Genomic DNA, 209,143 nt, shown 5'->3' with positions numbered 1-209,143 from the left:
GCCCCCCAGGGCGCCCCGCCGGCCCGACGCCGACGAGGACCGGGAGTACCGCACCGAGCAGTTCTCCTTCATCGAGGAGCCCGACGAGGACTCCGAGGACGTCATCGACTGGCTCAAGTTCACCGAGAGCCGGTCCGAGCGGCGCGAGGAGGCCCGCCGGCGCGGCCGCAACCGGGTGATCGCCCTCGTCGTCGTCCTCGTCCTCGCCGCCGTCGGCGGCGTCGGCTACCTGTGGTCGGCCGGTCTGCTCCCCGGCACCGGCGACTCCGAGCAGAAGCAGCAGGGCACCGCGACCGGACCGCAGCAGCGCGCCACGATCGTCCTCCACCTCCACGACACCCAGGGCGGCGGCACCTCCACCGCCCTCCTCGTGGACAACGCCACCACCAAGCAGGGCACCACCGTCCTGCTGCCCAACGCCCTCGCCGTCGCCGACACCGAGGGCGCCGCCACCACCCTCGGCAAGTCCGTCGAGGACGACGGCTCCAGCGGCACCCGCGAAGCCCTCGACACCCTCCTCGGCGCCAAGATCGCCGGCACCTGGCGGCTGGACACCCCCTACCTGGAGAACCTGGTCGAGTACCTCGGCGGCATCGAGACCGACACCGACACCACCGTCCCCGACCCCAAGGCCAAGAAGGGCTCCGACCCGCTCGTCACCAAGGGCGAGAAGCAGACCCTCACCGGCCGCGCCGCCGTCGCCTACGCCACCTACCGGGCCTCCGGCGAGGCCGAGGCCAAGCAGCTCCAGCGCTTCGGCCAGGTCGTCAACGGCCTGCTGCGCAAGATGCCCAGCGACGCCGCGAACGCCACGACCGCCATCGAGTACCTCCAGCAGATCGCCGACCCGTCCCTCCCCGAGAAGGACCTCGGCGCCTCCCTCGCCAAGCTCGCCGAGCACGCCAAGACCGGCGCCTACAAGACGGCGGTGCTGCCCGTCGGCGAGGACGGCGCGCTCGCCGAGGGCGCCGGCGACAGCGTGGTCAGGGACATCCTCGGCGGCAAGGTCACCACCGTCGACGCCGGCGGCGTGCCGCGGGTCTCGATCAAGGACGCGACCGGCGAGGACGCCGTCGAGGCGGCCAAGATCGTGCTGATCAACGGCGGCTACGCCTTCGTCGGCGGGACCAAGGCCGAAAGCCGGGCGAAGTCCCAGGTCGTCTACGGGGACGACGCCCAGAAGGCCACGGCCGTCGAGGTCGCCAAGACCCTCGGCCTGCCCGACGGATCGGTCACCAAGGGCAAGCCCTCCGGCACCGCCGCGATCACCGTCGTCCTCGGCCGGGACTACGAGATTCCGGGCGCCTCGTAATCGTTTGCGGGGTCGTCGGCGGTCCGTGAGACCCTGGAGGGGTACTGGACCGCCGACGAAAGCCTGCTTGTGACCGCCACGGATCGCTCCATCGAGCTCGTCAACGCCGCCGCCCAGGCGGCGGCCGACCGGCTCGCTCACGACATCATCGCGTACGACGTCAGCGACGTGCTGTCGATCACCGACGCCTTCCTGCTCGCCTCCGCGCCCAACGACCGCCAGGTCAAGTCGATCGTCGACGAGATCGAGGAGCGGCTCCAGAAGGAGCTCGGCGCCAAGCCGGTGCGCCGCGAGGGCGACCGCGACGCCCGCTGGATCCTCCTCGACTACGTCGACATCGTCGTCCACGTGCAGCACAGCGAGGAGCGGGTCTTCTACGCCCTGGAGCGGCTGTGGAAGGACTGCCCCGAGCTGCCCCTCCCCGAGGACGCCGTCAAGACCCGCGGCAAGGCCGCCGAGCACGCCGCCCTGACCGGCGCGGACACGGCGGCGGACGGTGAGCTGAGCTGAGCGCCGCCAAGGGCGGCACCGGCCGCCGTATCGTCCTGTGGCGCCACGGCCAGACCTCCTGGAACCTGGAGCGCCGCTTCCAGGGCTCGACCGACATCGAGCTCACGGAAGCCGGCGTCCACCAGGCCCGCCGGGCCGCCCGGCTGCTCGCCGCCCTGCGTCCCGACGCGATCGTCGCCTCCGACCTGAAGCGGACGGCGGCCACGGCGGCCGAGCTGGCCGTGCTCACCGGACTCTCCGTCGCCCACGACGCCGCGCTGCGCGAGACGTACGCGGGCGAGTGGCAGGGGCTCACGCACGACGAGATCGTGGCGCGGTTCGGCGAGCAGTACTCCGCCTGGAAGCGCGGCGAGCCGGTGCGCCGGGGCGGCGGCGAGCTGGAGACCGAGGTGGCCGACCGGGCCGCCCCGGTGATCCTGGAGCACGCCGACAAGCTGCCGCAGGACGGCACCCTGGTCGTGGTCAGCCACGGCGGCACCATCCGTACCGCCATCGGCCGGCTCCTCGGCCTGGAGCCGCACCACTGGGAGAGCCTGGGCGGCGTCTCGAACTGCAGCTGGTCCGTCCTCGGCCAGGGCGCGCGCGGCTGGCGCCTCCTGGAGCACAACGCCGGCTCGCTGCCCGAGCCGGTCCTCGGCGACGACACCTGACGGCCCGGCCCGGTCCCCGGGCCCGGATTTCACTTTCCGGCAGGTCACAGGCTAAAGTTCTTCTTGTTCGCAGCGCTGAGCGTGAAGAACACGAGGGGCTATAGCTCAGTTGGTAGAGCGCCTGCATGGCATGCAGGAGGTCAGGAGTTCAATTCTCCTTAGCTCCACAGTCACCGGATCCCGTCCTCTGCAAAGGGGGGCGGGATCTGTCGTTTTGTCACTTCTGGGCCGCCGCCCGGCCATGGCAGAATCGGACGGCCGGAGGGGGACCAGGTCCGGACGGGAGGGTGGCCTTTGGGTGCGCACAGGCGGAAGTGCGACTGGTGCGGCAGCGGCACGCCCATCGTGCGGGACATGGACCCCGTCAACCCCGACTACCAGTACTGGTGCGAGGAGTGCGCGCGGGCGCTGATCATAAAGGGCGACCCGATCGAGACCTACCGCGAACTCGAGGGGGAGCCGATCTACGGCCGGCTCCTCGACGAGCACTGCACCCTCAAGCGGTTCTACTCCTTCGCCACGGCCTGAGGCTGCCGCACCGCGACGGCCTCCCGGGTCTCCTCCGGGGCCGTCGGCCGGCGCGTCCGCCACACCGCCAGCGCGTACCCGGCGAAGACCGCCGCCGCCGTGAGCGGATAGACCGCCGACAGCAGCATCTGACCCGCGTTCTGGTCGAGTTCGGGACGGCCCGGGTCGTGCGGCACCCACCACAGCGCGAACGAGGCGAACGCCAGGGCCACCGCGCCCGTCGTGAGCCACGCGCGCGTGGCGCGGTCGTACAGCAGGATCAGCAGCGGCACGCACCACACCCAGTGGTGGGACCAGGAGATCGGGGAGACCATCAGGGCCGTGACGGCGGTGACCACCACGGCCACCGCCCTGTCCCCGCGCACCGCCGCCCGTATCGCGAGCGCCATCGCGGCGCCGCCGAGCAGGACCGCCGCCGCCAGCCACCACAGGCCCGGCGCGTCCGTGTGCATCAGCCGGGCCAGGACCCCGCTGAGGGACTGGTTGGCGGTCTCCTCCGCGTGCCCGACCCGGCCCGTCTCGAACAGCGTCCGCGTCCAGAAGGTCCTCGAGTCCGCCGGCAGCGCCACCACCATCGTCAGCGTCGTCGCCAGGAAGACCCCGGTCGCGGTCAGCGCCGTGCGCAGCCACTGGTTCATCCCCCGGTCGCGGCGCCACAGCAGCAGGCCGGCGGCGAGGAGCAGTACCACGAAGAGTCCCGGTGTGAGTTTCACCGCGGTCGCCAGGCCGATGCCGAGGCCCGCCCAGCGGCTGCCCTCGCGGCGCGTGACGTCCCACAGCACGGCCACCGCGACCAGCAGGTTGATCTGCCCGTACCGGAGGGTCGTCCACACCGGCTCGCACCAGACCACGGCCGCCGCGACCCACAGCGTCGTCCGCCACAGGTCGGCCCGCCGCCCGGGCGCGGCCAGCGCCGGCCGGACCAGCTGGAGCGAGAGCCGCACCAGCGCCACCACCAGCAACAGGTTCCCCGCCGTGGAGAGCGTGCGCATCAGCGGGACGCCGACCAGGGTCAGCGGCAGGAACAGCACGGCGGCGAACGGCGGATAGGTCATCGCCAGGTTCGCCGAGGTGGCGCGCATCGCGTACAGGTCGCCGCCGGCCCGCAGCGTCTCGGCCTCGGCCCGGTAGACCATCACGTCGAGCATGTTCACGTGGGCGACGCGCTGCGCCACCCAGAAGGCCGCGAACGAGATCAGGCAGGTGACCGCGGCGGCGACCAGGGGCCACGGCCGGGCGCGGGACGGGGAAGGTGCGGAGGGGGACACAGGGGGCGACCCTACCCGGAGCCTCCGACAGTGCCCGGGAAACGGATTTGGAGATCTGCCCGGCGGCCGGTTACTGTTCTGTCCGTCGCCGCAGGGAAGACCCGCGAGGGAGCCGGGCGGAGACGATCACGAGGGGCTATAGCTCAGTTGGTAGAGCGCCTGCATGGCATGCAGGAGGTCAGGAGTTCAATTCTCCTTAGCTCCACAGAAGGCAGACGGGCCATCCACACCGGATGGCTCTCCGCACTTCTGCGGTACGCTGATATGCCGCATTGAGGGGCTATAGCTCAGTTGGTAGAGCGCCTGCATGGCATGCAGGAGGTCAGGAGTTCAATTCTCCTTAGCTCCACAGACGGGAAGCGGGTCATCCGGGTCGGATGGCCCGCTTCTTCGTTCCCCGGCAGATCTCGTGCCCCGGCCGCCTTCGCGCCCCGGAAGGCCGGTGTCGCCCCGCGGACGTCGATGCGGCCCGTGTGGGCGCTGCGGTACCCTGGCGCCATGCGTGCCGTACGCCTCCTGCTTATCGAGCCGCGCTGATCAGTCCCGACGGGCGGAAGAGATCCCGTCGGAGTCGGCGCGGCGTCCCCTCCTGTGCGAGGGGATTTTTCATTTCGTGGCAGTTCGTGGCAGTGGGCAGAGACGATCGATGGAGCTTCTAGGACCATGACCGAGATCAACACGGCTGCCGAGACGGCGGCCCCGCATCGCTACACGGCGGCCATGGCCGCCGACATCGAGGCACGCTGGCAGGACGTCTGGGACGCCGAGGGCACCTACGAGGCGCCGAACCCCTCCGGCGACCTGGCGGGCGACCCCGCGATCGCCGCCCGGCCCAAGAAGTTCATCATGGACATGTTCCCGTACCCCTCGGGTGCGGGCCTCCACGTCGGCCACCCGCTCGGCTACATCGCCACGGACGTCTTCGCCCGCCACGCGCGCATGAGCGGCCACAACGTGCTCCACACCCTCGGCTTCGACGCCTTCGGCCTGCCCGCCGAGCAGTACGCCGTGCAGACCGGCACGCACCCGCGCGTGTCCACCGAGGCCAACATGGAGAACATGAAGGCCCAGCTGCGCCGGCTGGGCCTGGGCCACGACAAACGGCGGTCGTTCGCCACGATCGACCCCGAGTACTACAAGTGGACCCAGTGGATCTTCCTGCAGATCTACAACTCCTGGTACGACTCCGAGGCCGCGAAGGCCCGCCCGATCGCCGAACTGATCGAGCAGTTCGAGAACGGCACCCGTGAGGTCCCCGGCACGCGCGCGTGGGCCGACCTGACCGCCGCCGAGCGCGCCGACGTCCTGGGCGAGTACCGCCTGGCGTACGCCTCCGACGCGCCGGTCAACTGGTGCCCCGGCCTGGGCACCGTCCTCGCCAACGAGGAGGTCACCGCCGACGGCCGCTCCGAGCGCGGCAACTTCCCGGTCTTCAAGGCCAAGCTGCGCCAGTGGAACATGCGCATCACCGCCTACGCGGACCGCCTGCTGGACGACCTCGACGGCCTGGACTGGCCCGAGGCGATCAAGCTGCAGCAACGCAACTGGATCGGCCGCTCCGAGGGCGCCCGCGTCGACTTCCAGGTCGGCGACACCGGCGCCATCACCGTCTTCACCACCCGCCAGGACACCCTGTTCGGCGCCACCTACATGGTCCTGGCCCCCGAGCACGACCTCGTCGAGAAGATCGTGCCGGCCGCCTGGCCCGAGGGCACGCACGCGGTGTGGACCGGCGGTCACGCCACCCCCGCCGAGGCCGTCGACGCCTACCGCAAGCAGGCCGCCTCCAAGTCCGACGTCGAGCGGCAGGCCGACGCCAAGGAGAAGACCGGCGTCTTCACCGGCGCGTACGCGACCAACCCGGTCAGCGGCGAGCAGGTCCCCGTCTTCATCGCCGACTACGTCCTCATGGGCTACGGCACCGGCGCCATCATGGCCGTCCCCGCCCACGACAGCCGCGACTTCGCCTTCGCGCGCGCCTTCGAGCTGCCGATGCGCTGCGTCGTCGAGCCGAGCGACGACCGCGGCACCGACCCCTCCACCTGGGACGACGCCTTCGGCTCGTACGAGGCGAAGCTGGTCAACTCCGCCAACGGCGAGATCTCCCTGGACGGCCTGGGCGTCGTCGACGCCAAGGCGAAGATCACCGCCTGGCTGGCCGACCGCGGCATCGGCGAGGGCACCGTCAACTTCCGCCTCCGCGACTGGCTGTTCAGCCGCCAGCGGTACTGGGGCGAGCCCTTCCCGATCGTCTACGACGAGGACGGCGTCGCCCACGCGCTGCCCGAGTCGATGCTCCCGCTGGAGCTGCCCGAGGTCGAGGACTACTCGCCGCGGACCTTCGACCCGGACGACGCCGACACCCAGCCCGAGACCCCGCTCTCCCGCAACGAGGAGTGGGTCAACGTCACCCTCGACCTGGGCGACGGGCCGAAGAAGTACCGCCGCGAGACCAACACCATGCCCAACTGGGCCGGTTCCTGCTGGTACGAGCTGCGCTACCTGGACCCGCACAACGACCGGAAGCTCGTCGACCCGGCCATCGAGCAGTACTGGATGGGCCCGCGCGACGGCATGCCCACCGGCGGTGTCGACCTGTACGTCGGCGGCGCCGAGCACGCCGTGCTCCACCTGCTGTACGCCCGCTTCTGGTCGAAGATCCTCTTCGACCTGGGCCACATCTCCTCGGCCGAGCCGTTCCACAAGCTCTACAACCAGGGCATGATCCAGGCGTTCGTCTACCGTGACGCCCGCGGCATCGCGGTGCCGGCCGCCGAGGTCGAGGAGCGCGACGGCGCGTACTGGTACGAGGGCGAGAAGGTCAGCCGCGTCCTCGGCAAGATGGGCAAGTCCCTGAAGAACGCCGTCACGCCGGACGAGATCTGCGCCGAGTTCGGCGCCGACACCCTGCGCCTGTACGAGATGGCGATGGGCCCGCTGGACGTCTCCCGGCCGTGGGACACCCGCGCCGTGGTCGGCCAGTACCGCCTGCTCCAGCGGCTCTGGCGCAACATCGTCGACGAGGCGACCGGCGAGGCCACCGTCGTCGACACCGCGCCCGACGAGGACACCCTGCGCGCCCTGCACAAGGCGATCGACGGCGTCGCCCAGGACATGGCCGGCATGCGCTTCAACACGGCCATCGCCAAGATCACCGAACTGAACAACCACCTCACCAAGAGCGGCGGCGCGATCTCCCGCACGGTCGCCGAGCAGCTGGTGCTGCTGGTCGCCCCGCTCGCCCCGCACATCGCGGAGGAGCTGTGGCACCGCCTCGGCCACACCGACTCGGTCGTCCACCAGGACTTCCCGGTCGCCGACCCGGCGTACGTGGTGGACGAGACCGTGACCTGCGTCGTCCAGATCAAGGGCAAGGTCCGGGCCCGCCTGGAGGTCTCCCCGTCGATCACCGACGCCGACCTGGAGGCGCTGGCCCTGGCCGACCCGCACGTCGTCGCGGCCCTCGGCGGCGCCGAGATCCGCAAGGTGATCGTGCGCGCGCCGAAGCTGGTGAACATCGTGGCCTGAGTGCCACGACACGACTAGGGGTTTCCCCTACGGGCAGGTTGGGGGTTCCGATGGAACCTCCGGCCTGCCCGTTCCGTTTACCGTGGAAGAACCACACCCGTGGGACGCCGACGCACCCGAGGAGCGACGCACATGGAAGCCGCGATTGTCACGATCCTGGCGCTGCTCTTCCTTTCGTTCGTGGCGCTCGGTGTCTACGCCACGGTGAAGGTGGTCAAGGCGGCCAAGCGCGGCGTCGACCGCACCCTCGACCAGGCCCGCCGCACCGTCGAGGACACCACGCTGCGGGCCAAGAGCCTCGGCCAGGTCGGGGTCGCCGCCGAGCTGGCCAAGCTGCGGCTCTCGCTGCGCACCTCGATGCGCGCCACCCAGGACGCGCTCCAGGCGGGGGCCGTCGAGGACGCCTCGCTGCGGGAGTCGCTCGACCTCTTCGGCCGGCTCAGCGCTCACGGCCGTGAGCTGGACGAGGACCTCAAGCGACTGGAGCGGGAGCCCGACAAGGCGTACGTGGCCGGGCAGCTGCCCGCGCTCACCGAGCGGACCGAGCGGATCACCAGCTCCGCCGACGCGCTCCGCCGGGCCGCCCGCGACCGCGCCCAGCGGTTCGCCGACGACGACCTGGACACGCTGAGCGCCCAGATCGACGTCGAGACGGGCGCGCTGCGCCACTGGACCACCGCCGAACAGGGCACGGCCGCGCCGGAGGCCGCGCAGACGGCCTGGTACGAGACGGCGCCCGGGCCGCACGGAGAGCAGCCCTCGCCCCGGCGGCAGCAGACCTCACAGGAGCAGTCGCCGGCTTCGGACGGGCAGCAGCGGGCTTCGCGGGGGCAGTCGCAGGCCGCGGAGGAGCCGCAGGCGATCACCGCGCCCGACCCCCGGACGACCGCTTACCCGTGGGAGAAGACGGCCCGCCCCGAGTCCGCCGGCTGACCCTCCGCCGGCACCGGACGGGTTTCCCGTGGGATGGTCGGACCGGCTGTGAGCGGGGCCGGGCTGCCGAGCGGCGGTCGCGGCGGGTAACCTCCCGCTCATGTCCCGGCATGTCGCGATCGTCACCGATTCAACGGCCTACCTGCCACCCCAGACGATGGAGCGGCACGCCATCACCGCGGTCCCGCTGACCGTCGTCATCGGCGACCGCGCCCTCCTGGAGGGCACCGAGATCTCCGCCAGATCGCTCGCCGAGGCGCTGCAGAAGCGGCGGTCCGTCACCACCTCCCGGCCCAGCCCCGAGGTCTTCGCCGCCACCTACCGCGAGGCCGCGGAGGCGGGCGCGCGCGGGATCGTCTCCCTCCACCTCTCCGCCGAGGTCTCCGGCACCTACGACGCCGCCGTGCTCGCGGCGAAGGACGCCCCCGTTCCCGTACGGGTCGTGGACACCCGCATGATCGGCATGGCCCTCGGCTTCTGCGCCCTCGCCGCGGCGGAGACCGTGGAGGCCGGCGGCTCGCTCGACGAGGCGGTCGCGGCGGCCGAGAAGCGCGCCGGGGGCACCTCCGCCTACTTCTACGTCGACACGCTGGACTACCTGCGCCGGGGCGGGCGGATCGGGACCGCGCAGGCACTGCTGGGCTCCGCGCTCGCGGTGAAGCCGCTCCTCGAACTCGACGGCGGCCGCATCGAACTGCGGGAGAAGGTGCGGACCGCCTCCAAGGCGATCGGACGGCTGGAGGAGCTGGCCGTCGAGCAGGCCGGCTCCGGGCCGGTCGACATCGCCGTACACCACCTCTCCGCGCCGGAGCGGGCCGACGCGCTGGCCGAACGCCTCCGGGAGCGGGTGCCGGGCCTCGCCGACCTGCACGTCAGCGAGGTCGGCGCGGTCATCGGCGCGCACACGGGTCCGGGGCTGCTCGCGGTGGTCGTCTCGCCGCGCTGAGACGGGGGCGCTCACTCTTGTGGGTGAGCGACTTGTCCACAAGCGCGAGGCTGTCCACGGGGGTTGGGCGGCGACGGCACGGGGCGGTGGCGGACCCTACCGTCGCAGCTATGGATCTTCGTACGGCTTCTTCGCCTTCTTCGCTTTCATCGTCTTCGTCGTCCGCTGTTCCTGTTTCTTCTTCGTCTCGTGCCTCGGGCTCCTCGGGCGGGCTCACGGGGCCTCGTCGGGGTGCGCCGCCCGGGCGGGCCCGTCGGCGGGCGCGGGTGCGGCGGGTGCTCGCGCCGCCGGGGCGGGGTGGGGGCGGGACGGGGGTCGTACGGGAGCGGGGGGACGCCCTGTTTCCGCCGCCGGTTCCCGATCCCGTGGTGGCTGAGGAGCCGGTGGTCGAGGAGCCGACGGCCTCCGGTGTGGGGGAGCGGCGGTGGCGGCAGGCGGTGCGGGAGCGGCTGCCGTTGTGGGTGCAGACGCGGTGCGGGCTTGAGCCGCGGTCGTTGGCGGCGCTGGCGGTGGTTCTGGGGGTGGCCGCCTGCGCGGCGGGAGGGTTCTTCTGGGCGGGACGGCCGGAGCAGGTCCGTGCGCCGGAGGTCGTCCAGGTCGCGCCGGTGGTGGCCTCGCCTCCGTCGGTCTCGGTCTCGGCGTCGGCCTCCGTCGGGAGCGGTGGCGCCTCGGCGGAGGTCGTCGTGGACGTGGGAGGGAAGGTACGCAGGCCGGGGGTGCTGACCTTGCCGGCCGGGTCGCGGGTCGCGGACGCGCTGCGGGCGGCGGGAGGGGTGCGGGCGGGGGCGGATCTGACGGGGCTGAACCGGGCTCGGGTGCTCTTCGACGGTGAGCAGGTGCTCGTCGGGGTGCCGGCAGCGGCGGCCGCTGCGGGGTCGGGCGGGGGAGGGACTGGTACGGGGGCCGGGGCGAGCGGGGGCGGTGTGCCGTTGAGCCTCAACACGGCGACGGTCGAGCAGTTCGACGGCCTGCCGGGGGTGGGGCCGGTGCTCGCCCGGCGCCTGGTCGACCACCGGACGGAGCACGGCGGGTTCCGTTCGGTCGAGGAGCTGCGCGAGGTCGACGGGATCGGAGAGCGGCGCTACGCGGACCTCCAGCCGCTGGTGCGGCCATGAACCGGGGCGAGCGGGAGACCACCGATCTGAGGCTGGTTCCGCCCGCGCTGGCCGCCTGGGCGGCCGCCGCCGTGGCGCTGGGCGTGACCGGCTGGTGGACCGTCGCCGGGGTGGGGCTCTGTCTCGCCGGGGCGGCTGCGCTGCTGACGCCGACGGTGGCGCGGCGGCTGACCGGGGCGCGGGATCCCGCGCCGGATGGGGGTGCCGGGGAGGGGGCGAGGTCGCCGGGGTGGCGGCTGCGGGCCACGGCCTGGGGCGGGGTGCTGCTGTGCGCCGCCGCGGGGGCGGCGTCGGCGGGGCTGCACGCGGCGGACCTGCGGCGCGGTCCGGTGCCCGTGCTGGCGCAGGAGTACGGCAGGGCCTGGGTCGAGGTGACGGTCACCTCGGATCCCCGGCTCACCCGGCCCCGGGTGAGCGGGCGGGCGATGGTGCCGGTGTCGGTGGTGATGGACGCCGAGGTGGTGCGGGTGGAGCGGGCGGGCGGCACGGCCCTGCGGACGCGGGCGCCGGTGCTGCTGATCGTGCCGCCGGGGGAGGGGCGGGACGCCTGGCTGGGGCTGCTGCCGTCGACGCGGCTGCGGGTCGGTGCCCGTTTCGCGCCGCCCAGGGAGCCCGGGGATCCGTACGCGGCCGTGCTGAAGGCCGGGTCGGGGCCGCCGAGGGTCGTGGGTCCGCCGAGCGCCCTCCAGCGGACCGCGGGTGAACTCCGGGCCGGGCTGCGGGAGGCGACGGACGGGCTCGCCCCGGACGCGCGGGCGCTGCTGCCGGGCCTGGTCGTCGGGGACACCTCCCGGATCGGCACCAAGTTGCGGGACGCCTTCGAAGCGACGGACCTCACGCACTTGCTGGCTGTATCAGGAAGCAACCTGTCGATCGTGTTGCTGCTGCTCGTCGGGCGACCGGGGCGGGCGCGGCGGGTGGAGCGGGGCGGGCTCGCTCCCCGGATCGGGCTCTCGCTGCGCGGGACGGCGCTGGCGGGCGCGGGGCTGACGCTGGCGTTCGTGGTGGTGTGCCGGCCGGAGCCGAGCGTGCTGCGGGCGGCGGCGTGTGGGCTGGTGGCGCTGCTGGCCGTCGCCACCGGGCGCAGGAGGTCGCTGATTCCGGCGCTGGCCGCGGTGGTGCTGTTGCTGGTGCTGTACGACCCGTGGCTGGCACGGAGTTACGGGTTCCTGCTGTCCGTGCTGGCCACCGGGGCGCTGCTGGTGGTGGCGCCGGGGTGGAGCGAGGCGCTGCGGCGGCGTGGGATGCCGGGCCGGCTCGCGGAGGCGCTGGCGGCCGCGCTCGCGGCGCAGGCGGTGACCGCGCCGGTGGTGGTGGTCTTCGCGGGCCGGATGAGTCTGGTGGCGATTCCGGCGAACCTCTTCGCGGAGCTGGCGGTGGCGCCCGCGACGGTGTTCGGGTTCGCGGCGCTCGCGCTGGCGCCGGTGTGGGCGGCGGGCGCGGCGGGGGTGGCGTGGGTGGCGGGGTGGCCGGCCGGGTGGATCGCCGGGGTGGCCCGGGCGGGTGCGGAGCTGCCCGGCGCGGAGCTGGCCTGGCCCGGCGGCTGGTGGGGCGGGGCGGCGCTGGCGCTCGTCACGGGAGCGGTGGTGGCCGGCGTGCGGCGGGTGCGGTACCGGCGCTGGCTGGTGGTCGGGGTGGCCGTGGCGCTGGTGCTCGTGGTGGTGCGGCCGGTGCCGCTGGTGCGCTGGGTCACCGGATGGCCGCCGCCGGGCTGGCTGTTCGCGATGTGTCAGGTGGGTCAGGGGGACGCCCTGGTGCTCTCGGCGGGCGAGGGTGCGGGGGTGGTGGTGGACGCGGGTCCGGATCCGGCGGCGGTGGACCGCTGCCTTCGCGAACTGGAGGTGAGGCACGTTCCGTTGCTGGTGCTGACCCACTTCCACGCCGACCATGTGGCCGGGCTTCCGGGGGTGTTGAAGGGGCGGGCCGTGGGTGCGGTTCAGGTGACGGGGCTCGACGAGCCGCCGGGGCAGGCGGAGTTCGTCCGGCGGGTGGCCGGGGCCGCGGGGGTGCCGGTGGTACGGGCCGAGGCGGGGGAACGGCGGCGGGCCGGGGTGCTGGAGTGGCGGGTGCTGTGGCCGCCTCCGGGGCCGGGGCCGCCGGACGGCGGACCGAACGACGCCAGCGTCACGCTGCTGGTCCGGGGACCGGGCGGGGTGAGTCTGCTGCTCCTCGGCGATCTGGAGCCGCCGGCGCAGCGGGCGCTGTGGCGGGCGCACCCGGAGCTGGGGGCGGTGGACGTGCTGAAGGTGGCGCACCACGGGTCCGCGCACCAGGATCCGGGGCTGACGGCGGCGGTGCGGCCGCGACTGGCGCTGGTGTCCGCGGGGAGCCAGAACCCGTACGGGCATCCGCATCCGAGGACGCTGTCGGCGCTGCGGGCGGGTGGGGCGCGGGTGCTGCGGACCGACCGGGACGGGGCGATCGCGGTGGCGGGTGCGGGGGAGGAGCTGGTGGCCGTGGCGCGGGGGTGGTGACGGTGGAGCGTGCTTGTAAAGGAATGCTTGTAAAGAAGTCTTTCTATAGATAGCTTTACATCATGCCGGAGAACAGCACACCGCTCCCCGGGGACGAGCAGCCCCGCAGCATCCAGCTGACCGACCCCATGGCCCTGCGGGCCTACGCCCACCCGTTGCGGATGACCCTGGTCGGGCTGCTCCGCCGGCACGGGCCGTTCACCGCCACCCGGGCCGCCGCGCTGACCGGCGAATCGGTGGCCAGCTGCTCGTACCACCTGCGGATACTCGCCAAGTACGGGCTGGTGGAGGAGGCGCCGGGCGGGCGCGGCCGGGAGAAGCCCTGGCGGGCCACCGCCCGGTACACCGAGTGGCCCGGCTACAGCGACGACCCGTCGGTCGCCCAGGCGGCCGACGAGCTGAACGTGGCCGTCGCCGAGCGCTACTTCGGACGGTTCGCGCAGGTGCTGGAGAACCGGGCGGGCGTGTCGAAGGAGTGGCGGGAGGCCGAGCTGTTCGGGGACGCCCTGGTCTACCTCACCGCCGAGGAGCTCGCCGACCTCGGAAAGCGGATCGACGAGCTGCTCGGGGCCTACGCGGACCGCGAGGACGACCCGTCGCTCCGCCCGCCGGGCGCGCAGCCCGTCAGCTTCCTGAAGATCGCCTATCTGGACCCGGACATCGACGAGAAGGAGGAACGGCAGAGATGAGTCTCACCGCGCGGGTTCCGGCGCTGCTGCGCGAGCGGACCTTCCGCCGCTACTGGACGGGACAGACCGTCTCGCTCGTCGGCGACCAGGTCTCCCTCATGGCGCTGCCGCTCGCCGCCGTGCTCGTGCTCGGCGCCGACGCGGCCCAGATGGGCTGGCTCAAGACCCTCGAACTCCTCCCGGCCCTCCTGCTCAACCTGCCCTTCGGGGCCTGGGCCGACCGTCGGGCGAACCGCCGCCGGATCATGATCGCCACCGATCTGGGCCGGGCCGCCCTGCTGGTCACCCTGCCCGTCGCGTACGCCCTGGACGTGCTGACCCTCGGTCAGCTCTACGTCGTCGCCCTGGGAGTGGGCTCGCTGTCGGTGCTCTTCGAGGTCTGCAACTCCACGATCTTCGCGACCCTCGTCCCCACCGATCGCTTCGTGCAGGCCAACTCGCTGGTGAACGGCAGCCGTTCGATGGCCTGGCTCGCCGGCCCCAGCATCGGCGGCATCCTGGTGCAGGTGCTCACCGCCCCGCTGGCGCTGCTCGCCGACGCCGTCACCTACCTGGTGTCGGCCGGCTACCTCGCGAAGATCCGTCCGGTCGAACCCGCCCCGGCGCCCGTGACCAAGGGGCACTTCAGCGAGGGGATCCGCTGGGTGGTGCGGGAGCCGTCGATGCGGGCGCTCTTCGCCGCCTCCGGCACCGTCCAGTTCTTCAACTACATGTTCCACACCCTCTTCGTCCTCTACGTGACCAAGGACCTCGGGCTCGGCGCCGGACTGCTCGGCCTGGTCCTCGGCACCGGGGCCGTCGGCGGTCTGATCGGCGCGGCGGTCAGCGGCGCGGTCGTCCGCCGGATCGGCATCGGCGGCTCCCTCGTCGCCGGGTTCGTCGGTTTCACCCTGCCGCTGGTCCTCATACCCGCCGCCGACGGGCCGCTGCCGCTCGTCGCGGGCGTGCTCTTCGCCGCCGAGTTCCTGTCCTGCGCCGGCGTGATGATCGTCGACGTGGCCGCCGGCTCGTTCCAGATGGCCCTCATACCCGAGACCATGCGGGCCCGGGTCATGGGCGCCTTCCGCACCCTCAACCACGGCTTCCGTCCGGTCGGCGCCCTCGTCGGCGGTGTGCTGGGCACCGCGATAGGCGTCCGCCCCACCTTGTGGGTCGCCACCGTGGGCGCGGTCTTCGCGGTCCTGTGGCTGCTGCCCTCGCCCCTCCCGCGCATGCGCGAACTGCCCACCCGGGAACGGGAACAGGCCACCGCCACCCCGTGACACCGGTCGAGCGGGCAGACTGCCCCCATGACCGATCATGAAGAGCCGGCAGTGCTGCCGGAGGCCGTGGTGGAGCAGTATCTGGAGCGCATCGGCGCCGGGCGGCCGGACCGGGCCGACGCCGGGGCGCTGCGGGAGCTGCATCTGCGGCACCTGCTGACCGTGCCCTTCGAGAACCTGTCCCTGCACCTCGGGGAGGACGTCGTCCTCGACGAGAAGGCACTGGTCGACAAGGTGACCGTGGCCCGGCGGGGCGGGTTCTGTTACGAGCTGAACACCGCGTTCGCCGCGCTGCTGCGGGCGCTCGGCTACCGGGTCGAACTGCTCCAGGCGCGGGTCTTCGGCCCGGACGGGCGGGTGGGGATCCCGTACGACCACATGGCCCTGCTGGTGGAGACCGAGGACGGGGGACGGTGGCTGGCCGACGTGGGGTTCGGGGACCACAGCCACCATCCGCTCGCCTTCGACGAGCGCGGGGAGCAGGCCGACCCCTCGGGGGTCTTCCTGATCCAGGAGGTCCCGGGGGCGGCCGGGGACCTCGACGTGGTGCGGGACGGCAAGCCGCGGTACCGGCTGGAGCCGCGGCCGCGGGCGCTCGCGGACTTCGAGGCCGGTGCCTGGTACCACCGGACGTCGCCGGAGTCGCACTTCACCCGCGGGGTGATCTGCTCCCTGCTCACCGAGGACGGCAGGGTCAGCATCGGCGGCCGGAAGCTGTACCGGACCGTCGCGGGCGAGCGCACCGAGCGGGAGCTCGGCACGGACGAGGAGCTGCGCGAGGCGTACCGGGAGCTGTTCGGGATCGTGCTGGACGCGCTGCCGGTGGTGCGGGAGGCGGAGAAGCGGAATCCGTAATTCGGACTCGTCGGTAATAAGGGCGCGTTTGCCTCGAACACCCCAGGGATGATCGAATGCCGACTCGTTGCATAGTGAACGAGTCGCACGGGGGTGCGTTGAGGATGTTCGGTGGTCTCTTCGGGAAGCGCGGGAGCGGCGCGGCCGGCGGCCGGGGCGGTGCCCTCGCCGGGGTCACCGTGCCGGCCTCGGCCGGGGTTCTGAGCTGCCGGGTGCTCGACCCCGTGCACGAGCCGCTGCGACAGGCGGAGTTCGTGCTCACCGACACCGCGGGCCGCCGGGTGCTGGGCGGGGAGACGGACCCGTACGGCACCCTCCTCGCCACCGTCCCGGCCGGCGAGTACCGGATCGCCGTCACCTCCGACGGGTACACCCCGCACCACGTCACCGCCGTGGTGGACCAGGGCGCCCACGCCGACCTCGGGGACGTCCTGCTCCAGGTCGCCCCGCAGCCGCCGCTGCCCGAGCCGGGCGACTGGGAGATCGACCCCGCCCACTCCCAGATCGGCTTCACCGCCCGGCACATCGGACTGGCGCGGATCCACGGCCGGTTCAACAGCTTCGCCGGCGCGATCCGGATCGCCGAGCGCATGGAGCACTCCGCGATGCACGTCGTCATCGACGCGGCCTCCATCGACACCGGCGTCCAGATGCGCGACGACCACCTGCGGTCCGGGGACTTCCTCGACGTCGGCGTGCACCCGACCATCGAGTTCTTCAGCGAGCGCTTCACCCACCGCGGCGGCACCCGCTGGAACGTCACCGGCGGGCTGAGCCTCCACGGCGTGAACCGCACCGTCACCCTGGACACCCAGTACCTCGGCCTCGGCAGCGGCCTGGAGGGTGAGACCCGGTGCGCCTGCCGGGCCACCACCGAACTCCACCGCGAGGACTTCACCCTCACCTGGCAGACGCTGCTCGCGCGGGGCATCGCCGCCGTCGGCTCCAGCATCTCCATCGACCTGGACGTCCAGATCGTGCCGAAGGCCGGCTGAGCGGGGCCGTTACGGGGCCTCCAGCCAGCCCTCGTACTCGGCGGCGAAGGCGTCCAGCGCCGCCGGGTCGAGCCGGCCGTCCGGGTCCTCGACCACCACGAGCCACTGGGCGTCCTCGGCGTCGTCCTCGCCGGCCAGCGCGTCCCGGACCAGCTGCGGCTCCTCGGCCACGCCGAAGCGGTCGGCCAGTTCCTCGGCCACCTCCTCGGCGGCGTCGCGGTCGGGGAGCACCAGTACGTGTCGTTCACTCACCGGGCCATTCTCGCCCGGGCGCCGACGGAGCCTCGCCGGGGTCCGGTGCCTTGCCGGGGTGCGCGGCCTTGCCGGGGTCCGGTGCCTTGCCGGGGTTCGGTTGCCTCGCCGGGGTCAGGCGCCTCGCCGGGGTTCGCTGTCGGTGGGCCGTGGGATGCTGGATCGCGATGGCCACCAGAAAGACTTCCAGCGACGATCTCCTCGGCCCCGTCACGCTCGCCGTGGGCCAGGAGGACCTGCTCCTCGACCGTGCCGTCCGGGAGGTGGTGGCGGCCGCGCGCGCCGCCGACGCCGACACGGACGTACGGGACCTCACCCCCGACCAGCTCCAGCCCGGGTCCCTCGCCGAGCTCACCAGCCCCTCGCTCTTCGCCGAGCGCAAGGTGCTGATCGTGCGCAACGCGCAGGACCTCTCGGCGGAGAGCGTCAAGGACGTCAAGGGGTACCTCGACGCGCCCGTCGAGGACATCACGCTCATCCTCCTCCACGCCGGCGGCGCCAAGGGCAAGGGGCTGCTCGACGCGGCCCGCAAGGCGGGGGCGCGGGAGGTGGCCTGTCCCAAGACCACGAAGCCCGCGGAGCGGCTGACCTTCGTCCGGCAGGAGTTCCGGGCGCTCGGACGGTCCGCCACGCCCGAGGCGTGCCAGGCGCTGGTCGACGCCATCGGCAGCGACCTGCGGGAGCTGGCCTCGGCGGTCACGCAGCTGGTGGCGGACGTCGACGGGACGATCGACGAGGCGGTCGTCGGGCGGTACTACACCGGGCGGGCCGAGGCGTCGTCCTTCAACGTGGCCGACCGGGCCGTGGAGGGGCGGGCGGCGGAGGCGCTGGAGGCGCTGCGCTGGTCGCTGTCGACCGGGGTGGCACCCGTGCTGATCACCAGCGCGCTCGCGCAGGGCGTACGGGCCATCGGCAAGCTCTCCTCCGCGCGCGGCGGCCGGCCCGCGGACCTCGCGCGCGAGCTCGGCATGCCGCCGTGGAAGATCGACCGGGTGCGGCAGCAGATGCGGGGCTGGACCCCGGACGGCGTCGCGATGGCCCTGCGGGCCGTCGCGGAGGCGGACGCGGGGGTGAAGGGCGGCGGGGACGACCCCGAGTACGCCCTGGAGAAGGCGGTCGTCGCGGTGGCCCGCGCGGCGAGGGCGGGGCGCGGGGGCGCGGGGCGCTGAGCGGGGGGCGTTGCGGGGGGCTGAGCCGGGCGCTGAGCGGTGGGCGGTGCGGGGTGCTGAGCGGTGGGCGGTGCGCGCGGGGCGATGCGCGGGCGGATGCCTGCGGTTGCCTGCGGGTGCGGTCGGCGTCGGTCCGGTGGGGCGGTGCGGCCCGGTGGTCGGTTGCCGTCTTGAGGCCCCCCACCCCACCCCTTCCCGAAACCCTGCCGGGGGCTGACAACCGGGACCTACACCCCGGGCCTCTGCGGGGCCGGGCCCCGCGCCCCGTGCGGGGCTGCGCCCGGGCCGTATGAGGCTGAGCCCGAGCCATCGTGGGGGCTGTGCCCCAGCCGTCTGGGGCTGCGCCCCGGGCACTCTGGGCCGCGCCCCGGCCTCTGGGGTCGGCGCCGTGCAGCGGGCCCGCCCGGGCGCGGGCCTCCAGGCTCGGCGTCGGACTGTCCCTGGGGCTGCACCCCGGACCCCCTCCCGGCCCCAGGGTCCCGTCCCGGGCCGCGGACCCGGTCCCGGGCGCCGGGCCCGGTCCCGGGCGCCGGGCCCGGTCCCGGGCCTCGGGTCCGGTCCCGGGCCTCGGGTCCGGTCCCGGGCCTCGGGTCCCGTCCCGGGCGCCGGGTCCGGTCCCGGGCCTCGGGTCCCGTCCCGGGCGCCGGGTCCCGTCCCGGGCCTCGGGTCCCGTCCCGGGCGCCGGGTCCCGTCCCGGGCGCCGGGTCCCGTCCCGGGCCCCCTCCCGGGCGCCGGACCCCCCTCCCGGCCCCAGGATCCTGTCCCGGCCCCGGACCCCCTCCCGGGCCGGAGGCCCTTGGGGCTGCGCCCCGCGTACCCCCGGGCCTGTGCCCGACCCCCCCGGGGGGCCAGGCCCCCCCAGGGCCCGCGCCCCGGTCCGCCGGGCCCCCGGGCAAGGCGAAGGCCCCGGTTCGCTCCTGGGGAAGGAGGGGGCCGGGGCCTTCGTCGTACTGCTTGGTGGTCCCGTACACGCGTGGCGAACGCGTCTCGCGTACGGGCCGGGGGGCCGGGCGGGAGCGGTAGAGAGGGTCCGCTGGGTCCCGTACGGCCGGGTACAGCCTGAGATCAGAAGATCCGGACTCAGCCCTGGAGGGAGGCAACCTTGATCGCCAGCGCCGACTTCTTGTTGGCGGCGGCGTTCTTGTGGATGACACCCTTCGAGACGGCCTTGTCGAGCTGACGCGAGGCGGCACGGGCGGCCACGGTGGCCTTCTCGAGGTCGCCGGCGGCGACAGCCTCACGGGCCTTGCGGATCGCGGTCTTGAGCGACGACTTGACGGCCTTGTTGCGCAGGCGCGCCTTCTCGTTGGTCTTGTTCCGCTTGATCTGGGACTTGATGTTCGCCACTGAGAGAGCCTTTACAGGTTCGATGTTTCTTCAGGTATGTGCCGCGCAGCTGAGAGGGCACACGAGACACAGCTGTCCACGGTATCAGGCGCCCTCGCGCCCGCCCAAACGGGGACCTGGGCCGCCCAAACCGGACGCCCGGCGGCGGGCATGGGACGATGGGGGCTACGTATCCGTTCCGAACACCGCCCGAGACGAGAACCCTGCGTGCCCGCGACTCCTACCAACGTGCCCGAGCCGAGCCGTACCGACCCGGCTCTGATCCGCAACTTCTGCATCATCGCGCACATCGACCACGGCAAGTCCACGCTCGCCGACCGGATGCTCCAGCTGACCGGTGTGGTCGACCAGCGGCAGATGCGCGCCCAGTACCTCGACCGGATGGACATCGAGCGTGAGCGCGGCATCACGATCAAGTCCCAGGCGGTCCGGCTGCCCTGGGCCCCCACCGAGGGGCCGGAGCAGGGGCGTACGCACATCCTCAACATGATCGACACCCCCGGGCACGTCGACTTCACCTACGAGGTGTCGCGGTCGCTGGCCGCCTGCGAGGGCACGATCCTGCTGGTCGACGCGGCCCAGGGCATCGAGGCGCAGACCCTCGCCAACCTCTACCTGGCGATGGAGAACGACCTCACGATCGTCCCGGTCCTCAACAAGATCGACCTGCCGGCCGCCCAGCCGGAGAAGTTCGCCGAGGAGCTGGCCAACCTCATCGGCTGCCAGCCGGAGGACGTCCTCAAGGTCTCCGCGAAGACCGGCATGGGCGTCGAGGCGCTGCTCGACCGCGTCGTCCGGGACATCCCGGCCCCGGTGGGCGTCGCCGACGCCCCCGCCCGCGCGATGATCTTCGACTCCGTGTACGACTCGTACCGGGGCGTCGTGACGTACGTCCGTGTCGTCGACGGCCAGCTCAACAAGCGCGAGCGCATCCGGATGATGTCGACCGGCGCCACCCACGAGCTCCTGGAGATCGGCACCAACTCGCCCGAGATGCTGCCGGCCGACGGCCTCGGCGTCGGCGAGGTGGGCTACCTCATCACCGGTGTGAAGGACGTCCGCCAGTCCAAGGTCGGTGACACGATCACCTCGCAGGCCAAGGGTGCCCAGGAGGCGCTGGGCGGCTACAAGGACCCGAAGCCGATGGTCTTCTCCGGTCTGTACCCGCTGGACGGCTCGGACTACCCCGAGCTGCGTGACGCGCTCGACAAGCTGCAGCTCAACGACGCCGCGCTGGTCTACGAGCCGGAGACCTCCGCGGCCCTCGGCTTCGGCTTCCGCGTCGGCTTCCTCGGCCTGCTCCACCTGGACGTGATCCGCGAGCGGCTGGAGCGCGAGTTCGGGCTCGACCTGATCGCCACCGCCCCCAACGTGGTCTACCGCGTGGTCATGGAGGACGGCAGCGAGCACACGGTCACCAACCCGAGCGAGTTCCCCGAGGGCAAGATCGACGAGGTGTACGAGCCGGTCGTGCGCGCCACGATCCTCGCGCCCACCGAGTTCATCGGCTCGATCATGGAGCTGTGCCAGAACCGGCGCGGCACCCTCCTCGGCATGGACTACCTCTCCGAGGACCGGGTCGAGATCCGCTACACCCTCCCGCTGGCCGAGATCGTCTTCGACTTCTTCGACCAGCTGAAGTCCAAGACCCGCGGCTACGCCTCGCTCGACTACGAGCCCACCGGCGAGCAGTCCTCCAGCCTGGTCAAGGTCGACATCCTGCTGCACGGCGACAAGGTGGACGCCTTCTCGGCGATCACCCACAAGGACGCCGCCTACGCGTACGGCGTGCGGCTCGTCGCCAAGCTGCGCGAGCTCATCCCGCGGCAGGCGTTCGAGGTGCCGATCCAGGCCGCCATCGGCTCCCGGGTCATCGCCCGCGAGACCATCCGCGCCATCCGCAAGGACGTCCTCGCCAAGTGCTACGGCGGTGACATCTCCCGTAAGCGGAAGCTGCTGGAGAAGCAGAAGGAAGGCAAGAAGCGGATGAAGATGGTCGGCTCGGTGGAGGTCCCGCAGGAGGCGTTCATCGCCGTCCTGTCGAGCGACGAATCCGCCGGCAAGGGCAAGAAGTAGTCAGCTCGGCCGACAGGAACGGGTCCGCGTGCCACCGGCGCGCGGACCCGTTCGTTATCCACAGGCTCTTACGCGCCGGACGTCGGCCCTCTAATCTGAAGCCCCCCGAAGGTTACTCGTGAGTTAGTTACGCATCCGCAGTTGCACCCCAACAGGCACCGCCGCCGCCCGGAGGACGACGTGAGCGACAACCAGACCCAGATCGACAACCGGCCGCCCTCCGTCGCGGCGCTCTTCCTCGAACGGGTCGAGCGCACCCCCGACGCGGAGGCGTACCGCCATCCGGTCCCCGCCGCCTCCGGCACCGGACCGGACGACTGGAAGTCGCTCAGCTGGGGTCAGGCCGCACAGCGCGTCTACGCCATCGCCGCCGGCCTGATCGACCTCGGGGTCCGGCCCGAGGAGCGGGTCGCCCTCGCCTCCTCCACCCGGGTCGAGTGGATCCTCGCCGACCTCGGCGTCATGTGCGCGGGCGCAGCGACCACCACGGTCTACCCGCAGACCAACGCGGAGGAGTCCGCCTTCATCCTCTCGGACTCCGAGTCGAAGGTGCTCATCGCCGAGGACGCCGCCCAGCTGGCCAAGGCGGTCGAGCGCCGGGCCGACCTGCCCGGACTCCACCACGTCGTGGTCGTCGACCCCGAGGGCGCCGACACCTCCGAGGAGTGGGTGCTCACCCTCGCCGAGCTGGAGGCGCGCGGAGCCGCGTACCTGGAGAAGCACCCCGAGGCGGTCAAGGAGCGGGTCTCCGCGATCACCGCCGACCAGCTCGCCACCCTGATCTACACCTCGGGCACCACCGGCCGCCCCAAGGGCGTCCGTCTGCCGCACGACAACTGGTCGTACATGGCCAAGGCCATCGCCGCCACCGGCCTCGTCACCGGCGACGACGTGCAGTACCTCTGGCTGCCGCTCGCCCACGTCTTCGGCAAGGTCCTCACCTCCGGCCAGATCGAGGTCGGCCACGTCACCGCCGTCGACGGCCGCGTCGACAAGATCATCGAGAACCTGCCGGTGGTCCAGCCGACCTACATGGCGGCGGTCCCCCGCATCTTCGAGAAGGTCTACAACGGGGTCGCCGCCAAGGCCCGGGCCGGCGGCGGCGCCAAGTACAAGATCTTCCAGTGGGCCGCCGGCGTCGCCCGCGAGTACGCCAAGGTCACCCAGGACAACTTCCGCCGCACCGGCACCGCCTCCGCGCCCTTCGGCCTCACCGCCAAGCACAAGGTCGCCGACACCCTCGTCTACGCCAAGATCCGCGAGGCGTTCGGCGGCCGGCTGCGCGCCTGCGTCTCCGGCTCCGCCGCCCTCGCCCCCGAGATCGGCTACTTCTTCTCCGGCGCCGGCATCCACATCCTGGAGGGGTACGGCCTCACCGAGTCCTCCGCCGCCTCCTTCGTCAACCCGGGCGAGGCGTACCGCACCGGCACCGTCGGCAAGCCGCTCCCCGGCACCGAGGTCCGCATCGCCGACGACGGCGAGATCCTGCTCCGCGGCCCCGGCATCATGGAGGGCTACCACGGCCTGCCCGAGAAGACCGCCGAGGTCCTGGAGGCCGACGGCTGGTTCCACACCGGCGACATCGGCGAGCTCTCCCCGGACGGCTACCTCAAGATCACCGACCGCAAGAAGGACCTGATCAAGACCTCCGGCGGCAAGTACATCGCCCCCGCCGAGGTCGAGGGCCAGTTCAAGGCCGTCTGCCCGTTCGTCTCCAACATCCTCGTCCACGGCGCCGACCGGAACTTCTGCACCGCGCTCATCGCCCTCGACGAGCCCGCCATCCTCGGCTGGGCCGCCGACCACGACCTCGCCGGCAGGTCGTACGCCGAGGTCGTCGCCGCCCCGCAGACCGAGCGGCTCATCCAGGGGTACGTGGACCGGCTCAACGAGGGCCTCCAGCGCTGGCAGACGATCAAGAAGTTCCGGCTGCTCCCGCGCGACCTCGACATCGAGCACGGCGAGCTCACCCCCTCGCTCAAGCTGAAGCGCCCGGTCGTCGAGCGCACCTACAAGGAGCTCATCGACGGCATGTACGAGGGGTCGCGGGAGTCCTGATCCCGGCCTGACGCCCGCCGCGGGCGGTACGGGAGCGGGGTGCGGGACAATGGACCCCATGCCTTCCGTACTGCCCGATGGTGAGCCCATGCCCGAGGACGGGGCGCTGCCCGCGCGCGCCCTGGAAGGGGCCGGGGAGCGGCCGCTCGGGTTCTATCTGCACGTGCCGTACTGCGCCACGCGGTGCGGGTACTGCGACTTCAACACGTACACCGCGAGCGAGCTGCGCGGTGCCGGCGGCGTGCTCGCCTCGCGGGACAACTACGCGGGGCAGGTCGCCGAGGAGATCCGGCTCGCCCGGAAGGTGCTCGGCGACGACCCGCGGCCGGTGCGGACCGTCTTCGTCGGCGGCGGCACGCCGACGATGCTGGCCGCCGGCGACCTCGTCCGGATGCTGGCGGCGATCCGGGACGAGTTCGGGCTCGCCGACGACGCCGAGGTGACGACCGAGGCGAATCCGGAGTCCGTGGACCCCGCCTACCTGGCGGAGCTGCGGGCCGGCGGCTTCAACCGGATCTCCTTCGGGATGCAGAGCGCCCGGCCGCACGTGCTGAAGGTGCTCGACCGGAACCACACGCCGGGGCGGCCCGAGGCGTGCGTCGCGGAGGCGCGGGCCGCCGGGTTCGAGCACGTCAACCTCGACCTCATCTACGGGACGCCCGGGGAGAGCGACGACGACTGGCGGGCGTCGCTCGACGCGGCCATCGGGGCCGGGCCCGACCACGTCAGCGCGTACGCCCTGATCGTCGAGGAGGGTACGCAGCTGGCGCGGCGGATCCGGCGCGGCGAGGTCCCGATGACCGACGACGACGTGCACGCGGACCGGTACCTGATCGCCGACGCGGCCTTCGAGGAGGCCGGGTTCTCCTGGTACGAGGTGTCCAACTGGGCCACCTCCGACGCCGGGCGCTGCCTCCACAACGAGCTGTACTGGCGCGGCGCGGACTGGTGGGGCGCGGGTCCCGGCGCCCACTCGCACGTGGGCGGGGTGCGGTGGTGGAACGTCAAGCACCCGGGCGCGTACGCGGCGGCCCTGGGGGAGGGGCGGTCGCCGGGCGCCGGACGGGAGCTCCTGTCGGACGAGGACCGGCGGGTCGAGCGGATCCTGCTGGAGCTGCGGCTTCGGGAGGGCGTCGAGCTGGGGCTGCTGAAGCCGGCGGGGCGGGCCGCGGCCGAGCGGGCGCTCGCGGACGGGCTGCTCGATGCCGAGCCGTACGGTGCCGGGCGGGCCGTGCTGACGCTGCGGGGGCGGTTGCTGGCGGACGCGGTGGTGCGGGACCTGGTGGACTAGGGCGCCGTCCTGGTGGTGCGGGCCCGGGCGCGGACGCCTGGGCGCCGCCGGGGGCGCCGTCCGGTGCGCCCACCCGTCCCGCCCTGCGGGACAGCCGCCCGCACGGGGCCGGCTAGCCCACCGTCACGAAGTCGATCAGGTGCTCCACCTTGCCCAGGAGCTCGGGTTCCAGGTCCTTGTAGGACGTGACCCGCTTCAGGATGGCCTGCCAGATCGCGCCCGTGTTGTCGGCGGGCCAGCCGAGGGCCTGGCAGGTGCCCGTCTTCCAGTCCTGGCCGCGGGGGATCTCCGGCCAGGCGCGGATGCCGAGGACGGACGGCTTCACCGCCTGCCAGATGTCGATGTAGGGGTGGCCGACGACCAGGACGTGGTCCGAGGCGACCTGGGCGGCGATGCGGGACTCCTTGGAGCCCGGGACCAGGTGGTCGACGAGGACGCCGAGGCGGGCGTCGGGGCCCGGGGCGAAGTCGGCGACGATCTCCGGGAGGTGGTCGACGCCCTCCAGGTACTCGACGACCACGCCCTCGATGCGCAGGTCGTCGCCCCAGACGCGTTCCACCAGCTCCGCGTCGTGGCGGCCCTCGACGTAGATGCGGCTCGCGCGGGCGACCCGGGCCCGGGCGCCGGGGACGGCGATCGAGCCGGAGGCCGTACGGGCCGGGCGGGACGCGGCGGGGGCGGTGGGGCGCACCAGGGTCACCACGCGGCCGTCCAGGAGGAAGCCGCGCGGGTCGAGCGGGAAGACGCGGTGCTTGCCGAAGCGGTCCTCCAGCGTCACCGTCCCCGCCTCGCAGCGGATCACCGCCCCGCAGAAGCCCGTGGAGACCTCCTCGACCACCAGGTCCGGGTCGGCCGGGACCTCGGGGACGGGCGCCGCCCGCTTCCACGGCGGGGTGAGGTCGGCGTCGTAGCTGCGCACGGGTTCCAGTCCTCCGGGGGCGCGGGCGGGTTCTCCGCGGACGCTACGACACCCCGAAGCGGCGTGCCAGTTCATCGCGCTGGCGTCGGACGAAGGCCGCGTCGACCGTCGCGCCGTGGCCGGGGACGTACAGGGCGTCCTCGCCGCCGAGGGCGAGGAGGCGGTCGAGGGCGTCGGGCCAGCGGTGGCCGATCGCGTCCGGGCCGGCCTGCGGCTCGCCGGACTCCTCGACCAGGTCGCCGCAGAAGACGACCTCCCGCTCGCCCGGTACGCAGACGACCAGGTCGTGGCCGGAGTGGGCGGGGCCCAGATTGGCCAGGAGGACCTGGCGGCCGCCCAGGTCGAGGGTCCACTCGCCGGTGACGGTGTGGCGCGGGGCCACCAGCACCTCCGTCGCCTCCGCCGCGGCCCGCTCGTCGACGCCCTGCCGTACCGCGTCCGTGTACAGCTCCTCGCGGGCGTGCGCGGAGCCGAGGAGCTCGTCCGTGCCGACCGCGCCGAAGACCTCCGCGCCGGCGAAGGCGGCCGTGCCCAGGACGTGGTCGAAGTGGGGGTGGCCGAGTGCGATGTGCGTCACGCGCCGGCCGCCGGTGATCGCCTCCGCCTGGGCCCGGATCCCGGCGCCCTCGGCGAGCGTGGAGCCGGTGTCGTACAGCAGCACGGCCCGTTCTCCCACGACCAGTCCGGTCGTCGCGTCCCAGCCGGGGAGCCGCCGCCGGCCCACCCCGTCCGCGAGCCGTTCCCACCCCTGAGCCGCCCAGACCGCTTCGTCGATGTCCATGCCGCCGACGCTAGCGGGTCCGCCTCCTTGCCAGGAGCGACGGGCCCGGCCGTACACTGGCCGGGGGTTTCCTGGCACTCGGACAGGGCGAGTGCCAAAAGCGGAGCAACCGGAACGGCTGGAACGGGAGGTGTGCGCGTGCTGAGCGAACGCAGACTCGAGGTGCTGCGCGCCATCGTCCAGGACTACGTCGGCACCGAGGAACCGGTCGGTTCCAAGGCGCTCACGGAGCGCCACAAGCTCGGGGTCTCTCCCGCCACCGTGCGCAACGACATGGCGGTGCTGGAGGAGGAGGGGTACATCGCCCAGCCCCACACCAGCGCCGGCCGGATCCCCACCGACAAGGGCTACCGTCTCTTCGTGGACCGGCTGGCCGGCGTCAAGCCGCTCTCGACCCCCGAGCGGCGCGCCATCCACAACTTCCTCGACGGCGCAGTGGACCTCGACGACGTCGTGGGCCGTACGGTGCGGCTGCTCGCGCAGCTGACCCGGCAGGTCGCCGTCGTCCAGTACCCGTCGCTGACCCGTTCGTCGATCCGTCACGTCGAGCTGCTGTCGCTGGCCCCGGCCCGGCTGATGCTCGTCCTGATCACGGACACCGGACGGGTCGAGCAGCGGGTGATCGACTGTCCCGCGCCCTTCGGCGAGACCTCCCTCGCCGATCTGCGGGCCCGGCTGAACAGCCGGGTCGGCGGCCGTCGCTTCGCCGACGTGCCGCAGCTGGTACAGGACCTCCCCGAGTCCTTCGAGGAGCCCGAGGAGCGCGCCACGGTCTCGACCGTGCTCGCGACCCTCCTGGAGACGCTCGTGGAGGAGCACGAGGAGCGGCTGATGATCGGCGGCACCGCCAATCTCACCCGCTTCGGACACGACTTCCCGCTGACGATCAGGCCCGTCCTGGAGGCCCTTGAGGAGCAGGTCGTGCTCCTCAAGCTGCTCGGCGAGGTCAAGGAATCGGGCATGACCGTACGCATCGGGCACGAGAACGCCTACGAAGGGCTGAACTCCACGTCCGTCGTCTCGGTCGGCTACGGTTCGGGCGGCGAGGCAGTCGCCAAACTCGGCGTGGTCGGACCGACCCGCATGGACTACCCCGGAACGATGGGAGCGGTACGCGCAGTGGCACGTTACGTCGGACAGATCCTGGCGGAGTCGTAAGTGGCCACGGACTACTACGCCACACTCGGCGTGCGCCGCGACGCGTCCCAGGACGAGATCAAGAAGGCTTTCCGCCGCCTGGCCCGCGAGCTTCACCCGGACGTCAATCCGGACCCGAAGACGCAGGAGCGGTTCAAGGAGATCAACGCCGCCTACGAGGTCCTGTCGGACCCGCAGAAGAAGCAGGTCTACGACCTCGGCGGCGACCCCCTGTCCAACTCCGGCGGGGGCGGCGCGGGCGGCTTCGGGGCCGGTGGCTTCGGCAACTTCTCCGACATCATGGACGCCTTCTTCGGCACGGCCTCGCAGCGCGGACCGCGCTCGCGGACCCGCCGCGGCCAGGACGCCATGATCCGTCTGGAGATCGACCTCAACGAGGCGGCCTTCGGCACGACCAAGGACATCCAGGTCGACACGGCCGTCGTCTGCACCACCTGTTCGGGTGAGGGTGCCGCCCCCGGCACCTCCGCGCAGACCTGTGACATGTGCCGCGGCCGCGGCGAGGTCTCGCAGGTCACCCGGTCGTTCCTCGGCCAGGTCATGACCTCCCGGCCCTGCCCCCAGTGCCAGGGCTTCGGCACCGTCGTCCCGACCCCGTGCCCCGAGTGCGCGGGCGACGGCCGGGTCCGGTCGCGGCGCACGCTGACGGTGAAGATCCCCGCCGGTGTCGACAACGGCACCCGGATCCAGCTCGCGGGCGAGGGCGAGGTCGGCCCCGGCGGCGGCCCCGCCGGCGACCTGTACGTCGAGATCCAGGAGACCCCGCACGAGGTCTTCCAGCGGCGCGGCGACGACCTGCACTGCACGGTCACCCTCCCGATGACGGCGGCGGCGCTCGGCACGAAGGTGCAGCTCCAGACGCTGGACGGGCTGGAGGAGATCGACATCCGCCCGGGCACCCAGTCCGGCCAGTCGGTCCCGCTGCACGGCCGCGGCGTCACGCACCTGCGGGGCAACGGGCGCGGCGACCTGATCGTCCACGTCGAGGTCCAGACCCCGGGCAAGCTCGACGCCGAGCAGGAGCGCCTCCTGCGCGAACTGGCCAAGCTGCGCGGCGAGGAACGGCCCACGGGCCAGTTCCAGCCGGGGCAGCAGGGGCTGTTCTCGCGGCTGAAGGACGCGTTCAACGGGCGCTGAGCGGTCGGGCCCCTGCTGCTGGGGGTCCGGGGGTCGTCCCCCGGGTGAGCACAGTCGGCCGGGGCAGCAGGGCTTGTTCTCGCGGCTGAAGGACGTGTTCAACGGGCGCTGATCCGGGAACGGCGTGATCGCTGTGTGATCGCTGCGTGAGAGGGGTGGCACTCTGAGTGCCGCCCCTTTCCCGTGCCCGGGAACGGGCATGACACGATGCCCATATGTCCACCACCGCACTGAACGATCTCTTCCGGTACCCGATCGTGCAGGCCCCCATGGCGGGTGGCGCTTCCAGTCCCGCGCTCGTCGGAGCCGTCGGCGCGGCCGGCGCGCTCGGCTTCCTCGCCGCCGGGTACAAGACGGCCGGCGGTCTCTACCAGGAGATCAAACAGGTCCGCGGGCTGACCGGACAGCCCTTCGGCGTCAACGTCTTCATGCCGCAGACCGGCCCCACCGCCGACCCCGCGGCCATCGAGGTCTACCGCCACCAGCTGGCCGGGGAGGCCGGCTGGTACGGGACCCCGCTCGGCGAGACCGACGACTCGCGTGACGACGGGTACGAGTCCAAGCTGGCGATCCTCCTGGAGGACCCGGTCCCCGTCGTCTCCTTCACCTTCGGCTGCCCGAAGCCCGAGACCCTGGAGGCGTTCGCCCGCGCCGGCACGTACACGATCGTCACCGTCACCTCCGCCGACGAGGCCCGCACGGCCCAGGCGGCGGGCGCCGACGCGCTGTGCGTCCAGGGCGTCGAGGCGGGCGGCCACCAGGGCTCGTACCGGGACGACCCGGCCGACGAGCAGCGCGGCACCGGCCTGCTCGCCCTGCTCACCCAGGTCCGGGAGACGACCGCGCTGCCGCTGGTCGCCGCCGGCGGCCTGATGCGCGGCGCGCAGATCGCCGCCGTGCTCGCCGCCGGGGCCGCCGCCGCCCAGCTCGGCACCGCCTTCCTCGTCTGCCCCGAGTCCGGCGCCCACCCGCTGCACAAGCGGGCCCTCACCGACCCGCTCTTCAACCGGACCGCCCTCACCCGGGCCTTCTCCGGCCGGCCCGCCCGCGGGCTCGTCAACCGCTTCATGCGCGAGCACGGCCCGTACGCCCCCGCCGGCTACCCCGAGATCCACCACCTCACCGCCCCGCTGCGGAAGGCCGCCGCCGGCGCCGGCGACCCCCAGGGCATGGCCCTGTGGGCGGGCCAGGGCCACCGGCTGGCCCGCGAGCTGCCCGCCGCGGAGCTCGTCGAGGTGCTCGCCGCCGAACTCGACACCGCCCTCACCGAACTCGCCGACCCGGCCCTCAGGAGTGCCTCATGACCGCCCCCGTCTTCGTCGTCGACGCCGTCCCCGGCGCCGGCACCTTCGTCCTGGAGGGCTCCGAGGGACGGCACGCCGTCTCCGTGAAGCGCCTCCAGGCCGGCGAGGAGCTCGTCCTCACCGACGGCCGGGGCCGCTGGGCGGAGTGCGTGGTGCGGGAGACCGAGGGCAAGGACCGGCTGACCGTGGAGGTGACGGGGGAGCACGAGGAGCCGGAGGAGGAGCCGCGGATCACCGTCGTCCAGGCCCTCCCCAAGGGCGACCGGGGCGAACTCGCCGTCGAGACCATGACCGAGACCGGCGTCGACGCGATCGTGCCGTGGGCCGCCTCCCGCTGCATCACCCAGTGGCGCGGCGACCGCGGCCTCAAGGCGCTCGCCAAGTGGCGCGCCACCGCCCGCGAGGCCGGCAAGCAGTCCCGCCGCACCCGCTTCCCCGAGGTCGCCGACCTGATGACCACCAAGCAGGTCGCCCAGCTGCTCGCCGCCGCCGACTTCGCGGCCGTGCTGCACGAGGACCGCGACCACCCGAGCGGCGCCCTCGCCACCGCCGGACTCCCCGCGAAGGGCTCCGTCGTGCTGGTCGTCGGCCCCGAGGGCGGGGTCTCCCCGGAGGAGCTGGCCGCCTTCGAGGCGGCGGGCGCGAAGCCGTACCGGCTCGGCCGGAGCGTCCTGCGCACCTCCACGGCCGGTACCGCGGCCACCGCCCTCGTCCTCGGCCGCACCGGCCGCTGGGGCTGAACCGCCCAGGGGGGACCCGCTGTCCGGCCGCCACGGGTCTTTTCTAGGCTGACCCCCATGGCCGACGAGTCCTCCCTGATCCGCAGTCTGCGCGCCGCGGTCGCCGCCGCGCCCGGCGACGTGCCCCTGCGCCTCCACTTCGCCGAACTCCTCCTCGCCGAGGGGCGGAACGACGAGGCCGTCACGGAGGCGGCCGTCGCCCTCCAGCACGCGCCGGGGGACGCCGCGGCCCGGGCCCTGATGGTCCGCGCCATGGGAATGCCGCCGGCCGCGCCCGCCCCCGAGCCGCCGGCCGTGCCCGCACCCGAGCCGCCGGCCGTGCCCGCGCCGCCGGCCGTGCCGCCCGCGCCCGCACCGGAGACCCCGGCCGCGCCCGTACGGCCCGAGACGGGGCAGGACTTCGACTGGGCCGCCGCCGAGGAGCAGGTGTCCGACCTCGTCGGGCCGCGGTTCCTGGAGGAGCCGCAGGCCGACGGCGGGGACGGACTCGCCGGGGACGCCGCCGCCTGGGACGTGGACGCGCCCGGGTCCGTACGCCTCGCCGACGTCGGCGGCATGACCGACGTCAAGGAACGGCTCGAAGCCGCCTTCCTCGCACCCATGCGCAATCCCGAACTCCGCCGCCTCTACGGCAAGTCGCTCCGCGGCGGACTCCTCCTCTACGGCCCGCCCGGCTGCGGCAAGACCTTCATCGCCCGGGCCGTCGCCGGCGAACTCGGCGCCAACTTCCTCACCGTCTCCCTCTCCGACGTCCTCGACATGTGGATCGGGGCCTCCGAGAAGAACATCCACGACATCTTCGAGACCGCCCGCCGCCAGGCTCCCTGCGTGGTCTTCCTCGACGAGCTGGACGCCCTCGGCGGCAAGCGCTCCCGCACCCACAGCAACGGCCTCCGCAACGTCGTCAACCAGCTCCTCACCGAGCTCGACGGCATCGCCTCCGGCGCCGGCAACGAAGGGGTCTTCGTCCTCGCCGCCACCAACGTGCCCTGGGACGTCGACATCGCCCTGCGCCGCCCCGGCCGCCTCGACCGCACCCTCCTCGTGCTGCCGCCCGACGGCCCCGCCCGCGAGGCGATCCTCCGCTACCACCTGCGCGACCGGCCCATCGAGGCCGTCGACCTCGGCAAGCTCGTCAAGGCCACCGACGACTTCTCCGGCGCCGACCTCGCCCACCTCTGCGAGACCGCCGCCGAGTCCGCCCTCCTCGACTCCGCCCGCACCGGCAAGGTCCGGCTCATCACCACCAAGGACCTGCTCGGCGCCGCCAAGCAGATCCGGCCGTCCACCGAGCCCTGGTTCGCCGCCGCCCGCAACGTCGCCATGTTCGCCAACGAGGGCGGTCTCTACGACGACCTCCTCGCCTACCTGAAGCGGAAGCGCAAGCTGTGACCACCCCCGCCACCCCCTCCGGCCCCGTCACACCCTCCGCGCTCGCCCGGGCCGAGGCGCTGTACGAGGCCGGCCGGTACGAGCAGGCCGGGGAGCTCGCCGCCCGGCACCTCGCGCAGGAACCCGAGGACGCCGACGCCCTCACCCTGCTCGCCCGCTGCCAGCACCGGGCGGGGAACCACGCCGCCGCCCTCGTCGCCGTCGAGCAGGCGCTGCGCGCCGAGCCCGAGCTGATCATGGCGCACCTGATGCGCACCCAGATCCTGCTCGCCCTCAAGCGGTACGGGGACGCCGAGGCCGCCGCCCACCGCTCGGTCCAGCTGGCCCCGCAGTTCTGGGGCAGCCACTACGCGATGGGCACCGCGCTCGCCGCGACCGCCGAGGCGGGCGGCGGCCGCGACAAGGCCCGGCTGGCCGCCGCCTACGAGGCCGCCAGGACCGCCGTCGCCCTCGGCCCCGAGGAGGACGCCGCCCACTTCCTCGTCGGCCTCACCGCCCAGCGGCGCGGCGACCACGCCACCGCCCGGCAGGCGTACGAGACGACCCTCCGGCTCAACCCGCAGAGCAGCGAGGCCCACAACAACCTCTCCCTGGTCCGGCTGCGCCGCCGCTGGTTCCGCCGCGGGGCCTGGACGCAGGCGGCGGAGGGCTTCGTCGCCTCCGCCGCGCTCGACCTCACCGACCGCAAGGCCCGCTTCAACCTGGAGGCGATGGCCTGGGGGACCGCCGCCGGCGCGCGCTGGGTCGCCCTGGTCGGCTTCCTCGCCTCCGCGGTCGGCGCCGCCCCGGTCAGGACCGGCGCGACCGGCGCCGACGCCGTCGTGCCCCTCGTCATCGGCGCCGCCGTGCTCGTCGGCGCCTGGGCCGGCTGGGCCGTGTGGATGGCCCGCCGGGTGCCGCCGCGGCTGCGCCGCCCGCTGCTCCTCGTCGCCCGCAACTGCCGGCCGGTGCTCGCGATGGCCGCGGCCGTCGCGCTGCTCGGGCTGTACTCGGCGGTCTCCATGGCGCTGTGGTCCTTCGACGCCGGTCTGGTCGCGGGGCTCGGCACGCCGCTCTTCTGGGCCGTGGTCCTCACGTACTGGATCAGCCGCTCCGCCCTCAACCGGCGGATGCCCAAGGACTGAGCGGGCTCGCCGGATAGCATGCGCAGGTACTGATCCACCGACGGCGAGGAGCCCGCAGCATGGCCGGAGAGCCGCAGAGCGACTGCCTGTTCTGCAAGATCGCGGCAGGGGAGGTGCCGGCGACGATCGTCCGCGAGACCGAGACCACGCTGGCGTTCCGCGACATCAACCCGCAGGCGCCCACCCACGTGCTCGTCATCCCGCGCCTCCACTACCCGGACGCCGCCTCGCTCGCCGCCGCCGCGCCGACCGTCGCCGCCGACGTGCTGCGCGAGGCCGGCGAGGTCGCCGAGCAGGAGAAGATCGACGGCAGCGGCTACCGCATCATCCTCAACACCGGCGCGGGCGCGGGCCAGACCGTCTTCCACGCGCACGCGCACGTGCTGGGCGGCCGCGGCCTCAACTGGCCCCCCGGATAGGACCGCGCCCGTGTCCGTCCGCGAACTGGTCGTCCTCGGCACCGCCAGCCAGGTCCCGACCCGCCACCGAAACCACAACGGGTACCTGCTCCGCTGGGACGGCCACGGCCTGCTCTTCGACCCCGGCGAGGGCACCCAGCGGCAGATGCTGCGGGCCGGGGTCGCCGCGCACGACCTGAACCGGATCTGCGTCACGCACTTCCACGGCGACCACTCGCTGGGCCTGGCCGGGGTGATCCAGCGGATCAACCTCGACCAGGTCCCGCACCAGATCACCGCCCACTACCCGGCCAGCGGGCAGCACTTCTTCGAACGGCTGCGGTACGCCACCGCCTACCGCGAGTCCGTCGAACTGACCGAGGCGCCGGTCGCCGAGGACGGCGTCCTCGCCGTCACCGGCGCCTTCACGCTGGAGGCCCGCCGGCTCTCCCACCCCGTCGAGTCCTTCGGCTACCGCCTCGTCGAGCCCGACGGGCGCCGGCTGCTGCCGGAGCGGCTCGCCGCCCACGGCATCAAGGGCCCGGACGTGGGCCGCATCCAGCGCGAGGGCAGCCTCGGCGGGGTCACCCTCGACGAGGTGAGCGAGGTCCGGCGCGGGCAGCGCTTCGCCTTCGTCATGGACACCCGGCTCTGCGACGGCGTCCACGCCCTCGCGGACGGCACCGACCTCCTCGTCATCGAGTCCACCTTCCTCGACGAGGACCGCCGGCTCGCCGCCGACCACGGCCACCTCACGGCCGGTCAGGCCGCCGCCGTCGCCCGCGACGCCGGCGTCCGGCACCTCGTCCTCACCCACTTCTCGCAGCGCTACTCCGACCCGACGGAGTTCGAACGGCAGGCCCGGGCCGCCGGATTCGAGGGCGAGCTGAGCATTGCCCAGGACCTCATGCGGGTCCCCGTACCGAAACGAACGTGAACATGTCTGTCGCCGCCCTCCCCAAGGCCGAACTGCACCTCCACATCGAAGGCACCCTCGAACCCGAGCTGGCCTTCGCCCTCGCCGAGCGGAACGGCGTCACCCTCCCGTACGCCGACACCGAGGCGCTGCGCGAGGCGTACCGCTTCAGCGACCTCCAGTCCTTCCTCGACCTGTACTACGCCCTGATGGCGGTCCTGCGGACCGCAGAGGACTTCACCGCGCTCGCCGACGCCTACCTGGAGCGGGCCGCCGCCCAGGGCGTCCGGCACGCCGAGATCTTCTTCGACCCGCAGGCGCACACCTCGCGGGGCGTCCCGATCGGCACCGTCGTCGAGGGGCTGACCGCCTCCCTCGACCGGGCCGAGGAGCGGTACGGGATCTCCACCCGGCTCATCCTCTGCTTCCTGCGCGACGAGTCCGCCGAGTCGGCGCTCGCCACCCTGGAGGCCGCGAAGCCGTACCTCGACCGGATCACCGGCGTCGGCCTCGACTCGGCCGAGGTCGGCCACCCGCCGGCCAAGTTCCGCGCCGTGTACGAGGAGGCCGCCCGGCTCGGCCTGCGGCGGGTCGCGCACGCGGGCGAGGAGGGCCCGGCGTCGTACGTCCGCGAGGCGCTGGACGTGCTCGGCGTGGAGCGGATCGACCACGGCCTGCGCTGCATGGAGGACCCCGACCTGGTCGAGCGACTGGTCCGCGAGCGGATCCCGCTGACGCTGTGCCCGCTGTCGAACGTGCGGCTGCGGGTGATCGACACGCTGGCGGACCACCCGCTGCGGGCGATGCTGGACGCGGGGCTGCTGGTGACGGTCAACTCGGACGACCCCGCGTACTTCGGGGGTTACGTGGGCGACAACTACGACGGGGTCCGTGACGCGCTCGGGCTCGCGCCGGAGCAGCTGCGGACGCTGGCGCGGCACTCCTTCGAGGCGGCCTTCCTGGACGACGACGAGCCCCGTCGCGCCCGCTACCTCGCGGAAGTAGCCGCCCACGCCTTCTGACCCCACCCGCGCCGGCCGCGCCGCCGCCCCGTTGTGGGCCATGGTTCCGCCGTGCGGAACGCCTGCCCACACGGGGGCCGCCGGGAGCGGTCAGCGGGTGTTGGTGGGGCGGGCCAGGTGGTAGGTGGATTGCGTGGGGGCGGGGTGGGGCGGGGGTGCCAGGGGGGTGATCTCCTGTTCGGGGGCGCCCACCTGGGGCAGCAGCGCCCGCGGGGCCGGAGACGCGCCCGCCACGAACGCCGCCGGTGCCCCGCCGCGGCGGCGGACCGAGCCGGGGACCAGGGGCCGCCCGGAGGCGTGGCGGGCGACCGCGGTCATCGGCGCGGCGACCAGCACGAGGAGGCCGGCCAGGACCGCGCCCATGCCCGGGTAGCCGGCCGTCTCGGAGAGGACGCTGCCGGCGAGCGGGCCGCAGGCCGTGCCGAGGGACGACGCCGAGCCGACGAGGACCGCCCAGCGGCCGCGCGGGTCGAGGGAGGCGGCGAGACCGAGCAGGTACGAGAGGACGACCGGGTAGACCGCGTTCCAGAGGATCTCGCCGGTCGCGAAGGAGGCCAGGCCGTCGGCGGCCGCGCTGAGCAGGACGCAGCACGCGATCAGGGCCGTGCCCGCGCCGATCGGCACCGCGCGCCCCAGGCGCGAGCCGAGCGCCCCCGCCGCCGTGACCCCCGCCAGGCCCGCGCCGAGCGCCAGCGCGAAGACCGCGCCGACGGTCACCTCGGAGAGCCCCGCCTGGCCGGTGCCGATCCGGCCGCTGACGCCCCAGAGCGCGTTCTGGGCGAGGGACCAGCACAGGACACAGCCGGCCAGGACCGCGCCCGCCCGCCGGTACGGCAGCGGTCCGGCGGCCTCCGGGACCGGCGCGCCCCGGTACGCGCGCGTGGCGCCCGGCAGCCGGCCCGTCACCGGCCACACCAGGACCGCCGCCCCGGCCAGCGCGAGCAGCGGCAGGGCGTGGCCGCCGCCGAGCCGCGGCAGCGTCAGGTAGAGCGCGCCGGCCGCCGCCGAGACCGACAGCAGGCCCAGCGTGGACGCCCGCTGCGGATCCGGCTGCCCGGCGATCCCGGAGGCCGCCACCGCCGTCGCCGTACCCGAGCCGAAGCCGCCGAGGACCACCCCGGCGACCACCAGCGGCACACTGCCGGTCGCGGCGGCGGAGCCGTACCCGAGGGCCATCGCGAGCAGTCCGAGCCGGGCGGCCCGGCGGGGGCCGATCCGCTCCACGCGCGCGGCGAGCGTGAAACCGGCGGAGGCGGAGCCGAGCAGCAGCACCGAACCCGTCAGACCGGCCTGGGTCGGACCCAGGCCGAGTCCGGCGGCGAGCCGGCCGACGACGGTCGGCAGCAGGTACGGGGCGAGATAGCCGGCCGTGAAGAGGGCGACGAGGGCGGCGAGAGGCCCCCGGGCGCGCGGGCGCGCAGACATGGGCGTTCCAGGAACCGAACGGAGAAATGAGACGGCGCCCCGGTGATTCACGGGGTCGCGGCACCATGTGTATCAAGCGACCGAATGGGCGGAGAAGGCACTCTCCCCCGATTCGTCCTGTGAGACGGGACACAATCGGTTTCGGAGGGGTGAACCGGGGTACGGACGAGCGATCCGCCGCGTCACCCCCGTCACGCCGACCCCATCGGGCACACTGTCCGGATCGGCACCCGGTGCCGATCCCGCCGCACCACGAACGGGGAGTCACGCCGTGAGCACAGCCAGCGGAGACCAGCGCGCGGAGCCGGACGGAGAGGACGCGCGGCCCCGCCCCGAGCCCGGCATCGACCCGCTGGAGACCGTCCGCGAACCCGCCGACCCGGCCTGCGACGTCTTCCTCACCGGCACCGTCTTCCTCGACATCATCTTCACCGGCCTCGACAGCGCCCCCGTCCGCGGCACCGAGTCGTGGGCCCGCGGCATGGGCTCCAGCCCCGGCGGCGTCGCCAACATGGCCACCGCCCTCGCCCGCCTCGGCCTGCGCACCTCCCTCGCCGCCGCCTTCGGCGACGACCACTACGGCGAGTACTGCTGGGACGCCCTCGAACAGGGCGAGGGCATCGACCTCTCGCTCTCCCGCACCGTCTCCGGCTGGCACTCGCCGGTCACCGTCTCCATGGCCTACGAGGGGGAGCGGACGATGGTCTCCCACGGCCACGAGGCCCCCCACCCCGACGGGCCCGCCGTCCGGCCGCCGCTCGCCCGCGCCGCCGTCGCCTCCCTCGCCCCGGGGCGTACCGAGGAGTGGGTGGCCCGCGCCGCCCGCGACGGCGCCCAGGTCTTCGCCGACGTCGGCTGGGACGACACCGGCCGCTGGGACCTGGCGGCCCTGACCGACCTGGAGCACTGCGAGGCGTTCCTGCCCAACGCCGCCGAGGCGATGCGGTACACCCGGACCGACTGCCCCCGCGCCGCCGCCCGCGCGCTCGCCGACAAGGTCCGCTACGCCGTCGTCACCCTCGGCGCCGAGGGCGCCTACGCCGTCGACGGCGCCACCGGCGAGACCGCCGAGGTGCCCGCCATCCGCGTCGAGGCCCTCGACCCCACCGGCGCCGGCGACGTCTTCGTGGCCGGCTTCGTCACCGGCACCCTCGCCGACTGGCCGCTCGCCGACCGGCTCGCCTTCGCCGGCCTCACCGCCGCCCTCTCCGTCCAGGAGTTCGGCGGCTCCCTCTCCGCCCCCACCTGGACCGAGATCGCCGCCTGGTGGCAGCACGTCCAGCACGACGACCGGCAGGACCCGGAGGCGCTGCGCGCCCGCTACGCCTTCCTCGAAGCCCTGCTCCCCGCCCCCGCGCGCCCCTGGCCGCCGCGCCGCGCGGTGCCCACCATCGGCTTCCGGGCGGCCGTCCCGTAAACCGCTTCGGGCACGGCGGTGCCAGGTCGTAGGCTGGGAGCGAGAGGTTGTCGAGCAGCGAGAACCCCACAGCAGGAGGTATGCGCAGGCCAGAGGGCCGGCCCATGACGCAGACACCCACAGCCCCCAACGGAACGCCGGGCGAGGCCCGTGCCCGCTTCGCGGTGCCCGCCAAGCACCCCATGGTGACCGTCCTCGGTTCCGGCGACTCCCTGCTCCGCGTGATCGAGCACGCCTTCCCCGACGTCGACATCCACGTCCGGGGAAACGAGGTCAGCGCGGTCGGCGACGCAGCGGAAGTCGCCCTCATCCAGCGCCTGTTCGACGAGATGATGCTGGTGCTCCGCACCGGACAGCCGATGACGGAGGACGCAGTGGAACGCTCCATCGCCATGCTCAAGGCGAGCGAGAACGGCGAAGGCGCCGACGAGACCCCGGCCGAGGTGCTCACCCAGAACATCCTCTCCAGCCGGGGCCGCACCATCCGCCCCAAGACGCTCAACCAGAAGCGGTACGTCGACGCGATCGACCAGCACACGATCGTCTTCGGCATCGGCCCCGCCGGCACCGGCAAGACCTACCTGGCCATGGCCAAGGCCGTGCAGGCCCTCCAGTCCAAGCAGGTCACCCGGATCATCCTGACCCGCCCCGCGGTCGAGGCCGGCGAGCGCCTCGGCTTCCTCCCCGGCACCCTCTACGAGAAGATCGACCCGTACCTGCGCCCGCTGTACGACGCCCTGCACGACATGCTCGACCCGGACTCCATCCCCAAACTGATGGCGAACGGCACGATCGAGGTCGCGCCGCTGGCGTACATGCGGGGCCGGACGCTCAACGACGCGTTCATCATCCTCGACGAGGCGCAGAACACGAACCCCGAGCAGATGAAGATGTTCCTCACCCGCCTCGGCTTCGACTCGAAGATCGTCATCACCGGCGACATCACGCAGGTCGACCTCCCCGGCGGCACGAAGAGCGGTCTGCGACAGGTCCGGGACATCCTCGACGGGGTTCCCGACGTGCACTTCTCGACCCTCACGTCGCAGGATGTCGTCCGGCACAGGCTCGTCGGCCGTATCGTCGACGCGTACGAGAAGTACGACAACGCCAACGAGCAGCGCACCGGCCGCAACGGGAAGTAGAAGAGCACCGCACATGTCGATCGACGTCAACAACGAGTCCGGCACCGAGGTCGACGAGCAGGCGATCCTCGACATCGCCCGCTACGCCCTCGGCCGCATGCGCATCCACCCGCTCTCCGAGCTCTCGGTGATCGTGGTCGACGCGGAGGCGATGGAGCAGCTCCACATCCAGTGGATGGACCTCCCCGGACCGACGGACGTCATGTCCTTCCCGATGGACGAGCTGCGCCCGCCGGCCAAGGACGACGAGGAGCCCCCGCAGGGGCTCCTCGGCGACATCGTGCTCTGCCCCGAGGTCGCCAAGAAGCAGGGCGAGGACGCCCCGACCAAGCACTCCATGGACGAGGAGCTCCAGCTGCTCACCGTCCACGGCGTCCTCCACCTGCTCGGCTACGACCACGAGGAGCCGGACGAGAAGGCCGAGATGTTCGGCCTCCAGGCGGCGATCGTCGACGGCTGGCGCGCCGAGAAGGGCCTCACCGGCCCGTCGCCCGCCCCCACCGTCAACTGACCCCGCGCGTCCGATGAGCATCCAGCTGATCCTCGGCGCGGTCGCCCTGGTCGTCGTCGCCTGGCTCGCCGCCTGCGCCGAGGCCGGGCTCGCCCGGGTCTCCGCCTTCCGCGCCGCCGAGGCCGTCCGCGCCGGGCGGCGCGGCGCCGAGAAGCTCTCCCAGGTCGCCTCCGACCCGACCCGCTACCTCAACGTGGCGCTGCTGGTCCGGGTCGCCTGCGAGATGGCGGCCGGCGTCCTCGTCACCTACGCCTGCCTGGAGTACTTCCCGGAGACCTGGGAGGCGCTGCTGGTCGCGATCGCCGTGATGGTGCTGGTCAGCTATGTGGCCGTCGGCGTCTCGCCGCGCACCATCGGCCGCCAGCACCCGCTGAACACGGCCACCGCCGCCGCGTACGTCCTCGTCCCGCTGGCCCGGATCATGGGCCCGATCCCGCAGCTGCTGATCCTCATCGGCAACGCCCTCACCCCGGGCAAGGGCTTCCGCAAGGGCCCCTTCGCCTCGGAGGCGGAGCTGCGGGCCCTGGTGGACCTGGCCGAGCAGGAGTCGCTGATCGAGGACGAGGAGCGCCGGATGGTGCACTCGGTCTTCGAGCTGGGCGACACCCTGGTCCGCGAGGTGATGGTGCCGCGCACCGACCTCGTCTGCATCGAGCGGTACAAGACCGTCCGGCAGGCGCTCACCCTCGCGCTGCGCTCCGGCTTCTCCCGCATCCCGGTGACGGGGGAGAACGAGGACGACGTCGTCGGGATCGTGTACCTGAAGGACCTGGTCCGCAAGACGCACATCAACCGCGACGCCGAGGCCGACCTGGTCTCCACCGCGATGCGCGCGGCGGCCTTCGTCCCCGACACCAAGAACGCCGGCGACCTGCTGCGCGAGATGCAGCAGGAGCGCAACCACGTCGCCGTCGTCATCGACGAGTACGGCGGCACGGCCGGCATCGTCACGATCGAGGACATCCTGGAGGAGATCGTCGGCGAGATCACCGACGAGTACGACCGTGAGCTGCCGCCGGTCCAGGAGCTCGGCGACGAACGCCACCGGGTCACCGCCCGCCTCGACATCGGCGACCTGGGCGAGCTGTACGGCTTCGGCCCCGACGAGTTCGACGACGAGGACGTGGAGACCGTCGGCGGGCTGCTCGCCAAGGCCCTCGGCCGGGTCCCGATCGCGGGCGCCACGGCCGTCGTCGCCCTGCCGGACGGGCGGGAGCTGAAGCTGACCGCGGAGGCCCCGGCCGGCCGCCGGAACAAGATCGTCACCGTGCTCGTCGAGCCGGTCGTCCCGGCCGGAGCGGAGGGGAAGGACCAGGAGTGACCCCGGACCGGCTGCGCGCCTTCTGCCTGGAGTTCAACGACGCCACCGAGGAGTTCCCCTTCGGGCCCGACACCTCGGTCTTCAAGGTGGCGGGGAAGATGTTCGCGCTCTCCTGGCTGGACGGCGAGCCGCTGCGGGTCAATCTGAAGTGCGACCCGGAGGACGCCGTCCGGCTCCGCGAGGAGCACCCGGCGATCACCCCCGGCTACCACATGAACAAGCGCCACTGGAACACGGTGGAGGTGGCCGGGCTCCCGGACCGGATGGTCCGGGAGCTCATCGAGGACTCGTACGACCTGGTCGTCGCCGGGCTGCCGAAGGCGGTACGGCTCCGCCTCGACCGGCCGTAGCTCACCGGGAGCGACGCAGGCCCAGGGCGAGGACGGCCGCTGCCGCCAGCACGATCGCCGCGTCCAGCGCGAGGACCGTGCGGACGCCCCCGTAGAGGCTGTCGCCGGTGGTGGCGAGCACGCCGAGCAGCGGGATGCCGATGGTGATGCCGACCTGCTGGGTGGTGGTGACCAGGCCGGTCGCCAGGCCCTGCTCCTCGTCCGGGACACCGGAGGTGACGGTCACGCCGTACGAGATGATCGCGCCGAGGTGGCACATGGAGGCCAGCGAGACGGCGACGGCGGCGAGGAGCGCGCCCGACTCCGCGCCGATGCCCAGCAGGGCCGCCACGAACACGCCCTGGCCCGCGAGCGAGAGCACCAGGGTGCGGCGGGCTCCGAACCGGCCGATCACCCTGGGGACCACGGACCCGGCGAAGACCGAGACGACTCCCTGCGCGCCGAAGATCAGGCCGGTGAGGAAGCCGGAGAGCTCCAGGGTCTTCTGGAGGTACAGGGTCAGGACGAAGACGACCACCGACATCATCGAGAAGGTCACGAGCCCGCCCAGGTTGCCGAGGGCGACGGTGCGCCGCTTCAGCATCGGCAGCGACACCAGGGGGGACGGGCTGCGGGACTCCACGATCACGAAGGCCACCAGGAGCGCCACGCCGACGACCAGGCTGACGAGCACGTCGGTGCCGCCGAAGCCGCGTTCGGCCGCCGTCGACAGGGCGTAGATCAGGGAGAGCAGACCGCCGGTGACCGTCACGGCGCCCGGCACGTCGAGCCGGGGCCGCTCCGTGGTGCGGGACTCGGGCAGCAGGCCCGGCGCGAGCGGGAGCACGATCAGGGTGAAGAAGGCGAGCATCCCCATGGTGGACCTCCAGCCCAGGGTGTCGGTCATGACCCCGCCGAGGACCATGCCGATGGTGAAGCCCAGGGACAGCAGGGTGCCGGAGATGCCGAGCGCCCGTTCGCGCTGCGGGCCCTCCGGGAAGGTGGTCGTCAGCAGGGACATGCCGGTCGGGACGACGGCGGCCGCGCCGAGGCCCTGGAGGGCGCGCCCGGTGAGGAAGGAGGCCGGGTCCCAGGCGAGAGCGGCGAGCAGCGAGGCGGCGCCGAAGAGGGCGAGGCCCGCCAGGAAGAGCTTCCTGCGCCCGTACAGGTCGCCGAGCCGGCCGGACAGCAGGAGGAAGCCGCCGGACGGCAGCGCGAAGGCGGTGACCGCCCACTGGAGGGCCGACGGACCGAGGCCGAGGTCGGAGCCGAGCGCGGGCAGCGCCACGTTCAGGACGGAGAAGTCCAGGGCCACCATGAACTGGGCGGCGCACAGCACCACGAGGATGAGCCGGGACCGCCCGGTGAACGCGGGGGAGGGGCCGGTGCCAGGAGTCGGGGGAGAGGACAGAGTCGTCATGGCCACGACTCTCATGGCGCGGGAACAACGCCGGGGAGCGGGAACTTATGCTGTTGGTCGTACCACCAGGCGTCCGGGGGGAGAGGCACACGTGGTCACAGCGGTGGGGAGCACCGACGGCAAGGCGCACCGACTGGCCGAGCTGCGGCAGTTCCTGATGAGCCGTCGGGCCCGGGTGACCCCCGCGGAGGCCGGTCTGCCGGACGGCGGCGCGCGGCGCCGCACGCCCGGCCTGCGCCGTGAGGAGGTCGCCGTCCTCGCCGGGGTGGGGGTCTCCTGGTACCAGTGGCTGGAGCAGGGCCGTGACATCACCGTCTCGCCGCAGGTTCTCGACGCGGTCGCGCGGGTGCTGCGGCTCAACCCGGTGGAGCGCCGCCATCTGTACGTCCTCGCGGGGCTGAACCCGCCGGTGCCGGAGGCCGATCCGGGGGCGGGGGACATGTGCCAGGGGCTGCGGCGGCTCATCGACGCGTGGATGCCGTTCCCGGCGCACATCATGGACGCCTACTGGAACACGGTCATGTACAACGAGGCGGCGTCGGTCGTGCTCGGGATGCGGCCGGAGACGGTCCAGAACTGCCTGGTCTCCTTCTTCACCGACCCGATCTACCGCTCGCGGGCGAACGACTGGGCGGCGCTCGCGCCGAAGGTGGTGGCGCAGTTCCGGGCCGCGTGGTCCGAGCGCCCGGAGGACGAGGGGTTCCGGGCGGTGGTGGAGGAGGCCAGGGCGGCGAGCGCCGAGTTCGCGGAGCTGTGGGAGCAGCGGGACGTCATGCCGGGCGGCCAGACCCGCAAGATCCTGGAGCACCCGCTGGCGGGCCCGCTCCATGTGGAGGCCACCCAGCTGCGGGTGCCGGCCCGGCCGGACCTGGTGATCGTGCTGCACACGCCGCTGCCGGAGGCCGGTACGGCCGAGAAGCTGGAGTGGCTGGCCTCGCCGGAGGGCCGGCGGGGGGCGATGTACCCGCTGGCGGGCTGACCGGGCGGCGGGCCGGTCCGGCGGCGCACCCGACGGCGGGGCGGGGCCGCGCCCCGACCTATGCTCGGTCCATGACACTCAGCAGTGAGCACGGCGACCTCGGCGCCGAGGACCTGAAGATCATCACGCTGGCGCGCAGCGCCCGCGCCCGCAACGGCGTGCCGGAGGGCGCGGCGGTACGGGACGAGACCGGCCGCACCTATGTGGCGGGCACGGTGGAGCTGGAGTCGCTGAAGCTGAGCGCGCTGCGGACGGCCGTGGCGATGGCGGTGGCGAGCGGGGCACAGTCGCTGGAGGCGGCGGCCGTGGTGTCCGCCGCCGAGGCCGCGTCCGACGAGGACCGGGCGGCCGTCCGGGACCTGGGCGGGCCGGAGACGCCGGTGCTGCTCGCGGGCCCGGACGGGCAGCTGCGTTCGGCCGTGACGGCGGGCTGAGCACCGTACGTCCGGGGTGCGGGGTCCGGCCACGGCCGGGCCCTTGCGCGTTTGTGAAGGATCTCCGCGACTTCTCTTGCCTTCCCATGCCGTCTGCGCGTCAATAGGCGGCGGGCGGTCCGACGGACCGTCAGATCTCCGCATTCCACGCAGTGCCCGCACCCCTGCGTTCGTCATCGGAAGGGGTACGAACTCGCCATGAGAAGAAGCACCTTGGGGGCGGCCGGAGCACTCGCCGCGGGCCTCGCCGCAGCCTCGCTCGCCTTCGCCCCCACGGCCTCCGCCGCCGTCTCGCCGGGCTCGGTCACGGCGTCGTACGACTGCGGCTCGTGGGGCGGCGGCCCCGCCACCCTCACCATGACCCACTCGGGGAGCACCGCCCAGGTGTGGATCGACTCGCCCGTGACCTCGCCGATCTCGGTCGGCGCGGACACGATCAGCTCCACGCTGATCCTGGACAACTCCACCGGCCCCGACCGGGTCTTCACCGGCAAGAAGAACCCGGCGATCCCGGCCGGCGGGGCCGCGAAGCTGGGCCCGCTGACCGCCACGAACGTGGTGGCCGGCGACAGCCTCAACTCGTACTTCGCGGGCGTCGCCCTCAAGCTGGTCATCTTCGGCGTCACGGTGAACTGCGACGCGGTCACGTCGCAGTCCCCGGGCCCGTTCGTCATCAGCTGATCCACCGGCGGTCCCTCGCCGATCCACCGCCGGTCCGCCGCTGATCCACCGCTGAACACCGCGCCCGTCACGACCGGTGCCGCCGAGGGCGGCACCGGTCGTCGGCGTGCCCGCCGACATGCCGGAGAAGTCCGCACATCGGCCGATCTTGACACGATCTGATGGGTCATCAGTCGATGGGTTCCGTCGTTATTGACTTCTCTCGCCCCCCAGCCGTCAATGGCGCCCTCTCGACCCTCAGGAGGGGGCACTCACATGGCATTCACCCGAACCCGGGCGGCGGCCCGAAGACGGCGCTGGACCGCCGTCCTCGGCGCCACCGCCCTCGCGTTCGCGGCCGGCGGCGCGCTCGCCGCCCCGGCGCAGGCGTCCGGCACCGGGCAGTCGGTGGAATTCCCCACCCGCTGCGTCCCGCCGCCCATCGCCGGCATCCCGCCCATCGAGGGCGTCACCACCGCCGTGATCTCGGTCGACAACACCCACCCCAAGGTCGGCGACACGGTCAGCGTGACCTACTCGATCACCAAGCCGGCCGCGTCCAACCCGGTGGACCTCGCGCTCCCGGCCGACATCCTCACCCCCACCGGCAAGGTCGTCCTCGGCGGCGCCCAGACCGGCGCGGTCAGCGTCACCGGCCCCAAGAAGAACCCGCCGGTCCCCGGCAAGGGCGCCTTCCCGGGCTTCTCCATGACCGGCAGCTTCACGGTCACCGCCCCCGGCGCGATCACCCTCTCCCCGGGCGACTACAACATCCACACCAGCTACATCATGGAGCTGGACACCCCCTGCACGGTCCTCAACCCGCCCGCCCCCGTCTCCGAGACGGTCCAGGCCGGCGACCAGACCGTGCCCAACGAGCGGACCCTCGAACTCGGCGCCACCTCCGGCGCCCCCGGCGTCCGGGTGACCGTCACCGGCGCCAAGTTCACCCCGCTCACCCAGGTGACCGTGGCCGCCCGGGCAGGAGCGGCGGAGACCGCCGACCGGATGACCGTCACCACCGACAGCGCGGGCGGCTTCGTCGCCCGGCTCAAGGTGAACGACCTGGCCACCACCGGGATCGTGGCGTACGAGGGCGGCACCTGGAACGCCGAGAAGGGCGCCGGCCCGATCGCGTACCAGGTCGTCGACGACACCCCGACCCCGCCGAACAGCCAGAAGATCACGGCCACCGTCCAGGCGGGCGAACTGTCCATGACCCAGGCCGGCGACGCCGTCGCGCTCTCCGCGGTCGACTTCGGCACGGGCGGCGCGGCCACCGGAGCCCTCCAGACGGTGACGGTCAAGGACTTCCGCGGCGGCCCCGCGGGCTGGTCCGTGACCGGCAAGGTCACCGACTTCACCGGCCCCGGCGGCGCCATCGGCGCGGACCGGCTCAGCTGGACCCCCGCCTGCGTCGCCAAGGCGGGCAGCCCCAGCGCCTGCACGGCGGGCTCCGCCGGACCCGTCGGCGCCGGTGCCACCCTCGCCTCCACGGCGAACGGCACGCTCACCGGCGGCGAGTTCACCCTCGACGCCCAGCTCGCGCTGGACGTCCCGGCGTTCACCGCCCCCGGCAGCTACGCGGGCGTCCTGACGCTGACCCTGTCCTGACCGCGGCCGACGGGCCGGCCGGGCGCACCCCCGGCCGGCCCCGAGGCCGTCTCCCGTCCCTCCCGACCGCACCCCCGGGGGTTCCGCACCGTGCGACGCAAGCTGTACGTCCTCCTCCTGAGCGCCGCCCTGCTGCTCCTCGGGGCGCCGGCCGCCCAGGCCGCCGAGAACGGCGAGTGGGCCGTCTACCCGGCCGCCGCCCGCCTCGGCGAACGCCCCTACTTCTTCCTCACCGCCGACCCCGGCGCCACCCTGCGCGACAAGGTCACCGTCACCAACAAGACCGCCGCCCCGCTCACCTTCCGGCTCTACGGCGCCGACGCCTACAACACCGAGCGCGACGGCGGCTTCGCCCTGCGCACCCTGAAGGAGCGGCAGACCGGCACCGGCGCCTGGATCAAGCCCGCCCGCACCAGGATCACCGTCCCGGCCCGCTCCGCCGTCACCGTCCCCTTCACCCTCACCGTCCCCGCCGACGCCGACCCCGGCGACCACCCCGGCGCGGTCGTCGCCCTCGACGAGCGGATCACCCCCGGCGGCGGCTCCGTCGCCATGGGGATCCAGCGGGCCGTCGGCGCCCGCGTCTACCTCAAGGTCAGCGGCCCGGCCGTGCCCGCCCTCGCCGTCGAGGACGTCACCCTGGAGCAGGACCGGCCGGTCGTCCCCGGCACCCGGGACTCCACCGCCGTCCTCTCCTACACCCTCCACAACCGGGGCAACGTCACCCTCGACCCCAAGGTCGTCCTCACCGCCGAGGGGCTCTTCGGCCGCACCCTGCTCGACCGCGACCTCGCCCAGGTGCCGTCCGAGCTGCTGCCCCGGCAGCGGATCCGGCTGACCGAGCGGTGGATCGGCTCGCCGCAGCTCGACTGGGGCGAGCTCACCCTCGTCGCCACCGCCAAGGACGTGCGGGTGAGCGCCGGCGTCTCCTTCCTCGCCCTGCCCTGGCTCGCCGCCACCGTGCTGCTCCTGGGCGCCGCCGGAGGCTTCGCCGGACGCCGGATCCGGCGCCGCCGGACCCGGCCCGCAGGGCCGTCCGGGCACTGAGTACGTGACGCGGCCCGTCATCGGGGAGAATGGCCCCCATGAGCGTGCGCAGTGAAGAGACCGATGAGACCACCGCCCCCCACCGGGCGGGCTTCGCCTGCTTCGTCGGGCGACCCAACGCGGGCAAGTCCACCCTCACGAACGCTCTGGTCGGCCAGAAGGTGGCGATCACCTCCAACCGGCCGCAGACCACCCGGCACACCGTGCGCGGCATCGTGCACCGCCCCGACGCGCAGCTGATCCTGGTCGACACCCCCGGCCTCCACAAGCCGCGCACCCTCCTCGGCGAGCGGCTCAACGACGTCGTCCGCACCACCTGGGCCGAGGTCGACGTGATCGGCTTCTGCCTGCCCGCCGACCAGAAGCTCGGCCCCGGCGACCGCTTCATCGCCAAGGAGCTCGCCGAGATCAAGAAGACCCCCAAGGTCGCCATCGTCACCAAGACCGACCTGGTCGACTCCAAGACCCTCGCCGAGCAGCTGATCGCCATCGACCAGCTCGGCCGCGAGCTCGGCATCGAGTGGGCCGAGATCGTGCCGGTCTCCGCCGTCGGCGACAAGCAGGTCCAGCTCGTCGCCGACCTGCTCATCCCGCTCCTCCCGAAATCCCCGCCGCTCTACCCGGAGGGCGACCTCACGGACGAGCCGGAGCAGGTCATGGTCGCCGAGCTGATCCGCGAGGCCGCGCTCGAGGGCGTACGGGACGAGCTGCCGCACTCCATCGCGGTCGTCGTCGAGGAGATGATCCCGCGCGAGGGCCGCCCCGCCGACCGGCCGCTGCTCGACATCCACGCCAACGTGTACATCGAGCGCCCCAGCCAGAAGGGCATCATCATCGGCCCCAAGGGCAGCCGCCTGAAGGAGGTCGGGATGAAGTCCCGCAAGCACATCGAGGCCCTCCTCGGCACCCCGGTCTTCCTCGACCTGCACGTCAAGGTCGCCAAGGACTGGCAGCGCGACCCCAAGCAGCTCCGCCGCCTGGGCTTCTAGCCGTGCTCGACGCCGCGACGGAACGCTTCGCCGCCGCGGCCGCCGCCCTGCCGCCCGCCGCCCTGGCCGCCGCCTTCGACCGCATGGTCGAGGACCGTTCCCGGGGCGGCCGGGAGGCGAGCCGGGCGGCGCGGCCGTCGGCCGCTCAGGAGTCGGCGCTCACCCACCGCGTCCGCGGCGCGCTCCTGCCCCGCGCCGACGAGCTGGACGCGCACCTCACGGGGCTCCTCTCCGACGCCAAGGCCGCGATCAGCATCGCCGCCCGCGCGGTGCTCAAGCGCGGGAGGCTGACCCCGGAGCAGTACGCCCTCCTCGTCACCCCCTTCACCGACCTGGGCGTCCCGGCCCCGCCGCACCCGACCGTGGACCTGCCCTGAGCCGGCGCCCCGCTCAGGCGCCCTCCTTGAGGACCCTCGTCACGAGGGTCCGCTGGGCGTCGGTGAGGTGCGGGTCCGCGCACCTCACCGTGCGGCCGTCGACCGTGATCTCGTACGAGAAGCCGTCCGGGACGACCCGGGTGGCCTCCGCCGCCGCGAGGACGGCGGAGGCCAGGGACTCCCACTCGGGGCCCGAGACCTCCACCTCCGCCGACCGCTCGATGCCCGCGAAACCACCGGTGCGCCGCACTCGAATCCGCATGGGCCCTGTCTACCAGCCGGCTCAGTCCGTGGGTACGCCCACTCCCTCCCACGCCTTCGTGACCGCCTGGACCTCCGCCCCGGCGCCGTAGCGCGCCTTCGCCGCCGCGACCGTGGCCGCCGCGAACTCGGAGAAGCGGGTCTCGGGGGCGAGCGCCCCGCCCGTCATCACGTCGAACCAGATCTGCCCGGCCCGCTCCCAGGCGTTGCCGCCGAGCTCGGTCGCGAGGAGGTGGAAGGCGCGGTTGGGGATGCCCGAGTTGATGTGCACCCCGCCGTTGTCCCGGCTGGTGCGCACGTAGTCGTCCATGTGGGCGGGCTGCGGGTCCTTGCCGAGGACGTCGTCGTCGTACGCGGTGCCCGGCTCCTTCATCGAGCGCAGGGCCTCGCCCCGGTCCACGCCGGGACCGAGCAGCCCCGCGCCGATCAGCCAGTCGGCCTGCTCGGCGGTCTGCCCGAGGGCGTACTGCTTGACCAGCGACCCGAAGACGTCGGAGACGGACTCGTTGAGGGCGCCGGACTGGCCGTAGTACTCCAGGTTCGCCGTGTACTGGGTGAAGCCGTGGGCGAGTTCGTGGCCGATGACGTCGACGGGGATGGTGAAGTCGAGGAAGAGGTCGCCGTCGCCGTCGCCGAACACCATCTGGCTGCCGTCCCAGAAGGCGTTGGCGTAGTCGACGCCGAAGTGGACGGTCGCGTCCAGGGGCAGGCCGGACCCGTCCACCGAGTCGTGTCCGTAGACGTTCAGGAAGAGGTCGAAGGTGGCGCCGAGGCCCGCGTGGGCGCGGTTGACGGTCGCGTCCTTGGAGGGGGCGTCGCCCTCGGCGTGGACCTTCCGGCCGGGCAGGGCCTCGCGGTGCCCGGCGTCGTAGATCGTGCGCTTCGGCTTTCCGGTGGGCGTGCCCGCCGCGGCCCCGCCCCGTACCCCGGTCACCCGGCGGCGGGTGCGCAGGCCGGCGTCGGCCTCCAGCGTGCGCAGGGCGGACTCGTGCCCGTCGTGGGCCAGCTTGTCGAGGATGTGCGGCGGGACGATCGAGCAGAAGACAGGGATCTGGGTCATGTACCGCAATGTGGCACTGCGCGATGCCACTGTCACGCGATGTGACAGGGATTGGCGAAATGGAGTGATGAGTCACCTTTCGACCTTGACGACATCGCCGTCCCGCATACTGGAACAGGACGTCCGCCTTCCCCGGGCGTGGGCTATGGTGACGCGCATCATGCGTTTCGGGCTGCTTCTCCTTAGCTGCCGCGGCGAGGGCCTGTAGTCGTAGGCCGACCCCCTCCCCGCGGGTTTCGGTGTTGCGTTCGACAGTCGGCCGTCCGTACAGAGGACCCCGAGGAGCCCTACGCAATGTCTCAGTCGCCCTTCATCAGCCGTCCCACGCCGGTCACCAACGCGACGCACATGCAGAAGCCGTCCGGCATGCCGATCCACAAGTACGGCCGCTACGAGGCCGTCGACATCCCGGACCGCACCTGGCCCGAGCAGCGCATCACCAAGGCGCCCCGCTGGCTGTCGACCGACCTGCGCGACGGCAACCAGGCCCTGATCGACCCGATGTCGCCCGCCCGCAAGCGCGAGATGTTCGACCTGCTGGTACGCCTGGGCTACAAGGAGATCGAGGTCGGCTTCCCGTCCTCCGGCGAGACCGACTTCGCCTTCGTCCGCTCCATCATCGAAGAGGGCGCGATCCCGGACGACGTCACCATCTCCGTCCTGACCCAGGCCCGCGAGGACCTGATCGAGCGGACCGTGGAGTCCCTGGTCGGCGCCAGGCGCGCCACCGTCCACCTGTACAACGCCACCGCGCCGACCTTCCGCCGGGTCGTCTTCCGCGGCTCGAAGGACGACATCAAGCAGATCGCCGTCGACGGCACCCGCCTGGTGATGGAGTACGCCGAGAAGCTGCTGGGCCCGGAGACGACCTTCGGCTACCAGTACAGCCCGGAGATCTTCACCGACACCGAGCTGGACTTCGCCCTGGAGGTCTGCGAGGCCGTCTGCGACGTGTGGCAGCCCGGCCCCGGCCGCGAGATCATCCTCAACCTGCCCGCCACCGTGGAGCGTTCGACGCCGTCCACGCACGCGGACCGCTTCGAGTGGATGTCCCGCAACCTGACCCGCCGCGAGTACGTCTGCCTGTCGGTCCACCCGCACAACGACCGCGGCACCGCCGTCGCCGCCGCCGAGCTGGCCATCATGGCCGGCGCCGACCGCATCGAGGGCTGCCTGTTCGGCCAGGGCGAGCGGACCGGCAACGTCGACCTGGTCACCCTGGGCATGAACCTGTTCAGCCAGGGCGTCGACCCGCAGATCGACTTCTCGCAGATCGACGAGATCCGCCGGACGTCCGAGTACTGCAACCAGATGGAGGTCCACCCGCGCCACCCCTACGCGGGCGACCTGGTCTACACCGCCTTCTCCGGCTCCCACCAGGACGCCATCAAGAAGGGCTTCGACGCCATGGAGGCCGACGCGGCCGCCCAGGGCAAGACCGTCGACGACATCGAGTGGGCCGTCCCGTACCTGCCCATCGACCCCAAGGACGTCGGCCGCTCCTACGAGGCCGTCATCCGGGTCAACTCGCAGTCCGGCAAGGGCGGCATCGCCTACGTCCTGAAGAACGACCACAAGCTGGACCTGCCCCGGCGGATGCAGATCGAGTTCTCCCGGATCATCCAGGCCAAGACCGACGCCGAGGGCGGCGAGGTCACCCCGGCGCAGATCTGGTCCGTCTTCCAGGACGAGTACCTGCCCAACCCGGAGAACGCCTGGGGCCGCATCCAGCTGCGCTCCGGCCAGTCCACCTCGGACACCGACGGCACCGACACCCTGCGCGTCGAGGCGGTCGTCGACGGGGTCGACACCGTCCTGACCGGCTCCGGCAACGGCCCGATCTCCGCCTTCTTCGACGCGCTGCAGTCGGTCGGCGTGGACGCCCGCCTGCTGGACTACCAGGAGCACACCATGAGCGAGGGCGCCTCCGCGCAGGCCGCCTCGTACATCGAGTGCGCCATCGACGGGCGCGTGCTGTGGGGCATCGGCATCGACGCCAACACCACCCGCGCCTCCCTGAAGGCGGTCGTCTCGGCGGTGAACCGCTCCGCGCGCTGACCTCGCACCGCGTCCGGCGCCCCGCCCCTCCGAGAGGGGGCGGGGCGCCGTCGCGTGTGACGTGCGTCACGGTTTCAGGTTCGCTTAAGGAAGATCATGGAGACATGCCGGAATCGGCGCCATATGGGGGCAGTTGACGGCACATCAAGGTCTGGCCGATGGTACGGACCATCCCTCCCCCGTACTCCCTGACCTGGAGTTCCGCATGCGCACGTCCGCTGCCGTGGCCACCGTCCTCGCGGTGACCGGAGCCGCCCTCGCCTGGGCCCCCACCGCTTCCGCCGCCGGCCCGGAGTGCGCCGTGAACCCGCTCGGCACCGCCGGTCGGTACGCGGAGTTCGTGGAGAAGGACTCGGTGCGGCACTCGGACTCCGAGGGTGCGGTGGCGGTCGGCGGCGACGCGGCCTTCGGCACCTCGAACCAGTCCGGCTTCTCGGTCGGCTCCCGCCTCACCGACGCCGACCTCGCCGGGCTGCCCGGCGGTCACAGCCTCGTCGTCGGCGGCACCCTGAAGGCCGACGGCGTGGTCCTGGTGAAGGGATCGGGCGTGGCCGGCGAGATCGTGGACGCCTCCGAAGGGGACGGCGGCTTCGGCGTCGACGGCCCGATCACCGAGGGCCCGTCCCCGGTCGACTTCGGCAAGGAGTTCGCCCACCTGCGGACCCTCTCGGCCGGCTGGGCGGGCGAGAAGCCCAACGGCGAGGCGGCCGGCGGCCAGGACGGCCGCAGCCTCTACCTCACCGGCACCGACGCGCGGCTGAACGTCTTCGCCCTGAGCACCGCGGACCTGGAGAAGGCCGGCGAGATCTACCTCAAGGTCCCGGCGGGCTCGTCCACCCTCGTGAACGTCATCGGCGCCTCGTACGACATGGCCGCCAAGCCCACCTCCGGCGTCTGGATCTCGGAGGGCGGCGCCTACGTCCAGGACGACTACGACCGGCACACCGACGGCCACAAGAGCATCCGCTCCAAGCTGCTGTGGAACTTCCCGCAGGCCGAGACCGTCAGGAAGAACTCCTCCGCCTGGCCCGGCGCGATCCTCGCGCCCCGCGCCGCCGTCACCATGACCAGCGGCCACATCAACGGCTCCCTCATCGCCGAGTCCCTGGACACCGCCCCCGGCGCCGAGACCCACCAGATGAACTTCACCGGCTGCCTGCCCCGGGTGACCACCCCCGGCCCGGTCGTCACCCCGGAGCCCCCGAAGCCGACCGACACCCCCGCCCCCTCCGCGCCGCCGTCCACCACCGCGCCCGCCCCGGAGGGCACCGGCAGCCCCTCCGCCACCCCCGAGCCCTCCGGGACGGCCCCCGCCGACACCCCCTCGGACACCCCCTCCGGGACCCCCGCCGAGAGCACCGCGCCCCCGGCCGCCCCCGAGGAGACCGGGACGACTCCCGCCCCGTCCGCGACCACCCCGGAGGGTGATCTCGCCACCACCGGTTCGGCCATCGGCCCCGGCGTCATCGGGGCGGCCGTCGGCGCCCTGCTGCTCGGCGGAGGCTTCCTGGCCTTCGCGAAGCGCCGCCGCAGGGCCTGAAACCCCGGTGTCGTGTCTCGGCCAGATCCGGTGCGAAGTACGGACGAGGTGCTGACGCCACATCAAGGATGTGGCTAACATCACGCCAACGCACCGGCAGTGCAGCCGGGCCGTTGAGGAGGTGCGCGTGCGTTCTGCCCGGAAAACACGTGGTGGGAAGCTGGTCGTCTGCGGCATCCGCACTTCCTGGAACACCATCGGCGACGGCGAGTTCTTCTGCGAGGAGTGCGGCGGCGACCGCAACTACCGGCGCCGCACCGGCCGCCGCCGGTTCGCCGTCCTCGGCGTCCCGCTGCTGCCCCGGGGCTGTACCGGGCCGGTCGTGGAGTGCGCCGCCTGTCACACCCGCTTCGGCACCGAGGTGCTGGAGCGGCCGACCACCGGCCGCTTCTCGGCGATGCTGCGGGACGCCGTCCACACCGTCGCCCTCGCCGTCCTCGCGGCCGGCGGCACCGGCTCCCGCGAGGTCCTCGACCGGGCCGTGCACGCCGTCCGGTCCGCCGGATACGCCGACTGCACGGCCGTCCAGCTCGTCGACCTGGTCGAGGCGCTGGAGGCCGACACCGGGCGGTTCATGCCGGAGATCAACCCCGAGGGCGCCCTCCTCGCCATCGAGATCCACGAGGCCGTCGCCCCCCTCACCCCGCACCTGGAGCCGGCCGGCCGGGAGGCGCTGCTCCTCCAGGCGGCCCGGATCGCGCTCGCCGACGGCGGCTACAGCCCGGCCGAGCAGGAGGTCCTGGGCACCGTCGGGACCGCGCTCGGCCTTCCGCCCGAGGACGTCCTGCGCCTGCTCACCACGGCCCGGACGGTCTCCTGACCGCTATCCGCCCGGAAGGGCGTCCAGGCGCGCGGCGGCCCGGCGGGCGTCCGGACCGGCGCCCAGCCGCTCGAAGCCGTCCCGGGCGGCGGCCAGTTCCCGCCGGGCGCCCTCCTGGTCCCCGGCCGCCCGGTCGGCCGCCGCGAGCAGCGTCCGCACCCGCGCCGCCTCGTACGGCACCCGCAGCCGCAGCCAGCCGTCGAGGGCCCGCCGCAGCACCGGCGGCGCCGCCCCGGGCACGGCGACCAGGGCCACCGCGCCGGCCGCGGTGTCGGCGAGGGCGCGCAGCAGGGGCACGTCGCCGGCGAGGACGTCGAGCTCCGCCGCCGCGTCCGCCGCGTCCCGTACGGCTCCGGTGGCGAGGGCGGCCTCGGTGGCGGCGGCCAGCAGCCGGGCCCGGGTCAGCGGGCCGTGGCGGGCGTCCTGGCAGGCGAGGGCGAGCCGCAGCCCGGCCGCCGCCGCCTCCGGGCGGCCCTGCGCGAGCCGCAGCAGGGCGAGGCCGGGCTGGGGGAGCCGGCCCAGGTCGTGGGCGTGGGCGTAGGAGCGGGCGGCCTCGTCCGGGCGGCCCTGGCGGCGCTGGACGTCACCGGCGGCGCAGTACGCGGCGGCGGCCGCCTCCAGGCTGTCCAGCGGGGTCTCCCGGCAGGCCCGCAGCGCCTCCTCCTCGGCCGCGGTCCACTGCCCGAGGAGGTCCAGGACCTCGGCCCGGTGGGCCCGGCAGACGCCGCGGAAGGGGTTCTCGCCGCCGTCCGTGGTGGCGCACCACTCCATCGCGGCACGGGTCCACTCGACGGCCCGTCCGAGCTCGGCGGCCTCCATGCACCGGGTGAGGGCCAGGGCGTACAGCCGGCCGGTGCAGAGGCCGCTCAGTTCGCCGGCGGCGGCCGCGCGCACGGCCTCGTCGAGGAGCGCGAGCCCCTCGGCGCGGCGGCCCCGGGCGAGCAGGGCGTCGGAGGCGGCCTGGCGGCCGAGCGCGAGCAGGTCGGGGCTGCCGGAGTCCTCGGCGAGGCGGGTCGTCCGGGCGGCGGCGGCCAGGGCGGCGGGTCCGTCGCCGCGGGCGGTGGCCTCCTCGGCGTCGGTCCAGGCGAGGAGGGACTGTTCGGGGCAGGGCGGCAGCCCGTCCAGGTGGTGGTGGGCGCGGTGCAGCCAGCCGGCCGCGACGGCGGGCCGGCCCAGGCCCGCGTACTCGTGGTGGAGCCACCAGGCGGCGGCTCCCGCGCCGCGGTGGTCGCCGGCGGCCACATGGGCGGAGTGCGCCCGCAGCCGGGCCGCGACGGACTCGTCGAGGTGTCCGGTCCACCAGGCGGCGTCGGAGAGCGCGGCGAGGTCGCCGGCGGTCAGCGGCTCGTCCGGGTGCCGGTCGCGGGCGTGCAGCAGCGCGTACGCCTCGGCCCACCGCTCGTGGGCCACCGCGTCCCGGGCCCGGCCGGCGCGGTCGACGACGGGTGCGGACACGGCCCTCACCCCTTCCGGTCCTTCCAGCGTAGGACCGGGCGGGGGAGGGCCGCTCGTCGGCGGGGGTCCGCCGGGTCAGTCGATGGCGCCGCTGGCGCGGAGCATGTCCTCGCGCTCGACGATCTTCACGCGCTCCCGGCCCTGCGGCTCGCCGAGCGCCTTCTCGGCGGCGTCGAGCGCGTACCAGCCCTCCCACGTCGTGTAGGTGAGGCCCTTGCCCTCCAGGAAGGCGACGATCGCGTCGGCCTCCGGGCTGGCCGGGGTGAGGAGCCGGCCGGCGGCGAAGTCCTCCAGGAGGTTCGCGACGGTCTCGTTGGCGTCGCCCTTGGTGTGGCCGATGAGGCCGACCGGGCCGCGGCGGATCCAGCCGGTGACGTAGGTGGAGGCCATGTGCTCGTCGCCCTCCATCACCCGGCCGCCCTGGTCCGGGACGGTGCCGCTGACGGTGTCCCAGGGGAGCTTGGGCAGCTCGTCGGAGAGGTAGCCCACGGCGCGGTACACGGACTGGACGTCCCAGTCGGTGGTGACGCCGGTGCCCTTCACGTTGCCGGTGCCGTCGAGCTCGGTGCGCTCGGTGCGCAGGCCGACGACCTCGCCGTTCTCGCCGAGGATCTCGACGGGGGACTCGAAGAAGTGCAGGAAGAGCTTGTGCGGGCGGTCGCCGACGTCGCGGATCGCCCAGTTCTCCAGGGTCTTGGCGACCATGTCGGTCTGCTTGTTCTTGCGGCGCTCGGCGATCGAGCCCTCGTCGTAGTCGATGTCCTCGGGGTTGACGATGACCTCGATGTTGGGCGAGTGGTCGAGCTCGCGCAGCTCCATGGGGCTGAACTTGGCCTGTGCCGGGCCGCGGCGGCCGAAGACGTGGATCTCGACGGCCTTGTTGGCCTTGAGGCCCTCGTGGACGTTGGCGGGGATCTCGGTCGGCAGCAGCTCCTCGGCGGTCTTGGCGAGGATGCGGGCGACGTCGAGGGCCACGTTGCCGACGCCGAGGACGGCGACCTTCTCGGCGGACAGGTCCCAGGTGCGCGGGACGTCCGGGTGGCCGTCGTACCAGGAGGCGAAGTCGGCGGCGCCGAAGGAGCCGTTCAGCTCGACGCCGGGGATCTTCAGCTCGCGGTCGAACATGGCGCCGGTGGAGAAGATCACCGCGTCGTAGAAGGAGCGCAGGTCGTCGAGGTGGACGTCGGTGCCGTAGTTGACGTTGCCGAAGAGGCGGACCTGCGGCTTGTCGAGGACCTGGTGGAGGGCGGTGATGATGCCCTTGATCCGCGGGTGGTCGGGGGCGACGCCGTAGCGGATGAGGCCGAAGGGGGCCGGCATCCGCTCGAAGATGTCGATGGACACGCCCGGCTCGGTGGCCGTGTCGGACTTCAGCAGCGCGTCGGCGGCGTAGATGCCGGCGGGGCCGGCGCCGACGATCGCGACCCGGAGGGGGCGGGGCATGACTGGGTTCCCTTCGCATACGGCGTGCGGCGGAGCCGCCGACACTTAGGCCACCCTAATTAACTCGCCGCGCGAAGTGGTACCCGACCCCGGTCTATGCCCTCATAAGGCAGACTTATGACTTCTCAAAGTCCGCCTGGGGTGCCGAACGAGCTCACGGTCAGCAGCGCGAGCGCGACCGTGCCCGCGATCCCGCAGGCCAGCAGGAAGCCGCCGCCGACCGTGCTCACCAGCCGGGCGGAGCGTGGCGAGGGCACGAGCACGTCCCCCGGGTCCTCCCGCGGGTAGAGCGCGGTGATGGCCGCACCGGCCCTGCCGTGCACGAAGATCCGGTAGTCGCCGGTCCCGTCGGGGTAGACGTACGCGCCCGGCGACGTGGCCCGGGTGGCGGTCACCGCGACCCCGTGCCGCTGCAGCCATCGCTCGCGCATGCTCTGCCCGAGCCCGTACGCGCCGGATCCGAGGGCGAGGCAGCTGATGCCGCCCACCGGGATCTCCAGGATGACGACGTCCCAGTGGCCCAGCGATCCCGCGACCACCGCGAGCACGACCAGCGCGAGCAGATAGCCGAGGACGCCCCGCAGCACCCGCCGGGCGAACCGGTGGCGCCACCTCGGGGCCAGCGAGCGGATCGCGGCGAAGCGGGCGCCGTCGACGTCGTCGCTGTCCGTCCGGTTGGCGAGCAGGTCGTTGATCGTGTCGGCGAAGAGGGTCGCCCCGTCCGGGTCGACGTCGTCGATCCGGTGGACGCGCGGTGTCGCCCCGGCCTTCGCCCGCAGTTCGATCAGGACCGTCCCGCCCTCGGCGCGGAGCCGGCCGAGCCCGTCGGCCGTGAAGACGATCTGTTCCGTCGGGAGGTCGAGGACCAGGCCCTCGTTCTCGGCGGACAGGACGATTCCGTCCCGGCCCACGAGGACGGGGAGGGAGGCGATGGGTATCGGCATGAGCGTGATCGTAAAGGCGGGAGCGGGCCCCGGTCAGCCCCTTGCGGCGAACACCGCCAGGGCGACGAGCAGGACGGCCACGGCGGCCACGACCGGCTTCCAGCTGACCCCGCCCCCGGCGGCGGCGGGCTCCGCGGCCCGGGGCGTGCTGGTCGTGACGAGTGCGGCGCCGTCGGGCGCCGGGGTCTCCGGGAGGGCGGCGGTCACGGCGTCCGCGAAGGCGAGCGCGCCGGTCTCGTCGACGTCGGCGACCCGGTAGATCGTCGGCTCGTCGGCCCCGGACGCCGTCAGCACGATCGCGACGGACCGGCCCTCGGCGTGGACGAAGGAGATCGCCGCGAGCGGTATGTGGTGTTCCTTGTCCGGGCGGCGCAGGGTCACCGGCCCGCCCGCGAAGCGGAGAACCGATTCGCCACCGCGCAGGACCAGAGAGGGGGTGGCCGTCATCGTCCGCATTCCTCCGCCGCCGTCGGTCGGTCCCGGGGCGCCGCCGGGCGACAGGACGACGCTCCCGCGCCGATCGTAGGGGCACCGGCCCGCCCGGCACCACGACCGGGCCCGGCGCGCCCGGCCCCGGTGGGGACCACTTCGCGCGCCCCCTTCACGCGCCCCGGCGTGCGCCGGAGCGAAAGCCCGGACCCCGAGAACAATTCCGTGACGGCCCCGGCACGGCCGTTCGAGATTCCCCCGGATTTACGGGACTTCACCGGTTCCACGCGCGACCCGACGGCCGCGAATCGAATTCTCCGCTCGAACATCCCGCCCCGGTGGCGTGCGGGAACGTCCCGAACTCCCTTGGTGCGTCCCACGATTCTACGGATCGCGGGTCACCCGGGAGTGGGGAAGCGGGAAATGGATTCAGAAAGGCATACGTTGGTGAAGGAAGACACCAGGAGAGAACGACCACGGGGGAAGTCGGAGCGGCGCGGCACACGGAGCCGGAAATGCGCGGGAACGGCGCGGAGGGAATACCCCGCCCGGGACCGGCGTCCGGCCCCGCGGCACCGCCGTCCCCGCGGCCGCTCGCTCGCAAGGGACACCGCACGGCGGACCCGCCCGGCGCACCGCCGGGCCCGCACCGCCGGGGAGGAGGGCCGGTCATGACACTGCCGATCGGGGCGTACGTCGTGGAGATCCGCACCGGGCGGGTCGCGAGGGTGATGGGCCACGAGGGCCCGTACGTCCAGATCCGCCCGCTCGGCGGCGGACGCGAATGGGACGTGGCCCCCGAGGAGGTCCGCGAGGCCACCTCCGCCGAGCGCCTCAGCGCCGCCACCGCCCACGCCAACGCCCGCAGCCGCGGCGAGGTCCCCTGACCCCCTCGGCCCCCCGGATTCCGGGACGCGGCCGGGACCCTCCCCGCGTACGGGAGAATGGCTCCATGAGTCTGTTCCGCGACGACGGCATCGTGCTGCGCACCCAGAAGCTGGGCGAAGCGGATCGCATCATCACGATCCTCACCCGCGGGCACGGACGGGTGCGCGCCGTGGCGCGCGGGGTGCGGCGGACCAAGTCCAAGTTCGGCGCGCGCCTCGAACCCTTCTCCCACGTCGACGTGCAGTTCTTCGCCCGCGGCAGCGAGCTCGTCGGACGCGGCCTGCCGCTCTGCACCCAGAGCGAGACCATCGCCGCGTACGGCGGCGGCATCGTCACCGACTACGCCCGCTACACCGCCGGCACCGCGATGCTGGAGACGGCGGAGCGCTTCACCGACCACGAGGGCGAGCCGGCCGTGCAGCAGTACCTGCTGCTCGTCGGCGGACTGCGCACCCTCGCCCGGGGCGAGCACGCCCCCCACCTCATCCTCGACGCCTTCCTGCTCCGCTCCCTCGCCGTGAACGGCTACGCCCCCTCCTTCTCGGACTGCGCCAAATGCGGACTCGACGGGCCGAACCGGTTCTTCTCGGTCGCGGCGGGCGGCGTCATATGCGGCGACTGCCGGGTCCCCGGAAGCGTCGTACCCTCAGCGGAGGCCATCGGCCTGCTCAGCGCGCTGCTCACCGGCGACTGGGCGACGGCGGACGCGTGCGAGCCGCGTCACGTCAGGGAGGGCAGCGGACTGGTGTCCGCCTATCTGCACTGGCACCTGGAGCGCGGACTGCGCTCCCTGCGGTACGTAGAGAAGAGCTAGGAGATCCATCGCATGGCCATCGCACGACTCCTCGGGCGCCAGCGCCGGGAGTACAGGACCCCCGAGCCGCACCCGTCCGGCGCCCACCCGCCGAAGCTCCAGACCGAGCTCGTGCCGCGGCACGTCGCGATCGTCATGGACGGCAACGGCCGCTGGGCGAAGGAGCGCGGCCTGCCGCGCACCGAGGGCCACAAGGTCGGCGCCGAGCAGGTCCTCGACGTGCTCCAGGGCGCGCTCGAGATGGGCGTCGGCGCGATCTCCCTGTACGCCTTCTCCACCGAGAACTGGAAGCGCTCCCCCGAGGAGGTGCGCTTCCTGATGAACTTCAACCGCGACTTCATCCGCAAGACCCGCGACCAGCTCGACGAGCTCGGCATCCGGGTGCGCTGGGTGGGCCGCATGCCCAAGCTGTGGAAGTCGGTCGCCAAGGAGCTCCAGGTCGCCCAGGAGCAGACCAAGGACAACACGAAGCTCACGCTGTACTTCTGCATGAACTACGGCGGCCGCGCGGAGCTCACGGACGCGGCGCAGGCGCTCGCGGAGGACGTGAAGGCGGGCCGCCTCGACCCGGCGAAGATCACCGAGAAGACGGTCCAGAAGTACCTCTACTACCCGGACATGCCGGACGTGGACCTCTTCCTGCGGCCCAGCGGCGAGCAGCGCACCTCCAACTACCTGATCTGGCAGAGCGCGTACGCCGAGATGGTCTTCCAGGACGTGCTGTGGCCCGACTTCGACCGCCGCGACCTGTGGCGGGCCTGCGTCGAGTACGCCCAGCGCGACCGCCGCTTCGGCGGGGTGGACCCGGCGGACCTCGCCGTCCTCGACAAGGCGTGACGCTACGATCCGGCGGGTGAACGGGACACCGCACGACTCCACGGTCCACGACCGGATCGAACTCGCCTACCCGGCCGCCCTCGTGGACGTGCGCGAGGCGGTACGGATCAGCCTCGGGGCGGCCCGCTGGTGGCGGGTGCTGCGCGGCGTCGCCTACGGCACCTCGGTCCTCGCCTTCCTGATCGCCGCCCTGGAGCTGCTGCTCCCCGGCGAGCCGGACGCGGGGACCGTGGCCGAGATGGCGGGGCTCGGCGCCGGCCTCGTCGTCCTGGTCCGCCTGATGCCCTGGGCGGTCGCCCGGACCTTCCTCCGGGCCGCCCGCGCCCAGGGCGGCGACGCCAGGGCCGTCGTCGACGCCGAGGGCGGCCGGTGGACCTCCCGGGACACCGACACCGTCATCCGCTGGGCGATGCTGCCGCGGTACGTGGAGACCGACCGGCTCTTCGTCCTGCTCACCCCCCGCCGGGCGGGCACCGGCTTCGCCTACCTGCCCAAGCACGGTCTCGCCGATGCGGCCGACGCCGACCGGCTCCGGGCCCTCCTGGACCGGCACAGCAGCCGCGTGTGACATGCGTGTGGGGCCCGTACCGGAAGTCTGTCCGGTAAGGGCCCCACACGTATGTCAGGTCACTTCGCCGCGCACTCCGCGCAGGTGCCGAAGATCTCGACGGTGTGCGCCACGTTCACGAAGCCGTGCTCGGCCGCGACCGACTCGGCCCACTGCTCCACCATCGGGCCCTCGACCTCGACGGCCTTGCCGCAGGCGCGGCAGACCAGATGGTGGTGGTGGTCGTCGGACGAGCAGCGGCGGTAGACCGTCTCGCCGTCGCTGGTGCGCAGCGCGTCCACCTCGCCCGCGTCCGCCAGCGACTGGAGGGTGCGGTAGACGGTGGTCAGGCCGACGGAGTCGCCGCGGTGCTTGAGCATGTCGTGCAGTTCCTGGGCGCTGCGGAACTCGTCCACCTCGCTCAGTGCTGCCGCCACCGCGGCCCGCTGCTTGGTGGAGCGGCCGCGTACGGGGGGTCCTGCCGTCGCCACGGGGGCCTCCTTGGATGCTTGTCTGCCCCCGCCATTCTGCCAGTCCCCCGTCCCCCCGGGTTCAGTCGCGGCTCACCCGTGGCTCATACCTTCACGTCGTCCGTGGTCCGCCGGCTGCCCGGGACGCAGCGGGCGTCGCAGTCCTCGTTGGCCTGAGCGGCGGCCTTCGCCCGTCGCTTGGCGAGCGGGGTGGCCAGCAGCGTCAGGACGACGAAGACCCCGATCGCGTACAGGACGATCGTCGCGCCGGGCGGGACGTCCTGGTAGTACGAGGTGACCGTGCCGGCCAGGGTGACCGTGATCCCGGTCGCCACGGCGAGGACGAAGGTCGCCCGGAAGGACTTCGACAGCTGCTGGGCCGCCGCCACCGGCACCACCATGAGCGCGCTGACCAGCAGCAGGCCCACGACCCGCATGGCGACCGTGACGGTCACGGCGGCGGTGACGGCGATGAGCAGGTTCAGGGCGCGCACGGGCAGTCCGGTGACGCGGGCGAACTCCTCGTCCTGGCTGACGGCGAAGAGCTGCCGCCGCAGACCGACCGTGACCAGGACGACGAAGGCCGCGAGGACGCTGATCGCGGTGACGTCCTCGGTGGAGACCGTGGACAGCGACCCGAAGAGGTACGAGCTGAGGTTGGCGTTGGAGCCGGTCGGCGCCAGGTTGATCAGCAGGACGCCGCCCGCCATGCCGCCGTAGAAGAGCAGCGCGAGCGCGAGGTCGCCGCGGGTCTTGCCGTACGCCCGGATCAGCTCCATCGCGACCGAGCCGGCGACGGCGACGGCGGTGGCCATCCAGACCGGGCTGGAGTTCAGCAGGAAGCCGAGGCCGACGCCGGTCATGGCGACGTGCCCGATGCCGTCACCCATCAGTGCCTGGCGGCGCTGGACGAGGTAGATGCCGACGGCGGGCGCGGTGATGCCGACGAGCACGGCCGCGAGCAGCGCCCGCTGCATGAAGGCGGGTTCGAGGAAGTCCATGTCAGGTCAGCAGTCCCGTGCGGAGCGGCTCGCCGGCCGCGTGCGGATGTACGTGGTCGTGGCCGGGCAGCGCGTGCTGGCCGAGGGCCTCCGGCGGCGGCCCGTCGTGGACGACGCAGCCGTCGCGGAGCACGATCGCGCGGTCGATGAGGGGCTCCAGGGGGCCCAGCTCGTGCAGGACGAGGAGGACCGACGTGCCGCCGGCGACCTGCTCGCGCAGGGTCGCGGCGAGGATCTCCTGGCTGGCGAGGTCCACGCCGGCCATCGGCTCGTCCATGATCAGCAGTTCGGGTTCGGAGGCGAGCGCGCGGGCGATCAGGACGCGCTGGTGCTGGCCGCCGGAGAGCGCGGAGACGGAGTCGCCGGCGCGGTCGGCGAGACCGACCAGCTCCATGGCCCGGTGGACGGCGGCCTTGTCGGCCTTGCCCGGCAGGCCGAAGCGGCGGCGGGCGAGCCGGCCGGAGGAGACGACCTCGCGGACGGTGGCGGGCACGCCGGAGGCGGCGGTGGTGCGCTGGGGCACGTAGCCGACCCGGGACCAGTCGCGGAACCGCTTCCGCTCGGTGCCGAACAGCTCGATGGTGCCGCCGGTCAGCGGGACCTGGCCGATGATCGCGCGGACGGCGGTGGACTTGCCGGAGCCGTTGGCGCCGAGCAGGGCGGCGACCTCACCGCGCCGGACGGTGAGGTCGACGCCCCGGAGGACGGGGCGGGCGCCGAGGGCCGCCGTGGCTCCGCGGACGGAAATGACGGGCTCGTCGCTCACGAGTGCCTCCTGCGTGCGGGGGTGGATCACTTGGCGCCGAGGGCCTTCTTCAGCGCGGCGAGGTTCGACTGCATGACCTCGATGTAGTCATCGCCCTGGGAGGCGTCCGTGATTCCCTCCAGCGGGTCGAGGACGTCGGTCTTCAGGCCGGTGTCCTGCGCGAGGGTCTTCGCGGTCTTGTCGCTGGCGAGGGTCTCGAAGAAGACGGTGGTGACCTTCTCGGCCTTCGCGACGTCCTGGAGCTCCTTGACGCGGGCGGGGCTCGGCTCGGACTCGGGGTCCATGCCGGAGATGCCCTCCTGGTCCAGGTGGTAGCGCTCGGCGAGGTAGCCGAAGGCGGAGTGGGTGGTGATGAAGGTCTTCGTGGCGGTGTTCTTCAGACCCGTCTCGAACTGCGTGTCGAGGGCGCCGAGCTTCTCGATCAGGGTGGCGGTGTTCTTCTCGTAGTCCGCCGCGTGGGCCGGGTCGGCCTTCGCGAAGGCGGCGCCGACGCCCTTGGCGACCTCGGCGTACTTGACGGGGTCGAGCCAGATGTGGGGGTCGTTCCCGGCCTCGGAGCCGTGGTCGTGGCCCTCGTGGGACTCCTCGGCGGCGTGCTCCTCGCCGTGGGCCTCCTCGCCCTCGTGGGCGTGGCCCTCGCCGGCCCCGGTGCCGTGGGCTTCGAGGGTGGTGAGGGTGGCGGCGTCGATCGTGTGCTTCACGCCGGCCTGGGCGATGGCCTCGTCGACGGCGGGCTGGATGCCCTTGAGGTAGAGGAGCACGTCGGCGTCGGCGAGCTCGCCGATCTGCCGCGGCTTGAGCTCCAGGTCGTGGGGTTCGACGCCGGGCTTGGTCAGGGTCTGGACGGCCACGTGGCCGCCGCCTATCTGCTCGGCCAGGTACTGCATGGGGTAGAACGAGGCGACGACGTCCAGCTTGCCGTCCGTCCCCTTGTCGGCGGCCGACGAGCTCCCGCCGCAGGCGGAGAGGGTGACGAGACCGAGGGCGACGGCTCCGGTGACGGCGGTGGCGGGTATCAGACGGCGTACGTTCATGACACTCATTTTCAACAAAACTGGAAACGGTTGTCAATTGCCCGACTTGTGGTACGGGCCACGCCGACCGCCCGGCCACCGGGCGCCGAACCGATTTGATACGGGGGGTGCGGGCGCCGGTAACCTGTGGCATTCGCACTTCGTCGTCGTAATGAAGAGAGCACCGTGGCCGCCGACAAGATCGACACCATCGTCAGCCTGAGCAAGCGCCGTGGCTTCGTTTTCCCCTGCAGTGAGATCTACGGCGGTCAGCGCGCCGCCTGGGACTACGGGCACCTGGGCGTCGAGCTCAAGGAGAACATCAAGCGCCAGTGGTGGCGTTACATGGTCACCTCGCGCGAGGACGTCGTCGGCATCGACTCGTCGGTCATCCTGGCGACCGAGGTGTGGGAGGCGTCCGGTCACGTCGCCACCTTCACCGACCCCCTGACCGAGTGCACCTCCTGCCACAAGCGCTTCCGCGCCGACCACCTGGAGGAGGCGTACGAGGAGAAGCACGGCCGCCTCCCCGAGAACGGCCTCGCCGACCTCAACTGCCCCAACTGCGGCAACAAGGGCACCTTCACCGAGCCGAAGAACTTCTCGGGTCTGCTCTCCACCCACCTCGGCCCGACCCAGGACTCCGGCTCCGTCGCGTACCTGCGCCCCGAGACCGCCCAGGGCATCTTCACCAACTTCGCCCAGGTGCAGACGACCGCGCGCAAGAAGCCCCCGTTCGGCATCGCGCAGATGGGCAAGTCCTTCCGGAACGAGATCACTCCGGGCAACTTCATCTTCCGGACCCGCGAGTTCGAGCAGATGGAGATGGAGTTCTTCGTCAAGCCGGGCGAGGACGAGCAGTGGCAGGAGTACTGGATGCAGCAGCGCTGGAACTGGTACACCGGCCTCGGTCTCCGCGAGGAGAACATGCGCTGGTACGAGCACCCGCAGGAGAAGCTCTCCCACTACTCCAAGCGCACCGCCGACATCGAGTACCGCTTCCAGTTCGGCGGCAGCGAGTGGGGCGAGCTGGAGGGCGTCGCCAACCGCACCGACTACGACCTGACGGCGCACTCCAAGGCGTCCGGCGCCAACCTGATGTACCACGAGCAGGAGTCCGGCGAGCGTTACACGCCGTACGTCATCGAGCCCGCCGCCGGTGTCGGCCGCACCATGCTCGCCTTCCTCCTCGACGCGTACACCGAGGACGAGGCCCCGAACGCCAAGGGCGTCATGGAGAAGCGCGTCGTGATGCGCCTCGACCACCGCCTGGCCCCGGTCAAGGCCGCGGTCCTCCCGCTCTCCCGCAACCCGCAGCTCTCCCCGAAGGCCAAGGGCCTCGCGGCGGACCTGCGGCAGAACTGGAACATCGACTTCGACGACGCCGGCGCCATCGGCCGCCGCTACCGCCGCCAGGACGAGATCGGCACCCCGTTCTGCATCACCGTCGACTTCGACACCCTCGACGACAACGCGGTGACCGTGCGCGAGCGCGACACCATGAAGCAGGAGCGCGTCTCCCTGGACCAGATCCAGGGCTACCTGGCCAGCCGCCTCATCGGCTGCTGACCCCGGTCGCACGCACGGGAAAGCCCCCGGTTCCGTTCCCGGAACCGGGGGCTTTCCCGTGTCCGCCGCCGGTCAGGCCCTCAGCGCGCGCTGCACCAGGGCGACCACCGCGTCGAAGGCGGCCCGGCTGTCGGGGGCCGACCACTCGGCGGCGTGCGCCGGGTTGTGGAAGCGGTCGGTGGCGTCGAAGACGGCGCGGGCCGTGGCCGGGAGCTCCGCCTCCGGGGTGGTGAAGACCCCGGCGCGGCGGCCGTCGGCGAGGATCTCGGCGATCTGCTCGACCAGGTGCTCCTCGTGCCGGTCGACCACCGCGCTGTTCTCGCCGATCAGCACCTGGAAGGTGGCCATCAGCTCCGGGTCGCCGCCCGCCTTCTCGCGCTTGAGGGCGAAGAGGGCGGTGAGCCAGCCGGTCAGCCGCGCGTCGGCCGGCTCCGCCGAGGCCACGTACGGCCGGAGGGCTTCGATGGTCCGCCGCAGCCACCGCTCCGTGACCGCCTCGCGCAGCGCCGCCTTGGTGCGGAAGTGGCGGTAGACGCTGCCGTGGCTCACGCCGAGGGCCCGGGCCACGTCCACGACCGTGGCCTTGGCGGGGCCGTACCGGCGCAGCACCTCCTCGGTGGCTTCGAGGATGCGCTCGGCGGTGAGGGATTCGGTGGCGGCCATGGACTGACAGTACCTGTCAGTGCTCGCTGTCCAGGTGGGCCATCTGCGCGGCCGGGTAGCGCTCGCCGGCGGCGGCGCCGGCCGGGACGGCCTCCTCGACGGCGGCCAGGTCGGCCGCGTCGAGGGTGACGTCGAGCGCTCCGAGCGCCTCGGTGAGCCGGGCCCGGGTGCGGGCGCCGACCAGCGGCACGATGTCGTCGCCCTGCGCGAGGGCCCAGGCGATGGCGGTCTGCGCCACGGAGACGCCCTTGGCCTCGGCGACGGCCCGCAGCCGGTCCACCAGGTCGAGGTTGCGGTGCAGGTTCTCGCCCTGGAAGCGGGGGCTCATGCCGCGGAAGTCGCCGGGGGCGAGCGCCCGGTCGCGGGTGAAGTGGCCGCTGATCAGGCCGCGGGAGAGGACTCCGTACGCGGTGACGCCGATGCCCAGCTCGCGGGCGGTCGGCAGGATCTTCTCCTCGATGCCCCGGGAGATCAGCGAGTACTCGATCTGGAGGTCCGCGATCGGGGCGACGGCGGCGGCCCGGCGCAGGGTGTCCGCGCCGACCTCGGAGAGGCCGATGTGCCGGACGTGCCCGGCCTCCACCAGCCCGGCGATGGCGCCGACGGTCTCCTCGATCGGCACGTCGGGGTCGACGCGGGCGATCCGGTAGACGTCGATGTGGTCGGTGCCGAGCCGCTGGAGCGAGTACGCGGCGAAGTTCCGCACCGCGTCCGGGCGCCCGTCGTAGCCGGTGAAGCCGCCCTCGACGGTGCGGAGCGCGCCGAACTTCACGCTGGTCAGGGCCTGCTCGCGGCGGCCGGCCGGGGCGGTGCGCAGGGCCTCGGCGATGAGCAGCTCGTTGTGGCCCATCCCGTAGAAGTCGCCGGTGTCCAGGAGGGTCACGCCGGCCTCCAGGGCCGCGTGGATGGTCGCGATCGACTCGGCGCGGTCGGCCTCGCCGTACAGCGCGGACATGCCCATGCAGCCGAGACCGAGCGCGGAGACGGCGGGGCCGGTGGTGCCGAGGGTGCGGGTGGGAAGCATGGCGGTCTCCTGAGGGGAGGAAGGGGAGGGGTGCCCTACAACCATGACATGAGCGATGACAGATTTCAATATCTGTCATTCGATGGACGGGAACGCGCCTCGATGGCCGGGGAAAACCGGATGCACCGCGCCGAACCGCCCCGCTACCGTGCGGCACATGCATGCACACCTCCCGATCTACGAGTGAGAGCGGCGCCGCTCCGGCGGACCACCGACGACCCACCGCACACCTCACCGAAGGGGAGAACCCCATGGCCAAGAGCCGCAACAACCTCCTCGGCGTCGGCGGACAGCGCAAGAAGCTGTCCCGCGCCGAACAGCAGGGCGCGAGCAGGAGCCGCGCCGCCGACCGCCGCTCCGCGGAGGACCAGAAGCAGGACCTCCTGAAGAAGATGCGCGAGCGCACCCAGGGCGCCGGCGCCTCCGAGGAGTAGACCCACCCCGAAGGGCCCGGACCGCACACCCGCGGCCCGGGCCCTTCGCCGTCTGCTCAGCCCGCCGCCCTCGGCAGCCGGAGGGCGAACAGCCCCGTCAGCAGCGCCAGCCCCAGCTGCACCAGCAGGGTCGTCGCCAGCGCGGTCCCCATCGAGCCCGACGCCGCCAGCGACAGGAAGAGCGAGCCCAGCGTCGCCACCCCCAGCGCCAGCGCCGACTGCTGCGTCGTCACCATCACCCCGCTGCCCACCCCCGCCCGGTCCGCCGGGACCTCGGCGAGCACCACCCGGAAGAGCACCGGCAGCTGGAGCCCCTGGCCGAGCCCGGCCACCGCCATGCCCGGCGCCAGCGTCCACGGGGTGACGTCCGGCCAGGAGGACCAGGCCGTCCACGCCATCATCCCGAGGCCGGCCGCCTGGAGGACCGCACCCGCCGGGATCACCCGGGTGCCCCAGCGGGCCACCAGCCGGGGGCCCGCCAGGGAGGCCGCGAAGAAGGCCAGGGCCATCGGGGCGAGAGCCGCGCCCGCGGCGACCGGGCCCAGGGCCAGCCCCTGCTGCAGGGCCACCGCGACCACCAGGATGAAGCCGCCGAAACCGCCCGAGAGGGGCAGGGTGAGGGCGAGGCCCCGGCGGAGCGGCACCAGGCGGAGCAGGGACGGCGGGACCAGCGGGGTGCCGCCCCTCCGCTCCACGCGCCGTTCCGTCCGCCAGAACGCCGCCGCCAGGAGCGGGAACGCGGCGAGCGCCCCCCACGTCCACAGCGGCCACCCCGCGGCCCGGCCCTCCGTCAGCGGGGCCAGCAGCGACACCAGGGCCAGCGCCAGGAGGACCGTCCCCCGCACGTCCAGCGGCGCCGGAACCGCCGCCCGGGTCTCCGGGACCGTGCGGAGCGCCAGCGGCAGGGCGAGCAGCACCGCCGGCACGTTCACCAGGAAGACCGCCCGCCAGCCGAGCCCCGCCACGTCCGCGGCGACCAGCAGGCCGCCCAGGATCTGGCCGGAGACGAACGCGAGCCCGGTGGTCGCCCCGTACAGGCTCATCGCCCTCGCCCGCCGGGCGCCCGCCGTCGAGGAATGAAGGGTCGCGAGCACCTGCGGCAGCAGCAGCGCCGCCGCGGCACCCTGTGCCACCCGCGCCGCGACCAGGGCCCAGGCGTTCGGCGCGAGCCCGCAGAGCAGGGACGTCACGCCGAAGGCCACCAGGCCCGCCAGGAAGAGCCGCCGCCGGCCGAAGAGGTCGCCGAGCCGGCCGCCGAGCACCAGCAGCACCGCGTACGCCAGGCCGTACCCGGCGACGAACAGTTCGAGGAGCGCCTCGCCCGCGCCGAGGTCACGGCCGATGGACGGCAGGGCGACGTTGACGATGAAGAAGTCGACCAGGGGCAGCGCGGCCCCGAGGAGGACGGTGAACAGGCCCAGCGAGCCGAGAGCCGGTGCCGGGGCGGTACGGAGGAGGGAACGGGGACGGGCGCGGGAGGGGCGGGTCGTCGTGGTCACGGTTCGACCCTCGGCCCCCCGCCCGCCTGGTACCAGAGTCTCCTCATCCTGGTATCAGAACTGCCTGGCACCGGGGTCCGCCGGCGGGCACGCTGGGACCATGAGCATCGTCGTGACGACCGGGCCCGAGGTCCGGCGGCGGGAACTCGCCGCCTTCCTGCGCAGCCGCCGCGAGCGGGTCACCCCCGAACAGGTCGGCCTGGTCCGGGGCCGCCGGCGCCGCACCCCCGGCCTGCGCCGCGAGGAGGTCGCCCAGCTCTCCGCCGTCGGCGTCACCTGGTACACCTGGATCGAGCAGGCCCGGGACATCCAGGTCTCCCCGCAGGTCCTCGACGCCCTCGCCGGGGCGCTCCTCCTCGACCCCGCCGAGCGCGCCCATCTCTTCGCCCTCGCCGGACAGCCCGACCCCCGGCCCGGCACCCCCGGCCCGGCCGTCACCCCCGCCGTGCGCGCCCTGCTCGACCGGCTGGAGCCGGTGCCCGCCGCCCTCCAGAACAGCCGCTTCGACATCCTCGCCCACAACCGCGTCTTCGGGCGGCTCTTCCGCGACCTCGACGTGCTGCCGCCCGAGGACCGCAACACGCTCTGGCTGGCCTGCACCGACCCGGAGTTCCGGGCCGCCGTCACCGACCCGGACCTGATCGCCCGCCTCGCGGGCAAGCTGCGCGCCCGGATGGCCGGGTGCCTGGCCGAACCGGCCTGGAAGCGGCTGGTCCAGCGGCTCGAGGCGGCCTCGCCCGAGTTCCGCGAGATCTGGGCCCGGCACGACGTGGTCTCCTCCGAGAACACGGCCAAGGTCATCCGGAACCCGCTCGTCGGGCCGCTGAGCTTCGAGCACACCAACCTGTGGCTCCAGCCCGGTCCCGGACCCGTCCTCGTCACGTACGTGCCGCTGGACGAGGAGACGCGGGCCGGCTGCGCCCGGCTGCTGGAGCTGGTGGCGGCGGAGGGGGAGTCGCGGGCCGCCGCCTGAGTTCACCCGTCCGGGTACGGGACAATGGGGCCATGACCGCGTTCTCCCCCCTCTCCATCGGCCCGCACGTCGTGCAGCCCCCGGTGGTGCTCGCGCCCATGGCCGGCATCACCAACGCCCCCTTCCGGACCCTCTGCCGCGAGTTCAGCGGCGGCAAGGGCCTCTTCGTGAGCGAGATGATCACGACCCGGGCGCTGGTGGAGCGCAACGAGAAGACCATGCAGCTCATCCGGTTCGACGCGACGGAGCAGCCGCGCTCGATCCAGCTGTACGGGGTGGACCCGGTCACCGTCGGCAAGGCGGTGCGGATGATCGTCGACGAGGACCTCGCCGACCACATCGACCTGAACTTCGGCTGCCCGGTGCCCAAGGTGACCCGCAAGGGCGGCGGCTCGGCGCTGCCGTACAAGCGGCCGCTGCTGCGGGCGATCCTGCACGAGGCCGTCACGAACGCGGGCGACCTGCCGGTCACCATGAAGATGCGCAAGGGCATCGACGACGACCACATCACCTACCTGGACGCGGGCCGGATCGCGGTCGAGGAGGGCGTGACGGCGATCGCCCTGCACGGGCGGACGGCGGCGCAGCACTACGGCGGTACGGCCGACTGGGACGCGATCGCGCGGCTCAAGGAGCACGTGCCGGAGATCCCGGTGCTGGGCAACGGCGACATCTGGTCGGCGGACGACGCGGTGCGGATGATGCGCGAGACCGGCTGCGACGGCGTGGTCGTGGGCCGTGGCTGCCTGGGCCGGCCGTGGCTCTTCGCGGACCTGGTGGCGGGCCTGGAGGGCACCGGCGGGTACCGGACGCCGGGGCTGCGGGAGGTCGCGGAGGTGATGGTGCGGCACGCGACGCTGCTCGGCGAGTGGATCGGCGACGAGTCGCGCGGTGTCATCGACTTCCGGAAGCACGTGGCCTGGTACCTGAAGGGCTTCTCGGTCGGTTCGGAGATGCGCAAGCGCCTCGCGGTCACCTCGTCCCTGGACGAGCTGCGCGCTCAGTTGAGCGAGCTGGACCTGGACCAGCCGTGGCCGGTGGGTGCGGACGGTCCCCGGGGCCGTACGTCCGGAAACAACCGGGTCGTCCTGCCGGACGGCTGGCTGAAGGACCCGTACGACTGCGCCGGAGTGAGCGAGGACGCCGAGCTGGACACGTCCGGGGGCTGAGATTTTCGGCCTTCCGGGGGAGTGATCCTCGCCACCCCTGAGGGGGGTGGTGCTCAGATGAGCAGGTTACGAACGGATGCACCACCTGAAGGGGTGGCACTGGGTGCCACCCCTTTTGTGTTCAAGAGTTGAACGCAAATGCGCATGGAAGCCGCTCATGTGAGCGCGTTGTCCCTGGTTTGGGTCAAGCGGGCTTCGGGGCGTGAAAGCGGAAGCTTCGCGTCGGTAACTTTCGAAGTGCTGGCGGACGGGTGGTTACGCCCGCGTGACCGGTAGGCGTACCTCCCCAGAAGCCTTCGATCTGGGTATGTTCCTCGCCGTCAGGGCAGCCAACCGAGTCGTCGAGGAGTCGAGACCCGTGTCGGAAAACAATGATCAGAAGTTCGTGTACGACTTCACCGAGGGCAACAGGGACCTGAAGGACCTGCTCGGTGGCAAGGGGGCCAACCTCGCCGAGATGACCAACCTCGGCCTCCCGGTCCCTCCGGGCTTCACGATCACCACCGAGGCGTGCAAGGTCTACCTCGAGTCCGGCTCGGAGCCGGCCGCCCTGCGCGACGAGGTCTCGGCCCACCTCGACGCCCTTGAGCGGCAGATGGGCAAGAAGCTCGGCCAGGCGGACGACCCGCTGCTGGTCTCGGTCCGCTCGGGCGCCAAGTTCTCCATGCCGGGCATGATGGACACGGTCCTCAACATCGGCCTCTCCGACGAGTCCGTCACCGGCCTCGCCCGCCAGGCCGACAACGAGCGCTTCGCCTGGGACTCGTACCGCCGCCTCATCCAGATGTTCGGCAAGACCGTGCTGGGCGTCGACGGCGAGCACTTCGAGGACGCCCTCGACGAGGCCAAGGCCGCCAAGAAGGTCGCCAGCGACACCGACCTGGACGCCGAGGACCTCAAGAAGGTCGTCGAGCGGTTCAAGGAGATCGTGAAGGCCGACACCGGCCGCGACTTCCCGCAGGACCCGCGCGAGCAGATGGACCTCGCCATCGAGGCCGTCTTCAACTCCTGGAACACGGACCGCGCCAAGCTGTACCGCCGCCAGGAGCGCATCCCGGGCGACCTCGGCACCGCCGTCAACGTCTGCTCGATGGTCTTCGGCAACCTCGGCCCGGACTCCGGCACCGGCGTCGCCTTCACCCGCGACCCCGCCTCCGGCCACCAGGGCGTCTACGGCGACTACCTGCAGAACGCGCAGGGCGAGGACGTCGTCGCCGGCATCCGCAACACGGTGCCGCTGGCCGACCTCGAGTCGATCGACAAGAAGTCGTACGACCAGCTCATGCAGATCATGGAGACGCTGGAGACCCACTACAAGGATCTCTGCGACATCGAGTTCACCATCGAGCGCGGCCAGCTCTGGATGCTCCAGACCCGCGTCGGCAAGCGCACCGCCGGTGCCGCCTTCCGGATCGCGACCCAGCTGGTGGACCAGGGCCTGATCGACGAGGCCGAGGCGCTCCAGCGCGTCACCGGCGCCCAGCTCGCCCAGCTGATGTTCCCCAAGTTCGACGAGGACGCCAAGGTCGAGCAGATCGGCCGCGGCATCGCCGCCTCCCCGGGCGCGGCCGTCGGCAAGGCCGTCTTCGACTCGTACACGGCCGTCAAGTGGTCCCGCTCCGGCGAGAAGGTCATCCTGATCCGCCGCGAGACCAACCCGGACGACCTGGACGGCATGATCGCCGCCGAGGGCATCCTGACCTCGCGCGGCGGCAAGACCTCGCACGCCGCCGTCGTCGCCCGCGGCATGGGCAAGACCTGTGTCTGCGGCGCCGAGGAGCTGGAGGTCGACACCAAGCGCCGCCGGATGACCACCGCCTCGGGCGTGGTCGTCGAGGAGGGCGACGTCGTCTCCATCGACGGCTCCACCGGCAAGGTCTACCTCGGTGAGGTACCCGTCGTGCCGTCCCCGGTCGTCGAGTACTTCGAGGGCCGCATGCACGCCGGCGCCGACGACGCCGACGAGCTGGTCCAGGCCGTCCACCGGATCATGGCCTACGCCGACCGCGTCCGCCGGCTGCGGGTCCGCGCCAACGCCGACAACGCCGAGGACGCCTCCCGCGCCCGCCGCTTCGGCGCCCAGGGCATCGGCCTCTGCCGCACCGAGCACATGTTCCTCGGCGAGCGCCGCCAGTACGTCGAGCGCCTGATCCTCGCCGACACCGACGCCGAGCGCGACGAGGCCCTCAAGGCCCTGCTGCCGCTCCAGAAGACCGACTTCGTCGAGCTCTTCGAGGCGATGGACGGCCTGCCGGTCACGGTCCGTCTGCTCGACCCGCCGCTCCACGAGTTCCTGCCCGACATCACCGAGCTGTCGGTGCGCGTCGCCCTCGCCGAGTCCCGCAAGGAGCCGCACGAGAACGACCTGCGCCTGCTGCAGGCCGTGCACCGGCTGCACGAGCAGAACCCGATGCTGGGTCTGCGCGGTGTGCGCCTCGGCCTGGTCATCCCCGGCCTGTTCACCATGCAGGTCCGGGCGATCGCCGAGGCCGCGGCGGCGCGGATCGACGCCAAGGGCGACCCGCGCGCCGAGATCATGATCCCGCTCGTGGGCACCGTCCAGGAGCTGGAGATCGTCCGCGAGGACGCCGAGAAGGTCATCGCCGAGGTCGTGGCGGAGACCGGCGTGGAGCTGAAGCTGGCGCTCGGCACCATGATCGAGCTGCCCCGCGCGGCCGTCACCGCCGGCCAGATCGCCGAGGCCGCCGAGTTCTTCTCCTTCGGCACCAACGACCTCACGCAGACGGTCTGGGGCTTCTCCCGCGACGACGTGGAGGCCAGCTTCTTCACCGCCTACCTCGAGAAGGGCATCTTCGGCGTCAGCCCCTTCGAGACCATCGACAAGGACGGCGTCGGCTCGCTGGTCCGCTCCGCGGTCCAGGCCGGCCGGGCCACCCGCCCCGACATCAAGCTCGGCGTCTGCGGCGAGCACGGCGGCGACCCGGAGTCGGTGCACTTCTTCCACGAGGTCGGCCTCGACTACGTCTCCTGCTCGCCGTTCCGGATCCCGGTGGCGCGTCTGGAGGCGGGCCGCGCGGCGGCCGAGGCGAAGGGCAGCGACAGCCGCTGACCCGAGGGGCCCGCGGGCCCCGACAAGCCCCCGGGGCCGCCGTCGGCCATCCCTTCCGAACCCTCACCGGCGGACGGCGGTCCCGGATCCGAAAGAGACGGGACGGACACCTTGTGCGGAGGTGTCCGTCCCGTCGTTTTCACGTCAGATTCATGCGCAATTACGTCCGCATTGAATTATTGGAAATTGAACGTCTGTGTTTGCGGACGTTTCGGCTGTGGCCCCCGGATCCCCACCCGGGGGCCACACCCTTTTCACGGTGTCGGGCAGGTGAGCCGCAACCCTCGCCGACCGCCGCCGGACGGGGCAAAGCCCCCCACGGTCTTCACCACGTCACCTCGGTCCTGAAGGTTTCCTGCCCGACCCGCACAGCATTTCCGTTGGGCCGTGTTCGCCGCGATGCTTTTCAACTGTGGCTGAAACACCCTGGTAACGTGCAGTGATGGAGTGCATACTCGATCGCGGGGTGGTTGCGAGTGCACAGGTGGGGACTTCATGCTTCGTATTCATTTCACCGCGGGCGATCTGGCGGGGGTGCGGATCGCCGCCCGTCCTGACGTCCTGTGGGAAACGATTCTCAGCTTTCACCGTTTAAGGGACCGGCGCGGCCCGGTGGTGTTCGGCGGATGGCGTACGGAAACCAGGGCGCGGCTCGGCGGGGAGACCCGGCTGCTGGCGGCGCTGGTCCCGAGCCGCGGCTATTTCCCCGATTTCCTCACCCCGGCGGAGGGCCTCCACGGCCTCGACGACGGGCTCCAGGCGGTCCGCGCGACCGCACCCGGCCGGCTCCGCTCGGAGCTGACCCTGCTGGCCGCCGACCGGAGCGGCGGCCGCACCGTGCCGCACTCGCTGCGGGCCCTCGCCGACGGCGGCCCGGAGCCCTTCGACCGGCTGCTCGGGGCGCTGCGCAGCTACCACCGGGCGGCCGTGGAGCCGTACTGGCCGCACATCCAGGCCCGGGTGGAGGCGGACCGGGCCCGGCGCGGGCGGGCCGTCCTCGACGGGGGCGCGGAGGAGCTGCTCGACTCGCTGCCGCCGATGCTGACCTGGCGGGCGCCGGTCCTGGAGGCGGCCTACCCGGTCGACCGGGACGTGCACCTGGACGGGCGGGGGCTGCTGCTCCAGCCGTCGTACTTCTGCCGGGGCACGCCGGTGATGCTGCGGGATCCGGCGCTGCCGCCGGTGCTGGTCTATCCGGTGACCCACGGGGAGTCGCCCACGGTCCGCCCGCCGGGCGTCTCCTCGCTGGCGAAGCTGGTGGGCCAGACCCGAGCGGAGGTCCTCCAGGCCATCGGGGACGGCGGGACGACGAGCGAGCTGGCGCGGCGGGCCGGGGTGTCGCTCGCCTCGGCGAGCCAGCACGCGGGCGTGCTGCGGGAGGCGGGCCTGATAGCGACCCTCCGGCACGGGAACGCGGTGCTGCACACGCTGACGCCGCTGGGCGCCGCGCTCCTCGGCGGAGGCGGGGCCCAGCGGCGCGGGGAGGTGCGCTGTTACGCCCGGAACGGGCCGGTCACCTCGTAGGTGATGCCGCCCGAGGAGCTGCCGGTGGTGCCGCGCTGGCTGGAGAAGTACAGCCGGCTGCCGTCGGGGGAGAAGGCGGGGCCGCAGATCTCGGAGGAGGACTGGCCGGTGATCCGCAGGAACGGCGCCACGACGTCGTCCGGCGTGATCAGGCAGATCTCCATGTTGCCGCCGTCCTCGGCGATGAACAGGTCGCCGGAGGAGGAGCCGGTGACGTTGTCCACGCCGGTGAGCGGGGCGGCGCCGCCGGGCACCAGCGAGTCGTCGTAGGCGAGCTCGTAGGTGTTGTTGGCGAGGTTCAGCTGCCAGAGGCGGTTGTCGCCCTTGGTGGTGAACCAGACGGTGTCGTTGGCGTAGTGGCAGCCCTCGCCGCCGTTGAAGACCTTGGCGCCGGAGACCTGGTAGCGGGTCGCGGTGGGGGAGCCGTCCGGGTCGGGGACGTTCGCCCAGGAGAAGGAGCCCGAGGTGCCGGACCCGGCTGTGAGGACCTGGAGGGTGCCGGAGGAGAGGTTGCCCCAGGTGCTGGGCACGAACCGGTAGAAGCGGCCGTCCGACTTGTCCTCGGTCAGGTAGACCACCCGGCGCACCGGGTCGGCGGCGGCGGCCTCGTGGTTGAACCGGCCCATCGCGGCCCGGCGGACGGCGGCGTTCACGCCCCACGGGTCGGTCTCGTAGACGTAGCCGGTGTCGACCTCCTCGCAGGAGAGCCAGGTGTTCCACGGGGTCTTGCCGCCCGCGCAGTTGCGGTTGGTGTTGGACAGGATCCGGTAGGCCGAGGTGACGTTGCCGGACGCGTCGAACCTGATCGCGCTCGCGCCGCCGGTGCTGGAGATCTCCGAGTTGGAGACGTAGATCCAGCCGGTGCCGTCGGCGTAGCAGGCGCCGCCGTCGGGGGCGTTGTGCCAGGTGTACGAGGTGCCGGGGACGGTCTGTCCCGAGCGGGCGACGATCCGGCTGGTGAAGCCGGCGGGCAGCATGATGCCGTTCGCGTTCGCGGGGCCGAGCGCGCCGTAGGGGCCGGCGCCGGGCTGGGCGGGGGCCGCGTAGGCGGCGCCCCGCATCAGGGTGCCGCCGAAGGCGGCCGCCGATGTGCCGATGACCGCTCCACGCAGGAAACTGCGTCGCTCCACGTCTTCTCTCCAGGGGTGTGTGACCGCCCGCCGCACGGTCAGCGGCGGGGCCGCGCGAGGGGAATCTAGGAGGGCGGAATTGACTGTGCATCAACAAACGGTGACGGGGAAGGGGCGGGCGCGGGGCGGGGGAGTCGGTGTCGGAGCGGGGCGCTAGGTTCGCGCCATGACGATCACCGCACAGTTGCTCGGATCGGTACGGCTGCCGGGTGGGAGGGCCGTGGTCGACGACTTCCACGAGGCCCGTGCCGACGGCACCCGGCGCCTCCTCCTGCGCCAGGGCGCCGATCTGGAGGTCCACGACGTGGCGGCGCTGTGCGCCGGGGAGACCTCGCCGCTCGCCGTCGTCCCCCTGCCCTGGCCCGGCTGGGACTGCGGCGTGCACTCGGCCGCACCCGACGGCTCCTTCGTCGTCTTCTCGGGGCAGCGGTCCGTCCGCGCCGTGGCGGTCGGCGGGGGCGCGCTGTGGGAGTACCGGCACGGCTGCTGGGGCCCGGAGCTCGACCACGAGCACAGCGGCGACGAGCAGCAGGTGTGTCCCGGCAGCGAGCACGGGTCCGTCCGGGTCTCCGACGACGGCCGGCTCGTCTGGGCGCACGTCGTCGCCGCGGACACGGAGTACCAGGAGCTCTGGGTCGTCCTCGACGCGCGCGACGGCCGCGAACTGGCCCGCGTCCCGCTGACCGACAGCTACGCCTCCGGATCCCACCACCAGTCGCTGCCCGACGGCGCGCACATGGCGCTCTGCGTCGGCATGGGCCAGGACGGGATCCTGCTGTACTGGGCCCGCCGGGACGGCGAGGACCTCGTCGTACGGGACCTCAACGAGGGCCTCGACCGGATCCTGCTCGACGTCCACCCCGAGAACGGCCGGTTCCTGACGGTCGAGCACTACGGCGCCGACCTCCAGCTCCACGACCTGGACGGCACCCTCCTCGCCGAGGCGGAGCCCACCGGCCCCGGCCCGGACCGCTGGGACTGGTGCGCGGGCTTCGTCGACGCGGACACCGTCCTCGGCTCCACCGGCCACGAGTACGGCACCGACGACCCCGTACGCCACGCGCTCCTGGACGCGGCGACCCTGAAGCCCCTGGGGCGGCTCGGCTACCCCGGCGCCGTCACCGGCTACGTCCGCCCCCTCGGCGACGGCACCTGGCTCACCTACGACCAGGTGAGCGGCACCCTCAGCCGCTGGACTCGAGCAGCGTCCTGAGCGCGGTCAGCCGGTCGCGCCAGAACTCCTTGTACGCCGCCACCGCGTCCGCGTCCGGCAGCTTCAGGTGGCCGAGGCCCACCAGGGTCTTCGTGTCGCCCTTCGGCGTGAGATGGACCGAGATCCGGCTCGGACCGCCCTGCCAGTCGGCCGTGAGCGACTTCCCGGAGCGGTGGGTACGGAGTTCGAGCCCGCCGTCCGGCAGCCAGCGGCGGCGCAGCTCCGGGTCGACGAAGGCGTCGGTGACCCGGGCGGCGGGCGCGGCGACGGTCCTGCTCGCGCTCGCCTGCCAGTCGCCGTCGCCCGACTGGCCCACCTCCCGCAGGCCCCGCTCCTGCTCGTAGCCGACGGTCACCGACTGGGCGTGCCAGCCGCCGACGCCCTCGTCCTCGACCAGGTGGCGGGCGATCTCGGTGTGGCCGCGGTCGGCCGCGCCCCAGGCGTCGAGCCGGGCGAACCACTCCGCCCAGCCCCGGCCGGTGGCCGCCGTCAGGGCCTCGTCCGACAGCTTCTCGGTGATGCGCCTGCCACTGCTCATATCCCCGAAGATAGCCACGGACGGGACCTTCGGCACTGGGGGGCGGGGGGTCGCGACCGGCAGACTGGGCCTATGCGCGAGACCCGGGAGCTCACCGACATCGGCGGCCGCGACGACCTCGACGTGCTGTTGCGCCGTTTCTACTCGGCCGCCTTCGCCGATCCCCTCATCGGCCCGTTCTTCACGGAGGTCGCCGGCACCGACCTGGAGGTCCACCTCCCGCGCATCGCCGACTTCTGGGAGCGCGCCCTCTTCCGTACCGCCGCGTACGCCCGGGACGCCTTCGCCCCGCACGCGGCACTGCACTCCGCCCGGCCCCTCACCCCCGCCCACTTCGGGCGGTGGGTGCAGCTCTGGCACGCCACGCTGGACGGGCTGCACCGGGGGCCGCTCGCGGACCGGGCCAAGGCGATGGGGGAGCGGATCGCCCTCTCGATGATGAAGCGGCTCGGCGGTCCGGGCGCGGAGGCCGAGGCGGCGGCCGGCGGGACCGGCGGCTTCGTCCCGCTGGCGGCGCTCACGCTGCGCTCGGCCGCCTGATCGAAAAAACTTCTCCGGGGAGCGATGAGTCCCGGCCGCCCGGCCCGTCTCCACTCCCGTAGGCACCGCACACGGCGGAACCGCACGACGGAGAAGAGAGAGCACACCATGGCCCCGCAGATGATCTTCGTGAACCTGCCCGTGAAGGACCTCGACGTCAGCAAGACCTTCTACGAGAAGCTCGGGTACACGATCAACCCGCAGTTCAGCGACGAGACCGCGGCCTGTGTGGTGATCAGCGACACCATCTTCGTCATGCTGCTCACCGAGGAGAAGTTCGGCACGTTCACCGCGCCCGGCAAGGCGATCGCCGACGCCTCCGCCACCACCCAGGTGCTGCTCACGCTGAGCGCCGAGAGCCGCGAGAAGACGGACGAGCTGGCCGACCGGGCCCTGGAGGTGGGCGGCAGCCCGGCGAAGGAGCCGATGGACATGGGCTTCATGTACGGCCGCTCCTTCGCCGACCCGGACGGCCACCACTGGGAGGTCTTCTGGATGGACCCGGCCGCCCCGCAGGGCTGACCCCCCGGGCAGGGGCTCAGGCGGAGACGCCGCCGTCGACCACCAGGTCCGTGCCGACGGCGGAGCCCGCCGCGTCCGACGCGAGGTAGAGGACGGCCGCCGCCACCTCGGCGGCCGAGGAGATCCGGCCGAGCGGCGACTGCTCCTTCATCCGGACCTCCCGCTCGGCCTCCGTCTCGCCGGGCAGCAGCGACATCGTGGACTCGGCGGCGCCCGGGCTGACCGCGTTGATCCGCACCCCGTCGGCGATGTGGTCGCGGGCCGCGGCGCGGGTGAGCGCCGAGACGGCCGCCTTGGAGACCTGGTAGCCGAAGACGCCGGGGATCCGGACGTGCGGGCCCAGGTTGGACGAGACGTTGACGATCGCGCCGCCGCCGTGCGCCCGCATGTGGGCGACCTCGGCCTGGAGGGCGTTCAGCACGCCGGTGACGTTGGTGTCGAGCAGGGCCTGCCAGTCGTCGAGGGGGAAGTCGGCGGCGCTGTGGCCGCCCCGGAAGATCCCCGCGTTGTTCACGGCGACGTCGAGCCCGCCGTACGTCTCGACCGTGCGGCGGACCAGCTCGCGGGTGGAGCCCGGGCGGGTGACGTCGGCGGTGACGGCGGTCGCGGTACCGCCTTCGGCCTCGATCAGGGCCACGGTGGCGTCGAGGGCCGCGGCGGTGCGGCCGGCGGCCACCACCCTGGCGCCCTCGGCGGCGAAGGCGCGGGCGATCTCCCGGCCCAGGCCGGAGCCGGCGCCGGTGACGAGGACGGAGCGGCCGGTGAAGCGGGCGGAGACGGACATGGGAACTCCCCTGTAATCGGTGGTCACTTGGCGAGACGGGCGGTGAGGGCGGCGAGGGCGGCGAAGAGCGCCGCCGCCGCGGCGAGCGGCGCGGCGGAGGCGCCGAGGGTGAGCAGGGCGGCGAAGACCACGGTCGGTCCGAGCTCCATCGCCGTGTTCAGGACGCCGCCGGCGAGTCCGGCCCGGTCGGCCGGGACCCGCTCGGTGGCGAGGACGGCGGCGCCCGCGAAGGAGAGCGCCCCGCCGGCGGGCAGCAGGAGCAGGCCGGGCAGCAGCCCGTGGGCGTACGGGACGGTCGGGTCGCCCGAGCCGGCCGCGAGCAGCGCGAGTCCGGCGCCCGCCGCGCCGAGTCCGGCGGCGGTGACCCGGCCGGGCCCGTACCGGCCGATCAGCGGGCCCGCGAGCCGGCCGGCGCCGAGCAGCGCGGCGGCGAAGGGCACGAAGGCGGCCGAGGTGAGCGCCGCCGAGTAGCCGCGCTCCCGCTGGAGGTCGAGCGAGAGCAGGACGAAGACGGTGGCCGTGCCGGCGGCGGTGAGGGCGACCGCGGCGAGCCCGAGGAGGCGCCGCCGGTCCCGCAGGAAGCCGGGCGGGAGCAGCGGGTCGGCGGCCCGGCGCTCGGCGCGGGCGAAGCCGGCGAGCAGGGCGAGCCCCCCGAGCAGCGGTACGAGGACGGGCGCGGAGCCCCACGGGTGGGCGTCGGTCAGCACCAGGCCGGTGCTGGCGAGCACGATCCCGGCGGTGGCGAGCAGGGCGCCCGGCAGGTCGAGGGCGCGGTCCGCGCCGGGCGGGGTGGCGGGCAGCAGCCGGCGCGCGAGCAGCAGCGCGGCGACGGCGACGGCGACCGGCACGGCGAAGGAGGCGCGCCAGGAGGCGGCGGCCGTGATGGCGCCGGAGAGCAGGTTCCCGGCGGTGGCGCCGAGGACGGAGAGGCCGCCCCAGGTGCCCATCGCCCGTCCGTACGCGGCGGGTTCGGGGTAGAGGGCGCGCAGCGCGCCCATCGCGGCCGGGGCGACGAGCGCGGCGCCGGCGCCCTGCGCGAAGCGGGCGCCGAGCAGCCCGGCGTAACCGGTGGCGAGCGGGGCGAGCGCGGAGGCGGCGGCGAAGAGGAGCAGTCCGGCGGTGAGCGCGCGCCGGGCGCCGTACCGGTCCGCGAGCCGTCCGCCGAGCAGCAGGAGCCCCGCGAAGGTCAGTCCGTACGCGGCGCTGAGGAGGATCAACCGCCCCTGGTCCAGGTCGAATTCGGCGGCGATCCGGGGGAGCGGCACGGCGAGCGCGGCGAGCGTGAAGATGAGCGTCGCCTGGACGGTCCCGAGCAGCGCGAACCCCCGGCGGGCACCCCCGTGGCCCGCCGTGGGCGCGCTCGGTGCCGCTGTTCCCCGGTACGTCGTCATGCCGTCCCCCACATCGTCTGTACTTGACCGTACATTCCAGAAAGAGCCCCGAGAAAAGGCGCCCCCGCAAGGGCGCCCGTCCGGCGGCCGCTCAGTCGAGCAGCCGCAGGGCCTCCTCCGCCGCGTCCCGCACCCTGGCCGGGTCCGTCGACGCCTTGCCGACCACCCGGATCCCCTGGAGCAGCACCAGGAGCATCCGGGAGAGGGTGCGCGGATCGCGCCCCTCCGGCAGTTCCCCCTGGGCGCGGGCCCGGGTGAGCGCCGCGTACAGCAGGGTCTCGATCTGCTCCCAGCTCAGCTCGACCCGGCGGGCCACCACCGGATCGCGCGGGGCCAGCTCCGCCGCCGAGTTGGTGACGAAGCAGCCCGACAGGCGCAGTCCCTCCGCCGTCGCCTCGGCGGCGAAGCGGCGGACCAGTGCCCGGACGGCCGGCAGGGCCGGGCCCGGCGCGGACAGCTCCTCGACGAGCCCCGGGTCCCGGGTCTCCAGGTAGCGGTCCATCGCCTTCAGGTACAGCTCGTGCTTGTTGCCGAAGGTCGCGTAGATGCTGGCCCGGCCGATGCCGAGGTGCGCCACGAGGTCCGCCATCGACGTCGCCTCGTAGCCGCGCGCCCAGAACAGGTCGAGCGCTGCCTGGAGCGCGGCCTCGGGGTCGAATTCCTTGGTCCTGGCCACGCCGGAGACGCTATCCCTTTCTGGAACGATCGGTCAAGCTAGACCGTGCGTACGGGATAGACCGCCACCGTCACCGCGTCGTCGTCCAGGCACCGGCCCGTCTCCAGGTCGAAGCGCTGCTTCAGGAGCGGCGAGGCCACGTAGGGCCGCCCGTCCGCCGTCCCGATCAGCCCCCGGGACAGCACCTGCGCCCCGGTGAACGGATCGCGGTTGTCGATCGCGTACGCCCGCCCCGCCCGGTCCCGGAAGACCGCCGCCTGCCGGCCGTCCGGCAGCAGCGCCGCCAGGCCGCGGCCCGGGGTCAGCCGGGCCTCCTCGCAGACCGCCATCCAGGAGTTCTCGGCGGGGGAGAGTTCGAGGGTCTTCATCGGGACATGGCTCCTTCCAGGGTGCCGATCGTCAGGATCGTGAGGTCCGGCTTGATCTGGTCCCGCTCCGGCACGAACCGCACCGTCGGGTCGGGCGTCTCCGGCGCGTTCACGAAGGAGACGAAGCGCCGCAGCCGCTCCGGGTCGTCCAGGGTCTGCGCCCACTCGTCCTGGTAGTCGGAGACGTGCGCCGCCATCAGCGCCTCCAGCTCGTCGCAGAGGCCCAGCGAGTCCTTCACGATCACGTCCCGCAGGTGGTCGAGGCCGCCCTCCAGGCGCTCCAGCCACACCGACGTCCGCTCCAGGCGGTCCGCCGTCCGGATGTAGAACATCAGGAACCGGTCGATCAGCCGGATCAGTTCGGCGTCCGACAGGTCCTGCGCGAGCAGGTCCGCGTGGCGCGGGGTCGCGCCGCCGTTGCCGCCGACGTACAGGTTCCAGCCGTTGGCCGTGGCGATCACGCCGAAGTCCTTCGACTGGGCCTCGGCGCACTCGCGGGCGCAGCCGGAGACCGCCGACTTCAGCTTGTGCGGGGCGCGCAGGCCGCGGTAGCGCAGCTCCAGCTGGATCGCCATCTTCACCGAGTCCTGCACGCCGTAGCGGCACCAGGTCTGCCCCACACAGGACTTCACCGTGCGCAGCGCCTTGCCGTAGGCGTGCCCGGACTCGAATCCGGCGTCCACCAGGCGGGTCCAGATCGCCGGGAGCTGGTCGACGCGGGCACCGAAGAGGTCGATCCGCTGACCGCCGGTGATCTTCGTGTAGAGGCCGTAGTCGCGGGCCACCTCGCCGATCACGATCAGCTTCTCCGGGGTGATCTCGCCGCCGGGGATGCGGGGGACCACCGAATAGGAGCCGTTGCGCTGGAGGTTGGCCAGGTGGTGGTCGTTGGTGTCCTGGAGCGCGGCCTGCTCGCCGTCGAGGATGTAGCCGTTGTTGAGGGAGGCCAGGATGGAGCCGACGGTCGGCTTGCACACCTCGCAGCCCTCGCCGCCCTTCGCGCCGTCCCGCCCGTGCGAGTCGAGGAGCGCGGCGAAGGAGGTCACGCGCAGGGTGCGGGCGATCTCGTAGAGCTCGCTGCGGGTGTAGGAGAAGCAGCCGCAGAGCCCCTTGTCGGCCGCCTTCGGCAGCAGCTTCTCGATCACCTTCACACAACTGCCGCAGCCGGTGCCGGCCTTGGTGCACTTCTTGACCTCGGGCAGCGAGGCGCACTGGGTGATGGCGTGCTTGGTCACGTTGTGGCAGGAGCAGATGACGGCGTCGTCCGGCAGCGCCGAGGGGCCGAGCGCCACGGGCGCGCCCGCCCCCGCCGGAAGCACCAGCTGCTCGGGGGAGACCGGGGGCCTGGTGCCGGTCAGCGGGCGCAGCAGCCCGTACGACTCGGCGTCGCCGACCAGCACGCCGCCGAGGAGCCGGCCCTCGGCGTCCACCACCAGCTTCTTGTAGACGCCGGCGCGGGAGTCCGCGTAGACGACGTCGAGGCAGCCCTCGGCGGTGCCGTGCGCGTCGCCGAAGGAGGCCACGTCGACCCCGAGCAGCTTCAGCTTGGTGGAGAGGTCGGCGCCGGTGAACCCGGTGTCGTCGCCGGCCTCGTCGGCGAGGACCGCGGCGACCGTCTGCGCCATCTCGTAGCCCGGCGCGACCAGGCCGTAGACCCGCCCGTCGGAGGCGAGCGCGCACTCGCCGATGGCGAAGACCGCCGGGTCGGAGGTGCGGCAGTGCTCGTCGACGGCGATGCCGCCGCGCTCGCCCACGTCCAGCCCGCAGTCGCGGGCCAGCTGGTCCCGGGGGCGGACGCCGGCCGAGAAGACCACCAGGTCGGTGGCGAGTTCGGTGCCGTCCGACAGCCTCATGCCGGTCACGGAGCCGTCGGCGGTCACGACCTCCTGGGTGCCCGTGCCGGTGTGCACGGTCAGCCCCATCTGCTCGATGGTCCGCAGCAGCGCGGCGCCGCCGCCCTCGTCGACCTGCACCGGCATCAGCCGCGGCGCGAACTCCACGATGTGGGTGTCGAGCCCGAGGCCCTTGAGCGCGCCGGCCGCCTCCAGGCCGAGCAGACCGCCGCCGACCACCGCGCCGGTCGTCGCCGTCTTGGCGTACTCCTCGATCGCGAGCAGGTCCTCGATGGTGCGGTAGACGAAGCAGCCGGTGGCGTCCTTGCCGGGGACCGGCGGCACGAAGGGGTACGAGCCGGTGGCGAGCACCAGGTGGTCGTAGGCGACGACCCGGCCCGACCGGGCGGTCACCGTCCGCGCCGCGCGGTCCACGGCCACGACGGGCTCGTCCGTGTACAGCTCGATGCCGTGCCGCTCCATGAAGCCGTCCTCGACCATCGACAGGTCGTCGGGCGTCTTCCCGGAGAAGTACGAGGTCAGCTGGACCCGGTCGTACGCCGGGCGGGGCTCCTCGCAGAGGACCACGATCCGGGCCCGCTCGGTGACGCCCCGGTCGGCGAGCGCCTCCAGGAACCGCTGGCCGACCATTCCGTGGCCGACCAGGACGATGGTGGGGGTGGTCATGAGGAGCCTCCGTCGTGGGTGAGCAGGTGCAGCAGGGGGGCCTCCGGGAGGGCTTCGTCGCCCTCCCAGGCCCGGGCGAGCGCGCCGACCGCGGCCAGGTCGCCGAGGAGGACGCCCCCGACGAGCCGGTTGTCGCGGACGACGACCTTGCGGTACGCGCCCCGGGTCGCGTCGGTCAGCTGGACGACGTCGTCGCCCGGCAGGGGCGTGGCCTCGCCGAAGGCGGCGAGGTCCAGCGGCCGGGCCCCGCCGAGGGTGAGCCGGGTGAGCGCCCGGGTGCCGGTGTAGCGGGGGCCGGCGGTGCCGGACAGCACGTCGGCGAGGACGTCGGCCTGCTCCAGCGCCGGGCCGGCCAGGCCGTAGACCCGGCCGTCGTGCTCGGCGCAGTCGCCGATCGCGTGGATGTACGGGTCGGAGGTCCGCAGCTCGTCGTCGACGACGATGCCGGTCCGCACGTCGAGCCCGGCCTCGCGGGCCAGCGCGACCCGGGGGCGTACCCCGCAGGCCAGGACCACGACCTGGGCGTCCAGGACGAAGCCGTCGGCCAGCTCGACCGCCGTCACCGCCCCGTCCCGCTGCCGCAGCCCGCTGACCCGGCACTCGGTGTGGGTCTCGACGCCGAGCCCGTCCAGGTGCTCCCGCAGCAGCACGGAGGCGTGCGGGTCCAGATGCCGTTCCATCAGGCCCTCGCCCTGCTGGGTGAGGACCACCTCGGCACCCAGCGCGGCCAGCGCCCGCGCCGCGGACACGCCGAGGAGCCCGCCTCCGACGACCACCGCCCGGATTCCCGGGCGGACGACCTCGCGCAGGGCGAGGCAGTCGTCGAGGGTGCGGAAGGAGTGCACGCCCTCGGGGAGCTCCGCCCCGCGCAGTCCGCGCAGCGGCGGCAGCACCGGGTTGGAGCCGGTGGCGAGGACCAGCCGGTCGTAGCCGACCAGCGAGCCGTCGGCGCACTCGACCGTGCGTGCCGCCCGGTCGATCCCCACCACCCGCACCCCGCGGCGCACCGGCTCGCGGGGTGCGGGCAGGGCGACGACCTCGGGGGCGTACCGTCCGGCGAGGACGTCGGCGAGCAGCACCCGGTTGTACGGGGCGTGCGGCTCCTCGCCGAGGAGGGTGACCGGCAGGCGCTGGGCGAGGCGGAGGCCCGCCGTTCCGCCTCCGACCACCACGATCCGTGTACTCATACCCGGAAGGGTGCGGCGCCGGTGTTTCCCGGTGGCATCCCGCCTGTTTCCCGTACGGAACGCTGATCTCCGCCGGGTCCCGGGCGGACTGTGAGGGCGGCGGCCCGCCGCAAGCTCAGAGCTTCCTCAACGATCACGGGATCGATGGACGGGCCAACGATCTCGTCCCTAGGGTCACTGCCATGCCTGACATCACCCTGACCACGCTGGTCCTGCTGTGTCTCGCCGCGCTCGTCGCGGGCTGGATCGACGCCGTGGTCGGGGGCGGCGGGCTGCTGCTCCTGCCGGCGCTGCTGATCGCCTTCCCGACCGCCCCGAACGGCTACGTCCTCGGCACCAACAAGGCGGTCGCGATCGTCGGGACCACCGGCGCGGCGATCACCTACGCCCGCAAGACGAGGGTGCCGGTGTGGACGGCGGTGCGGGTCGGGCTCGCGGCCCTCGTGGGCTCCTCGTTCGGCGCCCTCTTCGTGACCATGATCAGCCGGGAGGTGCTCCGGCCGCTGATCATCGTGGTCCTGGTGGCGGTGGCGGCCTTCGTCATCCTGAAGCCGTCCTTCGGGGTGCGGCCCGAGGGGGAGGACCGGGCGCCGCTCACCCGGGCCCGGATCGTCACGGCGATCGTCCTGGTCGGCGGCGGGATCGGCTTCTACGACGGGCTGTTCGGGCCCGGCACCGGCACCTTCCTGGTGCTCGCCCTGACCGCCGTGCTCCACCTCGACCTGGTGACGGCCTCCGCCACCGCCAAGATCGTCAACGTCTGCACCAACGCGGGCGCCCTCGTCACCTTCGCGCTGAGCGGCACGGTCTACTGGCAGCTGGCCGCCCTGATGGCGGCCTTCAACCTGGCCGGCGGGACGATCGGCGCCCGGATGGCGCTGAGCAAGGGCTCGGAGTTCGTCCGCGGGGTGCTGCTGGTGGTGGTCCTCTCCATGGTCGCGAAGCTCGCCTACGACCAGTGGGGCTGACCGGCCTGCTCAGCGCACTCCGATGAGGTGCCCGAAGGCGACCACGTTCCCCTGGTAACCGCCGCTCTTCGCGGAGAAGCCGCCGCCGCAGGTGATCACCCGGAGCTCGGCGCGGTCGGTCGCCCCGTATACCTTCTCGTCGGGGAAGGCGTCGTTGTCGTAGACCTCGACGGCGTCGACGGTGAAGACCGCGGTCTTCCCGTCCTCCCGGTCGATCTCGATCCGGTGGCCCTTCTTCAGGGCGCCCAGGGTGTAGAAGACGGCCGGGCCGCCGGCGTTGTCGACGTGGCCGGCGACGATCGCGGTGCCCTTGGCACCGGGCGTGACGCCGTCCGCGTACCAGCCGGCCAGATTGCGGTCCTCGGCCGGCGGCACCTCCAGGGAGCCGTTCGGGGCCAGCCCGAGCCGGGTCATCGGGGCGTCCACGTCCGTCTCCGGGATGCGCAGCCGCACCGGCGGGGAGGACGGCAGCGGGTCGGCGGCGGCGTCGGTGTGCACGCTCGGCCCGGCGGCGAACGCCTGGGCGGCGGACGGGACGGGCGGGGTGACGTCCTGCGAGCCGTTCTGGACGAGCCAGAGGCCGACGCAGGCGGCCACCGCCAGGCCCCAGCCCTTGCTCCTGTTGCTCACGTCGGTTCCTCGGGGTCGCTGCGGCGGGGGACGGCGAGGGTCCCGCCCCCGGCCGGCCGTGTGCGGGAGCCGGGCGGGGGCGGGACGGGCGGTGTGATCAGTGGCCCTGGGCGCCGCTCGCCCGGCGCCGCATGAGCCACACACCGCCGACGGCAGCCGCGGCCAGCACCGCCGCGCCCGCCGTGACCTGGGCGGTGTCGGGGCCGATGCTGCCGCCGACACCGGTCTTGACGTGACCGCTGGGCTCGCGGTGCTTCACGGTCAGCTCGCCGCGGGCGGTCCGGCCGTTGTCGCAGGCGACGGCGATCCAGTGGGTGCCCGGCCTGGCGTGCTGGGGCAGCGTGAACTGCCCGACCACGACCTCCTTGTGGGTGCTCGGGCTGAGCTGGAACTCCCCGGCGCCGACCGAGTTCGCGTCCCCGACCCCGTGCCCGTTCTTGCCGCAGGCCAGGGTGTTCACGGTGACGGTGGTGCCGGGCGAGGCGGTGGAGGGGTAGATCTCCAGCGTGTGGGGGCCGTCGTTCTCGTTCCCGTTCGCGTACGCCGTCGGCGCGGCGAACGCGCCGAGCGCGACGACCGTCAGCGCGGTTCCGGTGAGCAGGCGGGCAGTGGGGCGCATGGTGGGGTTCCTCCGGGGCGCGCGGTCGTTCGGTCTTCCGTACGACCGAGGTAACGGCCCCGGCGCGCCCCCCGCCTGCTGATGGCGCGTCAGGATTGCTCCGTCCGATACGGCGCGTCGACTGGAATCGCGGCGTTTCCGCAGGTCAGAGCCGGTTATGGGGCGTCAGCTGACGTGTCGTGCCGAACGGGTGAGCGGCCGTCCCGGAGGGTGGGGCGCCCCGTGTCAGTCCTCGTCCTTCCCGTCGCCCTTGCCGGGCTTCAGCCGGGCGAGGCCCTCCAGCCACTGGCGGGCGTCGGCGCCGAAGTCGCGGCTCCCGACCTCGTGGTGCGCGGCCACGAAGCGCAGGGCCTTCGGCTTGTTGTCCCAGTACTGGCCGCTGTTCCCTTGGAACCGGCGCAGGAAGATCTCGCAGCCGACCGCGTTGGTGTGGAAGGTCAGCTCCACCCGGGGCGGGCGGCCCTCCCCGCCCCGCCGGTCGACGAGCCGGAAGCCCTGCCAGGCGTAGAGGTGGTACTCGACGTGGCTGAGTGAGGACTCGTAGACCCGCGAGCTGTCGAAGGCGTACCCCTCGGCCGCGAAGGCGTCGAGGACCGCCTCGTGGAGCGGCAGCGTCTCCACCCGGACCGGGTCCAGGTCGGTGGCCGCCTTGACGCCGGCCGCCTCGACCTCGGTCCGCACGCCGATCGAGACGCCGAGCCGCTCGCCCCGCGTCTCGTTCGGCGGCGTCTCCCACTTCAGCCGCTCGGAGAACGGGATCCGCCGCTCCTCGCCCTTCTTCATCTCGAACCAGCCGCTGGCGCTGGGGTAGCCGAGGGTCTTGCCGTCGTCCTCGCCGTCGCCGTCGCCCTTGTGCGTCAGGGACGCGTTGACCACGAGCCGCATGCGTATCGACTCGATCTTCAGGTCGCGTTCGGGCGCGCGGACCACGACCTCGCCGTGCAGCGTCCCACCCGGCCGGAACGGCTCGTCGGGGACGATCGTGTCGATCTCCAGCGGGATCCCGCCATTGCCGAAAAGTCTCTTGAACACCATGGCCGCAGGCTAATCGGCGGAACCCGCCCCGTCACCGGAAACGATCTTCTCGCCCGGCACGTCCGCGTAGGCGCCCAGGACCCGCTCCATCAGCGTCTCGTCCACCGGGTACGCCACCCCGTCGACCGCCGTCACGGGCGCGATCGTCCGCGCGTTGGCGGTGAACGCGGCCCGGAACCCCGCCAACTCGCCCAGGGCGACCGGGCGGTGGACCGACGGCAGCAGAGGATCGAGCAGCGCCATGGTGATCCCGGTGAGCTGGGGCGCCGTCGGCCACACCACCGAAGTGCCGTCCCAGAAGCCGATGTTGGCGACCGCGGCCTCGGCGACCTCGCCCGCCGGGGAGGTCAGCAGCGCCTCGTCGAAGCCGGCCCGGCGGGCCGCGTCCCCGTGGTACCGCTGCCCGAAGCCGCCCAGGTGCTTGAGGTGCGCTGCCGGGCGCAGGTGGTCGACGGCCGTCAGCCGCTGCGGGGCGCCGGGGCCGTCGGGCGCGGCCTCCCGGACGGTGACCGCCACCAGGAACCCGGACCCGGCCTCGTACACGTACACCCGCGCCGAGCAGTCCCGCCGGCCCGACGCCCCGACGGCCCGCGCCAGGAGCTCCCGGACCCGCCCGCCGGGCAGCGGCTCGCCGAACAGCTCCCGGGTCGCCCGGTCGAGGCGGTCGAGGTGCAGCCCGAGGCCCTTCACCCGGCCGTCCCGCACCTGCATCGCGGTGAAGTGGCCGTAGCCGCTCATCACGGCGGCGAGCGGCCCGGGATCGGCGGCCGGGACCCCGTCGATCTCGATGTGCACGGGCGCGGGGGAGGGGGAGGTCGTCATGGCCTCACGGTAGCCCCCGGGATCCGCCCGGAAGATCCCCCCGGAACACGCTTGACCTCAACCAAACTTGAGGTACCACTCTTCTCGGCATGGACATCACGAACTCCGCCGCCCAGGCCGCCGCCCCCCTGACCCTCGCCCTCGTCGTCGCCAGCGACCGCGCGGGCCGCTTCGCCCCCGTGGTCGCCGACTGGTTCCGCGCCCGGGTCGCCGAGCGCTCCGACTTCGCCCTCACCGTCGTCGACCTCGCCGAGATCACCCTCCCCACCTCCCTCTCCTACGATCCCGACCCCGGCGTCCGCGCCGAACTCGCCCGGGTCACCCCGGTCCTGGAGGCCGCCGACGCGTACGTCGTCCTCACCCCCGAGTACAACCACTCCTTCCCCGCCTCCCTGAAGAACCTCATCGACCGCCACTACACCGAGTGGCGCGCCAAGCCGGTCGGCTTCGTCTCCTACGGCGGCATCTCCGGCGGCATCCGCGCCGTCGAGCAACTCCGCCAGGTCTACGCCGAGATGCACGCCGTGACCGTCCGCGACGGCGTCGTCCTGCCCAACGCCCACGGCCTGTTCGACGAGGACGGCGCCTTCAAGGACCCGACCGGCCCCGAGAACGGCGCGAAGCTCATGCTCGACCAGCTCGCCTGGTGGGGCCGCGCCCTCAAGGAAGCCAAGTCCGTCCGTCCGTACGCGGCCTGAGCCGCGGCCCCGCGCCGCGCCCACGGACCGGGATCGGCCTACGCCCGGCTGCACGCGGACCGGTCGGCCCGTACGGTGGAGGGGTGATCGTCACCGTCCGCACCACCACCGACGCCCGCGCCAAGGCCGACGCCCTGGCGCGCGGCGCCGTCGAGGCCCGGCTCGCCGCCTGCGCGCAGGTCTCGGGGCCCGTCACCTCCGTCTACCACTGGCGGGGCGCGATCGAGACCACCGAGGAGTGGGAGGTGGTCCTCAAGACCACCGAGGCCCGCTACCAGGCCCTGGAGGCCCACCTCACCGCCGCCCACGACTACGAGACGCCGGAGATCCTCGCCACCCGGGTGACCCGGGTGGCCGAGCGGTACGCCCGCTGGGTCGAGGACGAGACGGCGGGCGCCGTCGAGCCGGAGTCCGCCGCCCGGGACGAGCGGCCGTTCTTCGTGTACGGGACGCTGCGCCCGGGCGGCTACAACCACGACCGGTTCCTCGCGGGCCGGATCGGCACCGAGGCGGCGGCCGTGCTGACCGGCGCGGTCCTGCACGACGGGCCCGGCTACCCGTACGTCGTCCCGCAGGCCGGCGGCCGGGTGATCGGCTCGCTGCTCACGCCCTCGGCCGGCGACTACGGCGAGCTGTTCGGCCTGCTCGACCGCCTGGAGCTGCCCGTCGGCTACGAGCGGGTGGCCATGGACGTGGTCCGGACGGAGGACGGGGCGCAGGTCTCCGCCTGGGTGTTCGTGGCGGCACCGGACGCGCCCCTCGGCCCGGTCATCGAGAGCGGCGACTGGTTCGACCGGCCCTAGACCGGCCGTGGACGGCGGCCCGGCCGGTCACTCGGCGACCGGCTCCAGACGGACCGCGCACACCTTGAACTCGGGCATCCGGGAGACCGGGTCGAGGGCCGGGTTCACCAGTGTGTTCGCCCGCCCCTCCCCGTACCAGTGGAAGGGCATGAAGACGGTGTCCGGGCGGATCGCGCCGGTGATCCGGGCCGGCGCCACCGCCCGTCCGCGCCGCGACACGACGGCGACCGGCTCGCCCTCCGCGACCCCGAGCCGGTCCGCGAGCCGCGGGTGCAGCTCCACGAACGGGCCGGGCGCGGCGGCGTTCAGCTCCGGGACCCGCCGGGTCTGCGCGCCGGACTGGTACTGGGAGACGACCCGGCCGGTGGTGAGCACCACCGGGTACTCGGCGTCGGTCTCCTCGGCGGCCGGCCGGTGCGTCACCGGCACGAACCGGGCCCGCCCGTCGGCGGTCGCGAAGCGGTCGAGGAAGAGCCGGGGCGTGCCCCCGTGGCTCTCCCCGGGGCAGGGCCAGAAGACGCCCTGCTCCTCCTCGATCCGCCGGTAGCTGATGCCGGAGTAGTCGGCGGGCCCGCCGGCGGAGGCGCGGCGCAGCTCCTCGAAGACCTCCTCCGGATCGGTGGGGAAGCCCTTCTCCCAGCCGAGCAGCCCGGCGAGCGCGTGCAGCACCTCCAGGTCGCTGCGGACCCCCTCGGGCGGGGTGAGGGCGCGGCGGCGCAGCAGCACCCGCCCCTCCAGGTTGGTCATGGTGCCGGTCTCCTCGGCCCACTGGGTCACCGGCAGGACGACGTCGGCGAGTTCGGCGGTCTCGGAGAGCACCACGTCGGCGACGGCGAGGAAGTCGAGCGAGCGCAGCCGGTCCTCGACGTGGGCGGCGTGCGGGGCGGAGACGACCGGGTTGGAGCCCATCAGCAGCAGCGACCTCACCTCGCCGCCGAGCGCGTCGAGGAGTTCGTACGCGCTCCGCCCCGGCCCCGGCAGGGTCTCGGGGGCGACGCCCCACACGCCGGCGACGTGGGCGCGGGCGGCGGGGTCGTCGAGCTTGCGGTAGCCGGGCAGCTGGTCGGCCTTCTGGCCGTGCTCGCGGCCGCCCTGGCCGTTGCCCTGGCCGGTGAGGCAGCCGTAGCCGGAGAGCGGCCGGCCGGCCCGCCCGGTGGCGAGGCAGAGGTTGATCCAGGCGCCGACGGTGTCGGTGCCCTTGGACTGCTGCTCGGGGCCGCGGGCGGTGAGCACCATGGAGTTCTCGGCGTCGCAGAAGAGGGCGACCGCCGCGCGCAGGTCGGGCACCGGGACGCCGGTGATCCGCTCGACGTGCTCCGGCCAGTGGGCCATCGCCCCGGCCCGGGCCTCCGGCCAGCCGGTGGTGCGCTCCGCGACGAACTCCTCGTCGACCCGGCCCTCGGCGACCACCAGGTGCAGCAGGCCGAGGGCGAGCGCGAGGTCGGTGCCGGGGCGGGGGGCGAGGTGCAGGTCGGCCTGTTCGGCGGTGCGGGTGCGGCGCGGGTCGACGACGATCAGCCTGCCGCCGTTCTCCCGCAGCTCGGTGAGGTAGCGCAGCGCCGGCGGCATGGTCTCGGCCAGGTTGGAGCCGACGAGGATCACACAGCCCGTCTTCGGGATGTCCTCCAGCGGGAAGGGCAGGCCCCGGTCGAGCCCGAAGGCCCGCTGGTGGGCGGCGGCCGCCGAGGACATGCAGAAGCGCCCGTTGTAGTCGATCTGCGAGGTGGCGAGGACGAGCCGGGCGAACTTGCCGAGCGTGTACGCCTTCTCGTTGGTGAGTCCGCCGCCGCCGAAGACCCCCACGGCGTCGGGACCGTGGTCGGCGCGGGTCCGGCGCAGCCCCTCGGCGACGGCGGAGAGCGCCTCCTCCCAGGAGGCCGGTTCGAGCGCCCCGGAGTCAGGGCGGCGGACCAGGGGCTCGGTGAGCCTGACCCGGGAGGAGAGTACGGAGGGGGCGGTGCGGCCCTTGCCGCACAGGGCGCCCCGGTTGACCGGGAAGTCGGTCCGCTCGACCACCTCGGCGGGCAGCTCCGCCGTGCCGGTCGGGCGGAGCCGCATGCCGCACTGCAGGGCGCAGTAGGGGCAGTGGGTGGGGACCGCGGTGGCGTCGGACATGCCGTCAAGAGTGCGTCGGGCGTGTTACGGGCGGCGGCGTCCCGTATTACGGGCGCGGTGCTCTCCGCTCAGGTCACGGGGTGGCGCGGGGTGAGGCGAGGGCCTCCGTCACCCCGGTCTCGCGGGGGCCGAGGAAGCGCGGGTCGGGGCGGACGGCGGCGTCGAGGGCGGCCTTGCCGGCGGCGAAGAGCTCCCGGGTGGTGCCGTAGTACCAGGTGGCGTCGTGGGGCTCGGCGACCCCGACGCCGTACGAGGCCACCCCGGCCCGCTCGCACAGGGCGACGGCCCGCTTGACGTGGAAGTCCTGGGTGACGAGGACGGCCCGGTCGACGCCGAAGACCTTGCGGGCCCGGACGCAGCTGTCCCAGGTGTCGAAGCCGGCGTAATCGCTGACGACCTTCTCGTCCGGGACGCCCCGGGCCGCCAGGTAGGCGCGCATGGCGCCGGGCTCGTCGTACGAGGTCCGGCTGTTGTCGCCGGTGACGAGGAGGACCTTCACCTTGCCGGTGCGGTAGAGCTCGGCGGCGGTGTCGAGCCGGTGGGCGAGGTACGGGGTCGGGCGCCCCTTCCACAGGCCGGCGCCGAAGACCACGGCGACGTCCCGGGCGGGCACGTCGGCGGTCGTCCGCAGCTTTCCGGCGGCGGCCGTGTGCATCCAGGTCGCGGGGACCAGGGCGAGGACGGCGGCCGCCATCACGGCCTGGACGGCGCGGCGGCGGGCCCGGACGGTGCGGGGGAACCGGACCTGCATCGGCTGTGCCTCCGGGGGTCGGGGAGAGGGGCGGTCACCCCGTTCGACGCGCGGGTGCGGCCTTCGGTTCGGCGGCGGCCCGTTCCGTGCCGTACAGCACACCCGCCAGGCCCATCCCGAGCAGCATCCCGAGGAGCTGGGCGGCGGCGTAGGCGGGCACCGAGGCGGGGGCGATGCCGGTGAACGAGTCGGTGAGGGAGCGGCCGACGGTGGCCGCCGGGTTGGCGAAGGAGCCGGAGGAGGTGAACCAGATCGCCGCGCCGATGTACCCGGCGACCGCGACCGGGGCCAGCTGGGGGCGGCCGATGTGCCGCAGGCCCTGGACGACGAGGACGAGCCCGGCGGTGGCGACCGCCTCGCCGAGCAGCAGATGGAGCGCGGCGCGCGGCTCGGTGGACCAGGAGCCGGGCGCCCGGCCGAACATCGCCTCGGCGAGCAGTGCTCCGGCGACGGCGCCGCTCACCTGGGCGGCGACATAGGCGAGGACCTCGCGGCCGCCCCGCTCGCGGCGGCGGGCCCACCACTCGGAGAGCGTGACGACCGGGTTGAAGTGGGCGCCGGAGAGCGGCGCGAGGAGCGCGATGAGCAGCCCGAGGCCGAGGGCGGAGGCGGCGGCGTTGGCGAGCAGCCGGACCCCGACGTCCTGGCTGAGGGAGTCGGCGCGGATGCCGGAGCCGACGATCACGGCGACGAGGGCGGCGGTGCCGGTGAACTCGGCGGTGGCGCGCCGGGGGAGCGACGCAGGGGACATTCTCATAGTGGAAAAGATATTCCGTGATTCGGAACGAAAAAAGGGGGGAGGGGAGGGGTGCGACTTCCGTACGATCCGACGGTGATCAACGACGAACTGCTGACCGCCGCGGTCCGGAACAACGCCGCCTGGTGCGCCGGCATGTGCCGGGCCCACGGCCTGGCCACCACCACCGGCCCCCGGGCCTGGACCAGCCCCCGGCGCACCCCGCTCTACTACCCCGACGCCGTCTCCCTCAGCGGGGACGCGACCGCAGCGGACGTCGTCACGGGCATCGACCTCACCGCGCCCGGCGCCTCCGTCAAGGACTCCTACGCCCGCCTCGACCTCACCGCCGACGGCTTCCGGCCGCTCTTCGACGCCACCTGGATCGGCCGCCGCGCCGGCGCCCCGGCCGGCCCCGGCGCCGCCTGGACCCGCGCCGCCACCCCCGAGGCGCTCGCCGCCTGGGCCGACGCCTGGAGCGGCGGCGACGCCGACGAGGCCGCCCTCTTCCGCCCCGCCCTCCTCGACGACCCGACCGTCACCGTCCTCGCCGTCCCCGGCCCCGACGGGCGGATCCTCGGCGGCGCCGTCCTCTCCACCGCCGCCGGTGCCACCGGCGTCTCCAACCTCTTCGCCGCCGACGGCACCGACCCGGCGCTCGTCTGGGCCGCCGCCCTGGCCGCCGCCGATCCCGCCCTCCCCGTCGTCGGCTACGAGTCCGGCGACGAACTGACCGCCGCCCTCGCCGCCGGCTTCGACGGGCTCGGCCCGCTCCGCGTCTGGCTCGCCTCCTGACAGCCGTCCCCACGCGCGCGTGAGCCCGGCGAAACACCGGCGTGCGGGTCATGGAAACCAGACGTGACCGCCGCGCAACGGGCAGGCAACCTGCCCCCGCCAGGATCGGTCCATGACGGAGCCGGACAGCACGTTCGCGGACGCCGCCGCCCTGCTGGGGCGGATCGTGGATCAGCTCGGACTCCAGCTCCGCCAGGTGCGTCCGTACGACGCCCCGGCGGGGAAGCCCGAGCAGGAGGTACGCCGCCCATGCAGCCGTTCACGCAGCTCCCCCGCCACCGCCCCGCCCTCGTGGCCGTCGGGCACGGCAGCCGCGACCCCCGCGCGCGTGCCACCCTCGCCCGGCTCCTCGACCGGGTGCGCGCCCTGCGCCCCGGCCTCGACGTCCGGCTCGCCCACATCGAGCTGAACGCGCCGCTCCTCGACGACACCCTCGCGGAACTCGCCGCCGAAGGGCGCGAGGCCGTGCTCGTCCCCCTCCTCCTCGCCCCCGGCTACCACGTCACCCACGACCTGCCCGCCGCCCTCGCCGCCGTCCCGGAGCTCCGGGCCCGCGTCGCCGCCCCGCTCGGCCCGCACCCGCTGCTCGTCGAGGCCCTCGCCGACCGGCTCGCCGAGGCCGGCTGGACGGCCGCCGACTCCGACTCCGCCGCCACCGGCGTCGTCCTCGCCTCCGCCGGCTCCCGCGACCCCCGCTCCGCCGCCACCCTCCGCCGGATCGCCGCCGCCCTCGGCGCGCGCCTCGGCGGCACCCCCGTCGTCGCCGCCTACGCCTCCGCCGCCGCCCCCACCGTCCCCGACGCCGTCGCGGCGCTCACCGCCCGCGGCCGGCACCGGGTCGCCGTCGCCTCCTGCTTCACCGCCCCCGGCCTCTTCGCCACCCGCTCCGCCGCCCACGCCCCCTGGATCGCCGCCGACCCGCTCGGCGCCCACCCGGCCCTCGCCCGCCTCGTCCTGCATCGCTACGACGGTGCCGCCCGGGCCCGCACCGCCCTCCCCGCCACCCCCGCGCGGGAACTCGCGTCCATCTGAACCCTTTTGTCGGTCCCTCCGGTTACCGTCGAGACATGGCAGGCTACGACGGCACCAGCGAGACCCCCGGGTACGACCCGACCGCCACCGAGCGCTGGGCGGCCGAGCCCGACAAGCGCCCCGGCCGCACCGCCTTCCAGCGCGACCGCGCCCGCGTGCTGCACTCCGCGGCCCTGCGCCGGCTCGCCGGGAAGACCCAGGTCGTCACCCCCGGCACCCGGGGCTACGCCTGGGACGCCAGCCCCCGCACCCGGCTCACCCACTCCCTCGAATGCGCCCAGGTCGGCCGCGAGCTCGGCGCCGCCCTCGGCTGCGACCCCGACCTCGTCGAAGCCGCCTGCCTCTCGCACGACATGGGCCACCCGCCCTTCGGGCACAACGGCGAACAGGCGCTCAACGACGTCGCCAAGGACTGCGGCGGCTTCGAGGGCAACGCCCAGTCGCTCCGCCTCCTCACCCGCATCGAGCCCAAGCGCTTCGTCACCGGCCCCGACGGCGAACCGGCCAGCGTCGGCCTCAACCTCACCCGCGCCGCGCTCGACGCCGCCACCAAGTACCCGTGGCGGCGCGGCGGCCACCCCACCGACCCCGGCTCCTCCAAGTTCGGCGTGTACGACGACGACCTCCCCGTCTTCGAGTGGATCCGGCGCGGCGCCCCCGAGCAGCGCAAGTGCTTCGAGGCCGAGGTCATGGACTGGTCCGACGACGTCGCCTACTCCGTCCACGACTTCGAGGACGGCCTGCACGCCGGCCACATCGACCCCAACCTCCTCTACGCCGAACCCGAGCGCGCCGACGTCTTCGCCGTCGCCATCGGCCGCTACGTCCCCGACGACACCGACCCCGCCGAACTCGCCGAAGCCCTCGACCGGCTCATCGACCAGCCGTGGTGGCCGCACGGCTACGACGGCTCCGCCGCCGCCCAGGCCCGCCTCAAGGACGCCACCAGCCAGCTCATCGGCCGCTTCTGCCTCGCCGCCGAGGGCGCCACCCGGCAGGCGTACGGCACCGGCCGCCTCACCCGCTACGGCGCCGAACTCGTCGTCCCCCGCCCCACCCGCAACGAGTGCGCCGTCCTCAAGGCCGTCGCCGACCGGTACGTGATGCAGCGCGCCGAACAGGAGGCGCTCCGCGCCGACCAGCGGATCGTCGTCGCCGAGCTCGCCGAGGCGCTCGTCGCCCGCGCCCCCGACGGCCTCGAACCGCAGTTCCGCGCCCTCTTCGTCGCCGCGCCCGACGACCGTTCCCGCAAGCGGGTGATCGTCGACCAGATCGCCAACCTCACCGACGCCTCCGCCCGCGCCCTCCACGACCGCCTCCGCACCCCGCGCGCGTAGGGGCCCGCCCCGGGCCGTTCGCCCCCTTTCGCCTTCCCGCGCCGTGCGGGACCCTCGCATGCACGTCCAGGGACGCTGCCGCCCGGCCCCGGCCCGGAGGCGTAGCGTAGGGAACCGGTCGCAACGAGGAGGAATCAACGTGGTCGACGCAGATCAGACCTTTGTCATCGTCGGCGGGGGCCTGGCCGGCGCCAAGGCGGCGGAGACGCTCCGCGCGGAGGGCTTCAACGGCCGGGTGATCCTCATCGGCGACGAACGCGACCACCCCTACGAACGCCCCCCGCTCTCCAAGGACTACCTGCTCGGCAAGAAGGACCGGGACGCCGCCCTCGTCCACGAGCCCGCCTGGTACGCGGCCCACGACGTCGAGCTCCGCCTCGGCCAGACCGTCACCGCCGTCGACCGGGACGCCCGCACCGTCCGCCTCGGCGACGGCACCGTCATCCGCTACGACAAGCTGCTCCTCGCCACCGGCTCCGAGCCGCGCCGCCTCGACATCCCCGGCACCGGCCTCGCCGGCGTCCACCACCTGCGCCGCCTCTCCCACTCCGAGCGGCTCCGCGACGAGCTCAAGGCCCTCGGCCGGGACAACGGCCACCTCGTCATCGCCGGCGCCGGCTGGATCGGCCTGGAGGTCGCCGCCGCCGCCCGCACCTACGGCGCCGAGGTCACCGTCGTCGAGGCCGACCCCACCCCGCTCCACCGGGTCCTCGGCCCCGAGCTCGGCCAGCTCTTCGCCGACCTCCACACCGAGCACGGCGTCCGCTTCCACTTCGGCGCCCGCATCACCGAGATCACCGGCCAGGACGGCATGGTCCTCGCCGTCCGCACCGACGACGGTGAGGAGCACCCCGCCCACGCCGTCCTCATCGCCATCGGCGCCGCCCCCCGCGCCGCCCTCGCCGAGAACGCCGGCCTCGCCCTCGTCGACCGCGCCGACGGCGGCGGCGTCGCCGTCGACGCCTCCCTGCGCACCTCCGACCCCGACATCTACGCGGCCGGCGACGTCGCCGCCTTCGACCACCCCTTCCTCCACCACCGCATCCGCGTCGAGCACTGGGCCAACGCCCTCAACGGCGGCCCCGCCGCCGCCCGCGCCATGCTCGGCCAGGACGTCTCCTACGACCGCATCCCGTACTTCTTCACCGACCAGTACGACCTCGGCATGGAGTACTCCGGCTGGGCCCCGCCCGGCAGCTACGACCAGGTCGTGGTCCGCGGCGACACCGGCAAGCGCGAGTTCCTCGCCTTCTGGCTGCACGAGGGCAGGGTGATCGCCGGGATGAACGTGAACGTGTGGGACGTCACAGAGCCGATCCAGAAGCTCATCCGCTCCCGCGCCACCGTGGATCCGGAGGCCCTCAGCGACCCCTCCGTGGCCCTGGAGAGCCTGCTCTGAACCGTTCGAACGAGCCGTAGACTCTACGCGTGGCAGGCAGGATCAACGATGACGACGTGAAGGCGGTCCGGGACGCGGTCCCGATCGACTCCGTGGTGTCCGAGTACCTCCAGCTCCGCAACGCCGGCGGCGGGAACCTCAAGGGACTCTGCCCCTTCCACGACGAGAAGTCGCCCTCCTTCCAGGTCAGCCCCAGCAAGGGACTCTTCCACTGCTTCGGCTGCCAGGAGGGCGGCGACACCATCGCCTTCGTGATGAAGATCGACCACCTCTCCTTCTCGGAGACGGTCGAGCGCCTCGCCGCCAAGGCCGGCATCACCCTCCGCTACGAGGAGGGCGGCTACAACCCCGGCCACCAGCGCGGCGAGCGCATCCGCCTGATCGAGGCCCACAAGATCGCCGCCGAGTACTACGCCGGCCAACTCGCCTCTCCCGAGGCCGAGATCGGCCGCCGGTTCCTCGCCGAGCGCGGCTTCGACCAGGCCGCCGCCGAGCACTTCGGCGTCGGCTACTCCCCGGCCGGCTGGGACCACCTCACCCGCTTCCTGCGCGGCAAGGGCTTCTCCGACCGGGAGCTGATCGTCTCCGGCCTCTCCCAGGAAGGCCGCCGCGGCCCCATCGACCGCTTCCGCGGCCGCCTGATGTGGCCGATCCGGGACGTCGGCGGCGAGATCGTCGGCTTCGGTGCCCGCCGCCTCCGCGACGACGACAACGGCCCCAAGTACCTCAACACCCCCGAGACCCCCGTCTACAAGAAGTCCCAGGTCCTCTACGGCATCGACCTCGCCAAGAAGGAGATCGCCAAGACCAGCCGGGCCGTCGTCGTCGAGGGCTACACCGACGTCATGGCCTGCCACCTGGCCGGCGTCACCACCGCCATCGCCACCTGCGGCACCGCCTTCGGCGGCGAGCACATCAAGATCCTCCGCCGGCTCCTCATGGACAACGGCTCGGCCCGCGTCATCTTCACCTTCGACGGCGACGCCGCCGGCCAGAAGGCCGCCCTGCGCGCCTTCGAGGACGACCAGAAGTTCGCCGCCGAGACGTACATCGCCATCGCCCCCGACGGCATGGACCCCTGCGAGCTGCGCCTCGCCAAGGGCGACGACGCCGTCGCCGACCTGGTCGAGCCCCGCACCCCGCTCTTCGAGTTCGCCCTCCGCCAGATCGTGAACCGCTACGACCTGGACACCCCGGCCGGCCGGGCCGCCGCCCTCGACGAGGCCGCCCCCGTCGTCGCCAAGATCAAGAACGTCGCCTCCCAGCACGAGGTCGCCGTCCAGCTCGCCGGACTCGTCGGCATCCTCGACACCCAGTTCGTCGTCCGCCGGGTCGCCCAGATCGCCCGCTGGCAGCGCGGCGGCGGCAAGGAGCAGGGCGGTCCCCAGCGCGGCGACGGCCGGCAGCAGCGCTCGTACGGCGAGGTCCAGGCCCCCCGCGGCCCCGCCGGACCCGCGCTCAACCTGCGCAGCCCCGCCCACCGCACCGAGCGCGAACTCCTCAAGCTCGCCCTCCAGTACCCGGCGCTGGTCTCCCCGGCCTTCGACGCCTACGGCATCGACGAGTTCACCGCCCCGCCCTACGCCGCCGTCCGCCAGTGCATCCAGGACGCCGGCGGCGCCGACGGGGCCCCCGCCGACTACCTCGACGCCGTCCGCGAGGCCGCGCCCGACGACACCGTCCGCGCCCTCGTCACCGAACTCGCCGTCGAGACGATCTTCGCCAAGACCATCGACGAGGTGTACGCCGGCGCCCAGCTGGTCCAGGTCCGCCTCCGCGCCGTCGACCGCCGCATCCGCGACGTCCAGGGCAGCCTCGCCCGGCTCGGCGCCCACGGCGACCAGGAGCGGCTGGCCGCCGTCCAGAACGAGCTCTGGATCCTCACCCAGTACGGGCAGTCCCTCCGCAACCACGGCGCCGCCGCCCTCTGACCCTCGGTGACCCGCCGGTCCCAAAAAGTCACCGCACGCCCCTCGTGGCGGCGATGTGTCGTACCCCACACTGGGCTGGGTGACGGAGCCGTTCCGCCCTTCCTGGAGGTCGCCCGCCGTGCAGACCGAGATCCAGACCACCGACCCGGACGAACTCCCCCCGCTCCCCGAACTCCCCGAGGTCCCGGAAGTCCCGGCCCAGCGCCGCCGCACCGCCGACACCGGCGGCAACGGCCCCTCCGCCGACCTCTTCCGCCAGTACCTCCGCGAGATCGGCCGCATCCCCCTCCTCACCGCCGAGGAGGAGGTCGACCTGGCCCGCCGGGTCGAGGCCGGCCTCTTCGCCGAGGAGAAGCTCGCCCGCACCCCCGACCTCGACTCGCAGCTCGCGTACGACCTCGACCGGCTCGTCGTCCTCGGCCGGATCGCCAAGCGGAGGCTGATCGAGGCCAACCTCCGGCTCGTCGTCTCCGTCGCCAAGCGGTACGTCGGCCGCGGCCTGACCATGCTCGACCTCGTCCAGGAGGGCAACCTCGGCCTCATCCGGGCCGTCGAGAAGTTCGACTACGCCCGCGGCTACAAGTTCTCCACCTACGCCACCTGGTGGATCCGCCAGGCGATGTCCCGGGCCCTCGCCGACCAGGCCCGGACCATCCGCGTCCCCGTCCACGTCGTCGAACTCATCAACCGGGTCATCCGCGTCCAGCGCCACCTGCTCCAGGAGCGCGGCTCCGAGCCCACCGCCGAGGAGGTCGCCGCCCACCTCGACCTCACCCCCGAACGGGTCCTCGACGTCCTCCGGCTCGCCCAGGAGCCGGTCTCCCTGCACACCCCCGTCGGCGAGGAGGAGGACGTCGACCTCGGCGACCTCATCGAGGACGGCGACGCCGCCTCGCCCGTCGAGTCCGCCGCCTTCCTGCTGCTCCGCCGCCACCTGGAGGACGTCCTCTCCACCCTCGGCGAGCGCGAGCGCAAGGTCGTCCAGCTCCGCTACGGCCTCGACGACGGCCGGCCCCGCACCCTGGAGGAGATAGGCCGCATCTTCGGCGTGACGCGCGAACGCATCCGCCAGATCGAGTCCAAGACCCTCTCCAAACTGCGCGACCACGCCTACGCGGACCAGCTGCGCGGCTACCTGGACTGACGCCGGCCGGCACGCGGAAGGGGCCCGCGCCGCTCCCCGGCACGGACCCCTCCCGGCGGAACCGGTGTCCCGGTCAGTCGACCTCCGCGACCGCCTCCGCGAACTGCGCCGCGTACAGCCGGGCGTAGGCACCGCCCGCGACGAGCAGCTCCTCGTGCGTGCCCTGCTCCACGATCGAGCCGTTCTCCATCACCAGGATCACGTCCGCGTCCCGGATGGTGGAGAGCCGGTGCGCGATCACGAAGGAGGTACGGCCCTGGGCCAGCCGGGCCATCGCCTTCTGGATCAGCACCTCGGTCCGGGTGTCCACCGAACTCGTCGCCTCGTCGAGGACCAGGATCACCGGGTCCGACAGGAACGCCCGGGCGATGGTGATCAGCTGCTTCTCGCCCGCGCTGACCGCCGCCCCGTCGTCGTCCACCACCGTGTCGTACCCCTCCGGCAGGGTGCGGACGAACCGGTCGGCGTGGGCCGCCCGCGCGGCCGCCTCGACCTCCGCCCGGGTCACCTCGCGGGTGGCGCCGTACGCGATGTTGTCGGCGATCGTCCCGCCGAAGAGCCAGGTGTCCTGGAGGACCATGCCGATCCCGGCCCGCAGCTCCTCCCGGGACATCGACGCGATGTCCGTGCCGTCCAGCGTGATCCGCCCGCCGGTCACCTCGTAGAACCGCATGAGGAGGTTGACCAGCGTCGTCTTGCCCGCGCCCGTCGGGCCGACGATCGCGACCGTCTGGCCCGGCTCCACGGTGAGCGACAGGTCCTCGATGAGCGGCTTGTCGGCCTCGTAGCGGAAGGACACGTGCTCCAGGGCCACCTTGCCCTTGAAGTCGCGCGGCTTCTCGGAGACCGGCGCGTCCGGCTCCTGCTCCTCCGCGTCGAGCAGCTCGAAGATCCGCTCCGCCGAGGCGACGCCCGACTGCACCAGGTTCGCCATCGACGCCACCTGCGTCAGCGGCATCGAGAACTGGCGCGAGTACTGGATGAACGCCTGCACGTCACCGATGGAGAGCGTGCCGCTCGCCACCCGCAGACCGCCGACCACCGCCACGAGCACGTAGTTGATGTTCGAGACGAAGAACATCACCGGCTGCATCATGCCGCTGTTGAACTGCGCCCGGAAACCGGCCTCGTACAGCGCCTCGTTCTGCTCCCGGAAGCCCTTCGCCGCCTCCTCCTGCCGGCCGAAGACCTTCACCAGCGTGTGCCCGGTGTACATCTCCTCCACGTGCGCGTTGAGCGCGCCCGTGGACTTCCACTGCTGGACGAAGTGCGGCTGCGACCGCTTGCCGATCCGCGCCGCGACCACCACCGACACCGGCACCGTCACCAGGGCGACGAGCGCGAGCAGCGGCGAGATCCAGAACATCATCGCCAGCACGCCGACGATCGTCAGCAGGGAGTTGATGAGCTGGCCCATCGACTGCTGGAGCGTCTGCGAGATGTTGTCGATGTCGTTGGTCGCCCGGGACAGCACCTCGCCGCGCTTCGCCCGGTCGAAGTAGGACAGCGGCAGCCGCGCCAGCTTCGTCTGCACGTCCTCGCGCATCCGGTACACGGTCCGGTTGATCACCTTGATCGACATCCGGGTGGAGACCAGCATCAGCAGCCCCGCCACCACGTACACCGCCAGCGCGAGCAGCAGCACCTCGCCGACCGCGCCGAAGTCGATGCCCTGCCCGGGCGTGAAGTCGACCCCGGACAGCATGTCGGCCATCCCGCCGTCGCCGTCCGCCCGCAGCCTCTCCAGGGCCTGCGCCTTCGTCACGCCCTCGGGCAGCTCCCGCCCGACGACGCCGGCGAAGACCAGGTCCGTCGCCCGGCCGAGGATCTTGGGGCCGACCACCGCACCCGCCACCGACAGCACGCCGGCGAGCAGCATCACCCACAGTGCGGTCCGCTCCGGCGCCAGCTGCCTCAGCAGCCGCTTCGACGACCCCCTGAAGTCCATCGACCGCTCACCCGGGGCGCCCCCGGCCATCATGCGTCCGCCAGGACCGGCCATCAGGCTGCCTCCGCCTCGGTCAGCTGGGAGAGCACGATCTCCCGGTACGTCTCGTTCCCCGCCATCAGCTCGTGGTGCCGCCCGGTGCCCACGACCCGGCCCTCGTCGAGGACCACGATCCGGTCGGCGTCCCGGATGGTCGACACCCGCTGGGCGACGATCACCACGGTCGCGTCCGAGGTCTCCTCCGCGAGCGCCGCCCGGAGCCGGGCGTCCGTCTCGTAGTCGAGCGCGGAGAACGAGTCGTCGAAGAGGTAGATCTCCGGCCGCTGCACCAGGGTCCGCGCGATCGCGAGCCGCTGCCGCTGGCCGCCGGAGACATTGGTGCCGCCCTGCGCCACCGGGGCCTCCAGGCCGCGCTCCAGCCTCCGTACGAAGTCGGCCGCCTGCGCCACCTCCAGGGCGTGCCACAGCTCCTCGTCGGTCGCGTCCGGGTTGCCGTACCGCAGGTTGGACGCCACCGTCCCCGAGAACAGGTACGGCTTCTGCGGGACGAGCCCGACGGTCCGCGCCATCAGCGACGGGTCCAGCTTCCGCACGTCCACCCCGTCGACCAGGACCTCGCCGCCGGTCACGTCGAACAGCCGCGGCACCAGGCCCAGCAGGGTCGACTTGCCGGAGCCGGTCGAGCCGATGATCGCGGTGGTCTCGCCGGGGCGGGCCACCAGCTCCACGTCCCGGAGCACGGACTCCTCGGCGCCCGGGTAGCGGAAGTCCGCCGCCCTGACCTCCAGGTGCCCGCGCCGGTCGAGCGTCGTCACCGGCTCGGCCGGCGGCACCACGCTCGTCGAGGTCGCGAGGACCTCCTCGATCCGCTCGGCGCAGACCTCGGCGCGCGGCACCATCATGAACATGAAGGTGGCCATCATGACCGCCATCACGATCTGCATCAGATAGGCGAGGAAGGCGGTCAGCGCGCCGATCTCCATCCCGCCGCTGTCGATGCGGTGCGCGCCGAACCAGACCACGGCCACGCTGGACACGTTCACCACCGTCATCACGGTCGGGAACATCAGCGCCATCAGCCGGCCCGTCGCCATCGACACGTCGGTCAGCTCGCCGTTGGAGCCCCGGAAGCGCTCCTCCTCGTACCCGTCCTTCACGAAGGCGCGGATCACCCGGTTGCCGGTGATCTGCTCGCGCAGCACCCGGTTCACCGTGTCGAGGCGCTCCTGCATGGTCCGGAAGAGCGGCCGCATCCGCTTCACGATCAGCGACACCGAGACGCCGAGCACCGGCACCACGGCGAGCAGCACACCGGAGAGCGGCACGTCCTGGCCGAGGGCCATCACGATGCCGCCGACGCACATGATGGGTGCGGAGACCATCAGGGTGAACGCCATCAGGACCAGCATCTGGACCTGCTGGACGTCGTTGGTCGTCCGGGTGATCAGCGACGGCGCGCCGAACTGGCCGAGCTCGCGCGCCGAGAAGGACTGGACCCGGTCGTAGACGGCGCCGCGCACGTCCCGGCCGACCGCGGAGGCGGTCCGGGCGCCGTAGTACACGGCTCCGATGTTGCACAGCACCTGGACCACGGACACGCCGATCATCAGCGCGCCGAACCGCAGGATGTAGCCGGTGTCGCCGTTGACGACGCCCTCGTCGATGATGTCGGCGTTCAGGGTGGGCAGGTAGAGGCTCGCGCAGGTCGCCAGGAACTGGAGCAGGACGAGCAGGGCGATGGGTTTTCGATAGGGCCGCAGGTGGGTTCGGAGAAGTCTTATGAGCACGGTTCCCACTATCGCCCTCGGGCCCGGACCGTTACGACCGCGTTTTGCGCGTGTCAGGCGTCGAACGCCCCCGGGTGGATCTGCTCCCGCGCCGCCACGTACTGCTGGCGCACCGCCTGGCCCACCGCCAGCTCGTCGCCCGGCTCCAGGATCTGCGCGGCGGCGCCCTGCCAGGCCGGGGGAGCGGACGGGGCGAGCGTCCCGCGGGCCACGCCCAGCGCCCAGGCGGCCTGCCGGGCGGCGCCCAGCGCCGCGTAGTCGGCCGGCTGGGGGACGACGACCTGCGCGCCGAACAGCGCGGGCGCCAGGGCCTGGACGGCGGGCAGCGCCGCCGCCGCGCCGAGCAGGAAGATCCGCCGGACCTCGACGCCCCGGCCGCGCACCACGTCCAGGGCGTCGCCGAGCCCGCACAGCATGCCCTCGAAGGCGGCCCGCGCCAGGTGCTCGGGCTTCATCGCCTCGCGGCGCAGTCCGGTGAGGGTGCCGGCGGTGTGCGGCAGGTGGGGGGTCCGCTCGCCCTCCAGGTAGGGGAGGAGCACCAGCCCGGAGGAGCCCGGGGTGGACTTCAGGGCCAGCGCGGAGAGTTCGTCCAGCGACTCCGCGCCCAGCATCTCGGCGGTGCCGCGCAGGGTCCGGACCGCGTTGGTGACGGAGACGACCGGCAGGTGCATGCCGGTGGCGTCGGCGTACGAGGTGACGGCGGCGCCGGGCCGGTCCACGGCCTGGTGGTGGACGGCCATGACGGAGCCGGAGGCGCCGAGCGAGACGACGGCGTCGCCGGCGCCGAGCCCGAGCCCGAAGGCGGCGGCCATGGTCTCGCCGGTGCCGGCGGAGATCAGCAGCCCCTCGGGGGTGGTGCCGGCGGGCTCGGCGGGGCCGAGCACCTCGGGCAGCGCGGCGGCCTGCCCGAGCGCCAGCTCGACGAGGTCGGGGCGGTAGGCGCCGGTGCGGGCGGACCAGTAGCCGGTGCCGGAGGCGGCGCCGCGGTCGGTGGTGCGGCGGGCGGGGCGGCCGAGGAGCTGCCAGACCAGCCAGTCGTGCGGCTGGAGGACGGCGGCGGTCCGCGCCGCGTGCTCGGGTTCGGTACGGGCCAGCCAGCGCAGCTTCGCGACCGGCAGCCCGGACTGGGGGACGGTGCCGACGGCCTCGGCCCAGGCGTCGCGCCCGCCGAGCGCGTCGACGAGGTCGGCGGCGGCGACCTGGGCCCGCTTGTCGTTGCCGACCAGCGCGGGCCGCACCAGGCCGCCCCGGTCGTCGAGCGGCACGACGCCGTGCGCCTGCGCGCAGACGCCGATGGCCTCCACGCCTTCGAGGAGACCGCCGGTCGCGGCCTCCCCGAGCGAGAGCAGCCATGCCTGCGGGTCGACGTCGGTGGCCTTGGCGTCGACCGGGTGCGGGGCATGCCCGTGCCTCAGTACGGCGCCCGTGTCCGTGTCACAGACGACGATGCGCGTGGCGTCCGAAGAGCTGTCGAGTCCGGCGACTATCCCCATGACACCCGATTCTGCCGCACGCGGGGCCGGTGCGGGGCGGTCACGTGTTGCTGGTCCCCCAGTCGTCGTCCTCGGCGACCTGCCCGTTGGCGTGGGCGCGTCCGCGGAGGGCGGGCACCCGGTCGGTGACGGAGGCCGGCAGGTGGTCGCCCACCTTGTCGCCGACCACGTGCGCGGCCTTCCCGGCGTACTGCCGGCCGGTCTGCGCGGCGGACTCGGCGGCGTTCCGCACGGCCGGGTTCTGCGCGAAGTCCTTGGTGGCCTTCTTCATCCGCTCGTACCGCTCGCGCCCGGCGCGCGTTCCGATCACGTAACCGAGCGCGAGACCCGCGGCGAACGTCAGCTTGTACCGCACGCTGCGATCCTTCCCTGGTGGGCCCTGGGGATGTCCTGGGGATACCGATTGGCGGAGCACCCCCCTGCTTGCGCTAATGTATGTCTCGCAGCGAGCGACCGCCGCCCGGGACGACCGGGGCACGACCGTTCGGTGCACCGCAGCAATCCCCTGTAGCTCAATTGGCAGAGCAGCCGGCTGTTAACCGGCAGGTTACTGGTTCGAGTCCAGTCGGGGGAGCGCGATCCCCTGTAGCTCAATTGGCAGAGCATTCGGCTGTTAACCGGAGGGTTACTGGTTCGAGTCCAGTCGGGGGAGCAGATCGGAAAAGGACCCTCAGGGGTCCTTTTTCGCGTTCCCGGGAACCATCCGTTCCCCACCGTGGTCTTCATGGTCGAGCGGACCCGGTCGTACCGATCACCCGGAGCAGGAGATCGTATGAGCGGCTATGCTGCGGCAGGACGGCGCGCACACTTGTACGCGCGTCGCCGCGAGGGGCGGTAGCTCAGCCGGTTAGAGCAGCGGACTCATAATCCGTCGGCCGTGGGTTCGAGTCCCACCCGCCCCACCACAGCCCGTGGACGCAGGAAGGTTTCTCCGTGACCACGGGCTTCTCGCTTCCACGGTGCACCGGTCGTGACGCGCATCACGGCAGCGACACGCCCGGAGCCACCCGGACGCCTCAGTCCACGCGGAAGGCGACGCGGACCCTGTCGTCCGCCGGGATCACGAGCACGCTGCCGCCCTGCTCGGACCAGTTCTCGGGGATGAGGAACATCCGGCCGTTCACCTCCGCGAGGAGGCGCAGGCCCTCGTACCGGTAGCGGAACCGCTGCGGGTGGTCGGCGACGGGCAGGACGGTCTCGCGAGCCTGCCGGGGCGGGAAGTGGAGCCGCTCCGCCGTGTCGACGGTCACCGCCGGGCGCAGCCACAGACGGCGCGCCAGATAACGGGCCTCGTCGTCGCCGTGCTGCTTCGCGTACGCGTGGACCGCCCAGAAGGACGACAGGCCGACCAGCGCGGCGACGAGCGTCAGCGCCAGCCGCTCGCGCGCCACCGGGTAGTCGGCGCCGTTCAGCTTGAAGAACAGGGCCCTGCCGTACACGACCAGCACCAGTCCGCCGCCGAGCAGCAGCGGGGTGTCCATCGCCCCGGCGTCCCACGCGCCGAGCCCGCCGAGCATGCCGAGAACGAAGAGGACCACGCCGCAGGCCGAGAGCAGATACGGCGCGAACCGGCCGCCGGCCGGCAGGCGGCCGCCCCTGGCTCCCAGCGCGCGTGCCGCGTAGTAGACCAGGACGGCGGCCAGCGCGACGGTGAGCGCGACGCCTGCGGGCACGTAGAGGGCGCTCGCGCTGCGCAGCGCGTAGTCCTGGGTGGAGAAGCCGAGGGTCGCCGCGTCGACGCCGAAGTGCGCGTATTGGGCGTCGGTGAAGGCGAAGCCGAAGTACAGCAGCAGGGCGCCGATGAAGGTGGTCGGGCCGAGCAGCGTGGCGAGCGTGACGGCCCAGTTGCTCCAGGGGCGCCCGTCGCCGCCGGAATCCCCCTCGCTCGCGGGGCCTTCGTCGTCCCCCCGGTTCCCTTCGGTCATACGACCCCCTTCGCTCGGGCGGCTCAGTCGAACCCGCCGGACTCGCCGGTGCCCCCGTCGGCGGTCTCCCCGGTGGTCTCGCCGGTGGTTTCCCCGGTGGTCGTTTCGCCGGTGGTCGTCTCCCCGGTGGTGGTCTCGCCCGTGGTCGTTTCCCCGGTGGTGGTCTCGCCCGTGGTCATTTCCCCGGTGGTCGTTTCGCCGGTGGTCGTCTCCCCGGTGGTCGTTTCGCCCGTGGTGGTCTCGCCCGTCGTCGTCTCCCCGGTTGTTTCGTCGGTGGTCTCGCCGGTGGGGGTCACTTGCGCGGTGAGCGAGTCCTTGTCCTCACCCCTGAACCCGCCCTCGTCCCGAAGGGTCACGCAGATGATGCGCGGCTCGTTGGAGGTCACGTCTCCCTGTCCCTCGGGGAAATCGAAGGGCACGCTGAAGGCTTTCCCCAGCGTATGCGGCGGGACGGTGACGGTCTGGCTCGACGGGCTCATGGGCTGGGGGTTCCCGTCCGGCGAGCAGTCCACGGCCGCGACCGTGCCCACGTACGGTTCGGACGAGGGGTTCTCCACGAACTTCTCGTAGACCTCCGGAAAGAAGCCGCCGAAGGCGTCGGAGAGCCGGCCCGCGCGGCTGAAGTTTCCGCTGTCCTTCTCCTGCCTCCGCCGCTCCTGCGCGTCCTCCTCCGTGTCGCCTCCCCCCGTCGTCCCGGCGGACTCCGTGCCGCCGGTGGGATCCGAGGTGACGCCGCTCTCGGCGGTCCGGTCCTCGTCCTCCGACCCGGAGGAGCAGCCGGTCAGCGGGGCGGCCCCCGTGCAGAGGAGAACGAGCGCGAGGAGCGCGCCCCTGGTCCTGCTCCGACGACGAGTCGTCCGGACGCGCATGGAGCCTCCCTATCCGGGGCTGTCGGTGCGGACTGCATCCGGCCCGTTTCCCTCGGCAGCCTAAAACGGCGTCATATCGGGTGAAACCGCCGTTCGGGTAGCTGTCCCGGGTGGCCCGTGCCAAGGAGTGGATGTTGACGAAACTAGGGATCCTAGTTTTAACCTAGGGCTCCTAGGAAGGGAGTGGGGCGATGGTGCGGGCCGGGCTGACGGCGGAGCGGGTGACGGTCGCGGGGGCCGAGGTGGCGGACGAGGCCGGGTTCGACCGGGTGTCCATGTCGCAGGTGGCGCGGCGGCTGGGGGTGAAGGACGCGAGCCTCTACGCGCACGTGCGGAACCTGGAGGACCTGCGCGGCCGGATCGCGCTCCTGGCGGCGGACGAGAAGACCATCCGCATCGCGGAGGCCGTGGCGGGGCGGTCGGGCAGGGACGCGCTGGTGGCGTTCGCCGACGCCTGGCGGGCGTACGCCCATGAGCACCCGGGCCGTTACGCGGCGACGCAGGCCGCGATCGAGATCGACCCGCGGCTGGCGGCGGACGCGCCCGGACCGCGCCGCGCGGTGGAGCTGACGTACGGGATGCTGCGCGGCTACCGGCTGGCCGAGCCCGATCTGACCGACGCGGTCCGGCTGCTGCGCAGCACCTTCCACGGCTTCGTCACCCTGGAGGCGGCGGGCGGTTTCGCCCACGCCCGCACCCCGCAGCAGTCCTGGGGCCGCGCCCTCGACGCCCTGCACGCCCTCCTGGAGCACTGGCCGGCCGCCCGAGAAGGAGACCCCCGATGACCGAGCCCACCGTCGGAAGCCTGCGCGTGCCCGGCGCGACCGTGCGCTACGAGGTGCGCGGCCGGGGCCCGCTCCTGCTGCTGATCCCCGGTGGCGCGGGCGGCGCGGCCGCGGTCGAGGACGTCGCCGACGCGCTCGCCGACGCGTACACGGTCGCGTCCTACGACCCGCGCGGCATGGCCGGCAGCCCCCTGGACGACCCCGGCGCCGAGCAGCGGGTGTCCGAACACGCCGACGACGCCCTGCGCCTGCTGGACGAGCTGTCGCCGGGCGCGCCCGCCCGGGTGTTCGGCGCCAGCTCGGGGGCGATCACCGCGCTGCACCTGCTCGCCACCCGCCCCGACCGCGTCGAGCGCGTCGTCGCGCACGAGCCGCCGGTGGCGGAGGTCCTGCCGGACGCCGCCGTCCACCGCGCGCTCGTCGCCAGGGTGCGGGAGACGCTGAGGACCCGGGGGCTCATGCCCGCGATGGGCGTGTTCGCCGAGGGGCTGCGCAAGGAGGGGGACACCGCCGGGCCGGAGAACGTGACCGAACTGCCGCCGCACGCGGCCGCGCGGCTGGAGCGGACCCTGGCCGACCTGCCGTACTTCGTCGGGCGCATCGTCCCGAGCTTCATGGCGTACACCCCGGACACCGACCGCCTGGAAGGACTCGCCGGCCGGCTCGTCCTCGCCGGCGGCGAGGAGTCGCGGGGCGAACTGCCCTACCGCACCGCCGCCTTCCTGGCCGACCGCCTCGGCACCGGGCTCCGGCACTTCCCCGGCGGACACACCGGCCTGACCACCCACCCCGCCGAGTTCGGCGCGCACCTGCGCGAGGCCCTCGGCGCCTGACCGGTCCTCACAGGGCCGTGGCCAGCCAGCGGGCGAGGGTGTGGGGTGAGGTCGCGCGGAGTTCGCGGTGGAGCGGTCGGAGGAGCTCCGGGCGGTCGAGGAGGCCGCGGGCCGACGGGCTGGCCGTGGCGACGGCGAGGACCAGGCCCGTCCACGCCTCCGGGGACTCGGGGTCCTCGGCCAGCAGCCGGGCGTGGGCCGCGGCGGCCTCGGGGTCGCCGGCCAGCAGGGCGTGGTCCGCGGCCGGGGCGGGCGGCCCGGCCGCCGGGGACGCCGCCAGGAGGTGGCGGATCAGCCGGACACGCGTGTGGGACCAGCGCGTGGTCAGGTCCGGGGCGAGCGCGGGCGGCGGGAGTTCGGGGGGCGGGGCGGCGGCGAGGAAGGACTCGGCCAGGGCGCGGACGTCGGCGGGCGCCGGGGCCAGATGGCGGATCCGCCACTCGGTGCGGTGGTCGGCGGCGGCGAGCGCCGCCCACGCGTCGACCTTCGGCCGGACCCGTCCGTCCGTCTCCCAGGCGTCGAGCCGGGCGCGCATGCCGGCCACGAAGCGTCGCCCGTGCGCGGTGAGCGCGGGGTCGGCGGCGAGCGTTCCGACGGCCTCCCGGGTCTGCCGGCGGGCGAGCGCGAACTCGAACTCGGCCGGGGCCCGTTCGGCCGCGGGCGCACGGTGCAGGTGCCGGGACCAGAAGTCGGTGATACCGAGGAAGGCGTACGCCCCCTGGAGCAGACCGCCCAGCGGACGCGGGTCGTCCCGCCAGGGGGCGTGGTGCCGCTCCTCGCCGCCGTCCCGCTCCAGTGTCAGCAGGTGCAGCAGCGCGCCCAGTTTGGTGTGCTGGAACTCGTGGACCAGGGTGACCGCGAAGGTCACCGGGTCCGGCGGCAGCGACATCAGCAGCCCGCCGAAGGCGTCGCCGGACGAGGCGCTGAGCACCACCCCGGTCGGCGACGGGTCCACCGGCGTCAGGCTCCGTAACCCCACCGCGAGCGCCTCCGCCGCCTCCGGGTCGCACGCCTCCAGGACCTCGAAGGCCCCCTCGAACCCGTCCTGCCAGCCGGCCACCTCCTCCGGGGCGAGCCGGGCCGGCGGCAGCGGGTCCCCCAGGTCGCGGTACGGATCGACGTCGTCCAGGCGGCAGTCCACCGGCCGCCCCGCCGCGCGGGCGTGCAGCCCGCGCAGCGTCAGCCAGCCCGGGGCGTCGCCCTCCGGCGCGGCGGGCGGGCCCACGGCCTCCCGGTGCGGCTCGACCGTCAGCCGGCCCGCCGCCACCGCCACCTCCGCCGTCCCCAGGGCCGGGCGCCCCGGCAGCACCGCGAGCCCGAGACCCGGGAACATCACGGCGCCGTCCCGCAGCGGCACGGTGGTGGACAGCGGCAGCCCGGCGCGCAGCGCGGCGACGGCGCAGAGCGCGTACACCTGCCCGAGATCGGTCCAGAGCGGCCCGTCGCCCCAGGCGGTGTGCCGCAGCCGGCGCAGCCCGTGGCCGAGCCAGCTGCCCACCTGCGGATGGAGCAGCAGCTCCCGGAACTCCTCCGGGGCCCGCTCCTGGGCCGCCGTCAGCGCCGCCCACGCGCTGTCCACGGACGGCAGCGGCCCCAGCGCGCCGGGCGTCCGCGCCGCCGTGTCGAGCAGCGCCCGGAGCAGCAGGAGCCGCCTGCTGTACTCGGTCGTCCGCAGGAAGCGGACGGTGTCCGGGTCGCCCCGGCCGGCGGCCAGGGCGTCGAAGTCCGCCGAGGGGATGAGATGGTGCGCGGCACGGGCGGGCTGGTGACCTGCGTCGGTCTGCACGGATCTCCTCCCGGCGGACCGTCAGTCGAACCGCTTGGGCGGCTCGGACCCGCCGGCGAAGTTCACCCGCGGCCGCTCGACCTGACGGAGCAGCCGCTCCAGCGAACCCGCGTGCAGCCGCGGATGCTGCGACTGGAGGGCGGACAGCGGGACGTCGCTGAGATCGACCAGCTCCGATCCCAGGTACGCCGGTGCCGCAGGCTCCGCTTCCGGGCGTTCGTGTGCCGTGTGGTGGTACGTCGGGCCGTCGTGGCCCGTCTGCTCGTGTGCCGTGCGCTCCGGCCCCGTGTAGGCGTCGGACGTGTGCATCGACATCCCCCTTGCCCTGCCCTGAACCCCGTTGGCCTTTCATGATGGCGCAGCCCGGGTGGTTCCGGTAGGGCGTGATCAGGCGGGTGCGCCCCCTGGTCGAGGCCCCAGCCAGCACTCCGCCCACTCCGCGAGCAGGAGCTGCTCCCGCGAGCCGGGTTCGAGCAGGGTGAGGGCGTCGACCAGGGCGTGGAGGCCGCCGGGATGGCGCCGGCAGGTCCGCACGATGCTGATGATGTCGGGCCGGGCCGCCCCGTGCCGGGGGATGGAGCCGGCCAGGTCGGCGGGGAGCATCCCGAGGACGAGCTGCCGCTGGTTCTGGTCCGTCACCCCGGGCCAGTCGGCCAACAGGCCGATCAGCGCGGCCAGCGCCGCGTCCGGCACCGGCTCCTCCGCGTCCCGCCGCGGGGCGGGTACGGCCGGCGCCGCGGACGCGGCCGGGGCGGGGGAGGCGTCGAAGCGGTGCTCGTCGCCCGCCCAGGAGCGGTGCCAGAGCGAGGTCGGCCGCTGGCCGCCGCCGGTGAACTCCCGCAGCACGGTGTCCGCGAGCGCCGCCATGTCCGGCGGCCAGGCGCCCTCACCGTCCGATGCGGCCAGTGCCGCCAGCACGGCGCGGGAGAACGCCCCGGTCTGCCGCACCGGATCGTTGGCCGCCCGCTGCCCCCGCCCGGAGGCCAGCAGCACGAACTGCTCCCGGCCCGGCAACCGCTCGCCGCCCGGCGGGATCTCCTGGGGCAGCGGGCGGGCGAGCATCAGGTCCTCGACGAAGGTCTGGCAGGAGTCCACCAGCCAGATCTGCCGCCGGAAGCCGGGCACGAGGTCGGTGGAGAAGGCGGTCAGCCAGGCGTCCAGGTCGAGGTTGCGCCGGTCGTCCGGGCCGGCGTCGGCGTAGAAGAGCCGCCGGTGCCCCTGCGGGTCGGTGACCCCGTGCCCGCCCCAGAACACCCACAGCAGGTCGCCCTCCAGGGCCGGCAGCCGCCGGGTCAGCACGTCCTGTACGGCCTCCCGTCCGGCGGGCAGCTCCGGTACGTCCACCCCCGGCCCGCCCGCCCCCGGCAGCGGCGCCAGGAGCAGCGAGACGTGCGACGCGGGCACCCCGCGGCCGCGCAGCCAGGCCGTGAAGCGGCGGGCGTCGGCGGCGGGCCCCGGCAGGTCCCAGGACGGGCCGGCCGCGTACCGCTCCGCGCCGACGACGACCGCGTACGTCCGCTCCGGCCGGGCCGCGGTCACGGCAGCTCCGCCGCGAGCAGCCGGTACAGCTCCGGATTGCCCCAGTAGGCGCTGTGCGCGAGCGGGAACGGCTGCCGGCCGTCCACGGCGACGTCCTCGACCCGCCCCGGGAAGACCCCGGCGCCGACGTATCCGAGCAGGTCCCGGCGGTCGTACACATTGATCCAGCGCGGTACGTGGGCGGGCAGCGGCCGGCCGTGCTCCAGGCTCGGCAGCGCCCCCAGCTCGTACAGGAACGGCGCCTGCGAGCCGACCGTCACCAGCAGTTCGACCTCCGGCAGCGCCCGCTCGACCAGCAGGTCCAGGCAGGCGATGCCGCCCAGGCTGTGCGCGAGGAGCACCACCGGAGGCTCGGCGGCGCGCACCGCCTCCGCCACGAGCTCGCGGATCGCGCCGCCCCGGGCCAGATAGAGCAGGACGTCCCCGGCCGCCGGGTGGGCGGCGTCGGTGAGGGCGGACCGCCGCTTCACCGCCTGCGCGGAGGCCAGGCCGAGCGCCAGCCGCCCGGCGAGCCGCTTCACCCCCCGGGTCACCGGCCCCCGGTGGGTGCCGGCCCCGTCGGTGAGGGCGGCGGTGAGCAGGGCGGTGATCCGCTCGACGGCCGCGTCGCGGGCGGTGCCGTCGAAGGCCGCGGCCGATCCGCTCCGCTCCGCCCGGCGGCGTACCGCCTCGGCGGCGAACGCCCGGGCCAGGACGTCCGGGCCGTCGGCGGCGGCGGGGGAGCGCAGGAAGCCCCGGCCGTCCGGGGCGGTGACGACGGCGGCCACCGCGGCGGCGAACTCCCCGCCGATCCCGGCGGAGTCGAGCAGCCCCCGAAGCAGCTCGTCGGACCCGAGCGCCAGGGCCGCCGAGGACAGCGCCTCGCCCGGCGGCACGGCGCCCGGCGCCAGCTCCGCACGGCCCCCGGACTCCGCGGCGAGCAGCCGCAGTTCGAGCAGCGGATCGAGGTAGAGCAGCCCCCACAGCTCGACGTCCTCGTCCTCGCCGCCGCCGTCCCCGCCCCGGGCGCCCGGCTCCGCCACGTCCCGCCCGGTCCCGTACCCCGGCACCGACAGACCCCCGGAGCGCAGCGCGGAGCCCGCCCGTCCGCCCCAGTAACAGGGAGCGACGGTGACGTCGGGCCGTGACGGCCGCAGTCCGGCCCGCACCCGCTCCAGTCCCTCGGAGTACCCGGGCTCGCGCACCCCCGTGCCGTGTACGAGAAGCACCGTCGTCACTGCTGACCCCCGTCCGCGGTGGCATAGGCCAAATGGAGTTCACAATAAGGCACTTGACGCTCCGACGGCTACACTGCGTAGGGGGCCTGGCGCAGGGTCGCGCATGCCCGGGAAGGGGTATGCCGGTGAGCACGGACTCCGTCGTCTCGCACGTCGTCGCGGCACTCACCGTGGTGATCGCCGCCTCCCACGCCGCCGGCGCGCTGGCCCGACGGCTCGGCCAACCCCCCGTCATCGGACAGCTGTTCGCGGGCATCGCCCTCGGCCCGAGCCTGCTCGGCCTGCTGCCCGGCGGGGTGTACGAGAAGCTGTTCCCCGACCAGATCCAGCCCGTCCTCACCTCGCTGGCCCAAGTCGCCCTGGTCTTCTTCCTCTTCGCCGTCGGCTACGAGCTCGACCTCGGGCTGCTCCGCCACCAGAAGGCCGTCACCGCCGTCTCGGTGACCGGATTCGTCCTGCCCATGCTGCTCGGCGCGGGCATCGTCCTGGCCCTCCCGGACGCCTTCGCCGAGGTCAACGACGGCCGCCCGGTCGACACCACCTTCGTCCTCTACATGGCGGTCGCGCTCTCCATCACGGCCGTGCCCGTGCTCGCCAGCATCATCAAGGACCAGGGGATCGCCCGGACCGGCCCGGGCACGATCGCCATGGCCGCGGCCGGCGTCATCGACGCCCTGAGCTGGCCGGTGCTCGCCGTCGTCCTGGTCGGCGGCGCGCACGGCTCGGCGCGCGCCTGGGTGGTCGAGACGGCCCTGCTCGCCGGCTACGTCCTGGTCATGCTCTTCGCCGTTCGGCCCCTGCTCGCCCGGTGGTTCCGGCGGTCGGGCGGCCCGGCGGCCCGCGTCCCGCTGGCCGTCACCTTCGCCCTCGCCTCCGCCTGGGTCACCCACGAGCTCGGCCTGCACGTCATCTTCGGCGCGCTGCTCGCCGGGATCGTGATGCCCCGGCTGCCCGACGGCTCCCCGGACGCCCGGATCCTCGGCCCGCTCCAGGACATCGGCGGGCTGCTGCTGCCGATGTTCTTCGCGATCTCCGGGACGGCCGTCGTGCTCGGCGGGCTGCGCGCCTCCGACCTGCTGATCCTCGCGGTGATATGTGCCGCGGCGGTGGCGGGCAAGGTGGGGGCGGGGACGGTCTCGGCCCGCGGCGCCCGCGGCGCCCGCGGCGCCCGCGGCGCCCGCCGGTCCTGGCGGGACGCGCTGCTGATCGGCGTGCTGCTCAACACCCGCGGCCTGACCGAACTGGTCGTGCTCAACGTCGGCCTCCAGGCCGGTGTGATCGGCCCCCGGCTCTACGCGCTGCTCGTCGTGATGGCGCTGCTGACCACGGCCGCCACCGGGCCGCTGATCCGGCTGCTGCACCGCCCGGACGAGACGCCGCCCCGGCCGCCGGTCGAGCGGAAGGTGCCGGACGTCCGGTCCGGGGCGGGCTCCGCGCCACCGGTCGCCGCCGACGCGGAGGCCGCCCCGAGCCCCTGACGGCCGCCCGGCCGCACGACGGAGCCGGCCGGGTCCGCACGGACCCGGCCGGCTCTCGCGTGCCCGCCCGGCCTAGAAGGGGACGGGCGCGATGTCGACGTCGGCCCGCCGGCCGGCGGCGGAGGACGTGGTCGCCGGGTGGTCCTCGCCGAGCCGGCGGCGGAACCCGGCCAGGGTGTCGGTGTGCAGGGCGGTGGCCTCGGTGGCCCGGTCCAGCGCCCGCAGATCGAGGACCACGTTGGTCGCGCAGGCCAGCGTGGTCGGGTGGTCCTCGCCGAGGTCGCGGGCGAGCGCCTCCATGGTCCGCCGGTCCAGCTCCAGGGCCTCCTCGTGCCGCCCGTCGGCGGCGTACTGGCTGGCGGCCCCGATCGCCGCCGTCAGGGTGAGGACGTGGTCGTCGCCCAGCGACTCCCGCAGCCCCGGCCACGCCACCTCGATGTGGCTCCGGGCGGCGTCCAGGTCGCCCAGGTGGCGCAGGGTGATCGCCAGGTTGACCCGGGCGGAGAGGGTGTACGGGTGGTCGGCGCCGAGCTGCGCCGCGTACCGCGCCAGCGTCGCCTCGCCCAGCTCCCGGGAGCGGCGCAGCTGCCCGTCCTGGCGCAGGTCCACCACGAGGTTGGCGGCGCAGGCCACCGCGTCCGGGTGGTCGGCGCCGTACCGGCCCTCGAAGGTCGACCAGGCCCTCTCGCAGAGCGCCAGCGCCCCCTCGTGGTCGCCCGCGCGGCGCCGGGAGACGGAGAGGACGCGGGCGCAGCCGAGGGTGCGGTGGTTGTCCTCGCCGAAGGTGGTGAGGTAGCGGGCGTAGACGTCCTCCAGGTGGGCGGCGGCCTCCAGGTAGTCGCCGGTCTCGCGGATGTCGATGGCCAGGCCGACGAGGGTGTTCAGGGTCTCGACGTGGTCGTCGCCGAGGGCGAGCGCGCGCAGCCGGGCGGTCTCCGTGTCGTACTCCCGCGCCTCCCGGTACAGGCCCATGAGCCGCAGGCCGACGCCGAGGCTGTGGGCGGCGCGGAGGGTGGCCGGGTCGTCCTCGCCGAAGGCCCGCAGCGCGCGGTCGTACACCTGCCGGTTGATCTCCAGGCCCTTGGCCATCTCGGCCCGCAGCCGCAGTCCGCTGCAGTGCTGGATGAGGGCGTCCAGGGTGCCCTCGTCGTCCTCGCCCGCGGTCCGCAGGTAGACGTCGGCGGTGTGCTCCATCATCGCCGCGGCCTCCTCGTACTGGCCGAGCACCCGGAGGATGAAGGCCAGCCACTTCGCCATCTCCAGCGTGAGCTGGTCCTCGGCGCCGAACTTCTCCGTCCAGATCTCCAGCGCCTCGCGGGCCATCCGCGCGGAGCCCGCGTGGTCGCCCCAGGCGTACAGGAACTCGGCCATCTCGCGGACGAGGCGGCGCGCCCACGGGGACTCGCACTCGACGGTCCGGGAGACCACCACGTGCGGCAGCAGCTCCTGGTAGCGCGGCCAGAGCGCGCGGGTGCTGGGGCTGCCGGGGTTGGCGTCGGCGAGCAGCAGATGGGCGCCGTGCCGCATGTCGGCCTGCTGCTGCGGGGACATGCGGTTGACCAGCACGGCCTGGACCAGGCGGTGGAGCTGGATGGTGTCGTGCCGGTGCTCGATCCGGGCCAGGGCGTAGATGTTGATCTCGCGGATGGCCCGGCCGAGCTTGATCGGATGCCGCAGGGCCTCGTCGAGCTCGGGGGCGATGGAGGTGGTCCGCGCGTTGTTGAAGAGCGAGCGGGAGATCGGCTCGGGGGCGAAGAAGGAGCAGACCTGGAGGAGTTGGAGCGCGGCCGGGTTGCGCTGCTCCAGCTGGCGCAGCGAGACGTCCCAGGCGGCGGCCACCGACATGGGGTAGTCGGGGGAGGGGACGAGTTCGAGCATCAGCTCGGCGATCTTCTCGTTGATCAGCCGCAGGTAGTCGGGGACGGTCATGCCGGTGACGGCCTGCCAGGCCGCCGCCTGCTCGATGGCGAGCGGCAGGTCGCCGAGCGCCTCGGCGAGCTGGTCGGCGTCGGCGTCGCTGAGGTCGCGGGCGCGGCGGCGGAGCAGCGCCTTGCTCTCCTCGCGGGTGAAGACGTCCACGGAGAGGGTGCGGGCGACCCGGTCCCACTCCTGGTTCCGGGAGGTGATGAGGATCTTGCCGGTGCCGCCGGTGGGGAAGTAGGGGCGGACGGCCTCCACGTTCTCCGCGTTGTCGAAGACCAGCAGCCAGCGGTCGAACGGCTCGCCGCGGCGCAGCGCCTCGCGGACGGCGGGGACGGCCCGGTTGGCCTCGTCGCTCACGTTCAGGCCCATCCGCTGGGCGAGTTCGGTGAGGGCGGTGAGGATCATCGTCGGCTGCTCGGAGGGGATCCACCAGACGATGTCGTAGTCGGCGGCGTACCGGTAGACGTACTCGATGGCGATCTGCGACTTCCCGACGCCGCCCATGCCGTGCAGGGTGTGCGGGAGCACGGCCGAGGTGTCGCCGGTCAGCAGCTGGTCCCGGATCTGCGCGAGCAGGTCCTCCCGGCCCACGAAGTTGGGGTTGTTCGGGGGGACGTTGCCCCAGATGGCGGGTACGGAGGGACGCGGCCGGGCCGGGACCGGGATCGACCCGGTGGCGGAGGCGGGGATCGGGGTGCCGGAGGCCGGGGTCGGCGCGCCGGAGGGGTGCGGGACCGGGGTCCGCTGGACGCCCCCTTCCTCACGCGCGGGCTGACGGGTCGTGGTGTCCTCGGTCATGGAAGAGCCGTCCGTGTCGGGATGTACGGGGGTATCGCGGATATCGTGGACCACTCGGGCGGTGCCGGGCATGAGCGACTCTCCCGGCGAACCGCCCGACAGGGCGGTGCTGATCCGGTGCGCGCGGCGCAGATAGGGCCCGGACAGGGCGCGGAGGATCGCCAGTTCGACGCGGACGAACGGCAGGCTCTCCTCCGTCAGCGGCGGGTCGGGTACCTCCTCCGGGGCGAGGAGGGCGCGGTGCAGTCGGCGGGCCGCCTCGGAGCGGTCGCCGAAGAAGTCCGAGACCGAGTGCGCGACGCGTGCGGTGTCCGCCCGCATGGCGCCGGCCAGCAGGGCCTCGCGGGCTCCGTCGACGAACTCCATGGGGGCGCCGGCCGCGCCAGCCGACGGCGCGTCGTGCGGGGGCTGTTCGACCAGTCCGCTGAGGAACAGCTCGGCCACGTGCACCGGTTGGGCCTCCGGGACGAGCCGGTGCCGGACGTCCCTGACCAGCCGGGGGTCGAGGACGGCGGCGGCCAGATGGGTGGCGAGGCGGAAGGCGGTGGGGGTGGCGTGGCTGCGGAAGCGGCGGATGCGTTCCTGCACGGTCGGCGCCGGGGGGTCGTCGGGCGGTCCGGGGTCCTCCGGCGGCTCCGGGGCGGGGGCGCCGAGCAGCAGGGCGGAGGCGTCCGTCCAGCCGCCGTCCTCGCCGGCCACCAGGGCGGCCCAGCGGCCCAGCCAGTCGGCGTCCAGTTCCAGGACGGGGACGGGCGCGGTCCAGGTGGCGGGCGGCGGGTCGAACGGGTCGTACTCGTCCGGCGGGAAGGAGACGGCCAGTTCGGTGTTGGGGGCGCCGGAGCGGGGGCCGGCGAGCCGCACCCGGCGGGGGGTGAGGGCGGTGCGGTGCCAGTCCCGCTGGGAGAGGAGGTGGACCACGGCGGTCGGTCCGGCCGCCGCCCACAGCTCCAGTGCCGCGGGACCGGCGCCGGCCCGCCAGAGGGGTCCGAGGGCGTCGGTGAGGACGAGGACGATGCGGCGGCCGGTCCGGTCGAGGAGTTCGGCGGGGGTGGCGGCGGGGCCCTGTCCGGCGACCGGCCCGTGGAGCACGGCCTCGTCGCCGCGGGGGGTCGCCCGGACTCCCATCCGGCGGACCCGGACGTCCCGGAAGGCGCCCAGCTGTTCGAGCACGGCGGTGAACTCGGCGATCGTCTGTTCCCAGATCGCCATGGTGGCGTGGTCGTCGACGACGAGGACCAGGTCGAAGCGGCGTTCGTCCGCCGCCCGGGTGTAGGGGAGCCAGAGGCCGTCCTCCGCGGCGTGCTCGGCGGTGGCCTCCTCGTCCAGTTCGACGTCGAACGGTGAGGGCACGACCTGCTTCAGGGGCCGCAGCCGGCGGGCGATCCCGGGGGCGTCGCGCAGGTCCGGCAGCGGTTCGGCCCGCACGGGCGTCCGGTGGAGCTCCCGGGCCAGCGCGAACTCCCGGGCGAGCAGGCCCGGTGGCCCGGCCGGGTGGCCCGCGCCGGGGGCGCCGTCGTCGGTGCTGTCGGGGGTGCCGTCGGGGTTCTCGGTTCCGCCGCTCCGGGGAGCGCCCGCCGGGGGATCACCGGGGGAGGCGGGGGAGTGGGGAGGGCCGGTGGGAGCGGTGGGGACGTCGAGGGGCAGGGTGGGCAGGTCCCGGCCGAGCACGGGGAGCCCGGGGAGGCTCACCGGCCGGGGGCGGGGTGGTTCGGAGGACGGGAGGCGGGCCGCGAGCGTCTGGTACGCGTGCAGCCAGAGCGCCTCCGCGACCTCGAACGGCTCGGGGAGCGAGCGGGCGTCGGCGTCGTCGTCCATCAGGGTGCCCCCGACAGCCGCCGCCAGAGCGCGTCGAGCAGCTCGCCCCAGGTCTCGTCGTCGTCCCTGACGCCGGCCGACCGCAGGTAGACGGCGTTCAGCAGCTGGTCGGCGGCGAGTCCGCCGTTCTCCCGGCTGCGCTCCATGAAGGTCTGGATCATGGCGTCGTGGCGGCCGCCCTGGTCCCGGAAGTGGGCGGCGATCATGGCGGCGAGCTGGTCCTCGCGCGGCGGGGAGACGTCGAGCCGGACGCAGCGGCGCAGGAAGGCGGCGGGGAACTGCCGCTCGCCGTTGCTGGTGATGACGACGAACGGGAAGGCCCGGCAGCGCACGAGCCCGTCGGTGACGGGGGCGGTGCCGTCGGGGTCGTCGGTGAACACCCGGGCCGTGCTCTCCTGGTGGCGGGCGCGGACCAGCTCGGGGATGTCGTAGGAGCCGTTCTCCAGGACGTGCAGGAGGTCGTTGGGCAGGTCGATGTCGCTCTTGTCGAGCTCGTCGATGAGCAGGACGCGGGGGAGTTCGTACGGCAGCAGGGCGGTGCCCAGCGGGCCGAGCCGGACGAAGTCGCCGATGCGGGGGCCGGGGTCGGCGTCGGGGGTCCCCGCCGCCGGACCGGACGGCTGGGCGGGCACCGGCACGGCGGCGGTGCGGGCGCGGGCGCCGAGGGACGCCTGGGCGCGGCCGATGGCGTCGTACTCGTACAGGCCGGAGCGCAGGGTGCTGCGGGAGGTGATGCCCCAGTGCAGGACGCGGCCGAGGCCCAGCTCGCGGGCGACGAGGTAGGCGAGGGTGGACTTGCCGATGCCGGGGCGACCGGTGACGAGCAGCGGCCGGCGGAGCAGCAGGGCCGTGTTGATCAGGTCGATGTCGTGCGCGTCCTGCCGGGGGGTGGCGCGGCCGACGGCGCCGAGGCGGCGGTCGGTCTCGGCGCTCTCGGCCGGGACGGGGGGCAGCACGGGGCCGCCGTCGAAGTTCCGCCAGCCGGGCGGTGGCGGCAGGACGTCGCCGAGGCGGATGTCGGTCAGCGGCTGGCCGGTGCCCCGGTAGATCCACCAGCTGCGGCTGGTGACGTGCCCTCCGTTCCGGCTGTTGTCGACCGGATGACGGACACCGCTCATGTCTCCCCCTCGTCGTCGTGTCCGCCGCGCGCGCTCCCGGCGGCCGGCCCCGGCGATCCGGACCAGTCGACGAGCCGGTTCGGGTCGTCGAAGAGGACGGCGAGGTGCCGCCCCACATGGACGTCCCGCTGGCCCGCGGCGGCGGTGGCGGCCTCGCTCCGCAACTTCTTGACGCGCTGCGGGAGTTCGATCGCCTTTCCCTTCAGAAGGCGCTTGGCGCGCCTGCGGAACTCGGGGGGCGGCTCGGGCCGTCGGTCCCAGACCGCCAGCGGCACTCCGGCGCGCAGTGCGGTCTCCAGGGAGGAGGGCCGGCCGGCCGGGCCCCGCAGCGGGGGCGCGCCGAGCGCGACGGAGACGAGCCGCTCGTCGGCGATGAGCGCGCTGCTCCACCGGACGGCGTCGTGGCCGCGGCGCCCGGCCGTGTCCCAGTGGCAGACGGTGTCGGGGCTGTCGAGCATCTGCTGCCAGCGGTTGTGCCACTTGCGGTGGTGCTCCCTGGCCCGCATCCGCTCCAGGCTGCGCAGGACCACCGGGTAGGTGAGGCAGAGGGCGGTGGTGAGGTCCGATCCGGACGTCAGCCACTCCATCGGGTGGTTGAGCAGGTGGAAGGGGAGGACGAACTCCAGGACGGGGCGGCCGGGGCGGCCGGCCCACTCCTTCTCCGCCCGGTCGACCAGCTCGCCCACGGCGGCGGGGACCTCGGCGAGGGTCACGAGCCGGTCCTCGCCGCGCTCGGGCCGCCAGGGGCCGGGCCGGATCTGGCGCCAGTGGGAGAGCAGATACCGGTCCGGGTCCATTCCGCTTCTGCACAACTGGACAACGAGACAGGCGGGTGCGGGTTGTGCGGCGGCCTCGCGGGCGAGTTCGGCGCGGACGGCGGCCAGTTGCGGGGCGAGGTGGAGGGCGGCTGCCTGGGCGTCGTTCCAGGCGCGCAGCTCGTCCGCGGCGCTCCGGTGGGCTTCGGAGCCGTCGAGCGCGGTGATCACGTGCTCGACCAGGACGTGGACCGGGAGGAGGCCGTCGGGCCGGGCGTTGACCCGGGCGAGGAGGTCGAACGCCTCGCCGAGTCCGGCCACGGGGGTCTGGGGGAGCGGGAGTTCGCCGGCGGCGGCGTGCAGCAGGCCGTGCGCGTCGAGGTGGCGGAGCGAGGCCAGCCGGGCGCGGGCCGCGCGTAACTCGGCCTCGGGCAGGACCGGGAGGACGTCCGGCCCGGCGGAGGGGACGGAGTCGGCGAGCTCCCGGATCCGGAGGACGGGGGTGGCGCCGGGGGCGTAGAGGGTGAGGGCGTCGGCCAGTTCACGCAGGCCGTGCGGTTCGCGCAGGCAGCTGCGGACGATCTCCAGGATGTCCAGCCGGGTGCGCCCGTGCCGCGGGACGTCGCCCACCTCGGGCAGCCGTTCCGCGAGCATGCTGATCAGGAGGTCCCGGCTGCCCGGGACGTCGAGCCCCGGTACCGCGCACAGCTGATCGACCAGCTCACGCCGGAACTCGGGTGCGTGAGCGCCGTGGCCCTCGTCGAACAAAAGCCCCCCCGTCACGGCTCCTGTGGTCCCCACTCCCGATCGCGCATGGGTGGTACGGGCGCCGCCGCCCTGCGGTCCAGGGTATGGCGCGGGCCGGAGCCGTCGCCACCCCGTGGGCCGATCCTTCCCCCGGAAACGGGCGGGACGTCCGGGGGAGGCCGACGGGCGGGCGGTCCGGCGGACCGGCGTACTACTCGACGACGAGGTCCACGGTGATGTTGCCGCGGGTGGCCTTGGAGTAGGGGCAGAAGGCGTGGGTCTTCTCCAGCAGGGCCAGGCCGGCCTCGCCCTGGAGGTGGTCGGGGAACTCGGCGCGCATGACGACGGCGAGGCCGAAGCCGCCGTCGGCGGCGTCCTTGCCGATGGAGACCTCGGCCGTGACGGACGCCTCGGAGATGTCGATCTTCTCCTGGCGGGCGACGACGCCCATGGCGCTGGCGAAGCAGGCCGCGTAACCGGCGGCGAAGAGCTGCTCGGGGTTGGTGCCCTCGCCGTTGCCGCCGAGGGCCTGGGGGTGGGCGAGGGGGAGGTCGATCCGGCCGTCGGAGCTGACGGCGCGGCCCTCGCGCCCGTTGGCGGTGGCGACGGCGGTGTAGAGGGCGTCCATGGGGTCTCCAGTCTCGGAAGGGGGCCTCGGAAGAGTTCCTCGGCTCCTCGGCAGTGGTCCTCGGAAGGCGGGGGCGGTGGTGTGCCGCCCCTCTATTGATAGCGCACGATTCAGTTGTGCACAACTGAATCGGGGACTCGAGTACCCTGGAGCCATGGAGACGCCCGACACCCTGCCCCTCCCCGACGCGGAGTTCCTCCGGCTCGACCGGCAGATCTGCTTCTCGCTCCACGCCGCCGCCCGCGCCTTCAACGGCGTCTACCGCGAGGCGCTCAAGGAGCTCGGGCTCACCTACCCCCAGTACCTCGTCATGCTCGTCCTCTGGGAGCACGACGAGCTGCCCGTGAAGGGCCTCGGGGAGCGGCTGCGGCTCGACTCCGGCACCCTGTCGCCGCTGCTCAAGCGGCTGGAGGCGGCCGGATTCGTGGAGCGCCGGCGCAGCGCCGAGGACGAGCGGTCCGTCACCGCCCGGGTCACCCCGGCCGGCGCCGCCCTGCGCGAGCAGGCCCTCGGCGTCCCCCGCCGGATCGCCGCCGCCACCGGCCTCGACCTCGCGGACATCGCCGAGCTGCGCGAACGGCTCGGCACCCTCGCCGCCCGCCTCGACAGCGCCGACCCCGCCGCGCTGCGCCCCGACTGCGGCTGAGAAATGTAAGGGCCGAGTACGAAAAGCATTCCTATACTCGCCCCATGCCCGAGATCACCGTCCGCCGCGCCACGGCCGCCGACTCCGCACGCCTGACCCGGCTGGTCCGCCGCTCCGCCGCCTATCGGGGCCCGTACGCCGTCATGGTCGACGGCTACCGGGTCGGCGGCGCCTACATCGAGCACCACCCGGTCTACGCCGCCGTCGACGCCGACGACCGCGTCCTCGGCTTCTACGCCCTCCTCCTCGACGAGGCCGAGCTCGACCTCGCCTTCGTCGCCGACTCCGCCCAGGGGCTCGGCATCGGACGCCTGCTGATGGCCCACATGACCGCCGAGGCCCGCGCCGCCGGGCTCGACGCCGTCCGGGTCGTCGCCCACCCGCCGGCCGAGGCGTTCTACCTCCGCACCGGCGCCCGCCGCACCGGCACCGTCGCCGCCGCCGGACGCGTCCACTGGGACCGCCCCGAGCTCAGCTACGACCTCACCGCGGCCGCCGCGTGACCGCCGTCGAGCCGCCGCGGGAGGACGAGAAGCGGCGCATCTTCGCCGACCTCACCCCGCTGCGCACCTCCGCCGACTACCGCCGCCTCTGGTTCGGCAGCAGCGTCTCCTGGGTCGGCCAGGGCATGACCACCCTCGCGATCTCGCTCCAGGTGTACGAGATCACCGGCTCGGCGTTCTCCGTCGGCCTCGTCGGCCTCTTCTCCCTCGTGCCGCTCGTCGTCTTCGGCCTCTACGGCGGGGCGATCGCCGACACCGTCGACCGGCGCACCCTCGGACTCGTCGGCGCGGCCGGCGCCGCCGCCCTCTCCGCCGCGCTGGCCACCGCCGCCTTCGCCGGCTTCCACCGCGTCTGGTTCCTCTACGCGATCGTCGCCCTCCAGGCGGTCTGCGGCGCCCTCAACTCGCCCGCCCGCAGCGCGATGATCCCCCGCCTGCTCCCGCCCGAGCAGCTGCGCGCCGCCCACGCGCTGAACTCCATGGTCATGACCTTCGGCACGCTCGTCGGACCCAGCCTCGGCGGCGTGATCGTGGGCTTCGCCGGCTACCAGACCGCGTACACCATCGACGCCCTCGCCTTCTTCGCGAGCCTCTACGCGATGTGGCGGCTGCCCTCCATGCCGCCGGAGCACACCGGGGCGAAGAGGGCCTCCGTCCTCGCCGGGCTCCGCTTCCTCGGCACCCGCCCCAACCTGCGGGCCACCTTCGTCTCGGACCTCTTCGCGATGATCCTCGCCCAGCCGAAGGCGCTCTTCCCGGCCGTCGCCGTCCTCTGGTTCGGCGGCGACGCCAGGACCACCGGACTCCTCGTCGCTGCGCCCGCGTTCGGCGCGCTGATGGGCGGAGTCGTCTCCGGCTGGCAGAGCCGGATCCGCCGGCACGGGCAGGCCATCCTCGTCTCCGTCGCCGCCTGGGGCCTCGCCATCGCCGCCTTCGGCCTCAGCCGGAACCTCTGGGTCGGCCTGCTGTGCCTCGCCGCCGCCGGCTACGCCGACACCTCGTCGATGATCTTCCGGAACACGATGATGCAGGTCGCCGCGCCGGACGAGATGCGCGGCCGGCTCCAGGGCGTCTTCATCGTGGTCGTCGCGGGCGGACCCCGGCTCGGCGACTTCGTGGCCGGCTCGGTCGCCGACCTCACCTCGCCGCTCGTCGCCATCACCGGCGGCGGTCTCCTCTGTGTCCTCGCCGTCGCCGTGTTCGCCGTGTTCGCCCGCGGCTTCCGGCGGTACGACGCCGAGCACCCGACGCCCTGACCCGGGCCACACCACGGGGGAGCGCTCCCCGCTCGTCCCGGACGGTCCCGTCCTGAACCGACTGCGCCCTTCTGGCGGTTGCCCGCCAGGGCACATAACCGCCAGCCCAGACCAGGGCCAAGTCCCCCTCCCAGCGGCCAGACTCCTCGCGGATCCGGAATCCCAACCCCCGAACACCGGGTCCGCGAGGAGTCGTTCGATGACCGCACCGCCGACCAGAGGAAGGGCCGGGCTGATCGCCGCCGGCGTCTCCCTCGTGATGCTCACGGCCGGGCAGACCGCCGCCGCGCCGGGCAGCACGGCCGCCGCCGTGCCCGAGACCTTCCAGGGCCCGGCCGCCTCCACCACCGTCACCCTCGTCACCGGCGACCGGGTCACCCTCACCGAACTCGACGGCGGACGGCGGACCGTCACCGTCGACCGGGCGAAGGGCGCCACCGGAGCCGTCCGCACCCAGGTCGCCGACGGCCGGGTCACCGTCGTCCCCGACGAGGCCCGCCCCCTCCTCGACTCCGGCGTCCTCGACCCGCGCCTCTTCGACGTCACCGGCCTGGTCGAGCAGGGCCTCACCGACGCGCTCCCGCTCATCGTCACGTACGGGACGAGCACGCGCGCCGCCGGCGCCCCGCGCGGCACCGAGACCGTCCGCGCCCTCCCGAGCGTCGGCGGCGCGGCCGTCACCGCCACCGACCCGGCCGCCTTCTGGCACTCCCTCACCTCGCCGAAGGCGCGCGCCGGCGCTCCCGCCAAGGTCTGGCTCGACGGCCGGGTGCGGGCCGCCATGGCCGACTCCAACGCCCAGATCGGCACCCCGAAGGCATGGGAGGCCGGGCTCACCGGCAAGGGCGTCAAGGTCGCCGTCCTCGACACCGGCGTCGACGTCTCCCACCCCGACCTCGCCGGCCGCGTCGCCGAGTCGAAGTCCTTCATCGAGGGCCAGGAGGTCGCCGACCGCGACGGCCACGGCACCCACGTCACCTCCACCGTCGGCGGCAGCGGCGCCGGCTCCGACGGCAGGGAGAAGGGCGTCGCCCCCCGCGCCACCCTCGCCGTCGGCAAGGTCCTCAGCGACGAGGGCTACGGAACCGAGTCGCAGATCATCGCCGGCATGGAGTGGGCCGCGAAGGACATCGACGCGAAGATCGTCTCGATGAGCCTCGGCTCCCGCGAGAGCAGCGACGGCACCGACCCCATGGCCCAGGCGGTGAACACCCTCTCCGCCGAGACCGGCGCCCTCTTCGTCATCGCCGCCGGCAACTCCGGCGCCCCCGGCACCATCGGCTCGCCCGGCGCCGCCGACTCCGCCCTCACCGTCGGCGCCGTCGACTCCGCCGACGAGGCCGCCTACTTCACCAGCCAGGGCCCCCGCTACCGCGACCAGGCCCTGAAGCCGGACCTCTCCGCGCCCGGCGTCGGCATCCTCGCCGCCCGCTCCCAGCTCACCGAGGGCACCGGCCTCTACACCTCGATGAACGGCACCTCCATGGCGACCCCGCACGTCGCCGGAGTCGCCGCCCTCCTCGCGGAGCAGCACCCCGACTGGACCGGCGCCCAGCTCAAGGACGCGCTCATGTCCAGCTCGAAGCGGCTCGACGCCTCCGCGTACGCCCTCGGTGCGGGCCGCGTCGACGTCGCCGCCGCGATCGCCGCGGACGTCACCGCCACCGGCTCCGCCGACCTCGGCTTCTTCTCCTGGCCGTACGAGGCGAACCAGCCGGTCACCAGGACCGTCACCTACACCAACTCCTCCGACGCCCCGGTCGAGCTGAGCCTCGCCGTCGAGGGCATGCCGGCCGGCACCGCGACCCTCGGCGACACCACCCTCACCGTCCCGGCGCACGGCACCGCGTCCACCACCGTCACCGGCGACGGCACCGGCGCCCCGGTCGGCACCAGCTCCGGCCGGATCACCGCCACCGCCGGCGGCGCCCCCGTCGCCCACACCGCCCTCGGACTGGTCAAGGAGGAGGAGCGCTACACCCTCACGGTCCACGTCAAGGACCGCGACGGCGCCCCCGCCGCCGCCGGCCTCGGCCTGCGGAACCTCACCACCGGCACGGACCCCTTCCCGGCCTCCGTCGGCGACTCCGGCACGGTCGAACTGCGCCTCAAGCCCGGCACGTACACCGTCGACACCTTCCTCGACGTGCGCGGGTCGAAGGGCGCCGACTCCCTCGGCCTCGGCTTCATGGCCGCCCCCGAGGTCGTCCTCGACCGCGACCGCGAGATCACCCTCGACGGCCGGCAGCTGCGCGAGATACGCGCCGAGGTCGAGAAGCGCACCGAGACCCGCCAGCTCCTCATGGAGTACGACCGCGAGCTCGACGGCGTCTCGTACACCGACATCGTGCAGGTGCCGCCGCTCTACGACTCGCTCTTCGCCGCGCCCACCGCGCCCGTGACGGACGGCTCCTTCGAGTACCGCACGGTCTGGCGGCTCGGCAAGCCGGTCCTGGAGGCGTCCGTCGACGGAGTCCGCCTCGCCGACCTGCGCCCGCAGGCCGGCGCCACCCTCCTCGAAGGCCGCCACCGCCTCGGGCTCGTCGACGCGGGCACCGGCACCCCCGCCGCGTACGAGGGCCGGGACGTCACGGGCAAGGCCGTCCTCGTCCGCCTCGCCCCCGGCGCGAACCCGGCCGAGGTCGCCCAGACCGCCCAGGACGCCGGCGCCCGGGCGCTGATCGTCACCGACGACGCCGCGGGCCGGCTGATGACGTGGTTCGGCACCGCCGACTACCAGGACCGTCCGCTCGCCGTCGCCACCGTGAACCGCGCCGACGCCGCCCGGCTGGCCGCCGGCGCCGCCCGCGGCGAGCCGGTCGACCTCACCGGCACCCGCTTCCCCCCGTACGTCTACGACCTCTCCGAGGGCCACCCCGGCCGCATCGGCACCGACCTGGTGTACCGTCCCGGCGACCGCGACCTGGCCACCGTCCGCTCCGCCTTCCACGCCCCCACCGGGCGGAAGGAGCTCGGCGGCGAGTTCCGCTACTCGATCACCGACACCTTCCCGGTCGGCGTCGGCTTCAAGGAGTGGATCGGCTTCCCGGCCGAGCGCACCGAGTACGTCTCCACCGGCGCCGGCCAGCAGTGGCACGAGTCCGTCGACCTCGGCGACTCCCTGGAGGAGCGCGGCGGCCGCTCCGTCTACCGCGGCGGTTCCACCGCCCGCCTCGAATGGTTCGGCCCCGTCTGGCACCCCTGGCTCGGCACCGGCCTCGGCTGGGGCCAGCAGCGCATCGGCAACGACCTGCGGTTCAACACCCCCGGCTGGGGCGACTCCGGCCGTGACCACACCGGCTTCGGCAACGTGTGGAGCGACGACACCATGACCCAGTACACCGAGGTGTACGTGAACGGGGTCCGCGTCGACCGCAAGAAGAGCTCCGGAGCCTACGCCTGGGACGCCCCGGCGGAGGAGGCCACCTACAGGGTCGTCACCGACACCGCCCTGGACCCGGCGCGCTGGCGGCTCGGCGCCAAGGGGCACAGCGAGTGGACCGTCCGCTCCGCCGAGACCCCGTCCGACCGGGTCACCTACCTGCCGATGCTCAACCTCGGTCTCGACCTCGACACCGACCTGTACGGCGACGTCCGGGCGGGCTCCCGGATCCCGGTCGGCGTCTTCGCCGAGTACGTGCAGGGCGCCACCGGCACCGGCACGATCACCGGCGCCGGCCTGGAGGTCTCGTACGACGACGGCGCCACCTGGCGCACGGTCGACCTGCGGAAGTCCGCGAAGGGCACCGCCGCCTGGACCGGCGAGCTGCGCGTCCCGTCCGGCGCGGCGGCCGTCTCCCTGCGGGCCGCCGCCACCGACGACCAGGGCGGCTCCGTCACCCAGGAGCTGATCCACGCGGTCGGCGTGAAGTAGCCCCTCCGACGAGGGGGAGGGCCGGACCCGCCGGGGTCCGGCCCTTCGCCGTCACCCGCGCGGCAGCCGCTTCTTCAGCACCTTGCCCAGGTCGTTGCGGGGCAGCGCGTCGAGCAGCCGGACCGTCCTGGGCCGCTTGTGCGGGGCGAGCAGCCGGGCCACGTGGTCCGCGAGCTCCGCGTCCGCCGGCGGCCGGGCCGGGTCGGCGGGCACCACCCAGGCCACGATCCGCTCGCCGAGATCCGGGTCGGGCTCCCCGGTGACGGCGGCCTCCCGCACCCCCGGGTGGTCGAGCAGCGCGTTCTCGATCTCGCCCGCGCCGATCTTGTAGCCGCCGCTCTTGATCAGGTCGGTCGCCTTGCGGCCCACCAGGCGGATCGTTCCGTCGGACTCCCGGACGGCCATGTCGCCGGTGCGGAACCAGTCGCCGTCGTACGCCGCCGCCGTCGCGTCCGGCCGGTTCAGATAGCCGGAGAAGAGGTTCGGGCCGCGCACCTGCACCTCGCCGACGGTCTCCCCGTCCGACCCGGCGAGCACCGAGCCGTCCTCCTCCACCAGCCGCACCGCCACGCCCGGCAGCGGCAGCCCCACCGTCCCGGGGCGCGGCGGGCCGCCCGGCAGCACGCTGGTGATCATCAGCGTCTCGCTCATCCCGTACCGCTCCACCACCGTCCGGCCCGTCGCCGCCGCGATCCGCTCGTGGTCGTGGACCGGCAGCGCCGCCGACCCCGACACCAGCAGCCGCGCCCCCGACAGGGCGCCGGCCAGCGCCGGGTCGCCGGGAAGGGCGTCGGCGAGCCGGTGGTACATGGTGGGGACGCCGAACAGCATCGTGCCGCCGCCGGCCAGTTCGCGGGCGACGCCCTCGGCCGAGAAGGCGCCCAGGTGCCGGACCTCTCCGCCGCGCCGCAGCGGCCCCAGGATCCCCAGGACCAGACCGTGGACGTGGAACAGCGGCAGCCCGTGCACCAGGACGTCGTCCGCCGTCCAGGACCACGTCTCCGCGAGCGCGTCGAGCGAGGCGGCGACCGCCCGGCGGGAGAGCAGCACGCCCTTCGGGGGGCCGGTGGTGCCGGAGGTGTAGACGACCAGGGCGGTGGACTCGGGATCGACGTCCTGCGACACCGGCGGTCCGGCCGGCCCGTCGAGCGGCACGTCGACGCGGGGGAGCCCGCCGAGCGCCGGCGGCAGCTCGTCGCCGGGACCCGCCAGCACCAGGTCCGGCGCGCTGTCGCCGAGGACGTGCGCCAGCTCCCGCTCCCCGGAGCGCGGGTTCAGCGGGACGGCGGCGACGCCCGCGAGCAGCGCCGCCACCGTGGCCACCGCCGTCCGCGCGGTCGGCACGGCCCACACGGCGACCCGTCGGGTCCCGGCGAGCCGGGCCGCGAGCGCTCCGGCGGCCCGGGCCAGCCCCTCGTACGAGAGCGCGTCCGGGCCGCAGCGCAGGGCGGGCCGCGCGGTCGGGGCGGCGAGGGCCGGGAAGAGCGGCGGGAAGGGCGGGCGGGGGAGCGGCGCGTTCACCGGTCGTACTCCTCGGGTCGGGGGCGAGGGGTGCTGCCGGGGAGCATTCTGCCGGGGCGTCAGCGGCCGTCGGCGGTGACCTTCGTCGCTCCGGCGTCCGACGCCTCGCCGTCCGGCCGCAGCCCGCGCATCCGCCCGTACGCGTACACACAGCCGGCGAGCGCCAGGTCGGACAGGAGCATGAAGCCGATCGAGTACGAGTCCTTGGCGCTGTAGATCGCGCCCATGACCAGGGGCGGGACGAAGCCGCCGAGGCCGCCCATCGCGCCGACGATGCCGGTCACGGAGCCCACCTTGGCCTGCGGGGTCACCTGCGAGACCAGCGCGAAGACCGAGCCGCTCGCGGTGCCCAGACCGGCCGCCATCACCAGCAGGGCGATCGTGCCGCCCGGGTTCAGCTTCGGGTCGAACGCCTGGACGATCGCGAAGAGGGCGACGACGCCGAGCGCCCACGCGGTGACCACCGCCGGGTGCACGCGGTCCGAGAGCCAGCCGCCGATCGGCCGGAAGACGACCGTGACCAGCGCGAACCCGGCCGCCTTGGTGCCCGCGTCGGTCGGGTCGAGCTCGTACCAGGTCTTCAGGTACGTCGGCAGGTACACCCCGAAGGCCACGATGCCGCCGAAACCGATCGCGTACAGCGCCGACAGCTCCCACGTCACCCGCAGCCGCCCCGCCGAGCCCAGCCGGCTCGCCAGCGAGGCCGTCGGCACCGGCCGGTCGGGCCGGTCGGTGATGAGGGCGGCGGCGAGGACCGCGTACACGGCGAGCGCGACCGCCACGACGACGAACGGCAGGTTCTCGCCGTGCTCGGCGATCCGCGGGGTGAAGTAGCCGGAGAGCGCCACACCGCCCATGCCCATGCCGAAGACCCCGAGCGCCAGGCCCCGCTTCTCCGGCGGGAACCAGGAGTTGACCAGGGGGATGCCGATCGCGAAGGTCGTGCCGCCGAGACCGAGCAGGAAGCCGACCACGATCATCAGGCCGTACGAGTCCTTCACCACGATCAGCAGCAGCACCGGGATGATCGTCAGCGCGGCGACCAGCGGGAACATCAGCTTCGCGCCGTACTTGTCGGTCAGCGCGCCGGCCGGGATGCGGCCCAGCGAGCCGACCAGCACCGGCACGGCGACGAGGAAGGACTGCTGGAACGAGCTGAGGCCCAGGCGCTCGCCGTACCAGCTGCCGAGGGGCGCGATCAGGTCCCACGCCCAGAAGGTGAGCGTGAAGCCGATGGTGGTCATCACCAGGTTGCGGTAGGCCGCCGCGGTCGGGGGCTTGGCGTCGGAGTTCACCCCCTCAGTCAAGATCCGGTGCCGCGGCCCGGCGCGCGGGACTGCTCCGTCCGGGGGCGGTCAGGGGAAGGGCCGGTCAGGGAGGGGCTGGTCAGGGGAGGGGCCGGTCAGGGGAAGGTCACCGTCGCCGGCGGGGTGCCGTCGTCCTCGACGCGCAGCCAGGCGCCCGCGTCGCCGACGCCGACGTCCACCTGGATCCGGCCGACCCCCGGCCGCCGGTGCGCCGCCGCGAGCGCCCCGCGCAGCGCGGCCAGCAGCTTCCGCGCCTCCGGCTCGTCCACCAGCGTGTCCACCGCCCCGGTGAACCGCACCGACGGCTGGAAGCCCAGCAGCACCCCCGCCCCGCCGGTCTCGCGCAGCACCCGCCCCCGGAAGGTCGTCGGCGCCTCCGCCGGCGGCTGCTGGAGGGCGAAGATCGTCGTCCGCACCTCCTGGATCGTCGAGTCCAGCTCGTCCACCGCCCTGCCGAGCAGCTCGCCCTCCCCGGACTCCTCCCCGGCGCGGCGGCGGGTCGACTCCAGCATCATCTCCGTGGCGAACAGCCGCTGGACGACGAGGTCGTGCAGGTCACGGGCGATCCGGTCGCGGTCCTCGAAGACCGCCAGCCGCTCCCGGTCGTGCTGCGCGTCCGCCAAAACCAGCGCCAGCGCCGCCTGCGAGGCGAACTGCGAGGCCAGCAGCCGGTCCACCGCCGAGTACGGCTCGTCGCCCCGCCGGCGGGGGAGGGCCAGGGTGCCGATCAGCCTCCCGCCGCTGCGCAGCGGCAGCATCATCGACGGCCCGAACCGGGACCGCACCGGCGTGGTCATCCGCGGGTCGGTCGCCGAGTCCTCGACGAAGACCGGCTCCCCGCCCAGGAGCTGGACGAGCACGGCGGAGCCGGGCCGGATGGTGGTGCCGACCAGCTCGCCGGGGTCCTCCGAGGTGGAGGCCGCGACGATCTCCATCCCGCCCTCGGGGGTGGGCTGGAGGATCACCCCGGCGGCCGCCCCGGCGAGGATCCGGGCCTGCTCGGCGACGGTCGTCAGGGCGTCCTCGGCGGACTCGCCGGTGAGCAGCGCGGTGGTGACGGCCGCCGCGCCCTCGATCCACCGCTCGCGCTGCCGGGCCGTCTCGTAGAGCCGGGCGTTGCCGATCGCGATGCCGGCCTGGGCGGCGAGGACCCGCAGCAGGGCCAGGTCCTCCTCGGTGAAGCCGCCCGGCTTCCCGGAGAGGTGGAGATGGCCGAAGACCTGGTGGTGCACCCGGATCGGCACCCCGAGCTCCCCGGCCGGCCCCTCGGGGAGCCGGCCGGCGCGGGCCCGCTCCTCGTCGGTCATCCCGGTGGTGAAGAGTCCGGTGAGCCGGGGGCGCTCGGGGTCCACGACCCGCAGCGCCCCCTGGCCGGCCCCGACCAGCTCCGTCGCCGCGTCCACCAGGTGCTGGAGCGTGGCGCGGAGTTCGAGGTCCGTGCCGACGCCGAGGACGGCTTCGAGCAGCATGGGCAGGCGGGCCTGCTCCTGCTCCACGTCCCCGTCCTCGTCCATGATCACCATGGTCTCATCGGCATACGAATCGGGCGATGTCGGGATTGGTCACTCCGTCAGATCGTCCGCGAACACGCGGTCCCGGTCCCGGTCCCGGTCCCGGTCCCGGTCCCGGTCCCGGTCCCGGTCCCGGTCGCCGAGGCCGTCGTCGGCGTCGGCCAGGCCGCGGTGGTCGCCCAGCGGGTCGAGGACCATCGGCTGGACCTTGCCCTCCAGCATCGCGCCGAGGCCCAGCACGGCGCAGACGTCCGGCCGTTCGGCGATGTGCACCGGCATGCCGGTGGCGTCCCGCAGCATCTGGTCCAGGCCCGGCAGCAGCGCGCTGCCGCCGACCATCATGATCCCGCGGTCGGCGAGGTCGGCCACCAGGTCCGGCGGGCACTCCCGCAGCACCTTCCCGATGCCGTCGAGCACCGCCGTCAGCGGGGTGTGGATCGCCTCCCGCACCGCCGCCGTCTCGACGGTCACCGAGCGGGCCAGACCGGTGGCCACGTCCCGGCCGTGGATCTCGGTCGACACCGGGCCGTGCGGGGTCAGGCCGTTGCCGCTCAGCGCGAGCTGGAGCGGGCGCACCGACTGGCTCGGCAGCATCAGCTCGTGGTGGTGGCGCAGGTGCTGGATGATCGCGTGGTCGATGGCGTCGCCACCGACCGGGATCCGCTCGGCCGTGACGATCGCGCCGAGCGAGAGCACCGCGACCTGGGTCGTCGCCGCCCCGCACACCATGATCATGGTCGCGGTGGGCTGCTCCACCGGCAGACCGCAGCCGACGGCCGCCGCGATCAGCGTGTCGACCAGCTCGACCCGGCGCGCCCCGAGCCCCACCAGGGTCTCGACGGCCGCGCGCTGGGCGAGCGGGTCGCTGTCGTGCGGGGTGCAGGCGGCGGCGCGCAGCCGGGGCTTGCGGCGGAGCTGGCGGCGCAGCTTCTCGCCGAGGAGGTGACGGAGCATCCGCTGCGCCATCTCGATGTCGACGACGGTGCCGCCGGAGACCGGGCGCACGACCCGGATGTAGTCCGGGGTGCGGCCGGTCATCTTCTCGGCGAGCGCGCCGACCGCGATCAGCGCTCCGGTACGGGTGTTGACGGCGGCCACGCTCGGCTCGTCGACGACGAGCCCGGCCCCCTTGACGAAGACCCGGGTGCGGGCGGCACCCAGGTCGACGGCGACATGGCAACGGCGCAGCTGATCGAGGCTGACGGTCACGGCGGATCCTCCGGGGTGCGGTGCTGACACGGGCGAGGTGTCGCGGTCGGGTGTCCTGTTCGCATCGTGCGACCGCCGGGCCCGCCGCGCGCGCTGGGCTGCGCCGCCCGGGGCCGGGGGGCGGGGGGTGGCGAACCGGGAGAATCGCGGCGCCATGGCGTTCACCTGCGGTTTCCTCACAGGATCCTCACACCCTGGACTCCCCGGGGCCGGGCCGCTCGTCCTAGCGTGCGAGCCCCATGGACTACTGCCACGCGTGCCGGCGGTATCTCAACGGGGCCCTCGCCTGTGCCGGGTGCGGGACCTCCGTCGAGCGGCTGCGGTACGACACCCCCCACGCCCTGCCTCACTCCGCGCCTCACGAGGGCGTCGAGGCACCGGAGCCGTACCCGACCGGACGGCCGTACGCACCGGAGCCGTATCCGGCCGAGCCGTATCGGGCGGAGCCGTATCCGGCGGAGCCGTATCCGTCGGAGTCGTACGCGCCGGCGTCGTACGGGTCCGAGCCGTACGCCTCCGTTCCGTACGCCGCCGAGCTGGAGCCGGAGCCCGTGCCCGAGCCGGAGGCCGAGGCGGGCGTCGGCGCGCCGCTCGCGCCCGAGCACGTCTACGAGCTGGACGTGGTGGTGCCGCCGAGGAGCGCGGGCCGGTCGGCGGGCCGGTCGGCGACGCGCCGCCGGAAGCGGGGGAGGTTCGGCCGCGGCCGGACGGTCGCGATGAGCACGCTGGGGCTGGTCCTCGCGGCGGGGTCGCTGGGCCTGGCGAAGGCGGCGCTCGAGGAGCCGGAGGAGAAGGGGCCGGCGCTGGCCGTGGAGGAGCTGGAGGTCACCGAGACCCCGCCGGCGCCCGCGCTGCCGACCCGCGATCCGAGCGAGCGCGCGGAGGGGGACGGCGAGGACGGCGACCGGGCGACCGAGGGCTCCGCGGGCCCGGCGACGCCGACCGGGCGCCCGCGCCGCATCAGTACGGGTTCCGGCGGCGGTTCCGGCATGGTCGCCGCGCCCGTCTCGGGCTCCGGCGGCGGATCCGGCACGGGCACGGGATCCGGTACGGGAGCGGGGACGGGATCCGGTACGGGGACGGGCGGCGTGACCGCGGGACCGGCCGCCACCTCCGCCGCGCCCTCCTCGCCGGCGCCGTCCGTTCCGGAGGTCACCTCGGGTCCGCAGGGCGACGGGCCCGGTGCGACGCCGAGCGCCTCGGGCTCGCCCACCGCCCCGGCCTCGGGCGGCGCGACCCCGTCCGCCTCCGCGAGCGCGACGACGCCGCCCGCGACGACACCGGCACCGGAGCCCTCGGAGACCTGCACCCCGTTCCTGTGGTGGTGCGTCTAGACCTGGACCGGTGCTCCCGGGGGAGTCCGTCAGGCCGGGTCCGGGTCCTCGCCGAGCATCCGGCGCAGCAGGTCCCGCAGCAGGGTGCGCTCCACGGTGGTCAGCTCGCCGAGCGGCTCGCGCGCGAAGCGCAGGGAGTCGCGCAGCCGGCGGGCGGTGTCCCGGCCCTCGTCGGTGGGGGCGGCCAGCTTGACCCGGCGGTCGGCCGGGTCGGGGCGCCGCTCGACCAGGCCCCGGGACTCCAGGCGGTCGATGATCCCCGTGACGTTGGACGGCTCGCACTTGAGCTTCTCGGCGATCTTCCGCATCGGCGTGGGCTCCAGGGCGAGCAGCCCGAGGACGCGGGCCTGCGCGCCGGTGAGGGAGTGGGTGGCGGCGGCCTCCTCGTACTCCTGGTGGTAGCGCGCCACGACCGTGCCGATCAGCTCGACGACTTCGAGGGTCACGGGGTCGGTGTGTGAGGTGGGCATGGGCACCATCGTACTCCGATGCTTGACAACATGAAATATCAAGGCGCATGGTTGTTTCATCAAGTGAAGCTTTTTCTGGAGGTCCCCCCATGACCGCTCTGCCCGCCACCAGCCGTGAATGGCACCTCGTCGCCCGCCCGCACGGCTGGCCCGTCCCCGCCGACTTCGCCCTGCGCGAGGTCCCGGTCGAGGCGCCCGCCGAAGGCCGGATCCTGGTGCGGAACCTCCACTTCTCGGTCGATCCGTACATGCGCGGCCGGATGAACGACGTGAAGTCCTACATCCCGCCGTTCAAGCTGGACCACCCGATGGACGGCGGCGCGGTCGGCGTCGTCGTGGCGTCGAACGCGGAGGGCTTCGCCGAGGGCGACCACGTCCTGCACGGCCTCGGCTGGCGCGAGTACGCCGCCGTGCCGGCCGAGTACGCCACCAAGGTGGACCCGGAGCTCGCCCCGCTCTCCACCTACCTCGGCGTGCTGGGTATGACCGGCCTGACCGCCTACGCGGGCCTCTTCGAGACCGCCTCCTTCAAGGCGGGCGACGCCGTCTTCGTCTCCGGCGCGGCCGGCGCGGTCGGCAGCCAGGTCGGCCAGCTCGCCAAGCTCAACGGCGCCTCCCGCGTCATCGGCTCGGCCGGCTCCGACGAGAAGGTGAAGTGGCTGGTCGAGGAGCTCGGCTTCGACGCCGCCTTCAACTACAAGAGCGGGCGCTCTGTCCGGGACCAGCTGCGCGAGGCCGCCCCGGACGGCATCGACGTCTACTTCGACAACGTGGGCGGTGAGCACCTGGAGGCCGCGATCTCCTCGCTCAACGTGCACGGCCGCGCCGCCATCTGCGGCATGATCGCGCAGTACAACGACACCGAGCCGGTCCCCGGCCCGCGCAACATGGCGATGATCATCGGCAAGCGGCTCCGCCTCCAGGGCGTCCTGGTCGGCGACCACTACGGCCTCCAGCAGCAGTTCGTCGAGGAGGTCGGCGGCCGGCTGCGCGCCGGCGAGCTGAAGTACCGCGAGACCTTCGCCACCGGGATCGAGAACGGTGTGGACGCCTTCCTCGGCCTGCTCCGCGGTGACAACACCGGAAAGATGATCGTCTCGCTGGACCGGTAGTCTGCCCTCAGCCGCCGCGATCGTGGGCGCGAGTCGCGGCGGGGAGAAGAAAGCGGAACCAGCATGTCCATCCAGCACTCCGACGTTCTCTACACCGCCGTCGCCACCGCGGAGAACGGCCGTGACGGCCGTGTCGCCACCGACGACGGCAAGCTCGACGTCGTCGTCAACCCGCCCAAGGCCATGGGCGGCTCCGGCGAGGGCACCAACCCCGAGCAGCTCTTCGCGGCCGGCTACAGCGCCTGCTTCCAGGGCGCCCTCGGCGTCGTCGCGCGGAACGAGAACGCGGACATCTCCGGCTCGACGGTCACCGCCGAGGTCGGCATCGGCAAGAACGACGACGGCTTCGGCCTCATCGTCAAGATCTCGGCCTCCCTTCCGAACGTGGACGCCGAGACCGCCAAGAGCCTGATCGAGAAGGCCCACCAGGTCTGCCCGTACTCCAAGGCGACCCGCGGCAACATCACGGTCGAGCTCGCCGTCTGACCCGACCCGTACGCCCGTACGGAACCGCCGACCCGCCCCGATAGGCTGCGCGTATGCGCGATTTCGGGGCGGGTTTCGGTTATCTGGTCCAGGGCCAGAAGTGGGTGGCACAGCACGGGCGCCAGTTCGGCTTCGGACTGCTGCCGGGTCTCGTCACCCTCGTCCTCTACGCCGGGGCCCTGACCGGCCTCGGGTTCGGCGCGGACGACCTGGTGGCCTGGGCGACGCCGTTCGCCGACGACTGGTCCTCCCCGTGGCTCGGCCTCTTCCGCAACGCGCTGACGGCCCTCGTCTTCGTCTTCGGCCTCTTCCTCGCCGTCATCACCTTCACCGCCGTCACCCTCCTCGTCGGCCAGCCCTTCTACGAGTCCCTCTCCGAGGACGTCGACCGCAGCGAGGGCGGCGACGTCCCCGAGTCCGGCCTCCCGCTCTGGCGCGAGCTGTGGATCTCGGCGCGCGACAGCCTGCGGGTGGTGCTCCGGGTCGCCCTCTACGGCGTGCTGCTCTTCGCCTGCGGCTTCATCCCCGTCGTCGGCCAGACCGTCGTGCCCGCCCTCGGCTTCTGCGTCTCCGGCTTCTTCCTCGCCGAGGAGCTGACCGCCGTCGCCCTCCAGCGGCGGGGCGTCGAGCTCAAGGAGCGCCTGACGCTGCTGCGCGGCCGGCGCGGTGTCACCCTCGGCTTCGGCGTCCCGCTGACCCTCGCCTTCCTCGTCCCCTTCGTGGCGGTCTTCCTGATGCCCGGCGCGGTGGCCGGCGCGACGCTGATGGTCCGCGACCTGCGCGGGGAGCAGGGCGGCGACACCGAAGAAAACGATCAAGAAGACGGCAACCTTTCCTCGCCGGGCGGCGACCAGGGGGTGCACCGCATCCCCCTCAGGAAAGACAACTCATGACGTCACACAAGCGCAGGGCCGGCCGCCGCAGGGCACTCCTCGGCGGCCTCGCCGCGTGCGGAGTCACCGGCGCGGCCCTCGTCACCACCAGCCTGCTCGCCCCCGCGGGCGCGGCCCCGGCCGCCGTCCCGGCCTGGCCGGCCGCCAAGGGCGACAAGCCGGTCGCGGAGACGATCCAGGTCTCCGGCACCTACGACGGCAAGCTGAAGCGCTTCTCCGGCACCGGCGACCTCGGCTCCGACGGCCAGGGCGAGAGCCAGCAGCCGCTCTTCGTCCTGAAGGACGGCGCCACCCTCAAGAACGTCGTCCTCGGCACCCCCGCCGCCGACGGCGTCCACTGCCTCGGCAGCTGCACCCTCCAGAACGTCTGGTGGGAGAACGTCGGCGAGGACGCCGCCACCTTCAAGGGCACCTCGGCCAAAGCCGTCTACGCGGTGTACGGCGGCGGAGCCCGGGGCGCCTCCGACAAGGTCTTCCAGTTCAACGGCGCCGGCAAGCTCGTGGTGACCAGGTTCCAGGTCGCCGACTTCGGCAAGCTGGTCCGCTCCTGCGGCAACTGCAAGAAGCAGTACAAGCGCACGATCATCGTCAACGACGTCGACATCACCGCCCCCGGCAAGTCGATCGTCGGTGTCAACGCCAACTACGGCGACACCGCGTCACTCCGGAACGTCCGCGTGCACGGCGACACCAAGAAGAAGATCAAGCCCTGCACCCGCTTCACCGGCAACGACACCGGCAAGGAGCCCACCGAACTCGGCACCGGCCCCGACCCCACCACCTGCCGCTACACCCCCTCCGACATCAGCTACGACTAGCTCACTCCACCGCCAGGACCGGGTGCAGTTCCGGGCGGGCGGTCCACCATTCCTGGTGGAAGGGGTTGTTGGCGATGTTGGCCAGGTACGCCTCGGCCGCCGCGCGGTACAGGAGTTCCGCGTGCCGGGCGGCGACCGTCGAGCGGTTCCAGGCGAGGCGGATGCGGCCGGTCACCGGGTCGCCCTCCAGGGGGCGGAGCACGGTGCCCTCGGCGGCCGGGGCGGTGGGCTGGCTCAGGGAGATCGCCCGGCCCGAGGCGATCAGGTCGTAGTGGATCTTCCGGTCGGCGACCCGGTGCCGCAGCGACGGGGTGAAGCCGGCCCGCTCGCAGGCCGCGACCAGCGCCTCGGGGCCGCCGTCGTCGTCCTCCACCAGCGTCATCCAGGACTCGCCCGCCAGCTCGGCCAGCGCGATCCGCTCCTTCCCGGCCAGCGGGTGCTCCGCCGAGAGGCGGACGCAGAACGGCTCCTTGGGGATCAGCGTCCGGGCCGTCGTCCCCTCCGGGAGCGGCACCTCGTGGTCGTTGACCTCCCCGTACAGCACCGCGTCGTAGCGGCCCGCGCCGAGCTGCCGGGTCAGGGTGGTCGCCGAGTGCTCCACCGTCACCGCGAACTCCCGCCCGGCCACCACCTGTTCGAGCCGATCGAGCAGCGTGTCGACCAGGACCAGCAGGATGCAGCCGAGCCGCAGCGGGGCGTCGGGGGCGACGGCCCGCGCCCCGGCCGCGATCGCGTCCATCTCGCCGAGCACCAGCCGCGCCTTGGAGAGCACGAACTCGCCCAGCGGGGTGGGCTCCACGCCGTGCCGCCCGCGCAGGAACAGCTCCCCGCCCGCGACCCGCTCGATCCGGCGCAACTGGGCCGAGAGCGCCGGCTGCGAGATGCCGAGCCGGAGCGCCGCGCGGCCCAGACTTCCCGCCTCCGCAATCCGGCAGACGGCTTCGAGATGCCTCAACTCCAGCTGCATTTCAGCAGCGTACGCAGCCCCGCGCGGGCGCACCATAACCCGCGTCTTATGCCCGGTGAGATGTCCCGAACCCGCCATGCTCACGCCCATACTCGGCGCGACGATCCGTCTCCCCCACCCTGAACGGAGCACGACGTTGCACCCCACCAGACTCACGGCGGCCGTGGCCGCCCTGGCCCTCTCGGCGAGCCTCGCCACCGCCCTCGCCGGGACCGCCTCCGCCGCTCCCCAGGCGCAGCCGGTCCCGCCGGGCCACGGGAGGTCCCTGGCGCTGGCCGCCGCGGACTCCGCCGCCGCCAGCGGCCTCGACGAACTGCGGCACGGCGCCGACGAGGACCTCGTCAGGACCGCCGTCACCCCGTGGGCGAACGGCCTCTACTACACCGCCTACCAGCGGACGTACAAGGGTCTGCCGGTCCACGGCGGCGGCGACGCCGTCGTCCTCTCCGACTCCACCGGCAAGGTCCGCGACGTCACCGGCGCCGCCGCCCCCGCGCTGAAGCTGCCGACGACCAGCGCCAGGGTGACCGCCGAGGCCGCCCTCGCCACCGCCCGTGGACAGCTGGCCGCCGTGGAGAGCGCGAGCGCCCCCGAACTGACCGTGCTCCTCAAGGCCGGCAAGCCCGTCCTCGCCTGGCACACCCTGGTCGTCGGCACCACCGCCCGGGGCCTGCCCGGCTCGCTCGACACCTACGTCGACGCCCGTACCGGCAAGGTCGCGCAGGCCACCGACAAGGTCCGGCACGCCGAGGGCCGCGGCTACCACAACGGCAACGTCACCATCGACACCGCCGCGACCTCCATGACCGACACCAGCCGCGGCTCCTTCAAGTGCGGCGGCCAGAACGGCAGCGCGTACACCGGCTCCTCCCCGTGGGGCAACGGCGGCGCCAACGACCTCGTGACCGCCTGCGTCGACATCATGTACGCCGCCCAGCGCGAGTCCGACATGCTCAAGGAGTGGTTCGGCTACAACGGCATCAACGGCCAGGGCGGCATGGTCCCGGCCCGCGCCGGACTCGCCCAGGTCAACGCCTACTACGACGGCACGAAGACCACCTACGGGCGCAACCAGAACGGCACCAACCAGCTCACCGGCATCGACGTCGTGGCCCACGAGTACGGCCACGAGATCTTCGACCGCACCCCGGGCTCGGCCGGCTCGTCCAACGAGAACGGCGGCATGAACGAGTCCACCGGCGACATCTTCGGCGCGCTCACCGAGCACTACGCGAACAACCCGAACGACACCCCGGACTACACGGTCGGCGAGGAGCTGAACTTCACCGGCAACAACCAGCCGATCCGCAACATGTACAACCCGTCCCTCATCAACAACGACCCCAACTGCTACCCCCAGTTGACCTCCGGCACCGAGGTGCACGCGGCGGCCGGCCCGCAGAACCACTGGTTCTACCTGCTCGCCGAGGGCTCGAACCCGGGCGGCGGCAAGCCGAACAGCCCCATATGTTCCGGCGGTCCGTCCTCCGTCACCGGCATCGGCATCCAGAAGGCCGGCAAGATCTTCATGGGCGCGCTGCTGATGAAGACGTCCTCCTGGAACCACCCCGCGGCCCGCCGCGCCACCCTCACCACCGCCAAGAACACCTACGGCGCCACCGAGTGCAACGCGGTGAAGGCGGCCTGGAACGCGATCGGCGTGCCCGCCCAGTCCGGCGAGACCGACTGCGGCGGCACCTCGACCCCGGACTTCTCGCTCTCCCTGAACCCGTCCTCGGGCTCGGCCCAGCCGGACAGCCAGGTCACCTCGACCGTGAACACCGCCACCACCGGCGGCTCCGCGCAGACCGTCCAGCTCTCGGCGAGCGGCGCCCCCGGCGGGGTCACGGTCTCCTTCAGCCCCTCCTCGGTGACCTCCGGGAACTCCTCGACGATGACCGTCAAGGTCGGCGCCGGCACCCCGAACGGCACCTACCCGATCACCGTCACCGGCACGGGCTCCGCCACCCACACCGTCACCTACCAGCTGACGGTCGGCTCCACGACCCCGCCGACCGGCTGCGACTCCACCGAGCACACCTACCGGGGCACGCTGGCCTCCGGCCAGGCCGCCGCCCAGCCGGACGGCTCGTACTACTACTCGGCGAGCGCCGGCACCCACATCGGCTGCCTGCGCGGCCCGGCCGGCACCGACTTCGACCTCTACCTGCAGAAGTGGAACGGCGCGGGCTGGGCGGACGTGGCCGTCGGCGGCACCGCCGGCGCCGACGAGGACACCAGCTACCAAGGCACCGCGGGCTACTACCGCTACGTCGTGCACGCCTACAGCGGCTCCGGCGCCTACACGCTGGGCCTGAGCGCCCCGTAACGGGCGACGAGCGCCCCGGGGCGGGATCCTGACACCCCGCCCCGGGGGCGGAGGACCGTACGGCGGACCGGGGGTTCCGTCGTACCGCCTCCCCGGCCGGGCCGCCGGAGTCCCACGGCGGCCCGGCCCTCCGCGCGTCTCAGCCCACCTCGGCGAGCACGAACCCCGGCTTCTCCGGCCCCGCGTCGGCGAGCCGGCCGCCGTCCGGACCCCAGATCCCGGCCATGCCGCCGCCCTCGCCGACCTCGCTCGGCCCCAGCGAGTTGCCGAGCGCCACGTACAGGCCGAACCCGCGGGCCCGCTCCGGATAGACGGTCTCGAAGGAGTCGTTCCCGGCCTCCAGCATCGAACTGGCCAGATAGACCGCGCAGCCGTCGGCGGCGGCCCGCTCGGCCAGCTCCGGGAACCGGTTGTCGTAGCAGGTGGCGAGCGCGAACCGGAGGCCGTCGAGCTCGAACCGCCCGTCGGCCGTGCCCGCCGTGAAGGTGGACCGCTCGTGCCCGTGGAAGAGGTGCCGCTTGTCGTAGCGGGTGAGCAGCGAGCCGTCCGGCCCGATCACCAGCGTGGTCAGCCCGGGGTACGGACCCCCGCCCCGCACCGGCCCGTTGACGACCGCGGCCGCCCCCGCGGCGCGGCACGCCTCGCGCACCGGATCGAGGCGCGGGTCGTCCTCGGTCAGCACCAGGGCCGGGTTCTGCCGGATCAGCGCGGTGTCGTACCCGGTGAGCGACAGCTCCGCGAAGACGACCACCCGGGCGCCGGCGGCCCCGGCCTCCCGGACCAGACCGGCGATCGTACGGACGTTGGCCTCGATGTCCCCGGCGAGCGGGGCGAACTGGGCGGCGGCGAGCATCATGGGGTCCATGCTCGCAGCTCCTCCGCCGTCTCCCGCAGCCGCTCCAGGAAGGCCGTCGCCGCCGCCGTCGGAGCCCCCGGCGAGGCCGCGCAGATCCGCCGGTACGGGACGTCGTCCGGGTGGATGGTGACGAGCGCGACGTCCGGACGCACCGACGACGCCGCGAGCGCCGGGACGAGCGTGACCCCGAGACCGGCCGCCACCGCGCCCAGCTTGGCGATCCAGTCGTGCGCGAGCAGCCCCGTCCGGGGCCGCAGCCCGGCGGCGAGGGCGGGCCGGAAGAGGGTGTCCTCCAGGCGCTCGTTCCCGACGATCCACTCCTCCCCGGACAGCTCCGCGAGCCGCATGTCCCGCCGCCCGGCGTACCGGTGCCCGCGCTCCAGCGCCACCAGCATCGGCTCGTCCAGGAGGTGATGGAGCGTCACCCCCGGCGGCGGGGGCGCGTCCACGGCCGGGCTGACCACCGCCAGGTCCTCCTCCCCGGCCGCGACCAGCGCCAGATGCTTCACCGACGGCCCTTCGACCCGGGTCACCACCACCCCCGGATGCCGCTCCCGGAAGGTCGCCTGCGCCCGCGGCACGAGGGCGGCGGTGGCGCTGGAGAAGGCGCCGAGCCGCAGCAGCCCGCCGTCCAGCGTGCGCAGCGCGGTCAGTTCGGCGCGGGCCGCCGCCAGCCGGTCCCGTACCGCCTCGGCGTGCGGCAGCAGCGCCCGCCCCGCCTCGGTGAGCCGCACCCCGCGCGGCAGCCGCTCGAACAGCTCGGCCCCCCACTCCTCCTCCAGGGACCGGACCTGGCGGGAGACGGCGGACTGGGTGTAGCCGAGGGCGCGGGCGGCGGCGGTGAAGGACCCGGACCGGGCGACGGCGAGGAAGGCGTCGTACAGACCAGGAGACGAGCCATGCGTGATGTGCATGGCCGCCATGCTAGACATTCGCTTGTCGCATGGCTCGGCCGGTCCTAGCGTCGACGGCATGGACACCACCACCCCGCGGCGGATCGCCTTCCTCGGTCTGGGCTCCATGGGACTCCCCATGGCCCGCCGCCTCCTCGACGCCGGCCACCCGCTCACCGTATGGAACCGCACCGCCGCCAAGGCCGCGCCGCTGGTCGAGGCCGGCGCCGTCCTCGCCGCGAGCCCCGCCGAGGCCGTCCGGGAGGCCGAGGTCGTGATCACGATGCTGGCCGACCCCGCCGCCGCCCGCGCCGTCGCCGCCGGCATGCTCCCGGCCCTGCGCCCGGACACGCACTGGATCGACACCTCGACCATCGGCCCGGACGCCACCCGCGAACTCGCCGCCCGGCTCCCGGCGGGCGTGACCCTCATCGACGCGCCCGTCATGGGCAGCGTCGACCGGGCCGCCTCCGGCGAGCTGCTGATCCTCGCGGGCGGCGACACCGCCCCGGTCGCGGAGGTCCTGGCCCGGCTCGGCTCGGTCACCGCCTGCGGCGGGCCCGGCGACGGCGCCGCGCTCAAGCTGGTCCTCATCAACGCGGCCATCGGGGGAGTGGCGCTGGTCGCCGAGAGCCTGCGGCTCGCCGAGGCGCTCGGCCTGCCCCGCGAGCTCGCCCTGCGCACCCTGGGCGCGGGCCCGATCGGCGGCGCCGTCGGCCGGGCCACCGCCACCGGCTCGTACTTCCCGGTGGCGCTCGCCGCCAAGGACGTGGCGCTCGCCGCCGAGGTGACGAAGCTGCCGCTCCTGGAGGCCGTCCACGAACTCCTGGTCGCGGACCCGGCGCTGCGCGCGGAGGACCTGGCGGCGGTGGCCCTCCCGCCCCGCTGAAAACCCCGAGCGCGCTGCGGGGGAAGGGACTTAGGCTGCGGACAACGGCTCCGCGCGCGGAGCCGCAGGGTGTGGGGTCGTGGCAGAGTGGGCGATCGCCTTCCCGGGCCGAGGAGGTCCCCGGAGCCCGGGAAGCAGGGAGTGGCCGCCGGACCTGGCGGTGAGCTCGCGCGGGTTCGAATCCCGTCGGCCCCGCACCCGTCCCGTACGACCCGGCTCAGCGCTCCGCGGGCCCCGCGAGCAGCCGCAGGAAGTCCCGGAAGGCGCCCGGCATGTCGACGGCGGCCGGGTCCAGGAGCCACTGGTACTGGAGGCCGTCCATCACGGCGGTCAGCAGCGGCGCCGCCCGCTCGGGGGTGAGGCCGCCCGGCAGCCGCTCGCCGAACTCCAGCCGCAGCACCTCCGCCATGCCGGCCCGCACCTGCGCGTACCGCTCGGTGAAGAACTCCCGCGCCGGATGCCCGTCGGTGACGCTCTCGCCGAGCAGCGCGGAGAAGGTCTGCACGATCCCCGGCCGCATCGCGTTGTACTCCACCAGCGAGTCCAGCAGATCGAGCCGCCAGCCCTCGCGGTCCCGGCCGCCGCTGGTGTCCCAGCGGTCGCGCTCCTCCAGGACGGCGACGAGCAGGGCCTCCTTGGTGGGGAAGTAGTGCAGCAGGCCCTGCTGGGTCAGCCCGACGCGCTCGGCGACGGAGCCGAGCGTGGCGCCCCGGTAGCCGCGCTCCGCGATCACCTCCAGGGCGGCGCGCAGGATCTCCGCGCGGCGCTCCTCGCTCCTGGTCCGTGCCATCACCGGCCCCCTTTCCGCAGGTCCTGTCGACAGGGACCGTACGCCATGGCGTCCCCGCCCCAGCAGGATAACGGAAAGATAACATCACCTACCGATCTACAGGTAGGTGGGTTCATGATGGCCGCACCAGCACTTCAACGCGGAGGTACGGACGTGAACGAGGACGCCGTGCGCGAGGCAGCCGTCGAGGCCGCGCTCGCCCAGCTCGACCTGGACGCCAAGACCCGGCTGCTCGCCGGCCGGGACATGTGGTCCCTGCCCGCCCTGCCGGAGATCGGCCTCGCCTCGCTCGTGATGTCCGACGGCCCCATCGGTGTCCGCGGCGTCCGCTGGACCGCCGACGACCCGTCCGTGGCGCTGCCCTCGCCGACCGCGCTCGCCGCCACCTGGGACCCCGCGCTCGCCCGCCGGGCCGGCCGGCTGCTCGCCCAGGAGGCCCGCCGCAAGGGCGTCCACGTCCTCCTCGCCCCCACGGTCAACCTGCACCGCACCCCGCTCGGCGGCCGCCACTTCGAGGCGTACAGCGAGGACCCGTACCTCACCGGCGCGATCGGCACCGGCTACGTCCAGGGCGTCCAGGACGGCGGCGTCGGCACCACCGTCAAGCACTTCGTCGCCAACGACGCCGAGACCGACCGCTTCACCGTCGACAACAAGGTCGCCCCGCGCCCGCTCCGCGAGCTCTACCTCGCCCCCTTCGAGGCGATCGTCGCCAACGCCCACCCCTGGGGCATCATGACCGCCTACAACCAGGTCAACGGCGTGACGATGACCGAGCACCGCTACCTCGTCAACGAGGTCCTGCGCGGCGAGTGGGGCTTCGACGGCTTCAACGTCTCCGACTGGATGGCCGCCCGTTCCACCGTCGGCGACCTCACCGGCGGCCTCGACGTCGCCATGCCGGGCCCCGGCACCGTCTACGGCGAGGCGCTGGCCGCCGCCGTCCGCTCCGGCGAGGCCGCGGAGGCGGACGTCGACACCGCCGTGCGCAACGTGCTGCGGCTCGCCGCCCGCGTCGGCGCCCTCGAAGGCGCCCCCGCCGCCGTCACCGACCACCCCGCCCCGATCGACGGCGACGCCCTCGCCCGCGAGATCGCCCGCCGCGGCTTCGTCCTCGTCCGCAACGAGAACGGCGCGCTGCCGCTGAAGCCCGGCACCGTCGCCCTCTCCGGCGCCGCCGCCCGCGACGCCCGGGTCCTCGGCGGCGGCTCCGCCCAGGTCTTCCCCGAGCACGTCGTCTCCCCGCTCGACGGCCTCACCGCCGCGCTCCCCGAAGGCTCGCTCAGCTATGTGATCGGCGCCGACCCCAGCGACGAACTCGCCCCCGCCGACCAGGGCTTCACCCTCCGCGCGATCTGCCGCGACGCCGACGGGAACGTCCTCGGCGAGGGCACCCTCCCCAACGGCCAGGTCCAGTGGATCGGCGACGACCTCCCGGCCGGCGTCACCCACGACACCCTCGCCTCCATCGAGGTCACCGGCAGCTTCACGCCCCGCGAGACCGGCGCCCACGCCTTCGGCACCCGCGGCCTCGGCGCCTTCACCCTCACCGTCGCCGGCCGCGAACTCTTCGACGGCGTCCAGGAGATGGGCCCCGAGACCGACCCCTTCGAAGCCTTCTTCGGCTCCCCGGTCGAGCGCGGCACCGTCGAGCTCACCGCCGGCGAGACCGTCGAGGTCTCCCTCCGGCACACCCTCGCCAAGGAGTTCGCCGCCCCGCTCCCGGCCGTCATGTTCTCCTTCGTCCACCTCGGTCCCCGCCGAGACCCCGACGAACTGATCGCCGAAGCCGTCGAGGCCGCCCGCGCCGCCGACACCGCCGTCGTGGTCGTCGCCACCACCGAACGCGTCGAGTCCGAGGGCTTCGACCGCAAGGACCTCGCCCTCCCCGGCCGCCAGGACGACCTCGTCCGCGCCGTCGCCGCCGCCAACCCGAACACGGTCGTCGTCGTCAACGCCGGCTCCCCGGTCGAACTCCCGTGGCGCGACGACGTCGCCGCCGTCCTGCTCGGCTGGTTCCCCGGCCAGGAGGGCGGCGCCGCCCTCGCCGACGTCCTCACCGGCGCCGAGGAGCCCGGCGGCCGCCTCCCCACCACCTGGCCCGTCGCCCTCGCCGACGCCCCCGTCACCGAGGTCACCCCCACCGACGGCGTCCTCGCCTACACCGAGGGCCTGTTCATCGGCTACCGCGCCTGGGACAAGGCCGGCGCCGTCCCCGCGTACCCCTTCGGCCACGGCCTCGGCTACACCACCTGGTCGTACGACTCCGTCACGGCCGGCCCCGAGACGGTCACCGTCCGCCTCACCAACACCGGCGACCGCCCCGGCCGCGAGACCGTCCAGCTCTACCTCGCGCCCGTCTCCGACCCGGTGGAGCGCCCCGCCCGCTGGCTCGCCGCCTTCGCCGGCGTCGAGGCCGCGCCCGGCGAGACCGTCGAGACGACGATCCCGCTCCCGCGCCGCGCCTTCGAGATCTGGGACGAGGAGAAGAACGCCTGGACCCTCGTCCCCGGCCGCTACACGCTGCACGCCGCCCACTCGCTGGCCGACACCCGCCTCACCGCCACGGTCGAGGTGTAGCCCCCGCGGACCGCCCCGGGGCGCCGGACCTGACGCCCGCCGCCTCGGGGCTACGTCGCCGTGATCCTCCGGTACGCCAGCTCCGCGAGCCGCGCCTGCCCGGCGCGGCTCGGATGGAACCAGTCCCAGGTGCTCAGCAGCGACTCGTCGAAGCGGAAGCCGAACACCGCCCCGCCGTCGTACCGGCAGAGCTCGTCCGCCGCGCAGACCTCGGCGAGGACCCCGTTGTACGCCACCACCCGGTCGCGCACCGCCGTGCGCCGCGCCTCGGCCGCCGCCCCCAGGTCCTCCGCGTCCGCCAGCATCGAGCCGCAGACGCCCAGCTCCCAGACCCGCCGCACCAGCGGGCTCGCCCGGCCGGTGTCCCACAGCCGCCGCAGGTCCGGCACGCTCGCCACGTACACCCGCGCCTCGGGGGCGTCCTTCCGCAGCCGGTCCAGCGCCGCCTCGAACGACCGGCGGAAGTCGGCCACCGGCGTCATCCCCGCCGGGGTCGGCCGGCAGGCGTCGTTGGCGCCGATCATCACCGTGACCAGCTCGGGCCGTTCGGCGGCCGCCCGCGCCATCTGCTCCGGCAGCGCCGCCATCCGGGCCCCGCTGCGGGCGAGGTTCCAGCTGTTCCCGGCCACCCGTCCGGCGCCGAGCAGCCGCCGCGCCAGACTGTTCACCGCCGGGTCGGTGCCGGTCGCCCAGGACGCCTCCGGGCAGTCCGCGAGCAGCGAACAGGCGTCGAAGGCGCGGGTGATGGAGTCGCCGACGGCGGCGACGGACGCGGGGGAGACGTCCCACCGCGAGGTGGGTGCCGGAGAGGGGGTGCCGGCCCGGGAGGAAGCGGAAGCGGCGGGGGCGGGCCCTGAACCGCCCGTGCAGCCCGCGAGCGCGGCCACCGCGAGCACGGCGCCCGCGACCGCGGTACGGAATCGGCGTCGGCCGTGCGGCACCGGCCCCCTCCTTCGTACGACTGGCCTCCTGGCGAGTGAAAGCTTCGTGTCCACCCGCCCCCTGACCGACCGTACGTCACCCTGACGACGGCGCGGCACGGTAGCTTTTCCCCCGTCGAACCAGCGGCGCGCCCGCGCCGACCGGCTCCGGTAAATTACATCACGTCACATGCTGTCCCTTTTCAGAAGGTTTGCGGAGTTCTTCACCTGATGCTGTTTACTGAGGCCGCTGGGAAGGCGAACCTCGTCCCACACTGGAGGTCCCGGTGACGACACGTGGAGTCCTGTACGTACACTCCGCACCGCGCGCGCTCTGCCCGCACGTCGAATGGGCGGTGGCGGGTGTCCTCGGTGCGCGGGTCCAGCTGGACTGGATCCGCCAGCCGGCGGCGCCCGGCACCTGGAGAGCCGAGTTCTCCTGGCAGGGCGAGACCGGCACCGCCTCCAAGCTCGCCTCCGCCCTGCGCGGCTGGCAGATGCTCCGCTTCGAGGTGACCGCCGAGCCCTGCCCGACCGCCGAGGGCGAGCGCTACAGCGCCACCCCCGACCTTGGCATCTTCCACGCCGTCACCGGCATGCACGGCGACATCCTGGTCCCCGAGGACCGCCTCCGCGCCGCCCTCGCCCGCGCGGCGCAGGGCGAGACGGTGCTGGAGGCCGAGATCGCCAAGCTCCTCGGCAAGCCCTGGGACGACGAACTGGAGCCCTTCCGCTACGCCGGCGAGGGCGCCCCGGTGCGCTGGCTTCACCAGGTCGTCTGAGCGCGTTCACCCGGGCGCGCTAGCTTCCGGCCCCTAGGCGCGCAGGGGGCGCGCGGGGCGGGGGACGGCATGACGGGTCTGCGCAGAACGGCCGGAGCGGTCGCCGCCGCGCTGGGAGCGATCGCCCTGGGCGCCGCCCTGGCGCTGCTGTCGGGCTTCCTCTACGCGGTGGTCCGCGGCGAGTCGACCGGCGCCATGCCGGCGTGGGTCCTGGGCCTGTTCTTCCTGGCGGCCCTGCTCCTCGGCGCCTTCGGGGCGACGCTGCCGGACGAGGTGGCGGCGGAGGCGGAGGCAGCGGCGGAGACGGGGGCCGAGGCGGCGCCGGCGGTCGAGCCGGCGGCCGCGAAGGGGGACGGGGAGGAGGACGGGGACTGGTACGACCCGCTCGTCTTCGGGCTCGTCCTGGTCGGGCTCGTCGCCGGAGGCCCGTTCGGCATCGCCGGGTACGAGGCGCTGAAGCCGCCGACCGGGACGTCCGCGCCGGCGGCCGCGACCCCGTCCCCGACCGCGCCCCCGGCCCCGACCGCGCCCCCGTCCCCGTCTCCGTCCGTCTCCCCTTCCGCCGCGCCCGGTGAGGCCGCCGTCGCCTGGACGGTGCCGGCCACCGGAGGGCCGTACGACACGGCGCCGGGTGGCTGGGGGTCGGGGGAGGTCGTCGTGCACGTCCGGTCCGACGGCCTCTCGGCGTACGCCGTCCGGGACGGGGCCGTCCGGTGGAACGTTCCGGCGCCCCGGCGCGAGGCCGTGTGCGCGAGGGGCCCGGAGGCGGCCGGGAACATCGGGGTCGTCGCGTTCGGGCGGCACGAGAAGCCCTGCGCGCACCTCCTCGCGGTCCACACCTCGACCGGCCAGGTGCTGTGGCGGCAGAAGGCGGACGGCGCGGGGATCCCCGCGTACGGCCTTGCGGTCGGCGGGGCCACGGTCGTCGTCGCGGAGGACCGGGCGGTGCGGGGCCGCGCCGCGGAGACCGGGGAGCGGCGCTGGCAGCGGCCGCTGGACCGGGGCTGCGCGGTCCGGGCGCTCGACGCCGACGCGGAGCGCGTGCTCCTCGTCGAGCAGTGCGGGGCCGGGGCGAGGCTGGTCGCGCTGGAGACCCGTACCGGCGGGGAGTCGTGGACCAGGGCGCTGCCCGTCGAGTCGGCGGTCGCGGCGGCGGTGGTCTCGGTGACGCCCGCCGTCGTCGCCCTGAACGAGGAGGACCCGCGCGGCACCCACGCCGTGCTCGCCTTCGACGGCCGCGGCACGCCCCTGGCCACGATGCCGGTCAACGGGCCGGCCGGGACGCTCGTCCTGCCCGACCAGGTGGCGGAGACCGGCCGGGGAGGCCGTGCGGTCGTCGTCGGCGACCGGCTGGTCGCGCTCGCCGGGCAGGGCTCGTCCTCGCCCCACAAGGTGGTCGCCCTCGCGCTGAAGGACGGCCGCCCGGTCTGGGAGCACGCGCCCGAGGGCGGTTCCGTCGAGGCGCTGGCCCCGGCCCCCGACGGCCGGGTCGCCGTCCTCGCCGGAGGCCAGGGCCCGGGAGTCGTCCTGCTCGACGCGGCCACGGGCGCCTCCCGCGGCGGTACGTCCACCAAGGACCCCCGCGCGGTCGTCTCGATCGACCCCGCCCTCCTCCCGGCCACCGGAGCCCACGTCGTCCTCAACCGCACCCCCGCACCCCCCGCCCCCGCCCTCTTCGCCCTCCGCTGACACGAAAGGACCCGCCCCCGATTCGGGGGCGGGCCTCTCCGCGTTTCGCGTCAGCGCGTCAGACGGTCCGGAAGGCGAGAACCACGTTGTGGCCGCCGAAGCCGAAGGAGTCGGCCCCTCCTTCGTGCGTCCCTCGCGCCGCTTCGCGGGCTTCGGGCCGCTGTGCCGGACTCCGTCCGGCGGACGTGGCGAAGGCCCGCCCCGGGCTCGGGACGGGCCTCCTGCGGTGCTGCGCGTCAGACGGTCCGGAAGGCGAGGACCACGTTGTGGCCGCCGAAGCCGAAGGAGTTGTTCACCGCGGCGATCGTGCCCTGGGGGAGGGGGCGGGGCTCGCCGCGGACGATGTCGGCCTCGACCTCCGGGTCCAGGTCGTCGACGTTGATGGTCGGCGGGGCCGTGCGGTGGTGGAGCGCCAGGACCGTCGCGACGGTCTCGATGCCGCCGGCGCCGCCGAGCAGGTGACCGGTCATCGACTTGGTCGCCGAGACCGCCACGTGGTCGAGGTCGTCGCCGAAGACCTGCCGCAGCGCCTTGATCTCGGCGACGTCGCCCTGCGGCGTCGACGTGGCGTGCGCGTTGAGGTGCACGACCTCGGACGGCTTCAGGTCCGTGGTGTCCAGCAGGTGCTGGAGCGCGGCGGCGATGCCCCGGCCGGACGGCTCGGGCTGCGCGATGTGGTGGCTGTCGGCCGACAGGCCCTGGCCGAGCGCCTCGCAGTAGATCTTCGCGCCGCGGGCCTTGGCGTGCTCCTCGGACTCCAGGATCACGACGCCGGCGCCCTCGCCGAGCACGAAGCCGTCGCGCGCGGTGTCGTAGGGGCGCGAAGCCTTCGTCGGCTCGTCGTTGTTCTTGGACATCGCCATCATGTTGGCGAAGGCGGCGATCGGCAGCGGGTGGATCGCGGCCTCGGTGCCACCGGCGACGACCACGTCGGCACGGCCGCTGCGGATCATCTCGATGGCGTAGCCGATCGCCTCGGCGCCCGACGCGCAGGCGGAGACCGGGGTGTGGACGCCGGCGCGGGCGTTCACCTCCAGACCCACGTTGGCGGAGGGGCCGTTCGGCATCAGCATGGGAACGGTGTGCGGGGAGACGCGGCGGACGCCCTTCTCCTTCAGCACGTCGTACTGGTCGAGCAGCGTGGTGACACCGCCGATGCCGGAGGCGATGACGGCACCGAGCCGCTCGGGCGCGATGGCCTCGTCCTCACCGGCCGGGGCGGTGTAGCCCGCGTCGGCCCACGCCTCGCGGGCCGCGATCAGCGCGAACTGCGCCGAGCGGTCCAGCTTGCGCGCGAGCGGGCGGGGCAGCACGTCGCCCGGGTCCACCGCGGCGAACGCGGCGATCTGGACGGGCAGTTCGGCGAAGCGCTCGCCCTCCAGGGGCTTGACGCCGGAGCGTCCCGCAAGAAGACCTTCCCAGGTCGATGCGGAGTCGCCACCCAGCGGTGTGGTTGCGCCGATACCGGTGACGACCACGGTGCGATTGGTCGAGCTCACAGGAATTCGTTCTCCATGTGTGTGATGGTCGAAAGACGGCGCCACCGCCGGGTGGCTGGCCGGATCAAGGGCTGGTTCAGCCCTTGGAGATGCCGCCGTCCTGGTGGGACAGGATGTAGGAGACGGCGTCGCCGACGGTCTTGAGGTTCTTGACGTCCTCGTCGGGGATCTTGACGTCGAAGCGCTCCTCGGCGGCGACGACGACCTCGACCATGGACAGGGAGTCGACGTCCAGGTCGTCGGTGAAGGACTTGTCCAGCTGGACGTCCTCGACCGGGATGCCGGCGATCTCGTTCACGATCTCCGCGAGACCTTCGACGAGCTGATCCTGGGTGAAGGCCATGGTGGCGCTCCTTCTGTGGTTGCTTCGGTGAGTGGGCTTCCGGGAGGTCCCGGTCGCCTAGGGGAGAGTAACGACCGTCGCGGCGAACACGAGACCCGCCCCGAAGCCGATGACGAGCGCGGTGTCGCCGCTCTTCGCCTGTCCGGTCGCCAGGAGCCGCTCCATCGCGAGCGGGATCGAGGCGGCCGAGGTGTTGCCGGTGGTCTCGACGTCACGGGCGACCGTGACGTGCTCCGGCAGCTTCAGGGTCTTCACCATCGAGTCGATGATCCGCATGTTGGCCTGGTGCGGAATGAAGACGTCCAGCTCGTCCGCCGTGATGCCGGCGGCGTCGAGCGCCTGCTGGGCGACCTTGGCCATCTCGAAGACGGCCCAGCGGAAGACCGCCTGGCCCTCCTGCGTGATGGCCGGGAACTTGATCTCGCCGGCCTCGTTGAGCGGCAGCTTGGAGACGTCGCCGAGCTGGTACTCGTTCCACGGCACCGTCTGCTTGATGGTCTCCGACTTGTCGCCCTCGGAACCCCAGACGGTGGGGCCGATGTGCGGCACGTCGGAGGGGCCGACCACGACCGCGCCGGCGCCGTCGCCGAACAGGAAGGCCGTCGCGCGGTCCTCCAGGTCGGTCAGGTCGCTCAGCCGCTCGACGCCGATGACGAGGACGTACTCCGCGGAGCCCTCGACGATCATGCCCTTGGCGAGCGTCAGGCCGTAGCCGAAGCCCGCGCAGCCGGCGGAGATGTCGAACGCGGCCGGCTTCCCGGCGCCGATCTTGTCGGCGATCTCGGTGGCGACGGCCGGGGTCTGCTTGAAGTGCGAGACGGTGGAGACGACGACGGCGCCGATCTGCTCCGGGGTGATCCCGGCCTCGGCGATCGCCTTGCCCGACGCCTCCACCGACATGGCGGTGACGGTCTCCTCGGGGGAGGCCCAGTGACGGGTCGCGATGCCCGAGCGCGAACGGATCCACTCGTCGGACGAGTCGATCTTCTCGAGGATCACCTCGTTGGGCACGACCCGGGCGGGGCGGTAGCCGCCGACGCCCATGATCCGCGCGTACGGGGCGCCCTTGCTGGGCTTGATCTTCGACATGGTTCTCGACACTCCTCGTCAGACGGCCGTGTGCTCGGCGACGAGCGTACGGGCCGCGTCCAGGTCGTCGGGAGTCTTGAGGGCCACGGTGGCCACGCCCGGCAGCGCGCGCTTGGCGAGGCCGGTGAGGGTGCCGCCGGGGCAGACCTCGATCAGCGCGGTCGCGCCGAGCGCCTGGAAGGTCTCCATGCACAGGTCCCAGCGGACCGGGTTGGCGACCTGGCCGACCAGGCGGGCGAGGACCTCGGCGCCGGTGGCGACGGTCTGCCCGTCCTTGTTGGAGACGTACGGCACGGTCGGGTCGGCCGGGGAGAGCTCCTGGGCGGCCTGCTCCAGGGTGGCGACCGCGGGGGCCATGTGGTGCGTGTGGAAGGCGCCGGCCACCTTGAGCGGGACGACCCGGCGGACGCCCTCGGGCTTGTCCGCCTCCAGGGCGGCCAGCTGCTCCAGCGTGCCGGCGGCCACGATCTGGCCCGCGCCGTTCACGTTGGCCGGGGTCAGGCCGAGCTTCTCCAGGTGCGGGACGGTCACCTCGGGGTCGCCGCCGAGCAGCGCCGACATGCCGGTCGGGGCGATCGCGGCGGCCTCGGCCATCGCCAGACCCCGGGTCCGTACGAGACGGAGGGCGGCGGTGTCGTCGAGGACGCCCGCGAAGGCGGCCGCGGTGAACTCGCCGACGCTGTGACCGGCGACGGCGCCGGGGGACCCCGCCGCGGCGGCGGCCGACGTCGGCGTGCCGAGGGCGGCGGCGGAGAGCAGGCCGGCCGCGACGAGCAGCGGCTGGGCCACGGCGGTGTCACGGATCTCGTCCGCGTCCGCCTTCGTGCCGTAGTGGACGAGGTCGAGCCCGATGGCGTCCGACCAGGCCGCGAGGCGGTCGGCGGTGCCGGGCAGTTCGAGCCAGGGAGTCAGGAAGCCGGGCGTCTGGGCGCCTTGGCCGGGAGCGACGAGTACGAGCACCCTCACACTCTCTCTTGGGGACGGTGTCCGGCGCCCGTGGGGACTAGGACGAAGAACCGTCGGGGGAATTGTTGGTGTTCGACAAAAGTCTAGGACTGCCCGTCCGCGTCGGCCAAGCGCCCGAGGATCAGGGCGATCCGCAGGGTGAACGCGGATCGGACATCGGAGGGTGACCAGCCGGTGACGTCGGTCACACGTCGAAGCCGGTAGCGCACGGTGTTCGGGTGCACGAAGAGCATCCTCGCCGCGCCTTCGAGACTGCTGGCCTGCTCCAGATAGACACTCAGAGTTTCCAGCAGCGCCGAGCCCGCTTCCTCCAGCGGTCTGTAGATCTCCTCCACCAGCTGCTCGCGGGCCGAAGGGTCCGAGGCGATCGCGCGCTCCGGAAGCAGATCATCCGCGAGGACCGGCCGGGGCGCGTCCTGCCACGCCGTGCACGCCTTGAGTCCGGCGGCGGCGGCCTGCGCGGACCGGGTCGCCGCGAGCAGGTCGGGCACCACGGGACCGGCCACGACCGGGCCCGCCGCGTACGGCCCGATCAGCGCCTTCGCCACGCCCAGCGGATTGTCGGAGCCGCCCGCGATCACCACGAGCCGGTCGCCGAGCACCCCGGTGAGCACCTGGAGCTTGGCGTGCCGGGCCGCCCGCCGGATCGCCTCCACGGTCAGCTCGCTGTCGCCGTCCGGGGCGGTGCCGAGGATCACGCACACGTGCTCCGGCGAGTTCCAGCCCAGCGCCGCGGCCCGGGACACGGCGCCCTCGTCGGCCTCGCCGGACAGCACCGCGTTCACCACCAGCGACTCCAGGCGCGCGTCCCAGGCGCCGCGCGCCTCGGCCGCCTGCGCGTACACCTGGGCGGTCGCGAAGGCGATCTCCCGGGCGTACACGAGCAGCGCCTCGCGCAGCACCGACTCGTCGCCGGGCGCGGCGACGTCCTCGATCGCGACCTCCATGACCTCGATCGTCGTCCGGACCATCTCCACGGTCTGCCGGAGCGTGATCGCCCGGGTCAGCTCGCGGGGCGCCGTGCCGAAGACGTCGGTGGAGATCGCCTGCGGAGTCTCCGGATGCCGGAACCACTCGGTGAACGCGGCGATTCCGGCCTGCGCGACCAGTCCGATCCACGAGCGGTTCTCGGGCGGCATCGCCCGGTACCACGGCAGCGTCTCGTCCATGCGGGCGATGGCGTTCGCGGCGAGCCGCCCGGAGGACTGTTCGAGGCGCTTCAGGGTCGCGGCGTGCGGATGGGCGGCGTTCGTGGGTTCAGACACGGGGACAAGACTGCCTCATCCGGGCGCCGACGTGCGGGGTCGGGGCGGTTTCGCGGCCGGCCGTCCCGCTACCGTACGGGGGTGATCCGCATCCAGCGCGCCGGCGACCGGTACCCGGGCGGCGACCCCGAGGCCGGCATCGAGACCCGCCACGCCCTCTCCTTCGGGCCGTACTACGACCCCGACAACCTCCGCTTCGGCCCGCTGCTCGCCGTCAACGAGGAGCGGCTCGCGCCCGGCGCGGGCTTCGACGAGCACCCGCACTCCCACACGGAGATCGTGACGTGGGTCGTCGAGGGCGAGCTCACCCACCGTGACTCGGCGGGCCACGAGACGCTGGTCCGCCCCGGCGACCTCCAGCACCTCTCCTCGGCGGCCGGCGTCCGCCACGTCGAGCGCAACGCGGGCGACACCCCGCTGACCTTCGTCCAGATGTGGCTGGCGCCGCGCGAGACCGGCGGCGAGCCGTCGTACGCCCTGGTCAGGGACCTCGGCGGCCCGTACGCCCTCCCGGCGGCGGCCGCGACCCTCCACGTCCACCGCCCGGCCCCGGGTGACGAGGTGCCGCTCCCGGACGCGGACAGCCTCTACGTCCACGTGGTCACGGGCGCGGTCCGGCTGGCCGAGGAGACCCTGACGGCGGGCGACGCCGCGCGGGTCACGGCGGAGCGGGCCCCGGCCGTGCGGGCGACGGAGGCCGCGGAGCTGCTGGTGTGGGCGTTCCGCGACTGAGCGCCTTCAGCCCACCGCGCTCTTCGCCTTCCAGGCCGTCCAGGACAGGTTCCACGCCCCGTAGCCGTTCCCCTCCGCGACGACGCCCTTGGTGTCCCCGCCCCGGATCTCGAACGGGTCCCCGACGTTCACGCTCGCGTAGAAGGACTCCGCGTCGGCGGTGCTCATCCCGATGCACCCCGAACTGGCGTTGGCGCGGCCGAAGTTCCCCGCGTTCCACGGCGCCGCGTGCGCGTACATCCCCGACCACGTCAGCCGCATCGAGTAGTCGACCATCTTGTCGTAGGCGTCCCCGAGCCCGACCGTCTCGGAGTTCATCCGGATCGTGCCCTCCTTCGCCATGAGCACGGCCGTGCCCCGCCAGGACCGCTTGTCGCCGCCCGGCGTCCCGCCGGAGACGGGGATGGTCCGGACCGTCCGCCCGTCCTTCACCAGGGACAGCCGCTTCGCGTCCAGGTCCACCTTCACCACCTGCGCGGCGCCGACCGTGAACCCGGTCCGGTAGTCCCGTACGAACCAGCCGTCGCCCGAGTCCGTGCCGTTCAGGTCCGCCCGCAGCGTGACCTTCGTACCCGGCTTCCAGTACTCCCGGGGCCGCCAGTCCACCCGGTCCCGGCCCGAGTAGTCGGTCACCCAGCCCCACGAGCCCTCGGTGCCGTTCGAGGTGGTGACCTTCAGCTGCCGCTCCACGTCGGCCTTCCGCGTCACCGGCCGGTCGAAGACGATCGACAGCGGCTGCCCGATGCCGACGGTGGTGTTCTTCCCCGGCGCCAGCGTCAGCCTGTTCACCCGGTCCGCCGCCTTCGTCGTGAAGGTGGACCGGGTCGTCGTCTCCTTCCCGCCGGGGGTACGGGTGACGGCCACGACCGTGTACGCGGCGCCCGGCGCCGCCTTCCGCTCCGAGGTCCAGCGGGCCCCGCCCGCGGCGGGCCGGCCGTCGAGCCGCCCGCCGTCCTCGTCGGTGACCGTCACCGACGCGAACGTCCCGCCGGCCGCCGTCACCGTCACCGGCTTCCCGGCGGCGGGGTCCACGACGGTCACCTTCGCGGGCGGCCCGTCCTGCGCGGCGCCCCCGGACGGGGCGGTCGAGGAGCCGGGGCCGCTCGCGGCCTGGGCCGTACACGCGGTGAGGGAGACGGCGAGGGCGACGGCGGCGAGAGCGGGCCGGGACGTGCGTATCGGCGGCACGGAGCACCTCCGGAAGAGGAGAGAAAAGGGTGGGATGCCCGGACTCTAGGCCGCCCCCACCGCCCTCCGCCCGGCCCGGGCCCCATGTGACGGCGGCTGGTGGGAAACGGTCATCGTCCCGTCACACACGCCGCGCGGACCCGTCTCATCCGGCTGTGAGCCTGCTGTGCGCCGCGCCACCCGGGGCGGACGAACCAAGGAGGCTCCCGTTGTGTCAGCGCTGCTCGTGACGCCCGCACCCGCGAAGCGCCGCCCCGCCCCCGCGCCGCCCGCGGGACCGGTCCGGCTCGGCCCCGTGACCCCCGAGGCGTACCGCGCCTTCCTCGCGTCCCGCGCCACCGGACCGGACGGCCCCAGCTTCCTCCAACTCCCCGCCTGGGCCCAGGTGAAGGACGGCTGGAGCCACCAACTCCTCGGCTGGGGACCCGAGTCCGGAGAACTGACCGGTGTCGCCCTGGTCCTGCTGCGGGCCTTCCCCGGCACCCGCAAGCACTTCGCCTACCTCCCGGAGGGGCCGGTCGCCGACTGGGCCGACCCCGGCCTCGACCGCTGGCTCGACCCGCTCCTCGCCCATCTGCGGGCCTCCGGCGCCTTCGCCGTGCGCATCGGGCCCGGGCCCGCCCACCGCCGCTGGACCGCCGCCACCGTCAAGGCCGCCACCGGCCCCGGCCGCCGGCTCGGCGACGTCCTCGCCGACGAGGTCGACCCGCTCGGCACCGCCGTCGCCGAACGGCTCCGCGCCCGCGGCTGGAAGCGCTGCGGCGGCGACTCCGAGGACGGCGCCGACGCCCAGCCCCGCCACGTCTTCCAGGTCCCGCTCACCGGCCGCACCCCCGACGACCTGTGGGCCGGCCTCAACCAGGAGTGGCGGCGCAACGTCCGCAAGGCCCGCAAGTCCGGCGTCGAGATCACCGTCGGCTCCGCCGCCGACCTCCCCGAGTTCCACCGCCTCCTCAGGATCACCGAGGAACGCGACGGCTTCCGGCTCGGCCGCTCCCTCGCCTACTACGAGCGCCAGTACGCCGTCCTCAACGCCGAACACCCCGGCCGGATGAAGCTCTACCTCGCCCGCCACGAGGGCGAGATCCTCGCCGCCCACACCATGATCACCGTCGGCGGGCGGGTCTGGTACCAGACCGGCGCCTCCGCCGACCACCGCCGCGAGGTCCGCCCCTCCAACGCCCTCCAGTGGCGCATGCTCCTCGACGCCCACGCCCTCGGGGCCGACGTCTACGACCTGCGCGGGGTACCCTCCACCCTCGATCCGGACGACCGCGCCCACGGGCTGCTGCGCTGGAAGCTCGGCACGGGCGGACAGGTCGTCGAGACGCTGGGGGAGTGGGAGACACCGATGCACGGCACGACCAACCAGGCGCTGTACCGCGCCTTCCAGGCGTACCTGGCCCGCCGATGAGCACCGGCACCACCCTCGCGCCGCCCGCGCCGGACCGGCGGAAGCAGCCGTCCGCGCTGCGCAGCGGCGCCCTCATGGCGGCCGGCTCGATCGTCTCCCGGGCCACCGGCTTCGTCCGCGCCGCCGTCGTCGCCGCCGCGCTCGGCGCGGGCCTGGTCGCCGACGGCTACGCGGTGGGCAACTCCGTGCCCACCATCGTCTACATGCTCCTCCTCGGCGGCGCCCTCAACGCCGTCTTCGTCCCCGAACTCGTCAAGGCCGCCAAGGAGCACGAGGACGGCGGCGCCGCCTACACCGACCGCCTCCTCACCCTCTGCGCCCTCGCCCTCACCGTCCTCACCGCCGGCGCGGTCCTCGCCGCGCCCGCCCTCGTCGACGCGTACACCGACTACACCGGCGGCCAGCGCGACCTCACGATCGCCTTCACGCGCGCCTGCCTCCCGCAGATCCTCTTCCTCGGCCTCTTCACCCTCCTCGGGCAGGTCCTCAACGCCCGCGGCCGGTTCGGCGCCATGATGTGGACCCCGGTCCTCAACAACGTCGTGGTCGTCGCCGTCTTCGGCCTCTTCCTCGCCGTCAGCGACGGCGGCGAACTCACCGCCGGCGAGACCGCGCTCCTCGGCTGGGGCACCACCGCCGGCATCGCCGCCCAGGCCCTCGCCCTGCTGCCCTCGCTGCGCGCCGCCCGCTTCCGCTTCCGCCCCCGCTTCGACTGGCGCGGCAGCGGCCTCACCGCCCCGCTGCGCGCCGCCGGCTGGCTCGTCCTGCTCGTCCTCACCAACCAGGCCGCCTACTGGGTCACCACCTGGGTCGCCACCTCCGCCGGCACGGACGCGGACACCGGCGGCGCCGGCCTCGCCGCGTACAACAACGCCTACCTGCTGTGGGCCGTCCCGCACGGCATCGTCACCGTCTCCCTGGTCACCGCCCTCATGCCGCGGATGAGCGGCGCCGCCGCCGACGGCGACCTCGCCGCCGTCCGCCGCGACGTCGGCTACGCCCAGCGCACCACCGCGGCCGCCGTCGTCCCCGCCGCCTGCGCCCTCCTCGCCCTCGCCGTCCCGCTGATGTCGCTGGTCTTCGGGTACGGCGCGACCGACGCCGCCGACGTCCGCGCCATGGCCTGGACCCTGACGGCACTCGCCCCCGGCCTCGTCGCCCTCTCCGGCCAGTACGTCTGCACCCGCGCCTTCTACGCGCTCCGCGACACCCGCACCCCCTTCCTGCTCAACCTGGTCATCGCCGGCCTGAACGCGCTGCTCTCCCTCGCCGCCTCCCACTGGCTGCCCACCCACTGGACCGTCACCGGCATGGCCGCCGGCTACTCGCTCGCCCTCTGGGCGGGCTGGGGACTCACCGCCCACGTCCTCCGGCGCCGCCTGCCCGCCGCCGAGGACGACGGGGACGGCCGGTCCCTCGGCCGGCTGCTGACCGCCGCCGTCCCCGCCGCCGGCTACGGCCTCTTCGTCGCCGACGGAACCGCCCCCGCCGGCGCCGTCGTCTCCGGTCTCGCCGGCGCGGTCACCGTCCTCGGCGCTTTCGCCGCCCTCGCCCGGCCGCTGCGCCTCACCGAGGTCTCCGCCCTCCTGACGGCCGCCGCCGCCCGGCTCACCCGCCGGACCTGACCACCGGGGGCCCCGCCGGGGCCGCCACCGACCTTGGGATACTCCACGAATGCCTCGCGTGCTCCTCATCGAAGACGACCCCTCGGTCCGCGAAGGCGTCGAGCTCGGACTCCGGCGCCGCGGGCACGAGGTCCGCACCGCCGCCACCGGTGAGGCCGGGCTCGCCGCCCTCGGCGAGTTCCGCCCCGACCTGCTGCTGCTCGACCTCATGCTGCCCGGCATGAACGGCGTCCAGGTCTGCCGCCGGGTCCGCGAGAACAGCCAGCTCCCGATCATCATGCTCACCGCCCGCGGCGACGACTTCGACGTCGTCGTCGGCCTGGAGGCGGGCGCCGACGACTACATCGTCAAACCCGCCCGCACCGAGGTCATCGAGGCCCGCATCCGGGCCGTCCTGCGCCGCATCGAGGAGCCCGGCGGCGGCCGCCCCGCCGTCGAGCACCACGGCGCCCTCGCCGTCGACCGGGCCGGCCTCACCGTCGCCAAGAACGGCGAACGGATCGCCCTCGCCCCCTCCGAGCTCAAGCTGCTGCTCCACCTCACCGCCGCCCCCGAACAGGTCTTCAGCCGCCAGCAGCTCCTGGAGCACGTCTGGGAGCACGACTACCACGGCGACGCGCGGCTGGTGGACGCCTGCGTGCGGCGGCTCCGCGCCAAGATCGAGGACACCCCCGGCGACCCCCGCTACATCCAGACCCTGCGGGGCTTCGGCTACCGCTTCGGACCGCTGTGAAGGCGTGCGTGCACCCCCGCGAGAAGCCGGGGACCGACCCGGCGGACCCCGGCGACGGGGCCCCCGCGGGGACCGCGTACACCACCACCGCCGCACCCGGCGACGGGCCCGCCGCGCCGCGCCGGGCGCGCGCCCGGCTCCGCCGCCCCCGCCCCTTCGGCCTGCGCACCCGGATGGTCTTCGCCTTCCTCCTGGTCGCCGCCGTCGGCTGCGGCACCACCGCCGCCCTCACCTACCGGGCCGCCCGCAGCGCCATCCTGGAACAGACGCAGAACACCGCCGTCTCCGCCTTCCGCGAGCAGGTCGACGCCCTCAACGTCGCCCTCCCCCTGGAGGAGGAAGCCCTCCAGGACACCCTCCGGACCATGGCCCGCCAGGGCAAACCCCGCACCTGGCGGGTCTACGCCGAGTACGGCACCCTCCGGGTCTCCTCCACCGACCGCCCCGTCTCCTCCGTCCTCACCCCGGAACTGCGGGCCCGCGCCCACCAGCGGGAGGGCACCCCGCACACCTCCTTCCAGCGCGTGGTCAAGAACGGCACCCCCTATCTGACGATGGCCGTGCCCGCCGTCTTCCGCACCCACGCCGACAAGAGCATCGCCCCCCAGCCCAGCGGCCTCGTCGTCTACGCCGTCATGGAGCTGAGCGAGGAGGAGGCGAACGTCGAGGCCATGCTCACCGCCGCCCGCGACGGAGCCCTGCCCGCCCTCGCCATCGCCCTGATACCGGCGCTGCTCGCCGCCCGAGGGGTCCTCCGCCCGGTCCGCGAACTCCGCCACGCCGCCCACAGCATGGGCCGCGGCCGCCTCGACACCCGCATCCACGCCAAGGGCAGCGACGAACTCTCCGACCTGGCCCGCACCTTCAACGAGTCCGCCGCCGAACTGGAGCGCTCCGTCACCGAGCTGCGCCGCGCCGAGGCCCGCGCCCGCCGCTTCGCCTCCGACGTCTCCCACGAGCTGCGCACCCCGCTCGCCGGGATGCTCGCCGTCACCGAGGTGCTCGACGAGGACGCCGGCGCCCTGGACAGCGACACGGCCCGCGCGGTCCGGCTGATCAGCGCCGAGACCGTCAAACTCGCCGTCCTGGTCGAGGACCTGATGGAGATCTCCCGCTTCGACGCCCGCGCCGCCGAGCTCCACACCGACGAGGTCGACGTCGCCGACTGCGTCCGCAAGACCCTCGCCGCCCGCCGCTGGACCGACCCGGAGCAGGTCCACGCCGCCCTCGGCGAGGGCATCCGGGCCCGCCTCGACCCCCGCCGCTTCGACGTCGTCGTCGCCAACCTGGTCGGCAACGCCCTGCGGCACGGCCGGGCGCTCGTCACGGTCCGGGTGTACGTCGACGACGCCGACGAGAACGCCGGCGGCGACGCCACGCTCGTCGTCCAGGTCTCCGACCGCGGCCCCGGCATCCACCCGGACGTCCTGCCGCACGTCTTCGAGCGCTTCTACAAGGCCGACCCGGCCCGCGCCCGCTCCGCCGGCAGCGGCCTCGGCCTGGCGATCACCCAGGAGAACGTCCGGCTGCACGGGGGCACCGTCGAGGCCGCCAACCATCCGGCCGGCGGCGCCGTCTTCACGGTCAGGATCCCGCTGTGAGGCGCCGCACCGGGCTCATCGCCCTGCTCGCCGCCGCCCTTCCGCTGCTCGCCGGCTGCGGCATCCAGGGCAGCGACGTCGTGGAGGCGGGCGAGGCGCCGACGGTCGACGTGCAGCCCGTCCCCGAAGGCCGGATGCTGCTCTACTTCCTCGGCCCCGGCGGCGAGCTGATGCCGGTCGCCCGGGACGTCGGCCTCTCCTTCGTCCCCGTCCCGGAGACCACCCACCCCGGCTCCGGGGAGACGGCGGACCCCGGGTCCGGGGAGACGGCGGACCCCGACCACCCGGACCGGCGCGAGATCGGCCTGACCCACCCGAACGTCCAGGGCCTGGCCACCGTGAAGGTCCTCGCCGCCCTGCTCTCCGGCCCCGGCGGCGCCGAGCTCCAGGCGGGCCTCACCACCGAGCTGCCCGCGAGCACGGAGCCGATCCGCGTCGAGCCGGAGGACGCGGGCGGGATCCGGCTCCGGACGCCGTTCCTGGTCCAGGAGCTGTCGGAGCGCGCGGTCGCCCAGCTGGTGTGCACGGCCGCGTACGCCGTCGACCGCGCCGGCGCGCGCGAGGTGACCGTCACGGGCCCCGACGGCGCCCTGCCCGCGACGGCCTGCGAGCCCTAGCGGGGCCCGGTGGGGCTCCGCGTCAGCGGCGGAGGTCGGCGAGGACCGCGTCCGTGAACGGGGTCCACGCCTCGATCGCCCACGGCCCGAAGGCCCGGTCCGTCAGCGCCACACAGGCGGCCCGGACGTCCGGGTCGATCCACAGGAAGGTGCCGGACTGGCCGAAGTGGCCGAAGGTGCGCGGCGAGGACGTGGTGCCGGTCCAGTGCGGGGCCTTGGCGCCCCGGATCTCGAAGCCGAGCCCCCAGTCGTTCGGCCGCTGGTGCCCGTAACCGGGCAGGATGCCGGTCAGACCGGGGTACGTCACCGTCATCGCGTCCAGCACCGTACGGGCGTCGAGCAGCCGCGGCGCCTGCACCTCGGCCGCGAACCGCACCAGGTCGTCCACGGTCGACACCGCGTCCTTGGCGGGGGAGCCGTCGAGCGACGTGCTCGTCATGCCCAGCGGCTCCAGGACCGCCTGGTGGAGGTAGTCCGCGAAGGGGATGTCGGTCGCCTTGGCGACCAGGTCGCCGAGGACCTCGAAGCCGGTGTTGGAGTAGATCCGGCGGGCGCCCGGCGCGGCCTGGACCCGGTTCTCGTCGAAGGCCAGCCCGGAGGTGTGGGCGAGCAGGTGCCGCACGGTCGCGCCCTCGGGACCGGCCGGCTCGTCGAGGTCGATCGCCCCCTCCTCGTACGCGACGAGCACCGCGTACGCCGCCAGCGGCTTGGTCACCGAGGCGAGCGGGAAGCGGTGCCCGGTCGGCCCGTGGCTGCCGGCCACCGTGCCGTCGGCGCGGACCACGGCCGCCGCCGCGGTGGGGACGGGCCAGTTCTCGATCGCCGCCAGGCTCGGCACCATGCTGCTCTTCATGACCCCGAGCCTACTTGCTTCGAGTGCACTCCAACCTTTTAGCGTGGGGGCATGAGCGTGATCGAGAGCGTCGAGAGCACGACCGGGTCCGCGCGGAAGGACCGCTACACGATCAGCGAGGTCGCCGCCCTGACCGGGCTCACCGCGCACACCCTGCGCTGGTACGAGCGGATCGGCCTGATGCCGCACGTCGACCGGTCGCACACCGGGCAGCGGCGCTTCACCGAACGGGACCTCGGCTGGCTGGAGTTCGTCGGCAAGCTGCGGCTCACCGGGATGCCGGTCGCGGACATGGTCCGGTACGCGGAGCTGGTCCGCGAGGGCTCCCACACCCACGCGGAGCGCCGGGCCCTCCTGGAGGCCACCCGCCGGGACGTCCGGTCCCGGATCGCCGAGCTCCAGTCCACGCTCGCCGTGCTCGACCTCAAGATCGACCACTACGGCACCATCTGCGGAGGCACTTCCTCATGAGCGACAGGATCGACACCGTACGCCTCGGCCCCGGAGAGGACGGCCCCGAGACCGGCGTCCAGGGCTTCGGCGCCATGGGCATCAGCGAGTTCTACGGCGACACCGACGAGGCCGCCGCCCGGGACACCCTCGACGCGGCCCTGGAGGCCGGCGTCACCCTGATCGACACCGCCGACATCTACGGCAACGGGGCCAACGAGGAGTTCCTCGCCCCCTTCGTCGCCGCCCACCGGGACGAGATCGTCCTCGCCACCAAGTTCGCCATCGAACGCGACCCCGAGCGCCCCGCGTACCGCGGCGTCCGCAACGACCGCGCCTACATCCGCAAGTCCGTCGAGGGCAGCCTGCGCCGGCTCGGCACCGACACCATCGACCTCTACTACATGCACCGGCGCGACCCGTCCGTGCCGTTCGCCGAGTCCGTCGGCGCGATGGCCGAACTCGTCGCCGAGGGCAAGGTGCGCCACCTCGGCCTGAGCGAGGTCACCGGGCCGGAGCTGCGCGAGGCGCACGCCGTCCACCCGATCACCGCCCTCCAGTCGGAGTGGTCGCTCTTCTCCCGGGACGTCGAGCGCTCCGCCGTGCCCGCCGCCGCCGAGCTCGGCGTCACCTTCGTGCCGTACTCGCCGCTCGGCCGCGGCTTCCTCACCGGCGCCTTCGCCGACGCCGACAAGGACCTCGCGGGCAACGACTTCCGCCGCTACCAGCCCCGCTTCACCGGCGAGAACGCCGAGCGGAACGCGGCCCTCCTCGACCCGGTCCGCACCATCGCCGCCGCGCACGGGGCGACGCCCGCGCAGATCGCCCTCGCCTGGGTGCAGCAGCGCGCCGCCGTCCACGGCCTGACGGTCGTCCCCATCCCCGGCACCCGCAAGCGGTCCCGCCTGGCGGAGAACGCCGCCGCCACCCGCATCACCCTCACCGAGGCCGAGCTCGCCGCCCTCGAACCCCTCGCGGACCTGGTGGCGGGCGACCGCTACCCGGACATGAGCTTCACCTCCGCCGCCCGCGAGGTCTGACCGCCCCCTCCGGGCCGCCCTGGGCCTCCTCACGCGAGGCCCAGGGCGAAGACCGCGAAGCCGGCCGCGAGCAGGCCCGCGAGGGTGCGGCGGGCCGGGCCGGTGCGCGCCCACGGCGACTCGAAGCCGCGCGCGTACCGCCCGATGAGCACGAGCAGTCCGGCGAAGACCGGCATCCAGGCCAGCCGGGCCAGGATCCAGCCGACCGAGTCCGGCGCCCCGACGAGACCGGGCACCTCGCCCAGGTACGAGGCGGGGACGGCCGCCGCGAGCATCGCGGTCTGGTGCCAGCACAGGATCGTCATCGCCGACAGGTTGATCACCACGACCGGAGCCCACAGGGCTGGTCGCCTCAGCAGCCGGCCGAGCCGGTCCCGCAGCAGGACCGCGGCCCCGCTCTGGGCGGCGGCGAGCGCCAGGACCAGCAGCGACGGCGGATGCGAGTTGGTGCGGGCCTCGCCGGGGACGCCGACCATCGACGCCGGGTAGCCGAAGACCAGCAGCAGCCCGGCGAAGAGCGCCGCCCCGCCGAGCAGCAGCCCCCACGCGTGCCGGCGGTTCACCCGGCCCTCGCCCCAGCTCACCCCGAGCTGGTACGCGAAGAGCCAGCCCGGCAGGATGTTCAGCAGGCTCAGCCAGGACGGCACGGCGTCCGCGTACGGGCCGTACCGCAGGAAGTCGACGACGGCGACCGAGCCGAGCAGCGGCGCCGCCGCCCACACCCCGAGCCGGCGCGCGGCCCGCACGCACAGCGGGGTCAGCGCCGTCACCACCGTGTACACCCCGACGAACCACAGCGGCTGGATCACCAGCGTCGACGCCGTCCGCAGGGTGTCCACCGGGACGCCGAGGCCGTGGTGGAGCAGCGGCAGCAGCGCCGCCCACACGGCGGTCACGCCGAGCACCGGCCGGCCGAGCCGGGCGAGCCGCCCGCCGAGCCAGGCCCGGGTGGTGCCGGTCCGGCGCCGGTAGGACAGCACGGAGGCGCAGCCGCCGACCAGGAAGAAGATCCCCAGCATCTGGAGGATCCAGCTCGCCGGGGCGAGCGCGCCGAAGGCGGCGAGCGGGGAGGCGTTGTGGATCGCGCCGTCGGCGGAGAGGGTGAACCCGCCGAGCAGCCAGTGCCCGGTGGGCACGGCGAGCAGCGCGAGGGCCCGCAGCCCGTCCACGGCCCGGTCGCGGTGGGCCGGGGTGCCGGCCTCGATCTTCCGGACGAGGGACGTCACGCGGCCGGCCCTCGTCGTGGTCGCGGTCTTCATCGGACGTCCCCCTCGGCGATCGCGGCGAAGGCGCGCAGCGAGGAGGTGCCAGGCGCGAAGTAGCCGTCGTGGCCGTCCGCGTCCTGCGCCGGTACGGGCCGGGCGCCGAACTCCGGCGCGGTCGGGTCGGCACCGTGCCCGTAGCCGGCGACGGCCACGTTCGGCACCCGGTCGATCCAGTCCGTCGGGTCCTTCGCCGCCCACACCCGGGCCGGGGTCCGCAGCTCCGCCACGTTCTCCGCCCGCATGCCGGGCGAGCCGAACACCACCAGGTCCTTGGCCTTCAGCCCGTGCGCGGCGAGACCGCAGACGACGGAGCCGTAGCTGTGGCAGAAGACGGACGGCTCGGGACGCACCCCGGCGGCCCGCAGCCCCTCCGTGAAGCGGGTCAGCCGCTCGGCACCCGCCTGCGCCAACTCGCCCGAGGCGGCGTCGAGTCCGACGCCGAGCGGGGTGGTGTAGCCGGCCCAGGCGACGACGGCGGTACGCCCGCCGGTCGCCTCCCGCAGCGCGGTGGCCTTCCGGGTGAGGGAGGCCATCCGGCCGGCGTCGACGTCGGAGCCCGGCACCAGCACCGCGACCCGCTCGGCCGTCGCCAGGTCCCCGTAGACCAGGACCGTCTGGCCCCGCCCCCGGGAGTCGTGCGCCAGGATCCGCGCCCCCGGGTAACCGCCCCGGACGGAACGGGCGTTGGCCGCGTACCGCAGCTCCAGCGGCGCCCCGTCCAGGTTCCCGACCACCGTCGGGTGTTCCCGTACGAGCCTCTCCCGCTCCTCCGGGCCGAGTCCGGCGAAGAAGCGGGCGACCCCCGCCGGGTCCATCCGCTCCGGGTCCGGCAGGCCAGCCGCCCGCCACTCGGCGGTCCCGGCCGGCGGCCCGGTGACCGGCTGCTGCGCCGTCCCGGACGCCCAGCCCGCCGTCCCCGCCACGACCGCCGTCACCATGACGGCGGTCACCAGGCTCCTCGTGATGCGGCCCATGCGGCCCTCCCTCTCTCGTCGTCGGCGAGAGGAAGGTAGGAAGACGGTGGGTGACGGCACGTCACACCGGCGAGCCAACTTCCGTCCCATACCCGGGTAGGGGGTGGACGAGCAGCCCGCCCCCGGCCCGGGGTGGGGCTAACCCCCGGGGGTCACCAGGCCCGACTCGTAGGCGAAGACCACCGCCTGCGCGCGATCCCGCAGGTCGAGCTTGGCGAGCACCCGCCCGATGTGGGTCTTCACCGTCTGCTCGGCGAGCACCAGCCGCTCCGCGATCTCCTGGTTGGACAGCCCGCGGGCGATCAGCTCCAGCACCTCGGTCTCACGCGGCGTCAGACCGTTGAGCCGGAGCGCCGTCACGTCCTTGCGTGCGGCGGGGCGGTTCGCGGCGAAGTCGGCGATGAGCCGGCGGGTCACCGACGGCGCGAGCAGCGCGTCGCCCGCCGCCACGACCCGTACGGCGGCGATGAGATCGGCCGGCGGCGCGTCCTTGAGCAGGAAGCCGGACGCCCCGGCCCGCAGCGCCTCGTACACGTAGTCGTCGACGTCGAAGGTGGTCAGCATCAGCACCTTGGGCCGGTGGGTCACCCCGGCCGGCGGGTGCAGGATCTCCCGGGCCGCCGCCAGCCCGTCCAGCTCCGGCATCCGCACGTCCATCAGCACCACGTCGGGGTGGACGGCCCGCGCCACCTCGACGCCCTGCCGCCCGTCCGGCGCCTCCCCGACCACGTCGATGTCGGTCTGCGCGGCCAGCAGCGCGGCGAACCCCGCCCGCACCATGGCCTGGTCGTCCACGATGATCACCCGAATGGTCACACGGCACCCTCGCTCGTCGTTCGTCCCCCCGCCCCGGCCACCCTAGGCCCCAGCGGCAGCGTGGCCGCGATGCGGAAGCCGCCGTCCGGGAGCGGGCCGGTGTCGAGGGTGCCCCCGGTCAGCCGGACGCGCTCGCGCATCCCGACCAGACCGTGCCCGGTGCCCGCGCTCTCCAGCGGTGCGACCGGCTCCCCGGCCGGGCCGTTGACCACCAGGACCGTCAGCCCGCCGGAGCCGTCCTCCCGCACCGACACCCGGGTCGGGGCGCCCGGCGCGTGCCGCACCACGTTGGCGAGCGCCTCCTGCACGATCCGGTACGCCGAGAGCCCCACCGCCTGCGGCACCTCGGTCCGCCCGTCCGCGAGCTCCGCGGCGAGCGCCAGCTCGGCCGGCACCCCCGCCCGCACGGTCGCCTCCACCAGCTGCTGGAGCCGGTCGAGGCCCGGCTGCGGGGCCCGCTCGCCCTCGCCGCCGTCGCTGCGGAGCACCGCGAGCAGCCGCCGCATCTCGGCCAGCGACTCGCGCGCGCTGCCCGCGATCGAGGCGAACTCCTCCCGGGCCGCCTCCGGCAGCTCGGGGATCCGGTACGGGGCGGAGTCCGCCTGCACGGTGATCACCGACATGTGGTGGGCGACCACGTCGTGCAGCTCCCGGGCGATCCGGGCCCGCTCCTCCAGGAGCGTGCGGCGAGCCCGCTCGGCCTCGCTGATCGTCTCCTGCTCGGCGAGTCTTCGCTGCGCCTCCCCGCGCGCCCGGATCGCCGAGGTGAGCAGCAGCAGCACCCCGCTGAGCACGAAGAGGAGCGTGGTGACGCCCGGGTCGCCGTACGGCCGCACGGTCTCCAGCAGATAGCCGGCCGCACCGGTCGCCAGCCACACCCCGAGGAGGGTGCGGCGCGGCTCGCGCAGCCCGAGCGCCAGCATCAGCGCGCAGTACCCGACGACGACCGGCGGGGTCCACGGCCACAGCTGGGCGCGGGGCCCGTCGGAGGCCATCAGGACGAGTGCCCCGGCGATGTCGGCGGGGAACACGATCCACCAGGCATGCAGCGGTCTGGTGGTGGCCAGCAGCAGCGGCGCGGTCTGCGCGGTGGCGAGCGCCCCGGCCAGCGCGCCGGGCACGTCGTAGTCGTGCATGAGGAGATGGACGGTGACCGGGAGCAGGGAGGCGACGAGCGCGACCCCGAACCCGTACGGCAGCAGCCTCATCCACCAGGACGAGGCACCCGCGAAGGGCGGCGAGCCCGGCGCGGCGGGCGTGGCGAAGGTGGCCTCCAGGGCCTGCACGGCCACCCGGGACCATCCCTGGAGCCGCACCGTGAGCCGCCGCGCTCCTGATCGCTTCTCGAACGCTTTCATGACGAGTCAGCCTAGGTTCGCGCCCGCCGACCGTCGTCGTACCAGGGAGGACAATCCCGGGTCAGACTCTGGTATGACGGCGCGCGACCTTCGTCGCGCGCCCCACCGCCGCCGGCGTCCGCCGCCTGCCGCCTGCCGCCTGCCGGGCGAGCCGCCTGACGCCCGCCGCCGTCCGGCCGGCGTCCCATCGATGCCCGGCCGACGTCCGGCCGGCGCTGGGCCCAGCAGGCTCGGTCGCGGGGCGTCGCCGCCTGTCGCCTGACGCCTGCCGGGTGGGCCGCCTGCCGCCCGCCGCCGTCCGGCCGCGGAACTCCTCGCCGCTACAGCTCGGCGAGGAGTTCCGTCTTCTTCGCGGCGAATTCCTCGTCCGTCACCAGGCCCGCCTGATGCAGTTCGCCCAAGTGGCGAATCCTTTCAGCGATGGCGCCGGGATCGCCGTGCGCCGCGCTGCGGGCGCCCGCGGGGACGGGGGTGCGGTCCTTGGCGCGGATCGCCGCGAGGACGGCCGCCGCGAACGGGAGGGAGTCGTGCACCGGTCCGTAGCCCAGGCCGAAGACGACCGACGCCGGGTCGTGGTCGGGCGGGTCCGTCCGGGGCGCGCCGCCCCGGGGGAGCAGCCGCAGGAACCCACCGGGGGAGTCGGGCGAGCGCCACTCGACCCCGCTCAGCTCCCGGACCCGGAAGGACTGGTCGCCGGTCTTCCACTTCTCCGACGTCGCCATCGTCGAGGACCAGCGGAAGGAGACCTCCGACGACCCGTCGAACGTGGCCTTCCCGTCGTACGCCTTGAAGGAGCGCGGCCCCCGCGGCGCCTCGACGAGGAACCCCGCGTCGAGCCGGTCCACCGGGTCCGCGGGGATCACCGCCGCCAGCTCGTCGCGCCAGCGCGCGGCGAGGTCCTCCCGGTCGGCGGGCAGCGCCAGCCGGTACGGGTCGCAGGTCTCCTTGAGCTGCCCCGCCGCCGCTTCCATCAGCGGATCGGCGCCCGGCCGCGGCACGGCGTGCAGGACGACCGTCCCGCGTCGGCCCGGCGCGAGCGTCGCCGCGACCAGCGCCTCGTACGGCACGCGTCGCTCACGCAGCGCCTGGAACAGCCTCGGCGTACGGATCCCCCGTTCGAAGCGGATGACAAGTGCGTCGCTCTCCAGCTCCCAGGTGGCATGATTTCCGGCCAGCACATCACCCATACGCCTCATCGTAAGCGGCGCGTGGCCGTGCGTCGCCCCTCGGAACTATCCCGAAATTCCGTGATCTACGCGCGTCAGAGGCCGGTGCCGCCGGAGATTCCTCCGTGGCACACGCTGTCGGCACGTGCGCAGACGATCCGTCCGAAGGCCCCTGCGCCTATCGCGGCGAAGTTCCCGAGGCTCTCCGTACCCGGCTCGAAATAGCCGCTGTGCCCGGCCGCCCCGGCCGCCGAGACCAGCCGCGCCCCGAACTCCGGCGCCACCGGATCCGCCCCGTGCCCGACCCCGCCGAGCTCCAGGTGGGGCACGTCCGCGATCCAGTCGCCGGCGTCCCGCATCGCCCAGATCCTGGCCCGGGTGCCCAGCTCGGCGGCGGTCTCCACCCGCATCCCGGGGCTGCCCGCCACCGCCAGGTCGGTCACCCGCTCCGGCAGCCGGGGCGCGGCGATCCCGCAGAGCACGGAGCCGTAGCTGTGGCAGAAGAGCGCCACCCGCGCCCTCCCCGGCAGGCCCTCGGTCAGCCGGACGAGCCGCGCGGCCCCGGTCGCGGCGAGCCGGCCGGTCGCCGCGTCCACCCCCACCCGGGCGGGCGCGGTGTACCCGGCCCAGGCGATGACCGCGACCCGGGCGCCGGGCGCGGTGCGCCGCTCGGCCTCGTACAGCGCCTGCGCCATGCCGACGGGGGCGGTGTACCGCCCGCGGGTCTTCTGGAAGGTGAGCAGGTGCGTGTCGACGCCGGGCACGATCACCGACACCCGCCGGGCCCGCTCCAGATCGCCCAGCACCTCGGCGGCCCGCCCCGTACCGGTCGGGTCGAAGGCGAGGATCCGGCGGCCCGGCTCCAGAAGGGAGACGAAGCGGTCCACCCGCCGGCGGGCCTCGTGCCGGCCCTCGGCGGAGAGCCGGGTGTCGTGGAGGCGGGGCCGTTCGGCCGCCAGCGCCCGGGTGAGCGCGATCCGGTTGGCGCGGTAGCGCAGGGCCGGCGGGGCGCCGTCGAGATTGCCGACGACGAGCGGATGCCGCTCGGCGAGGCCCTCGGCGCGGGCCGGCCCGAGCGCGGCGAACCAGGCCGCGACCGTACGGGGCGGGGCGGTGTCCGGGTCGGGCGGCGGTACGTCGCCGATCCGCTCCCGCGCCCAGGAGACCAGCGCGGCCTCCATGGAGAGCCCGGACACCGGCCGCTGCCGGATGGTGGTCCATCCGGTGGTGGCCAGCATCACCAGGACGACACCCAGCACGAGCAGGGTGCGCAGGACGGTGAGGGACGGAGGGGCGTCGGCGGAGGTCACGGGCGGACACCCTAGACGGCGAAGATGACGCACCCGTCCGCCCGGTCCCGATCTCTGTCCCTGTGCCGGTCCCGGTCCCGGTCCCGGTCCCAGCCCCAGTCCTGGCCCCAGCCCCGGTCCTGGCCCCGGTCCCGGTCCCAGCCCCGGTCCCGGTCCCAGCCCCAGTCCTGGCCCCAGCCCCAGTCCCGCTCCCCGTCCCGGGCTCAGTCCTCCCCGGGGGACGCTCAGCCGCGCCCGCCCGGTTCCCGCCAGTGCAGCGAGAGCGCGGGCCCCAGGTGGTCCAGGTACCACTCGGTGAGCGCCCGGATGCCCTCCAGGCTGCGGTCCGGCCCCTTGCCCCACATCTGCGCGGTGACCCGCATCACCCCGCTGAAGGCGGCGACCGCGATCCGCGGCCGCGGATCGGCGTCCACGTCGAGTCCCTCGCGGCGCGCGACGAGCCGGGCGATGGTCTCCTCCATCTCACTGGACCGCCGCAGATGCGCGGCGAGCAGCGCCGGCGTCGACTCGATCATGAAGAAGGTCCGCAGATACAGCTCGACCGGGACGACCTCGTCGATCGCGTCGCCCACCCCGTCCCAGGCGGCGAGCACCGCGTTCCGCATCGCGTCGAAGGGGCCCTCGTCCGGCGGGCGCAGCGCCAGCGCCCGGACGAACTCCTCCTCCACCATCCGCTGGACGGCGAAGGCGACCTCCTCCTTGGAGGAGAAGTAGCGGAAGAAGGTGCGCTGGGAGACCTCGACCGCGTCGACGATCTCGTCGACGGTGGTCCGCTCGTATCCCCGCGTGGTGAAGAGTTCCAGGGCGACCCGGATCAGCGCGTCGCGGGTGCGCTGCTTCTTCCGCTCGCGCAGGCCGGGCGCGGGCACGGTCACGGAGGTCTCTTTTCGGTCGATTACGGGGCCTTATGCCTGCTCAGGGTACCTGTGAGCTACGTGACAGTTACCGACGTGTGAATCACTTTGTCAATTGTCAGTGACTGTCACTAGCCTCCTCCTATGACTAGTCAGACCAGTTTGGAAAAGGCCCCGCAGGGCCAGGGGGGCGTACGGGAACCGGCTCCGGTCCCGGCGAAGGGCCTGCGCGGCCACCCCTGGCTGACTCTGATCGCCGTCGCCGTCGGCGTGATGATGGTGGCGCTCGACGGCACGATCGTCGCCATCGCCAACCCCGCCATCCAGGCCGACCTCGGCGCCTCCCTGGACCAGCTCCAGTGGATCACCAACGGTTACCTGCTCGCGCTCGCCGTCGCCCTGATCACCGCCGGCAAGCTCGGCGACCGCTTCGGCCACCGCCAGACCTTCCTCATCGGCATCGCGGGCTTCGCCGCCGCCTCCGGCGCGATCGGCCTCTCCGACTCGATCGCCTTCGTGATCGCCTTCCGGGTCCTCCAGGGCCTCTTCGGCGCCCTGCTGATGCCGGCCGCGCTCGGCCTGCTGCGCGCCACCTTCCCCGCCGAGAAGCTGAACATGGCCATCGGCATCTGGGGCATGGTCATCGGCGCCTCGACCGCGGGCGGTCCGATCCTCGGCGGCTTCCTCGTCGAGCACGTGAGCTGGCAGTCCGTCTTCTTCATCAACGTGCCGGTGGGCGTGGTCGCGCTCGTGCTCGGTCTGGTCATCCTGAGGGACCACCGCGCCGAGAACGCGCCGCGCTCCTTCGACGTCCTCGGCATCGCGCTGCTCTCCGGCGCGATGGGCCTGCTCGTCTGGAGCCTCATCAAGGCGGGCGCGGACTGGGGCTGGACCAGCGCCAACACCTGGGGCTGTCTGATCGGCTCGATCGTCCTCTTCGCGGTCTTCGCCGTCTGGGAGACCAAGGTCAGGGAGCCGCTCATCCCGCTCGCCATGTTCCGCTCCGTGCCGCTCTCGGCCGGTGTGGTGCTGATGGTCCTGATGGCCTTCGCCTTCATGGGCGGCCTCTTCTTCGTGACCTTCTACCTCCAGGGCGTGAAGGGGCTCGGCCCGATCGACGCGGGCCTGCGGCTGCTCCCGCTGACCGCGATGATGATCGTCTCCTCGCCGCTGGCCGGCGCGCTCATCACCAGGTTCGGCCCGCGGGTGCCGCTCGTCGGCGGCATGATCTGCACGGCGGCCGCGATGTTCGGCATGATCACGCTCTCGGCCGGGACGAGCACGCTGGCGATGTCCCTCTGGTTCGCCCTCCTCGGTCTGGGCCTCGCCCCGGTCATGGTCGGCGCCACCGAGGTCATCGTCGGCAACGCGCCGCTGGAGCTCTCCGGCGTCGCCGGCGGCCTCCAGCAGGCCGCCATGCAGGTCGGCGGCGCGCTGGGCACGGCGGTGCTCGGCGCCGTCATGTCCTCCAAGGTGTCCGGCGCCTTCGCGGAGAACTGGAAGGAGGCCGGGATCCCGGTCCCGGCCGACCCGCGTCTGGAGGAGGCCGCCGAGTTCGGCATGGCCCCGGAGGCGCTGGCGCAGGCGCCCGGCATGACCCCGGAGCTCTTCGCCAAGATCTCCGACGTCATCCACGACACCTTCCTCCAGGGCATGGGCCTGGCCTTCACCGTCGCCGGTGTCGTCGCCGTGGTCGCGGCCCTGGTCGCCACGCTGACCAAGCGCGGTGAGAACGCGGAGGCCGGGATGGGCGGCGGTCACATCTGACCCGGAGGTTCCCCAGGGGGGTCGTCACCCGTTCGAAGGAACGGGGGCGGCCCCTCTTCCGTTCGGAGGGTCACCTCGTCCATGCTCATGATTACAGAGAGTGACGACATGGGGGTTGATCTGCATGAACTGTGTGACGGGGAAGACGTCGGCCGTGCTCGCGGGGCTGGTCGTCCTGCTGCTGGCCGCCCTTCCGGCCACGGCCGCTCCGGCGGCTCCGACCGCCGCGGCAGCGCCGGCGGCCCGGGAAGCCCCAGCCGCTTCGGAAGCCCCGGCCGCCCGGGAAGCCGCCGCCCTGGAAGCCCCGGCCGCTCCGGCGGCCGGGGCCGCGCTCGGGGCCTGCGGGCCCGGGCGGCTCTGCCTCTGGCCGAAGCCCGACTTCAAGGGCAGGCCGTGGGCGTACGAACTGGCGACGACGGACCTCGACAGCTGCGTCGCCCTCCCGGCCGGGGCCTCGGCCCAGTCCCTGGCCGTCCGCACGGGCCGGCCGGTCACCGCGTACCAGTCGGCGGAGTGCGCGGAGACGGGCGAGTTCGAGACCTACCCGGGCCGGGGCACCTGGGTCCCGCAGACGCCGTACGAGGTCAGGGCCTTCAAGCTGTGGGAGCGATAGCCGCCCCCGGCTCCGGCGCGGCCGCGTCCGGTACGGCCTCCGGCGCCGTGGTCTGCGGGGGCACCGGGCCCGAGAGGCGGGCGACCTCGGCGCGGAGCTCGCGGACCTCCCGGGTCAGCGCCTCCAGGAGCTCCGTCTGACGCCGCTCCACCGCGTCGTCCCGCTCGAAGCGGGCGATGAACCAGGCCGCGATGTTGGCGGTGACGACACCCAGCAGGGCGATGCCCGACAGCATCAGACCGACCGCGAGCACCCGGCCCAGCCCCGTCGTCGGCGCGTGGTCGCCGTACCCGACCGTCGTCATCGTGGTGAACGACCACCAGACGGCGTCGCCCAGGGTCTTGATGTTGCCGTCCGGGGCGTCCCGCTCCACGTGCAGCACCGCCAGCGAGCCGAACATCATCAGTCCGACCACCGCGCCCGCCACATAGGTGGTGAGCGTGATCTGCGGGGCCATCCGGGCCCGCCGGCCCACGAGGAGGAGGGTGGAGACCACACGCAGCAGCCGCAGCGGCTGCACCAGCGGCAGCACGACCGCGAGCAGATCGAGGGGGTGGGAGCGGACGAAGGTCCAGCGGGAGGAGGCGAGCAGCAGCCGGACCAGATAGTCCACCGCGAAGGCGCCCCACACCGCCCACTCCACGTAGTGGCACAGCCGGAGCACCGACGGCTCGGCGCCCGGCGTGATGATCGGCACCGCGTACGCGATGCCGAAGGCCACCGCCAGCACCAGCAGCGGGGTCTGGGTGCGCTCTTCCCAGCGGACCTTCAGGGGGCGCTCCTTCTTCACGGACATGCGGGGAATCGTAAGGAATGCCGAGGGGCGGCGGGACCGCCGGTCCCACCGCCCCTCACCAGGCACTGTCGCCCCGCGGGCTCCGTCAGGCGTCGCCGCCCGCCGGGCCCGGGTCGGCGGCCGCCACGTCGAGCAGCTGGTAGCGGTCCACCGCCTGCTTCAGGACCGCACGGTCCACCTTGCCGTCACGGGCCAGCTCGGTCAGCACCGCGAGGACCACCGACTGGGCGTCGATGTGGAAGTACCGGCGGGCGGCGCCGCGGGTGTCCGCGAAACCGAAACCGTCCGCACCGAGGGAGGTGTACGAGCCGGGGACCCAGCGGGCGATCTGGTCCGGCACCGAACGCATCCAGTCCGAGACCGCCACGAAGGGGCCCTCGGCGGCCTGGAGCTTGCGGGTGACGTACGGGACGCGCTGCTCCTCGTCCGGGTGGAGCAGGTTGTGCTCCTCGACCGCCACCGCCTCGCGGCGCAGCTCGTTCCAGGAGGTCGCGGACCAGACGTCGGCCTTCACGTTCCACTCCTCGGCGAGGATCCGCTGCGCCTCGATCGCCCACGGGACGGCGACGCCCGAGGCCATGATCTGCGCCGGGATCGTGCCCGCCTCGGCGCGCCGGAAGAGGTGGATGCCCTGGAGGATGCCCTCCACGTCCACGTCCTCCGGCTCGGCCGGGTGCTGGATCGGCTCGTTGTAGACCGTCAGGTAGTAGAAGACGTCCTCCGCCTGGGGGCCGTACATCCGGCGCAGACCGTCCTTGACGATGTGCGCGATCTCGAAGCCGAACGCCGGGTCGTAGGAGATGCAGGCCGGGTTCGTCGAAGCGAGGAGGTGCGAGTGACCGTCCGCGTGCTGGAGGCCCTCGCCGGTCAGCGTGGTGCGGCCGGCGGTGGCGCCCAGGACGAAACCGCGCGCGAGCTGGTCGGCCATCTGCCAGAACTGGTCGCCGGTCCGCTGGAAGCCGAACATCGAGTAGAAGACGTAGACCGGGATCAGCGGCTCGCCGTGGGTGGCGTAGGCCGAGCCGGCGGCGATCAGCGAGGCCGTGCAGCCGGCCTCGGAGATGCCGTCGTGCAGCATCTGGCCGGTCGGGGACTCCTTGTAGGCGAGGAGGAGTTCACGGTCCACCGCCTCGTACTGCTGCCCCAGCGGGTTGTAGATCTTGGCGCTCGGGAAGAAGGAGTCCATGCCGAAGGTGCGGTACTCGTCCGGCGCGATCAGCACGAAGCGCTTGCCGATCTCCTTGTCCCGCATCAGGTCCTTCAGCAGCCGGACGAAGGCCATCGTGGTGGCGATCGACTGCTGGCCCGAGCCCTTGCGGACCGCGGCGTAGGTCTTGTCGTCCGGCAGCGCCAGCGGCCGGGAGCGCACCACCCGGGTGGGCACGTAGCCGCCCAGCGCGTTGCGCCGGTCGTGCATGTACTGGATCTCCTCGGAGTCCCGGCCCGGGTGGTAGTACGGCGGCAGGCCGGACTCCAGCTCCTTGTCGGTCACCGGGATGTGCAGCCGGTCGCGGAAGCGCTTGAGGTCGTCGACCGTCAGCTTCTTCATCTGGTGGGTGGCGTTGCGGCCCTCGAAGTTCGGGCCGAGGGTCCAGCCCTTGACGGTCTGGGCCAGGATCACCGTCGGCTGGCCCTTGTGGGCCTTGGCCGCCGCATAGGCCGCGTAGATCTTCTTGTGGTCGTGGCCGCCGCGGCCCAGGTGCAGGATCTGCTGGTCCGACATCGACTCGACCATCGCCCGCAGCCGGTGGTCGTCGCCGAAGAAGTGGTCGCGGATGTACGCGCCGGTCTCCGTCGCGTACGTCTGGAACTGCCCGTCCGGCGTGGTGTTCAGCTTGTTCACCAGGATGCCGTCCCGGTCCTGGGCGAGCAGCGGGTCCCAGGAGCGGTCCCAGATCAGCTTGATGACGTTCCAGCCGTTGCCCCGGAAGATCGACTCCAGCTCCTGGATGATCTTGCCGTTGCCGCGGACCGGGCCGTCGAGCCGCTGGAGGTTGCAGTTGACGACGAAGGTGAGGTTGTCCAGGCCCTCGCGGGCCGCGATGGAGAGCTGGCCGAGCGACTCGACCTCGTCCATCTCGCCGTCCCCGAGGAAGGCCCACACATGGGACTTGGAGGTGTCGGCGATCCCGCGCGCCTCCATGTACCGGTTCATCCGGGCCTGGTAGATCGCGCCGAGCGGGCCGAGGCCCATCGACACCGTCGGGAACTCCCAGAAGTCCGGCATCAGCCGCGGGTGCGGGTAGGACGACAGGCCGTTCGGGTACTTCGACTTCTCCTGGCGGAAGCCGTCGAGCTGGGTCGCCGACAGCCGGTCCAGCAGGAAGGCGCGGGCGTAGATGCCGGGGGAGGCGTGGCCCTGGAAGAAGATCTGGTCGCCGCCGTCGCCCTCGTCCTTGCCCCGGAAGAAGTGGTTGAAGCCCACGTCGTAGAGGGAGGCGGAGGAGGCGAAGGTCGCGATGTGACCGCCGACGCCGATACCCGGGCGCTGCGCGCGCGAGACCATCACGGCCGCGTTCCACCGGGTGGCGTTGAGGACCCTGCGCTCGATCTCCTCGTTGCCGGGGAAGAAGGGCTCGTCCCTGGTCGCGATGGTGTTGACGTAGTCCGTGCTGCGCATCTCGGGCACGGCCACCCGCTTCTCGCGGGCGCGCTCGATCAGCCGGAGCATCAGATAGCGGGCCCGCTCCCGGCCCCGCTCGTCGACGGCCGCGTCGAGGGAGTCGAGCCACTCCTGGGTCTCTTCGGGGTCGAAATCCGGGACCTGGCTGGGAAGGCCGCCAATGATGATCGGGTTGCGATCGGATCCGGGAGCCACGCTGTTCCTTCGCTGGTCGGGGGGAGCCCCACGAGGGAGGGGAGCCCCTTTGAGGCCGGGATGTCCGAGGCCGGGAACGTCCATCGTGTACCCGGCTCGCGGCACACGTCATCTTTACCGAGAGGTAACCCTCTCCGCGCCGTTCCTGCGCACCGGGTGCGGTCAAATCGCAACCTTACGCCCAATCCGCGCATGCGTTTCGGCAGAGCGTTCGGCAGACTGAAACCGCAGAAGCCCGCGTAGCGGGACGAATCGTGTACGCCCGATCACGGAGCGCTGTCGAAAGCCGCCGGAAGTTGCGGTGAGACGGCCCCAAACGTCACCGTTTCGGCGGTCTCCACGGCCGGGTACTTGCGCGATCCGCCCCGTCACGTGTGGACTACGGCCAGCGCCGCGCGCATGCGCGGCCCGAGCATTTTCCGATACATGATCAGGAGGCAAGCCGTGAGCGCGACCGCGGACCACGCGGAGGAGCGGACCAACCCGGCGGCGAGGCTGGGGTTCGAGCCCGGACAGGTGGTCCAGGAGATCGGCTACGACGACGACGTCGACCAGGATCTCCGTGAAGGCATCGAGTCCATCATCGGCCAGGAACTCATGGACGAGGAGTACGACGACGTCGCCGACGCCGTCGTCCTCTGGTTCCGCGACGAGGACGGTGATCTCACCGACGCACTGGTGGACAGCATCGGTCTGCTGGAGGACGGCGGCAACATCTGGCTGCTGACTCCGAAGACCGGCCGCGACGGCTACATCGAGCCGAGCGACATCAACGATGCCGCGCAGACCGCTGGGCTCTCCCAGTCCAAGAGCATCAGCGTCGCGAAGGACTGGACGGGCACCCGCCTGGTCGCTCCCAAGCGCTGATCCCCCTGCTGCGCGAAGCCCCCGCCGGTGCCCCGGCGGGGGCTTTCGCGCGTCCCCGGCCGTCCGCCCCCGGGCTCGCGCGGGAGCCCGCCGGCCAGGCCGTAGGGTGGGGTTCACCGGTTCGGCCCAGAGGCCGGGCCCCGTCGAAGGGATGCGTACGCGATGGCGATCGAGGTCGGCACCAAGGCCCCCGATTTCGAGCTCAAGGACAACCACGGCCGCACCGTGAAGCTGTCCGACTACCGCGGCGAGAAGAACGTGGTGCTGCTCTTCTACCCGTTCGCCTTCACCAGCGTGTGCACCGGCGAGCTGTGCGAGCTCCGGGACAACCTGCCGAAGTTCGTCAACGACGACACCCAGCTGCTCGCCGTCTCCAACGACTCCATCCACACCCTGCGCGTCTTCGCCGAGCAGGAGGGCCTGGAGTACCCGCTGCTCTCCGACTTCTGGAAGCACGGCGAGGCGTCCCGCGCCTACGGCGTCTTCGACGAGGACAAGGGCTGCGCCGTCCGGGGCACCTTCATCATCGACAAGGAGGGCGTCGTCCGCTGGACGGTCGTCAACGCCCTGCCGGACGCCCGCGACCTCGACGCGTACGTGAAGGCGCTCGAGACCCTCTGAGCCCGCCGCCCCGGGCCCGGAATCGGCGGTCCGCGCCGACATCCCCCGAATCCCCGGGCGAATCGCCTGTTTCGACTGGGAACCCGTCACTAGGATCCAGTCGTTGATCCGATGCCAACGCACGACCGGGGGCGCTGCCCCTGGAAACCAATGATGGAGGGACTCGTGGGAGTCAGCCTCAGCAAGGGCGGCAACGTCTCGCTGACCAAGGAGGCCCCTGGCCTCACCGCCGTGACCGTCGGTCTGGGCTGGGACGTCCGTACCACCACCGGTACGGACTTCGACCTCGACGCCAGCGCCATCCTGGTGAGCGAGGCCGGCAAGGTGCGCAACGACCAGGACTTCGTCTTCTTCAACAACCTCAAGAGCGCCGACGGTTCCGTCGAGCACACCGGTGACAACCTCACCGGTGAGGGCGAGGGCGACGACGAGCAGGTCAAGGTCAACCTGGCCGGCGTCCCGGCCGACGTGGCCAAGATCGTCTTCCCGGTGTCCATCTACGACGCCGAGAACCGCCAGCAGTCCTTCGGCCAGGTGCGCAACGCGTTCATCCGCGTCGTGAACCAGGCCGGCGGCGCCGAGATCGCGCGGTACGACCTCTCCGAGGACGCCTCGACCGAGACCGCCATGGTCTTCGGCGAGCTGTACCGCCACGGCGCGGAGTGGAAGTTCCGCGCGGTCGGCCAGGGTTACGCCTCGGGCCTGCGCGGCATCGCGCAGGACTTCGGCGTCAACGTCTGAGCCGAACACCTGCAGGGCCGTCCGGGGCCGGGCCGTCGAGGCCCGGGACCGGACCCCGCTCGACGACGTCCGGCGCCGCACCTCTCGTGCGGCGCCGGACGTGCCTCATGGCAGCAGTAACCACCGGGGAGGAACCGAACACCATGGGCGTCACGCTCGCCAAGGGAGGCAACGTCTCCCTCTCCAAGGCCGCACCCAACCTCACCAAGGTCCTCGTGGGCCTCGGCTGGGACGCGCGGTCCACCACCGGAGCCCCCTTCGACCTCGACGCCAGCGCCCTGATGTGCCAGGCGGGCCGGGTCCTCGGCGACGAGTACTTCGTCTTCTACAACCAGCTGCGCAGCCCCGAGGGTTCCGTCGAGCACACCGGTGACAACCTGACCGGCGAGGGCGACGGGGACGACGAGTCGCTCATCGTCGACCTCACCCGGGTGCCGCCCCAGTGCGACAAGATCGTCTTCCCGGTCTCCATCCACGACGCCGACAACCGCGGCCAGACCTTCGGTCAGGTCAGCAACGCCTTCATCCGGGTGGTGAACCAGGCGGACGGTCAGGAACTGGCCCGCTACGACCTCTCCGAGGACGCCTCCACCGAGACCGCGATGATCTTCGGCGAGCTCTACCGCTACAACGGCGAATGGAAGTTCCGCGCGGTCGGCCAGGGGTACGCGTCCGGACTGCGGGGCATCGCTCTAGACTTCGGGGTCAACGTTTCGTAAAGCCGCGTTATCACACAATGGGGTAGGCAGTGGTTCTGAAAACCTTCGGCTGGTCGTTCGCGATCACCGCGCTCGGCCTGGTCGCAGCGGTGCTCTACGGGGGGTGGGAGGCGTTCGGGGTCGTCGCCATCCTGTGCATCCTCGAGATCTCGCTCTCCTTCGACAACGCGGTGGTCAACGCCGGCATCCTGAAGAAGATGAATGCCTTCTGGCAGAAGATCTTCCTCACCATCGGCATTCTGATCGCCGTGTTCGGAATGCGGCTGGTCTTCCCCGTCGTGATCGTCGCGATCAGCGCCAAGATCGGCCCCATCGAGGCGGTCGACCTGGCATTCAGCGATCCGAACAGGTACGAGGAGCTCGTCACCGACGCGCACCCGTCGATCGCCGCCTTCGGTGGCATGTTCCTGCTGATGATCTTCCTCGACTTCATCTTCGAGGACCGTGACATCAAGTGGCTCGGCTGGCTGGAGCGCCCGCTGGCCAAGCTCGGCAAGGTCGACATGCTGTCGGTCTGCATCGCGCTGATCGTCCTGCTCGTCACCTCGATGACCTTCGCGACCCACGCCCACCAGCACGGCGGCATGCACGTCGACAAGGCGCAGACGGTCCTCATCTCCGGCATCGCCGGCCTCATCACGTACCTCGTCGTCGGCGGTCTCTCCGGCTTCTTCGAGAACAAGCTGGAGGAGGAAGAGGAGCGCGAGCACGAGGCCGAGGAAGAGGCCAAGCGCAGCGGCAAGAAGGTGTCCGCCGTCCAGCTCGCCGGCAAGGCCGCCTTCTTCATGTTCCTGTACCTGGAGGTCCTCGACGCCTCCTTCTCCTTCGACGGCGTCATCGGCGCCTTCGCCATCACCAACGACATCGTGCTGATGGCGCTCGGCCTCGGCGTCGGCGCCATGTACGTCCGGTCGCTCACGGTCTACCTGGTCAAGCAGGGCACCCTGGACGACTACGTGTACCTGGAGCACGGCGCGCACTACGCCATCGGCGCCCTCGCGGTGCTGCTCCTGATCACCATCCAGTACGAGATCAACGAGGTCATCACCGGCCTCATCGGCGTCGTCCTGATCGCCTGGTCCTTCTGGTCCTCCGTCCGCCGCAACCGCGCGCAGGCGGCGGCCGGGGGCGGCTCCGGCTCCTCGGACGACAAGGCCGAGGTGAGCTCCGGGGTGTGACACCCTGCACCCGGGTGTGCGCCCCGCCACGGGGTGTGACACCGGGGACAATGAGGAACGCTTCCCTGCGGGGCGGCCGGCCCGTCCGGTCGCCCCGCAGGCGCGTGACGGCCGGGCAAGGCGACCGATGTGGGGGGTGGGGGCCCGATGGCCTTCTGGAACAACCTGATTCCGGGGCGGACGACGTCCTTCGACACGGGGGTGGGCGCGTCCCACACCATCGACCTGACCAGGCGCCGCCCCACGGTCTCGCTCGCCCGACAGGGCGGCGCCACCGGCAACCTCCGCGTCAACCTCTCCTGGCGGATGCGGACCTCCGACATCGAGGGCCGCTCCCGGCAGAGCGGCCGGCTGCTGCGCAACCCGGCCCAGTTCTTCAAGCCCGAGGTCGTCCAGGCGCACACCCAGGGCATGGTCAACGTCGACCTCGACCTCGGCTGCCTCTACGAGCTCAAGGACGGCAGCAAGGGCGTCGTCCAGCCGCTGGGCGGCTTCTTCGGCGACCTCAACGCCGCCCCGTACGTGAAACTCAGTGGCGACGACCGGTTCGGCGCCCCCTCAGGGGAGACGATCTTCGTCAACCTCGACCACAAGGACGAGATCAAGCGGCTGCTCTTCTTCGCCTACATCTACGACCAGACGCCGGCCTTCGACCGCACCCACGCCACGATCACGCTCTACCCGAGCAACGGCCCCCGGATCGAGATCGAGCTGGACGAGCGCGCCCCGCAGGCCCGCTCCTGCGCCGTCTTCTCCGTGGACAACAGCAAGGACGAGCTGATGGTCCGGCGCGAGGTGCGGTTCGTCTACGGCTTCCAGGCCGAGCTGGACCGCCTCTACGGCTGGGGCCTCCAGTGGGGCCGCGGCTACAAGTCGAAGGCATGACGGCCGCGCCCGGCGGCTTACCGGACCGCCCGGCGCCGCCGCCTCCGTCGCCGTACCCGTCACGGACGCTGGAACTGCGGCCCCATCGGCGGCATCCGGAACTCCTGGACGGGCTCCGCGCCCTGCCCGGCGGGCACCGGCTGCGGATAGCCGTACGCGGGCCCCGGGCCCGGCACCGGGGCCTGCGGGTAGCCGTAGGCGGGCGCCCGGTCGGGCATCGGCGGCACGGGCGGCGACGGCGGCCTGGGGGTGTGGACGACGGTCGCGTCGGGGTCCGGGTGCGGAGCGGAGCCCGTACCCGCCTCGCCGGCGTCGACGAGCGCGGTCTCGGCGAGGGGGTCCACCGGGGCCCCGGCAGCCGTCTCGGAGCCCGTCTCCGCGGCCGTCTCCGCGCCCGCGGGCGCCCCGTCGGGCTCCTCGTCCACCGAGATCCCGAAGTCCGTCGCCAGGCCCACCAGGCCGGTCGGATAGCCCTGGCCGACCGCCCGGAACTTCCACCCCTCGCCCCGGCGGTACAGCTCGCCGCAGATGACCGCGGTCTCCTCGCCGGTCTCCGCCGTCACGTCGAAGAGCGCCAGCGGCTCCCGCCCGTCCGCGGCCGTGGCGTCGTACAGGACGATCCGCAGGTCCGTCACCGAGCGGAAGGTGCCGCCGTCCGAGGACGCGGCGAGCACCACCCGGTCGATGGACGGGTCGAGCGCGCCGAGGTCGGCCTCGACCGTGTCCGTCAGCGCCTCCGCGACCCGCTTCTTCGGCAGCCGCCGCACCAGCCCCGAGGGGTGGCGCGGCTGGTTGTAGAAGACGAAGTCCTCGTCGGAGCGGACCCGCCCGTCGGGCCCGAGGACCAGGGCCGAGGCGTCCACGTCGGGGACCCCGGGGCCCGGGGTCCAGCGGAGCACGGCCCGTACGGCCGCGGTGTCGAGAGGGACGTTGGAGCCCTTCAGCATCGCGTGCGTCATGACGGCCATCCTGCCCTCCTGCCCGACCGCGGGACAACGCGGGGGCACCGGGCGAAGCGGAGCGGCGCCGTACACCTGACGGAACCGGGGCGGGTGCGGGAGGAGGGGAGGGGACCCGACGGGGACGAGTTACCTGGATTTCATGCGGAGTGGGAACTACGGACACCCGCACCTACGTACTATTACCGGCCACGTGTCGTCAGGGTCCAGGCAAGCAGACGGGGGACTTACATGCGTCATTTCGGGCACATCCCCTCCGCGGTGCGGAGCGGGCTGTTCCACCGCGAGCCGGCCGAGTTCACCGCCGACTCGCCCGCCCGCACGCTCGCGGTCGCCCTCGGCGCCACCCTCTACAGCCCCGCCACCCGGCCCCGCCTCGCCGACGACATCCGCAAACAGGCCGCCCGCGGCGTCGTCTCCATGGTCCTCTGCCTGGAGGACTCCATCAGCGACGCCGACGTCGAGGCCGGCGAGGCCAACCTCGTCCACCAGTTCCGCGACCTCGCCGACGGCCGGACCGACGGCCCCGACGTCCCGCTCCTCTTCATCCGGGTCCGCGAACCGCGCCAGATCACCGACCTCGTCACCCGCCTCGGCGACACCGTCGCCCTACTGGCCGGATTCGTACTCCCCAAGTTCACCGAAGCCCGCGGCAGCGCCTTCCTCGACGCCCTCGCCCAGGCCGAGCGCACCGCCGGACGCCGCCTCTACGCCATGCCCGTCCTGGAGTCCCCCGAGCTCCTCCACCTGGAGACCCGGGCCGAGACCCTCGCCGGCATCGCCGCCCTCACCGACAAGCACCGCGACCGCGTCCTCGCGCTCCGCCTCGGCGTCACCGACTTCTGCTCCGCCTACGGACTCCGCCGCTCGCCCGACATGACCGCGTACGACGTCAAGGTCGTCGCCCACGTCATCGCCGACGTCGTCAACGTCCTCGGCCGCGCCGACGGCACCGGCTTCACCATCACCGGCCCCGTCTGGGAGTACTTCCGCCCCGGCGAGCGCATCTTCAAGCCCCAGCTGCGCCGCAGCCCCTTCCTGGAGGGCCGCGCCGAGGACCTGCGCACCGCCCTCATCGAGCACGACATGGACGGCCTGCTCCGCGAGATCGAGCTCGACCGCGCCAACGGCCTCCTCGGCAAGACCTGCATCCACCCCACCCACGTGCTGCCCGTCCACGCCCTGTCCGTGGTCAGCCACGAGGAGTGGAGCGACGCACAGGACATCCTCCGGCCCGAACAGGACGGCGGCGGAGTGCTCCGCTCCGCCTACACCAACAAGATGAACGAAGTGAAACCGCACCGCGCCTGGGCCGAGCGCACCCTCATCCGCGCCGAGGTCTTCGGCGTCGCCCGCGAGGACGTCGGTTTCGTGGAACTGCTCACCGCCGGCCTCGCCGGCTGACGAAAGGACTGCGGCGACGTGGTGTGGACCGGAACATGGGTCGCGGAGCGGCTCGGCGTCGAGCTGGCCGGCGACGAGGAGCTGACCGCCCTCCTGGGCCTCGCCCTGCGCCGCAACCCCAAGCGGGCCCACCTGCTCGTCTCCAGCGTGCTCGGCAAGCACGTGCCGCAGCACCCCTCCGTCGTGTACGGCTCCGGCCTCGGCCTCGGCCTGCGCGTCCGGGAGCTCCTCGGCGCCGACGAGGCCGCACAGGCCGTCGTCCTCGGCTACGCGGAGACCGCCACCGCCCTCGGCCACGCCGTCGCCGACGGCCTCGGCACCGCCCCCTACCTCCACTCCACCCGCCGCCCCGTCGCCGGCGTCACCACCGCCGGCGGCTTCGAGGAGTCCCACTCGCACGCCACCTCCCACCTGCTGCTCCCGGAGGACCCGGAGCTGCTGGCGGGCAAGGGACCGCTGGTCCTCGTCGACGACGAGTTCTCCACCGGCAACACCGTCCTCAACACCATCCGCGGCCTGCACGAGCGCTACCCCCGCGACCGGTACGTCGTCGTCGCCCTGGTCGACATGCGCGGCCCCGCCGACCGCGACCGCCTCACCGGCTTCGCCGAGGAGATCGGCGCCCGCGTCGACCTCGTCAGCCTCGCCGCCGGCACCGTCGGCCTCCCCGCCGGCGTCCTGGAGAAGGGCCAGGAGCTGGTCGCCCGGCACGAGCCCGCCCCCGGCACGGCCCCCGCCCCGCGCTCCCGCGGCGGCTTCGCCGCCGTCGCCACCCCCGTACGCGTCGACCTCGACTGGCCCGCGGACCTCCCCGACGGCGGCCGGCACGGCTTCACCCCCGCCCACCGCGCCCGCCTGGAGACCGCCCTGCCGGCGATGACCCGGGCCCTCACCGAGGCGCTGGACGTGAGCGCGGCCGACGCCCCCGGCGGCGAGGCCCCCCGGGTACTCGTCCTCGGCTTCGAGGAGCTGATGTACGCGCCGCTGCGGCTCGCCGGCGCCCTGGAGGACGCCGGACTCGACGTCCGCTACTCCACCACCACCCGCTCACCCGTCCTCGCCGTCGACGACCCCGGCTACGCCATCCGCACCCGGCTCGTCTTCCCCGCCCACGACGACCCCGCCGACGGGCCCGGCGAGCGCTACGCCTACAACGTGGCCGGCGGCGGCTACGACGCCGTCGTCGCCGTCGTCGACTCGACCGCCGACACCCCCGAGCTGCACGCCCCCGAGGGCCTGCTGGCCCAGCTCGCCGCCCACATCCCGCACGTCGTCCTGGCGGTCGTCCCCTCGTACGCACCGCAACCGCGGGCGGCCGTGGAACCGGTCGCCGCCACCGCGTCCGAGGCGACCGGATCCGCGGTCGCCGAGACCGTGTCCGAAGCGACCGGATCCGCGGTCGCCGAGACCATGCCCGAAGCGACCGGATCCGTGGCTTCCGCCACCGCGTCCGACGCGTTCGGGTCCGCGGTCTCCGCCACCGCATCCGAAGCGACCGGACCCGAAGCTCCCGAAAGGAGCTCCATGCTGCCCGAGCCCCTCCGCGGCCCCGCCTTCTCCTCGTACGCCCCCGAGGAGGTCGGCTGGCTGCTCCAGGACCTCTCGGACGTCGAACTGGAGGCGCCCACCGAGGAACGCGAGGAAGCCATCCAGCGCGGCGGCGCCCACTACGCCGAGTCGCTGCCCGTCGAGTACCAGCCCAGCGCCCGCTACCAGGAGCTCTTCCACGCGGCCCTGGAGACCTCCGCCGCCCGCATCGCCCACGCCGTCGGCACCGTCACCGAGACCGTCCTCGCCGAGCGGTCCGGCCGCCCGGTCCTCGTCTCCCTCGCCCGCGCCGGCACCCCCGTCGGCGTCCTCATGCGCCGCTGGGCCCACCACCGCCACGGCCTCGACCTGCCCCACTACGCCGTCTCCATCGTCCGCGGCCGCGGCATCGACGCCAACGCCCTGCGCTGGCTCGCCGCCCACCACGACCCGGCCGACGTCGTCTTCGTCGACGGCTGGACCGGCAAGGGCGCCATCACCCGCGAACTCGCCGCCGCCCTGCGGGAGTCGGAGGAGTTCGCCGGCTTCGACCCGGAGATCGCGGTCCTCGCCGACCCCGGCTCCTGCGTCCGCACCTACGGCACCCGCGAGGACTTCCTCATCCCCTCCGCCTGCCTCAACTCGACCGTCTCCGGCCTGATATCGCGTACGGTGCTCCGCTCCGACCTGGTCGGCGCGGCCGACTTCCACGGCGCCAAGTTCTACCGCGACCTGGCCGGCGCCGACGTCTCGAACGCCTTCCTCGACGCCGTCGAGGCCCGCTTCGACGAGGTCGCCGACACCGTCGACACCGACGTCAAGGACCTCCTCGCCGCCGACCGCACCCCCACCTGGGAGGGCTGGGCGGCCGTCGAGCGGATCAGCGAGGAGTACGGCATCCACGACGTCAACCTCGTCAAGCCCGGCGTCGGCGAGACCACCCGCGTCCTCCTCCGGCGCGTCCCCTGGAAGATCCTCGCGAAGCGCGGCGCCGGCGCCGACCTCGCCCACGTCCGCCTCCTCGCCGAACAGCGCGGCGTCCCGGTGGAGGAGGTCGACGACCTCCCGTACACCTGCGTGGGCCTGATCCACCCCCAGTACACCAGGGGTGCGACAGGCGCCGACGGCAAGGCGGTGGTGTCCCGATGAGCACCCCCTCGACCGCCACCCTGGTGGCCAGCGACCTCGACCGCACCCTCATCTACTCGACCGCGGCCCTCGCCCTCGGCATGCCCGACGCCCAGGCGCCCCGGCTGCTGTGCGTCGAGGTCCACGAGTCCAAGCCGCTCTCGTACATGACCGAGGAGGCCGCCGAACTCCTCGCGCGGCTCACCGCCGAGACCGTCTTCGTGCCCACCACGACCCGGACGCGCAAGCAGTACCAGCGCATCCAACTCCCCGGCAGCACACCGAAGTACGCGATCTGCGCCAACGGCGGGCACATCCTCGTCGACGGCGTCACCGACGCCGACTGGCACGCCTCCGTCATCCGCAGGCTCGCCGACGAGTGCGCCCCGCTCTCCGAGATCCGCGCCTACCTCACCGCGACCACGGACCTCTCCTGGGTGCGCAAGCACCGGGTCGCCGAGGACCTCTTCGCCTATCTGGTCGTCGAGCGGGAACGGCTCCCGGAGGACTGGCTGGACCGCTTCGGCGCCTGGGCCGGCGACCGCGGCTGGACGGTCTCCCTCCAGGGCCGCAAGGTGTACGCGGTGCCGAAGCCGCTGACGAAGAGCGCCGCCGTCCGCGAGGTCGCCCGGCGCACCGGCGCCGCGCTCACCCTCGCCGCCGGCGACTCGCTCCTCGACGCCGACCTGCTGCTCGCCGCGGACCGGGCCTGGCGCCCGGGCCACGGCGAACTCGCCGACACCGACTGGACCGCCCCCCACCTCGACGTCCTCGCGGAGCGGGGCGTCGCGGCGGGCGAGGAGATCCTCCGCCGCTTCAGGGCGGCCGCGCTGTCCTGAGGGTCAGCCGCAGCAGCCCCCGCCGCAGCAGCCACCACCGCCGGCGGGGGCCGCGGGACCGCCCGTGGCCGTCCCGCCGACGGCCACGGCCGACAGCAGCTTCACGGTGTCGTCGTGCCCGGCGGGGCAGGAGGCGGGCGCCGAGGACTCGGCCATCGGCCGGCTCAGCTCGAAGGTGTCACCACAGGTGCGGCAGCGGTATTCGTAACGAGGCATGCCCCCAGGCTAGTAGGCCCCCGCACGGTGGCTACCGGACCCCCGCACCACCGCTAGTGGGCCCGCACGGTGCCTACTGGACCCCCGCATCATGGCTAGTGGCCCCCGCGCGGCGGCTAGTGGGCCCCCGCGCCGCGCTCCTCACGGATGGCGGCGACGACCCGGGCGGCCTCGGCCCGTACCGCCTCCAGCTCCATCAGGAAGTGCCAGTAGTCGGGGTGGCGCCCTTCGAGCCCCTCCACGGCCCGCTCGATCCGCGCCACGGCCTCGTCGAGGGGGCCGGCGTGCCGCGGATCGGGCCGGCTGCGGCCCTCCATGGCCAGCCGCTGCGCGTCCCGTACCGCGAACCTCGCCCGGTCCGTCTCCGCCGTCGGGTCCTTGGCGACCGCGTCCAGCCGCCGCAGCCGGTCACCGGCCGCGGACACGGCCTCCCCGGTGGTGTCGAGCAGCGCGCGTACGGTCGACAGCAGCGCCGTGGCGTCCGGCCACCGCTGCTCGGCCCGGGCGACCGCGGCCTCCGCGAGCCGCTCCTCGGCCTGCCGTACGGCCCCGGCGGCCTGCTCCGGCACGTGCTGGAGGTCCTGCCAGCAGGCGGCGGAGTACCGCCGGCGCAGCTCGGAGAGGACCGGCTCGACGGCCTCCGCGCGGGTCGTCAGCGCCTGTGCCCGGGTCCGCAGCGACACCAGCCGCTTGTCGATCTCCGCGGCCCGCTCCGGCAGCCGCTCGGCCTCGGCCCGTACCGCCTCGGCATCCCGCAGCACCCGGTCGGCCCGCTCCAGCGTCTCGGCGACCCCGTGCCGCCCGGCCCCCTCGTTGAGCCGGGTCAGCTCGGGCCCGAGCGCCGCGAGCCGCGCGGCCAGATCGTCCGCCCGCAGCCCCGTCCCCCGCACGGAGTCGAGCGCCTCGCTCGCCCCGCGCAGCGCCTGCCGGGCCCGCTCCACGGCCGGCGCGAGCCGCGCCAGCTGCGTCTCCGCCCGCCCGAGCAACGGCGCCAGCCCGCTCTCGAACCGGTCGAGCTCCCCCTTGACCCGCTCCAGCTCCTCCCGCGCCCGCACCAGCTCGCCCCGGGCCCGCTGGGCGGTCCCGGCGTCGAGCTCGTCCCGGTCGAGATCATGGGCGTCGACCGCGGAGATGTACGCGTGCGACACCTCGTCGATCCGCCGCCCCAGCGCCGCGAACTGCTCGACGGCCCGCCGGGCCTCGGGGGACCCGTCGACGGCCGTGATCGTCTCTATGGTGATCCGCAGCCCCCGCTGGGCGGTGTCGAGCTCGTAGAACGCCGCGGCCGCCGCGTCCTTCGCCGCCTGCGCCTCCGCCCGCTGCCCCTCCTGACGCCCCCCGCCGAACCACCGGCGACCACCCCCGCCGGCGAACGACAGCGGCAACAGCGCCCCGACGAGCACCGGCAACACCAGCACGAGCCCCACCACCGAACCGCCCCCGGACGCCGCCCCACCCCTCACATCGCTCGCCACGTCCCTCTCCCGCGCTGTCTCCGAAGTGCCCGGCCGTCCGGACGCCCATTCTCCCACCCCCTGAGGACGAACACACGACCCGATCAGTTCGCGCCCCGCCCCTCCCATACGCGTTTGCGATCCGCCCATCCCCTCCGTGTAGGCTGTTGCCTTCTCCCAAGGGTGCGTAGCTCAGGGGTAGAGCGCTGCTCTTACAAAGCAGATGTCGGCGGTTCGAAACCGTCCGCGCCCACCAGTGCAAAGGCCCCTCGCTGATCATGGCGAGGGGCCTTTGACATCTATTTCTGACATCAACGGGAGCGGTCGATCACGACCGGGGACGGCTCCTGAGCAGCCGATCCACGTGACCCACGGCCTCCCGCTGCGTGTCCTGGACGACGTGCGTGTACACGTTCATCGTCACGGCGATCTGGCTGTGTCCGAGGATCTCCATCACGACGCGGGGCGGGACGCCGGCAGCGGTGAGGAGCGTTGCCGTGCCGTGCCGGGCGTCGTGGAGCCGGACGACGCGGAGACCGGCGTTCTTCGCGACGCGGGTGAACGAGCGGTAGAGGTTGCGCGACTCGATGGGCTGGCCGGTGCGGGGGGTGAAGACGTACCCGGTCTCCGTCCACGTCTCCCCGGCACGCTCCCGGGCGGCGGCCTGCTTGAGACGCTGCCACCGCAGGGGAGCGACGCAGATCGCGGGGAGGGGAAGCGTCTGCTTGCGCCGACGCCCCTTGGGGTCGTCCTCGTACACCTCACCGGCCACCCGCTGCCGCTGCGTCCTGACCCGGATCTCCCGCTTGTCGAGGTCGACGTTCTCCCAGCGGAGGCCGACGACCTCCCCGCGGCGGAAGCCGAGGGCGATGGCGAGCACGAAGGCGGCGTACAGCGGGTCCTTCCGGGCGGCGGCGAGGAAGTCGAGCGTCTCGTTCAGGGACCAGGGGGAGAGCTCCCGGGCGGCGACGGTCGGCGGCTCGACGAGCGTCGCGACGTTCCGGCTCACCAGCTCCTCACGGCAGGCGGCGGTGAGGGCGGTGCGGAGGACGCGGTGCGACTCCTTGGCGGTGGCGGCGCTGGTCTTCTTCTCCAACTGGGCGAGGAAGCGCCGGACGTCGGCGACGCCGAGGGATTCCAGCCGCTTGGACCCGCGTCGGCGTCGCCGACGAGGTAGAGCCGGACGTGCACCTCGTACTTGGCCGCGGCTTGACGATGTTGTCCAGCCAGTACGGCAGCCACTCGGAGAGCTTCATCGAACGGGTCGGTACGGGAACGCCGTTGTCGACCTTGTCGAGCAACGCGCGGCGCTTGGCGTCGCACTCGGCCCAGGTCTTGCCGTAGGCGAACTTCCGGGCCCGCATGCCGTCGGGCTGGAGGACGTAGACGGCAGCCTGATAGCGGCCGTCGGACCGCCGGGTGATGGTGCCAGCGCCGTTGGGACGGGCAGGTCCCTCAACCTGCCCGACGCGCCGCAAGCTTAAGCCGCTCCGCCGACCTTGACAGCAGAAGCCCCTACGTCACCAAACCTCGGACAACCCCAGCCATTTCGCTTGGAATTTCCTCACGCGACATAATTGTGGCAATCCTGATTGAATCCTTGCGCTTATTGAAGGAGATCCCATAGGAGGAAAACACATGCTTGAGGATCTCATCTCCAGGAATTAGCGAAACCTTACTGGAGTCCCACTGCGATTCGACAGCCCGTCCCGCCGACTCAAGGGTCTCCGCCAACTCATCCCGGAGCTTCTGCACGGAGAAAATCACTGCATCAAGTTCTGCCTCGGCCGCCGCGAGGAAGTCCTCCCCGGAGTCGCGCTTGATGACATTTTCCCTGCGTGGATAGATCGGAGAGCAGATCTCCTTGAGAGCCCGCCTCTCAATAGCCACATTCCGGAGATCCTGGCACGCGGCGTCGATCCTTTCCTGCACCTGCTCCTGAGTCACTTGAACCGCGCCGTCTGTCCGGATTGCCAGATACCGAGCCAGGGTGCGAGCATCAATTAGATAATTCTCCATCTCACGCATGCTTAGAACTACCAATTCGCTCAGTCCGGAAATCTGTCCCCTCATCTTCTCCAGATCTTCTCCCGTCCTTTCGTCGCGATCCAGGATGAATGTGGTCTTCACATTTCTTTTCCCAAGGAAGGATAGAGTCGAAGAGGTCGCAAAATGCGTGAAGTTTCTCGCCCCGCCAGTGGTAACGAATCCGACAGACGCTCGAGCGAGGCTAACGTTTAGAGTCTCCGCAAAGATGCGGAGAATCTGCTCATCAGAAGGCCCTTCAATGAACACTAGGCGATCATACATAAAGAGAGAGCTGAGCCGGATTCCCAATTCTTGAGGAATTACCTCCTCGGCCTCAGGCATATCGAGAAGGCGAACCGACGTCTCCGGCGCTTTCGCTACCATGTAGACGTTCTTGAGGGCGCCAACATCCAGAAAATTCGTCGAATGAGTGGTCAGGAATACCTGACACTTTTGACTAACGTTTCGCAGATACTGCATCAGGGCCGTCTCTAGAGCAGGATGAAGGTGAACCTCCGGTTCCTCCACGAGCAGTACTTGCGGCTTCTCGAACTCGTAATCCAGGATGAGGCGCAAAGCCTCTCTAACGCCAGAACCGTTGACCTGCACAAGGAAATCATCCACATCGAGCTCAGCGACCGGCTGCATGCCCCGACGGGGGGCTTCGTCAGAGCTAAATGCGTCGATTTGGACGCCAAGCAGAGTAGACACTACGGACTGAATGCCATTGAGTACAGCGCCGTGCCCTCGACTCGTCTTCAGTCGAAGAATCTTCGCGGCCTCTGCGGGACCAATGGGATTCCGCTGTTCCGAAAGGTGATGAACGCGCAGATTCGAGATCCTCGATACAAGAGCGGTGACATAGTTGGGAACCGTCGTCGACTCACCCGAGAAGATGTTTACAGGCTTGGTGATCTCGGCCCTCTCTACGGATTCCATCACGGCGGTAAGCTGGGACACCTTACTGCGGCAGATCTGATAGAATTCGTCAGCGGATGAGCTGTTCTTAATGGTCTGATCAAGCGCTCGGAGTTGCGCGCCGCTAAGGGAATTGCGCCGGCCTCGAAGTGAGTATGCGACACCCAAGTCCTTAGCCATCTGGAACTCTTCCTCGCGAATTCCCTCCATGACTATATTGAGCGCTTCGATCTCCTCCCTGGCCTGGTTGAGGCGGCGAACATTTAGCGCGATCTCTGAGGCCGAATCCTCCCCCATGCTAAAGATGGCGTTTCCGTTCGACTTGCCGGAAAGAAAGGCGATCCTGCTAACATACCCAATCGGATCCTCTCTCCCATCGAAAGTGAGAGTGATCGATACGCCAGTTTCATCGGTGGAGGTGAACAGGGCATTACGCAGCTGGGCTGCTTCGCTTGCGATGTCCTCCTTGAGGTGAGCTATCTCCTGTTCATTCAGTGACAGATTGACATCAAAAGTCACGACCTTGTCGTTACTCTGCCTATTCCAGTCGGTTTCGCGGAAAATCGCCGGTGAAACACTAACGACTTCTCCGGCAGGATTGAAGAAATCGAAGAAGAATCTTACGGCGGAAAGGAGATTCGATTTTCCGGAGTTGTTCTTTCCGATCAGGACATTAAGCTCGCCGCAGTCGCTTAGCGTGACGTCCTGAAGGCTGCGGAATCCTTGAGCGTGGATAGAATCGAGCCGCACGTTCCCCCCTCGTGTACACCCCTGCACTGTGTCGGTCATCGTATCGATGAGACATGGTGGTTGAGGTCTGGTTGGGTAAGAACGTCAGCGGTGACTCTTGTTGCCTCTCATACTGTGTAGGGATCTTCGTCGGTCGCCTCGGCATCGAGACCGCCTCCGTAGCCCCACCCGGCAATCGAGCCGCCGATCAAGGGTTGGTGGGGCGTCAAGGTCTCTGAGCCCCCTGCGTGGGTGCGGCCGACGCAGAGGGTCACCAAGAGGTAGGAACCTCGACCCGCTCAGCAACGGTCGTTGCCGTGTGTTGCCATCAGGCGAGCGCCCCGGCTTGTAGCCACGCGGAGCACGGCATGGAGAGTTCTCGTCAGGTCCGTTGTCAGTAGTCCTCGAAGTTTCTCTCCCGCACGCGTGAGTCTGTGAAGGGGGGCGGACGCAGTTGCCCTTGCCGTGGGCTTCTCGATGAGCCCTTCGGGCTGGAGGAGGGCTAGGGCCTGGCGGATCGTCGGCGTGCTGACCGTGTGGTGGGCGGCCAGCTTTGGTTCCGAGGGGAGGCAGTCTCCGGGCTTGAGGTGGCCGGTGGTGATCTGGGTGCGGACGCCTGGGGCGCTGTGATGGGCACATTGCTGGTGACGGTGATCGGGGCGTTTGTGGTTGTTCGATGGCGACGCAGGACAATCGCAGCCTTGGAGCGTGCGGAGCTGGAGGCAGATTCGCAGCCCTCTGCGTGATCCTCCATCAACCGGCAGCACAGTCAGGTGTCAGGTCCACGGGTTCGGTCGTGATGGTTCCCGTCCACCAACCTGGTTCGTCGCTTGACTCCCAGGAGATCGTCAGCGGTCGGCCGGCCAGGTCCTCGGCCTTGCCGTGTGCGGCTGACTGGGCTGCGCCGGGTTCGCTGTCGGCGCTGGGCTGGGCGAGGTAACCGTCGACGATGGCGCCGGAGAAGTACATGGCACAGCGCCACACGTCAGGCGTGCGGTACAGAACGAACGTCTTCGGTGCCCCGAAGCCGTGCCGCCAGTGCTTTCGTCCGCGCTTCATACCCGCACGGTAGCGGTGGCGCCCACGAGCCGCCTGTGTGTTTGGCTCGGGTATTGTCCGACCCTGTCGATCGGTCGGTAGCGGGGGTGGCATGCACAACGAGCGGCTCGACGAGCGGCTGTCCGACGAGGAGCTGGAGCTGTTCGTCCAGTACCTGCACCGGTTCGCCAACCACGAGGTGGACATCTCCCTGAGGATGGAGGCCGGGCACCCTGAGCACCCCGTCTACGTGAGTTTCGTCAGGGACTATCCACCGGTCGGGGAGGCTGCGGACTATCGGCGGCCGTTCGCGGACCGGCGACAGGTGACATCCACATCCAAATCTGACATCAACGACGGTGGATGACAGCAGCTCTGCACGGCCCTTCGTACGCGAGCGGGGGTTGCCCCTCGTCGGCCGTGACCCGCACGAGCTTGCAAAGCGGATGTCGGCGGTTCGAAACCGTCCGCGCCCACCAGGGACGAAGGCCCCCAGTCGATCTTGGCTGGGGGTCTTCGGCATTTGTTGCCTCTTCGCTGGCGAGGCTGCCAGTGCCGTTGGACCCGGTCGGGGGCGGGCGGATCGGTGAGGGGCGGGTTAGAAGGGGCGCGGGATTCCGTGTGCTTCGAGTGCTGTCGTGTAGCGCTGGAGCTTCGCGTTCAGGTCGGCGTGGAGGAGGCCGGCCACGTAGGTCGCCTCTTCCAGGTCGCCGGCGGCGCACAGTTCGACCAGTTCGGCGACGTCGTTCCGGAGGGCGCTGAGGGTGTCCCCCTGGATCAGGACACCGGGGAAGGTGCGGCTCGGGAGGCGGATCACGGCGTCGTTGCCGCCGTCGGTGAGCAGTTCGGCCTCTACTCGTTTCATCGGTGCCCCGTCTCGGACTGTGTCTGCGGTGGTTCCGCTCGTCGGAGCCACGGTAGGCGTGATCGGAGCGGGGCGTCACCGCCTTCGGGGCCCGGGGTGAGTTGACGTGGGGGGTTGGGGGTGGGTGTACTGCCGGGATGGTTGAGGTGGGGGATGCGCCTGAAGTCGGGGTGGGCGCGGGGGACATGACGGCGCAGCGGTATGTCGCGGGGCGGCTGGCGCAGTATCAGGAGTGGTACGACGTCAAGGCGACGCGGATGAAGGCGATGCATCTGCGGATGCGGACCGTCTCCGTCGTCGGCGGGGCGCTCGTGCCGGTGTTCGTGAATCTGGATGCCGGGTTCGCGCGGGTGACCGCGACCGTGCTGAGCGTGGTCGTCGTCGCCGCCGTGTCGTTGGAGAGCGTCTTCCGGTACCGCGAGCAGTGGAAGAACTACCGGTCCACCGAGCAGTTGCTCGGGCACGAGCGGGTCTACTTCGAGGCGCGGGTCGGGCCGTACCGGGAGCTGTCGAAGCGGGAGGCGTTCGGTCTGCTCGTCGCCCGGGTCGAGAAGGCCATCGCCAACGAGAACGCCGCCACGTTGAACGTGATGACGCTCGGCGGGCAGGTCAGTACCGATCTGCAGGGCGGCGGCGGGTCGGCGAAGCCGGCCGGGGGTGAGGCGGGCGAGGGGGGCGGGGTGCCCGCGCCCCGGGAGGGGTGAGCGTCGGCGGGAGTCACGCGTCGAAGTCGTACTCCAGGATGTAGGACGACGCGTCCAGGGTCATCTCGTTGAGCTCGACCGGTCTGCCCGGCTCCGTGAAGGCCGTGCGGCCGATGAGGACCACCGGGGTGCCCGGCGGGAGGGTCAGGCGACCGGTCTCGTCGGCCGTCGGCATGCGGCAGCGCAGCTCCTCGCGGAAGCGCACCGGGCGGTGGCCCAGTTCGGCGAGGCGGGCGTACGTGCCTCCCGGGCCCGTGTCCGGCCGGGTGATGGCGGTGCCGCGCACCAGCTCCGCGGCGAGGTACGAGACGGAGAGCAGGACCGGCCTGTCGTCGAGGACGAAGCGGCGGCTGCGGACGCAGACGGGGTCGTCCGGCGCCAGGTTCAGGGCGTGCGCGATCCGGGGCCCCGCCTCCTCCTCCGCCACCGTCACCTGGTCCACGACGAGGGCCCGGTCCTCGATCTCCGCCGCCCAGACCGAACGGCCGCCGCCCCAGCCCTCACCCGCGAGGCGCCCGACGCCGCGGCGGCGCAGCGGGCGGAAGGCGCGGACGAAGACGCCGGCGCCCTTCCGGGCCTCCGTGAGGCCCTCCCCGCGGAGCACCGCGAGCGCCTGGCGGGCGGTCATCCGGGCCACCGCGTAGGTGGACATGAGGTCGTTCTCGCCGGGGAGCCGGTCGCCCGGCGCGAAGTCGCCGGACTGGATCGCCGTCCTCAACTCGTCAGCGATGCGCTGGTACTTGGGCCGACGGGTGCCCTCCTGGTCAGTCACGGGTGGACCACTCCCTTCGTCTGCGGGACACCCTAAGGGGCTCCCCGCGGCCAGGGTGCACAGGTGTGCGCCGTCCCGCCCTCGCGATCCATCCATCGGGGGACATCTCTAGAGATACGTTGACAGGGCGGGGTCTCCGCGTTTCCCTGGGTGTCCCCATGCAGCATGAGGAACGGGACGGAGGGTTGCGTGCAGCCAGTGCCCGAGGTCGGCGACCTCGTCCGCGACACCGCCACGGGGCGGGTCGGATTCTTCGTACGGAGCGCCTCCGGGCGCTTCTTCATCCGCGCCGTACACGGCGGGGCCGAGTGGGAGGCCGAGCCCGGCGACGTCCAGCTCGCCACGCCCCTGCGCGAGCTCCGCGCCCGCGCCGCCGAGATCAACGCGCGCAGTCGGCGTGGGCTGAGCTGAGTCCCTGGGGAGGGGGAGAGGGAGGGGGGAGTTAGGGGGCTGTGCCTGTGCCTCTGCCCGTGCCTGTGCCTCTGCCTCTGCCTGTGCCTGTGCCTGTGCCTCTGCCCATGCCTGTGCCTCTGCCCGTGCCCGGCCTGTCCTGTGCCGTTCTCGCGTTGTCAGTGGTGCGGGTCACACTGGAGGCATGTGCCGCAGCATCAAGACACTCCGCCCGCCCGTCCTGCCGCATGAGGCGACCCAGGACGACATCCACGCCGCCGCGCTCCAGTACGTCCGCAAGGTCTCCGGCTTCCGTGCGCCCGCCGCGCACAACCGGGAGGTCTTCGACCGGGCCGTCGAGGAGATCGCCGACGCCACCGCCCGGCTCCTCGCCACCCTGGAGGTGAGAGGAGCGCACCGGCATCAGGACGTCGCCGGAGCCGCGCCCGGGCGGCGTATGACATAGCCGGCCAGTCCGCCCGCCAGCAGCAGCGCCAGGGTCGAGACCCCCGCGCTGAACCAGGTCGCGCCCAGCCACGCGCCGCCCAGCCAGCCGAGCCCCACGCTGTACGAGGCCCAGATCACCGCCGCCAGCGCCGACCAGGGCAGGAACTCCTCGGGGCGTCGCCGTGCCGCGCCCGCGCCCAGGGAGACCACCGAGCGGCCCGCCGGGGCGAACCGCGCCAGGACCACGATCACGCCGCCGCCCCGGGCCAGGGCGGTGCCGAGACGTTCCCGCGCCACGGTGAGGCGGCGAGAGCGGGCTATCGCGCGGTCCAGACGCCGGCCACCGCGGAGCGCCAGCCGGTACGCGAGGAAGTCGCCGAGCATCGAGGCCGCCGCCGCGGTGAGCAGCAGCGGCAGGAGGGACGGGACGTCCGCGGGCGCCGTGGCCGCGCCGAGGGAGGCGGAGGCGGCCGTGGCGGCGGAGATCACGAGGAAGCCGCTCGGCAGCACGGGCAGAAAGACGTCGAGCAGGATCGACGTCGCCACCACCGGATAGATCCACGGGCCCGCGGTCAGCGACCTCAGCGAGCCCATGCTGTCGAGCAGATTCACAGGGGCAGAGCCTACGCGGCGACACCTGGGCCCCCGCCGGGTGGGTGTCGGCGGGGGCCCGGGGCGAGCGGAACGGGCGAGCGGAACGGGGGAGGGGACGGGG

186 protein-coding genes, 7 tRNA genes and 3 pseudogenes are annotated in these 209,143 nt (G+C 73.3%); 111 read left to right on the top strand and 85 right to left on the bottom strand.

Annotated elements, in window-relative coordinates; all coding sequences use genetic code 11:
* The 5 genes from IF73_RS0108400 to IF73_RS0108380 form a co-directional block, all read left to right on the top strand.
* Positions 1-1,312 (top strand): LCP family protein (locus IF73_RS0108400; RefSeq protein ID WP_031005119.1); only part of this gene is annotated, 1,312 nt, incomplete at its 5' end.
* A 69-nt stretch (positions 1,313-1,381) separates the two neighbouring features.
* Positions 1,382-1,822: a ribosome silencing factor gene (gene rsfS, locus IF73_RS0108395; RefSeq protein ID WP_031005117.1), complete on the top strand. Its 441-nt coding sequence runs from the start codon at positions 1,382-1,384 to the stop codon at positions 1,820-1,822.
* Positions 1,819-2,472 (top strand): histidine phosphatase family protein, encoded by a 654-nt coding sequence (locus IF73_RS0108390; RefSeq protein ID WP_031005115.1) that lies wholly within the window; start codon positions 1,819-1,821, stop codon positions 2,470-2,472. Before rsfS ends, IF73_RS0108390 begins: the two co-directional genes overlap by 4 nt.
* A 94-nt stretch (positions 2,473-2,566) precedes the next feature.
* A tRNA-Ala gene (locus IF73_RS0108385) sits at positions 2,567-2,639 on the top strand.
* Between the two features lie 127 nt (positions 2,640-2,766).
* Positions 2,767-3,000: a hypothetical protein gene (locus IF73_RS0108380; RefSeq protein WP_030494108.1), complete on the top strand. Its 234-nt coding sequence runs from the start codon at positions 2,767-2,769 to the stop codon at positions 2,998-3,000.
* On the opposite strand, the gene IF73_RS0108375 is transcribed toward IF73_RS0108380, so the two are convergent.
* Positions 2,979-4,268 (bottom strand): glycosyltransferase 87 family protein, encoded by a 1,290-nt coding sequence (locus tag IF73_RS0108375; RefSeq protein WP_031005113.1) that lies wholly within the window; start codon positions 4,266-4,268, stop codon positions 2,979-2,981. The genes IF73_RS0108380 and IF73_RS0108375 overlap by 22 nt on opposite strands.
* Before the next feature lie 132 nt (positions 4,269-4,400).
* Between IF73_RS0108375 and IF73_RS0108370 the strand changes: the two genes are divergently transcribed.
* The 11 genes from IF73_RS0108370 to IF73_RS0108320 all read left to right on the top strand — a co-directional run bounded on the left by IF73_RS0108370 (position 4,401) and on the right by IF73_RS0108320 (position 17,065).
* Positions 4,401-4,473, top strand: a tRNA-Ala gene (locus IF73_RS0108370).
* Between the two features lie 71 nt (positions 4,474-4,544).
* Positions 4,545-4,617: transfer RNA gene (locus tag IF73_RS0108365), tRNA-Ala, on the top strand.
* Positions 4,618-4,931: 314 nt separating this feature from the next.
* On the top strand, positions 4,932-7,796 hold the full coding sequence (gene leuS, locus IF73_RS0108360) for a leucine--tRNA ligase (RefSeq protein WP_031005112.1): 2,865 nt from the start codon (positions 4,932-4,934) through the stop codon (positions 7,794-7,796).
* A 132-nt stretch (positions 7,797-7,928) separates the two neighbouring features.
* Positions 7,929-8,729 carry a hypothetical protein gene (locus tag IF73_RS0108355; protein ID WP_031005110.1) on the top strand — a complete coding sequence of 267 codons (801 nt, stop codon included), beginning with the start codon at positions 7,929-7,931 and terminating at the stop codon, positions 8,727-8,729.
* Positions 8,730-8,829: 100 nt separating this feature from the next.
* Positions 8,830-9,675: a DegV family protein gene (locus tag IF73_RS0108350; protein WP_031005108.1), complete on the top strand. Its 846-nt coding sequence runs from the start codon at positions 8,830-8,832 to the stop codon at positions 9,673-9,675.
* Positions 9,676-10,043: 368 nt separating this feature from the next.
* Positions 10,044-10,790 (top strand): helix-hairpin-helix domain-containing protein, encoded by a 747-nt coding sequence (locus IF73_RS0108345; RefSeq protein ID WP_420706544.1) that lies wholly within the window; start codon positions 10,044-10,046, stop codon positions 10,788-10,790.
* Positions 10,787-13,264, top strand: a complete 2,478-nt coding sequence (locus IF73_RS0108340; RefSeq protein WP_031005104.1) for a ComEC/Rec2 family competence protein — start codon at positions 10,787-10,789, stop codon at positions 13,262-13,264. Before IF73_RS0108345 ends, IF73_RS0108340 begins: the two co-directional genes overlap by 4 nt.
* A gap of 62 nt (positions 13,265-13,326) precedes the next feature.
* On the top strand, positions 13,327-13,953 hold the full coding sequence (locus IF73_RS0108335; protein ID WP_031005102.1) for a winged helix-turn-helix domain-containing protein: 627 nt from the start codon (positions 13,327-13,329) through the stop codon (positions 13,951-13,953).
* Positions 13,950-15,215 carry an MFS transporter gene (locus tag IF73_RS40325; RefSeq protein WP_037878573.1) on the top strand — a complete coding sequence of 422 codons (1,266 nt, stop codon included), beginning with the start codon at positions 13,950-13,952 and terminating at the stop codon, positions 15,213-15,215. The genes IF73_RS0108335 and IF73_RS40325 overlap by 4 nt, the downstream gene beginning before the upstream one ends.
* A 27-nt stretch (positions 15,216-15,242) precedes the next feature.
* Positions 15,243-16,070: an arylamine N-acetyltransferase family protein gene (locus IF73_RS40320; protein ID WP_031005099.1), complete on the top strand. Its 828-nt coding sequence runs from the start codon at positions 15,243-15,245 to the stop codon at positions 16,068-16,070.
* Between the two features lie 104 nt (positions 16,071-16,174).
* Positions 16,175-17,065, top strand: a complete 891-nt coding sequence (locus IF73_RS0108320; RefSeq protein ID WP_031005097.1) for a YceI family protein — start codon at positions 16,175-16,177, stop codon at positions 17,063-17,065.
* Between the two features lie 9 nt (positions 17,066-17,074).
* Here the strand turns inward: IF73_RS0108320 and IF73_RS0108315 are convergent, their stop codons facing one another.
* The gene (locus tag IF73_RS0108315) at positions 17,075-17,317 is read right to left on the bottom strand and encodes a hypothetical protein (RefSeq protein ID WP_031005095.1); all 243 of its coding nucleotides are present in this window, start codon (positions 17,315-17,317) and stop codon (positions 17,075-17,077) included.
* A 167-nt stretch (positions 17,318-17,484) separates the two neighbouring features.
* On the opposite strand from IF73_RS0108315, the gene holA reads away from it, so the two are divergent.
* On the top strand, positions 17,485-18,486 hold the full coding sequence (holA, locus tag IF73_RS0108310; RefSeq protein ID WP_031005090.1) for a DNA polymerase III subunit delta: 1,002 nt from the start codon (positions 17,485-17,487) through the stop codon (positions 18,484-18,486).
* A gap of 1,080 nt (positions 18,487-19,566) precedes the next feature.
* Here the strand turns inward: holA and rpsT are convergent.
* The gene (rpsT, locus tag IF73_RS0108305) at positions 19,567-19,833 is read right to left on the bottom strand and encodes a 30S ribosomal protein S20 (RefSeq protein WP_030494120.1); all 267 of its coding nucleotides are present in this window, start codon (positions 19,831-19,833) and stop codon (positions 19,567-19,569) included.
* 207 nt (positions 19,834-20,040) lie between these two features.
* Between rpsT and lepA the strand changes: the two genes are divergently transcribed.
* The 3 genes from lepA to hemW all read left to right on the top strand — a co-directional run bounded on the left by lepA (position 20,041) and on the right by hemW (position 25,258).
* On the top strand, positions 20,041-21,909 hold the full coding sequence (gene lepA / locus IF73_RS0108300) for a translation elongation factor 4 (RefSeq protein ID WP_031005088.1): 1,869 nt from the start codon (positions 20,041-20,043) through the stop codon (positions 21,907-21,909).
* A 180-nt stretch (positions 21,910-22,089) separates the two neighbouring features.
* Positions 22,090-23,967: an AMP-dependent synthetase/ligase gene (locus tag IF73_RS0108295; RefSeq protein ID WP_031005087.1), complete on the top strand. Its 1,878-nt coding sequence runs from the start codon at positions 22,090-22,092 to the stop codon at positions 23,965-23,967.
* 49 nt (positions 23,968-24,016) lie between these two features.
* On the top strand, positions 24,017-25,258 hold the full coding sequence (gene hemW / locus IF73_RS0108290; RefSeq protein WP_031005085.1) for a radical SAM family heme chaperone HemW: 1,242 nt from the start codon (positions 24,017-24,019) through the stop codon (positions 25,256-25,258).
* Positions 25,259-25,370: 112 nt separating this feature from the next.
* Here the strand turns inward: hemW and IF73_RS0108285 are convergent, their stop codons facing one another.
* A complete protein-coding gene (locus tag IF73_RS0108285; protein ID WP_031005083.1) occupies positions 25,371-26,177 on the bottom strand; it encodes a DUF3097 domain-containing protein in 807 nt (268 codons plus the stop codon).
* A gap of 43 nt (positions 26,178-26,220) precedes the next feature.
* A complete protein-coding gene (locus IF73_RS0108280; protein ID WP_031005080.1) occupies positions 26,221-26,958 on the bottom strand; it encodes an MBL fold metallo-hydrolase in 738 nt (245 codons plus the stop codon).
* Between the two features lie 138 nt (positions 26,959-27,096).
* Here IF73_RS0108280 and hrcA point away from each other — a divergent pair, with 138 nt between their 5' ends.
* The 9 genes from hrcA to IF73_RS0108235 all read left to right on the top strand — a co-directional run bounded on the left by hrcA (position 27,097) and on the right by IF73_RS0108235 (position 36,149).
* Positions 27,097-28,116, top strand: coding sequence for a heat-inducible transcriptional repressor HrcA (gene hrcA / locus IF73_RS0108275; protein ID WP_031005078.1), 1,020 nt, complete (start codon positions 27,097-27,099; stop codon positions 28,114-28,116).
* The gene (gene dnaJ / locus IF73_RS0108270; RefSeq protein WP_031005076.1) at positions 28,117-29,253 is read left to right on the top strand and encodes a molecular chaperone DnaJ; all 1,137 of its coding nucleotides are present in this window, start codon (positions 28,117-28,119) and stop codon (positions 29,251-29,253) included. It begins immediately after the preceding gene.
* Positions 29,254-29,468: 215 nt separating this feature from the next.
* Entirely contained in the window at positions 29,469-30,557 is a 1,089-nt protein-coding gene (locus IF73_RS0108265; protein WP_031005074.1) for a nitronate monooxygenase, read from the top strand.
* A complete protein-coding gene (locus IF73_RS0108260; protein ID WP_031005072.1) occupies positions 30,554-31,297 on the top strand; it encodes a 16S rRNA (uracil(1498)-N(3))-methyltransferase in 744 nt (247 codons plus the stop codon). The genes IF73_RS0108265 and IF73_RS0108260 overlap by 4 nt, the downstream gene beginning before the upstream one ends.
* Before the next feature lie 57 nt (positions 31,298-31,354).
* Complete coding sequence (locus IF73_RS0108255) at positions 31,355-32,689, top strand: ATP-binding protein (protein ID WP_031005071.1); 1,335 nt, start codon at positions 31,355-31,357, stop codon at positions 32,687-32,689.
* Positions 32,686-33,813, top strand: a complete 1,128-nt coding sequence (locus IF73_RS0108250; protein ID WP_031005069.1) for a tetratricopeptide repeat protein — start codon at positions 32,686-32,688, stop codon at positions 33,811-33,813. The genes IF73_RS0108255 and IF73_RS0108250 overlap by 4 nt, the downstream gene beginning before the upstream one ends.
* A 59-nt stretch (positions 33,814-33,872) precedes the next feature.
* The gene (locus tag IF73_RS0108245) at positions 33,873-34,232 is read left to right on the top strand and encodes a histidine triad nucleotide-binding protein (protein ID WP_031005068.1); all 360 of its coding nucleotides are present in this window, start codon (positions 33,873-33,875) and stop codon (positions 34,230-34,232) included.
* A 10-nt stretch (positions 34,233-34,242) separates the two neighbouring features.
* Positions 34,243-35,148: a ribonuclease Z gene (locus tag IF73_RS0108240; protein WP_031005066.1), complete on the top strand. Its 906-nt coding sequence runs from the start codon at positions 34,243-34,245 to the stop codon at positions 35,146-35,148.
* A gap of 2 nt (positions 35,149-35,150) precedes the next feature.
* Positions 35,151-36,149 (top strand): adenosine deaminase, encoded by a 999-nt coding sequence (locus IF73_RS0108235; protein ID WP_031005064.1) that lies wholly within the window; start codon positions 35,151-35,153, stop codon positions 36,147-36,149.
* Between the two features lie 90 nt (positions 36,150-36,239).
* Here IF73_RS0108235 and IF73_RS0108230 read toward each other — a convergent pair whose 3' ends face one another.
* Positions 36,240-37,574 carry an MFS transporter gene (locus tag IF73_RS0108230; RefSeq protein WP_031005062.1) on the bottom strand — a complete coding sequence of 445 codons (1,335 nt, stop codon included), beginning with the start codon at positions 37,572-37,574 and terminating at the stop codon, positions 36,240-36,242.
* 343 nt (positions 37,575-37,917) lie between these two features.
* On the opposite strand from IF73_RS0108230, the gene IF73_RS0108225 reads away from it, so the two are divergent.
* The 5 genes from IF73_RS0108225 to IF73_RS0108205 all read left to right on the top strand — a co-directional run bounded on the left by IF73_RS0108225 (position 37,918) and on the right by IF73_RS0108205 (position 42,315).
* Positions 37,918-38,991 (top strand): PfkB family carbohydrate kinase, encoded by a 1,074-nt coding sequence (locus IF73_RS0108225; RefSeq protein ID WP_031005060.1) that lies wholly within the window; start codon positions 37,918-37,920, stop codon positions 38,989-38,991.
* Positions 38,992-39,095: 104 nt separating this feature from the next.
* Positions 39,096-40,133, top strand: coding sequence for a PhoH family protein (locus IF73_RS0108220; protein WP_031005058.1), 1,038 nt, complete (start codon positions 39,096-39,098; stop codon positions 40,131-40,133).
* Between the two features lie 13 nt (positions 40,134-40,146).
* Positions 40,147-40,644: an rRNA maturation RNase YbeY gene (ybeY, locus tag IF73_RS0108215; protein ID WP_030494138.1), complete on the top strand. Its 498-nt coding sequence runs from the start codon at positions 40,147-40,149 to the stop codon at positions 40,642-40,644.
* A gap of 13 nt (positions 40,645-40,657) precedes the next feature.
* On the top strand, positions 40,658-41,965 hold the full coding sequence (locus IF73_RS0108210) for a hemolysin family protein (protein WP_031005056.1): 1,308 nt from the start codon (positions 40,658-40,660) through the stop codon (positions 41,963-41,965).
* Positions 41,962-42,315, top strand: a complete 354-nt coding sequence (locus IF73_RS0108205) for an MmcQ/YjbR family DNA-binding protein (RefSeq protein WP_031005054.1) — start codon at positions 41,962-41,964, stop codon at positions 42,313-42,315. Before IF73_RS0108210 ends, IF73_RS0108205 begins: the two co-directional genes overlap by 4 nt.
* A 1-nt stretch (position 42,316) precedes the next feature.
* Here the strand turns inward: IF73_RS0108205 and IF73_RS0108200 are convergent, their stop codons facing one another.
* On the bottom strand, positions 42,317-43,714 hold the full coding sequence (locus IF73_RS0108200) for an MFS transporter (RefSeq protein ID WP_037878568.1): 1,398 nt from the start codon (positions 43,712-43,714) through the stop codon (positions 42,317-42,319).
* A 157-nt stretch (positions 43,715-43,871) separates the two neighbouring features.
* Between IF73_RS0108200 and IF73_RS0108195 the strand changes: the two genes are divergently transcribed.
* The 7 genes from IF73_RS0108195 (at position 43,872) to IF73_RS0108165 (ending at position 49,814) form a co-directional block, all read left to right on the top strand.
* On the top strand, positions 43,872-44,693 hold the full coding sequence (locus tag IF73_RS0108195; RefSeq protein ID WP_234338190.1) for a helix-turn-helix transcriptional regulator: 822 nt from the start codon (positions 43,872-43,874) through the stop codon (positions 44,691-44,693).
* Between the two features lie 71 nt (positions 44,694-44,764).
* A complete protein-coding gene (locus IF73_RS0108190) occupies positions 44,765-45,127 on the top strand; it encodes a cytidine deaminase (RefSeq protein ID WP_031005048.1) in 363 nt (120 codons plus the stop codon).
* 198 nt (positions 45,128-45,325) lie between these two features.
* Positions 45,326-45,808, top strand: coding sequence for a hypothetical protein (locus IF73_RS0108185; protein ID WP_031005046.1), 483 nt, complete (start codon positions 45,326-45,328; stop codon positions 45,806-45,808).
* Positions 45,809-46,063: 255 nt separating this feature from the next.
* Entirely contained in the window at positions 46,064-47,401 is a 1,338-nt protein-coding gene (locus tag IF73_RS0108180) for a hypothetical protein (protein ID WP_031005044.1), read from the top strand.
* Between the two features lie 90 nt (positions 47,402-47,491).
* On the top strand, positions 47,492-48,448 hold the full coding sequence (locus tag IF73_RS0108175) for a WxL protein peptidoglycan domain-containing protein (protein WP_037878565.1): 957 nt from the start codon (positions 47,492-47,494) through the stop codon (positions 48,446-48,448).
* 29 nt (positions 48,449-48,477) lie between these two features.
* The gene (gene era, locus IF73_RS0108170) at positions 48,478-49,437 is read left to right on the top strand and encodes a GTPase Era (RefSeq protein WP_031005040.1); all 960 of its coding nucleotides are present in this window, start codon (positions 48,478-48,480) and stop codon (positions 49,435-49,437) included.
* Between the two features lie 2 nt (positions 49,438-49,439).
* On the top strand, positions 49,440-49,814 hold the full coding sequence (locus IF73_RS0108165) for a hypothetical protein (RefSeq protein ID WP_031005039.1): 375 nt from the start codon (positions 49,440-49,442) through the stop codon (positions 49,812-49,814).
* 13 nt (positions 49,815-49,827) lie between these two features.
* On the opposite strand, the gene IF73_RS0108160 is transcribed toward IF73_RS0108165, so the two are convergent.
* Both IF73_RS0108160 and IF73_RS0108155 read right to left on the bottom strand, forming a co-directional pair.
* Positions 49,828-50,076, bottom strand: coding sequence for a protealysin inhibitor emfourin (locus IF73_RS0108160; protein ID WP_031005037.1), 249 nt, complete (start codon positions 50,074-50,076; stop codon positions 49,828-49,830).
* A 21-nt stretch (positions 50,077-50,097) separates the two neighbouring features.
* Positions 50,098-51,135, bottom strand: coding sequence for a M4 family metallopeptidase (locus IF73_RS0108155; protein WP_031005036.1), 1,038 nt, complete (start codon positions 51,133-51,135; stop codon positions 50,098-50,100).
* 294 nt (positions 51,136-51,429) lie between these two features.
* Between IF73_RS0108155 and leuA the strand changes: the two genes are divergently transcribed.
* The 3 genes from leuA to IF73_RS0108135 all read left to right on the top strand — a co-directional run bounded on the left by leuA (position 51,430) and on the right by IF73_RS0108135 (position 55,553).
* Positions 51,430-53,193: a 2-isopropylmalate synthase gene (gene leuA, locus IF73_RS0108145; RefSeq protein WP_031005035.1), complete on the top strand. Its 1,764-nt coding sequence runs from the start codon at positions 51,430-51,432 to the stop codon at positions 53,191-53,193.
* A gap of 205 nt (positions 53,194-53,398) precedes the next feature.
* The gene (locus tag IF73_RS0108140) at positions 53,399-54,733 is read left to right on the top strand and encodes a choice-of-anchor A family protein (protein ID WP_031005034.1); all 1,335 of its coding nucleotides are present in this window, start codon (positions 53,399-53,401) and stop codon (positions 54,731-54,733) included.
* 127 nt (positions 54,734-54,860) lie between these two features.
* The gene (locus tag IF73_RS0108135; protein WP_031005033.1) at positions 54,861-55,553 is read left to right on the top strand and encodes a TerB family tellurite resistance protein; all 693 of its coding nucleotides are present in this window, start codon (positions 54,861-54,863) and stop codon (positions 55,551-55,553) included.
* Positions 55,554-55,556: 3 nt separating this feature from the next.
* On the opposite strand, the gene IF73_RS0108130 is transcribed toward IF73_RS0108135, so the two are convergent.
* The 4 genes from IF73_RS0108130 to IF73_RS0108115 form a co-directional block, all read right to left on the bottom strand.
* Positions 55,557-57,008 carry a hypothetical protein gene (locus IF73_RS0108130; protein WP_051716618.1) on the bottom strand — a complete coding sequence of 484 codons (1,452 nt, stop codon included), beginning with the start codon at positions 57,006-57,008 and terminating at the stop codon, positions 55,557-55,559.
* Between the two features lie 75 nt (positions 57,009-57,083).
* Positions 57,084-58,451 carry an FAD-dependent oxidoreductase gene (locus IF73_RS0108125; RefSeq protein WP_031005031.1) on the bottom strand — a complete coding sequence of 456 codons (1,368 nt, stop codon included), beginning with the start codon at positions 58,449-58,451 and terminating at the stop codon, positions 57,084-57,086.
* A gap of 125 nt (positions 58,452-58,576) precedes the next feature.
* Positions 58,577-59,395, bottom strand: a complete 819-nt coding sequence (locus IF73_RS0108120; protein WP_031005030.1) for a hypothetical protein — start codon at positions 59,393-59,395, stop codon at positions 58,577-58,579.
* 33 nt (positions 59,396-59,428) lie between these two features.
* A complete protein-coding gene (locus IF73_RS0108115) occupies positions 59,429-59,842 on the bottom strand; it encodes a hypothetical protein (protein WP_031005028.1) in 414 nt (137 codons plus the stop codon).
* Positions 59,843-60,495: 653 nt separating this feature from the next.
* Between IF73_RS0108115 and IF73_RS0108110 the strand changes: the two genes are divergently transcribed.
* From IF73_RS0108110 to IF73_RS0108095, 4 genes are all read left to right on the top strand, one after another.
* Positions 60,496-60,711, top strand: coding sequence for a hypothetical protein (locus IF73_RS0108110; RefSeq protein ID WP_031005026.1), 216 nt, complete (start codon positions 60,496-60,498; stop codon positions 60,709-60,711).
* A gap of 65 nt (positions 60,712-60,776) precedes the next feature.
* Positions 60,777-61,526 (top strand): DNA repair protein RecO, encoded by a 750-nt coding sequence (gene recO / locus IF73_RS0108105; RefSeq protein ID WP_031005024.1) that lies wholly within the window; start codon positions 60,777-60,779, stop codon positions 61,524-61,526.
* A gap of 12 nt (positions 61,527-61,538) precedes the next feature.
* Complete coding sequence (locus tag IF73_RS0108100) at positions 61,539-62,363, top strand: isoprenyl transferase (protein ID WP_031005022.1); 825 nt, start codon at positions 61,539-61,541, stop codon at positions 62,361-62,363.
* A gap of 16 nt (positions 62,364-62,379) precedes the next feature.
* Positions 62,380-62,931, top strand: coding sequence for a YcxB family protein (locus IF73_RS0108095; RefSeq protein ID WP_031005021.1), 552 nt, complete (start codon positions 62,380-62,382; stop codon positions 62,929-62,931).
* 59 nt (positions 62,932-62,990) lie between these two features.
* Here the strand turns inward: IF73_RS0108095 and IF73_RS0108090 are convergent, their stop codons facing one another.
* The 4 genes from IF73_RS0108090 to IF73_RS0108075 all read right to left on the bottom strand — a co-directional run bounded on the left by IF73_RS0108090 (position 62,991) and on the right by IF73_RS0108075 (position 66,181).
* Positions 62,991-63,401 carry a Fur family transcriptional regulator gene (locus tag IF73_RS0108090; protein ID WP_031005019.1) on the bottom strand — a complete coding sequence of 137 codons (411 nt, stop codon included), beginning with the start codon at positions 63,399-63,401 and terminating at the stop codon, positions 62,991-62,993.
* Between the two features lie 83 nt (positions 63,402-63,484).
* Positions 63,485-64,381, bottom strand: coding sequence for a metal ABC transporter permease (locus tag IF73_RS0108085; RefSeq protein WP_031005017.1), 897 nt, complete (start codon positions 64,379-64,381; stop codon positions 63,485-63,487).
* A gap of 1 nt (position 64,382) precedes the next feature.
* Complete coding sequence (locus IF73_RS0108080; RefSeq protein ID WP_107049212.1) at positions 64,383-65,147, bottom strand: metal ABC transporter ATP-binding protein; 765 nt, start codon at positions 65,145-65,147, stop codon at positions 64,383-64,385.
* 26 nt (positions 65,148-65,173) lie between these two features.
* The gene (locus tag IF73_RS0108075; RefSeq protein ID WP_031005013.1) at positions 65,174-66,181 is read right to left on the bottom strand and encodes a metal ABC transporter substrate-binding protein; all 1,008 of its coding nucleotides are present in this window, start codon (positions 66,179-66,181) and stop codon (positions 65,174-65,176) included.
* Positions 66,182-66,346: 165 nt separating this feature from the next.
* Here IF73_RS0108075 and IF73_RS0108070 point away from each other — a divergent pair, with 165 nt between their 5' ends.
* The gene (locus tag IF73_RS0108070; protein ID WP_031005011.1) at positions 66,347-67,729 is read left to right on the top strand and encodes a glycine--tRNA ligase; all 1,383 of its coding nucleotides are present in this window, start codon (positions 66,347-66,349) and stop codon (positions 67,727-67,729) included.
* Between the two features lie 72 nt (positions 67,730-67,801).
* Here IF73_RS0108070 and IF73_RS0108065 read toward each other — a convergent pair whose 3' ends face one another.
* Both IF73_RS0108065 and IF73_RS0108060 read right to left on the bottom strand, forming a co-directional pair.
* Positions 67,802-68,392, bottom strand: coding sequence for a TetR family transcriptional regulator (locus IF73_RS0108065; RefSeq protein ID WP_031005009.1), 591 nt, complete (start codon positions 68,390-68,392; stop codon positions 67,802-67,804).
* A 16-nt stretch (positions 68,393-68,408) separates the two neighbouring features.
* Positions 68,409-69,416 (bottom strand): aldo/keto reductase, encoded by a 1,008-nt coding sequence (locus tag IF73_RS0108060; protein WP_031005007.1) that lies wholly within the window; start codon positions 69,414-69,416, stop codon positions 68,409-68,411.
* A gap of 251 nt (positions 69,417-69,667) precedes the next feature.
* Between IF73_RS0108060 and IF73_RS0108055 the strand changes: the two genes are divergently transcribed.
* The gene (locus tag IF73_RS0108055; protein WP_031005005.1) at positions 69,668-69,850 is read left to right on the top strand and encodes a DUF6243 family protein; all 183 of its coding nucleotides are present in this window, start codon (positions 69,668-69,670) and stop codon (positions 69,848-69,850) included.
* A gap of 56 nt (positions 69,851-69,906) precedes the next feature.
* On the opposite strand, the gene IF73_RS0108050 is transcribed toward IF73_RS0108055, so the two are convergent.
* Positions 69,907-71,349 (bottom strand): MFS transporter, encoded by a 1,443-nt coding sequence (locus tag IF73_RS0108050; protein WP_031005003.1) that lies wholly within the window; start codon positions 71,347-71,349, stop codon positions 69,907-69,909.
* A 100-nt stretch (positions 71,350-71,449) separates the two neighbouring features.
* Here IF73_RS0108050 and IF73_RS0108045 point away from each other — a divergent pair, with 100 nt between their 5' ends.
* The 4 genes from IF73_RS0108045 (at position 71,450) to IF73_RS0108030 (ending at position 78,085) form a co-directional block, all read left to right on the top strand.
* On the top strand, positions 71,450-72,322 hold the full coding sequence (locus tag IF73_RS0108045; RefSeq protein WP_031004995.1) for a helix-turn-helix domain-containing protein: 873 nt from the start codon (positions 71,450-71,452) through the stop codon (positions 72,320-72,322).
* 32 nt (positions 72,323-72,354) lie between these two features.
* The gene (dusB, locus tag IF73_RS0108040) at positions 72,355-73,491 is read left to right on the top strand and encodes a tRNA dihydrouridine synthase DusB (protein ID WP_031004993.1); all 1,137 of its coding nucleotides are present in this window, start codon (positions 72,355-72,357) and stop codon (positions 73,489-73,491) included.
* Between the two features lie 358 nt (positions 73,492-73,849).
* Positions 73,850-76,561, top strand: coding sequence for a pyruvate, phosphate dikinase (gene ppdK / locus IF73_RS0108035; RefSeq protein ID WP_031004991.1), 2,712 nt, complete (start codon positions 73,850-73,852; stop codon positions 76,559-76,561).
* Positions 76,562-77,056: 495 nt separating this feature from the next.
* On the top strand, positions 77,057-78,085 hold the full coding sequence (locus IF73_RS0108030; RefSeq protein ID WP_031004989.1) for an ArsR/SmtB family transcription factor: 1,029 nt from the start codon (positions 77,057-77,059) through the stop codon (positions 78,083-78,085).
* On the opposite strand, the gene IF73_RS0108025 is transcribed toward IF73_RS0108030, so the two are convergent.
* Positions 78,055-79,215, bottom strand: a complete 1,161-nt coding sequence (locus IF73_RS0108025) for an alkaline phosphatase PhoX (RefSeq protein WP_031004987.1) — start codon at positions 79,213-79,215, stop codon at positions 78,055-78,057. The two genes, IF73_RS0108030 and IF73_RS0108025, sit on opposite strands and share 31 nt — an antisense overlap.
* Positions 79,216-79,381: 166 nt before the next feature.
* Here IF73_RS0108025 and IF73_RS0108020 point away from each other — a divergent pair, with 166 nt between their 5' ends.
* The gene (locus IF73_RS0108020; protein WP_031004985.1) at positions 79,382-80,428 is read left to right on the top strand and encodes a hypothetical protein; all 1,047 of its coding nucleotides are present in this window, start codon (positions 79,382-79,384) and stop codon (positions 80,426-80,428) included.
* On the opposite strand, the gene IF73_RS0108015 is transcribed toward IF73_RS0108020, so the two are convergent.
* Positions 80,400-80,966, bottom strand: coding sequence for a hypothetical protein (locus IF73_RS0108015; RefSeq protein ID WP_051716616.1), 567 nt, complete (start codon positions 80,964-80,966; stop codon positions 80,400-80,402). The genes IF73_RS0108020 and IF73_RS0108015 overlap by 29 nt on opposite strands.
* 72 nt (positions 80,967-81,038) lie before the next feature.
* Between IF73_RS0108015 and IF73_RS0108010 the strand changes: the two genes are divergently transcribed.
* The gene (locus tag IF73_RS0108010) at positions 81,039-81,506 is read left to right on the top strand and encodes a group III truncated hemoglobin (protein ID WP_031004981.1); all 468 of its coding nucleotides are present in this window, start codon (positions 81,039-81,041) and stop codon (positions 81,504-81,506) included.
* Positions 81,507-81,614: 108 nt separating this feature from the next.
* Positions 81,615-82,028, top strand: a complete 414-nt coding sequence (locus tag IF73_RS0108005; RefSeq protein WP_031004979.1) for a VOC family protein — start codon at positions 81,615-81,617, stop codon at positions 82,026-82,028.
* Between the two features lie 16 nt (positions 82,029-82,044).
* Here the strand turns inward: IF73_RS0108005 and IF73_RS0108000 are convergent, their stop codons facing one another.
* The 6 genes from IF73_RS0108000 to IF73_RS0107975 form a co-directional block, all read right to left on the bottom strand.
* Complete coding sequence (locus tag IF73_RS0108000; RefSeq protein WP_031004977.1) at positions 82,045-82,812, bottom strand: SDR family NAD(P)-dependent oxidoreductase; 768 nt, start codon at positions 82,810-82,812, stop codon at positions 82,045-82,047.
* A 23-nt stretch (positions 82,813-82,835) separates the two neighbouring features.
* Entirely contained in the window at positions 82,836-84,203 is a 1,368-nt protein-coding gene (locus IF73_RS0107995) for an MFS transporter (protein WP_031004975.1), read from the bottom strand.
* Positions 84,204-84,294: 91 nt separating this feature from the next.
* Positions 84,295-84,879: a TetR/AcrR family transcriptional regulator gene (locus tag IF73_RS0107990; protein WP_031004972.1), complete on the bottom strand. Its 585-nt coding sequence runs from the start codon at positions 84,877-84,879 to the stop codon at positions 84,295-84,297.
* Between the two features lie 38 nt (positions 84,880-84,917).
* Complete coding sequence (nirD, locus tag IF73_RS0107985) at positions 84,918-85,247, bottom strand: nitrite reductase small subunit NirD (RefSeq protein WP_031004970.1); 330 nt, start codon at positions 85,245-85,247, stop codon at positions 84,918-84,920.
* On the bottom strand, positions 85,244-87,766 hold the full coding sequence (nirB, locus tag IF73_RS0107980) for a nitrite reductase large subunit NirB (protein WP_031004968.1): 2,523 nt from the start codon (positions 87,764-87,766) through the stop codon (positions 85,244-85,246). Before nirB ends, nirD begins: the two co-directional genes overlap by 4 nt.
* Positions 87,763-88,953 (bottom strand): NAD(P)/FAD-dependent oxidoreductase, encoded by a 1,191-nt coding sequence (locus IF73_RS0107975; RefSeq protein WP_031004966.1) that lies wholly within the window; start codon positions 88,951-88,953, stop codon positions 87,763-87,765. Before IF73_RS0107975 ends, nirB begins: the two co-directional genes overlap by 4 nt.
* Before the next feature lie 182 nt (positions 88,954-89,135).
* Here IF73_RS0107975 and IF73_RS0107970 point away from each other — a divergent pair, with 182 nt between their 5' ends.
* The gene (locus IF73_RS0107970) at positions 89,136-89,921 is read left to right on the top strand and encodes a sulfite exporter TauE/SafE family protein (RefSeq protein WP_031004964.1); all 786 of its coding nucleotides are present in this window, start codon (positions 89,136-89,138) and stop codon (positions 89,919-89,921) included.
* 9 nt (positions 89,922-89,930) lie between these two features.
* Here IF73_RS0107970 and IF73_RS0107965 read toward each other — a convergent pair whose 3' ends face one another.
* From IF73_RS0107965 to IF73_RS0107950, 4 genes are all read right to left on the bottom strand, one after another.
* Positions 89,931-90,551 (bottom strand): class F sortase, encoded by a 621-nt coding sequence (locus tag IF73_RS0107965; RefSeq protein ID WP_031004963.1) that lies wholly within the window; start codon positions 90,549-90,551, stop codon positions 89,931-89,933.
* A gap of 97 nt (positions 90,552-90,648) precedes the next feature.
* Entirely contained in the window at positions 90,649-91,170 is a 522-nt protein-coding gene (locus IF73_RS0107960; protein WP_031004955.1) for a hypothetical protein, read from the bottom strand.
* Positions 91,171-91,395: 225 nt separating this feature from the next.
* Entirely contained in the window at positions 91,396-92,205 is an 810-nt protein-coding gene (locus IF73_RS38580; RefSeq protein ID WP_051716615.1) for a sporulation protein, read from the bottom strand.
* Positions 92,206-92,214: 9 nt separating this feature from the next.
* A complete protein-coding gene (locus tag IF73_RS0107950; RefSeq protein ID WP_031004951.1) occupies positions 92,215-93,027 on the bottom strand; it encodes an aminotransferase class IV in 813 nt (270 codons plus the stop codon).
* An 89-nt stretch (positions 93,028-93,116) separates the two neighbouring features.
* Here IF73_RS0107950 and IF73_RS0107945 point away from each other — a divergent pair, with 89 nt between their 5' ends.
* The 3 genes and pseudogenes from IF73_RS0107945 to IF73_RS41910 all read left to right on the top strand — a co-directional run bounded on the left by IF73_RS0107945 (position 93,117) and on the right by IF73_RS41910 (position 94,528).
* On the top strand, positions 93,117-93,725 hold the full coding sequence (locus tag IF73_RS0107945) for an NADPH-dependent FMN reductase (RefSeq protein ID WP_031004949.1): 609 nt from the start codon (positions 93,117-93,119) through the stop codon (positions 93,723-93,725).
* Positions 93,726-93,808: 83 nt separating this feature from the next.
* Positions 93,809-94,117, top strand: a pseudogene (gene cutA, locus IF73_RS41915) (divalent-cation tolerance protein CutA); the annotation flags it as partial.
* 48 nt (positions 94,118-94,165) lie between these two features.
* The gene (locus IF73_RS41910; protein ID WP_234338188.1) at positions 94,166-94,528 is read left to right on the top strand and encodes a gamma-glutamylcyclotransferase family protein; all 363 of its coding nucleotides are present in this window, start codon (positions 94,166-94,168) and stop codon (positions 94,526-94,528) included.
* A gap of 27 nt (positions 94,529-94,555) precedes the next feature.
* Here IF73_RS41910 and IF73_RS0107935 read toward each other — a convergent pair whose 3' ends face one another.
* From IF73_RS0107935 to IF73_RS0107925, 3 genes are all read right to left on the bottom strand, one after another.
* A complete protein-coding gene (locus tag IF73_RS0107935) occupies positions 94,556-96,643 on the bottom strand; it encodes a molybdopterin oxidoreductase family protein (protein ID WP_031004945.1) in 2,088 nt (695 codons plus the stop codon).
* A 73-nt stretch (positions 96,644-96,716) separates the two neighbouring features.
* The gene (locus IF73_RS0107930) at positions 96,717-97,394 is read right to left on the bottom strand and encodes a SanA/YdcF family protein (RefSeq protein WP_031004943.1); all 678 of its coding nucleotides are present in this window, start codon (positions 97,392-97,394) and stop codon (positions 96,717-96,719) included.
* 34 nt (positions 97,395-97,428) lie between these two features.
* Positions 97,429-98,151, bottom strand: a complete 723-nt coding sequence (locus IF73_RS0107925; RefSeq protein WP_037878554.1) for an aquaporin — start codon at positions 98,149-98,151, stop codon at positions 97,429-97,431.
* 75 nt (positions 98,152-98,226) lie between these two features.
* Here IF73_RS0107925 and IF73_RS0107920 point away from each other — a divergent pair, with 75 nt between their 5' ends.
* The 6 genes from IF73_RS0107920 to IF73_RS0107895 all read left to right on the top strand — a co-directional run bounded on the left by IF73_RS0107920 (position 98,227) and on the right by IF73_RS0107895 (position 105,768).
* Positions 98,227-98,925 carry a hypothetical protein gene (locus tag IF73_RS0107920; protein WP_324616071.1) on the top strand — a complete coding sequence of 233 codons (699 nt, stop codon included), beginning with the start codon at positions 98,227-98,229 and terminating at the stop codon, positions 98,923-98,925.
* A gap of 249 nt (positions 98,926-99,174) precedes the next feature.
* The gene (locus IF73_RS0107915) at positions 99,175-99,957 is read left to right on the top strand and encodes a sirohydrochlorin chelatase (RefSeq protein WP_031004938.1); all 783 of its coding nucleotides are present in this window, start codon (positions 99,175-99,177) and stop codon (positions 99,955-99,957) included.
* 35 nt (positions 99,958-99,992) lie between these two features.
* Complete coding sequence (locus tag IF73_RS0107910) at positions 99,993-101,294, top strand: deoxyguanosinetriphosphate triphosphohydrolase (RefSeq protein ID WP_031004936.1); 1,302 nt, start codon at positions 99,993-99,995, stop codon at positions 101,292-101,294.
* A 139-nt stretch (positions 101,295-101,433) separates the two neighbouring features.
* Positions 101,434-102,693 carry an NAD(P)/FAD-dependent oxidoreductase gene (locus tag IF73_RS0107905; protein WP_031004934.1) on the top strand — a complete coding sequence of 420 codons (1,260 nt, stop codon included), beginning with the start codon at positions 101,434-101,436 and terminating at the stop codon, positions 102,691-102,693.
* A 29-nt stretch (positions 102,694-102,722) separates the two neighbouring features.
* Positions 102,723-104,624 (top strand): DNA primase, encoded by a 1,902-nt coding sequence (gene dnaG / locus IF73_RS0107900; protein WP_031004932.1) that lies wholly within the window; start codon positions 102,723-102,725, stop codon positions 104,622-104,624.
* 118 nt (positions 104,625-104,742) lie between these two features.
* On the top strand, positions 104,743-105,768 hold the full coding sequence (locus IF73_RS0107895) for an RNA polymerase sigma factor (protein WP_031004930.1): 1,026 nt from the start codon (positions 104,743-104,745) through the stop codon (positions 105,766-105,768).
* A gap of 73 nt (positions 105,769-105,841) precedes the next feature.
* On the opposite strand, the gene IF73_RS0107890 is transcribed toward IF73_RS0107895, so the two are convergent.
* From IF73_RS0107890 to IF73_RS0107875, 4 genes are read right to left on the bottom strand one after another with little or no spacing between them, the layout of a single operon-like run.
* Entirely contained in the window at positions 105,842-107,770 is a 1,929-nt protein-coding gene (locus IF73_RS0107890; RefSeq protein WP_031004928.1) for an ABC transporter ATP-binding protein, read from the bottom strand.
* A complete protein-coding gene (locus IF73_RS0107885) occupies positions 107,770-109,503 on the bottom strand; it encodes an ABC transporter ATP-binding protein (RefSeq protein WP_031004926.1) in 1,734 nt (577 codons plus the stop codon). The genes IF73_RS0107890 and IF73_RS0107885 overlap by 1 nt, the downstream gene beginning before the upstream one ends.
* Positions 109,504-109,556: 53 nt before the next feature.
* Positions 109,557-110,996, bottom strand: coding sequence for an FGGY family carbohydrate kinase (locus IF73_RS0107880; RefSeq protein WP_031004924.1), 1,440 nt, complete (start codon positions 110,994-110,996; stop codon positions 109,557-109,559).
* A 40-nt stretch (positions 110,997-111,036) separates the two neighbouring features.
* Positions 111,037-111,351, bottom strand: a complete 315-nt coding sequence (locus IF73_RS0107875) for a hypothetical protein (RefSeq protein ID WP_031004922.1) — start codon at positions 111,349-111,351, stop codon at positions 111,037-111,039.
* A 146-nt stretch (positions 111,352-111,497) separates the two neighbouring features.
* Between IF73_RS0107875 and IF73_RS0107870 the strand changes: the two genes are divergently transcribed.
* The 3 genes from IF73_RS0107870 (at position 111,498) to IF73_RS0107860 (ending at position 111,901) form a co-directional block, all read left to right on the top strand.
* Positions 111,498-111,570 (top strand) — tRNA-Asn (locus IF73_RS0107870).
* Positions 111,571-111,575: 5 nt separating this feature from the next.
* A tRNA-Asn gene (locus IF73_RS0107865) sits at positions 111,576-111,648 on the top strand.
* 176 nt (positions 111,649-111,824) lie between these two features.
* Positions 111,825-111,901, top strand: a tRNA-Ile gene (locus IF73_RS0107860).
* Between the two features lie 111 nt (positions 111,902-112,012).
* Here the strand turns inward: IF73_RS0107860 and IF73_RS37550 are convergent.
* Together IF73_RS37550 and IF73_RS41400 are read right to left on the bottom strand one after the other, a co-directional pair.
* Complete coding sequence (locus IF73_RS37550; protein ID WP_037878550.1) at positions 112,013-112,921, bottom strand: hypothetical protein; 909 nt, start codon at positions 112,919-112,921, stop codon at positions 112,013-112,015.
* 23 nt (positions 112,922-112,944) lie between these two features.
* The gene (locus IF73_RS41400; RefSeq protein ID WP_199806625.1) at positions 112,945-113,790 is read right to left on the bottom strand and encodes a hypothetical protein; all 846 of its coding nucleotides are present in this window, start codon (positions 113,788-113,790) and stop codon (positions 112,945-112,947) included.
* 191 nt (positions 113,791-113,981) lie between these two features.
* Here IF73_RS41400 and IF73_RS0107845 point away from each other — a divergent pair, with 191 nt between their 5' ends.
* Together IF73_RS0107845 and IF73_RS0107840 are read left to right on the top strand one after the other, a co-directional pair.
* The gene (locus IF73_RS0107845; RefSeq protein WP_031004919.1) at positions 113,982-114,575 is read left to right on the top strand and encodes a TetR/AcrR family transcriptional regulator; all 594 of its coding nucleotides are present in this window, start codon (positions 113,982-113,984) and stop codon (positions 114,573-114,575) included.
* Positions 114,572-115,408, top strand: a complete 837-nt coding sequence (locus IF73_RS0107840) for an alpha/beta fold hydrolase (RefSeq protein WP_031004918.1) — start codon at positions 114,572-114,574, stop codon at positions 115,406-115,408. Before IF73_RS0107845 ends, IF73_RS0107840 begins: the two co-directional genes overlap by 4 nt.
* Before the next feature lie 7 nt (positions 115,409-115,415).
* On the opposite strand, the gene IF73_RS0107835 is transcribed toward IF73_RS0107840, so the two are convergent.
* The 4 genes from IF73_RS0107835 to IF73_RS0107820 all read right to left on the bottom strand — a co-directional run bounded on the left by IF73_RS0107835 (position 115,416) and on the right by IF73_RS0107820 (position 119,950).
* Entirely contained in the window at positions 115,416-117,194 is a 1,779-nt protein-coding gene (locus IF73_RS0107835) for an HEXXH motif domain-containing protein (RefSeq protein ID WP_051716614.1), read from the bottom strand.
* 21 nt (positions 117,195-117,215) lie between these two features.
* A complete protein-coding gene (locus IF73_RS0107830) occupies positions 117,216-117,503 on the bottom strand; it encodes a hypothetical protein (protein ID WP_158821954.1) in 288 nt (95 codons plus the stop codon).
* Between the two features lie 78 nt (positions 117,504-117,581).
* The gene (locus IF73_RS0107825) at positions 117,582-118,733 is read right to left on the bottom strand and encodes an effector-associated domain 2-containing protein (RefSeq protein WP_037878547.1); all 1,152 of its coding nucleotides are present in this window, start codon (positions 118,731-118,733) and stop codon (positions 117,582-117,584) included.
* Complete coding sequence (locus tag IF73_RS0107820; RefSeq protein WP_031004912.1) at positions 118,730-119,950, bottom strand: hypothetical protein; 1,221 nt, start codon at positions 119,948-119,950, stop codon at positions 118,730-118,732. The genes IF73_RS0107825 and IF73_RS0107820 overlap by 4 nt, the downstream gene beginning before the upstream one ends.
* A gap of 125 nt (positions 119,951-120,075) precedes the next feature.
* Between IF73_RS0107820 and IF73_RS0107815 the strand changes: the two genes are divergently transcribed.
* Positions 120,076-121,428, top strand: coding sequence for a cation:proton antiporter (locus IF73_RS0107815; protein WP_037878602.1), 1,353 nt, complete (start codon positions 120,076-120,078; stop codon positions 121,426-121,428).
* A 72-nt stretch (positions 121,429-121,500) separates the two neighbouring features.
* Here IF73_RS0107815 and fxsT read toward each other — a convergent pair whose 3' ends face one another.
* The 4 genes from fxsT to IF73_RS0107795 form a co-directional block, all read right to left on the bottom strand.
* Positions 121,501-125,964, bottom strand: a complete 4,464-nt coding sequence (gene fxsT, locus IF73_RS42555) for an FxSxx-COOH system tetratricopeptide repeat protein (RefSeq protein WP_051716612.1) — start codon at positions 125,962-125,964, stop codon at positions 121,501-121,503.
* Positions 125,964-127,082: an AAA family ATPase gene (locus IF73_RS0107805; RefSeq protein ID WP_031004906.1), complete on the bottom strand. Its 1,119-nt coding sequence runs from the start codon at positions 127,080-127,082 to the stop codon at positions 125,964-125,966. The genes fxsT and IF73_RS0107805 overlap by 1 nt, the downstream gene beginning before the upstream one ends.
* Positions 127,079-128,620 carry an effector-associated domain 2-containing protein gene (locus IF73_RS38575; RefSeq protein ID WP_158821952.1) on the bottom strand — a complete coding sequence of 514 codons (1,542 nt, stop codon included), beginning with the start codon at positions 128,618-128,620 and terminating at the stop codon, positions 127,079-127,081. The genes IF73_RS0107805 and IF73_RS38575 overlap by 4 nt, the downstream gene beginning before the upstream one ends.
* A 175-nt stretch (positions 128,621-128,795) precedes the next feature.
* Positions 128,796-129,212, bottom strand: a complete 417-nt coding sequence (locus IF73_RS0107795) for an organic hydroperoxide resistance protein (RefSeq protein WP_031004902.1) — start codon at positions 129,210-129,212, stop codon at positions 128,796-128,798.
* A gap of 154 nt (positions 129,213-129,366) precedes the next feature.
* On the opposite strand from IF73_RS0107795, the gene IF73_RS0107790 reads away from it, so the two are divergent.
* The 4 genes from IF73_RS0107790 (at position 129,367) to IF73_RS0107775 (ending at position 135,491) form a co-directional block, all read left to right on the top strand.
* Entirely contained in the window at positions 129,367-129,858 is a 492-nt protein-coding gene (locus IF73_RS0107790; protein ID WP_031004899.1) for a MarR family winged helix-turn-helix transcriptional regulator, read from the top strand.
* Positions 129,859-129,902: 44 nt separating this feature from the next.
* Positions 129,903-130,361 (top strand): GNAT family N-acetyltransferase, encoded by a 459-nt coding sequence (locus IF73_RS0107785; protein WP_031004897.1) that lies wholly within the window; start codon positions 129,903-129,905, stop codon positions 130,359-130,361.
* Positions 130,358-131,617 (top strand): MFS transporter, encoded by a 1,260-nt coding sequence (locus IF73_RS0107780; protein WP_031004895.1) that lies wholly within the window; start codon positions 130,358-130,360, stop codon positions 131,615-131,617. Before IF73_RS0107785 ends, IF73_RS0107780 begins: the two co-directional genes overlap by 4 nt.
* A gap of 199 nt (positions 131,618-131,816) precedes the next feature.
* Positions 131,817-135,491: a S8 family serine peptidase gene (locus IF73_RS0107775; RefSeq protein ID WP_031004893.1), complete on the top strand. Its 3,675-nt coding sequence runs from the start codon at positions 131,817-131,819 to the stop codon at positions 135,489-135,491.
* A gap of 51 nt (positions 135,492-135,542) precedes the next feature.
* Here IF73_RS0107775 and IF73_RS0107770 read toward each other — a convergent pair whose 3' ends face one another.
* The 4 genes and pseudogenes from IF73_RS0107770 to IF73_RS0107755 all read right to left on the bottom strand — a co-directional run.
* Positions 135,543-137,012, bottom strand: a complete 1,470-nt coding sequence (locus IF73_RS0107770; protein WP_031004891.1) for an acyl-CoA synthetase — start codon at positions 137,010-137,012, stop codon at positions 135,543-135,545.
* A gap of 59 nt (positions 137,013-137,071) precedes the next feature.
* Positions 137,072-138,256: an MFS transporter gene (locus IF73_RS0107765; protein WP_051716621.1), complete on the bottom strand. Its 1,185-nt coding sequence runs from the start codon at positions 138,254-138,256 to the stop codon at positions 137,072-137,074.
* A 158-nt stretch (positions 138,257-138,414) separates the two neighbouring features.
* Entirely contained in the window at positions 138,415-139,842 is a 1,428-nt protein-coding gene (locus tag IF73_RS0107760; RefSeq protein WP_031004887.1) for a GAF domain-containing protein, read from the bottom strand.
* 168 nt (positions 139,843-140,010) lie between these two features.
* A pseudogene (locus IF73_RS0107755) lies at positions 140,011-141,039 on the bottom strand (rod shape-determining protein); the annotation flags it as partial.
* A 239-nt stretch (positions 141,040-141,278) separates the two neighbouring features.
* Here IF73_RS0107755 and IF73_RS0107750 point away from each other — a divergent pair.
* A complete protein-coding gene (locus IF73_RS0107750) occupies positions 141,279-142,373 on the top strand; it encodes an SCO2400 family protein (RefSeq protein WP_031004883.1) in 1,095 nt (364 codons plus the stop codon).
* A gap of 29 nt (positions 142,374-142,402) precedes the next feature.
* Here the strand turns inward: IF73_RS0107750 and IF73_RS0107745 are convergent, their stop codons facing one another.
* A complete protein-coding gene (locus tag IF73_RS0107745) occupies positions 142,403-142,843 on the bottom strand; it encodes a MarR family winged helix-turn-helix transcriptional regulator (protein ID WP_031004881.1) in 441 nt (146 codons plus the stop codon).
* A gap of 89 nt (positions 142,844-142,932) precedes the next feature.
* On the opposite strand from IF73_RS0107745, the gene IF73_RS0107740 reads away from it, so the two are divergent.
* The 4 genes from IF73_RS0107740 to IF73_RS0107725 all read left to right on the top strand — a co-directional run bounded on the left by IF73_RS0107740 (position 142,933) and on the right by IF73_RS0107725 (position 146,152).
* The gene (locus IF73_RS0107740) at positions 142,933-143,955 is read left to right on the top strand and encodes an NADP-dependent oxidoreductase (RefSeq protein ID WP_031004880.1); all 1,023 of its coding nucleotides are present in this window, start codon (positions 142,933-142,935) and stop codon (positions 143,953-143,955) included.
* A gap of 63 nt (positions 143,956-144,018) precedes the next feature.
* Positions 144,019-144,441 (top strand): organic hydroperoxide resistance protein, encoded by a 423-nt coding sequence (locus tag IF73_RS0107735; protein WP_030495356.1) that lies wholly within the window; start codon positions 144,019-144,021, stop codon positions 144,439-144,441.
* A gap of 53 nt (positions 144,442-144,494) precedes the next feature.
* Positions 144,495-145,334 carry an EI24 domain-containing protein gene (locus tag IF73_RS0107730; RefSeq protein WP_031004878.1) on the top strand — a complete coding sequence of 280 codons (840 nt, stop codon included), beginning with the start codon at positions 144,495-144,497 and terminating at the stop codon, positions 145,332-145,334.
* Positions 145,331-146,152 carry a pectate lyase gene (locus tag IF73_RS0107725; protein ID WP_031004876.1) on the top strand — a complete coding sequence of 274 codons (822 nt, stop codon included), beginning with the start codon at positions 145,331-145,333 and terminating at the stop codon, positions 146,150-146,152. Before IF73_RS0107730 ends, IF73_RS0107725 begins: the two co-directional genes overlap by 4 nt.
* Before the next feature lies 1 nt (position 146,153).
* Here the strand turns inward: IF73_RS0107725 and IF73_RS0107720 are convergent, their stop codons facing one another.
* Positions 146,154-147,119 (bottom strand): LysR family transcriptional regulator, encoded by a 966-nt coding sequence (locus IF73_RS0107720; protein WP_031004875.1) that lies wholly within the window; start codon positions 147,117-147,119, stop codon positions 146,154-146,156.
* A gap of 136 nt (positions 147,120-147,255) precedes the next feature.
* On the opposite strand from IF73_RS0107720, the gene IF73_RS0107715 reads away from it, so the two are divergent.
* Entirely contained in the window at positions 147,256-149,448 is a 2,193-nt protein-coding gene (locus tag IF73_RS0107715; protein ID WP_234338185.1) for a M4 family metallopeptidase, read from the top strand.
* A 139-nt stretch (positions 149,449-149,587) separates the two neighbouring features.
* Here the strand turns inward: IF73_RS0107715 and IF73_RS0107710 are convergent, their stop codons facing one another.
* A complete protein-coding gene (locus IF73_RS0107710; RefSeq protein ID WP_324616070.1) occupies positions 149,588-150,313 on the bottom strand; it encodes a carbon-nitrogen hydrolase family protein in 726 nt (241 codons plus the stop codon).
* Positions 150,301-151,218, bottom strand: a complete 918-nt coding sequence (locus tag IF73_RS0107705; protein WP_324616069.1) for a LysR family transcriptional regulator — start codon at positions 151,216-151,218, stop codon at positions 150,301-150,303. Before IF73_RS0107705 ends, IF73_RS0107710 begins: the two co-directional genes overlap by 13 nt.
* Before the next feature lie 58 nt (positions 151,219-151,276).
* Here IF73_RS0107705 and IF73_RS0107700 point away from each other — a divergent pair, with 58 nt between their 5' ends.
* Positions 151,277-152,086: an NAD(P)-dependent oxidoreductase gene (locus IF73_RS0107700; RefSeq protein WP_031004866.1), complete on the top strand. Its 810-nt coding sequence runs from the start codon at positions 151,277-151,279 to the stop codon at positions 152,084-152,086.
* 217 nt (positions 152,087-152,303) lie between these two features.
* Here the strand turns inward: IF73_RS0107700 and IF73_RS0107695 are convergent, their stop codons facing one another.
* Positions 152,304-152,876, bottom strand: coding sequence for a TetR/AcrR family transcriptional regulator (locus IF73_RS0107695; RefSeq protein ID WP_031004863.1), 573 nt, complete (start codon positions 152,874-152,876; stop codon positions 152,304-152,306).
* A 114-nt stretch (positions 152,877-152,990) separates the two neighbouring features.
* Here IF73_RS0107695 and IF73_RS0107690 point away from each other — a divergent pair, with 114 nt between their 5' ends.
* Complete coding sequence (locus IF73_RS0107690; RefSeq protein WP_051716608.1) at positions 152,991-155,456, top strand: beta-glucosidase family protein; 2,466 nt, start codon at positions 152,991-152,993, stop codon at positions 155,454-155,456.
* Between the two features lie 50 nt (positions 155,457-155,506).
* On the opposite strand, the gene IF73_RS0107685 is transcribed toward IF73_RS0107690, so the two are convergent.
* Positions 155,507-156,397: an SGNH/GDSL hydrolase family protein gene (locus IF73_RS0107685; protein ID WP_031004860.1), complete on the bottom strand. Its 891-nt coding sequence runs from the start codon at positions 156,395-156,397 to the stop codon at positions 155,507-155,509.
* Between the two features lie 266 nt (positions 156,398-156,663).
* Here IF73_RS0107685 and IF73_RS0107680 point away from each other — a divergent pair, with 266 nt between their 5' ends.
* Both IF73_RS0107680 and IF73_RS0107675 read left to right on the top strand, forming a co-directional pair.
* Positions 156,664-157,158, top strand: a complete 495-nt coding sequence (locus IF73_RS0107680; protein ID WP_031004858.1) for a DUF3145 domain-containing protein — start codon at positions 156,664-156,666, stop codon at positions 157,156-157,158.
* Between the two features lie 69 nt (positions 157,159-157,227).
* On the top strand, positions 157,228-158,847 hold the full coding sequence (locus IF73_RS0107675; protein WP_031004856.1) for a PQQ-binding-like beta-propeller repeat protein: 1,620 nt from the start codon (positions 157,228-157,230) through the stop codon (positions 158,845-158,847).
* A gap of 236 nt (positions 158,848-159,083) precedes the next feature.
* Here IF73_RS0107675 and fabF read toward each other — a convergent pair whose 3' ends face one another.
* From fabF to fasR, 5 genes are all read right to left on the bottom strand, one after another.
* Entirely contained in the window at positions 159,084-160,346 is a 1,263-nt protein-coding gene (gene fabF, locus IF73_RS0107670; RefSeq protein WP_031004854.1) for a beta-ketoacyl-ACP synthase II, read from the bottom strand.
* Positions 160,347-160,422: 76 nt separating this feature from the next.
* Complete coding sequence (locus IF73_RS0107665) at positions 160,423-160,689, bottom strand: acyl carrier protein (RefSeq protein WP_031004852.1); 267 nt, start codon at positions 160,687-160,689, stop codon at positions 160,423-160,425.
* Positions 160,690-160,746: 57 nt separating this feature from the next.
* Positions 160,747-161,778 (bottom strand): ketoacyl-ACP synthase III, encoded by a 1,032-nt coding sequence (locus IF73_RS0107660; RefSeq protein WP_031004850.1) that lies wholly within the window; start codon positions 161,776-161,778, stop codon positions 160,747-160,749.
* A gap of 18 nt (positions 161,779-161,796) precedes the next feature.
* On the bottom strand, positions 161,797-162,738 hold the full coding sequence (locus tag IF73_RS0107655; RefSeq protein ID WP_031004848.1) for an ACP S-malonyltransferase: 942 nt from the start codon (positions 162,736-162,738) through the stop codon (positions 161,797-161,799).
* A gap of 89 nt (positions 162,739-162,827) precedes the next feature.
* Positions 162,828-164,009, bottom strand: a complete 1,182-nt coding sequence (gene fasR / locus IF73_RS0107650) for a fatty acid biosynthesis transcriptional regulator FasR (protein ID WP_031004846.1) — start codon at positions 164,007-164,009, stop codon at positions 162,828-162,830.
* A gap of 81 nt (positions 164,010-164,090) precedes the next feature.
* Here fasR and IF73_RS0107645 point away from each other — a divergent pair, with 81 nt between their 5' ends.
* The gene (locus IF73_RS0107645; RefSeq protein WP_031004844.1) at positions 164,091-164,741 is read left to right on the top strand and encodes a pirin family protein; all 651 of its coding nucleotides are present in this window, start codon (positions 164,091-164,093) and stop codon (positions 164,739-164,741) included.
* 6 nt (positions 164,742-164,747) lie between these two features.
* On the opposite strand, the gene IF73_RS0107640 is transcribed toward IF73_RS0107645, so the two are convergent.
* On the bottom strand, positions 164,748-165,929 hold the full coding sequence (locus IF73_RS0107640) for a L,D-transpeptidase (RefSeq protein WP_031004842.1): 1,182 nt from the start codon (positions 165,927-165,929) through the stop codon (positions 164,748-164,750).
* 211 nt (positions 165,930-166,140) lie between these two features.
* Between IF73_RS0107640 and IF73_RS0107635 the strand changes: the two genes are divergently transcribed.
* From IF73_RS0107635 to IF73_RS0107615, 5 genes are read left to right on the top strand one after another with little or no spacing between them, the layout of a single operon-like run.
* Complete coding sequence (locus IF73_RS0107635) at positions 166,141-167,343, top strand: peptidoglycan bridge formation glycyltransferase FemA/FemB family protein (RefSeq protein ID WP_031004839.1); 1,203 nt, start codon at positions 166,141-166,143, stop codon at positions 167,341-167,343.
* On the top strand, positions 167,340-168,968 hold the full coding sequence (gene murJ, locus IF73_RS0107630; protein ID WP_031004837.1) for a murein biosynthesis integral membrane protein MurJ: 1,629 nt from the start codon (positions 167,340-167,342) through the stop codon (positions 168,966-168,968). The genes IF73_RS0107635 and murJ overlap by 4 nt, the downstream gene beginning before the upstream one ends.
* 49 nt (positions 168,969-169,017) lie before the next feature.
* The gene (locus tag IF73_RS0107625; RefSeq protein WP_031004835.1) at positions 169,018-169,701 is read left to right on the top strand and encodes a response regulator transcription factor; all 684 of its coding nucleotides are present in this window, start codon (positions 169,018-169,020) and stop codon (positions 169,699-169,701) included.
* Between the two features lie 8 nt (positions 169,702-169,709).
* Positions 169,710-171,302, top strand: a complete 1,593-nt coding sequence (locus IF73_RS0107620) for a sensor histidine kinase (protein ID WP_078867984.1) — start codon at positions 169,710-169,712, stop codon at positions 171,300-171,302.
* Positions 171,299-171,919, top strand: coding sequence for a hypothetical protein (locus tag IF73_RS0107615; RefSeq protein ID WP_037878540.1), 621 nt, complete (start codon positions 171,299-171,301; stop codon positions 171,917-171,919). Before IF73_RS0107620 ends, IF73_RS0107615 begins: the two co-directional genes overlap by 4 nt.
* Before the next feature lie 22 nt (positions 171,920-171,941).
* Here the strand turns inward: IF73_RS0107615 and IF73_RS0107610 are convergent, their stop codons facing one another.
* On the bottom strand, positions 171,942-172,772 hold the full coding sequence (locus IF73_RS0107610) for a serine hydrolase domain-containing protein (RefSeq protein ID WP_031004829.1): 831 nt from the start codon (positions 172,770-172,772) through the stop codon (positions 171,942-171,944).
* A gap of 51 nt (positions 172,773-172,823) precedes the next feature.
* On the opposite strand from IF73_RS0107610, the gene IF73_RS0107605 reads away from it, so the two are divergent.
* Positions 172,824-173,243 carry a MerR family transcriptional regulator gene (locus tag IF73_RS0107605; protein ID WP_031004827.1) on the top strand — a complete coding sequence of 140 codons (420 nt, stop codon included), beginning with the start codon at positions 172,824-172,826 and terminating at the stop codon, positions 173,241-173,243.
* Entirely contained in the window at positions 173,240-174,262 is a 1,023-nt protein-coding gene (locus IF73_RS0107600; protein ID WP_031004825.1) for an aldo/keto reductase, read from the top strand. The genes IF73_RS0107605 and IF73_RS0107600 overlap by 4 nt, the downstream gene beginning before the upstream one ends.
* A 29-nt stretch (positions 174,263-174,291) precedes the next feature.
* Here the strand turns inward: IF73_RS0107600 and IF73_RS0107595 are convergent, their stop codons facing one another.
* The 7 genes from IF73_RS0107595 to IF73_RS0107565 all read right to left on the bottom strand — a co-directional run bounded on the left by IF73_RS0107595 (position 174,292) and on the right by IF73_RS0107565 (position 182,020).
* Entirely contained in the window at positions 174,292-175,521 is a 1,230-nt protein-coding gene (locus IF73_RS0107595) for an acyltransferase family protein (protein ID WP_051716607.1), read from the bottom strand.
* A complete protein-coding gene (locus IF73_RS0107590; RefSeq protein WP_031004822.1) occupies positions 175,518-176,501 on the bottom strand; it encodes an alpha/beta hydrolase in 984 nt (327 codons plus the stop codon). The genes IF73_RS0107595 and IF73_RS0107590 overlap by 4 nt, the downstream gene beginning before the upstream one ends.
* 138 nt (positions 176,502-176,639) lie before the next feature.
* Positions 176,640-177,317, bottom strand: a complete 678-nt coding sequence (locus tag IF73_RS0107585; RefSeq protein WP_031004821.1) for a response regulator — start codon at positions 177,315-177,317, stop codon at positions 176,640-176,642.
* On the bottom strand, positions 177,314-178,675 hold the full coding sequence (locus IF73_RS0107580; protein ID WP_051716606.1) for a sensor histidine kinase: 1,362 nt from the start codon (positions 178,673-178,675) through the stop codon (positions 177,314-177,316). Before IF73_RS0107580 ends, IF73_RS0107585 begins: the two co-directional genes overlap by 4 nt.
* 320 nt (positions 178,676-178,995) lie before the next feature.
* A complete protein-coding gene (locus IF73_RS0107575; RefSeq protein WP_031004818.1) occupies positions 178,996-179,862 on the bottom strand; it encodes a DUF4429 domain-containing protein in 867 nt (288 codons plus the stop codon).
* A 74-nt stretch (positions 179,863-179,936) separates the two neighbouring features.
* Entirely contained in the window at positions 179,937-181,151 is a 1,215-nt protein-coding gene (locus IF73_RS0107570; RefSeq protein WP_031004816.1) for an alpha/beta hydrolase, read from the bottom strand.
* Between the two features lie 224 nt (positions 181,152-181,375).
* A complete protein-coding gene (locus tag IF73_RS0107565; RefSeq protein WP_031004814.1) occupies positions 181,376-182,020 on the bottom strand; it encodes a TetR family transcriptional regulator in 645 nt (214 codons plus the stop codon).
* 129 nt (positions 182,021-182,149) lie between these two features.
* Between IF73_RS0107565 and IF73_RS0107560 the strand changes: the two genes are divergently transcribed.
* A complete protein-coding gene (locus tag IF73_RS0107560; protein ID WP_031004812.1) occupies positions 182,150-183,772 on the top strand; it encodes an MFS transporter in 1,623 nt (540 codons plus the stop codon).
* A 124-nt stretch (positions 183,773-183,896) separates the two neighbouring features.
* Positions 183,897-184,385, top strand: a complete 489-nt coding sequence (locus IF73_RS0107555; RefSeq protein WP_078867977.1) for a peptidase inhibitor family I36 protein — start codon at positions 183,897-183,899, stop codon at positions 184,383-184,385.
* On the opposite strand, the gene IF73_RS0107550 is transcribed toward IF73_RS0107555, so the two are convergent.
* Positions 184,366-185,181 carry a potassium channel family protein gene (locus IF73_RS0107550; RefSeq protein WP_037878532.1) on the bottom strand — a complete coding sequence of 272 codons (816 nt, stop codon included), beginning with the start codon at positions 185,179-185,181 and terminating at the stop codon, positions 184,366-184,368. The two genes, IF73_RS0107555 and IF73_RS0107550, sit on opposite strands and share 20 nt — an antisense overlap.
* An 85-nt stretch (positions 185,182-185,266) precedes the next feature.
* Positions 185,267-187,999 (bottom strand): pyruvate dehydrogenase (acetyl-transferring), homodimeric type, encoded by a 2,733-nt coding sequence (gene aceE, locus IF73_RS0107545; protein ID WP_031004806.1) that lies wholly within the window; start codon positions 187,997-187,999, stop codon positions 185,267-185,269.
* A 444-nt stretch (positions 188,000-188,443) separates the two neighbouring features.
* Between aceE and IF73_RS0107540 the strand changes: the two genes are divergently transcribed.
* From IF73_RS0107540 to IF73_RS0107515, 6 genes are all read left to right on the top strand, one after another.
* On the top strand, positions 188,444-188,866 hold the full coding sequence (locus IF73_RS0107540) for a DUF3052 domain-containing protein (RefSeq protein ID WP_031004804.1): 423 nt from the start codon (positions 188,444-188,446) through the stop codon (positions 188,864-188,866).
* Positions 188,867-189,028: 162 nt separating this feature from the next.
* The gene (locus IF73_RS0107535) at positions 189,029-189,487 is read left to right on the top strand and encodes a peroxiredoxin (RefSeq protein WP_031004802.1); all 459 of its coding nucleotides are present in this window, start codon (positions 189,029-189,031) and stop codon (positions 189,485-189,487) included.
* 165 nt (positions 189,488-189,652) lie between these two features.
* Positions 189,653-190,228, top strand: coding sequence for a TerD family protein (locus tag IF73_RS0107530; protein ID WP_030495317.1), 576 nt, complete (start codon positions 189,653-189,655; stop codon positions 190,226-190,228).
* Between the two features lie 143 nt (positions 190,229-190,371).
* Positions 190,372-190,947 (top strand): TerD family protein, encoded by a 576-nt coding sequence (locus IF73_RS0107525; protein WP_030495316.1) that lies wholly within the window; start codon positions 190,372-190,374, stop codon positions 190,945-190,947.
* A gap of 29 nt (positions 190,948-190,976) precedes the next feature.
* A complete protein-coding gene (locus IF73_RS0107520) occupies positions 190,977-192,125 on the top strand; it encodes a DUF475 domain-containing protein (RefSeq protein WP_031004799.1) in 1,149 nt (382 codons plus the stop codon).
* Between the two features lie 147 nt (positions 192,126-192,272).
* Entirely contained in the window at positions 192,273-193,010 is a 738-nt protein-coding gene (locus IF73_RS0107515) for a TerD family protein (protein ID WP_031004797.1), read from the top strand.
* Positions 193,011-193,069: 59 nt separating this feature from the next.
* Here IF73_RS0107515 and IF73_RS0107510 read toward each other — a convergent pair whose 3' ends face one another.
* The gene (locus IF73_RS0107510; RefSeq protein WP_031004795.1) at positions 193,070-193,978 is read right to left on the bottom strand and encodes a TerD family protein; all 909 of its coding nucleotides are present in this window, start codon (positions 193,976-193,978) and stop codon (positions 193,070-193,072) included.
* 222 nt (positions 193,979-194,200) lie between these two features.
* Here IF73_RS0107510 and IF73_RS0107505 point away from each other — a divergent pair, with 222 nt between their 5' ends.
* From IF73_RS0107505 to IF73_RS0107495, 3 genes are read left to right on the top strand one after another with little or no spacing between them, the layout of a single operon-like run.
* On the top strand, positions 194,201-195,373 hold the full coding sequence (locus IF73_RS0107505) for an HpcH/HpaI aldolase/citrate lyase family protein (RefSeq protein ID WP_031004793.1): 1,173 nt from the start codon (positions 194,201-194,203) through the stop codon (positions 195,371-195,373).
* 18 nt (positions 195,374-195,391) lie between these two features.
* The gene (locus IF73_RS0107500) at positions 195,392-198,049 is read left to right on the top strand and encodes a phosphoribosyltransferase (RefSeq protein ID WP_037878525.1); all 2,658 of its coding nucleotides are present in this window, start codon (positions 195,392-195,394) and stop codon (positions 198,047-198,049) included.
* On the top strand, positions 198,046-198,867 hold the full coding sequence (locus IF73_RS0107495) for a hypothetical protein (protein ID WP_031004789.1): 822 nt from the start codon (positions 198,046-198,048) through the stop codon (positions 198,865-198,867). The genes IF73_RS0107500 and IF73_RS0107495 overlap by 4 nt, the downstream gene beginning before the upstream one ends.
* 3 nt (positions 198,868-198,870) lie before the next feature.
* Here the strand turns inward: IF73_RS0107495 and IF73_RS0107490 are convergent, their stop codons facing one another.
* Together IF73_RS0107490 and IF73_RS0107485 are read right to left on the bottom strand one after the other, a co-directional pair.
* The gene (locus tag IF73_RS0107490; protein WP_031004787.1) at positions 198,871-199,083 is read right to left on the bottom strand and encodes an FmdB family zinc ribbon protein; all 213 of its coding nucleotides are present in this window, start codon (positions 199,081-199,083) and stop codon (positions 198,871-198,873) included.
* Positions 199,084-199,199: 116 nt separating this feature from the next.
* Positions 199,200-200,666, bottom strand: coding sequence for a hypothetical protein (locus tag IF73_RS0107485; protein WP_420706543.1), 1,467 nt, complete (start codon positions 200,664-200,666; stop codon positions 199,200-199,202).
* Between the two features lie 52 nt (positions 200,667-200,718).
* Between IF73_RS0107485 and IF73_RS0107480 the strand changes: the two genes are divergently transcribed.
* Positions 200,719-200,793: transfer RNA gene (locus IF73_RS0107480), tRNA-Val, on the top strand.
* 72 nt (positions 200,794-200,865) lie between these two features.
* Here the strand turns inward: IF73_RS0107480 and IF73_RS37540 are convergent.
* From IF73_RS37540 to IF73_RS40925, 4 genes and pseudogenes are all read right to left on the bottom strand, one after another.
* Positions 200,866-202,015 (bottom strand): annotated as a pseudogene (locus IF73_RS37540) (tyrosine-type recombinase/integrase).
* Between the two features lie 37 nt (positions 202,016-202,052).
* Entirely contained in the window at positions 202,053-204,272 is a 2,220-nt protein-coding gene (locus IF73_RS0107470; RefSeq protein ID WP_078867976.1) for an AAA family ATPase, read from the bottom strand.
* A gap of 239 nt (positions 204,273-204,511) precedes the next feature.
* A complete protein-coding gene (locus IF73_RS42705) occupies positions 204,512-204,979 on the bottom strand; it encodes a winged helix-turn-helix domain-containing protein (protein WP_324616068.1) in 468 nt (155 codons plus the stop codon).
* Positions 204,966-205,271, bottom strand: a complete 306-nt coding sequence (locus tag IF73_RS40925; protein ID WP_158821950.1) for a hypothetical protein — start codon at positions 205,269-205,271, stop codon at positions 204,966-204,968. Before IF73_RS40925 ends, IF73_RS42705 begins: the two co-directional genes overlap by 14 nt.
* Before the next feature lie 91 nt (positions 205,272-205,362).
* Between IF73_RS40925 and IF73_RS0107465 the strand changes: the two genes are divergently transcribed.
* A complete protein-coding gene (locus IF73_RS0107465) occupies positions 205,363-205,617 on the top strand; it encodes a hypothetical protein (RefSeq protein WP_051716605.1) in 255 nt (84 codons plus the stop codon).
* A gap of 231 nt (positions 205,618-205,848) precedes the next feature.
* Here the strand turns inward: IF73_RS0107465 and IF73_RS0107460 are convergent, their stop codons facing one another.
* On the bottom strand, positions 205,849-206,115 hold the full coding sequence (locus IF73_RS0107460; RefSeq protein ID WP_031004779.1) for a DUF6959 family protein: 267 nt from the start codon (positions 206,113-206,115) through the stop codon (positions 205,849-205,851).
* 137 nt (positions 206,116-206,252) lie between these two features.
* Between IF73_RS0107460 and IF73_RS0107455 the strand changes: the two genes are divergently transcribed.
* On the top strand, positions 206,253-206,819 hold the full coding sequence (locus tag IF73_RS0107455; RefSeq protein WP_234338183.1) for a DUF4231 domain-containing protein: 567 nt from the start codon (positions 206,253-206,255) through the stop codon (positions 206,817-206,819).
* Between the two features lie 13 nt (positions 206,820-206,832).
* Here the strand turns inward: IF73_RS0107455 and IF73_RS0107450 are convergent, their stop codons facing one another.
* Complete coding sequence (locus tag IF73_RS0107450) at positions 206,833-207,591, bottom strand: GntR family transcriptional regulator (protein ID WP_031004775.1); 759 nt, start codon at positions 207,589-207,591, stop codon at positions 206,833-206,835.
* 189 nt (positions 207,592-207,780) lie between these two features.
* Between IF73_RS0107450 and IF73_RS0107445 the strand changes: the two genes are divergently transcribed.
* Both IF73_RS0107445 and IF73_RS0107440 read left to right on the top strand, forming a co-directional pair.
* Positions 207,781-208,002 carry a hypothetical protein gene (locus tag IF73_RS0107445; RefSeq protein ID WP_078867975.1) on the top strand — a complete coding sequence of 74 codons (222 nt, stop codon included), beginning with the start codon at positions 207,781-207,783 and terminating at the stop codon, positions 208,000-208,002.
* A gap of 184 nt (positions 208,003-208,186) precedes the next feature.
* Complete coding sequence (locus IF73_RS0107440) at positions 208,187-208,447, top strand: DUF2277 domain-containing protein (protein WP_031004771.1); 261 nt, start codon at positions 208,187-208,189, stop codon at positions 208,445-208,447.
* On the opposite strand, the gene IF73_RS0107435 is transcribed toward IF73_RS0107440, so the two are convergent.
* Positions 208,405-209,034 carry a DedA family protein gene (locus IF73_RS0107435; protein WP_031004763.1) on the bottom strand — a complete coding sequence of 210 codons (630 nt, stop codon included), beginning with the start codon at positions 209,032-209,034 and terminating at the stop codon, positions 208,405-208,407. The two genes, IF73_RS0107440 and IF73_RS0107435, sit on opposite strands and share 43 nt — an antisense overlap.
* Positions 209,035-209,143 lie beyond the last annotated feature (109 nt).

Source organism: Streptomyces sp. NRRL F-5727, from assembly GCF_000719555.1.
Lineage (GTDB): Bacteria > Actinomycetota > Actinomycetes > Streptomycetales > Streptomycetaceae > Streptomyces.
Note: the sequence above shows the minus strand (reverse complement) of the source record. Positions and strands in the feature narration are given on the sequence as shown.

Bases quoted from the DNA above. Each gene is read 5' to 3' on its own strand.
- IF73_RS0107625 (WP_031004835.1), top strand. From the start codon at position 169,018: ATGCCTCGCGTGCTCCTCATCGAAGACGACCCCTCGGTCCGCGAAGGC.
- IF73_RS0108265 (WP_031005074.1), top strand. From the start codon at position 29,469: ATGTCCACCACCGCACTGAACGATCTCTTCCGGTACCCGATCGTGCAG.
- IF73_RS0107945 (WP_031004949.1), top strand. From the start codon at position 93,117: ATGGACATCACGAACTCCGCCGCCCAGGCCGCCGCCCCCCTGACCCTC.
- IF73_RS0107590 (WP_031004822.1), bottom strand. From the start codon at position 176,501: ATGGGCCGCATCACGAGGAGCCTGGTGACCGCCGTCATGGTGACGGCG.
- IF73_RS0107515 (WP_031004797.1), top strand. From the start codon at position 192,273: ATGGCCTTCTGGAACAACCTGATTCCGGGGCGGACGACGTCCTTCGAC.
- era (WP_031005040.1), top strand. From the start codon at position 48,478: ATGGCCCCCATGAGCGTGCGCAGTGAAGAGACCGATGAGACCACCGCC.
- IF73_RS0107840 (WP_031004918.1), top strand. From the start codon at position 114,572: ATGACCGAGCCCACCGTCGGAAGCCTGCGCGTGCCCGGCGCGACCGTG.
- IF73_RS0108190 (WP_031005048.1), top strand. From the start codon at position 44,765: ATGACACTCAGCAGTGAGCACGGCGACCTCGGCGCCGAGGACCTGAAG.
- IF73_RS0107970 (WP_031004964.1), top strand. From the start codon at position 89,136: ATGCCTGACATCACCCTGACCACGCTGGTCCTGCTGTGTCTCGCCGCG.
- IF73_RS0107790 (WP_031004899.1), top strand. From the start codon at position 129,367: ATGGAGACGCCCGACACCCTGCCCCTCCCCGACGCGGAGTTCCTCCGG.
- IF73_RS40320 (WP_031005099.1), top strand. From the start codon at position 15,243: ATGACCGATCATGAAGAGCCGGCAGTGCTGCCGGAGGCCGTGGTGGAG.
- IF73_RS0107735 (WP_030495356.1), top strand. From the start codon at position 144,019: ATGTCCATCCAGCACTCCGACGTTCTCTACACCGCCGTCGCCACCGCG.
- IF73_RS0107910 (WP_031004936.1), top strand. From the start codon at position 99,993: ATGGCAGGCTACGACGGCACCAGCGAGACCCCCGGGTACGACCCGACC.
- IF73_RS0107700 (WP_031004866.1), top strand. From the start codon at position 151,277: ATGGACACCACCACCCCGCGGCGGATCGCCTTCCTCGGTCTGGGCTCC.
- IF73_RS0107440 (WP_031004771.1), top strand. From the start codon at position 208,187: ATGTGCCGCAGCATCAAGACACTCCGCCCGCCCGTCCTGCCGCATGAG.
- IF73_RS0107555 (WP_078867977.1), top strand. From the start codon at position 183,897: ATGAACTGTGTGACGGGGAAGACGTCGGCCGTGCTCGCGGGGCTGGTC.
- IF73_RS0107465 (WP_051716605.1), top strand. From the start codon at position 205,363: ATGCACAACGAGCGGCTCGACGAGCGGCTGTCCGACGAGGAGCTGGAG.
- IF73_RS0108100 (WP_031005022.1), top strand. From the start codon at position 61,539: ATGGCCATCGCACGACTCCTCGGGCGCCAGCGCCGGGAGTACAGGACC.
- IF73_RS0107705 (WP_324616069.1), bottom strand. From the start codon at position 151,218: ATGCACATCACGCATGGCTCGTCTCCTGGTCTGTACGACGCCTTCCTC.
- IF73_RS0107720 (WP_031004875.1), bottom strand. From the start codon at position 147,119: ATGCAGCTGGAGTTGAGGCATCTCGAAGCCGTCTGCCGGATTGCGGAG.
- IF73_RS0108280 (WP_031005080.1), bottom strand. From the start codon at position 26,958: ATGGACATCGACGAAGCGGTCTGGGCGGCTCAGGGGTGGGAACGGCTC.
- IF73_RS0108320 (WP_031005097.1), top strand. From the start codon at position 16,175: ATGTTCGGTGGTCTCTTCGGGAAGCGCGGGAGCGGCGCGGCCGGCGGC.
- nirD (WP_031004970.1), bottom strand. From the start codon at position 85,247: ATGAAGACCCTCGAACTCTCCCCCGCCGAGAACTCCTGGATGGCGGTC.
- IF73_RS0107880 (WP_031004924.1), bottom strand. From the start codon at position 110,996: ATGGGGATAGTCGCCGGACTCGACAGCTCTTCGGACGCCACGCGCATC.
- IF73_RS0107730 (WP_031004878.1), top strand. From the start codon at position 144,495: ATGCGCGATTTCGGGGCGGGTTTCGGTTATCTGGTCCAGGGCCAGAAG.
- IF73_RS38580 (WP_051716615.1), bottom strand. From the start codon at position 92,205: ATGGTGTTCAAGAGACTTTTCGGCAATGGCGGGATCCCGCTGGAGATC.
- IF73_RS0108045 (WP_031004995.1), top strand. From the start codon at position 71,450: ATGAGCATCGTCGTGACGACCGGGCCCGAGGTCCGGCGGCGGGAACTC.
- IF73_RS0108245 (WP_031005068.1), top strand. From the start codon at position 33,873: ATGGCCGGAGAGCCGCAGAGCGACTGCCTGTTCTGCAAGATCGCGGCA.
- IF73_RS0108180 (WP_031005044.1), top strand. From the start codon at position 46,064: ATGGCATTCACCCGAACCCGGGCGGCGGCCCGAAGACGGCGCTGGACC.
- IF73_RS0108200 (WP_037878568.1), bottom strand. From the start codon at position 43,714: ATGACGACTCTGTCCTCTCCCCCGACTCCTGGCACCGGCCCCTCCCCC.
- IF73_RS0107595 (WP_051716607.1), bottom strand. From the start codon at position 175,521: ATGAAGACCGCGACCACGACGAGGGCCGGCCGCGTGACGTCCCTCGTC.
- IF73_RS0107470 (WP_078867976.1), bottom strand. From the start codon at position 204,272: ATGACCGACACAGTGCAGGGGTGTACACGAGGGGGGAACGTGCGGCTC.
- IF73_RS0108155 (WP_031005036.1), bottom strand. From the start codon at position 51,135: ATGACCCAGATCCCTGTCTTCTGCTCGATCGTCCCGCCGCACATCCTC.
- IF73_RS0108260 (WP_031005072.1), top strand. From the start codon at position 30,554: ATGACCGCCCCCGTCTTCGTCGTCGACGCCGTCCCCGGCGCCGGCACC.
- IF73_RS0108335 (WP_031005102.1), top strand. From the start codon at position 13,327: ATGCCGGAGAACAGCACACCGCTCCCCGGGGACGAGCAGCCCCGCAGC.
- IF73_RS0107785 (WP_031004897.1), top strand. From the start codon at position 129,903: ATGCCCGAGATCACCGTCCGCCGCGCCACGGCCGCCGACTCCGCACGC.
- IF73_RS0107995 (WP_031004975.1), bottom strand. From the start codon at position 84,203: ATGACGACGTACCGGGGAACAGCGGCACCGAGCGCGCCCACGGCGGGC.
- IF73_RS0107695 (WP_031004863.1), bottom strand. From the start codon at position 152,876: ATGGCACGGACCAGGAGCGAGGAGCGCCGCGCGGAGATCCTGCGCGCC.
- IF73_RS41400 (WP_199806625.1), bottom strand. From the start codon at position 113,790: ATGCGCGTCCGGACGACTCGTCGTCGGAGCAGGACCAGGGGCGCGCTC.
- IF73_RS0107580 (WP_051716606.1), bottom strand. From the start codon at position 178,675: ATGAAAGCGTTCGAGAAGCGATCAGGAGCGCGGCGGCTCACGGTGCGG.
- IF73_RS0108140 (WP_031005034.1), top strand. From the start codon at position 53,399: ATGCGCACGTCCGCTGCCGTGGCCACCGTCCTCGCGGTGACCGGAGCC.
- IF73_RS0107725 (WP_031004876.1), top strand. From the start codon at position 145,331: ATGACGTCACACAAGCGCAGGGCCGGCCGCCGCAGGGCACTCCTCGGC.
- IF73_RS0107575 (WP_031004818.1), bottom strand. From the start codon at position 179,862: ATGGGTGATGTGCTGGCCGGAAATCATGCCACCTGGGAGCTGGAGAGC.
- IF73_RS0108085 (WP_031005017.1), bottom strand. From the start codon at position 64,381: ATGGACTTCCTCGAACCCGCCTTCATGCAGCGGGCGCTGCTCGCGGCC.
- IF73_RS0107830 (WP_158821954.1), bottom strand. From the start codon at position 117,503: ATGCACACGTCCGACGCCTACACGGGGCCGGAGCGCACGGCACACGAG.
- IF73_RS0108005 (WP_031004979.1), top strand. From the start codon at position 81,615: ATGGCCCCGCAGATGATCTTCGTGAACCTGCCCGTGAAGGACCTCGAC.
- IF73_RS0108350 (WP_031005108.1), top strand. From the start codon at position 8,830: ATGTCCCGGCATGTCGCGATCGTCACCGATTCAACGGCCTACCTGCCA.
- IF73_RS37550 (WP_037878550.1), bottom strand. From the start codon at position 112,921: ATGACCGAAGGGAACCGGGGGGACGACGAAGGCCCCGCGAGCGAGGGG.
- leuA (WP_031005035.1), top strand. From the start codon at position 51,430: ATGTCTCAGTCGCCCTTCATCAGCCGTCCCACGCCGGTCACCAACGCG.
- IF73_RS0108030 (WP_031004989.1), top strand. From the start codon at position 77,057: ATGCTTCGTATTCATTTCACCGCGGGCGATCTGGCGGGGGTGCGGATC.
- hemW (WP_031005085.1), top strand. From the start codon at position 24,017: ATGGACCCCATGCCTTCCGTACTGCCCGATGGTGAGCCCATGCCCGAG.
- IF73_RS0107750 (WP_031004883.1), top strand. From the start codon at position 141,279: ATGGACTACTGCCACGCGTGCCGGCGGTATCTCAACGGGGCCCTCGCC.
- IF73_RS0107930 (WP_031004943.1), bottom strand. From the start codon at position 97,394: ATGCAGGTCCGGTTCCCCCGCACCGTCCGGGCCCGCCGCCGCGCCGTC.
- IF73_RS0107665 (WP_031004852.1), bottom strand. From the start codon at position 160,689: ATGGCCTTCACCCAGGATCAGCTCGTCGAAGGTCTCGCGGAGATCGTG.
- IF73_RS0108020 (WP_031004985.1), top strand. From the start codon at position 79,382: ATGACGATCACCGCACAGTTGCTCGGATCGGTACGGCTGCCGGGTGGG.
- IF73_RS0108220 (WP_031005058.1), top strand. From the start codon at position 39,096: ATGACGCAGACACCCACAGCCCCCAACGGAACGCCGGGCGAGGCCCGT.
- IF73_RS0108065 (WP_031005009.1), bottom strand. From the start codon at position 68,392: ATGGCCGCCACCGAATCCCTCACCGCCGAGCGCATCCTCGAAGCCACC.
- ybeY (WP_030494138.1), top strand. From the start codon at position 40,147: ATGTCGATCGACGTCAACAACGAGTCCGGCACCGAGGTCGACGAGCAG.
- dusB (WP_031004993.1), top strand. From the start codon at position 72,355: ATGACCGCGTTCTCCCCCCTCTCCATCGGCCCGCACGTCGTGCAGCCC.
- IF73_RS0107915 (WP_031004938.1), top strand. From the start codon at position 99,175: ATGCAGCCGTTCACGCAGCTCCCCCGCCACCGCCCCGCCCTCGTGGCC.
- IF73_RS0108075 (WP_031005013.1), bottom strand. From the start codon at position 66,181: ATGAACGTACGCCGTCTGATACCCGCCACCGCCGTCACCGGAGCCGTC.
- IF73_RS0108355 (WP_031005110.1), top strand. From the start codon at position 7,929: ATGGAAGCCGCGATTGTCACGATCCTGGCGCTGCTCTTCCTTTCGTTC.
- IF73_RS0107740 (WP_031004880.1), top strand. From the start codon at position 142,933: ATGACCGCTCTGCCCGCCACCAGCCGTGAATGGCACCTCGTCGCCCGC.
- IF73_RS0108230 (WP_031005062.1), bottom strand. From the start codon at position 37,574: ATGTCTGCGCGCCCGCGCGCCCGGGGGCCTCTCGCCGCCCTCGTCGCC.
- nirB (WP_031004968.1), bottom strand. From the start codon at position 87,766: ATGACCACCCCCACCATCGTCCTGGTCGGCCACGGAATGGTCGGCCAG.
- IF73_RS0108125 (WP_031005031.1), bottom strand. From the start codon at position 58,451: ATGCCCCGCCCCCTCCGGGTCGCGATCGTCGGCGCCGGCCCCGCCGGC.
- IF73_RS0107960 (WP_031004955.1), bottom strand. From the start codon at position 91,170: ATGCGCCCCACTGCCCGCCTGCTCACCGGAACCGCGCTGACGGTCGTC.
- IF73_RS40325 (WP_037878573.1), top strand. From the start codon at position 13,950: ATGAGTCTCACCGCGCGGGTTCCGGCGCTGCTGCGCGAGCGGACCTTC.
- IF73_RS0107550 (WP_037878532.1), bottom strand. From the start codon at position 185,181: ATGTCCGTGAAGAAGGAGCGCCCCCTGAAGGTCCGCTGGGAAGAGCGC.
- IF73_RS0107495 (WP_031004789.1), top strand. From the start codon at position 198,046: ATGAGCACCCCCTCGACCGCCACCCTGGTGGCCAGCGACCTCGACCGC.
- IF73_RS0107805 (WP_031004906.1), bottom strand. From the start codon at position 127,082: ATGAGCGGTGTCCGTCATCCGGTCGACAACAGCCGGAACGGAGGGCAC.
- IF73_RS0107845 (WP_031004919.1), top strand. From the start codon at position 113,982: ATGGTGCGGGCCGGGCTGACGGCGGAGCGGGTGACGGTCGCGGGGGCC.
- IF73_RS0107560 (WP_031004812.1), top strand. From the start codon at position 182,150: ATGACTAGTCAGACCAGTTTGGAAAAGGCCCCGCAGGGCCAGGGGGGC.
- IF73_RS0107660 (WP_031004850.1), bottom strand. From the start codon at position 161,778: ATGTCGAAGATCAAGCCCAGCAAGGGCGCCCCGTACGCGCGGATCATG.
- recO (WP_031005024.1), top strand. From the start codon at position 60,777: ATGAGTCTGTTCCGCGACGACGGCATCGTGCTGCGCACCCAGAAGCTG.
- IF73_RS0107600 (WP_031004825.1), top strand. From the start codon at position 173,240: ATGAGCGACAGGATCGACACCGTACGCCTCGGCCCCGGAGAGGACGGC.
- IF73_RS0107710 (WP_324616070.1), bottom strand. From the start codon at position 150,313: ATGGACCCCATGATGCTCGCCGCCGCCCAGTTCGCCCCGCTCGCCGGG.
- IF73_RS0108110 (WP_031005026.1), top strand. From the start codon at position 60,496: ATGACACTGCCGATCGGGGCGTACGTCGTGGAGATCCGCACCGGGCGG.
- IF73_RS0107925 (WP_037878554.1), bottom strand. From the start codon at position 98,151: ATGAGAATGTCCCCTGCGTCGCTCCCCCGGCGCGCCACCGCCGAGTTC.
- IF73_RS0107535 (WP_031004802.1), top strand. From the start codon at position 189,029: ATGGCGATCGAGGTCGGCACCAAGGCCCCCGATTTCGAGCTCAAGGAC.
- IF73_RS0107935 (WP_031004945.1), bottom strand. From the start codon at position 96,643: ATGTCCGACGCCACCGCGGTCCCCACCCACTGCCCCTACTGCGCCCTG.
- IF73_RS0107455 (WP_234338183.1), top strand. From the start codon at position 206,253: ATGGTTGAGGTGGGGGATGCGCCTGAAGTCGGGGTGGGCGCGGGGGAC.
- IF73_RS0107510 (WP_031004795.1), bottom strand. From the start codon at position 193,978: ATGGCCGTCATGACGCACGCGATGCTGAAGGGCTCCAACGTCCCTCTC.
- IF73_RS0107950 (WP_031004951.1), bottom strand. From the start codon at position 93,027: ATGACGACCTCCCCCTCCCCCGCGCCCGTGCACATCGAGATCGACGGG.
- IF73_RS0107610 (WP_031004829.1), bottom strand. From the start codon at position 172,772: ATGAAGAGCAGCATGGTGCCGAGCCTGGCGGCGATCGAGAACTGGCCC.
- holA (WP_031005090.1), top strand. From the start codon at position 17,485: ATGGCCACCAGAAAGACTTCCAGCGACGATCTCCTCGGCCCCGTCACG.
- IF73_RS0107975 (WP_031004966.1), bottom strand. From the start codon at position 88,953: ATGAGTACACGGATCGTGGTGGTCGGAGGCGGAACGGCGGGCCTCCGC.
- IF73_RS0108210 (WP_031005056.1), top strand. From the start codon at position 40,658: ATGAGCATCCAGCTGATCCTCGGCGCGGTCGCCCTGGTCGTCGTCGCC.
- IF73_RS0107760 (WP_031004887.1), bottom strand. From the start codon at position 139,842: ATGGTGATCATGGACGAGGACGGGGACGTGGAGCAGGAGCAGGCCCGC.
- IF73_RS0107525 (WP_030495316.1), top strand. From the start codon at position 190,372: ATGGGCGTCACGCTCGCCAAGGGAGGCAACGTCTCCCTCTCCAAGGCC.
- IF73_RS0107460 (WP_031004779.1), bottom strand. From the start codon at position 206,115: ATGAAACGAGTAGAGGCCGAACTGCTCACCGACGGCGGCAACGACGCC.
- IF73_RS0108060 (WP_031005007.1), bottom strand. From the start codon at position 69,416: ATGCTTCCCACCCGCACCCTCGGCACCACCGGCCCCGCCGTCTCCGCG.
- IF73_RS0107765 (WP_051716621.1), bottom strand. From the start codon at position 138,256: ATGACCACCATCGGCTTCACGCTCACCTTCTGGGCGTGGGACCTGATC.
- IF73_RS0107505 (WP_031004793.1), top strand. From the start codon at position 194,201: ATGCGTCATTTCGGGCACATCCCCTCCGCGGTGCGGAGCGGGCTGTTC.
- fxsT (WP_051716612.1), bottom strand. From the start codon at position 125,964: ATGGACGACGACGCCGACGCCCGCTCGCTCCCCGAGCCGTTCGAGGTC.
- IF73_RS0108195 (WP_234338190.1), top strand. From the start codon at position 43,872: ATGAGCCGTCGGGCCCGGGTGACCCCCGCGGAGGCCGGTCTGCCGGAC.
- IF73_RS0108340 (WP_031005104.1), top strand. From the start codon at position 10,787: ATGAACCGGGGCGAGCGGGAGACCACCGATCTGAGGCTGGTTCCGCCC.
- IF73_RS0107675 (WP_031004856.1), top strand. From the start codon at position 157,228: ATGACGGGTCTGCGCAGAACGGCCGGAGCGGTCGCCGCCGCGCTGGGA.
- IF73_RS0107690 (WP_051716608.1), top strand. From the start codon at position 152,991: ATGATGGCCGCACCAGCACTTCAACGCGGAGGTACGGACGTGAACGAG.
- IF73_RS0107490 (WP_031004787.1), bottom strand. From the start codon at position 199,083: ATGCCTCGTTACGAATACCGCTGCCGCACCTGTGGTGACACCTTCGAG.
- IF73_RS0107775 (WP_031004893.1), top strand. From the start codon at position 131,817: ATGACCGCACCGCCGACCAGAGGAAGGGCCGGGCTGATCGCCGCCGGC.
- IF73_RS0108235 (WP_031005064.1), top strand. From the start codon at position 35,151: ATGTCTGTCGCCGCCCTCCCCAAGGCCGAACTGCACCTCCACATCGAA.
- IF73_RS0107485 (WP_420706543.1), bottom strand. From the start codon at position 200,666: ATGGGAGGGGCGGGGCGCGAACTGATCGGGTCGTGTGTTCGTCCTCAG.
- IF73_RS0107795 (WP_031004902.1), bottom strand. From the start codon at position 129,212: ATGGACGCCCTCTACACCGCCGTCGCCACCGCCAACGGGCGCGAGGGC.
- murJ (WP_031004837.1), top strand. From the start codon at position 167,340: ATGAGCACCGGCACCACCCTCGCGCCGCCCGCGCCGGACCGGCGGAAG.
- IF73_RS0108015 (WP_051716616.1), bottom strand. From the start codon at position 80,966: ATGAGCAGTGGCAGGCGCATCACCGAGAAGCTGTCGGACGAGGCCCTG.
- IF73_RS0107890 (WP_031004928.1), bottom strand. From the start codon at position 107,770: ATGGCCGGTCCTGGCGGACGCATGATGGCCGGGGGCGCCCCGGGTGAG.
- IF73_RS40925 (WP_158821950.1), bottom strand. From the start codon at position 205,271: ATGAAGCGCGGACGAAAGCACTGGCGGCACGGCTTCGGGGCACCGAAG.
- IF73_RS0108255 (WP_031005071.1), top strand. From the start codon at position 31,355: ATGGCCGACGAGTCCTCCCTGATCCGCAGTCTGCGCGCCGCGGTCGCC.
- IF73_RS0108115 (WP_031005028.1), bottom strand. From the start codon at position 59,842: ATGACGGCCACCCCCTCTCTGGTCCTGCGCGGTGGCGAATCGGTTCTC.
- IF73_RS0108000 (WP_031004977.1), bottom strand. From the start codon at position 82,812: ATGTCCGTCTCCGCCCGCTTCACCGGCCGCTCCGTCCTCGTCACCGGC.
- IF73_RS0107745 (WP_031004881.1), bottom strand. From the start codon at position 142,843: ATGCCCACCTCACACACCGACCCCGTGACCCTCGAAGTCGTCGAGCTG.
- IF73_RS0107605 (WP_031004827.1), top strand. From the start codon at position 172,824: ATGAGCGTGATCGAGAGCGTCGAGAGCACGACCGGGTCCGCGCGGAAG.
- IF73_RS0108185 (WP_031005046.1), top strand. From the start codon at position 45,326: ATGAGAAGAAGCACCTTGGGGGCGGCCGGAGCACTCGCCGCGGGCCTC.
- IF73_RS0108120 (WP_031005030.1), bottom strand. From the start codon at position 59,395: ATGCCGATACCCATCGCCTCCCTCCCCGTCCTCGTGGGCCGGGACGGA.
- IF73_RS0108010 (WP_031004981.1), top strand. From the start codon at position 81,039: ATGCGCGAGACCCGGGAGCTCACCGACATCGGCGGCCGCGACGACCTC.
- IF73_RS0108160 (WP_031005037.1), bottom strand. From the start codon at position 50,076: ATGCGGATTCGAGTGCGGCGCACCGGTGGTTTCGCGGGCATCGAGCGG.
- leuS (WP_031005112.1), top strand. From the start codon at position 4,932: ATGACCGAGATCAACACGGCTGCCGAGACGGCGGCCCCGCATCGCTAC.
- IF73_RS0108055 (WP_031005005.1), top strand. From the start codon at position 69,668: ATGGCCAAGAGCCGCAACAACCTCCTCGGCGTCGGCGGACAGCGCAAG.